We start from the raw sequence: 230686 nt of genomic DNA, 5'->3' as shown, positions 1-230686 counted from the left end.
GCGGATCATGGCGGTGCTCAGCGTCGTCACGCCCGCCATCGGCGCGATCTGGCTGGGGACCCACCGCCATGAGCTCGTGGCCGCGTTCGAGGCCTGCAAGTCGGCCGACGGTGAATGGCTGATCGTCGCCGCGATCGCCGCGTGCGCCACCTACATCGCCGCGGCGGCCAGCATGAAGGGCGCGGTCGCGCGCAACCTCCCGTTCGGCCAGCTCGTCGCCGTCCAGATCGCCGGCATCCTGCCCAACGTGCTCGTGCCCGCGGGCATGGGCGTCGCCGCGCTGCAGACCCGCTATCTGCTGCGGCGCGGGTTCTCGATGGCCGAGGCGGTGGCCGCGACGGCCGCCAACGCGACGGCGGGGGCGCTCCCGCACGCGGTGGTGCTCGTGATCCTGCTGGTATGTGGGGCCGTTCCGCTGCCACGGGTCGGCATCCCCGGCCAGACCGGTTACCTGCTGGCCGGCCTGGGCGTGCTGGTGGCGGTCGCGGCCTGCGTGCCGAAGGCCCGCCGGCTGGTCCGGACGGGCGCGCGCCGGGTCGTCGAGCAGCGCGCCCTGCTGGCGGGCAGCGGCAGCACGAGCCGCGCGGCGCTGCTGTGGGGCGGCTCGATCGCGATCCCGATGCTGCACGCCGCCACCCTGTGCGCGATCGCCGCGGCGCTGCACGCGCCCCTCGGCGCAGGCAAGATCATTCCTGTCTACCTGGTAGCCAGCGCACTCTCGGCGATCATCCCGTCGCCCGGGGGCTTCGGTGGTCTGGACGCGGCGCTGACGGCGCTGCTCACCGGCGCCGGCGCCCCGACGACGACGGCGATCGCGGCTGTCCTCGGCTACCGGCTGCTCACCTCCTGGCTGCCGATGGCGCCGTCCGCCGCGGTCTGCGGCGTGCTCATCCGGACCCGCGTCCTCTGATCTGGATCCACCCGGCCGGTCCGTCGACGGCCCGGAAGAATGTGGTCTTCGGCTCGGTCGGCCCGGTTCGCCCGGTTCGTGGCGGTCCGTGCGGGCCGCGTGCGCGACGATGGGGGAGTGGCCGTCCGGGCGGCGCCTCGTCGGTCCCGGCACGAGGCGCGCGGACCTTGCGAACCGGAGGATGAACCCGCGTGAATGGACTGGACGCGCTGTTGACGGCCGGCGCCGGGCTGGCCGCCGGCGCCGTCAACGCGGTGGCCGGCGGCGGCACGCTGCTCGCCTTCCCGGCCCTGCTGGCCGCGGGGCTGCCGGCCGTCACCGCCAACATCACCTCGTCGACCGGGCTGGTCACGGGCTACGCGGGTGGCGCCCTCGGCTACCGGCGAGAGCTGTCCGGCCAGCTGCCCCGGTTGCGGGCGCTGGCGCCGGCCGCGATCCTGGGCGGGATCGTCGGCGCGGTGATCCTCCTGGTGACGCCCAAGGACAGCTTCAAGACCGCGGTCCCGTTCCTGGTCCTCATCGCCTGCCTGCTGCTGGCCAGCCAGTCGAAACTGTCCGGCGTCGTCGCGCGGCGCCGGGCGGCCAAGGCCGCGGCCCTGACCTCGGCCCGGACTCCGGGACCGACGGTGGCCACGGATGCGGCCCCGGCGCTGGCCGTCGGCACGGCCCAGCCGGCCGGCGCTGGGACGGCGACGGCCCCGGTAGGGACGGCCGTGGCCCCGGCGGGGCCGGCCGTCGCCGCGGCGGGGCCGTCGCCGGGCGCGGACCGGCCGGTCACCTGGCCGACCCGGATCGGGGTGTTCGTCGCCGGCGCGTACGGGTCGTACTTCGGTGCCGGCCTGGGCGTCCTGCTGCTCGCGGTGATGGGCATCCTGCTCGTCGACGACCTGCAGCGGACGAACGCGCTGAAGACGCTGCTGTCGTTCATCGTCAACGCGGTGGGCGTGGTCGTCTTCCTGGTCAGCGCCCAGGTCGCCTGGGCCTACGCCGGCATCCTCGTCGTCACCTCGGCGGCCGGCGGCGTGATGGGCGCGCGGGCCGCCCGGCTGCTGCCGGCGGTGTGGCTGCGCCGGGGCGTCGTCATCCTCGGCCTGGCCGTCGCCGTCGTGCTGTTCGTCCGGGACTTCGCCTGAGCCCGGCCGCTGGTCCGATCAGGACACGAGCGGGCCGCGGGCCGGCGGTCCCGCTGCCTCCAGTGCCTCGGTCTCGTCCTCGGTGAACAGGCGGGACCGGGTCAGGAACCGGTAGCCCTCCGGGGCCTCGAGACTGAAGCCGCCGCCACGGCCGCGGACCAGGTCGATCGTGAGCCGGGTGTGCGACCAGTACGCGAACTGGGCGCCGCCGATGTAGACCGGCACCGTCGCGCCGGTCGGGCCCGGGTCGTCCGGCCAGTCCGCCGAGCCGGGGACTCGGCCCGGTAGACCGGCCAGGGCCGCCGGCTCGGCGAGGCTGGCGGTGTCGTCGAGGTCGAGGACGCCGAGCAGGACGTCCCCGTCCCCGACGAGGAACTCCCCGCGCGGGTAGCACATCGGCGAGGAACCGTCACAGCACCCGCCGGACTGGTGGATCATCAGCGGGCCGTGCGCCGCCGTCAGCGACCGGAGCATCGCGGCGGCGGCCGGCGTCGCGTCGACCCTACGAACCTGGCCCATGACGGCCTCCCGGGGGCGCTGGTCGAGCGGGGGTGCTGGTCTGGCAGGGGTGCTGGCCGAGCGGGCTAGAAGAAGCCCATCGCCTTCGGGGAGTAGGAGACCAGCAGGTTCTTGGTCTGCTGGTAGTGGTCGAGCATCGCGAGGTGGTTCTCCCGCCCGATGCCGGACTGCTTGTACCCGCCGAACGCCGCGTGCGCCGGGTAGAGGTGGTAGCAGTTCGTCCAGACCCGGCCCGCCTTGATCTCGCGGCCCGCACGGTAGGCCGTGTTCGTGTCGCGGGTCCACACCCCGGCGCCGAGGCCGTAGAGGGTGTCGTTGGCAATCTTGATGGCGTCGGCGTACTCGTCGAACGCCGCGACGGAGACGACCGGGCCGAAGATCTCCTCCTGGAAGATCCGCATCCCGTTGTCGCCCGAGAAGATCGTCGGCTGGACGTAGTAGCCGCCGGCGAGGTCCCCGCCGAGCTCGGCCCGCTCGCCGCCGAGCACCACCCTGGCGCCCTCCTTCCTGCCGATGTCGATGTAGGAGAGGATCTTCTCCAGCTGGTCGGTGCTGGCCTGGGCGCCGATCATGGTGTCCGTATCGAGTGGGTTGCCCTGGCGAACGGCCTTGGTGCGGATGGCTGCCTTGTCCAGGAAGTCGTCGTAGATCGAGCGCTGGATCAGCGCCCGGCTCGGGCAGGTGCAGACCTCGCCCTGGTTGAGGGCGAACATGGTGAAGCCCTCGAGCGCCTTGTCGTGGAAGTCGTCCTCGGCGGCGGCCACGTCGGCGAAGAAGATGTTCGGGCTCTTGCCGCCGAGCTCCAGCGTCACGGGGATCAGGTTCTGGCTGGCGTACTGCATGATCAGCCGACCGGTCGTCGTCTCACCGGTGAACGCGATCTTGGCGATCCGGCTCGACGACGCGAGCGGCTTGCCCGCCTCCACGCCAAAGCCCTGCACCACGTTCAGCACGCCCGGCGGGACCAGGTCGCTGATGAGATCCCAAAGGATGTTGATGGAGGCAGGGGTCTGCTCGGCCGGCTTCAGCACGACGGCGTTGCCCGCCGCGAGCGCGGGCGCGAGCTTCCAGACCGCCATCAGGATCGGGAAGTTCCACGGGATGATCTGCCCGACGACGCCGAGCGGCTCATGGAAGTGGTACGCGACGGTGTCCGCGTCGATCTCGGACAGCGACCCTTCCTGAGCACGGATCGCCCCGGCGAAGTACCGGAAGTGGTCGATCGCCAGCGGGATGTCCGCGGCCAGCGTCTCCCGGACCGGCTTGCCGTTGTCCCAGCTCTCCGCGACGGCGAGCTTCTCGAGGTTCCGCTCCATCCGGTCGGCGATCTTGTTCAGGACGACGGCGCGCTCGGCCACGGAGGTGCGGCCCCAGGCCGGCGCGGCGGCGTGCGCGGCGTCCAGCGCCAGCTCGATGTCCTCGGCGCTCGACCGGGCGATCTCGGTGAACGTCTCGCCGGTCACCGGGCTCGGGTTCTCGAAGTACCGGCCCTGGACCGGCGGGGTGTACTCGCCACCAATGATGTTGTCGTAGCGTGACGCGTAGCTGACGGGTGAACCGGGCTGCCCCGGACGGGCGAAGACGGCCATCGCGCGTCCTTCCTGAAGTAGGACTGGTGTCGCTGCCAGCCGAAGACCGTGCGAGGCCTCGTCGGGTCCCGCGGCCTCGGGCCGTCGTGCGTCCCGGACGGTAGCCACGCCGACGTTGCAATCCCGTTGCCAGCGCGGCTGCCACGCCGCGTCGGTGCGGGTCGGGGTGATGACCGGAACGGGCCACGTTCTTTCGCGTCCGATACGGGACGGTCTCGGCGTGGACCAGGTCGGCGTAGTGTGATCCCCGTCATACGGATCTGGTGGAGTCGCTTCGATCGAAACGGTGATCGAGCGTGACGGATGAGGTGGCCGCGCCGCGGCTGGTCCAGCAGGCACGAGAGTCGGTTGCGGCTGGCGCGCCGCTGCCGGTGGATGCCACGCGCGCGCCGCGGCCCGCGGTCCGGCGCACGGTCGTCGACTCGTGGGCACGGTCCCGCTCGTTCGGGGTCGACCCGGAGCACAACTGCCCGCCGCTCCGGCTGGCGGGGGAGCGCCTCGGGGCCGCGCGGGCGGCCCATCCGCTAGCCGCCGTCCTGCCGCTGGTCCGCGACCTGCTCGTCGCGCGGGTCGGCGCCGACGGGCTGATCGTCGCGGTCAGCGACGCCGACGGCACCCTGCTGTGGGTCGAGGGCGACCACACCGTGCGCGGCCGGGCCGAGGACATGGGCTTCACAGCCGGCGCCGGCTGGGACGAGGCACACGCCGGCACGAACGCCCCGGGGCTCGCCCTCGCGATCGACGGGGTGGCACGGGTCGCCGCCGCCGAGCACTGGGTCCGCACCGTCCGGCCGTGGAGCTGCTCGGCGAGCCCGGTGCACGACCCCGCGGACCACCGGGTCATCGGCGCCGTCGACGTCACGGGCGACGGCCGGGCCGCCGTGCCAGCGGTGCTCGCGCTGATCTCCGCGACGGTCGCCGCCGCCGAGCGCGAGCTGCTGATCCGGCGCCTCACCGATACCGGCACCCACCAGAGCGCCCCGGCGGGAACTCGCCTGGAGGTCGTGGGCCCGGAAGCCCCGGCGCTGGTCGTCGCCGGCAGGCGGGTCCCGGTCACCCCACGCCACGCGGAGCTGCTCCTGCTGCTGGCCGAGCACCCGGAGGGCCTGACCGCCGACGAGCTGGCCGCCGCGGTCGACGAGCGCCCGCTGGACCCGGTGACGATCCGGGCCGAGCTGTCGAGGCTGCGCCGGGTCGTCGGGCCGGGCCTGGTGGAGTCCCGGCCCTACCGTCTCGTCGGCCCCCTCGACACCGACGTCGCCGAGCTGCGCCGGCTGCTGTCCGCCGGCGACCACGCGGCCGTCGTCGACCGGTGGGCCGGGCAGCTGCTGCCGCGCTCGGTCGCGCCCGGGATCGCGGTGCTGCGCGACCGGCTGCGCGCCGAGGTACGGGTCGGCCTGCTGCGCCGGCGCGACGCGGCGCTGCTGCTGCGCTGGGCCGACGGCCCGGCCGGCGAGGATGACCTCGACGTCTGGGAGGCCTGCCGCCGGCTGCTGCCACCCGGCCCCGACCGGGACAGGGCGACCGCCCGGCTCGGCCTGCTGCACCGCGAGCTCGCCGCCGGCTAGCGCCGATCGCCCGCCCTGCGTGGAGCCGGCCAGGGCTGGGTGACCGGAGTGCGGCCTTCACACCCCTGACCGCGAGCCCGCCCCCGGCCCTCGCCTGCGGGCGCGACTCTCGTGGCTACAGTGGGCCTACCACGCTGTCACGGATTCTGGGCCGGTCAGCGCCGCCGCGCCAGGGACGCTCAGCGTCGCCTCGGCCTGGCGCCGCCGGTCTCTCCCTCAGGCAAATCGGAGCCACCTCGTGCTGACCATGCAGGACGCACTCGCGCGCCTGGCCGCGTACTGGAGCGAGCAGGGCTGCCTGGTCGTGCAGCCGATGAACACCGAGGTCGGCGCCGGCACGCTGAACCCGGCGACCGCGCTGCGGGTGCTCGGCCCGGAGCCGTGGAAGGTCGCCTACGTCGAGCCGTCGGTCCGCCCCGACGACGCCCGCTACGGGGAGAACCCGAACCGGCTGCAGACCCACACCCAGTACCAGGTGATCCTCAAGCCGGAGCCGGGCAACCCCCAGGAGCTCTACTTGGGCTCACTGATCGCGCTGGGCGTCGACATCGAGGCCCACGACGTGCGTTTCGTCGAGGACAACTGGGCCTCGCCCGCGCTCGGCGCCTGGGGCCTGGGCTGGGAGGTCTGGCTCGACGGCCTGGAGATCACCCAGTTCACCTACTTCCAGCAGGCTGGTGGCCAGCCTCTGGACCCGCCGTCGGTCGAGATCACCTACGGCATGGAGCGCATCCTGATGGCGCTGCAGGGCGTGCGCCACTTCAAGGACATCCGCTATGCCCCTGGGTTCGCTTCCGGCGAAGGTGCGCCCGGCCTGTCGTACGGCGAGCTGTTCGGGCAGGCCGAGTACGAGATGTCGCGCTACTACCTGGACGACGCGGATGTCGCCGCGACCCGCGGGCTGCTCGACACCTTCGCGGCCGAGGCGGAACGGCTCGTCGAGGCCGGCCTGCCGGTGCCGGCCCATATCCACGTGCTGAAGATGAGCCACGCGTTCAACGTGCTCGACGCCCGCGGCGCGGTGTCGACCGCCGAGCGGGCCGTGGAGTTCGCCCGGATGCGCCGGCTGTCGGGCGCGGTCGCCCAGCTGTGGGTCGCGACCCGCCAGACCGCCGGCTTCCCACTGCTCGCCACCGCCGGCCAGGCTGGCGGCGCGGCCGCCGGCACGGCCGCGGCCGGCGCCCGTCCGGCGGCCAACCACGGCATGCTGCTCGCGGCCGGCCCGCGCGCCCTGCTGCTGGAGATCGGCGTCGAGGAGATGCCACCCGCCGAGGCGGTCGCCGCGCGCGACCAGGTCGAGTCGCTGCTGGCGAAGAAGCTCGCCGAGGGCCGGCTCGCGCACGGCGCCCTCACGGTGACGGCGACGCCGCGCCGGCTGGTCGCCTCCGTCGCCGACGTCGCGGCCCGCGAGGCGGACGCCACCAGGGTCGTGCGCGGCCCCAAGGTGACCGCCGCGTTCCGGCCGGACGGGACGCCGACGCCGGCCGCCAGCGGTTTCGCCCGGGCCAACAGCGTCGAGGTCGCCGCTCTGGCCAGGACCACGGAGAACGGCGTCGAGCACCTCGCGGTCGTCCGCCACGAGCGGGGCCGCCCGGCGACCGACGCGCTCGCGCCCGCCCTGGCCGAGGTCGTCCGCAAGCTGCGCGCCAGCAAGAACATGCGCTGGAACAACCCGGAGCTCAGCTTCACCCGCCCGGTCCGCTGGGTGGTCGCCCTGTTCGGCGAGTCCGTGATCCCGATCGAGGTGGCCGGGCTGGTCAGCGGGCGGCGGACCACCCTGGTCCGGGTCGCGCCCGGGCAGGCGAGCCGGGCCGGGATTCCCGCGACGGTCGAGCTGACCGGCGCCGACGCCCACGCCGCGGCGATGGACCGGGCCGGCATCCTCATCGACCCGGCAGCCCGCCGCGAGCGGATCGCCGCCGCCGCGACCCGGCTCGCCGCCGAGGCCGGCGGGCACGTGGACCTCGCCGCCGAGTCCCGCCTTCTCGACGAGGTCAGCTACCTGGTCGAGCAGCCGACCCCGATCCTCGGCGGCTTCGACCCCGGCTACCTGGAGCTGCCGGAGGCCGTGCTCACCACGGTGATGCGCAAGCACCAGCGGTACCTGCCGGTCCGGGCTGGCAGCGCCACCGGTCCGGACGATGCGGGTCGGCTGCTGCCGCGGTTCGTCGCCGTGGCCAACGGCACCGTCGACGTCGACGCCGTCCGGGCCGGCAACGAGGCGGTGCTGCGGGCCCGGTTCGAGGACGCGGCCTTCTTCTACCGGGCCGACCTGAAGACCCCGCTCGCGACGATGGTCGGGCGGCTGAGCCGGCTCACCTTCACTGACAAGCTCGGCTCGATGGCCGACCGAGCCGGGCGGATCGCGACGCTCGCCGCCACGCTCGCCGGCCGGCTCACCCCCGGCCTGGCCGGCGCCGACCGCGAGGTATTGCGCCGCGCCAGCGAGCTGGTGAAGTTCGACCTCGGCTCGCAGATGGTGATCGAGCTGACCAGCCTCGCCGGGACGATGGCCCACGAGTACGCGCAGGCCGCCGGCGAGCAGCCGGCCGTGGCGACCGCGCTGCTGGAGGCCGAGCTGCCCCGCTCCGCCGGCGGCCCGCTGCCGGCGACCGTCCCGGGGGCGCTGCTGGCGCTCGCCGACCGGCTGGACGCGCTGGTCGGGCTGGCCGCGACGGTCGGCCTGCCGACCGGCTCCAGCGACCCCTTCGCCGTCCGCCGCGCCGCGCTCGGCGCGCTCGCGATCCTGCGGACCCGCCCCGAGCTGGCCGGGCTGTCGCTGCGGGACGCGCTGGCCGCGTCGGCCGCCGGCCAGCCCGTCGCGGTGTCCGCCGCCCTGCTGGACGAGACCGCGGCCTTCCTGGCCCGGCGCCTGGAGCTCGCGCTCGTCGACGAGGGCTTCCCGGTCGACCACGTGCGGGCGGTCCTCCCGCGCGCCGACCGCCCGGCGTACGCCGAGCGCGCCGCGCGCCAGCTCGCCGACCTGCGCGGCCAGGCGGACTTCCGCGCGGTCGCCGCCGCCCTGGACCGGGCCCGCCGCATCGTCCCTGCCGGGACCGCCGCCGGCTACGACCCGGCCCGCCTGGCCGAGCCGGCCGAGCGGGCTCTGCACGAGAGCGCCGCCACGCTCGGCGCCGCCCTGGCCGGCCTCGGGAATGCCCCCGACCTGGTGTCGTTCACGGCGGCGGCCACGCCACTCGTCGCCCCCGTCGACCGGTTCTTCGACGACATCCTGGTCATGGACCCCGACCCGGAGGTCCGGGCGACCCGGCTGGGCCTGCTGGCCACCGTCCGGGACCTCGGGACCGGCGTCCTCGACTGGGCCGCCCTCGCCGGCTGAACCGGACCCGGGCCGCGGATCGCACGCGGCCCGGCCGGAGGCTTCGGCCTACTCGCCGACGACCAGGGCCAGGGTGAAGCCGTCGTAGCCCTTGTTGCCGACGGTCTGGATCGCGGTCGCGCTGACCCGGGGCTCGGCGGCGATCAGGTCGTGGAGCTCGCGAGTGCCCACGACGCTCGGGTCCTCGCTGTCCGGGTTGGCCACCTGGCCCTCGCGAACGACGTTGTCGACGATGATGACGCTGCCCGGCTTGGTGAGCTTCACGGCCCACTGGAAGTAGGCCGGGTTGTTCACCTTGTCGGCGTCGATGAAGACCAGGTCGAACGGCCCGGCGGCCTCCGCCAGCAGCTTGGGCAGGGTGTCCAGCGCCGGGCCGACCCGGATGTCGACGACGTCCGCGAGGCCGGCGCGCGCGACGTTCGCCGTCGCGACGGCGGCGTGCCGCGGGGTGACCTCGAGGGTGACGAGCCGCCCGCCGGCCGGCAGAGCCCGGGCCAGCCAGATCGTGCTGTAGCCGCCCAGCGTCCCGACCTCCAGGATCCTGGCCGCCCCGTGGAGCCGCGCCAGCAGGTGCAGCAGCTTCCCCTGCGTCGCCGACACCTGGATTGACGGGATCCCGGCCGCCGCGGTCGCCTTCAGCGCCTCGTCCAGGACCGGGTCCGCCGGCACCAGCCTGCCCTCGAAGTAGTGGTCGACCGCCGTCCAGAGCTCGTACGACATCCAGGCCTCCTCGCCCACCGCGGCGCCACCTCACGACCCGCGCCCAGTCCACCCTGACGACCCCGGCGGCCCCTTACCAGCGCATCGGCCCTGTCTGGTCCACCACATCGGCTCGATGCTTGCTCGCGGGGGGCGAGGACAGCGCTACCGGCCCGTCGGCCCGAACCGCTCGGTCCGGATCCGGCCGGGGTCGTGGCCCTGGCCGACGAGCTGGCCGGCGACCGCCTCGACGAAGCCCGTCGGCCCGCAGACGAAGCACAGCGGTTCGAGATCCGCCGGCCAGCCCGCCGCGCCGAGGTCGGCCGAGGTGATCCGCCGTGGCGGGGCTGGCCAGCCCGTCGGAACGGCCCGGGTGTAGACGTAGGTGACGTCGAGGCCGCCGTCCGCGGGCGCGCGGCGGCGCAGCTCGGTCGCGTAGTAGGCGTCGTCCGGGCCGCGCACCGAGTACACGAGGCGGAACGGCACCCGGCTCGCGGCGGCGCGGCGGGCCCGGATCATGGCCATCAGCGGGACGATCCCGGAGCCGCCGGCGACCAGCAGCACCGGGTCCGGCGGTCCGGCGGGATCCCAGACGAACCACCCGCCAACCGGCCCGCGCAGCTCCACCGGGTCGCCGACCGAGAACACCTCGACCAGGTAGGGCGAGACCTCGCCGTCGGGCACCCGCTGGATGGTGACCTCGACCCGGTCGCCGTCCGCGGGCGCGGCCAGCGAGTAGGCCCGTGACGCCCGGTAGCCGTCCTCGGCCGTCAGCCGGATGTCGACCCGCTGCCCGGCCAGGTGCCCCGGCCAGCCCGGCACGTCCAGGACCAGCGTCCGCGCGCTCGGCGTCTCGTCGAGGATCTCGACGAGACGGCCGGTCCGCCACGCCATCCTGGCCCCGACCCGCGTCGGCCCGGCCATCGCTGCCCCACCCTCCTGCCCGCGCCCGGCCGACCGGAACGCCGGGCGGTTCGACGCCTCGACTCGTCCTGCCTGACTGCCGGCTCTGCCTGCTCCGCGCTGCCAGCCCTACTCTGCCGGCTCTGCCTGCTCTGGCGGACCTCCGGCTCTGGCGGTCAGTCGCCCTGGTAGCGCTCCTCCCGCCAGGGGTCGCCGCGGTCGTGGTAGCCGGCCGCCTCCCAGAAGCCGGGCGAGTCCTCCGGCATGAGCTGGATACCGCGCACCCACTTGGCCGACTTCCAGAAGTACAGGTGCGGGACGAGCAGCCGGGCCGGGCCGCCGTGCTCGGGGTCGAGGTCCTCGCCGTCGTACCGGTGCGCCACCCAGGCCTGGCCGTCGAGCAGGTCCTCCAATGGCAGGTTCGTGGTGTAGCCGCCGTAGGAGTGGATCATCGCGTAGTCCGCGGCCGTCTCGACGTCCTCGAACAGGGTGTCCAGCGAGATACCCGTCCAGGTGGTGGCGAACTTCGACCAGCGGGTGACGCAGTGGATGTCGACCGTCGGCGTCTCCTGGGGCAGCGCCTGGAATTCGGCCCAGCTCCACGAGTACCGCTCGCCGGTCTCGCTGGTGATCGTGAACTGCCACCGGTCCGTCGGCACCCGTGGCGTCGGCCCGGCCGAGAGCACCGGGAAGTCCTCTTCCTCGTACTGGCCGGGCGGCAGTGCGGTGTTGCCCCGGCGCCGCCCGTGAAATCCCGGCGAGACGATTCCCATGCGCTCCAGGATTCCACGTCACCGTGGGCCGCGGCCGCTCGCGTGCATCGCCGGATCCCAACTCACGCGGTACGGCCGGGAAGGGCGAACCGGGACGGGCCGGCGTGGGTCCGTCAGGGCATGACCGGACGAAGCCGGGCCGGCCGGGCGCCGGCGGCCGGGGCCGTGGCGCTGCTCGTCGTGGCGTTGTCGGCTACGGGCTGCGGCCGCTCCCAGCCTCGCAACGGCCTTGTCGAGTGGCACTATCTTGGTTCCCCGCCAGGGGCGGCCCGGTCGGGGCTGGGCGGGGACGCGCCGGTGGCGGTGCTCGAGCCGAACCACCGGCTGGCGCTGGGCCTGACGGGCAGTGGCTCCTGCCCGAACCTGCCGGTCGCGCTGACGGTTGTCGGCCGGCACGCGATCGAGATCCGCGTCGCCCCGCTCGCGCCAGCGCAGGCCCGGCCCGGCGCGCTGACGGTCTGCACCGACGACCTGACCCCGACGACGAGCGTGATCAGGCTGCCGTCGGCCGTGGACACCACTCGGGCGGTGCTGGTGACCGTCCACCTCGACCCGGCGGTCGGTCAACGTTGACAGCGTGGCCGATGAACTGCCTGCCCTTGACTATTGCGGTCAGGCCAGGTGCGCGGCGGCGGGGCGTAGCCGGCGTCTGGGCGGTTCACCTCAAGAATCTTGGCGTTGGCGAAGGCGCGAAATCGGCGGGCCTGACTGGTTGGCATTCAACGAGTTTCCGGCATTCGTGCCAGCATTCGCACTGGTTCTTCGGCGACGAGGGGGGCGGCCCGTGATGCCAGAGCAGAAGTCATTTTGATCGGTCTCTCTGGTCTGGACATCGCCTACGCCGGTTCGGCGGCGAGTGGTGACCCGTGGCGCCGCCACGGGCGCTACTGGTGCGCTGATGCCTACCCGACTGGTAACTGGTCAGGTATTGACCGGCCCGCGGTGACTTTGAGTTAAGCCGAAGCGAGGGCGGGGGCTCGTTCGGTGGGTAGCCAGGGGCGGCCCTCGGCGAGGCGGCGCAGCGCGTCGAGCATCGCGATCCCGTGTTTGCGGGTCGTCGAGAGGTAGCTGCGCAGGGCGCAGAACTGTCTGGCGCCGGTGAGGCTGCGTAGGCAGCCGGAGATCTTCTGGCGGAGCTTGACCATCCTGATCTCGCGCTCGCTGCCGTTGTTATCCGGTGGCACCGTCAGGTCGGACAGGAAGCGCAGGTAGTCGGTCTCGCGGTCGGCGTATCGGGCCGACGGTGTGTGAACTCTACGGGCCGATGCCGATCGAGAAAAGGTCGAAAACGCCGACCGCCATGCCTGGGTACCACTCACGCCTTTGTGTTGAGGGAAAAACGCCGGAATGCCGACCTCCCGAGGCTGTCAACCGGGGGAGGTCGGCATTGGCGTTCTTGCCGCGCCGTGCAATGCCCAGCACCGCTTTTGCTGCGGCGACCGGCGGCTCTGCTCGGTCCTACTCGGTCCGCAGCGCGGTGGCGGTCCGGGTCCGTGCCGCCCAGCCGGCCGGCAGCAGTGCCCCGAGCAGGGCGATCACGATCCCGCCGGCCAGCAGGGGGATGAGCAGCCCGGCGGTGTAGACGTGGGACACGCTCGGCGGCAGGTGCCGGCCGATCGCGTTCCCCATCGGGGTCAGCGTCGCCTTCTCCACCGCGACCCCGAGCGGAACCCCGATCAGCCCGGCGACCAGGCCGGTGAGGGACACCGAGGTCAGAACCATCGCAATGGTCTGCTTGGGTGTCATCCCGAGGGCCTTGAAGATCCCCAGATCATGAGCCCGCTCCCGGGTGTCCTGCACAACCATGCTCAGCACCCCGAGCGCGGCGACCGCCATCATCATCAGCGTAAGCGTGGCCACCAGGGCGCCCATGGTGACTACCACGATGTTCTTGCCCCCGTCCGAGTTCCGCTGGACCGAGGCGTTCAGCGGGGTCAGCGCGGCGGCGGCTGAGGTGGACCAGTCCACTCCGTTGACGTTCGAGGCCAGCTCGACGTTGAACTGGTCGATGTGCGGGGTCAGACCGGCGGCGGTGAAGGTGGCCGCATCCGTCATGACCGTGTAGTCGCCCACGTTGGTGTCGAAGTTGATGCCGACGGCCTTCAGCGGCAGTTGCTTGTTCTGCTGCACCACGGTGACGTCGTCACCGACGTGGATCCCCACCGCCGAGGCCAGCTTGTCGCCGACCACGGCCTCGCCGGGCGCCGAGTACCAGCGGCCGGACAGCAGCTCCATGCCCGTCCAGGAGAAGTCGCCGGTGGTCGTGAACACCTTCGCCGTTTCGCCGCCGGGCGGGGCGCCGACCATGGTCGCGCCGCTGTCGCCCCAGCCGAACGCGGCCTTCGTGCCCGGAATCCTAGCGAGCGCGGCGGCCACCCTGGCGGCATCCAGGTGCGGGTCGCGCGGGTCGTTGGGGCCGTAGAGACCCCAGGGCACCCCTACGTCGGCGGTGGGTTCCACGATCTCCGACGCGACGTTGAAGCCTGAGGTACTGGTGTCCAGGTACTTGTTGAACCCGGTCTCCAGCCCCACCGCGAACGTGACACTCACGACGCCGAACAGCACCGCCGCACCGACCAGGACGGTCCGGGCCGGCCGGGCGAACGGCTGGGCCAGCCCCAACGACATGGCCCGGGGCAGCGGCAGCCGCGAGGCCAGACGCTGCGCCCTCTGACCGCCCCCGGCCTTGGGGGCGCGGCCGACCACCAGAGCCCGCACCGTCGGCATCCGGCCGGCCCGCAGGGCCGGGATCAAGGCCGTGACGCCGACGATCAGCAGGGTGCCCAGCGGCACCACGGCGCTGACCCGCAACGGAATCGTGGCACTGGCCGCACTGGCCGCGCCGAACTGCTTGGTGGCCCCGCCCAGGATCGGCACGGCCAGGAGGTTGCCGAAAACCGTGCCGAGCACCAGGCCGAGTGTCGCCGGGATCATGGCCTGCGCGGTGTAGGCGCGAGCCACCTGCGAAGGGGTGAAGCCCAGCGACTTCAGAATCCCGATGCGCCGGATTCCCGAGGCCACAGCCCCGCTGACCACGATCGAGATGATCAGCACCGACATGAACAGCCCGAGGATCCCGAAGCCGATCAGGAACGGCACGTAGGCCTTGGCGTTGCCGGTCGCCTGCTGCTCCGCGGTCAGGTACGACTGCCCGCTCTCGACCGCGCCGGCCGGCGCGGCGGCGGCCACCGCCTGCTTGTCGGTGGCGATGTCGGCGTTGGTCCCGGCCTTGGCGAACCGGTAGAGCATCTGCTCGTCGGACTTGGCACCGGCGGCGGTGAGCCGCGCGAAACCGTCGGCGGTGAGGAAGCCGGTCGCGCTGTTGGTCACCGAGTCGGCGAAGCCGACGACCTTGAACGACGGCTTGCCCGGCAGGGAGGAGAACACCACCGAATCGCCGAAGCAGTCGGCGGCATAGTCCTGCCACGGCAGGGCGATCTCGCCCGGGCTGGTCGGCCAGCGCCCCCGGGTCAGCGCCAGCTGGTCCATTCCGGAGGTGCTGCCCAGGTCGGGCCGGGTGCTGACGGTGATCGGACCGTTGTCGTTACCGGCGCTCTTGGCGCAGTCCGTGCCGATCGTCGTGTCCAGGGCGGCGGCGATCGGGTACGGTCCGGCCGCCTCGGTGACGCCGGCGGCGTGAGCGGTGGCGGCGGCCTGCGCGGCCGTGACCTTCGAACTGTCGAACTGGACCGCCAGATGCGCGCCGTTCCGAGCACTGAAGGCGTGCTCGAACGGGGCCTGCACGGCGGTCAGCAGGCCGACCGTCACCACCGCGGTGGTGACGGTCGCGAACGTCGTCAGAGCCATGACGAGGGACTGCAGGCGGCGCCGGCCCACGCCGGAGCGTACGACCTTGCCCAGGGCGCTCATCGGCTCGCCGCCAGCGGCAGGCGGGCCACGGCATGGAAGCCGACCTCGAACAGGCGCCGGGGCATCGGCGGCTTGCGCAGTGTCATCGGGCCTCTCCCGCCGGACGGGTCAGCGGCGTGCGGGCGGCCAGTCCGGCACCGCTGCCGTGGTTGACGACGTCCCGCTCGACCGCGCCGTCCACCAACTCGACAGTGCGGCGCGCGGTGTCCGCGGCCAGCTGGGTGTCGTGGGTGACCAGCAGGATGGTCTGGCCCTCGGCGTTCAGGTCCAGCAGCAGCCGCCGCACGTCCTCGGCCGAGCTCGAGTCCAGAGCGCCGGTCGGCTCGTCGGCCAGCAGCAGCGCCGGCCTGTTCATCAGGGCCCTGGCCACCGCCACCCGCTGCCGTTGCCCGCCGGACAGCCGCTGCGGGTAGGCCTTGGCGTGCCGGTCGATGCCCAGCGAGCCGAGCAGCTCGACGGCCCGCCGCTTCGCTTCGGCCTTGCCCATCCCGGCCAGCTGTGCCGGAACCATGACGTTGTCCAACACGGTCAGATCGTCGAGCAGATTGAAGAACTGGAAGATCATGCCGATCGAGGCCCGGCGGTACTTCGCCGAACCGGCCTCACCGAGCTGGTCGACGCGGGTGCCGTCGACGGTCACGGTGCCACTGGAAGGCTTGTCCAGACCGGCGATCAGATTCAGCAGCGTGGACTTCCCGCTGCCGGAATGGCCGAGGATCGCCACGTAATCACCGGACGCCACGGACAAGGTCACACCGGCCAGCGCTGGCGGGCCCTCGTCATATTTCTTTGTCGCGTCTTGGAGAGCGATCATCGGTGCATTCGTCATGGCCACGAACCTAGAAACGGACCATGATCCCTGGCGTCGGCCGGCGGATGTCACCTTTCCCGCAGGCCATCGGCCCGGGGGTGTACCGGCGTACATCCCCGGGGCGACGCGCAGAGCCGACGCCACGGAATACGATCTCCGTATGGAAGAGCTTCTCCAGCGTCTCTCGACATCGAAGCGCGTGACCTGGCTGATGTCACAGCCCGTAGTGCTGGCCGCCGCCGGCTTCTACGCGCTGATGCTCCCCTTGACGACGCCGAGCCCTGTCGACGGCCTGTTCCGGTTCCCCGACCTCGGGCACTTCCAGATGATAGGTCTGTGCGTCGTGCTCGCCCTTCCGGTCCTGCTGGTGCGCCGTCTGCCGGCGGCCGTCTTCGCGGCGGTCCTGGGCGAATCGGTCCTCGGCGACATTTTCGGCGCGCGGCCCTTGGTCGTGTTCATCCTGCTCGTCGCCTTGGGCGGGTACCTCGCCGCCCGGCGGCCGAAGGCTGCCGCCGTCGGCTCCGTCGCGGGCGTCGCGGCCGCGTTCGTCAACGACGTCCACGTCCACGGGCAGTCCGTCTTCGGCGCGGCCCAGTGGGCCGGGTGGATAGCGTTGTGGTTCGCGGTCGCGTGGGTCTTCGGAGGGGTGTATCGCAAACGCCGTGAATACCTCGAAGCCCTGCAGGAGCAGACCGCGGCCCGCACCGTCATGGCCGAGCGGCTGCGGATCGCCCGCGAACTGCACGACAGCGTCGCGCACAGCATCGGGATCATCACGGTGCTGTCGGGAGCGGCGGCGCGGGTCGTGGAGACCAAGCCCGAGCAGACGCGGCAGGCGCTGACCGGCATCGAGACCACCAGCCGGGAGACGCTGCTGGAGCTGCAGCGCATGCTCGGGGCGCTACGCCGCGCCGAGCCGGACGACGCCATGCCGCAGGCCGCTCCGCTGGCGCCGGCCAGCAGCCTGGCCAACGTCCCGCAGCTCGCCGAACGCACGGCCGACGCCGGAGTGCGGGTCCACGTGACCTGGCAGGGCGAGCAGCGTCCGCTGCCGCCGGAGATCGAACTGTCGGCGTTCCGGATCATCCAGGAGTCGGTGACGAACGTGGTGCGGCATTCCGGGGCGCGGACATGCCGGGTCGCGGTCGATTACGAGCCGGAAGGAGTGAGCATCGAGGTGGTGGACGACGGGGACGACGGTCTCGGCGGGCCGGGCCGTCCGAGGTCCTCGGCGGCGGCCGGCGGGAGCGGCTTCGGCCTGCTCGGCATGCGCGAGCGGGTGACGCTGCTGTCCGGCCAGTTCAGCGCCGGCCAACGTCCGGAGGGCGGATTCCGGGTGACGGCGAGCCTCCCGGCATGAGCGTGCGCGTCCTGCTCGCCGACGACCAGCCCCTGATGCTGGTCGCGCTCACGATCCTGATCGGCGACACCGACGACCTGGAGGTGGTCGGCCAGGCCGGCGACGGCCGCGAGGCGATGCGCCTGGTGCGTGAGCTGCGGCCGGACGTCGTGGTGATGGACATCCGCATGCCGGGCATGGACGGCATCGAGGCGACCCGGCAGACGACCGCCGAGCCGGACCCGCCCAGGGTGCTCGTGCTGACAACCTTTGACGACGACGAGTACGTCTACGGCGCACTGCGCGCCGGCGCCAGCGGATTCCTTCTCAAGAGCATGGCCCTGGACGCGATCCTGGACGCGATCCGCGTAGTGGCGGCCGGCGACGCGCTGATCGCGCCGAGCGTGACCCGACGGCTGATCGCGGACTTCGCCGGAACGTCCGGCTCTGCGGCCCCCGACGACGCCGAGCCCGCCGCGGACTCGAGTCTCATCGCGGAGATCACCGACCGGGAGCGCGAGGTGCTGGCACTGGTCGGACAGGGACTGTCGAACACTGAGATAGCCGAGCGGCTGGTGATCAGCGCGGCGACGGCGAAGACCCATGTCGCGCGCCTGTTCGCCAAGCTCGAGGCCCGTGACCGCGTCCACCTGGCGATCATCGCCTACGAGACCGGACTCGTGCCGCGTAGGCGGTAGGGCAGGATGAGAAGAACGATCGCCGACCACGAGTTCGCCGCGTTCGGAGATGCGCCAGCTCACCCACCTGCACCCGGGCCTCTGCCGGAGGTCACCTCGGGCAGAAGGCCGAGAGTGGCGCGACCATCAGGCCCCGGAGCGCGCCTACCTCGCGGCGGACCTGGACGGCACGCTGGTGGCCCTCGTCCTGCGCAGCTCTGTTCCCTCCGCCTTGCACCCCGTGACCAGCATGTGCTCGCTGTGCCTGACTGCCCACACCGGCGGGGTAAGCCTGCTGGTCGCGCCGAGGACGGGCAAGGCTGGGCAGCAGGGCAACACGGTCGGCGCGTATATGTGCAGCGACCTCGCCTGCTCCTTGTACGTGCGGGGCCTGAAACACGTCGTCGGCCTTGGCGGACGGATCCCGGCGGGATCGACCTACCCCGCACCGCACAGACCCAGTACGAGGCCGGGCCCGTGCTCCCACCCGAGGAACCACTCCAGATTGGCGATCTCCTCTACTACGGCACCGCCACCAACATCCACCACGTCGCGATCTACATCGGAAACGGACAGATGATCACAGCCTCGGGGCGAGGACAAGTAGTGAAAATCGCGCCATACAGGTGGCAAGTACCACGGCATGGGCGCTTTCCGCGCTGACAGGGGAGGGCTCGCCGTGTACGAGCACCGCGGGTTCGCCGGCGACACGTGTATCAGGCACACGCAGACCGGCGGGCTGGTGCCGTCGGCCAACTGGGCCGCGCTCGTCGAGGCCTTCCACCAGACCTACCAGCCGGCGTGATGCCGCCTGGCGCCGCGGCACGTCCCGTCCGGGCACCACGCCACAACGGCATCGCCTGATCGCGACCACCGAAAGACCGCGGGATACTCGAAGCCTTTGCCCCGCCCGCTGGGCTGTCCGCCAGTTCGGCGACATCCAGTCCCCGGAGAATCCAGCGGGCGATCAGGCCTCGGGCGGCGATGAGCCCGGGGCGGCGTTGATCTTGCCGGAAAGATCGACTAAAGGCGCGACTGCTGTGTCGGCCGGCCGGTGCCGTAGGCGGCCAGCAGGGCGTCGGCGGCGAGGCTCGGGGTGAGGACGCCGTCGCGGACCTGGCGCTCCAGGTCCGGGGCGAGCGCGCGGACGGCCGGGTGGGCGTGCAGGTCGGTGAGCAGCCGGTCATGCACCATCGCCCAGGTCCAGTCGACCTGCTGGCGGCGGCGGCGGGCGGCCAGCAGCCCGGCGGCGTCGAGCATGTCCTGGTGGGCGACGACCTGCGCCCAGACCTCGGCCAGGCCGCTCTTCTCGATCGCCGAGCAGGTCAGCACGGGGGCGCGCCAGCCGTCGTCCGGGGCCCGCAGCATCCGCAGCGCGCCGGCGAGCTCCCGGGCGGCCCGCTGCGCGTCGATCAGGTGCGGCCCGTCGGCCTTGTTCACCGTGATCACGTCGGCGATCTCCAGGACGCCCTTCTTGATGCCCTGCAGCTGGTCGCCGGTGCGGGCCAGGGTCAGGAACAGGAAGGTGTCGACCATGTCGGCGACCGTCGTCTCGGACTGGCCGACGCCGACCGTCTCGACCAGCACGACGTCGTAGCCGGCGGCCTCCATGATGACGATCGCCTCGCGGGTGGCCTTCGCGACGCCGCCCAGGGTGCCCGCGGTCGGTGAGGGCCGGATGAACGCGTCCGGGTCGGTGGAGAGGGTGGCCATCCGGGTCTTGTCGCCGAGGATGCTCCCGCCGGTGCGAGTCGAGGACGGGTCGACGGCGAGTACCGCGACCCGGTGCCCCTGGCCGGTGAGCATCGTGCCGAGCGCGTCGATGAAGGTCGACTTGCCGACGCCGGGCACGCCCGTGATGCCCACCCGGCGGGCCTTCCCGGTGTGCGGGAGCAGCTTGACCAGCAGCTGCTGGGCCGCCTCCCGGTGGTCGGCCCGGCTGGACTCGACCAGGGTGATCGCCCGCGCGACGAGCGTCCGGTTGTTGGCCAGCACCCCGTCGGCGAACACGTCGACGTCGATGGGGCGGCGGGCTGGCACCTGGGGGCCAGGCTCGGGCACGCGGGCGAGAACCTCCGTCAACGGTAGATCGCAAAGTCGGGCCGGGCCAGCGCGGGCTTACGCGGCCGGGCCGAGGTCGTGTCCGAGCTGGGCGGCGAGGATGCCGAACACCTCGATGGCGGACTGCGCGACGGACGTGCCCGGTGGGAAGATCGCGACGGCGCCGGCGGCGCGCAGCGCGTCGTAGTCCTGCGGCGGGATGACGCCGCCGCAGGTCACCAGGATGTCGGCCCGGTCGAGCTTGGCCAGCTCCGCGCGCAGCTCCGGCACCAGCGTCAGGTGGCCGGCCGCCAGCGACGAGACTCCGACGATCTGCACGTCCGCCTCGACGGCCTGGCGGGCCACCTCGGCCGGCGTCTGGAACAGTGGGCCCACGTCGACGTCGAAGCCGAGGTCGGCGTAGCCGGAGGCGACCACCTTCTGGCCGCGGTCGTGCCCGTCCTGGCCCATCTTCGCGATCAGGATGCGGGGCCGGCGGCCCTCCGCCTCGGCGAACGCGGTGGCGAGCCGGCGCGCCTCGCCGATCTCGGGGGACGGGCCGGCCTCGTCGCGGTACACCCCGGAGATCGTACGGATCTGGGCCGCGTGCCGTCCGTAGACCTTCTCCAGAGCGTCGGAGATCTCCCCGACCGTCGCCTTCGCCCGGGCGGCGTCGACGGCGAGCTTGAGCAGGTTGCCGTCCAGGCCGGCGGCCCGGATGCCCGTCTGGGCCTCGTCGGCGGCCCGGGTCAGCGCGGCCAGCGCGGCGTCGACGACGTGCGGGTCGCGGTCCTCGCGCAGCTGGCGCAGCTTGGCCAGCTGCTCGGCGCGCACGGCGGTGTTGTCGACCTTGAGGACCTCGATGTCCTCCTCGCCGGCCATCCGGTACTTGTTCACGCCGATCAGGGGCTGGCGGCCCGAGTCGATCCTGGCCTGGGTGCGGGCCGCGACCTCCTCGATCCGCAGCTTCGGGATGCCGGCGTCGATCGCCGCGGCCATCCCGCCGCGCTCCTCGACCTCCTGGATGTGGCCCCAGGCCTTGCGCGCGAGGTCGTAGGTGAGCCGCTCGACGTAGTAGGAGCCGCCCCACGGGTCGATGACCCGGGTGGTGCCGGACTCCTGCTGCAGGAACAGCTGGGTGTTGCGGGCGATCCGGGCCGAGAAGTCGGTCGGCAGCGCGAGCGCCTCGTCGAGGGCGTTGGTGTGCATCGACTGGGTGTGGCCCTGGGTGGCGGCCATCGCCTCGACGCAGGTGCGGGCGACGTTGTTGAACACGTCCTGGGCGGTCAGTGACCAGCCCGAGGTCTGCGAGTGGGTCCGCAGCGACAGCGACTTGTCACTCTTCGGCTCGAACTGCTTCACCAGCCGGGCCCAGAGCAGGCGCGCGGCGCGCATCTTGGCGATCTCCATGAAGAAGTTCATCCCGATCGCCCAGAAGAACGACAGCCGCGGCGCGAACGCGTCGATGCCCAGGCCCGCGTCGATGCCGGCCCGGATGTACTCGACGCCGTCCGCCAGCGTGTAGGCGAGCTCCAGGTCCGCGCTGGCTCCCGCCTCCTGCATGTGGTAGCCGGAGATGGAGATCGAGTTGAACTTCGGCATCTTCTGCGAGGTGTACGAGAAGATGTCCGAGATGATCTGCATCGAGGGCTTCGGCGGGTAGATGTAGGTGTTGCGGACCATGAACTCTTTGAGGATGTCGTTCTGGATGGTCCCGGGGAGCTGCTCCGGGGCGACTCCCTGCTCCTCAGCCGCGACGATGTAGAGCGCCAGGATGGGCAGCACGGCGCCGTTCATCGTCATCGAGACGCTCATCCGGTCCAGCGGGATGCCGTCGAACAGCTGGCGCATGTCGTAGATCGAGTCGATCGCGACGCCCGCCATGCCGACATCGCCGGTCACCCGCGGGTGGTCGGAGTCGTAGCCGCGGTGCGTCGGCAGGTCGAACGCGACCGACAGGCCCTTCTGCCCGGCGGCGAGGTTGCGCCGGTAGAAGGCGTTCGAGTCGGCCGCCGTCGAGAAGCCGGCGTACTGGCGGATCGTCCACGGCTGGGTGACGTACATCGGCGCGTACGGCCCGCGCAGGAACGGCGCGATGCCCGGGTAGGTGTTCAGGAAGTCCAGCTGCGCGGTATCGGCCGCGGTGTAGAGCGGCTTGACCTCGACGCCCTCCGGCGTGTCCCAGGTGAGCGCGTCGACGTCCTTGCCCGTCGCGGCCTGGACGGCGGCCCGCCAGTCGTCGACGCCCGCCGCCGCCGCGCCGCCGCCGAGCTGGACGTCGGAGAAGTCCGGGATCAGGTTGCTGGGCATCAGGCGACCTCGGCCTTCGTGAGCGCGGTGCGAAGGACGTCGACGGCGTCGCCGCCGGTGACGATGTAGCCGTCGACGCCGGCGGCCGCGTCGGAGCCGGCCCGGTCACCCGGCTTGCCGGCGAGCCAGACGTGGGTGGCGCCGGCCGCCTTGAGCGCGGCGGCGACGGGCGCGGCGCTCGCCGCGTAGATCTTGTCGGACGAGCACAGGCAGGCGATCCTCGCCCCGGACGCCGTGAAGGCTGCGGCGATCGCGGCCGGGTCGTCGCCGGGGCCGGCGGTGGGAGTCTCCAGCCCGCCGGCCTGGAACAGGTTCGCCGCGAAGGTGGCCCGTGGCGTGAACGTTGCCAGCGGCCCGATCGTGGCGAGGAAAGCCACCGGCCGGGCGCCGGTCGCGGCCAGGTGCGCGTCCGACCGGGCCCGCAGCGCCTCGTAGTCGTCGTCGTAGTGCCGGACCGGCAGCCCACCCGGGCCGCCGGCCCGTGCCGGAGCCGGGGACCGCGGCGGCAGGGTCTCGGCGACGTTCGGGAACTCGCTGACACCGGTCAGCGGCGCCCGGCGCAACGCCAGGTCCTCGCGGCGCCGGGCCCAGGTCGTGTCGATCCGCTCGGCCACCAGCCCGCTCGCGAGCGCAGCCGCCATCCCGCCGGCCCGCTCGATCTCGGTGAAGAACCCCCAGGCGGCCTCGGCCAGCTCGGCGGTCAGCGACTCGACGAACCACGAGCCGCCGGCCGGGTCGATCACCCGGGCGAGGCTCGACTCGTCGTGCAGCAGCGCCTGGATGTTGCGGGCCAGCCGGCGGGAGGTGCCGTCCGGCAGGCCGAGCCGGTCGTCGAACGGCAGCACGGTGACGGCGTCCGCGCCGCCCACGCTGGCCGAGAACGCGGCGATCGTGGTGCGCAGCAGGTTCACGTACGGTTCGCGCCGCGTCATCATCGCCGACGAGGTGACCGCGTGCTGGCGCTGAGCCTGGTCGGCGCCGGCCGCGCCGCAGACCTCGGCGACCCGGGCCCACAGCAGCCGGGCGGCGCGCAGCTTGGCGATCGTGGCGAACTGGTCGGCGGTGGCCGCGTACCGGAACTCCAGCTGGGCGAGCGCCCCGGCGACGTCGAACCCGGCCGCGCCGGCCACCGCGGACCCGGCCACCCCTGACCCGGTCAGCGCCCGCAGGTAGGCCACCCCGGTGGCGATCGAGGCGCCGAGCTCCTGCGCGTCGCTGCCGCCCGCGTCGTGGTACGGCGTCGCGTCGACGACGAAGGTCCGGACGCCCGGGTAGCCGGCGGCGACGCGCGCGGCCAGCCGGGACGCCTCGTCCAGGTGCGCCGCGAGCTTGTCGCCGCCGAGCCCGGTGCGGGCGGCGAAGCCGAGTGGGTCGGCGCCGAGCGTGGCGCGCAGCGTCGACGGCGCGACCCCCCGCACGCCCGCCAGCGCGAGCAGCACGTCCGCGGCTGCCGTCGTCGTGACCGCGTCGCCGCCGGTGTCCAGGACGACCGGCGCCAGGTCGAGGTAGACCTCGCGCAGCACGTCCGGCAGCGCCTCGGCGGACAGGCCCTCGCCGGCGTCGGCCGACGGGGCGGCCAGCCGCAGCCAGATCGACGTGGCCCCGCCCTCGAGGTCGTCGAGAATCGCCTCGGCCGTCACCTTCGCGTCCGGGTGGGTGTGCAGCGCGCGGACATCCCAGCCGTCGACGTTCGCGCCCTCGGCCCGCCGGCCGCGCACGAACGGAGCGTGACCGGGCAGGCCGGCCTCGATGGGCGTCGTTTCCTGCGCGGTGTACAGCGGCCTGATCGCGAAGCCGTCGTAGCTCGCGGTCGAGATGAGGGCCTCGGCGTCGGCCGGGAGAGCCTGCTCACCAGCCACTCCGGACTTGCGCAGCACGCCGAGGACCAGCTTTTGCCAGGCCTCGCGCGACGCCGCCGGGAACAGGGCGGCGAGCTCCAGATCGGCCGGGGGAACGGTCATGACCGGATCGTAGAGGCCCCCGCCGCTTGGAGCCTTCAATGTACTGTCAGTCACACTGGCTTGCGATCACGGCGCGGCTGCTGGGACCACAGTTCGCGCGCGCAGGCCCGCGCCCCATGGGGCCGATTGGGGCGGACCGCGTCCGGCGGCGCCTACCGGGCGCGGTAGAGGGCCAGCTGGGCGGCGTGGCGGCCGGACATGCCGTGGATGCCGGCGCCGGGTGGGGTGGCGGCCGAGCACAGGTAAACGCCGGGCAGCGGGGTCGCCCAGGGCTGGCGGGACAGGACCGGGCGAGCCATCAGCTGGCGGACGTCGGCGGTGCCGCCGCCGATGTCGCCGCCGATGTCGTTGGCGTTGTGTGCCTCGAGGGCTGCCGGGCCCATCGTGTGGCGGGCGAGAATGCGGTCGCGGAAGCCGGGGGCGAACCGCTCGAGCTGGGCCTCGATCGCGTCCGTCATGTCGACGGTGGAGCCGAGCGGGACGTGGCAGTAGGCCCATCCGGTGTGCTTGCCGGCCGGCGCCCGGCTCGGGTCGGCGACGGTGGCCTGGACGAACAGCACGAACGGCCGTTCGGGGTGGCGGCCTTGGGCTACCGCGTGCTCGGCGGCGGCGACCTGGGCGAGGGTGCCGCCGAGGTGGACGGTGCCGGCGGCGGCGACGGCGTCGTCCCGCCAGGGCACCGGGCCGTCGAGCGCCCAGTCGACCTTGAAGACGCCCGGGCCGTAGCGGTAGCGGGCCAGCGCGGCGCGGTAGCGGGCCGGTAGTGCGTCGCCCGCGATCCGCAGCACCTGGCGGGGGGTGAGGTCGAGCAGCACGGCTCGGGCCGGCGGCAGCTCGGCGAGGCTCGTGACCTCGTGGTCGGTGACCAGGTCGCCGCCGAGGCGGCGTAGCCGGGCGACGAGGGCGTCGGCGAGGCTCGCCGAGCCGCCGACGGCGACCGGCCAGCCGACCTGGTGCGCGGTCACCCCGAGGAGCAGCCCGTAGGCCGAGGTGATCGTCTGCCGGAGGTCGAGCATCGAGTGCGCGGCCAGCCCGGCGAAGAGCGCCTGGGCGGCGTCGCCGCGCAGGGCGGCGCGGGCGAGCCCCGTAGCGGGCCACACGCCGGCCGCGCCGAACCTGGCGAGTGCGAGCGGCGCGGCGGGTGGCAGGCCCAGCAGCGACAGCACGGTGTCGGGGAGCCGGGGGCCGGCGGCGACGAGCGGCCCGAACAGCCGCCGCCAACCGGACGGGTCGCCACCGGACGACGACGCCGGCGTCGGGCCGGTCGCGCCGGATGCGGAGCCTGCCGGTGCGCGGCGCTGTCCAGCGGCCAGCCCGGCGGCCGTGCGGTCGATGTCGCGCAGCAACAAAGCCGTTCCGTCGTCGAGCGGGTGGGCGAGCGGTATCGGCGGGTGCGCCCAGGAGACGCCCGGGGCCCCAGCCGGATCGGCGCCAGGGCCCCTGCCGGATTCGCGGAGCGGATCTGGGAGGTCAGCGAGCTGGGAGGTCCGGGCCTGGCCGTACCCGCGCAGCGCCGGGGACGACAGTGCCAGCGGCAGCACCGTGGCGCAGACGTCGTGCCGGAAGCCGGGCAGGGTCAGCTCCTCGGTGCGCAGGCCGCCGCCCGGCACGCTCTTCGCCTCGAGCACCAGGACCCGCCAGCCGGCCTCGGCGAGCATGACCGCCCCGGTCAGCCCGTTCGGACCGGACCCCACGACGACGGCGTCATAGCCGTCCGGCCGGGCCTGAGCCACCGCGCGCTGGACTGTCAAGACCTGCCCACCTCCTCGGCCTTCGCGGCGTACTCTGCCACGCCCACCCCTGGCCATGGCCCGGAAGGTCCGGTGGGCGCGCGCGCGACGGCTATGGCGAGCCGGCGGGCCGGGGTGGCGTCAGCCAGCGGACTGGCGGGGCACCCCGTGATCGTCTTTCGGTAGGCTTTTCCTGTGTCACTGGGCATCGTGCTCGCCGACGACTCGCTGATCGTGCGCGAGGGCGTGCGCGGGATGCTGGACAGCCAGCCCGATCTCGCGGTGGGCGAGCCGGGACAGCTCGCGAGGGCGGTGCGTGCGGTCGCGGCCGGCGGATCGGTGGTCGACCCCGCGGTCGTGGAGGCACTCGTGGCCGCGCGCGCCACGCGCAGGGCCTCGCCGCTGACGGCGCTGACCGACCGGGAACGTGACGTGCTCGCACAGATCGCTCAGGGCAAGAGCAACGCGGCCGCCGGCGCGGCGCTGTTCCTCAGCGAGCGCGCGGTCGAGAAGCACATCAACACGCTGTTCGCCAAGCTGGGCCTCACCGCCGAGCCGGACACCAACCGCCGCGTCAAGGCGGTGCTCATCTACCTCTTCGCCCGGGCGTGCCAGGTCCGTCGGCTGGTGCTGATCCATCACGGCCCGGGCCGGACCGACACCGACCTCGACGCGCTGGCGGCGCAGGTCGCCGTCGCCGAGGAAGCCGGCGACCTGCTGATAAATCTGGGCCGGGAGGGCGACGTGATCCCCTGCGGCCAGCCGGCCCCGGCCTCCGCCGCCCGCTGAGCCGCGTATCCCGTCGCCGGCGTGATCCGATGGCGCCGCGGTCATCGGACCGTCCCGTCCCGCGCGACGGTCCTGAGCCCGCCGCCGGAGGCCTCGACGGCCGGACCGGGCGCGCCCCCGCGGATGCGCCCCGTCGTCCTGGCCGGCGAGTCAGCTCGACGCGGCGGTCCAGGTGATCTGAGGGGGGCGGACGGACGCGCCCGTCGGGTGGCCCTTGGCGTCGGTGAGGCCGAGGCGCCCGACGAGCAGCCCGGACTCGACCGCGGCCGCGAGGACGTCGGCCGGCACGGCGTTCAGCCACAGCTTGGCCCGGCGGAACATGGTGAAGCCGCCGGTCGCCGGGTCGACAGTGCCCCAGTTGAGGTAGAGGAACCGCTCGCCGGGCCGGCCCTGGACGTACCGGCCCTTCAGGTCGAGGCCACCCGGCGTGACCGCCGAGGTGCACTCCAGCGTCCACACCGCCATGGCGACGTCGGCCGCCACCGGGTCGAGCAGCTCGGCCGGCCGTTCCCGCCGCTGCACCGCGACATGGATGTTCTCGTAGCCCGCAAGCCCGGCGGGGCCGGCGCAGCTGCGCCCCGGCAGGTCGGTTCCCTCCACCCGGATCAGCACCGGCCCATCATCCGCCGCGCGTACGACAAGCCGAAGGCGGCCGGCACGGGGCCGGCCGCCTCGGTGGGAACGGCCTCCGACGCGGGGACCGGTCAGGCTGGGACTGGCCCGACCCCCTGGGTCAGGCTGTTGACCTTGTCGATGTTCTCCTTCACGGTGGCGTCGTCGCGGGGGACGTAGTGCGAGACCTGCGCGATCGACTGCTCGTTCTCCAGGAAGAACTTCATGTAAGCCGCCGTCGCGGGGTCGCGCAGCGCGTCGGTCCGCACGTAGACGTAGAGCGGCTTGCACAGCGGTGTGTAGACGCCGGTGCCGGCCGTGATCGCGTTCGGCGGCTCGCAGCCCGAACCCCCGTTGACCAGCACGCCGCGCAGCTGGGCGCCGAGCGTCTCGAACGTCGGGAAGTCCAGGAAGCCGATCGCGTCCTTGTCGGACAGCACGGTCTGCGCGACGCCGCCCAGGTCCCTCACGGTGTAGTCCCGCGACTTCGTGCTGTCCCCGTTGATGCTGGAGTTGAACACCTCGGCCTGGACGGTGTTCTTCGCCGGGCCGACGAAGTTGATCGGCTCGTCCGGGTAGGACTTGTTGATCTGGTTCCACCGGGTGATCGTCGAGCCGGGGGCCCAGATCGACTTCAGCTGCGTCAGGTTCAGGCAGCCCAGCCAGGTGTTCGCCGGGTTCACGATGATCGGCAGGGTGTGGTGGGCGATCTCGAACCCGACGACCTTGTCCTTGCAGCTCGGGTCGGGCGCGAACTTCGGGTCCAGCTCGAACGAGGCGCCGGCGATCGCGGCCTCACCGGAGCAGAGCTTGGCGAACGCCGTGGTGGTGTCGGTGACGGTCGAGTCGAAGGCGACGGTGACGTTCGGCTGGCTCGACGCCAGCTCCTGGGACGCCTTCTCCAGGATCGGGGCCACCTCGTCGGAGTCCGCGACCCGCACCACGTTTCGCGAGGGTGCCGCCGCCGCGGTGGTGGGCGCGGTGACCGTCGCGGGTGCGACGGCCGGCGCGGTCGTCGCCTGCACGGCGGCGGTGTCGTTGCCGCCGCCCTGGGTGAGCACGACTCCGAGCGTCGTGCCGCCGGCGATGAAGACGACGGCCGCGACCAGCGCCGCGATCCCGCCCGCGGAGCGCAGGGCCCCGAGGCCGCCGCGGCGCCGGCGGTTGCGGCCGCCGGCCGCTCCGCCGCTGGCCGCTGCGGGCCCGGCCGCTCCGCCGCTGGGCGGCGCTGCCGCAGCGGCGCCGGTGCTCCACGCCGCGAGCCCCGTCGGCTGTGTCCCGCCGGCGGTCGCGGCGGCCCCGGCCGGGAACGACTCGTAGGCCGCGGTGATCAAGGCGGTCGCGTCCGCGTCGTCCGGCCCGCTCGCGGCGGCGAACGGCACGGCCGCTCCCGCGCCGGCGAGCGCGCCCGACGGCGGCAGCGACACCCCCGGGAACGACGAGAGCTCCGGCGGCTCCAGCGTGGCGCCGCCGATCACCGCGGTCTCACCACCGGCCGGCGGCTCGGCCTGCTCGGCGAGGCCGATCGCCAGCAGCGCGGCCCCGATCGCCAGATCCTCCGCGGGCGGCTCCTCGAACCGGCGCGCGCCGGGCAGCGCGGCCCGGACCAGCTGGCCGACCAGCGGCATCCGCGCGAGACCGCCGTACAGCAGCACCGACGACAGGCCGCCCGCGGTCGTGGGAACCGAGCGGACCGTCCTGGCCAGCACCCGGACGCTGTCCTCGACCGCGGGCGTGACCAGCCTCTCCAGGTCCTCGCGGCGCAGCGTCACCCAGGCGAACGCCCCGGGCAGGGTGACCGGGACCGACGCCTCGTCGTCGGCCGCGAGCGTCTCCTTGGCCGCGACGACCTCGGCGCGCAGCCGGCCGAGCGCCGCGGCCGTGGCCGGCTCGGTCCGGTCCAGCAGGGCGACGTCCACCCCGCTCGCGGCCAGCACGTGCTCCAGCAACAAATCGTCGATCTCGACACCGGCCATCCCGGCCGGCGTGCCGGCGACCTCGGCGCCGTAGTCGGAGACGGACAGCACGGCGGCCTCGCACGCGCCGGCCCCGAAGTCGTAGACCGCGATCAGGTCCGCGCCGCGGCCGGGCGTCCTGGCCGCCGCGCGCCGGGCCAACACGGCGCCGAGCGCGTCGGCCGCCGGCACCGCCCGCACCGGGACGTCCACGTCCAGGCGCTCCAGCGCCTCCGTGAACAGCTCGCGGCGCCGCGAGGTCCAGCTGGTCGGGTAGGTCACGACGACCTGGTCCGGCGCCTCGCCCCGGTTCTCGGTGACGGACGCGAGCACGCGGTCGAGGAACCGGGTGACCAGGCCCTCGGGTGTGTAGGCGGACCCGCCGGCCATGACCGGGGCGGAGTCGCCGATCCGGCGCAGGAACCCGTGTGCCGCCCGCGACGGCTCGGCGAGCGCGCGCCGGGCGGCGGCGCGGCCGAACACCACCGGGGCACCGGCCGGGAAATAGAGAACCGTCGGAATCGACGGACCGCCGGCGACCGTCAGAATCTGGGGCCAGTCGCCCGAGGCGACCGCGACGGTGGTGTTCGCCGTTCCGATGTCGATACCAAGCTGGTAGCCCATCGCTTTGTCACCTGTGCCCTTTTGCTGTCACACGGGCGCGACGCGGCCGGCCCGACTTCTCGATCACCGAACTACCATCGCACCAGGCTGGGTATGAGGCGCGCCGCCTCGGTACAGGTGAACCTGTCGGACCGGGGCGGGCGCGGTTTCCATCGGGAACGCCTTATCGCCCGGCGCACGGGTCGGAGTAGGCGAGGTCGGAGATGAGGGATTTCCATTCCGACGCGCCGATCCTGTTTGCCGGATTCGCGCAGGCGAGGGCCGCCAGGCGGGCCGGGTCGGTGGAGATCAGCGACGCGGCGCCGGGGGTGCCGCTCGCGGGCGCCGTCAGCAGCATCTTCCCGGCCCCGCCAACGGCCAGGTCGAGGCCGGCGGTGCCCTTGCCCAGCGAGAAGGAGCTGGGGGTGTTCGCCGCGTCGACGCTCCAGCCGAGCAGGCCGCCACTCGCGTCGCTGCTGACGACCAGGCCCGGCCCGAGCGCCGCCACGTCCACCACCGGTGCGCTGCCTTGGGTCACCTGGCCGATCTGTCGCGGCGCGTTGAGGTCCGTGATGTTCCAAAGCCGGACCGTCTTGTCGCTTCCCCCGGTGACGATGCGCTTGCCACCCGGCAGGAATGCGACCGAGGTGACCTGGCCGAGGTGCCCGATGGCGGATCCCCGCTGGACGGGGTTGCGCGGGTCGGCGAGGTCCCACAGGGACACCGTGCCGTCGACGCCGGCGACGGCGAGCGTGTGCCCGTCCTGGCTGAGCGCGATATCCGTGATGATCCCCGAGGTCACCTTCAGGCCCAGCCACTTCGGGTTCGCCGGATCGGCCAGGTCCCACAGCTCGACGAACCGGTCCTGGCCGGCGGTGACCAGCAGCCTCCCGTCGCCGGACAGCGCCAGCCGCTGCGGCTGGCTGGCCTGCGGCTTCACGTCGGAGATCGCCCGCGGCGCGTGCGGGTCGGCGAGGGCCCACGCGTGGCCGATCTCGCCTCCGGTCAGCAGGTCACCGCCCGGCAGGAACACCGGGGCCGACGGCGCACCGCTGTCCCCGGTGGCGATGTCCGCGAGCAGCGCCGGCGTCGCCGAGGCCAGGTCCCACAGCCGGACCCGGCCGGCCTCGTCGGTGGCCGCGGCGAGGCGGCCGTCGGTGGTCAGCGCTACGCCGGTGTAGGCGGCGGGCGAACCAGGCAGGCTCACCTGGGAGCTGGCCGCGAAGGACGCGACCATGGCGCTAGACGCGGCCTGGGTCGGCGCGATCCGGTAGGCGGCGAGGCTGAGCCGGGCCGCGCGGGCCTGGTTGGTCGGGCGGGCCGCGTCGGCGGCTTTCGCGAGGGTGTTGGACAGCTCGGCGGCCCGCGCCGGGGACACCGACGACGGCCCGCTGCCGCCACCGGACCCGTTCGCGACCACCAGTGGGATGCCTACCGCGGCGGCAAGCAGCACCAGCCCGGCGGCTACCAGCACGACCGTGCGCCGGCCGCGCCCGGCGCGCGCCGGCCGCGCCTCGTCAACGGTCCCGGTGGGCGGCGCGACGTGGGCCGTCGCCGCGGCGGCGGCTCGCTCGTCCCCGGGCGCGGCCTGCGGGCGGGCCTGCACGGCTGGCGCCGGCGAGACGTGCGCGGGGGAGGGCGTGGTGGCCGGCGGTGCCGAGGGGTGCGGTACCGGTGTGCGCGGTACCGGTGTGCGCGGCGGCGGCGTCCGGGTCGTGGGCGGCGCCGGGGTCGTCGGACGCGGCGCGAGCGTCGGCGGCTGAGGCCCGGCGGACCGGGCGACCGGTCCACCGGTCGAGCCGGGGGCGGCCGACGGCGCCGGGACCGGCCGCGGCGCTGGCGCGACCGGAGTGACGGAGGTCGGCGGGGCCGAGATCGGGGCACCGGTCGTGGCCGGAGCCGGGGTGAGCAGACCAGTGGTCGCGCCGGACAGGGGCGCACCGGACACGGCCTCGTCGCCGTCCTGGTGGCGGCCGCGGCCGAACAGGTGGCCGCGTCGGCGGCGGGCGCTGTCCTTGCCGCCGGTGGAGGTCGCCTCCTGCGCCGCCGGCCCGGAGGCCGCCAGCCGGGCCGCGGGCAGCGCGGCGCCGCTCATCAGGGAGATCCGCAGCTCTTCGGCCGTCGGTCGCTCCGCCGGGTTCTTGCGCAGCGCGGCGTCGACCAGCGGCGCGAGCTCGGCGGGGACGCCTTCGATGTTGGCGGGCTCGTAGAGGATCCGGTAGAGCAGCGCCTCGATGCGGCCCTCGCCGAAGGGCTGGCGGCCGGTCGCGGCGAAGACGGTGATGGCTCCCCAGGCGAAGACGTCGGCGGCCGACGTGACGGGCGAGTCCATGATCTGCTCGGGGGCCATGTAGCCGGGGGTGCCGATCGCGTGCTTGGCGGTCCGGGAGAACTCGCCGGATCCCTCGAAGTCGCGGGCCAGCCCGAAGTCGATCACCTTCGGGCCGACCGGGGACAGCAGGACGTTGGCCGGGGTCAGGTCCCGGTGCACGATCCCGGCGGCGTGGATCGCGGAGAGCGCGGTCGCCACCGAGAGCGCCATCTGCTCCAGGTCGGCCGGGCGCAGCGGGCCGCGGCGGCCGACCATCTTCGACAGCGTCGGGCCCTCGACGTACTCGGTCACCAGGTACGGCCACGGGCCGTCCGGGTCGGCGTCGAGAACCGCCGCCGTCGTGAACCGCCGGACCCGGCGGGCGCTTTCGGCCTCCCGGCGGAACCGGGCCCGGAACTCCGGGCGCTCGGCGAGCTCAGGCTTGATTACCTTGATCGCGACGGCGTCGCCGTCGGGACTGTGACCAAGGAAGACAGTTCCCATTCCGCCCTGGCCGAGCCGCCCGGTGATCACGTACTTGCCCAGCTTGCGTGGATCCGCCGCGTTCAGCGGGGCCGGGGCATTGCCGGATACCGGGGGTGGTGTCGATCCCGCCACCGGTCCCCTCCCCCTCGTGACGAGTTACAGCTTTTCGATTGTCGATCCTGACACGGGAGACCGCGTCCGCAAGTAAAGATATTGACTATCGGCGCAGGCCACGCCAGTTCCTGCGCCGATACCGGGGAACTGGCCCGGCATGCGACCACAGGCTACGCCGCATGGTCGACGCCGAGCACAGCGATTGCGCGGATATCGCCCTAAGTGACGCCCAGCCGACACCAAAGCCCGGACGCACCCTCCCTCGGGGTGCTCGATGCTGGCGTTCGGGCCGTCAATCCGGGTCCGCCCGCCGGCCCGGCGGGCCGGTGCTGGACCATTGTCAGCCGGGCCGGCCCGCCGGCGTGGCCTGGCGGCCGGGCCGGCGAGCGGCCTCGTCGCGGATCTCGCCGACCAGCTCCTCGAGGATGTCCTCCAGCGCGACCAGGCCGAGCGACTCGCCCCCCGCGTCGACGACCTGGCCCAGGTGCGCGCCGGAGCGCTGCATGACCGTCAGCGCCTGGCGCAGCGTCGCGTCCGCGGCCACGTGCACCAGCGGGCGCAGCCACTTGGCTGCCACCGGAGACGCCCGCCGCTCCGGCCGGGTCTCCAGGATGTCCTTGAGGTGCAGGTAGCCGATCAGCCGGCCCGCGAAGTCGTGCACCGGGAACCGGGTGTAGCCCGTGCTCGCCGCCAGCTGCTCGAGCTCCCTGGGGGTGATCTCCGTCGGGACGGTGACCAGGCCCTCCCGGGGCAGCAGCACGTCGCGGGCGGCGCGCTCGTCGAAGGCCAGCGCGCCACTGACCAGCTCGTGCTCGTCCGCCTCCAGCAGCCCCTCGCGCCGCGACTCGTCGACCAGGCCGGCCACCTCGTCACGGGTGAAGACGCTCGCGACCTCGTCCTTCGGCTCGATCCGGACAAGCCGCAGGCTGGTGTTCGCGACCCAGTTCAGCGCGACGATCACCGGGCGCAGCACCAGCACCAGGCCGGCCAGCGGCGGGGTCAGCACCAGTGCCGCCCGGTCCGGCTCGCCGAGCGCGATGTTCTTGGGCACGGTCTCGCCGATCACCACGTGCAGGACGGTGACCAGCACCAGGGCCAGCACGAACGCGATCGGGTGGACCGCTGCTTCGGGCAGGCCGACGGCCTCGAACGGGCGCTCGACGAGGTGGGCGATCGTCGGCTCGGCGAGCGCGCCGAGCCCCAGGGTGCAGACGGTGACCCCGAGCTGAGAGCCGGCCAGCATCAGCGACACGTGCTCCATCGCCCGCAGCGTGATCCGCGCCGACCACGACCCGGCCTGCGCACGCGGCTCGATCGTCGTGCGGCGCGCCGAGATCAGCGCGAACTCCGCGCCGACGAACAGCGCGTTGCCCAGCAGCAGCGCCGCGACGAACACCAGCTTCAGTACGTCGCTCACCGGCCACCGTCCCGCCGCGGGCCACCGGCGCTCCAGCCCGGGCGGCCGTTCCAGCCCGGGCGCGGCGCGTCGGTGCCGGCCGGGCCGGAGAAAGCCGACCGATGGTGGTCCGGCCCGGCCGCACGACCGCTGCCACGGGGTGGATGGGCCGGCGGCAGCGCGCGGCGCGGGTCGACGACGACGTCGCCGTCGGCCAGCTCGGAGCCGCCGCCCGGCGGGGTGCCCTGACCTCCTGGACCCGGGCGGTCCGCGTCGTCCCGAGCGGGACCCGCGCCCGGGCCGCGCTCGGCGTCTTCCTGCCTGCGGTGACGCCTAGGCGGAGGGCCGGACGCCGGCGGGTCCAGCCGGATCCGGTCGACCCGGCGGCCGTCCATCCTTTCCACGGTGTAGCCGACGCCGGCCACCTCGACCGAGTCGCCGGCGGCCGGGATGCGCCCCAGCGCCGCGGCCATCAGGCCGCCGAGGGTCTGGTAGGCGTCGTCGGTCGGCACGGGCACCCCGGTCAGCTCCTCGGCCTCCTCGGGACGCAGCAGCCCGGACAGCGCCCAGCTCCCGTCGCGGTGGCGCACGGCGCGCGGGCTCACCCGGTCGTGCTCGTCGACGACGTCGCCGACGATCTCCTCGATCAGGTCCTCGGCCGTGACCAGGCCGTCGGTGCCGCCGAACTCGTCGACGACGATCGCCATCTGCAGCCCGCCGGCGCGCAGCGTCTCCAGCAGCGGTTCCAGCGGGGCCGTCGACGGGACGGTGACTGTCGGCCCCATCACCGCGCGGACCGGGGTGGTCGCGCGGTCCTCCTCGGGCACCGCGACTGCCCGCTTGATGTGGATGAGGCCCACCACGTCGTCGCTGTCCTCGCCGAGCACCGGGAACCGCGAGTGCCCGGTCCGTCTCGTCAGCGTGATCACGGCTGCGACCGGCTCGTCGGCGCTGATCGAGCGCATCCGCACCCGGGGCGTCATCACGTCCTGGGCGGTCCGGTCCCCGAACAGCAGCGAGCGCTGCACCAGCGTCGCGGTCTCCCGGGCCAGCGCGCCGTGCTCCGCCGACCGGCCGACCAGTGAGAACAGCTCCTGGGCCGAGCGGGCCGAGGCCAGCTCCTCCCGCGGGGTGATCCCGAACCGGCGCAGCAGGAGGTTGGCTGCGCCGTTGAGGAACCGGATCAGCGGCAGCGCGGCGGCGGTGAAGCCGCGCTGGAAGCGCTGGGCGCCGTTCGCGGTCGCGAGCGGCCGGGCCAGCGCGACGTTCTTCGGGACCAGCTCGCCGAACACCATGGTCAACACAGTGGCGATCACCAGGGCGAGCGTCACGGCCAGGTCGTCCGCGAGCTGCGCGGGCGCGCCGAGCCGGCCGAGTGGGCCGGACAGCAGCTTCGCGATCGCCGGCTCGGCCAGGTAGCCGATGCCCAGGTTGGTCAGCGTGATGCCGAGCTGGGCGCCGGAGAGCTGGGTGGACAGGGTGCGCAGCGCCTGGAGGGTGCCGTGGGCGGCCCGGTCACCGTCGTGCGCCGCGCGCTCCACGCTGGCGCGGTCGACCGTGACGAGGGCGAACTCGGCGGCCACGAACAGGCCGCAACCCGCCAGCAGGATGACTCCCGCGATGAGAAGGAGCGCCTGGGTCACCGGTCGACCCCCACGGGCGCTCCCACACGCGTGGATCGGTTCGGACTACAACCGGTACCGCCCGAGTCGTTCATGATCCCTTCCGTCGTCGTCTGTTGCCGGCGCATCGGGCTTCCCCGGCCGGCCTGGTCCAACGCATGACACATCACCAGTGGCGCGCCGGCCGGGCGTGCGGCCGGTGGCGTTGCGCCGCGCTGGAGCCTGCCTGGCCCCCGCCCGCCGAGACCGGCGCCGCCGCGACAGCGCGGCCGCCCGGCCCGTTGCGCGTGGGCCCTGGTCCCAGTGTGGCGGAGCGATGGGATGCCTTCCGTCGATCGAGGTCACTGTTACTGTGTGTAACGGAGCTGAAACTGATCGCTCAAAGGGGGTAGGCATGGCGGGCCGAGGGTCCCGGGGATCGCGCCGAGACGGGTCCGCCCACCGCGCCGTCGTGCCTGCCCCGAGGCAGGGCGAGCCGTCCCGCCGCAAGCCCGGCGCCGAGGCGGCCTCGCCGCAGCCCTCGCGCCAGGACCCGGCCAGGGGCGAGCAGCCACGCCGGCAGCCGGGCAGGCCTTGGTCCGGCCAGCCCCAGCCGGGCAAGCCTTGGTCCGGCCAGCCCCGGTCCGGCCGGCCAGCAGACGGCAAGCCAACGCGCGAGGACGCCGGCCCGGACCACGCCGGGACTGCTGACCACACGGGCGCGGCTGGGCCGGCTGACCCTGCCGGTTCCGTCGTCGATCCTGGCGGCGCGGCGGACGCGGGCCTGCCGGCCGATCCGGGGACGGCGGGGCCGACGCGGGTGGGGTGGCACCTGGCCGCGGGCTCGACCGGGCTCGCGGCGGTGGCAACCGCCGCCGCCGGGGCCGTCGCCGTCGCCGCCGGCGGCGTCTATCTCGGCTGGCGGGCCGGCCACCTCGGCGGCACCGGGCTCACCGGCGGCCTCGCGTTCGCCGCCGAGCTGGCCCTCTACCTCGTCCTGGCCGGCCTCGCGGTCTGCGCCGCCCGGGTGAACCGCGGGTTCGTCCGCCGCGCGCCGGCCCCGGCCGGGACACTGGATGTCTTCGTCGTCAGCCGCGGCGAGCCGATCGCCGACGTCGACCGCACCCTGCGCGCGGCCCGGGCGCTCACCTACCCGCACCGCACCTATCTGCTGGTCGACACCCGGATTGACCACGCGGCGAAGCCGGGTGGCCGCGGTGGCGCCTGGGCCGCCGCGGCGCTGGCGGACCGGCTCGACGTCACCTGCCTGGGCCGGGACGACGGGCCGCCGAGCCGTACCGGCCTGCTCAACGCGGCGCTGACGGTCACGGATGGTGACGCGGTCCTGCTGCTCGACGCCGGTGACGCCGTCTGCGCCGACGCCGCCCACCGGGTGCTCGGCTACCTGCGCGACCCTCAGGTCGGGCTCGTCTCCTCGGCCTGGCGGCCGGCGGCGCCTGCGCCGGGGCCGCTGCCCGACCGGGCCGATCCGGCGCTGGCCCGGCTGGTCGCCACGGCCCGGGACCGCGACGGTGTGGCCACCGGCGTGGGCAGCGGCACCCTGTACCGGCGGGCCGCGCTCGAGACCGTCGGCGGGTTCTGCGTCCGGGCCGCTACCGAGGAGCCGCGGACCTCCTACGAGCTGCACTCTGCCGGGTGGGCGAGCGTCCACCACCCGGACGCCCTCACCTCCCGCGCGGCCCGGCCGCCGGCGGTTGCCGCGCGGCTCACCCTGGCCCGCGCACTCGACCGGCTGCGGATGCTGCTGTTCGACAACCCGCTGGCCAAGAAGGGTCTGACCGCGGGGCAGCGGGCGCACCACCTGGCCGACGCGGCGCTGCCTCTACTGACTGCCGCGCAGGTCGGGCTCTGGCTGGCCCCGGCGCTGATCGTCCTCGCGGGCGGCCGGCTCAGCTCCGGGACCGACGCCGTCCAGTGGCTCGCCTTCGGCCTGCCCTACCTGGCGGCCGCCGGGCTGTTCGCGGCGGTGGTCACCACCGAGGGCGGCCTGGTCGGGCGTGGCCTGGCATCGGCGCTGGCCGGCTGGCTGGCGGCGATCCCGCTGTCGTTGCTGGCGCTGGTCCGCATCGCCCTGCTCGGTGGCCGGTCCGGCGCCGCCCCGGATGTCGCGCGGCGCGCCCTGCACTCGGCCCCCGCCGACCCAGGCTCGCCTCGAGGCTCCGCGGTCGCGCCGGTCGAGTCCGACGAGCTCAAGGCCGTGCCCGCCCAGGCGTCGATGGTCAAGGCCGCGCCCGCGAAACCTGCCGTGGGAAAGGCCGGGTCCGTGAAGGCCGGGCCCAAGAAGGCCATCGAGGGGAAGGCCGCGGCGTCGAAGGCCGCTCTGGTCAAGACGGTGCCCACGCAAGCCGCGTGGCGCGGGGCCGAGCAGGCCGGCGCGGCGCGCGAGACCGCTCCAGCCGAGGCCGCTCCCGTGTCGGCCGCCGCGGCCGCGGCGACGACCGCCAAGGCCGAGGGCGCGAAGGCCGCTCCGGTGCCGGCGGCCGCAGCTGCCAGGCCAGAGGCCGCCGCGGCAGAGGCGCTGCCCGCGAGGGCTTCGGACAGACGCGCCACGCGGCAGCCGGCCTCGGGCCGGGCCGGGTTCGCCAAGGGCGCCTGGAGCCGAAAGATGGCGGCCTGGCCCGCTGAGCTGGCGGCGCGCTCGGGCGCGGCGCTCGGCGGGCTCGTGCCGGACCGGTGGACGCCGTCGCTGCTGGTGGTGTCGCTGCCGGCCGTGGTGCTGGCCGCGTCGGTTCTCGTCGCTGCCGTGCGCCCGGACCGGGGCCATCTCGCCGCGTTGGTCTGGGCGGGCGCCGTGCTGCTCGTCACCGCCGAGGCGGTCGCGGCGGCCTGTGCCCTGCAGTGGGCGACGCCACGAACCGGTCGCCGGCTGCGGGCGACGGTGGGCGCCGCGGTCGTGCTCGCCGCCGCGCTCACCCTCGCCTTCGGCTGACCTCGGGTGCCGGGCTGGCCCCGCCGCGGGCGGCCACGGGCGGGGTGCCAGGACGGGCTCCGTCGCGGTGCGCGGCCCGGCGGCACGATGGTGGCATTCGTTACCCACCGCGTTGAGGACGCCGGGCCGTCCGAACGCTGGCACGGCGTCGCGCGGTGCCTGTCGGGGGCGGAATCTGTTCGAGAAATGCGGCAAACCGGGTGTTCCGGCAGCCCGCGGATCCGCGGCCAGGGGAGTCCTCCTTCGTCACATTTCGTGACCGGTATCGGAGGTCAATCCGGTCGACGGTGGGTCGCGGCGGGGGCGGCCAGCCGCGCGCCAAGCGCCGGACCCGCGTGGTGGGGCGGCCCGCGGTCGGGCCGTGGCGTGCTCCACCGGCCGGGCCGGGCCGGGCGCTGGGAGCGGGACCCGTGCGATTCGTCGTCGGTTCGGGCCGTTACAGTGTGCGCGAAGCGGATAACCCCGGCCGCTTCCGCACCAGTCCGTCCCGCGCGCGATCCCTGGAACCAGAAGCGGAGCCAACGATGCGTGAGCCGATCGCCCGTCACTGGGCGACGCGCCCCCACCGGTGGCATTCCGTGTACGCCGCGAGGGACACTGCCGTCGGTGCCGTTGCGTTGAGTGACCAAAGCGGATCACTCGGGGCGCACCCCGTGCCAGGTACGGGGCCCGCGGGTGCACCGACGGCGCGGACGGCGTCGTCGCTCTCGTCTTACACCCCAAGGAACGGCTGAGTCTTGATGTCGGAAAACGTGGACGTCGTCGTCATCGGCGCCGGGCCGGCGGGCCTCACGGCCTCCTACGAGCTGCATCGGTACGGGATCCCGTCGACGATCCTCGAGGCCGACACCCAGGTGGGCGGCATCTCGCGCACCGTCGAGCGGGACGGCTGGCGGTTCGACATCGGCGGCCACCGGTTCTTCTCGAAGGTCCAGCGGGTCGAGGACTTCTGGCACGAGATCCTGCCCCAGGAGGACTTCCTGCTGCGGCCCCGGAAGAGCCGGATCTTCTACCAGGGCAAGTACTACGACTACCCGATCAAGGCGGTCAACGCGCTGCAGAACCTCGGCCCGCAGGAGGCCGCGATCTGCATCGCCTCCTACCTGCGCGCCCGGATCAGCCCGCCGAAGGACCAGTCGGACTACGAGAGCTGGCTCGTCGCCCGGTTCGGCTGGCGGCTCTACCGCACGTTCTTCAAGACCTACACCGAGAAGGTCTGGGGCGTTCCGGTCAGCGAGATGCCGGCCGACTGGGCCGCGCAGCGGATCAAGAGCCTGAACCTCGGCAACGCGATCCTCAACGCGGTCAAGCCGAGCACGAACCAGAAAGAGATCACCTCGCTCATCGAGGAGTTCGAGTACCCCAAGTACGGCCCCGGGATGATGTGGGAGATCTGCCGCGACAAGGTCGTCGCGCAGGGCTCGAAGGTCCACATGGAGACGAAGGTCGTCGAGATCCGGCACGAGGACGGCAAGGCCTTCGAGGTCGTCGCCGAGGACGCCAACGGCGGCGTCACCGCCTACCCGGCGACCGACGTGATCTCGTCGATGCCGATCTCGCAGCTCATCGAGATCATGAGCCCGGCCGTGCCGCCGCGGGTGCTCAAGGCCGCGCAGGACCTGCGCTACCGCGACTTCCTCACCGTGGCCCTGGTCGTGCCGTCGAGCGCGGTCTCCTGGACCGACAACTGGATCTACATTCACGACCCGTCGGTCCGCACGATGCGCATCCAGAACTTCGCGTCCTGGTCGCCGTTCCTGGTCAAGGACGGTCGCAACGTCCTGGGCCTCGAGTACACGGTGTTCGAGAACGACGCCGAGTGGACGGCGCCCGACGAGGAGCTCATCGAGAAAGGCAAGAAGGAGCTCGAGAAGCTCGGCCTGGTCGGCTACGGGGACATCGAGGCCGGCTACGTCGTCCGCCAGCCGAAGGCGTACCCGATCTACGACGACCGGTACCAGGCGAACGTCGACGTGATCCGGGGCTGGCTGACGGACTACGCGAGCAACGTCCACCCGGTCGGCCGTAACGGCATGTTCCGTTACAACAACGCCGACCACTCGATGTACACCGCGATGCTGACCGCCGAGAACATCGTCAAGGGCACCGCCCACGACGTCTGGTCGGTCAACGTCGAGGAGGAGTACCACGAGGAGAAGGCCGACGGCTCGACGGGGTCCGCGAAGCCGGCTGGCTCGCTGGGCACCGGCCGCGACGCGCCGGTTCTTCCCCGCAAGGTCCTCGACGCGGCCCGCAGCCGCGTGGCCGGCTCCCGCTAGGAGCCGCGACCGGCGGGAGCCGCGACCGGCGGGAGCCTGTTCGCGCGCCTTCGGCGCGCTCCCAGGCTCCCTCGTGATGTTGCTCCGGGGCCGAGCCCCGGACCCCCACGTGACTACCGTTAGCGCTCAACGGGCCCGGCGCAGGAATTCCTGTGCCGGGCCTGTTGTGTGTCTGCGGCGCGCGGGTGCTCTGACGCGGCCTGGATCGGCGAAGCCGGGGTCCTCAGCCCGCGGTTGGCCGTCGGATTGGGCGGACCAGGGCCTCCTGGACAACCGTGGCCACCAGGATGCCGTCGGTGTCGAAGAACTCGCCGAAGGCCAGGCCGCGGCCGTTCGAGGCGGTCGGGCTGCCCTGGTCGAACAGCAGCCACTCGTCGGCCCGGAACGGGCGGTGGAACCAGACGGCGTGGTCGAGCGAGGTGAGCGTCATGCCACCGGCCAGGCCGCCGTGCGGCCCCATGATCGAGTGCGACAGCGTCAGGTCGGAGATGTAGACCAGCGCGCAGGCGTGCGTGTGCTGGTCATCCGGCAGCTTCTCGGTGACCCGAAGCCAGGCCCGAAGCCGGGCCGGCGCCGTGCCGGAGCCACCGGTGTACGGCTCGTTCGACGCGTTGCCCGCCATGCCGAACCCGGCGACCACCCTGACCTCGAAGCCGCGCCGGGCCCAGGCCTCGATGCGCTCGTCGGCGCGAGGGTCCTCCCGGGACGCGGCGGCACCGGCTTCGTCGTCCGGCCGCCGGCGGCCGTCGAACAGCGCCATGCCGTCCGGCGGCGGCGCGGCCTTGGGCGCCGGACGCTGGTGGTTGACCGGGCTCTCCTCGTGCCGGTGGAACGACGCCGACAGGACGAAGATCGCCTCGTCGTGCTGGACCGCTGTGATCCGGCGGGTGGTGAACGACCGGCCGTCGCGAATCCGCTCGACCTGGTAGTCGATCGGGATGGTCGTGTCGCCACCCCGGACGAAGTAGCTGTGCAGCGAGTGGACCGGGCGGCCCGGCTCGACCGTCGACGTGGCCGCGGCGAGCGCGTGGGCGGCGACCTGGCCGCCGAACGCCCGCAGCGGCGCGCCCTCGTGGCTGACCCCGCGGAAGAGGTCCGGCTCCGGCTCCTCAAGTGCCAACAGGCTCAGGAACGAGCCGACCTCGCCGGTCGCCGCGGTGTCCACCGCCACCTCCGTCATCTGCGCGCTCCGGCGCGTCGCCAGCCCGGGTTCACATCCTGCTCCCGGGCCAGGATGCCCCCGAGCGGCAGGGGCGCCGCCCGGCGCCGCGCCGGCACACGCCGGGCCGGGCCAGCCACGGTCGGGCCCGAGGCCGCGCGGACGGCCGCGTCCTGGTCTGCGAACCTCCTGAACCTATCCGGGCACCTCGGCGCCCGGACTATGATCACCGCCGTAGCCGGCCTCGTCCGGCACTGTCGGGCCGGCCGCGGGCGGCGTGGCATCCGGCGCGGGCACGGCCTCGGCCGTGTTGGGCTGGCGCTGCGCCTGGCTCGCCAGCAGCCTGGCCTTTTGCTCGAACCGCTCCGCTTCGGCGACCCGTTCGGTGCCGGCCGGGTAGCGGCCCAGCCGGGCCTCGACGGCCGCCCGGGCCTGGCGCACCGCGTCGTCCAGTCTGTCGTCGCCGCTGGCGAGACCGGCGGCGAGCAGCGCCCGGGCGAGCAGCAGCTCCGGCCATCCTGGGTCGAGGTTCGCCCCGACCCGGCGGCTGGTCGCCAGAACGTAACGGATCTCGGCCACCGCGGCGGCCGGCTCCCCGCCGAGCAGCAGCGCGTGGGCGCGAACCAGCTGGGCACGCAGCGTCGCGCCCGACGAGGGACCGAACCGGTCCTGGCGCGCCGCCACGACCGCCTCCGCGAGCGCTCGGCCCTCGGCGACGAGGTCGGCCTTCAGCCTGCCCAGGTCGTCCTGGGCCGTCCGTGGGTACTCGCCAGGCCCGCCGCTCCCGGTCGAGCTGCCACCCGCGCCGCCGTCGTCGGCATCGGTGACCCCCGGGACCGGGTCAGCCGCCCTGGCCTCGCTGTCGGAGTCCGATTCGGTGGCCTCGGGGCCGGTGGCCTGGGAACCAGTGGCCGCGGGACCGGCCGGCTCGGCGCCGTCGGCCTGGCGCGGGACGGCGCGCTCGGCCGCCTTGAGCAGGCACTGGGCCAGGATGATCTGCGGGATCCAGGTGAACGAGTGCTCCGGGCCCCAGACGGCCAGCCGGACCGAGATCTCCTGCCGGGCGATCACGCACGCGCGACGCAGATCCTCGGCGCCACCACGTTCGCGCAGCGCGGTGGCCAGGTTCCCGTGCGCGGTGCTCGTCCGGTGCGCCCAGGGGCCGAGGATGGCCAGCCGCCGGCGCCATTCGACCTCGTAGCTCTGGACGGCCGCGTCCTGTTCCACCGCGTCGCAGGACAGCCGGACATACCGGGCGTGCAGCGCCTTGATGCTCATCAGCGTCGTGTCCCGGCGGTCGAGCGACGAGTCGGCCCGGACGTGCAGGTCGTCCCAGGCCCTGGCCGACTCGACCACCGAACGGGTCCGGCTGCGCAGCTCCTCGACGGTGTACTCGACCAGCAGCGCGAGCGGGCTGTCCGCCCCGAGCACGTCGGTGACCTCCTCCATCAGCCCGACGAGCGGCCGCGGGTCGGCGGCGTGGTCGGCGTAGGTGAGCATCATCTGGGCCCGGCCGCGCAGGCGGCGGGCGAGCTCGCCGCGGTCGTCGGCGCCGCCGGTGGCGGGGGAGCGGCTCACTGGCCCGCCCCCACGCCGGGCTCCTCGGCCTCCGGGCCGGCCCGGTCCGGGTCGCCGGGCCGCGGGACGTCCGGCCGCCGGGCCGCCGGGCCAGGCTCGCCCGCGGCCTGCGAGGTGTCCGCCGGGGGCGAGCCGGTGGCCGCGTCCGCCAGCAGGGCGAGGATGGCACGCAGCCGCGGGGTCAGCTCGTCGGCGATCCGGGCGCGCTCGTCCGGGGACAGCCGGGGCAGCTGGTGCTCCAGCTGGGTCATCACGTCGGCGACCTCCGCGGTGACCTTCTCGGTCGCGGGGCCGGCGACGGAGACCAGGCTCGTGAGGGCGGGATGCACCGCGGCGAGGACGAACGCCGGGCCGATCCCGGTTGAGCCGACCGCCATGCGCACCACGGTCGTGAGCAGATCGGTCACCTCGGCCAGACGCGGGTCGACCGGTGTGCCCGGCTTGCGGCCGGCGGCCCGTGGCGCCTCCCCGGCACCCGCTCGGCCGGCGCCAGCCGTGGCCGGGCCGGCGGGGCCGCCAGCCGGGTCGGCCGGATCGGGATGGCCTGGCCTCCCACCCGGGGCGCAGTCCCGTCCGCCGTCGGCGAGCATGAGAAGGTCCTCGACGGCCGCGACCGGTGGCGCGAAGCCGGCGGTCGTGGCCAGGGCGCGGCAGTCCATCGCCCAGTCGGCGACGACCCGGACCAGGCTCGCCGCCGCCAGCCAGCGGTCGGTGACGGTCAGGTCGTCCAGCGCGGTGAGCCAGCCCTCGCGGTGTGGCCAGTAGCTCCACACCTTGGTCTCGGTGATCAGGAGGTCGAGCACCCGCTCGCCGCGCTGCTTCTCGTAGAGGCGGCGCGGCGACGCGGCGACCAGCGCGCCCGCCAGCGATCCGGGGCTGCGTGGGCTCACCAGGTAGTAGAGCGTCGACGGCCGGCGCTGGCCGGCCGCGGCGGCCAGCTCGTCGCGCGCGAGGCCTTTGGTCGTTCCGCCGGTGGCCTCGAGCTGGTCGACCAGGGTCTCGTAGTACCTGGTCCTGGTTTGCCAGTTCAGGCGTTGCACCAGCCCGCCCGACTCGCGTGGGGCGGGACCGGGCCGGAAACGCGCGGACCGGTACCAGCCGGCCACTGCCGTCTCGTCCAGTTCCCCCGTCAGTCGCACGACGGATCCCCCGTGTCCCACCATGGCAGCCAGTCGCCCGCCGAAACCGTGCGGCTGCGGGCGAATGCCAGCATAGTGAAATTTGCAGGCCACAGGCAGCACCATCGGGGCGCAGGCCTGGTGGGGGACGTCGAAGGCTGGCTCCGCTCGGCGGACGTGCCGGCGAACTCGGGGAGGGAGGAACCGCAGTGGGTCGGCTTCGGGGCGTTTCGGCCCGCCGTCGCTGCCGCGCTTCGCTACTGTTGTCCGATACGTCCGGTGACGCTCAGATACCTCGACCTGACGGGGTCTGGCCGACTTACGGTGTCCGGCCGCCAGCCCCATCCGAGATGACCAATGATCGCTTCTGATGCCGCTGCCCTTCACGACGAGCTGCGCTCGCTCGCGCGAGGCCGCGGGCTTCGCGCCGCGAACCTGGGCGCGCGGGTCGGTCCGGCGCTGCGCTCGCACGCCGAGCTGAGCGACTCCGCCGGCATCGAGCTGCGGGCCCGCCTCGTCGCGTGGCTGCGCGGCCGCCTCGCCGCGCTGCCCGCCGACCTGCGGACCGTCGTCGCCGTCGCCGTCGCGCTTGACCCGCGTGCCGACCAGCGCCTGCTGACCGACCGGCTCAGCTGGCTCGCGGTCGAGCTCGACCGCGACCCGCGCACGGTCCGCCGCCGTTGCGAGGAGGCCTTCCGGCTGCTCGCCGAGACGGCCGCGGCCACCGGTCCCGCTGTCCCGGACGCCCGGCCCGGCTCCGGGGACGGCACGGCCGCCGGCCTGGTCACCCCGCCGCCGGCCCGGCTGCCCGCCGCCGCCGGCCCGGCATCCGGAGCCTGGTACGTGGAACGCGTCTGGGCGGTGCTGCGGCTCGACGGGCCGACGCCCGAGCTGCTGGAGACCCGGCGGGTCGTTGCCCTGGAGGACGGCCTGCGCGAGGTGGCCCTCTCGATGAGCCTGCCACGCCCGCCGGGCGCCCCCGCCAAGCCACGTGACCTGGGCGTCGATGTGCTCTTCGGCGGCCGGATGGTCCGGGTCGACCGCCACGGCGACACGCATTACTCGCTGGTGCTGCGGCTGCCGCGGGCGCTGGGCCGCTACGAGCGGCACGACTTCGGCTGCGTGTGGCGGGTGCCGCCCGGGCAGCCGATGGCGCCCCGCTACGCCCTCAACCCGACGATCCGGTGCGACGCGCTCGACCTGCGGGTCCGGTTCCCCGAGGACGCCGACCCGAAGGTCGAGCTGGTGGACGGCCTGCCGCTGCGCTCCGTCGAGGACCTCGCCGTCGACCTGCCGGCGGTCGAGCTCGACGGAGTCAGCGAGGCGTTCGCGCAGTTCAACCGGCTGGCGTCGGGCCTGTGCTACGGCCTTCGGTGGTCGTGACCCGCCGCCGGCCGGTGACGGCGCGGCGCCGGGCCACTGTTCGGGCGGGCGCGGCCTGCGCGTGGCTGAGCGCGGCCCCGTGGCGAGAACCGGGAGACCGGCCCGCGCCCGCGTTCGGTGCGTCAGGCCGGTCCCAGGGCGCGGCGCGGTGGTGCCTTAAGCGGGCGGTCCGGGCCGCCCTGGGCTTTCTCCTCGTCCTCGCCGGCCGTGCCGTCGCAGCTGCAGCCGCCCGGTTCGCAGCTGGGCAATGTGGAGCTCGGGCACTGGCTCTCTACGGCCATATCGCGTTCCCCCGATCGCGATGCCCCGACCGACGACCTGTCGGCCGGGCTCAACGTCACGCCACGCTTTCCCGCTGGAGGCAAGGCGCGAGCTCCTGCCCGTCGAGCCCAGCGTGGGGCTTGTGGCCGACGCCTCCCCGTACCCGGCGCCGACCGGCCCGCGTGGTCGCGTAACCGAGAATGCGTCCTTAGCTCACCGGCCCGTGAGACATGGCGGTGGACAACTAGGCGCTAAGGCGGCCACCTGGGCGTTTGTCGCCGGAAACTGGACAGAAGATGGACACCCCGGAGGCCACTCGACCCTCTCCTCGGCGCGGCGGCGCCGGGGGACGGGGCCGCCGCGTCGTCGTGGGCGCGGTGCGGCCCCGGGCGCGGTGGGGCGCTGTTCGTCCGAATCGGGCGGCTCTCGTATTTCGACCACATCTGGGGGCCTGGCCGCTGGTCTACTAGCGCTGCCACCAGCGGCGGCGCTGGCCGCCAGACCGATCGGTGGGACGAGATGGAGCCGAACCAGCGAGCCATCAGAGTGACGGCTGACGGAACATGACGGGGCGCCCGCCGGCGGCCGGGCCGGGTATCTCCTCAGCGCAGCCGGGCCGCCAGCAGGACGGAGTCGCTGTCGCGGCGCGGCGGCCGGGTGCTGCCGGGCTGGTTCGCGGCGGTCACCTTGGCGGTCGAGAGCTCGGCCAGCAGCGCCTCACAGGCCGCCGCCAGCGGGCGGACGTCGGTACCGGACTGGGCCCCGCCGCCAGCACCGGACGAGCTCGGACCCGCGCCGAAGGCCTTGGACGCCGCGGTCGCCAGGGCGTCGAGGCGGTGCGCGATCGGTGCGTCCGGCTGGTCGACGAGGCCGGCGGCGTAGAAGAGCACGGTCGCGCCGGAGGCGATCGTGACGGTGCTCTGCCCGTACTCGGTGCCGCCGTGCGTCCCGGGACCACCGGCCAGGCCTGTGCCGGGACCAACGCCGGGCGCCGCGCCCAGCAGCGGGCCGTGCACGTCGCCGAGGAAGGACACGTCGCCCTGCGCGGTGATCAGGACCGGCGGCGGATGGCCGGCGTTGCACCAGGTCAACCGGCCGGTCGGGATGTCGAGGCGCGCCGTGCATGCCGACGCCAGCGATCGGTGCCCGCCCGCGCGCAGCACCTCGGTGAGCCGGCCGGTGATCTGCGCCGGCGGCAGGTCCAGCAGCGCGTAGGCGCGGGCCGCGTGGCACAGCTCCGCCATCTGCGCCGCCATGCCCGGGCCGTGGCCGGCGACGTCACCGACGCCGAGCACGACCGCGTCCGCGTCGAGGGCGACGGCGTCGTACCAGTCGCCGCCGATCCGGTCCGGGTCGCTCGCGGCCAGCCGCCGGGCGGCCAGGTCGAGGCTCGGCAGGACCGGCAGCCGCCTCGGAGGCAGCGTCTCCCACAGCGACCGGGCCACGGCGAGCTCGACCGCGTGCTCGTCCGACGTGCTGGCGCGCCGCGACGCCGTGCGGGCCGGCGCCCCCGGGCCGGTGGCCGGCTCCGGGCTCCGGTCGGCGGTCAGTGCCGCGGCCAGGCCTGGCGCCGTTCGGGCGTCCTCGCCCTGCTCCCGTTCCCGCTCCGTGGCGGGGTGACCGGTCTGGCCCGCGGCCGGGCCGCCGATCAGGCTCGTGGCAGCGACGGTCGCGAACGCGCCGGGCAGGTCGCGCGCGACAGCGGTGGAAACCGCTTCGACCAGTGCCTCCTCCAGGGCGCCCGCCAGGCCGCCGGCCATCATCTCCGTGAACGAGTCGTTGATCGACTCGGCCAGCGACGAGGTCAGCGACTCGGCCACCGCCTCGCCCAGCGCTGCGGCGATGATCGCGTCCACCACGCTGTTCGTCGCCGCGCCCGGGGTGCCGACGGCCTGGGGCGAAGGCTCACGGGACTTCTTCTCGGCCTTGCCCGCGCCGGCCTTCTTCAGCTCGGCCTTGGCGGCCTTCGCGCCGGGGCCCTTCCCGCCGCGCGCCTTCTTGGCCTTGTCGTTGGCCTTGTCGTTGGCCCTGTCGTTGGCCCTGTCGTTGGCCCTGTCGGACCGTGCGTCGGGCTTCGTCGCCAGCCCGGCCGACGTCGCGGTCAGCCGATCCGCGTCGTTGCTCCGGTCCCTGTGGACCTTCGTCGCTGCTCGTCCCACTGCCCACCCCGGTTGAGTCGGTTCCACCGACTGGCGGGGTACCCGGACCGACCGCGGGAAACCGCGCCCGACCGGCACCGGCCCGCCGCGGCGCAGCCTGTGGCCAGCCCGGCCTGAATCCTTCGCCGGACAGGCGTGGGCGCCCGAAGGTTCCGCCGGGATGACAGCCTGGCCGACGGCAGTGCTCGCTCGCGGTGCCCCGGGTGTGCTTCGGGCCGGTTCGCCGTTCGGTTGTGCGCCGCCGACCGCCGGACCTGGCCGCGCGGGCCGAACGCTGCGGCTGCGGCGACGCTGGGCAAATGTAGCGTTTCGGATCGTCTTTGGCCCGAGGTTGGCCGAGACAGGCCGCGACCGCGGTCCGTGGCGGCCGGTCGGCCCAGCCACGCGAGCGGCACCGAGTCGGCGGGGCCGGAGTCAGTGGGGGGCCTGGGTCAAATGGGGTCGGGGCCTGTGAGGGCTGGAGGCGTGATGGCGGGACAGGACGCGCGGACGGGGCCGCGCCGGCTGCTGCCACCGCCCGACATCGAGCCGCTGCATCCCGGCGCGCGGTCCCCGTTCCGACGTCCGATGTTGTCGGTGCTCGCTGTCCTGTCGTTCTCGGTGCTGGTCGTCAGCACGGTCGGCTGGGTCGGCTACCACCGCTTCGACAGCGCCCTGACCAGGGAGAGCGGCTGGAACCTGGCCGGCGCGAGCGACCCGTCCGGAACGATGAACGTGCTGCTGCTCGGCAGCGACAGCCGGGCCGGCACGGGCGGCGAGTACGGCCAGGTCGACGGAGACCGGTCGGACACGACGATCATCGCTCATTTCGGCGCGGACGGTTCGGTGACGCTGCTGTCGATCCCGCGGGACACGCTGGTGTCGGTCGTTCCCCGGGTCCGAGGGGTGCCAGCGGACGGGAGGACGAAGCTCACCGACGTGCTGAACCTGGCCGGCGTCCCCGGGCTGATCGCGACACTCCAGGCGCTGACCGGGCTGAAGATCGACCATACGATCTCCATCGACCTCGCCGGCTTCAAGTCGATGACAGACGCCGTCGGTGGCGTCACCGTCTGCGTCCGGCTGCTTCCCGGCGGCGGCACCGGCAACCTCAACGACGCCTGGTCCCAGTGGCACGGCCACCTGGGGGAGAACCAGCTGAACGGCGGCCAGGCCCTCGCGTTCGTCCGGACCCGGCACGCGCTCGGCGACGAGCGGCTGCGCATCCTGCGCCAGCAGCAGTTCCTCGCCCGCCTGCTGGCGAAGGCGACGAGCCTCGGGGTACTGACGAACCCGGCCCGGCTCGCCTCCCTGCTCGGCGCCGTGGGCGGCTCGCTGACCGTCGACAAGGCCCTCGGCGAGCAGCAGCTTGTCGCGCTGGCGAACCGGCTGGCCACCCTCGGGCCCGGCAAGCTGACCTTCACGACCGTCCCGACGCATGTGCCGACCCGAGCCGAAGGAGCGGTCGACGACAAGGGCACGATCCCCGCGCACCAGCAGGTGCTGCTTGTCGACCAGGACGCGTTCGAGCGCCTGATCGCCCCGATGCGGACCGATGCGGCCCGGCGGTCGTCCGTGCCCGCGCATCCTGCTACGACCGGCGGCGCGTCCGGCGCAGCAGCGGCTGCCGTCGGCCCGACGCTGGCCCCCAGCGCGGTGACGATCGCCGTGGTGCGCAATGCCGCCGGCCGCAACGGCCTGGCCGCCCAGACGGCCGCCTACCTGCGCGAACGTGGCTTCACCGGCCGGATGACCGCGGCCGACGCGCACGGCACCCAGGCGACGACCGAGATCCACTACGGCCCCGCCGGCCCGGACCTCGGCGCCGGCGCGGCCGCTGCCCGTACCTTGGCCGCCCTCATCCCCGGCGCCAAGCTGGTCCCGGACCCGGCTGCTCGCCACGGCCTGGTCGTCACCCTCGGCGCGTCCTTCACCAGCCTGGCGACCGGGGGCCCGCCGGCCCCGCCGCCGGCCGTGACGTTTCCGCCCGCGGTTCCCGCGCCGGCTGACATCTCCTGCACGCCTTAGCCAGGCGCGCCGCGGAACGCGGAGATCATCCGTCCGGGAGGGGCGGCGCGGCTGCTGTCACGGGACTGCACCTGCTCCGGTCGCGGGGCACTCAGGTGGGCGGTCCGTTCGCCGGTCCGCTGGTGGCCGCCGTGGTCCGGGTGACACCGGGTGGCACCCTCGCCGGGATTTTGCCTCTCAACGATCCTGCTGGCCTGTTCGGGCCTTGAGTCGGAGCGGGTCCTACATGGTGGTGGCAAATCCCGCCCGCGGCCGACCACCAGGCATGACTCGCGCCTGATCAGCGGACGGCAGCGGAGCTTCAGCTGATGGCGAGTCGGGCGGAGCAAAGCGGCGAGGCCCACGCCGAGTCCCAGCGGGTCGGCGTCCCCAGGGCGCTCGAAGCGGCCGGCTAGGTGGACGCTGTCCCAGCCGTCGCCGTCCTCGAGCGCGGCGGCGATCGGTCCGGCGTCACGCCGTAGTGCAAGGCCCGCAGCTCGACGGCCTTGCCTCGCCGGGCGGCCAGGTCGTCGCCGAGCGCCCGCAGTGTTTTCCTTGCGCGGACTGTAACGAACCGGGCGCCCATTTCGTCGCGTTGGCGCGAAGGCGACGCTCGCCTCCGGATCCAGTCAGTAGTCGACGGCTCCGCGGGATGGCGAGGGCGTGTCAGCACCGGGCCAACAGCAGACTGGGCCGGTGTGACCGTCGCGTCTGGCCCGGTCCGTTCCGCGGAACGCGGAGACTGTTTGTGGCGCCCGTCGGGGGTGTAGCCGACACGCCCCGCCAGCGCGTTCCGCGGAACGCGGAGATCACTTGTGGCGCCCGTCGGGCGGTAGGGCCGTCACGTGCAGTCAGCGCGTTCCGGGGAACGCGGAGATCGTTTGCTGGGGCGCCCGACGGCGTGAACAGCGCGAGACTGGTCGGGTCGCAGTCGGTCCCGGTGTGAGGCAGGCCTGATCTGCTCTGCGGCGATAGAGCGGGTGGCCGAGGCGATACTTGTCGTATGGAGCTGCCATCGGTGTCGGATGTGGACAGGCCCGCGGTTCCTGGCTCGACGGGCGGTCCCGCCGCCGGGACGACGGAGGCCGCCGATCCAGAGGAGGCCGCTGCGGCGTGCTTGATCGACGACGCGCGGCGGCCGGGTCCGGCCGACGACCGGGTGGTGACCAGGCCGCCGGCAAGCGAGCCCCAGCCCAGCCCAGCGGCGTCGATCGCCGTCACGTCCCGCGCCGCCACGTTCCGCGATGGTGCCGCCCCTGCCGATCGAGACGGGGCAAGCGGGCTGGCCGCGCCGGTTCGACTGGATGACCGGCCATCGCGGGGGGACCTGACGGCGCCGGTCGTGCTCGTCGAGTATGGGGACTTCGAGTGCCCGTACTGCGCCCAGGCGGCGCCGGTGCTGCATGAGCTGGTCGAGTCGTGCGGGGGACTGGTCCGGCACGTCTTCCGGCACTTCCCGCTGTTCGAGGTGCACCCGTACGCGCTGACGGCGGCCCTCGCGGCCGAGGTGGCCCACGCGCACGACCAGTTCTGGCCGATGCACGATCAGCTGTTCGCGTACCAGGCCCGGCTGAAGGACATCGACCTTCGGATGCGGGCCGAGCGCCTCGGCCTGGACCCGGACCTCGTCGTCGGCGCCGCCGCCCAGCCCTACGGGACCGCGGTCGAGGCCGACTACGAGCACGGGGTCGCGGCCGGGGTGCGGGGAACTCCGACGATCTTCATCAACGGCCAGGCCTACCGGGGCCGGACCGAGCTGCCCGCGCTGCGCCGAGCCGTGCACCTGGCGGCCAGCTCCGCGATCGTGGTGAGCCCGCCGCTGCCCCTGCTGGTGGTGCCGGACGGCCCGCCGATCCTGGTCGCCGGGGTGGCCGGCCCGAACGGCGCCGCCGCCCTCGAAAGCGTCCCGCTGACCGGCGGCGGCCCCCGGCCGGACGGCGACCTCGGAACAGCCATTGCCCCAGCCTCACACGGCACTGCGGGCCCGGCCGGTGCTCCAGACCCGGACGCCCTCTCGCGGCCTGGCGGAGACCCGCCCGCTGAGCCCTCTGGACGCGGCCGCTTTCGCCGGCTGCCCTGGTCTCGGCACTGACCGCCCTAGTGATGCACCGGGATCCCCGGTGCAAGCCAGGGCTGGGGCGGTAGCGGTGGAGGAAGGCCGTCGCTCTCGGGGGAGCAGAGCGGCATGCGGTCGCCCAGGAAGCGCAGCAGCAGGCTGCCGAGGGTCGCTGCGATCAGGGAGCCGACCAGGATGCCGATCTTGGCCTGGTCGCGCAGCTCCTCGCTGTCGAACGCCAGCTCGGTGATGAACAGTGAGATCGTGAAGCCGATCCCGGCGAGCACCGCGGCGCCGAGCAGGTGCCCGTAGCGGACCCGGCCGGGCAGCACGCCCAGCCCGCCGCGGACCGCGCAGGTCGCGGCCACGGTGATGCCGACCGCGTTGCCGAGCACCAGCGCGGCCGTGACGCCATGCGTCACCGGCGACGCCGCCGCCGTCCGCAGCGTGTGCGCGTCGAGGCTCACGCCGGCGTTCGCCAGGCCGAACAGCGGCACGACGACGAACGCGCTGACCGGGTGCAGCAGGTGCTGCAGGCGCTCGTTCGGGGTGACGGCGGCCCGCGCGGCCGACACGGCGAGCGCCGAGCGCGACGCCGTCGAGTCCTCCTGCAGCGCGCGCACGAACACCGGCACGGTCTCGATCTGCTCCCGGCGCGGCGGCGTGGCCGGGACCAGCAGCCCGATCAGAACCCCGGCGAGCGTGGCGTGCACGCCGGACGCGTGCACCGCGAGCCACAGCAGCAGCGCGGCGACCAGGTACGGCGTGAGCTGCCAGACGCCCATCCAGCGCAGCACCAGGATGGCGATCACCGCGACCCCGGCGAGGACGAGGGCGACGACGTCGACGTGCTTCGTGTAGAAGACCGCGACGACGGTGATGGCGCCGATGTCGTCGACGATGGCGAGGGTCAGCATGAACAGCCGCAGGCGGTCCGGGCAGCGCGGGCCGAACAGCGCCAGCATGCCGAGGACGAAGGCGGTGTCGGTCGACATCGCGATGCCCCAGCCGGACGCCCCGGTGCCGGACCGGTTGATCAGCCAGTAGATCAGCGCCGGGGTCGCCAGGCCGCCGAGGGCGCCGAGGGCCGGCACCGCGACGGCCCTGCGGTCGCGCAGCTCGCCGGTGGTCGCCTCCCGGCTGATCTCCAGCCCGACGACCAGGAAGAAGATCGCCATGGCGCCGTCGTTCACCCAGTGGTGCAGCGAGAGGTCCAGCGAGGCGCCGCCGACCCGCAGCGCCGCGTGCGTGTTCCACAGGTCGTCGTAGCTGCTCGACCAGGGCGAGTTGGCCCAGAGCAGGGCGACGACGGTGGTGACGAGCAGCAGGACCGCGCTGCCCGCCTCGGTGGCGAGGAACTCACGGACGGCCGGTGCGGGGACCGGGATGCTCACTCGCAGGGCCGGGCCAGGCCGGGGCGGCGCCGTCACGGTCTCGTCACCCTTCCAGTTGCCCCGTCGGCTGGCTGTGCCGCGGGCGGGCGACCTGACCCGCGACCCGCCGACGGCACGCCTCAGCGTACAGACCTGTCGTTGCGGCTGCGGACGCGCCACCGTCGCCCCACGCCTGCGGCTTCTCAGCTCCGGGCCCCGCCGGGCCCGATCGGCGAGCGTGGAGCCGACCGCGCGGCTAGGGCTCGTCGATGACGAGGGGCACGAAGCGCCCGGCCAGCACGGCGTAGACGACCGACGAGGGGTCGCGCCGGTCGCCGAAGGCGTCGAAGGAGACCTGGCCGGTGATGCCGGCGAAGGACCCACGGCCCACCTGCGTGGCGATCGCGGCGCGGGCGGCGTCGTCGACGGCGAGCCGGCCCGGCAGTACGACCGCGGCGGCGCGCAGCAGTGCCCGGGCCGAGTCGTAGGCGTAGGCCGCGAGCGCCGGGATCATCTCGGCCCGCTGCTCGGCCAGCGTCGGCGGCTCGGACGCGGTGGTGACGCCGACGTCCGGGCCCAGCTGCGCGGCCGAGCTGGTGGCCGCCGGCTGCCCGGTCGGCGTCGAGTCCGGCCCGTCGGCTCCCGTCGCCGGCGTGGCCGCGGCGCCGGTGTCCTTGTCCGGGGTGGCGGGCTGCTCCGGGCCGCCGACGACCGGGCCCCACCGCTTGAGGAACTCGGCCGCGAACGCGCCGGCGGCCGGCAGCCTGGAGATCGGGACTGTGAGGTCGGTGGCGAGGTCGCCCTCGGCCGTGTCGCCGGTCGAGTCGAGGTAGCGGGCGCTGACCATGGCGTCCGTGCCCAGCAGCGGGACGGACAGCCCGGCCGCCGCCATCCGCTTGCGCAGCGCGCTCGCGAACAGGTAGCCGGTCGTCGTGTAGATGAGGTCCGGGCTCAGCGCCTGGATGCCGTCGGCCACCTGCTGGACGTCCGCGGCGGCGGCGGCGTCGCCGACGACCTGGTAGCTGGCCACCACGTCGGCCCCGGCCGCCGTCACGTCCCGGGTGAACCGCTCGGCGAGCGACTCGCCATAGGACGGGCCGCCGTCGATGACGAGGATCCTGGTCCGGTGCCGCGTGCCGACCGCGTAGTCGGCGCCGGTCCTCGCCTGCAGCGCGTCGGTGCCGGCCAGCCGGAAGTAGCGGCTGTACGGCCGCCTGCGGCTGCTCGCCGGCTCGTCCTGCGCGGTCAGGTCGGGCGCGCTGTTCGACGGCGAGACCACCGGGACCCCGGCGGTGTTCAGCACCGGCAGCGCCACCCGGGCGACGGTCGAGCTCAGCGGCCCGACGACGCCGATCAGCGCCGCGTCGCCGGCGAAGGCCTCGGCGGCGGCGGCCCCGCCGTCCGGGCGTGACAGGTCGTCCTTGGCGACCAGCTCGACCTTCCAGCCGGGGATCGCGTCGGTCTTGTTCACTTCGTCGACGGCGAGCGTCACCGCGTCGCGCACGGCGATGCCGATGTTGCCGAGGTCGCCGGACAGCGGCGCCATCACCCCGAGCCGCAGCACCTGGGGGTCGGCTGCCCCGGGCACACCGTCACCGCCGTGGTCCTGGGCCAGCTCGACGAGGGCGATCGTCAGGCCGGTCGGGACCGCGGCCAGCAGCGCGACCAGCGCGGCCAGCAACGCCCGGCCGCGGCCGGTCCCGCGCCGCCGGCCGACCCAGCCGGCCGTCGCCCGGGCCGCGCGGCGCGTCCAGCGGGCCATCTGGCGCAGGCCGGCGACGGCGATCTCCCAGCCGGGCACCAGCGGGCCGTCGGCGCCGCCGGCGACGACCAGCTCGGAGCCGGCGCGCTGGCTGTCCGGCCCGCCGGACAGCCAGCGGCCCAGCCGGCGCAGTGGCGCGGACCCGGCCGGAGCCTCGACGTTCGTCACCTCGCCGCCCAGCGCGGTGTCGCCAGTCGCGACGTAGCCGGGATGTTCGTCGCCCGGGGCTGAGGCGGGTACGGGCGCGGCTCCAGGATCGCCGAGCCCGGCGTTGCGGGGCTCGGCGGGGGGTGCCGCGGGCGCGTCGGAGCCGGGACGCTCCTCGTCGGGCGTCATCGGCGGATCGCGGCGGCCATCGCGGGCAGGACGGCCACGGGCGGCTGGGGGGTGCGCAGCAGGGAGGTCACTGCCCGGGAAGGGCCTCCCCCGACAGGACCGCCTCGGCGACCGCGCGCATCGTCCGGCGCTGGTTCATCGAGGTGCGCTGAATCCAGCGGAAGGCGTCCGGCTCGGTCATCTTGTGCTCGGTCTGCAGCACACCCTTGGCCCGCTCGATGATCTTGCGAGCCTCCAGCCGGCCCTGCAGGTCCTCGACCTCGGCCTCCAGGCTGACGATCTCGGTGAACCGGCTCATCGCCATCTCGATCGTCGGCAGCAGGTCCTTCTTCTGGAACGGCTTGACGACGTAGGCCATCGCGCCGGCCTCCCGGGCCCGCTCGACCAGGTCACGCTGGCTGAACGCGGTGAGGATGACGACCGGGGCGATCCGCTCCTTGGCGATCTTCGCGCCGGCCTCGATGCCGTCCATCTTCGGCATCTTCACGTCGAGGATGACCAGATCCGGGCGCAGCTTGGTCGCCAGCGTCACTGCCATCTCCCCGTCGCCGGCCTCGCCGACGACCTCGTAGCCCTCTTCCTGCAGCATCTCGCGCAGGTCGAGACGGATCAGCGCCTCGTCCTCGGCGATCAGCACCCGGCGCGGCGTCGAGGATGGCTGGCTCATCGAGTCTGATCTCCTGGGGTCGGCGTCGATAGTGGCTGGTCGGCGTCGGCAGCCATTGTGCCGGCAGTTGACGCGTCGGTGCCGCGCTCAACGGCCGGTTGGCGGCAGCCCACCGCCATGGTTGACGGTGACGCCCGGCGACCAGGTCGGTCACCCAGGCGCCGGCTGCCTGCGCGGTCGTCCTCGAACTCCGTGCTCCGCCCGCGGTGACGCGGCTGGCGTCCCGGGGCCCGCCGACGACGACCGGCGCGCGCCGTACCCGGCGCACCCGAGCCACCGCACAGGCCCCAAACGGGCGGGGCGAGAGGTCGAATCGCACCCTACCCGGCTAGAGTCGTCACGGGGAGCACCTCCAACGCCTTATCCTCCGCGCAGCCGCCGCGGATGTTCATGCCGGAGACGCCCCCGGTCCACGCCGACGCAAGGCCCGGTACTCCAACGGCAGAGAGACGGTGCTCAAACCACCGACAGTGTGGGTTCGAATCCCACCCGGGCTACCAGATTGATCTCTTTCGAACCTCGATCGCGCTCAAGATCCCCGCTGCCGTGAACCTGGCTCGACCTGCGTGATCGCTGTTCCGGCCCTCCAACGGTTGTAGCCGGGCCTCGATCGCAGCCACCGCAGGGCCAAGATGGCGATCATGCGCTAGGCGGGTGCCGGATTCGGCACCAGGCTGACGATCATCACGCCTGAGGGCGCTGCCGACCACCGGTGATCGCCGGCCGGGTATGGAATCCGGAACAGCCCAGAGCAGCCTCGACCGAACAGTCGACCAATAGCCACCTTGAGTCACCAACCGGTCCCGCTGCCGCCAATGAGACTACAAAAAGTGACGACACTCTCACGTTGTGCTTTGGGATGGCGCGACAAACAGCTAGTTTCGCGGCCGTCCGGCGATCGTCGGACCCGTGTGGCGAGCCCGGACAGGCCGGGCCGCCACCGGCGGGCAATCGCTGGCGAAAGAGGGACAGTCCATGGATGGTCTGGCGCGGCGGCATCGGCTCATCGGAACCGTCGCGGCGGTTGCCGCCGTGACGGCCGCGGCCGCCGGCTGCGGCGGTAGCGGCTCCGACTCGTCGAACGGAGGGAAGAAGGAGTACGCGATCGGGTTCCAGGGACCACTGTCCGGTGAGAACCAGCAACTGGGGATCAACGCCTACAACGGCGTGCTCACCGCGATCGACGAGGCCAACCGGAACACCAGGCTGCCCTTCACGCTGCGGATCGTGGCCTCGGACGACCAGGGCACCCCCGAGCAGGGGCCGACGGCGGCGCAGAAGCTGGTCGACAACAAGGACGTCGTCGCGGTCGTCGGGCCGGTCTTCTCCGGCGCGACGAAGTCCAGCGAGCCCCTGTTCAGCCAGGCCGGGCTGCTGTCGGTCAGCCCGTCCGCGACGAACCCGCAGCTCACCGACCTCGGCTTCAAGACCTTCTACCGGGTGATCGCGCCGGACACGGTCCAGGGCTCGGCCGCCGCGAACTACCTGGCGAAGGCGCTGAAGGCCAAGCGGGTGTTCTCGCTGGACGACCGCAGCGACTACGGCACCGGCCTGTCGACGGCGCTCGAGAAGGGCCTGCGCGCCGACGCGGTCACCGTGACGCACGACGGCATCAACCCGACGAAGGACTACACCTCCGAGGCGACGAAGATCATCGCGGATCACCCGGACGCCGTCTACTACTCGGGCTACTACGCCGAGTTCGCGCTGCTGGTGAAGGCACTGCGCGGCAAGGGCTACACCGGCAAGATCATGGCTGGTGACGGCGCGAACGACGACCAGTTCATCGCGCAGGCCGGCGCCGCCACCGCCGAGGGCACCCTGCTGACCTGCGCCTGCGGTGACGCCAACTCCGACCCGAAGGCGGCCAGGTTCGTCTCTCAGTTCAAGGACGTCAACAGCGGCGCGAAGCCCGGCACGTACTCGGGCGAGGCCTACGACGCCACCGAGGCGATCATCTCGGTGCTCACCAACGAGGGCACGAAGGCCACCAGGACCTCCGTCCGCGACGACTTCCGCAGTGTGAACATCCCGGGCGTCACGAAGCAGATCCGTTTCGACGGGCGGGGTGAGGTCCAGGGCTCGACGGTCTACGTCTACGAGGTCCGCAACGGGCACCGCGTCGTGCTCGGCCCGACGGACCAGCTGACCAAGCCGTGATCGCTGCCGACGTCACCGCGCGCAGACCTGGCGACGTCGGCCGCCAGCCGGCCGGACCTGCCCCCGTCGCGCCCGCACCCGCGGGCGCGGCGGGGGCGCCGGTTGTCTCGGCCCAGCCGGCACCCGCCGATCCCGCCCCGGAGGCCGCCGCCGAGCCCGGACTTACCGACCTCGCCGCCAGCTGGGAGGGGCGGGTGCGGTCGGCCCGCTGGGGCGCCGGCGGTGCCCGGCCGCGCCCGTTGCCGGGGCCGGGCCGTGAGTAGCGGCGAGCCGATCGCGCAGCTCGCGGTCGACGGCCTGACCGTCGGCGCGCTGTACGCGGTGATCGCCCTCGGGTACACGCTCGTCTACGGGGTGCTGCAGCTGATCAACTTCGCGCACAGCGAGGTGTTCATGCTGGGTGCGTTCGGCGGCCTGTACGCGGCCCGTGCCTTCGTGCCCGGGGGAGCGGGCGGCGCCGGCGCCCCGCCCGGCGGGCTGGCCGCCGTCGGCCTCGTCGCGATCGGCCTCGTCGCCGGCGGGCTCGCCGGGGCACTCGCGGCGCTCGGGCTGGAGCGGGCCGCCTACCGGCCGCTGCGGCGGCGCGGCGCTCCTCGGCTCGCGTACCTGATCAGCGCGATCGGAGCCTCGATGTTCGCGTTGAACCTGGCCGGCAAGGAGTTCGGTCGCCAGAACGTGCCGGTGCCGTCGCTGTTCCGGGACGGGACGGTCATGCGCGTCGCGGGCGCGAAGGTCTCGACTCTGACGCTGGTGATCGGCGCGGCCGCGCTCGCGATGCTGCTCCTCGTCGACCGGCTCGTCCGCGCGACCCGGCTGGGCCAGTCGATCCGCGCGGTCGCCGAGGACGCCGAGACCGCCACGCTTCTCGGCGTCGACGTCGACCGGGTGATCGTGGCGACGTTCGTGCTCGGCGGGCTGCTGGCCGGCGCCGGCGGCTTCCTGTACGCGATGACCTTCAACGCCTCGTACACCATGGGGTTCGTCCCGGGGATCAAGGCCTTCACCGCCGCCGTGCTGGGCGGCATCGGCAACGTGCGCGGCGCGGTGCTCGGCGGTCTGCTGCTGGGCGTGGTCGAGAGCTTCGGCGGTTACCTGCTGGAGGCCTCCTACAAGGACGTCATCGCCTTCGTCGTCCTGGTCGGCGTGCTGCTGCTGCGCCCGTCCGGCCTGCTCGGCGCGCGGCTCGGGCGGCCCGCGTGACCCCGGCTGAGCCTGGGCCCGACGGTCCGCCGGACCGGCCGTGGGTGGGTCCGAGCGACGGCGCCAGCCCTGCTGACCCACCGCTCGCCGGCCCGCCACCGCCGCGCGTGCCACCGGCCGGCGCCGAGCCGAGCGCCGCGCGGGACGGCCTCGCGTTGCCGGACGTGCGGGCGCTGGTGGAGCGGCTCGGCGCCGGCGGGGCGCGGCCGTCCGACCAGCCGCCGGCCTGGCCACCCGCTGAGGCGGGCGCGGCCTCCCGCGGCGCCGAGCCGGCGCAGGCCGTCCGCGACCGGGGTGGCGAAGGCCGGCCCAGCCGGTGGCGCACGTTCGGCGGCTGCCTGGTGCTCGCCGCGGTCGCGGCGCTGGCGACCGGGCCGTCCGGCGACGGCGACCGGCCACTGGCCGGGGCCCGTGGCTCGCTGGCGGGCGCCCGCGGGGGCCTTTTCCTGGCCGCGGCCGTCCTGGCCTGGCTGGTGGTGACCTGGCTGCCCTGGCTGCGCGGGTGGCTCGCCGGCCCACCGCGCGGCGCGGCCGAGCGGGCCCGTGAACATGCCGCCGGGGTACGCGACCGGGCGCGCCTGCGCCACCGCCGTCGCCGCCGCCGGCTGAGCCGGCTGGCCCAGGCGCTGCGGGACGTGGCCGGCGCGGCACGCCATGGCGCGCGGCTCGCGCTGCCGCCGTCGGGCCAGCGCCGGCGGGCGCGGCTGGGCGGTCGGCCGGCCGCGGGGCCGCCCAGGCGGCAGTCGCTCGCGGACGCGCTGTCCCGGCCGAGCAGGCAGGCGGCCGAGGCCGTGGCGCCACCGCCGGAACCGGCGGACGGGCGCGAGGCCGCGCCGCCAGCCTCGGCGCGGGAGCGCGAGGTGGCGCCAGAGGTGGCGCCGTGGCACCGGACCTGGGCGGCCCGGTCGAAGTGGGCGGTCCCGTCCCAGGGTGGCCCCGCCCGGACCGCGAACGGTGGGGCCCCGGCCGCGGCGGCTGAGGTTGCCGGCCGGCGCTGGGCGCACCGCCGGAGCCGGACGGTGGGCCACGCGGTGGCGCTCGCGGCGGCCGTGGCCGCCCCGCTTGCCGTGTCGACCGCCGCGCAGCAGTCGATGGTCAACGACATCGGGCTCTACGCGCTGCTGGCCCTGGGCCTCAACGTGGTCGTGGGCTACGCGGGGCTGCTGGACCTCGGCTACATCGCCTTCTTCGCGATCGGCGCCTACACGGCCGCCTACCTGTGCTCCGCGGCCGCGATGCCCTGGCACGCGCCGGTCCGGATCAACCCGTTCCTGGCGATGCCCGTCGCGGTGGCCGTCGCCGCACTCGCCGGGATCGCGCTGGGTGCGCCGACGCTTCGGCTGCGCGGCGACTACCTGGCGATTGTCACGCTGGGCTTCGGCGAGATCGTCCAGCTGCTCGCGAACAACGCCGACGGGATCACCGGTGGCGCCCGCGGGGTCTTCGGTGTGCCGCCGCTGTCGGTGCACGCCGGCGGGCTGCACTACGCCTGGGGGCTCGCGCCGCTGCCGTACTACTACCTGCTGCTGGTCCTGGTGATCCTCGTGATGGCCGTGCTCGGCGTCTGGGAGCGGTCGCGGACCGGGCGGGCCTGGGCCGCGATCCGCCAGGACGAGGTCGCCGCCGAGGCCACCGGGGTGCGGACCATGCGGATGAAGCTGCTGGCGTTCGCGATCGGCGCGTCGGTGTCCGGCTTCGCCGGGGTGGTGCTGGCCACGAAGCAGTTCTTCAACCCGCAGACGTTCAGCCTGCAGGCCTCCCTGCTGGTGCTCACGGTCGTCATCTTCGGCGGGATGGGCTCGCGGCTCGGCGTCGTCGTCGGCGCCGTCGTGCTGCAGGGCCTGGCGTTCTTCCTGCGCGACCGGGTGCCGGCGGCCGACCGCTTCATCTACTTCGGCGCCATCGTCATGATCATGATGGTGTTCCGGCCGCAGGGCCTGCTCCCGCCACGCCCGCTCGGGACTAGCCCGGTCCCACCGCGCGCGACGGGTCTCGCCGAGCCCGCCCAGGCGCGGCGGCAGGTGCCGGCCGGGGGCGGCCCGCCCGAGGAGTCGGTGCCGGTCGGGGCCGTCCCGCCAGGTACCGGCGACGGTGACGCCCGGACCGCCGACGCGGCGGGTGGCGAGGCGGCCGGCGACGAGGTTCCGACCGTTCCCCGGGAAGGCAGGGCATGACCGATCCCGAACCGCCTGTCCCCGAGGCCGGGGTCCCCGGTCCGTCCACTGGTGCGGGCGCGGCGATCCCGTGGGCGCGTGGGCGCGCGTCGCTGCCGGTGCCGGTGGTGCCGGCCCGGCCAGGGCCGCGCTTCGGCTGGGCGCCGGACGCCACGACGGTGCCGTCGCCTGGCTCGTTGCCGCAGTCGCGGCCGATCCTCGACGTCGCGGGCCTGACCCTGCGGTTCGGCGGGCTGACCAGCCTCGACGACGTCTCGCTGCGCCAGCCGCGCGGCACGGTGCTGGCCGTGATCGGCCCGAACGGAGCCGGCAAGACCTCCCTGTTCAACTGCCTCACCGGCACCTACAAGCCCCGCCGGGGCAGTGCCCACTTCTGGCCGACCCGTGACCCGGGACTCGGCTCCTGGGCGTCGCTCGGCCCCGGGCCGGCCGGCGCGCGGCAGCCATCGGACGGCGAGCGCACCGACGACCCGGCGGAACCGGGGGAGGTCCGCCTGGGACGGGCCGCTCCGGTGGACGAACCGGACGTCGCGCGCAAGCCGGTCGAGCTGCTCGGCCGCTCCGCCCATCGGGTGGCTCGGCTGGGGATCGCCCGCACGTTCCAGAACATCCGGCTGTTCGGCGACCTGACGGCCCTCGACAACGTCCGGGTCGGCGTCGAGGTGCGGGCTCGCGTCGGTGCCGGCCGGGCGCTGCTGCCGCTGCCGTTCGTGCGCCGGGAGGCCCGCGCGGTCGAGGCGGCCAGCTGGGAGCTGCTGGACTTCGCCGGTCTGGCCGACCGGGCCGGGCAGCCCGCGGCGAGCCTGCCCTACGGCGCCCAGCGCCGGCTGGAGATCGCCCGGGCTCTGGGCACTCGCCCGACGCTGCTGCTGCTGGACGAGCCGGCCGCCGGCGCGACGGCAGCCGAGCGGCGCGACCTCGTCGAGCTGATCGGTCAGATCCGGGCGCGCGGCGTCAGCATCCTGCTCATCGAGCACGACATCCGGCTCGTCGCCGCCGTCGCCGACACGGTCCTGGCGATGACCTTCGGCAAGGTGATCGCCACCGGCACCCCCGACGAGGTCCGCGCCGACCCGGCCGTGGTGGAGGCCTACCTGGGTACCGCGGTGACGGCGCCGTGACCGGTCGCCTCCGGTCGGCATCCGCCGGTAGCGAAGCGCAAGCGGTTAGCGGAAGGCAGGCGTTGCCGGAGAAGTCACAACAGTCGTCGGGTCCGCGCGGGCCGTGTTGACCTGGTTACTCAACGCTCATACCGTCTCTTCCGGTGGTGGACCCGGGGGTCGGACGAGTAGAAAACGTCCGGGCGCGGGGAAGGTCCGGACGGCACCAAAGACCGTCCCCGGGTGTCACCGCTGGCGCGACGACGCGACGCTCGCGTGGCCAGGCTGGGAGCGTGCGACGGCGGCCCGGCCCGGCAGGTCGACGAGCCGGCGCCGGTCGCGGGTGTGCTGGCCGGCTCAGCCGCGGCCGGGGACTGTCCCGCCGGCTGGCGGCTGGTCGCGCAGCATGCAGGTCAGGCGGCTGGTGCAGACCGGGCGGCCCTGCTCGTCGGTGATGCGGATGTCGAACATCGCGGCCGAGCGGCCGGCGTGAATCCGGGTCGCCACGGCCGTGACGGTGCCCGACGTCATCGCCCGATGGTGGGTGGCGTTGATGTCCAGGCCGACGGCCGCCCGGCTCGGGCCCGCGTTGAGCATCGCGGCGATCGAGCCGACGGTCTCGGCGAGTGCCACCGAGGCGCCCCCGTGCAGCAGCCCGTAGGGCTGGCGGTTGCCCTCGACCGGCATCTGGCCGACCACGCGTTCCGGGGTGGCCGCGATCAGCTCGATGCCGAGCCTCTCGGCGAGCTCGCCCCGGTGGGCGTTCAGCTGTGCGAGCAGCTCGGCCTGCTGGCGCGGCCCGACCGTGTCCGCCGGCTCGGTCTCCACAGTCATCCTGCGAGCCTATGGCTTCCCGTCGACCGGCCGTCGCCGTAAGGGGGACCACGGTGTCCCGAGATCAGGCGGTCGGGCGCTGTCCGGGATTGTCGGCAGGGGCGCCTAGACTTCGCTGGGTGTCCGGTTCGACGATCACACAACCCGAGACGACGCAACCCGAGATCATGCAGCCCGACGTCGCCCAGCGAGGTGGTACGGGGTCCGAGATCACCGGGTCCCGCCTCGCAGCGTCTCAGGCCGGGGCGCCCGAGAGCCCGGTCGACGCCGCCGACGCGCCACCTGCCGACGCCGCGCCCGCCAGGGCGCCGGCGCGGCGTGCCGCACGGGCGTCAGGATCGCGGGCTGCGGCCAGGCCCGCCACGCGGCCGGCCGCGTCGGCCGCCAGGTCCGCGCCCAGGCCCGGCGTGCCCCGGCTCCTGCTGCTCGACGGGAACTCGCTGGCCTACCGGGCCTTCTTCGCGCTGCCGGTGGAGAACTTCTCGACCACGACCGGGCAGCCGACGAACGCCGTCTACGGCTTCACCTCGATGCTGATCAACGCGCTGCGAGACGAGCAGCCGACCCACGTCGCCGTCGCCTGGGACCTGCCCGCGCCCACTTTCCGGCACGCCCAGTACGCCGAGTACAAGGCCGGCCGCGCCGAGACGCCGAGCGACTTCGTCGGCCAGATCAGCCTGATCCACCAGGTCTGCGACGCGCTCGCGGTGCCGAGCCTGTCGGCCGCGAGCTACGAGGCCGACGACGTCATCGCGACCCTGGCGACCCAGGGCGAGTTCGACGGCATGGACGTCCTCATCGTCACCGGCGACCGGGACGCCCTCCAGCTCGTCACAGGCCAGGTCACCGTCCTGATGACGCGCAAGGGCATCAGCGACATGGTCCGGTACACCCCGGAGGAGGTTGAGGCCAAGTACGGCCTGACCCCGGCGCAGTACCCGGACTTCGCGGCGCTGCGCGGCGACCCGTCCGACAACCTGCCGTCCGTCCCCGGGGTCGGCGAGAAGACCGCCACCAAGTGGATCCAGCAGTTCGGCAGCCTGGCGGAGCTGGTCGACCGGGCCGACGAGGTCAGCGGCAAGGCCGGCCAGTCGCTGCGGGACCACCTCGGCAACGTCATCCGCAACCGGAGCCTGACCGAGCTCGCGCGCGACGTCCCGCTCGGCCGCGCCCCCGCCGACCTGCGGCTGGTGCCGTGGGACCGGGAGGCCGTGCACACACTGTTCGACACGCTGCAGTTCCGGGTGCTGCGCGAGCGGCTCTACCAGGCGCTCGCGATCGTCGAGCCGGCCGCCGGCGACGGTGGCTTCGCGGTCGAGCTCGAGCTGCTCGCGGCCGGCGACGTCACCGAGTGGCTCGCCGAGCACACGACGGGCGGCGCCCGGACGGGTCTGCACCTGCGCGGCGGCTGGGGCCGGGGCACCGGGACCGTCGCGGGGGTGGCGCTGGCCGCGTCCGACGGCAAGGCCGCCTGGATCGACCCGACCCAGCTCACGCCGGCCGACGAGCAGGGCCTCGGCGCCTGGCTCGCCGACCCGGCGAAGCCCAAGGCCGCCCATGACGTGAAGGGCCCGATGCTCGCTTTGGCTGAGCTGGGCTTCGGCCTGGCCGGCGTCACCAGCGACACCGCGCTGGCCGCCTACCTGGCGCTGCCCGGCCAGCGCTCATTCGACCTGGGCGACCTGGTTTTGCGGTACCTGCACCGGGAGCTGAAGGCCGACGAGGCCCCGTCCGACGGCCAGCTGACCCTGGACGTCGAGGTCGAGGGCGTCGAGGAGCCGGCCGAGGCCGAGGTGGACGTGGTGCGGGCCAGGGCCGTCGCGGAGCTCGCCGACGCGCTCGACGGCGACCTGGAGCGCCGCTCCGCCGCCACGCTGCTGCGCGACATCGAGCTGCCGTTGCTGACAGTCCTCGCCGGCATGGAGCGGGCCGGCATCGCCGCCGACGCCGAGTACCTGGCCGACCTGCAGTCCCAGTACGGCGCCGAGGTCACCAAGGTCGTCGAGGCCGCCCACGAGATCGTCGGCCGGCCGTTCAACCTTGGCTCACCCAAGCAGCTCCAGCAGATCCTGTTCGACGAGCTGGGTCTGCCCAAGACGAAGAAGATCAAGACCGGCTACACCACCGACGCGGACGCGCTCGCGTGGCTGGCCACCCAGTCCGAGCACCCGCTCATCCCGACCCTGCTGCGCCACCGCGACGTCGCCCGGCTCAAGACGGTCGTCGAGTCGCTGCTCCCGATGATCGACGACGCGGGCCGCATCCACACCACGTTCAACCAGATGATCGCGGCCACCGGCCGGCTGAGCTCGACCGACCCGAACCTGCAGAACATCCCGATCCGGACCGCCGAGGGCCGCCAGATCCGCCGCGCCTTCGTGGTCGGCCCCGGCTACGAGACGCTGCTGACGGCCGACTACTCGCAGATCGAGATGCGGATCATGGCGCACCTCTCGAGGGACGCCGGCCTGATCGAGGCGTTCGCCTCCGGCGAGGACCTGCACACCTTCGTCGCGGCCCAGGCGTTCAACCTGCCGGTCGCCGAGGTCGACCCGGAGCTGCGCCGCCGGATCAAGGCGATGTCGTACGGGCTGGCCTACGGCCTGTCCGCCTACGGGCTCGCCACCCAGCTCGGCATCCACCCGGACGAGGCCCGGGAACACATGGAGGCCTACTTCGCCCGGTTCGGCGGCGTCCGCGACTTCCTGCGCGGCGTCGTCGACCAGGCCCGCAAGGACGGCTACACCGAGACCATTCTCGGGCGCCGCCGCTACCTGCCCGACCTGACCAGCGACAACTCCCAGCGTCGCCAGATGGCCGAGCGCATGGCGCTCAACGCGCCGATCCAGGGCTCCGCCGCGGACATCATCAAGATCGCGATGCTGGGCGTCGACCGTGGCCTGCGCGACGCCGGGCTGCGGTCCCGGCTGCTCCTCCAGGTCCACGACGAGCTTGTCCTGGAGATCGCCCCGGGCGAGCGTGAGCAGGCCGAGAGCCTGGTCCGGGCCGAGATGGCGAACGCGTACACCATGTCGGTACCGCTGGAGGTCTCGGCCGGCTCCGGCCACACCTGGGACGACGCCGCCCACTAGGCCGCGCCCCGCCGGGCCCCGTGGCATCGGCGTCGCGGAAACGGTCCCGACCGTACGGTTCATTCCGTATCTTGCGGGAGCGGAACGGCCATCTCGCCTCGCGCTGGACGCTGAGCGTGAGGGGGTCGATCCGAGGAGTGGACAGATATTGGACGCGGGCGCAGGGTGGATGGTTGGGGAGGGTTACCCCGCGGTCCGCGCGGGAGATGGTGTGACTGGCTGGGTACGGGCCGTGTAGGAGGAGTGGTCCGGGGTGACGGTCCGGTTCGGCACCTCGCCCCATGACGGGTGGGTTTGCCCTGGGCCGGCGGCACGGCGCGCACGGGTGCTCCCCGACGCCACAGCGGCGTCCGGCACTCGCGCGTCCGGGCACGGGGAGGGCTGGCGATGCGAGCGATGCGCGCGGCGGTCCAGCGGAGCGGCTACCTGATCGCGCTCCCGCTGGTCGGCACGCTGTTCCTCGTCGTCATGCTCGTGGCGCCGTCCGAGGTCCAGATGCTCCCCTCGACGATCGCGGCCCTCACGGTCTCGGCCGCCACCCTCGCCTACCTGCTGCTCGACCGGCGCCACGACGTGCGCCGGCAGGCGCTCGTGGTGTCGCTGGCGATGACGGCCGCCATGACGACCGCGATCCTCGGCGGCGACGGCTCCCGCGCGCCGCTGGCCTTCCTGCTCTGGTTCCCGTGGGCGGGCAGCTACGCCGGCCTGGTCTCCCCCCGGCGCGCCCCGGCGGCCGCGGTGACCGGCGCGATCGCTGCTGCCCTCACCGTCGCCATGGGCGTCCGCGGCGGCCTGACCGCCATTCCGCTGACCTACGTGTCGTGCCTGCTGAGCACGATCGGCGCCGCGGCTTTCGCCTCCGGCTTCCTCGGCTGGGGCCGTGGCCAGGCGTTCAACGACCCGCTGACCGGGCTGACGAACCGCGCCGGCCTGATCCACGCCGCCGAGCCGGCGATCGCCGAGATGCTGCTCGCCGGCCGCTCGGCGATCCTGATGGTGCTCGACGTGAACCGCTTCCGGGAGATCAACACCGCGCTCGGCCACCAGGCCGGCGACGAGGCGCTGCGGGAGTTCGCCAACCTGCTGCGCGGGGTGAAACCGACGCCGCTGTTCGCGGGCCGGCTCGGCGGCGACGAGTTCGTCCTGGTCCTGCCTGGCCCGGAGCTGGCCGCCGAGGACGACGACGAACGCCGCGACCGGCTCGGGCGCGTCGGGCGAAACGTGCTCGACCAGCTCGACGGGTTGGTCCGTATCCGTGGCATCGACGTCGAGCTCGAGTCGACCGCGGGCCTGGCGGTCGCGCCGCGCAACGGCGAACGGCTTTCCGCGCTGTTGCCGTGCGCCGACGCGGCGCTCGCCAACGCCAAACGCGACGGTGCCCGGGTCGGGGTCTGGACCAGTGGGATGGCCGGGACGGTCGGCGTCCGCTCCTGGGAGCTGGCGCTCCACGCCCAGCTGCGCCGGGCGATCGCCAACCGCGAGCTGGTCCTCTACTACCAGCCGCTGCAGGATGCGGCGACCGGCCAGGTCGCCGGCGTCGAGGCGCTGGTGCGCTGGTGCCATCCGGAGCGTGGCCTGCTGCCGCCGGGCTCGTTCCTGCCGATGGCCGAACGCTCCACCCTGATCATCGACCTGACCTGGTGGGAGCTGGACGAGGCGCTCGGCCAGTGCGCCGCCTGGATGCGCGAGGGCCTGGAGATCCCGGTGTCCGCGAACCTGTCCGCCCGCATGCTGATCGTCGACGACCTGCCCCGGCTGATCACCCGCCGGCTCGAGGCCTACGACCTGCCCCCCGACATGCTCACCCTGGAGATCACCGAGAGCGCGCTCATCTCCCAGCCGGCCAGGGCCGCGGCCATGCTGGGGGAGCTGCGGACCGCCGGGGTGAAGCTCGCGCTCGACGACTTCGGCACCGGCTACAGCTCGATGGAGATCCTCAAGGCGCTCCCGTTCGACGAGATGAAGATCGACAAGGGCTTCGTCGCGGACGCCCGCGGCAGCCTGCCGGACGTCGCGATCGTCCGGTCGGTCGTCGACCTCGGCCACCGGCTCGGCCTGCGCGTCGTCGGCGAGGGGGTCGAGGACGAGGAATCCGCCCGGATGCTCATCGAGCTCGGCGTCGATCTGCTCCAGGGTGACGCCCTCTCGCCGCCGGTGCCGGCCGACCAGCTGGCCGCGCTGCTGAGGGGCGGCTACCAGCCCGTCGCTGCCTCCGCCGAGGCCGCCGAGGCCGCCGAGGCCGCCGAGCCGGCAGCCGGGGCGACCGTGCCCGCCGCCGCGGCGCCGGAGACCGCCCCGGCACCGCCGGACGCTGATCGTCCCGCGGCCGTGGAGGCGGACGAGAGCCCCACCGTCGCCGCACACAAGGCGGCCCGGCTCGTGGTGCCGGAGAAGACCACCGAGCTGTGGGTCCGGACCGGGATGGCCGCGCCCAACCCGCCGGACGAGGCCGAACGGCTCGTGGCGCTGCGCCGTTACCGCATCCTCGACACGCCGCCGGAGCCCCAGTTCGACGCCCTGGCCACGCTGGCGGCACAGGTCACCGACTGCCGCTACGGCTACCTGGTCTTCATCGACGCCAACCGGGAGTGGTTCAAGGCGGTCCACGGCGTGGAGGTGACCGATCTCGGCGCCCGGGTCGGCCCCGGGTCGTACATCGTGGCCTCCGGCGAGTACCTCGAGATCGCCGACACCACCCGCGACCTGCGATATGCCCACCTCGCCCGGATCGAGCCGGCCCACGTGATCTTCGTGGCCGGCGCGCCGCTGCGGACCGCGGAGGGCCGGATCCTGGGCGCGCTCAGCGTCTCCGACCGGGTGCCGCGCCGCCTCACCAGCGCCCAGCGAATCGCGCTTCAGGAACTGGCCGCGCACACCATGCGGCTGCTCGACGCCCGGCTGGAACGGCTGCTGCTCGAAGAGGTCGAGGAGGGCCTGGACCGGCTGGACCGGTTCTGGCACCGCCGCGACCTTGCGGCCGCGGCCGCCGTGTTCACAGACACGGTCCGGTCGCTCTGTGGCGCGGACACGGCGGCCGTCATGCTGCCCGACCTTCCTGGCTCGTCCGTCTTCCGGGTCACCGGGCTGTCCGTCGCCAAAGGCGCCCGGCCGGTCTCCACAGTCGGGATGCGCACCACGCTCGAGGCCGAGGAGGTCGTGCGCAAGGTGGCGGGATCACGCCGGCCGGTGTTCGTCCCAGACGCCTCGGCGAGCACCGTGCTCTCGCCGTCGATGGCACGCAAGATGGAGGTCGCGTCCGCGTTGATGGTGCCGCTGCTGGGCGAGGGCGGCGCGCAGGGCCTGGTCGCGGTCCGCTGGGTCCGGCCGATGCCCAAGCTCGACCCGGCCGTGCTCCGCGCGGTCACGCTGTTCACCGGGCAGGGCCGGCACACCCTCGAACGGCTGCTAACCGCCGCAGGCAGGCCCGCCGGCCCCGCCCCTCACACCGGCCCCGCCTCGCCCAACGGCCGTGGCGGGCGACGTGGCTCGGGCCGTGGCAGCGCCACCGTACTCGGCAACCGCGCCGACCCGGCCAGCGCCTCGGGCCCGTCCGCCCGGCCGTGCTCGGCCGTCGCGGACTCGCCCGGGGACGACGCCCGGTCCCTGGGCGACATCGGCTCGACGCGAGGCGACGGCCGCGCAGGCGGCGACCACGACGGCCGGTCCGACCGCCGCACCCGCCCAGCCGACACCGCCCACCGGGCCCGCTGATCTCCCATCCACCCCTTGGCGGCCGGGTGGTCGCTGCTGCCTAGCTGGTCGGTCTGGTGTCCGTGCCATCCGCTGGCGGTGCCTGCGGCCCGGCCTCGGCCGCCGCGGCGAGCCGGCCGGCGGCGCGGCCCTGCAGCACCGCCAGTGCGCCATCGGCGCCGAGGAACAGCACCGCGAGCCACGACAGCGTCGCGACCTTGGAGAACTGGGACACCCAGTCGCCGTTCACCGGCAGGTGGTACCGGGCCTGCACCTCCAGCACGTAGGCGACGCTGACCAGCAGCGCCCCGACCGCGCCGGCCCGCAGCAGCACCCGCCCGCGCGGGGCCAGCGCGGCGACGAGGGTGACCGTCGCCGTGACCGCGCCCGCCAGCGGGTTCACGATGAACGTCCCGACCGCCAGGATGGCGACGACCAACAGCCCGACCTGGACGAGGCCGACCCGCTGGGTGGCCGCGAGCGGCGAGTCCAGCCGGGGCAGGTCGACGGGTGTGCGCGGCCGGCTGGCCCTGCGCCGCCGCCGGCCCGTCACCCCGAGCAGGGCCAGGCACAGCACCGCCGAGACCACGGAGACGGTCAGCGACGCGTAGACGACCCGCTGCGGGGTCCAGCTGAGCTGGACCTTGAAGCTGTCCGAGGTCGGGTTCACCCGCCAGCCGTTCGCGTAGCCGTCGATCAGCTGCGGGGCCGCCAGGTCGGTGTTGTCGTCGATCTTGCCGTGCCAGCCGGCGGACAGGCTCTGCCCGAGTACGAGCCAGAAAGGCTGGCCGGGCTTCGCCCCCGTGACGCTCAGGACGAACGTCGTCGGCCCGGCGAGGTCCACGTGGACCTTCGGCGCCGCGGTGCTCGCGGTCGTGGCGCTGGCGGGCCGGCTCGCGAGGTCGGTCTGCCGCTGGGCCTGGGAGGTGTCCAGGGCGTTGAACGACGTCGCGTCCGGCCAGGTGGTCCCGCCGACGTCGGAGGCGAGCACCAGCCGGTCGAGGTCGAACCCGGTCTTCGCCCCGTTCGCGGTCCGCAGCAGGTGGTCACCGGCACCGAGGCGCACCGGGGTGCCGCAGGTGACGACGTCCAGGCCGAGCCGGTTGGCCGCGTCGCCGGACGTCCCGACGACGCGCAGGCCGACCGGCTTGCCGTCGACCGTGAGCAGGTCGGTGTGGCAGGTGTTCGAGTCCAGGCCCTGCGGCGCGGCCATCCCCGCGGTGCCGCCGGTGCCGAGGACGCCGGGCAGGTCGACCTCCGCGATCCCCACCGGCATGATCGAGACGCCTTCGGAGATCGTGTCCTTGGTGGTCACCTGCCGGACGCCGTCGACGACGAACCGCACGGTCCTGCCGGTGGCGGCCGGCAGCTGCAGGGTCACCGTGCTGGTGGCGCCGTGCTTCGCGGTGTCGGCCATCGGGGGCACGGCCACCTCGCCGACCTTCTGGCCGTCGACGAGGACACCCAGCTGGGTCGGCACCGAGTGCTGCCCGTCGGTCACGAACGTGAACTGCCCGGTCGACAGCTTGACGGGTGCCTGGCCCTGCTGGGTGGTCAGCTGGATCCAGCTGCCCTCCTGCTGGCCGAAGCCCGGCTGCCAGGCCGTGTCCGGGTCGCCGTCGAAGGCGGCCGCGGCCCGGGAGCCCAGGTCACCAGGCAGCCGGCCCGACGAGAGGATCGCCGGCGCCTGCGCGGGCCGGCCGAGCAGCGTGTCGACCGTGGTGTCCGGGATGTAGGAGGAGATCCGGGCCGTGCCGGTGAGGCTGAACGTCCGCGCCGTCGGCAGGGTGAACACCCGGTCGATCGTCGACTCGGTGTCCTCCTTGAACGGCTCGGCCGGGTTCGCCCGGTCCCGGGTCATCGTCAGCACCAGCTGGTGGTCCAGCGAGCCGGCGCCGGCGGTGGCGAGCAGGTCCGTCGGCATCCGCAGCAGGTCCTGCGCGACGGCCGGCTGGCCATTCGCCATCGGGATCCTCACGTCGGCCAGGCCGACGGCGGACAGGCCGCTGTAGTTCGGGAGCCGGCCGTAGTTCGTCGCGTCGATCCGGATAGTCAGGGTCTTGAACGTCCGGGACGGGAACGTCACGACCTGGCCCTGCGAGGTCCGGGAGACGTCGCCGAGGTCCACGGTCACCGGCGAGCCGCCGTCGAACGTCAGCGTGGCCTTGGTGATCCACCGGTTGCGCGGCCCGGTCAGCGGCTGCGTGAGAGTGACGTGGTCGGTGGTGGTGGGCGCCGCGAGCGTCGCCTGCCAGCGCTCGCCGGCCGGGTCGGTGAACGCGCCGACCCGCCACGCCGTCGTCAGGTCACCGTCGATGCCGTGCACCGGGCGGTCGGCCGGGCCGTACGCGAACGTGTTGCCGTAGCTGGACGCGGTGACCGACGCGACCTGCGGCGCCTGGCCGGGGGCGGTCAGCACCTCGACGGTCTGGTCGGCGGTGGTCTGGCCCGGGAACAGTGGCAGCCGGTTGTCGTTCGGGTCCTTGACCAGCGGGCCGATGCCGGGCTGCTCGACGTAGCCGAAGTTCTCCCGGATGCCGGTCCAGCGCTCGGCGCGCAGCTGGTCGGAGTCGCTGACGAGCAGCTCTGCGCCGTCGTCCAGCGCCTGCTTGAGCCCGGCCGGGTCCTTGGCGAGCGCCGCCGTGTACAGGACGGCCCGGTTGTTGTCGACGACCGGGCCGAGCAGCCCGGTCGCCGCCGCGTCGACCAGCGCCTCGCCGTTGCCGCTGACCAGCAGCGGCCCCTGTGTGGTGGCGGTGCGCACGATCGGCGACGGGTCGGTGACCGGGAAGTCGGCGAGCTGCGGCGGCTCCGGCACGGTCGGGTCGGTGCCGAGCGTGATCTCGTCAACGTACGGGATCTTCGTGTCCTCGGACACCGGCGGGCCGTAGGTCGTCGGCTTGCCCAGGCCGTTCGGGACCGGCGACGTGAACAGCTGCCAGTCGGCGCGCGGCCGCGGCCCGCGGAACTCCTCGTAGGCGTTGTTGTTGCGCAGCACGACGTCGCCGACGCCCATCAGCTTGGCGATGTCGTTGATGGACGACGTCTCGAAGACGCCCTCCTGCAGCCGCCGGTCCAGCGAGCGGATCAGGTCGACGCTGCCGGCCTCACCGTAGGGGATCAGCTCGCGCTGGACGGTCGGGCGGTCGGTCAGCCCGGTGGTGACCGTGTCGAGCGTCGTGCCCCAGCGGTAGTGGGCGAAGTCGGCGCCGGGCAGCTCGAGGACGCGGGTGTCGTTCCCCTTCGCGCCGAGCGCGTTCGCGAGCGCGACCTCGTAGTCCGGGACGTTCTCCGGCCGGGTCAGGCTCTGCTCCATGAGCTGGCCGCGGAACAGCGGGGCAAGGTCGATCGCCAGCAGCGCGAGCACGACCAGCGTGACCGCCGTCGGCAGCAGGGCGCCGGGCCGCGGCTTGAAGACGAGCTGGCGACGGCGCTGACCGTCGCTGTGGCGCCCGCCGATCCGGCCGGGAGCCAGCGTCTGGCCACGGGCGGCCGCCGCGTCGGCGTCGGCGTCGGCGGCCCGGGCGGCCCGGCGCTCGGTCCAGGCGCCGAGCGCGCCCGCGAGCATGACGGCCAGGCCCAGCACGACCAGAGGCGCCGCGCGCGGCAGCGACCGTAGCGCGAGGCCGGCCGTCGAGTCCTCCGCGAAGGTCTTGAACAGGTAGCCGAGCGGCGACGGATGGGTGTACGGGTACACGCCGACGGAGACCGTGGTGCCCAGCACGACCAGGGCGACGAAGTAGGCCCGGTGGCCCCACTTGATGACGGTCGCGGCGAACAGCCCCATCAGCGGCACCAGGAAGCTGACGACCAGCAGCCACAGCGACTGGGTGTAGCTGACGGCCGGGGTGATCCAGGGGCCGAGCGCGTCCTGGCCGTAGAAGAACCAGTTCCCGAGCCCGCGCAGCACCTCGGACGCCTGGGAGCTGCTGGCCACCGTCTGGACCGTCTCGGTGAACGCCAACACGTTCAGGCCGTAGCCGGCCTGGGTGTAGAGACCGGAGATCCACCAGAGGTTGACGACGAAGGTGAGGATCACCGCGCGGGTGATCATCCCCATCGCGGCCCGCAGGGTGGCCTCGCGGGTGCCCCAGATCGCGAACGGCACCCACAGCACCGGCGCCAGCATGATCAGTATGAGGCTGGAGGCGTTGATGCTGCCGACCGCGGTGACGACCAGGGCGAACGCCGCGGGCCAGCGCCAGGCCTCGGCGCCGCGCCAGCTGCCCTTGCCCTGCTCGGCCTCGCGCAGGCCGCGGACGGTGATCCCGATGAACCAGCCGAGACCGGCGTAGGGCAGCAGGATCGCCGAGATCCGCGCCTCGTACTCCAGTGAGTACGGCGTCAGCATGTAGCCGAACGCCGCGACGATCGAGTACCGGTCCCGCCAGCCGAACGACCGCAGCAGGAACAGCACGCCCACGCCGGCGACGAAAAGGATGCTGCCGGTCCACAGCCGCTGCGCGACCCACATCGGGAAGCCGAGCTCGTGCAGCAGGAAGTACCAGAGGCCCTGCGGGAACAGGTAGCCGATGTTCTGGTGGGTGACCGTGCCCATGCCGACGTCGGGGTCCCACATCGACACCGCCCGGCTGAGCAGCCGGCCCGGGTCGAGGTAGAGGTAGGCCTTGGTGTCGGCGCCGATCTCGCCGGGCGAGGTGCGCAGGAGCGGCAGGTAGGCCACCGCCGCCAGCACCAGCGCGGCCCAGCTCGGCCGCCACAGCCGCCACCGGCGGCGCTCGGTCCCGTCATCCGGCCCGGCGGCCCCCGGCACGTCCTCGACGGGCTGGACGGACGGCAAGGTCCCGGTTCCGGGGCCGGTGGGCCCCGTCGGGTCCTGGGTCGTCAAGGTCACCGCAGCGGCCCGTGCAGCCGGTCCAGCCCGCCCGGGCGCGGCGCGCGGCGGCGGTGCTTCGCCGCCTCCTGGGCCAGCGCCGCGAACGTCCGGCGGGCGGTGTTCGCCCAGGTGAACGTGGCGGCGTGGGCGAGCGCGCCGGCGGTGAGCCGGTCGCGCAGGCCCTGGTCGCCGATCACCCTGCCGAGGGCGCCGGCCAGGTCGCACGGCTCGACCAGCAGGCCGGACAGCCCGTCGGCGACGGCGTCGGTGTGCCCGGCGATGTTCGACACGACCGACGGCGTGCCGCAGGCGGCCGCCTCGGTGATCGTCATGCCCCAGCCCTCGCGGGCGGACGCGCTCGTCAGGACCCAGGCCTGGCGGTAGTACGCCAGCAGCCCCTCGTCGTCGACCCGGCCGGGCAGCTTCAGCCACTCGGCCGCCCCGGCGGCCCGGATCCGCGCCTCCAGTGCCGGGCGCTCGTAGCCCTCGCCGACGATGACCGCTTCCAGCGTCGGGTGCTGCTCGCGCAGCCGGACGAGGGCGTCGATGAGCACGTCGAATCGCTTCACCGGGACCAGCCGGCCGACCGCCAGCACCATCGGGTGCCCCGAGCGCTCACCCAGCGGGGCGTAGTGCTCGTCGATGCCCGGTGGGATCACCGAGATGTTCGCCGGTGGCAGCCGCAGCATCTCGATGATCTCGCTACGGGACGACTCGGACAGGGTCAGCACCCTGGTCCGCCGGTAGAACGGAGGCGCGATCGTGCTCTCCAGCGCCTCGCCGACCTGGGACAGCGGCGGCTTGAGCACCATCCGCCACATCTCACCGTGGACGTGGTGCAGGAAGACGACCCGCGGGCACGGTGCCCAGACCGGCGAGAAGAACGGCATGCCGTTCCAGATCTCGACCAGGCCGTCCCAGGGGCCGCCGTGGCCGAGCGCGCCGGACATCGCGGAGCGCGGGAACACGGCGTACCGGCCGGCCTTGCGGACCACCGAGTAGCCGTTGCGGGTCGCCTGCGGCAGGTGGCCCGGGGCGTGCGCGGTGCGCATGCTGACGTCCACGCCGGCCGCGGCCCAGGCGGCGGCGACCTTGTCGGCGTGCAGCTCGGAGCCGCCGGCCTCGGGGTCGTCCAGGTCCCGCCAGGCGAGCATGTGCACCCGGCGCAGCCCGGAGCGCTCGACCAGCTCCTCGAGGGTCGGTTCGCGGACCTCGATCCGCGCGGCGCGCGGCGTCTCGGCCAGGCCGACCCCGCCGCCGGCCGGGACTGGCCGCAGGCCGCCCTGGGCTAGCGCCGTCGCGTCGCCGCCCGTTCCCGGGGTCCCGGCTGGCTCCGCTGAACCGAGATGGGAGGTCTGACTCATGCGGTCACCTCCGTGGCAGGCGCGCTCGCGGCCGCGGCGACGGTCGTGCGGCGGGCCGCGCCGACGACGAGCAGCCCGGTGACCACGGCGAGCACGGCCTGGACCGCGAGGTCCAGCCGCGCGGTGGCGACCGGGGACCCGCCGGCCAGGGTGATCAGCCCGGCGGCGGCGGTGGCCGTGATCCCGAGCGCGACCAGCACGGCGCGCGAGCCCAGGGCCAGCAGGTAGTGGGTGAACAGCACAGTTGCTCCGAGACAGGTCATCGCTCCGGCCAGCGGGAGGAGGGCGCCGGACGCGTCGGTGAATCGAGGCCCGAAGGCCAGGGACAACAGGGTGGCGGGCGCGGCGGCCGCGACGGCCAGCAGCACGGTCGCCGGCGCCACGAGGATCGCGAGCGTCGCGCCGAGCTGGTGCAGGGCGTGCTCGCCCAGGTGGCGCCGATCGGCCGCCTCGGGCAACAGGAACCCGGCCAGCACGACGGCCCCGAACATCAGGACCTTGCTGGTGACGGAGACCGCGGCGTACTGGCCCGACTCGGCCGGCGCGAGCCGGCCCTGGATCAGCACGTCGATGTTCTGCAGCAGGGCCAGGAACCCCAGCGCGGCCAGCGCGGCTCCCAGCTCGACGGCAAGCCGCCGTTCGCCGGCGGCTCCCGGGCCGCCGCCGGCCGTCACGGCCGGCTCGGCGCAGGCGGGGGCGAGAGTGCCGGGAGCGGCCGTGAGCGCGGCCGGTGCGCCCACGGGGCTCGGCGCCAGGCGGCGCAGCGCGAGACGGGTGTGGACCAGGGCGGCCAGCACGCCGCACAGCACGGCGGTCGCGGCGCCGGCCTGGCCCAGCCCGGCGAGCACCAGGCCGACGGTCGCGCACCCCTTCACCGCGGCGTCGACCAGCAGGTTCGTGGCCAGCTCCCGGTAGCGGCGGGTGGCCTGCAGCAGGCCCCTGTCGACGCACAGCAGGCACCAGGCCGCGCCGGCGGTCAGCGTCTGCGCGACCCCGCCGGCCCCCGGCAGCGAGAGCTCGTGGGCGAGTGGCCCGCGCACCGCGAGCGCGACCAGGGCGACGACGGCCACCGTGCGCAGCCCGACCGAGCGCACCCGGGCCGCCCAGCCGGCGACCAGATCCGCGCGACCGGTCCTGGTCCACGTCGTGACCCGGCGGACCACCCCGACGAGCAGCGCGCTGCCCGGCATCGAGACGACCATGAACAGGGCGAAGAGCACCGCGGTGGCGCCGTACGAGCGGGTGCTCATCGCCCGCGCGATGACGAGGGTGACGCCGAGGTTCGCGACGTTCGCCAGCATCCCGGCGAGTGCCAGCGGGGTCGCGCCGCGCAGCGCGCCGCGCAGCCGGGACCCCGGCGGCACGTCGTCGGTGGCACCCTGTCGCCGTGGCACGCTGCTACTGTCACGCAGTGTGGTCGCTCGCGCCCTGGCGGAAGGCTCCGCGGGCGCTTCCAACGTGACGTACCGGGCCCTCGGGACATGCCAGGCGAGCTCGGCCGAACCGGCTGACGGCGTCGCGCCGGTCGTGGCCGGGCCGTCGGCGGCGGCCGGGTCGCCGTCGGGCGCGGCGTGGCCGGCCGGGCGGGCTCGGGCGGCCGGCGCGCGGTAGGCCCCCGAGGGGCCGCGGGCCGACGGCGGTAGGCGGTCGGCCCGGCGCGCGGCTCGCCCGCCGGGCCGCAGCGGTGGACCGGTCACCGAACCGTCAGCGCCTGCCCCGCGGTCTCCCGCTCGACCGCGAGATCCGCGTCGACCATCATGTCGACCAGGTCCGTGAAGGTGACGGTTGGCTTCCAGCCCAGCTGGTCCATGGCCTTCGACGGGTCGCCGACCAGCAGGTCGACCTCGGCGGGCCGGAAGAACCGCGGGTCCTGCTTGACGTAGGGCGTCCAGTCGTCGATCCCGACCCGGGCGAAGGACGCGTCCAGCAGCTCGCGGATCGAGTGCGTCTCGCCGGTGGCGACCACGTAGTCGTCGGGGGAGCCCTGCTGCAGCATTCGCCACATCGCCTCGACGTAGTCGCCGGCGAAACCCCAGTCCCGGCGGGACTCGAGGTTTCCCAGCGTGATCGAGTCCTGCAGGCCCAGCGCGATCCGGGCGACGCCCTTGGTCACCTTCCTGGTGACGAACTCGATCCCGCGCCGCGGCGACTCGTGGTTGAACAGCATGCCCGAGCAGGCGAACATCCCATACGACTCGCGGTAGTTGACCGTCAGGTAATGCCCGAAACACTTCGCGACACCATACGGCGAACGCGGGTGAAAAGGTGTGGTCTCGCGTTGCGGTGTCTCTCGGACCTTCCCGAACATCTCGGACGAAGACGCCTGGTAGAAGCGCATCCGGGAGACATCGCTGCCGGCCGTGATCCGCATCGCCTCGAGGATTCGCAACACACCCATCCCCGTCGTCTCGCCGGTCAGTTCGGCCTGTTTCCAGGAGAGTCCGACGAACGAGATGGCGCCGAGGTTGTACACCTCGTCGGGCTGGGAGATCTCCACCGCGCTGATCAGGGAGGACAGGTCGGTCAGGTCGCCCTCGAGCAGCTCGACACCCGGAATGATCCGCTCGACGGTGGCGACCTTCGGGTTCGACTGGCCCCGCACCAGGCCAAAGACCTCATAACCCTTGGCCGTCAGCAGCTCGCCCAGGTACAAGCCGTCCTGACCGGTGATCCCCGTGATGAGCGCGCGAGGCACGATCACTCTCCCGTCTGAGTCGGCATGCCGCCGGTCGTGAGATTAGCGTTCGGTAAAGCATGCAGGTCAGCCGGGGGATGTGGTTGTCACCACGGGAGTACGATCCGTGCGTGTCGGGCGAACCAGCTGAACAATCGCTGGCAGCAGCGCCTCGCCGACGATGTGGCCACCCGCGGCGGTAATGTGCACGCCGTCGTCCCGGGTGAGGACCCCGTCGATGTGGTCCGTGAACCGGTTGCCTGGCGTCAGCACCGCGTTGAGATCCGCGATGCTCGCGATCCCTGGATGACGGCCGGCGGCCTCCCGCAACAGCTTGTTGAACTGCGCCACTCGTTCGGGCTTGGTCTCCGGGAACTGCGTCCCGTCAGGCCCCTCCCGGGCCGCGACCGCCGGGGTCGTGAACAGCACGACCTTGGCGCCGCGCGCGGACAGCGTGGTGATCGCCAGGTCGAGCTGGCCGGCCAGGTAGGCGTCGAACGCCGGCTCGCCGACGTGCGTCCACACCCCGTCGAGCAGCTGGTCGGTGACCTCCCAGCGGCCGACGAGGAGCACCGCGACGTCCGGGTCGATCTGGTTCACCCGGGTGGTGAACCGGGCCGGCCACTGGTCGCACCCGGCTGTCGTCGGCCCGGCGATGCCGTTGAGCTTGCGGGTCGGCAGCCGGGCGACGCCGCAGCCGAGCATCGACGCGTCGGCGACCTGTACGTTCATCGTCGCCGCCACGGTGGTGAACTGGCTGCCGACCAGCGTGGTGGCCAGCGAGTCCCCGGCGACCAGCATCTTCAGCGGAGGCCCGTCGGCGGCGCCCTGCGCCCCGGTCGGGACCGAGCCGTTGCTGCCCTCGACCTGGGCCGCCAGCTTGTCCAGGTCGTTGGGGCTGCGGGCGGTGGACGCGGTGGTGCTGGTCGCCAGCACCGCGACGGTCACCACGGCGGCGACGATCGCCGGCACGGTGAGCCTCGGCTTCGGGAAGCGGATCTGGCGGCGCCGGATCGGGTTCTCGACCAGGTAGAACGACGCCAGCGCGCACGCCGCCGTCGCGCCCATCCGGGCGCCGAGCAGGGCCGGCCCGTGCAGCCCCGTCCGGGACGCGGTGAGCGCCTGCAGGATCGGCCAGTGCCACAGGTAGAGGCCGTAGGAGATCTTGCCGATGTAGGTCAGCGGCCGGGCCGAGAGCACCTTGGCGACCAACGAGGTCGGCACCTCGACGATCGCCGCGACCAGCACGCCGACGATGACGGCGACCCCGAGGAAGCCCCCGGCGTATAGGCCCCGGGCCTGGCCGTCGACGGTGGCCCACAGTGCGATCATGGTCAGCAGTGCCAACCCGCCGGCGTGGCCGAGCACCTTCTTGCCCCGCGGGGTGAACCCGGCCTTGCGCTGCGCCCGCCACACGGCGAGTGCCGCGCCGGTCAGCAGCGCCTGTACGCGGACCTCGGTGCCGTAGTAGATCTTCGAGGCGTCGACGCCGGCGAGCAGCAGGCACAGGCCGGCCAGCGAGCTCGCCTCGGCGCCCAGCACCGCCACCGAGAGGGCCGCCGACTGGGCCTTCCGCCGCTGCTGCTTCCACTTGTCGGCGGTCCGGGCGCTGTGCCGCATCAGCAGGAAGACGATCAGCGGCCAGAGCACGTAGAACTGCTCCTCGACCGCCAGCGACCAGGTGTGCAGCAGTGGCGACGGGGCCGAGAAATGGTCGAAGTAGCTCTGGCCGGACAGGGCGAACCGCCAGTTCGCCACGTAGAACAACGTCGCCAGGATGTCGAGGCGGATCTTGCCGACGTCGCTCGGCGCCGCCATCCAGCGGGCATACGCCGCCACGGCGAGCACCAACAGCAGCACCGCGGGCAGCAGCCGGCGGAACCGGCGGACCCAGAAGTCCTTCAGGTCGATGCGCCGGGTCGCCCGGTACTCGGCCACCAGCAGGCCGGTGATCAGGAACCCGGACAGCACGAAGAACGTGTCGACGCCCAGCAGTCCGCCGCGGACCCACGGGATGCCGGCGTGGTAGGCGATCACCGCGAGGACCGCGAGAGCGCGCAGCCCGTCGAGGCCGGGGGAGTGCACGATCGGCGCGAGGAACGTCCCGGTCGTGTCCGCGTCCCCGGGCCCGATCGCGTAGCTGGCCGGCGCGGCCGCGTTCGGGTCGAGCAGCGCCAGCCCGCCGGTCCTCGCCCCGGCGGCGGCCTCGCGGGCCCTGGGCTCGGCCACCGGGCCGGGCGGCAGCGCCGCTACCGACCGCCTCGTGTAGGTCGGGTCCGGGCGCCGGGTGATCGGCTCGGACCGTTCGTTCGGCCCGGTCCGCGGGCGCGTGCCTCGCGGTACCGGGGTCGTGGGTGGCGAGATCGCGTCGTCTTCCTCGGGCTCGTCCGACCAGCGCACCGGCCGCCGCTCGCCGTCGGGGCGCCGGGCGGCTGGCCGGTCGTCGCCGTGACGGCCGTTCGCTCGCCGGGCGACGCCGATGCGGCGCGGGTCGCGCCGGTCGTCGTCATCCCCGCCCGGAGACCGCCGGCGGGACGGGTCGTCGCGCGCACCGTCCCACTGGTCGCGACCGGAGCGGGCGGCGGGGCCGGGCCCCGCGTGCTCACGGTCGCCGGGGCCGCGTCCCGCCCGTCCCGGGCGGGTGCTGTCGGCGCGATCGCGCACACCCGCGGCGCCGCGCCGGTCCGGACCGGTCAGGCCGCCTTCATCACGGCCCGGCCCGTTCCCGCGACCGGCGAACCGGCCCTCGCGGTCGGCCTCGCCGTCCGGGCCCTCGAGCCGCTCGCCCACGGCGTCCCGCCGGTCGTCGTGGCCGTCCGCGGTCTCGTCGTCGGGGTGGCCCGGGCGGTTGGGGGCGGGCGGCCGGAACCGGTTCGCGTCGGAGATCCGGACCGTGTCAGCGTCTTTGCCGCTCAGCCGGGCCTCCTCCCGCTCGTCCGCCTACGATGACGGGCGGCCCGGTGTCCGGTGACCGCTCTGCGAAGTATGCGGTAGTCCCTGGCGAGTTGCTCGCCCGAGTCCAGGGCACCACCGACGGGCGGGCGCCGGATCGCGTCGCCCGCACAAGAAGACCAATCATCACACCCATCGCTCACGGGGGGTGGGACCGCGCTTGGTACCGTCCCGCCGTGACCGAAGCCGCTGTCGTGCCAGCAATGGGGGGCATGTCCGACGCTGGCACGACGGCGCGCGACCGCCCGGCCCGGCGCTGGTGGCTGCTGCTGGCGCTGTTCCTGGCCGTCGGCCTCGGCATACGCCTGTGGTACCTGTTCGCCTGCCTGCATCCCGCGAAGGTCATCGGCGACCCGCTGTACTACCACCAGGCGGCGAACCTCTTCGCCAGCGGGCGCGGCTGGCCGGACCCCTACGAGCTGAACATCAACCACCGGTACGTGGCGGACGCGCAGCATCCACCGCTGACGAGCGCCCTGCTCGCGCTGCCGTCGCTGGTCGGGCTGACCTCGTTCCTCGACCACCAGATCTCCGAGTGCCTGCTCGGCACCCTGGCGATCTTCTTCGTGGCGCTGACCGGGCGGCGGGCCGCCGGGCCGGCCGCCGGGCTGGTCGCGGCGGCGATCGCCGCGGTCTACCCAGGGATGTGGATCAACGACCCGCTGGTGATGTCGGAGACGACCGGCATCCTGGCGTGCTCGGTGCTGCTGTGGCTTGCCTACCGGTACTGGGAGCGGCGCGGGTACCTGGACGCCGCGCTGCTCGGCGCCTCCGCCGCCGCGGCCGCGCTCGCCAGGGCGGAGCTGCTCCTGCTCGCGCTCTTCCTGGTCACCCCGCTGATCCTGCTGGCCCGGCCGCGAGCTGGGCCGGGCGGCCGGCTGGCGTCCTGGCGGCGGGCCGTCGCACTGCTGGTGACGGCGGCTGCCGCCTGCGTGCTCGCGATCGCGCCCTGGGCGGTCTACAACCTGACCAGGTTCCACCAGCCCGAGTACCTCTCCACCGGGCTCGGCACCACACTGGCGGTCACGACCTGTGACCAGACCTACTCGGGCCCCGCGCTGGGCTTCTGGGACTTCGACTGCGTCCTGGAGATCCCGAACCCGCCCACCGAGCGGTCCGACCGGGACGTCTTCTACCGGAAGGCGGCCTACGCCTACCTCGGCGCGCACGAGCGCGAGCTGCCGAAGGTGGCGCTGGCCAGGGCCGGCCGCACCTGGGGCCTGTTCCACCCCTTCCAACAGCTCCAGCTCGACACGATCGAGCTGCGGCCGATCCGCGTCAGCCAGGTCGGCCTCGGCTCACTGTGGGTGCTGATGGCGGCCGGCGGCGCCGGCGCGGTGGTGCTGCGCCGGCGCCGGTCGCTGCTGCTGCCGCTCGTGGCGCTGCCGGGCGCGCTGACGATCGCGTCGACCATGGTCTACGGCACCAGCAGGTTTCGGGCCGTGGCCGAGCCGGCGGTCGTGCTGCTCGCCGCCGTCGCCTTCGCCGCCGTCCGCGGCCGGTTCGTCCCGCGCGGCCGGCACAGCGGCGCCCGGCCGCCGGCGATTCCGCTGGCCAGGCCCGAACTCGCCCCGACCGCCGAGCCAGCGATGCCATCGCCGGTCGGCGACCTGACGGTGCCGCTTCGTCCCGGCCGGCTGGGTCTCCCGGCCGGGGCCGGCGACGGGTCGCCGTCGGCTTCCACCGGGCCCGCTCCCGACGGCGGCGCGGCACAGCTGCCAGCAGAGGTGACATAGGTGGCGATGACGTGACGATGCGTCCGGAGATGACGCTGCGCCGTGACAGATCCGGCGTCCACCGGGCAGCCTGGAACAGCCCTGGTACCTTACGTTCCGTGTCGGTCCGCAGCTTCCCGGGACTCGCGCCGTGAGCGGCCTGGGCATCCGCCAGCTGGCCCGATCCGACGATCCGACCACCATCGCGGTCGACGGCGGAACCACGGTCATCGGGGCGACGACCGGCCCGGCCGCGGCCGCGGAGCCGAGCGCTCCGCCGCGCCGGGACACCACCATCTTCCCCGGGTTCGACGGCCTGCGCGCCATCGCCGCGGTCCTCGTGCTGGTCGTGCACACCGGCTTCATGACCACGCTGACGCTGCAGACGAAGTTCGGCCCCTACGTCGCCCGGGCCGAGATCGGCGTCGCGGTCTTCTTCCTGATCTCCGGGTTCCTGCTCTACCGGCCGTTCGCCGCCCGCCACTTCGCGCTGGCCGACCGAGGCGGCGGCGAGGACATCCCGGACGCGGGCGGGTTCTGGATCCGCCGGTTCATGCGGATCGTCCCGCTCTACTGGCTGGTCTTCGTGATCAGCCTGGTCGTCATCACCGACAAGATGATCGTCGCGAACGTCGCGGGTCTCGCCGAGTGCCTGCTGTTCCTGCAGGGCTACCAGCCGTCGTGGGCCCTGCAGGGGCTGACCCAGGCGTGGACGCTTGACGTCGAGGTCGCCTTCTACCTGTTCGTACCGCTTTTCGCCTGGCTGCTGGGCCGGCGCGTGCGGCCGCCACGGATCCAGCTGCTGCGGGAGCTGACCGGTGTCGCGGCGCTCTACCTGGTCGGCACGCTGGTGCACTGGCGAATGATCGGCCACGAGCACGGCTGGACCGCCGGCTGGCCAGCGTGGCTGCCAGTCTGGTGGGACCTGTTCTCGCTCGGGATGTTCCTGGCCGTGGTCTCGGCCTGGTACGGCCGGCAGGGGCGCCATCCGCGCTGGTCGACGCTGCCTGGCTCGGGGACGGTCTGCTGGTTGCTCGCGGCCGTCTGCTACTGGATCGCGAGCAACAAGATCGGGTTGCCGCTCTGGCCGATCTACCAGGCGACGGTACGGATCGACCTGGGCAAGCACCTCTTCTACGGGTTGTTCGGGTTCTTCCTGCTGCTGCCGGCCGTGTTCGGGCCGCAGCGGCGGGGTGTCGTGCGCCGGTTCCTCGCCAGCCGGGTGATGACCTTCCTCGGCTCGATCTCCTACGGCATCTACCTGTGGCACCAGACCGTCATCGACGTGGTGATGGAACGCAGCGGCTGGAAGCTCTGGCAGGTCAGCTTCGCGCCGTTGTTCTGCGTGGTGTTCGTCGGGACGGTGGCGCTGGCGAGCCTCACCTACTACCTGGTCGAACGCCCCTGCCAGAACCTGGCGCGGGGCTGGGCCCGGCAGTGGAAGAACCGGGCCCGGCGCCGGCCGCTCGCCGAGGCGGCCGTCCAGCTGGGCCGGCTGGCCCGGCCGCGGGCCGCCGAGCCCGACCACGCCGTGCCGGCTCAGCCGCTCGCGCCGGTCACGGCCCCAGGGCCAGCCGACGTCGACCTGCCGGGAGCGCGCGGCCCGGCCGGATCGCCCGTGGGCGGCCCGGCGGGACCGGCCGACGGCACCGGGCCACGGGTGGCCGTCGAGGTCACTGGCCCTTCGGCGGGCCTGTTTGACCAGACAACTGTCCCGGTGCTCGCGGAGGTGGACACCCCGGATAGGATGACGCGCGACGGTGGCTAGGCCGGAGCCTGCTCCAGCATCACCTGCTCCAGCATCACCGGCTCCAGCATCCATCCTGGTCGGACGCGTCCGGTCGGGTGCCCGGTACGGCGGCCCGACTGGCGTCGTGGTCGCTGCTCCCGCCGTTTCGCGCGGTGGTGCGAGGCGCGGCACGCGTGAGCCTGCCCATGCCCTCCCGTTGACCTCACCGGAGGGGCTTCCCTAGACTGGGGTCGGCACGAGGGTCTGTGGGTCTCAGACCGAGCGGATCCACTCGAGCAGTCGTTATCGGTTCTGACAGTGTCGTTGTCAGCGCAATGTCGTTGTAGCGCGTCTTCTGTCCCTCCGTCCCGGCGGTTCGACCCGGCTCTCGCGCTGACGTCAACCCCTAGTCGGAGCCGACCCCTTGACGAGCACCACCGACGTTCGACCCGTGGAGACCGTGACCAGCCCGCAAAGCCCGACCACACCACAGGTCGCGGTCAACGACATCGGCTCGGCCGAGGACTTCCTCGCCGCCGTCGACAAGACGATCAAGTTTTTCAACGACGGTGACATCGTCGACGGCACCATCGTCAAGGTGGATCGTGACGAGGTGCTGCTGGACATCGGTTACAAGACCGAGGGTGTCATCCCGTCCCGCGAGCTGTCGATCAAGCACGACGTGGACCCGCATGAGGTCGTCGCGGTTGGTGACCACGTCGAGGCTCTCGTCCTCCAGAAGGAGGACAAGGAGGGTCGGCTGATCCTGTCCAAGAAGCGCGCCCAGTACGAGCGCGCCTGGGGCACGATCGAGAAGCTCAAGGAAGAGGACGGCGTCGTCACGGGCACCGTCATCGAGGTCGTCAAGGGCGGTCTGATCCTCGACATCGGCCTGCGTGGCTTCCTGCCCGCGTCGCTGGTCGAGATGCGCCGTGTCCGCGACCTCCAGCCCTATGTCGGTCGCGAGCTCGAAGCCAAGATCATCGAGCTGGACAAGAACCGCAACAACGTGGTCCTGTCGCGGCGGGCGTGGCTGGAGCAGACGCAGAGCGAGGTCCGCTCCGAGTTCCTCTCGCAGCTGGCCAAGGGGCAGATCCGCAAGGGTGTCGTCAGCTCCATCGTCAACTTCGGCGCCTTCGTCGACCTCGGTGGGGTCGACGGCCTGGTGCACGTCTCCGAGCTGTCCTGGAAGCATATCGACCACCCGTCCGAGGTTGTCGAGGTCGGCCAGGAGGTCACGGTCGAGGTCCTCGACGTCGACCTGGACCGCGAGCGGGTCTCGCTGTCGCTGAAGGCGACGCAGGAGGACCCGTGGCGCCAGTTCGCCCGGACGCACGCCATCGGCCAGGTCGTCCCGGGTCGCGTCACCAAGCTCGTGCCGTTCGGTGCCTTCGTCCGGGTGGACGAGGGGATCGAGGGCCTGGTCCACATCTCCGAGCTGGCCGAGCGTCACGTGGAGATCCCGGAGCAGGTCGTCAACGTCGGCGACGAGATCCTGGTCAAGGTCATCGACATCGACCTCGACCGGCGCCGGATCAGCCTCTCGCTCAAGCAGGCGAACGAGGCGTCCGGGCTGGCCGGCGACGGCGAGACCTTCGACCCGAGCCAGTACGGCATGGAAGCCAAGTACGACGAGCAGGGCAACTACGTCTACCCCGAGGGTTTCGACCCCGAGACAGGCGAGTGGCTGCCCGGCTTCGAGACCCAGCAGGCCGAGTGGGAGCGGCAGTACGCCGAGGCCCAGACCCGCTTCGAGGCGCACCAGGCGCAGATCCGGGCCGCCCGCGAGGCCGAGGCCGCCGCGGTCGCGCCGTCGTCGTACTCCTCGGAGTCGCAGCAGCCGGCCGCGTCGGCGATCGACGAGGAGGCCCTGCGCCGCCTGCGCGAGCAGTTCGGTCGCGGCTAGTCCGAGCTGGGCTTCGGCCCCGCCCGCTCCCTTCGGGTGCGGTGAGCCAGATCCGCGCATCGCCCCGCCGGCCTCAGGCCGGCGGGGCGATGCGCGTCCCGCCTCGGCGGCGGGTGGCAGTTTCGAGGGCGCCCCGACGGCTGGCCAGAGCCGCTTTTCCCGACCGCTCCGTATGACTTGAGTTCAGGCGCGATGCGCCAGATTTGCCGGAATCCCACGACGATTTCCGGATGGATTCCGCCAGCTTCTTCTGGGGCGTCGGCGCTGGCGTTTCCTCGCAGCGGGCGAGGGTATTTTCCCTGCCTTACCGTCGAGCACGTCGGAGGCTGCGGTGTTCCAAATCCTGTGGATCGTGATCGGCGGGGCGATCATTGGTCTGATCGCCCGTGCGCTGATGCGCCGAGGGGGCGTCCCGTTGTGGGCGACTGTCTGTCTGGGTATTCTCGGCGCGCTCATCGGAAACGTCATCGCGGGCGCCATCGGGGTGCGGCACACCGGCGGGGTCGACTGGATCCGCCACATCCTGCAGATCGGTGTCGCCTGCGCCCTGGTTGCTCTCGTCGGGCCGTTCGCGATGCGTGGCCGGCGCGGTGGCGGCGGTGGCACCGGGCCGAACATGTTCGCCGGCTCCGGCCGCGGCCACAAGTACAGCCGCGATCGCGACCGCTCGCACTCGGACATGCGTTAGTCAGCCGGTAGGTTCGCGCGCGCCGGCCGGGGCTTGCCCTGGCCGGCGCGCCGCGTCTCTGGGACTCCGGGACAGGCTCGGCCTTCTCGGCGGGCCCGAGGGGACTGGGCCTTCTAACCGGTCAGCGCGCCCAGGGCGTCGCGCAGGGCCGCTGTGTGGGCGTCGACGTCGGCCTCGGTCGTTGCCGGGGACATCAGGGCCATCATGTGGAACGGGGTCATCAGCACGCCCCGGTTGAGCAGGGCCAGGTGCAGGTAGGCGTCCAGCTGCTCGTCGAACGCCGCCGCCGCCTCGGCGCCGTCGCGCGCCCGCCGCGGGCCGGCCGCGTTCGCGGTCGCCGCACCCGCCTCGGGGGCGTCCTGGACCGGGGTCATGTACTCGACCCGGCAGCCCAGCCGGACCGTCTGCCAGCCGAGGCCGGCGTCGGCGAACGCCCCGGCCGTGCCGGCCTCGAACCGCTCGGCCAGGCTGATCATCCGGGCGAACGCGGCCGGGGTGAGCACCTCGGCCAGGGTGGCCCGCGCGGCGGCGAACGACACCGGGTTCGCGGCGAGAGTGCCCCCGGTACCATTGACATCGGTAAGCTGCGGAATGTCGTGCTCGAGCACCTTCGCGGCCACCTCGGCCGTCATCCCGTAGGCGCCGATCGGAATGCCGCCCGCGATCGGCTTGCCGATCGTCAGGAAATCCGGCCGTAGCCCGTGGGCCGCGGTGTATCCGCCCGGGCCGGCGCAGATCGTATGCGTCTCGTCGATCACCAGAAGTGTTCCGTGCTCGTCACACAGGGCCCGCAGCGCCGCGTGGAATCCCTCGTCGGGCAGCACGATGCCGATGTTCGTCAACGCCGGCTCGGTGAGGACACAGGCGACGTCGCCGCGCGCGAGTTCGCGCTCCAACGCCGCCAGATCGTTGAACTGGACCACCCGGGTGGTCCGCGCCGGGTCGACCTGTGGCCCCAGGGTGCCGGGCCGGGCGACGACGACGCCGTGCTCGTCGAGCGTCGCGGCCGTCTCGTCGACGGTGCCGTGGTAGCAGTGGTCGAAGACGAGCACCTTCGGTCGGCCGGTGATCTGCCGGGCGAGCCGCAGCACGAACCGGTTCGCGTCCGTGGCGGTGAGGGTGAACTGCCACAGCGGCAGCCCGAACCGGTCGCGGAGCAGTTCGGAGACCGCCGGGGCGTCGGGCGACGGCAGCATCGCGGTGATCGCCGAGGCCGCCTGGGCGGTGACCGCGGCGACCGTCGGTGCCGGGCAGTGGCCGGCCATCGCGCCGGTGTCACCGAGGCAGAAGTCGACGTAGTGGTGCCCGTCGACGTCGGTGAGCCGGCTGCCTGCGGCGGTCGCGACGACCACGGGGTAGCTGCCGGGCCAGCGCGTCATCCAGTTCATCGGAACACCCGAGAGCTGGGAGGCACGGGCGCGCTCGAACACCTTCCCCGCGGCCGGGTGGGCGGCGACGAACCGCGTGGTCTCGACGTCCAGCAGCCGTGCCAGCCTGTCCCGGTCAACCCCCGCCATGAGCGGCCAGTCTACGGACGACGTTGGCGCGAGCCGCCGAGGTCAGCCGGCTGGCACCGGGCCCGGGACGAGGCGAAGGCCGGGTGCGTCGTCCCAGCCGGTGACGATCAGCAGGCCGAGCAGCCAGGGCGCCACGGCGTGCAGCACCAGGCCGCGGCCGTCGCGGTGCAGGTTGCCGGCGGACGCCACCAGCGCGCGCAGGCCGCCGACGTCCACGCGGCGCAGCCGGCCCAGGTCGACCCGGACGTCGCCGCGGCCGTGATGGGCGACCTTGGCGAGCGTGCCGACGAGCGCGGGCAACACCGACGTGTCAATGTCGCCGTCGATCGACAGGACCGGCGGCTCGAAGGTCGCGGCGACCCGCATCGCGCCGGTCTGGATCTCCAGCCGCTCCGCGTCGAAGCCTGGCAGGGCCTCCTCGGGCCGGTCCTGATCCGGCTGGTCCCCCGCGAGGTCCGCGAGGTCGTCGCGCTCCGATTCCACCCTGACGTCGGGCATGGGCCTCATTCCCTCCGCTAAGCGCCAGAAGCCGGGACAACCCCGGACAACCTATCCAACGGATCTAACGGACTAGAAGCACCGTTAGATCCGAAAATGGGGAAGGTCCTCCGTCAATCGACCATGGTCGCGACTGTGGCCGTGGTCTTGTCCAGCAACGGCGGCTCACTTGCCAGGTTGGCCGGCACGTGGGTGCCGGCCAACCAGTCGAATGACCTGGACGGGGGATTGTCGGTAACCGGAGTGTCGTCGACTCCGTACCTCATGGCCTGCTGGCTGGCGCGGCCGGTCAGCCCTTCACGCAGAGCACCGCGCGCAGCTGGGCCACAACTTCTACAAGGCTGTCGCTATATCCGATGACCTCGTCGATGTCCTTGTAGGCGGCGGGGATCTCGTCGAGTACCCCCGGGTCGGTGCGGCACTCGACGCCGGCGGTCTGGGCCATCAGGTCGTCGACGGTGAACGTCCTGCGCGCCTTGTTCCGGCTCATCCGGCGGCCAGCCCCGTGCGGGGCCGACGCGAACGCCGCCGGGTTGCCGCGGCCACGGACGAGGTAGGAGCCGGTCCCCATCGAGCCGGGGATGATGCCGTACTCGCCGGACCGGGCCGAGATTGCGCCCTTGCGGGTCACCAGCACGTCGCCGCCGTAGTGGTGCTCCTCGGCGACGTAGTTGTGGTGGCAGTTCACGCTGGCGTAGGCGGCGTCGCCGGCGCGCGGGCCCTCCGCCGGCGGGCACGGCACCCGTAGCGTCGGGAAGAACTGGCGCAGCGTGCGGGCGTACAGGTCCAGCATCGTCTCCCGGTTGCGCCGCGCGTAGTCCTGGGCCCAGCGCAGGTCATGGCGGTACGCGGCCATCTCCGGCGTCCCGGCGAGGAACACGGCCAGGTCCCGGTCCGGCAGCCCGACGTTGTGCGCCAGGCCCTTCGCGACCCCGATGTGGACGTCGGCCAGCTCCTTGCCGATGTTCCGGGAGCCGGAGTGCAGCATCATCCAGACCGCGTCGTCGGCGTCCAGGCACAGCTCGATGAAGTGGTTACCGGAGCCGAGCGTGCCCAACTGCGCCATGGCCCGGTCCAGCCGGCCCTTCACCGCCGGATGCAGCAGGTCGAAGGCGTCCCACAGGTCGTCGTTGCGGCGCACCCGGGTGGAGATCTCGGTGTGGCCTCGGTGCCCGACCGGGATCGCTGCCTCGATCGCCGAGCGGACCGGGCCCAGGTCGTCCGGCAGGTCGGCCGCGGTGAGGCTGGTACGCAGGGCCGCCATCCCACAGCCGATGTCGACGCCGACGGCTGCCGGCGAGACCGCGTCACGCATCGCCACGACGGAGCCGACGGTCGCGCCCTTGCCGAGATGAACATCGGGCATCACGGCAACGTGGTGATGAATGTAAGGAAGATTCGCGATCGCGCGCAGCTGGTCGAGAGCGGCGCTTTCGACGTTCTCCGGCTGAGTCCACAGCCAGATCGGGGCCTGCGCCCCACCGAGCCGCGCCAGCGGCATCATGACGGAAAACACTCCTTCGGGTGAGTTACGGCGGGACAGTCGTGGTCGCCGGCACACCAAAGGTGATCTGCCGGTAATCCGCCCGACAAGTGCCGCCCGGGTCTGACCAGAATGGAGTAAATCCGCACAGCGAACAAACGGTTTTCTGCCTGGTCCCCGCCGTGCCGGTGGGGCGCGCCTTCATCCTGCCGCGGTCGTCGACTGCGAAGCCACCTCGCGGTTCCAGTCTGAACTCGCACCTGGTGGTCGCGGATCAAGGTACGGCCGCAGCCCTGGTGGATGAGTGAACTGAGGCTCCGGGACGCGGCTGCGGGATGAGATGCCCGGCGGTGCGGCAACGGCCGGCGGCGAGGCAGTGGGCGCCGCGAGACCCGTGCGGCGGCCCGCCTGGGATGCGGACGAACGCCCGGGTGGTCTGTCAGCGGCGGGCGGGGAGCAGCGGTGCCGCGGAGAGCAGCTGGATGAGCGGTTTCGCGGCCTCGGGGACGGGCTCGGCGAAATGGTGCACGTCGTGGCGGTCCCCGGCGTCGACCTCGACGGCGTAGGTGAACCGGTCCGGGCCGGTCGCCGCCGCGGGCCGGGCCGGCGGCGCGGCGGGGAGGCCTGCGACAAGCGCGCGCAGCGCCGCGGCATCGCCGGCAGGCAGCACGGCGGTGTCCAGCCCGCGCCGGATCGTGCGGCCCGCGAAACCACCCGACCGTTCCAGCACGACCCGGACTCGTGGGTCGCCGCTCATGACCGACAGTCCCTCATGAGCTCCATTGTCCCCCCGATCTGGCCGTTGTCCCCCTGATCCGCCGTCCCGTCGACGCCATTTTCTGACCGGTGCCCCCGTCAGCCGGACGCTTCAGCTGGTGTGACGCCGGCGTTGGACCGACACCTCCGTTGGTCTGACGCCTCCGTTTCTGCCCCATGGTGCGGTCTGCCGCCTGGACCCAGCTGGGACCTACGTCGGTCGCCGCCCGGTCGAGGCGGCGCGACGAGCCGGGCCAGGTGGCCCGGCTCGTCGCGCCGCGGCCCAGGGCCGGCGGCTCGCGGTCGTCACACCTTGATGCCGACCTGCTTCCAGGCGTCCTGGACGGCCTGCGCCTCGGTCGAGCCGAAGAGGGTCCTGGCCTCGGAGACGGTGAGGGTGGCGAACTGGGCGAAGGTGGAGCTCGCCTTGACCCGCCCCGAGGTCAGGGTGGCGTACCAGATCTTGCCGGCCTTCTCCCAGGCGTGCCCGCCGAGCGCGATGGCGGCGAGGTAGAACGCGTGGTTGGGGATGCCGGAGTTGGTGTGCACGCCGCCGTTGTCCGAAGTGGTGTAAACATAGCCGGACATCTTGGCCGGCTGGTCGTCCTTGCCGAGCGTCGGGTCGTCGAACGCGGTTCCCGGCGCCTTCATCGACCGCAGCGCCTCGCCCTGCACGCCCGGGGCCAGCAGGCCGGCCCCGATCAGCCAGTCGGCGTCCGACGCCTTCTGCCCGAGCTTGTACTGCTTGACCAGCGAACCGAAGACGTCGCTGACCGACTCGTTGAGCGCCCCGGCCTGGTTGAGATAGGCGAGCCCGGCCGTGTACTGCGTGACGCCGTGGGTCAGCTCGTGGCCGATCACGTCGAGCGAGACGGTGAACCGGTTGAACAGCTCACCGTCGCCGTCGCCGAAGACCATCTGGTCGCCGTTCCAGAAGGCGTTGTCGTAGTGGTCGCCGTAGTGGACCGAGGCGATCAGCGGCAGGCCGTGGTCGTCGACCGAGTTCCGGGACAGGACCTCGGAGTAGAAGGTGTACGTCGCGCCGAGCCCGTCGTACGCCTCGTTGACCTCCACATCGGCGGTCGGCGCCTGGCCCTCGGTGCGCACCGTGGTGCCGGGCAGGTTCTCGCTGCCCTTCTCGTCGTCGATCGTGCGGCGCAGCCCGCTGGTCGGGGCCGGCTTCGGCGCCGGGGTGGGCCGGGGGCGCCGGCCGCCCCAGAACTCGGTGACGAGCGCGTTGTGCACGCGGACGGTGCGTTGCGTGTTGTCCAGAGCGAGGGTCTGCAGGGCCCAGTCGCGCTGCTCGTCGGTGCCGTTTCGGATGATCCGTTCGAGCAGGTTCGGCGGGACGGCGCAGTGCCGGACAGGGGTACACAGAGACTGGGGATTCACGGTCGGCTCCCAACACGGCCGCCGGGCGTGCGCACGCGTGTGGCCTGCGTTCCCGGCGGCCTGAGGCGGCGTTGTGGGCCTGGTCCGGCCAGGTCGGTGCGACCGGACACCGGCCCGGAGGGCTGATGCGCAACGTGACCGACCTTTCCGTGTCGGCCATGCGTTGTCCAGTTGTGTCGCGGTCGGAGAGCGGACATCCGGAAAGCCGCCACGGCCGTTTCGGGCCGTCATCGGCCGGCGGCCGGCCTGGCTCAGCCCGGCGGCTGGCGGCGTGACAGCGCGGACAGCACGAGCGGACCGTCCCCCGGGTTGCGCAGCCACCGCGGCTCCGGCAGGTCGAGCACGAGAACCGCGCCGGCCCGGAAGGTGGCCTGGGTGCCGTCCTGGCATACGACGTCGAGCTCGCCACGCTCCACGACGACGAGCGTGTCGACCCAGTCGGCCCGCCGGAACGCGACGGAGTCCCCGGCCGCCACGACGACCGTGCGCAGCCGCAGGTTCGGCGGGAGGCGGGTGCCCAGGTAGGACAGCTCCCGCACGTCGTCCGTCAGCGCTCGGCCCTCGCGGCCCGGCCGGAGACCCGGGCGACGGCGGCCGCCCGAAGGTCGCTGGCCCGGGGCCGTCGAGGGCGGCCACGGCGTCGCTCCGCCCGCACCAGTGGCATGTCCACGTCTGTGAGACGCCCCAGGATGGCGCGACTCATCGGCTCGGCGGTAGCGGCCGGCCCGGCGCAGGTGGCGGGTGGTCCTAGCCGGCGGCGTCCCGGCGCGCGACGAGGTCCAGCCAGAGCGCGTCCACCTGGGCGTGCAGGTCGGCGAGCGTCCCCGAGTTGTCGAGCAGGACGTCGGCGACGGCACGGCGGTCCTCGTCGGAGGCCTGGTTGGCCATCCGGGCCTCGGCCTGGTCACGGGGGAGGCCGCGGCCCGCCAGCCGCTCCAGCCGCAGCTCGCGGGGCGCCTCGACGACGACCACGACGTCGTAGCCCTTGGCCATCCCCGCCTCGACCAGCAGCGGGATGTCGTGGACGACCACGGCCCCCGGCGGCGGGGCGCTGAACTGCCGGGCGGTCTCGTCGCGGATCAGCGGATGGGTGATGCCCTCCAGCCGCCGGCGCGCCGCCGGGTCGGCGAAGACGACCGTCCCGAGCTGTTCGCGGTCGAGACTGCCGTCCGGGCGCAGGATGCCCGGGCCGAAGGCCGCGGCCACCGCGGCGAGCCCGGGGGTGCCAGGCGCGACCACCGCCCTGGCGAGATTGTCCGCGTCGATCACGATGGCGCCGTGCTCGGCCAGCCGGCTCGACACGGCGCTCTTCCCTGACCCGATCCCACCGGTAAGTCCCACCCTCGCCACGTCGCCGAGTCTGCCGTACCGCGGGCGCCGGAGCGCGGCTCGGGTCGGTCCATCCGCCGGCGACGGACCAGGCATCCTGGACCAGTGGTGGGCACGAGGCCGGGAACGGCAGCCGAGCCGGCGGGGCCGAGCCCGTCTGAGCCAGGCCGGCCTGTGCCGAGCGCGTCCGAGCTGAGCCCGCCGCCGCGTCGGCGGGCTCGCTGGGTGTCGCGGACCTGGCCGGTGCTGTTGCTGGCCGTGCTGTACGGCGGGGGCGCCCTCGGGCTGGCGCTGCTCGCCCGGCTGGCCCCGGGCGCCCCGCTGCTGCTCCTCGCGCTGCGGCCGACCTGGTCGGTCATGCTCCTGGTCGGCGGCTCGGTGCCGTTCCTGCCCGCGGTCCTGATCGCGGTGCCGCTGCGCGCGCTCGTGCGGGTCGGCTACTTCGGCATCGCCCGCAACGACCTGCGCTCGGTGCTGGTGGTGCGCCCCGGCGGGCGGCGCGTCGTCGGCGCGCTGTCGCGGCGCTCGACCGAGCGCATGCTGCTGTACGTCTGCCTGGTCAACGCCAACCCGGCGGTCGACGCCGCCCTCGGCGGCAGCGGGGTCTCCTGGCGGCGGTTCCTGAGCTTCGTCGTCCCCGGCATGGCCCTCCAGACTGCCGCATACCTGTTGGCCGCCCGCGCGGTGTCTCCGTGGGGGCGCACCCTCGTCGCCTGGCTGGACGGCCACGTTGCCGAGGGGCTCGTGGCGCTGCTCGCCGCCGGCCTGCTGCGCCTGGCCGCGCGGTCGCTGCTGGCCCGCGACCGGCGCAGGCGGTCCGGCCAGATCGCGCCGGCGGACCCCGGCGGGGGCTGAGCGAGCCGCCGTCGGCCTCCGTCCGGACGAAAGGTGACCGGCGCGGCCGCCAGGCCGATCACGGGGGACGGCCGGGGCGACGCGCGGCGGCAGGGGGCCGGCCAAGCCGGGATGTCGGGTTCCTGACACCCAGCGGCCGACGAGCGGGCCCGGCTGGTCGTAGCGCTGCGCCGGCTGCCGGCCCGGCAGCGGGCGGCGGTCGTGCTGCGCCACTACGAGGACCTCAGTGAGGCGGAGACCGCGCGGCAGCTCGGCCGCACGGCCGGGACCGTCAGGAGCCTCACCACCTTCCACCCGCGCAGCTGGTACCTGCCCCAGCTCCCGTTCCGCGTCCTCGACTACAGCGACAACCCGCCGAGACCACAGCGCTCCTGGCCAGCATCAAGATCAGCTAACCCGCGTCCACCCCTCGGCCTGGCCGGTCTTCCGGCCAGGCCGAGGGGTGGCGTCATGCCGCCGGCGACCCGAACGCGACGAGGTCAGTTGGCTCCGAAGTCCATGGGCTGGCGCTTCAGGACCCAGTCCAGCGGACGCGGCCCCGCCGACGAGTAGCCGCCCGTGCCCAGGGTTCGGAACGTCACCGGCTGGGTGCCGCCCTGCTCGACGGTCCAGTACCGCTCGATCCCGGCGCGGGCGTACTCGCCGACCTTGTCGACCAGATCGTTCTGGCGGGGCCCGCGCGAGATCACCTCGATGACGACCTGCAGCCCGTCGACCGGGACGTAGACCGACGCGACGCCGACATCGGGCGCCGCGTCCGCCCACACCGTCAGGTCGGGCTGACGCCCGCCACCGGACCAGGCCGTCAGCCGCATGACGATCCGGGAGTGCTCCGGCGTCGGCGTCATCATGACCCGCAGCTCTCCCTCGTCACTCAGCTCGTAGCGGTGCAGCTCGTCGGCCTGGCCGATGGCCGCCACATCGCTGAGGGTGATGTCAACGGGAACGCTGATCATGCTCATGAGCTGATTGTCCCTGCTCCCGAGGTTGGCGGCCACCACGTCCAGCTACTCGACGCCGGCGGCGGTCATCCCGCGCAGCTCCTTCTTCAGTTCCGCGATCTCGTCGCGCAGGCGGGCGGCCAGCTCGAACTGGAGTTCCTTGGCGGCCTCGTGCATCTGGTCGTCGAGCTGGCGGATGAGGTTGGCCAGGTCGTGGCGGGGCATACCGGCCAGCTCCGCGGCGTAGCGGCCGACAGCATCCTGCTTGCCGCCACGGGACTTCATCCCGGGCACCGGCGCCTTGCCGCGGGACTGGGCCCGGCCACCGCCGTACATCTCGCCGTCGGCGTTCTCCCGGACCATGTCGTCGAGGATGTCCATGACCTTCTTGCGCAGCGGCTGCGGGTCGAGGCCGTGCTTCTCGTTGTAGGCGACCTGCAGCGCGCGCCGGCGGTTGGTCTCGTCGATCGCGGTCCGCATCGACGGGGTGATCTTGTCGGCGTACATGTGGACCTGGCCGGCGACGTTGCGGGCCGCGCGGCCGATCGTCTGGATCAGGGACCGCTCGGAGCGCAGGAAGCCCTCCTTGTCCGCGTCCAGGATCGAGACCAGCGAGACCTCGGGCAGGTCGAGGCCCTCACGCAGCAGGTTGATGCCGACGAGGACGTCGTAGTCGCCGCGGCGCAGCTCGGTGAGCAGCTCGACCCGGCGCAGCGTGTCGACCTCGCTGTGCAGGTAGCGAACCCGGATGCCCAGCTCCAGCAGGTAGTCGGTCAGGTCCTCGGACATCTTCTTGGTCAGCGTCGTCACGAGAACCCGTTCGTCCCGCTCGGCGCGCAGCCGGATCTCGTGGATCAGGTCGTCGATCTGGCCCTTCGTCGGCTTCAGCACGATCTCCGGGTCGATCAGGCCGGTCGGCCGGATGATCTGCTCGACGATGCCGTCGGCCTTCCCCAGCTCGTACGGCCCGGGGGTCGCCGACAGGTAGACCGTCTGGCCGACCCGCTCCAGGAACTCCTCCCAGCGCAGCGGCCGGTTGTCGGTCGCGGACGGCAGCCGGAAGCCGTGGTCGACGAGGTTGCGCTTGCGGGACATGTCGCCCTCGTACATGCCGCCGATCTGCGGCACCGTGTTGTGCGACTCGTCGATGACCATCAGGAAGTCGTCGGGGAAGTAGTCGAGCAGGGTGTGCGGCGCGGTGCCGGCGGCGCGGCCGTCGATGTGGCGCGAGTAGTTCTCGATGCCCGAGCAGAAGCCGACCTGGCGCATCATCTCGATGTCGTAGGTGGTCCGCATCCGCAGGCGCTGGGCCTCCAGCAGCTTGCCCTGCCCCTCCAGTTGCTCCAGCCGGGTGGCCAGCTCCTCCTCGATGCCCGCGATCGCCCGTTCCATCCGCTCCGGGCCGGCGACGTAGTGGCTGGCCGGGAAGATGAAGACCTGCTCGACCTCACGGACGATCTCGCCGGTCAGCGGGTGCAGGTAGCTGATCCGCTCGATCTCGTCGCCGAACAGCTCGATCCGGACGGCCAGCTCCTCGTAGACCGGGAACACCTCGACCGTGTCGCCGCGGACCCGGAACGTGCCGCGGTCGAAGGCCAGGTCGTTGCGGGCGTACTGGACGTCCACCAGCCGGCGCAGCAGCAGGTCCCGGTCGATCTCCTCGCCGACGGAGATCTGGACCATCCGGTCGATGTACTCCTGCGGGGTGCCGAGGCCGTAGATGCAGCTGACGCTGGCCACCACGATCACGTCCCGGCGGGTCAGCAGGCTCATCGTCGCCGAGTGCCGCAGCCGCTCGACCTCCTCGTTGATCGAGGAGTCCTTCTCGATGTAGGTGTCCGTCTGGGCGATGTACGCCTCAGGCTGGTAGTAGTCGTAGTACGAGACGAAGTACTCGACGGCGTTGTGCGGCAGCAGCTCGCGGAACTCGTTGGCGAGCTGGGCGGCCAGCGTCTTGTTCGGCGCCATGACCAGGGTTGGGCGCTGCAGCTCCTCGATGAGCCACGCCGTCGTCGCGGACTTGCCCGTGCCGGTCGCGCCCAGCAGCACGAGGTCCTTCTCGCCCGCCCGGATCCGCAGCGCCAGCTCCTTGATCGCGGCCGGCTGGTCACCGGACGGCTGGTAGTCGGAGACGACCTTGAACGGCGTGGCGGAGCGCTTGTTGTTCACGGTGGGTCGGTTGGCGACGCTCGGCCTGACCGTGGCGGGCGCCATCGCTTCGTGCCGTGTCGCTTCGTGCCGTGTCGCTTCGGGTCGAGGCGCCGCGGGTCGTTCGGACGTCGTGCTCATACGGACCAGAACACCACACCCGTCCGACAGTTTCCGCCGGGCTGCCCGGCCGCCTCGGAGCACGGCCCTGGCCGGTCGGCCGAACCTGTCGGAGACGGGCGTCACCATGGCCGGGTGCCGGCCGGACATCCCGGTTCGGACGGGAGGGCGAGGGGCACGACAGTCGTTGGGGGATAGGAACAGGGACGCGATGAGCGAGTCCCCGAGAGGAGCCGGACGACCATGGGCACCCAAGACGCGAGCAGCGGCCGTCGACTGCCCAGGATCGTCGTGCGTCCGGGCCTGGCGGTCTCGGTGGCGATCGTCACCGCCCTGCTCGGCTGGCTGACCCTCCCGGTGACGGTCCCCAACCGGACCGGCTCGGCCTACTTCAGCGCCGGCCTCCTCGGCGCCCTGCTGCTGGTGGGAATTCTGGTCACGGCTGACCTGGCCCGGTCGTTCGCCGCCCGGCGCGCGGGTGTCGAGGTCCACGCGATCCAGCTCGGCGCGTTCGGCAGCAGGCTCATGCTCGGCCGGCCGCCGGTACCCGCGGGCGGCTTCCGCCGCGGCCCCGACGAGATGATCTGGGGCGTCGGGACCTCCGGCGTCGGTGCGGCGGAGCCCTATCCGGCGGAGCCGCCTGGCGGCGCCGCCGCTCCCGGTTCGCCGGCCCAGCGGCCCGGCGAGCCCGGGCCTACCGGGCTGGACCCGCGCGCCGACGCCGCCATCGCCCGCGCCGGGCTGCTGACCACCCTGCTGCTCGGCGCGGCGCTGACCGCGCTCGGCGTGTTCGCGCCCGGCGGCACGATCGAGCTGGCGGCCCGGGTCGCCCTGTGGGTCGGCACCTTCACCCTCCTGATCACGCTCGTCGACCTGCTGCCCTCGCCGCGCACCCCGGGCGGGCGCGTCCTCGCCGCCTTCGTCCTGCGGCGCGGCGGCGGCCCGCGCCGGGCCGCGGCCGTGGTCGCCAGGACAGGCGTGATCACGGGCTGGGTGCTGCTCGCCGCCGGCGTCGCCGCCTGCTTCCTGGTCGGTTTCGTCGGGCTCTGGGCGGTGCTGCTGGGCTGGATGGCGCTCGCGTCGTCGCGACTGGAGCAGGCGCGCCAGCGGGCCGGCACGGCGCTGGAGGGGGTCTTCATCCGAGACGTCATGGCGCCACCGCCGCCCAGGCTGCTGGCCTGGCAGACCGTCGACGCCGCGCTCGCCGAGGTGGTCCGGCCGGGCGCGCTGGTGGCCCCGCTGTTCACGGTCCACGAGGTCGAGGACACCTTGGCCGGCGTCGCCCTTGCCCGCGCCCTGGCCGCGGTTCCGCTGGACGACCGGGACCTGGCCCGGGTCAGCCGGGTCACGATCCCGATGTCGGCGGTCCCGACGGCGCGTCCCGACGAGCCGCTGGCCGTCGTCGCGCCGCGGCTGGCCGAGCAGCCCGCGGCCGGCTGCGTCCTCGTGCTGGACGGGGAGCAGCGCGACGCCGCCGGCAGCCCGCGCGTCGTCGGCGTCGTCGGGCCGCTGGAGATCCGCCGCGCGATCGAGACGGCGCCGGCCCGCGGTCGCGCGGTCGTCGCGGGCTTCAGCCGGCCGCACCACCACCCGGGGCGCTGAGCACCGGCGCCGGCCTGACGGCTGACAGCCGCGCCCGCGGGCTGGGCGCTACAAGCGCGGGCTCGGCGCGGGGAACGCGGCGAAGGCCTCGCGCCACTGGATCGGGATCTCAGTGAGCTCCGCGTGGCCGATCCGGTCCCAGCGGAACCAGCGTGGCGCGTCCTTGTCCAGGCTCCAGGCCAGCAGGTACCAGCTGCCCCGGGCGTAGGCGAACGCGTGCGGCTCGACCTGGCGGTGGCTCGGCCGCCCGGCGGCGTCGACGTAGTCGATCGTGACGGCGACGCCGCTGCGCATCGCGTCCTCGATGACGGGCGTCGCCGCTGACCGAGGCAGCCCGTCCGGGCGCCTCCACACCTCGGCCGCCCGTTCGACGACCCGTTCCTGCCCAGCCGGCCCGAGCGCGGTGAGCACCTTGTGCAGCGCGGCCCGCGCGGCGTCGGCCAGCGGCCCGTCAGGCAGCGCGACCAGGGCCACCGCGACGGCCGCCGCCTCGCCCTCGGTGAACTCGACCGCCACCGCCACCGCCACCGCCACCGGCGCCGAGCCGGCCGCCGTCGACTCGGCTGCATCCGCCGGCGGGTCTGGTCGCGCTCGCGACCCGGCCGCAGTCATACCGTCACGGTGCCACCTCAGCGCCGGGAATTGGGCCCGATTTCCGTACTAGGCCTACCGGGCCGAGCTACCAGCCGCGGGCCCGCCACTCGGCCAGGTGTGGGCGCTCGTGGCCCAGGGTTGAGTCCTTGCCATGGCCGGGGTAGATCCACGTCGCGTCGGGGAGCGGGCCGAAGACCTTGGCCTCCAGGCCGTCCATCAACGAGGTGAAGGCCGCCGCGTCGTCGCGGGTGTTGCCGGGGCCGCCGGGGAAGAGGCAGTCGCCGGTGAACAGGTGCGGCGCGGCCGGGTCGGCGTCATGGAGCAGGGCGACCGAGCCCGGGGTGTGACCGACGAGGTGGATCGCGCGCAGGGCGACCTGGCCGACGCGGATCTCCTCACCGTCACCCAGCAGGGTGGCCGTCGGTACGGGGATCGCCGGGGCGTCGTCTGGGTGCGCGACGGTAGTGGCGCCGGTCGCGGCCACGATGTCCGACAGGGCCTGGACGTGGTCCGGGTGGCGGTGGGTCGTGACCACGGTCGCCAGGCCCTCGTCGCCGATGACGCGCAGCAGGGTCTCCGGCTCGTTGGCGGCGTCGATGAGCAGCTGCTCGCCGGTCGTGGTGCAGCGCAGCAGGTAGCAGTTGTTGTCGAACGGGCCGACGGCGACCTTGGTGATGGTCAGGCCCGGCAGCTGCCGGACGTCGGCCGGCCCGCCCACCGTGACGTCGCCCGTGTACTCGCGCACGCTCATCGTTTGCCCTCCGGCCCGCCGGTCCCGGTCTCGTCACCGTCATTCTTCCCGCCTGGACCGGGCTCCGTGCCAGGAGTACCAGGCGCGAGCCCGGCAGGCTCCGTCGATGGCCGCGCCGGTCAGCCGTGGACGGCGGGCCCGTCGCCAGGCCCAGGCACGGCGTCCAGGGCCGCGAGCCTGCGCCGGGCCGGTGCCGGTACCGCCCGCCACCGGGACCGAACCGCCGGCTCCCAGCCTGGCCAGAGCATCCCCTGGAGCATCCCGACGAGGATCTGGACGCCCCGGGTGGCGTCGGGCCACTGCCCGGTGACCAGCTTGCGGGCGACGAGCAGGACCAGCTGTGCCGCATGGACCAGCAGCCAGCCCCGGCCGGTGGAGCCGCGGTGGCGGCGGGCGTACGGCACCGCCGCCCGGCCCAGCTCGCGCTGCAGCTCCGCGGCCTGCCCGGCGGTGGTGCCGCCGGTGTGGCGTACCGGCCAGGCACCGTCGCACCAGCCGATCCGGCCGCCGGCGGCGAGCAGCCGGGCGAACAGGTCGGTCTCCTCGTAATAGAGCCAGAAGGTCGGGTCGAACCCGCCGATCCGCAGGAACATGTCGGTTCGAATCGCGAAGAAGGCGCCGACCGGATAGCGCAGCGCCGGCCACCGGGCGATCGCCGCGGCCTCTCCGCGCACCGCGGTGAACGCACTGGTCCGCCTGTTCGGCAGGACCGCGGTCGAACGGCCGGGACCGCCGTCATCCGTGCACATTCCAAATCCGAGCACGTCAACATCGGCGGGTGCCTGCGCGAGAAGTTTCGGCAGCATTTCCCGGGTGTCATCGGGGATGGCGACGTCGCTGTTCACGACGAGGACCCAGCCGGGCCGCCCACCCTGTCCGGGCTCGTCGTCGAGCGTGTGCCGGACCGCCAGGTTCACCGCGGTGCCGTAGCCGATGTTGCCGTGGCCCTGGTAGACGCGCACTCCGGCGGGAGCGTCGTGATGCGAGTGGCCTGGCTGGTTCTCGACCAGGGCGACCCTGCAGCCGGTCAGGGTGGTGAGTGCGCCGAGGAGCCCGGCCAGGTGCGGCGAGCCGCCGTGGGAGACGACGACGGCGAGGAGGATGTGCATGATGTCCGCTCTCCGGGGCGCGGCGAGGCCGCGCATCGTCGTGAAAAGGGCTGCTGGCAAGCCGCCCCGCGTCACCGTAGCCAGGTGGTCCGGGCCCCTCCCGGCAATTCGGTCCGGCGAGTCGCCGCGCAATAGGTGTTGCCCCTGCCGGGCCTCACCGTGAATTCTGTTGTTCACACGGAAGACGTTCCCGGACGTCGGCCAAGGTCATTTCGCGCCGCCTGATGGACGCTCGGCGAGGCTGGGCGGCTGGCTGCCCGCCGCTCGGGGGGTGGGCGGCCGCGCGTGCCTGGCGTAGCCGTGGCGGCGGCGTGGCATCCGGCGGCCCCTGCCCGGGACCCGTCCCGGCGCTCGCTACTATCGAACGAGCGTTCGGCCCGGTTCGGAGGCTCCGCGTGGCGAAACCACGCAGAGCACGGGTCGGCCGAGCGGCCCACCCCGCCGGCCGAGAAGTGTCAGACCCCATCCCTACGGTGGGAGTGCGCTCACCGCGGCCGGGTTGTCAGGGGACGAGCGAGCGGGTGCGGCGTGCCCCGGCCCCGCGGGCGAGCGGCGTGGCGCCCATGCGGGCTGGTGCGTGAGCCGTGGACGGGGCGGGTCACCCCGGGTGTGGGCTGGTGGGAGCTCGGCCGCCGGTCGGCCGTCGGGTCCGGCCACGGCGGTGCCAGGAGCGACAGGACCGACAGGACGTGAGGAAACCCAGATGACGGACCGGCTCGTCGTACGGGGCGCGCGTGAGCACAACCTGCGGGACGTGGACCTCGACCTGCCCCGCGAGGGGCTCATCGTCTTCACGGGGCTGTCCGGCTCGGGGAAGTCCAGCCTGGCGTTCGACACGATCTTCGCGGAGGGCCAGCGCCGCTACGTCGAGTCGCTCTCGGCCTACGCGCGCCAGTTCCTCGGCCAGATGGACAAGCCCGACGTCGACTTCATCGAGGGCCTGTCACCAGCCGTCTCCATCGACCAGAAGTCGACCAACCGCAACCCGCGCTCGACGGTCGGGACGATCACCGAGGTCTACGACTACCTGCGGCTGCTGTTCGCCAGGGCCGGGCGCCCGCACTGCCCGAAGTGCGGCCGGCCGATCTCCCGGCAGACCCCCCAGCAGATCGTCGACCGCCTGATGGAGCTCCCGGAGGGCACCCGCTTCCAGGTGCTCGCCCCGGTGATCCGCGGCCGCAAGGGCGAGTACGTCGACCTGTTCGCGGAGCTCCAGACGTCCGGCTTCTCCCGGGCCAGGGTCGACGGGTCGGTCATTCAGCTCACCGACCCGCCGAAGCTGGAGAAGCAGAAGAAGCACACGATCGAGGTCGTGGTCGACCGGCTCGCCATCAAGGAGACGGCCAAGCGGCGGCTGACCGACTCGGTCGAGACCGCGCTGCGCCTGGGCAACGGCCTGGTGCTCGTCGACTTCGTCGACCGGGACCCCAAGGACGACGACCGCGAGCGGATGTACTCCGAGCACCTCGCCTGCATGTTCGACGACCTGTCGTTCGAGGAGCTCGAACCGCGGTCGTTCTCGTTCAACACGCCCTACGGCGCCTGCCCCGAGTGCACCGGCCTCGGCACCCGCAAGGAGGTCGACCCGGAGCTCGTCGTCACCGACCCGACGCTGTCGCTCGCCGAGGGCGCGATCGGCCCCTGGTCCGGCGGGCACAACAAGGAGTACTTCGAGCGGCTGCTGAGCGCGCTCGCCGAGGACCTGCACTTCAAGATGGACACCCCGTGGGAGGGGCTGCCCGAGCGGGCCCGCAAGGCGGTGCTGCACGGCAGCGGTGAGACCGAGATCCACGTCGGCTACACCAACCGGTATGGCCGCAAGCGGTCCTACTACACGGCCTTCGAGGGCGTGATCCCGTTCCTGGAGCGCCGGCTGCGCGAGGCCGAGTCGGACGCCAGCCGGGAGCGGTACGAGGGCTACATGCGCGACGTGCCCTGCCCGGGGTGCCGCGGCGCCCGGCTGAAGCCGGAGTCGCTGGCCGTCACTGTCGGCGGCCACTCGATCGCCGAGGTCTCGTCACTGTCGATCCGGGACTGTGCCGACTACCTGACGACTTTGGAGCTGACCGAGCGGGAGCAGTCGATCGCCGGGAGGGTGCTCAAGGAGATCGACGCGCGGCTGGCGTTCCTGCTCGACGTCGGCTTGGACTACCTCTCGCTCGACCGGGCCGCCGGGACCCTCGCCGGCGGGGAGGCGCAGCGGATCCGGCTCGCGACCCAGATCGGCTCCGGCCTCGTCGGCGTGCTCTACGTCCTGGACGAGCCGTCGATCGGCCTGCACCAGCGGGACAACCGGCGCCTGATCAAGACGCTGGTCCGGCTGCGCGACCTGGGCAACACGCTGATCGTCGTCGAGCATGACGAGGACACGATCCTGGCCTCGGACTGGGTGGTCGACATCGGCCCCGGCGCGGGCGAGCACGGCGGTCGGGTCGTCGTCTCCGGGCCGGTCTCCGACCTGCTGACCAGCGAGGAGTCACTGACCGGCGCCTATCTCTCCGGCCGACGCTCGATCCCCGTGCCCGCGGTCCGCCGGCCGACGACGAAGGGCCGGATGCTCACGGTCCACGGCGCCCGGGAGCACAACCTGCGCGACGTCACCGTCTCGTTCCCGCTCGGCTGCCTGGTCGCGGTGACCGGTGTGTCCGGCTCGGGCAAGTCGACGCTGGTCAACGACATCCTGGCCGCGGTGCTGGCGAACAAGCTCAACGGCGCCCGCGAGGTCCCAGGCCGGCACCGGACCGTGTCCGGCCTCGACCACCTGGACAAGGTCGTCCGGGTCGACCAGTCGCCGATCGGGCGCACCCCGCGCTCGAACCCGGCGACCTACACCGGCGTGTTCGAGCACATCCGGCGGCTGTTCGCCGAGACCACCGAGGCGAAGGTCCGCGGTTACCTGCCCGGCCGGTTCTCGTTCAACGTCAAGGGCGGCCGCTGTGAGGCGTGCTCGGGCGACGGCACCATCAAGATCGAGATGAACTTCCTGCCGGACGTGTACGTGCCCTGCGAGGTGTGCGCCGGTGCCCGGTACAACCGGGAGACTCTTGAGGTGCATTACAAGGGCAAGAACATCGCCGAGGTCCTCGACATGCCGATCGAGGAGGCGGCCGAGTTCTTCGCCGCCGTCCCGGCCATCGCCCGCCACCTGAGGACGCTCGACGAGGTCGGCCTCGGCTACGTCCGGCTCGGCCAGTCCGCACCGACGCTTTCCGGCGGCGAGGCGCAGCGCGTCAAGCTCGCCTCCGAGCTGCAGCGCCGCTCCACCGGCCGGACCGTCTACGTCCTCGACGAGCCGACGACCGGCCTGCACTTCGAGGACATCCGCAAGCTGCTCGGCGTGCTCGGCCGCCTCGTCGACGCCGGCAACACGGTCATCGTCATCGAGCACAACCTCGATGTCATCAAGACCGCCGACTGGATCGTCGACATGGGGCCGGAAGGCGGCAGCGGCGGCGGTCGGGTCGTCGCCGAGGGCCCGCCGGAGTCCGTCGCCGCGAACCAGGCGAGCCACACCGGTGTCTTCCTGCGGGAGATCTTCGAGGGCCGGGCCGAGAAGTCGGCACACGCCGACGCGGCCGTCCTCACCGCCACCATCGGAGCAGCCTGACCTGGGGCCCAGGCCTGGCCTGTCGAGGCCGGGCTGGCCGAGCACTACGTGATGGTCGTGGGCCGGGCCCGGTTCCGGCCAGGGCGAACGACCCGACGCCTACCTGGCCGCCAGCGCGGCGAGGGCGCTTGTGACGAGGTGGCGCATCAGGTCCGGGTGCGTCCCCTGGTAGCGGGCCAGGAAGTCGGCGGGAGCCAGCGTGACGCGCCCGGCCGACTCGTGCCCGCCCGTCCAGGGCTGGAGGCTCAGTAGCCGGGCCGCGTAGATGAGCATGTAGGTGAGGTCGTCCGGTCCGAAGTAGTCCGACTCGACGACCTCGACGAGGACGAGGCCGGCCAGCTCGGCCCTGACCTCCTCCCAGGTCTCCCGCCGGGCGGTCCGCTCCGGTGAGGCGTCGCCGCGCTGGACGTGGCCGCCGGGCAGGTCGACGCCGCGGGCGAGGTCGGCGAGTAGCAGTGCGCCGTCCTCGGTGACCGCGACCACCGCGGCGCTGGTCACCGCGGCGAATGCGGGCTCGGCGGACGGGCCCAGGCAGGTCAGCCTGGTCCCGGCGCCGGCGCGGCGAGGGGTCGGCCGACGGTCCTGATGGGCTTCCTGAGCGGTCGTGTCTGTCATCCCCCCGCCTTCGCCGCTGCCGGGTGGGTCAGGCGCGCAGGAGGTCGTCGAGGACGGCGTCGAGCTCGCGCTCGGGGTGCTCCTGACCGGCGGGGACGAGCCGCTCGGTCCGCTCCAGGAAGGCGCGAAGCGACTCGGCCTCCAGGACGACGGTCGAATGGCGGTCGCCGTCCGTCAGATCGAGGGTGATCTCGGCGCTGCCGGGGTCCGGGGTGAAACGCACGTCCCCGTCGCCGGTCGGTGCGTCCAGCCCGGCGCGCAGCGCGTCCCGGGGGGCCACCCAGTTGCCCTGCGGCAGCGCCGGGTGGTCCGGGCGGGAGACAAGGGCGAGGCTCACGGCCAGCGGGTCGCAGGCCCGCCAGGTGACAACGAGGACGGTGATCCGCCCGCTTGTCGACGCGTCGTCGAGAACGAACTCGGTGGTGACGTCCAGACCCTGCACGGGTGGGTCCCTCCCTCATGTGCCTACCCAGGCCGGCGCGCCGTTGTCTCCCAGCTCCTGAGTCTCCGAGTTGCTGAGTCGAGGGTCGCAGCGTCGGGTCCCAGGTGCCAGTCGGGGTGTCGAAGGACCCGCGACTGTCGGCGTTGACGTGTTGTCTGCCGCGGCTGCGTGCTCGCCCGGAAACGGTCGGTGCTTCCCGGTGCGCCGCCTGTGCTTGCGGTGAACAGACGGAGAGCGTGGAACGGCTCCGTTGCCTGGTGTGCGGTCCTGCTGTGGTGCGGAGAAGCTGACGCCCGCGCCGGTGGGCGTACGGCCCATGGCGCCGTGGCAGGTCGGGCCGGGCACGCGATGCGCACTCGCGCAAACACGCTACGTCCAAGGTAGGGGGTCAAAGGCCTTGGCGGGCAGGCGGGTCCGCTAACGGACAGGGAAAAGTAGGCCCGGCGGTGCCCCTGCCCCGAGGCGCGCGGTCCGGCGGCTCTCGCCCGCGCGGGCCGCCTGCCTGGGGAATTGGCCCGAGCCCTCAGACGCGGCGTTCCGCGCGGCCGCGACAGGCGGGTGGCAGGTCGTGCGCCGCGAGACCTGGTGGGCCGTCGCGGCGCCCGAGAGGACACGGTGAGGACACGGAGTACCCCGGTTCAGGGGCCACCCCGTGACGAGCGCCAACGCTCTGCGTGATGAAATGGTTACGTGCAGGCGCTGTCTGACCGTGACGCTGGCGGCCGTAGGCTCGACCTATGGCTGATCCGGCGTCCTACCGGCCCGTGCCGGGCTCGATTCCCGAGACCCCGGGCGTGTACCGCTTCCGGGATCCCCATGGCCGCGTGCTCTACGTCGGCAAAGCCAAGAACCTGCGTGCCCGCCTCAACAACTACTTCACCGACGTCTTCGCCCTGCACCCTCGTACCCGCACGATGGTCACCACGGCGAGCTCCGTCGAGTGGACCGTCGTGTCCACCGAGGTCGAGGCGCTCGCGCTGGAGTACACCTGGATCAAGGAGTACGACCCGCGCTTCAACGTCCGGTACCGCGACGACAAGAGCTACCCGAGTCTCGCGGTGACGCTGCAGGAGGAGTTTCCCCGGCTCCAGGTCATGCGCGGGCCGAAGCGCAAGGGCGTCCGCTACTTCGGGCCGTACGCGCACGCCTGGGCGATCCGCGAGACGCTCGACCTGCTGCTGCGGGTGTTCCCGGCCCGCACCTGCTCCGCCGGTGTCTTCAAGCGGGCCGGGCAGGTCGGGCGGCCGTGCCTGCTGGGCTACATCGACCGCTGCAGCGCGCCGTGCGTCGGGCGGGTCACTCCGGAGGAGCACCGCCAGGTCGTCGAGGACTTCTGCGACTTCATGGCCGGCCAGACCGGCCGGTTCCTGCGCCGGCTGGAAGACGAGATGCGAGCGGCCGCCGACGCCCAGGACTATGAACGGGCCGCCCGGCTGCGCGACGACGCGGGCGCGCTGCGCCGGGCGATGGAGAAGCAGGCCGTCGTGCTGGCCGACGGCACCGACGCCGACGTGGTGGCCTTCGCCGAGGACGAGCTGGAAGCGGCCGTCCAGGTGTTCTACGTGCGCGGCGGCCGGGTCCGCGGCCAGCGCGGCTGGGTCGTGGACAAGCTCGCCGACGTCACCACCGCCAACCTCGTCGAGCAGTTCCTCACCCAGGAGTACCTGGGGGACAAGGACCTGGGCGATGTCGACCTCGGCGACCTGAGCCGGGGAGGCCCGGCTCCCGCGGCGACGGGGACCGGTGCGACGGTTCCGGGAACCGAGCCGGCCGACGCCGACGCCGACGCCGAGGACGCCGGCGACGTGCTCCGCCGCGGCCGTCCCTCGCGGGCGGCCGCCGCACCGGCCGCCCTGTGCGGCGGCGGCGGCCGGCACGCGGACATCCCGCGTGAGGTGCTGGTCCCCGAGCTGCCGACCGACGGGGACGCCGTCAGCGAGCTGCTCGCCCGGTACCGGGGTGGGCGGGTCGAGGTGCGGGTCCCGCAGCGCGGCGACAAGCGGACCCTGCTGGAGACGGTCGAGCGCAACGCCAAACAGGCGCTCGTCCTGCACCGCACGAAGCGGGCCAGCGACCTGACCGCCCGCAGCCTGGCCCTCGCCGAGCTGCAGGAGACGCTCGGCCTCGCTGACGCCCCGCTGCGGATCGAGTGCTTCGACATCTCGCACACCCAGGGCCAGGACGTCGTCGCCAGCATGGTCGTCTTCGAGGACGGCGTTGCCCGCAAGTCCGAGTACCGCCGGTTCACCATCCGGGGCGCCGCGCGCCGGGACGGGAACGAGCAGGACGACACGGCGAGCATGTACGAGACGGTCAGCCGCCGGTTCTCCCGGTACCTGGCCGAGCTGTCCCGCACCGGGGAGCTGCCCGCCGCGGGCGAGGACACGCCCGCGGCCGCCGGCGCCGAGGCCGGTTCGCCGGACGGCCCGCAGCCGCTGGTCGTCGACGGCCGGCCGCGCCGGTTCGCCTACCCGCCGAACCTCGTCGTCGTCGACGGTGGCCCACCGCAGGTCGCCGCCGCCGCCCGCGCGCTGAGCGACCTGGGGATCGACCCGGGGCCCGGCGGCGTCGCGCTGTGCGGGCTGGCCAAGCGGCTGGAGGAGGTGTGGCTGCCAGACGACCCGGACCCGGTGATCCTGCCGCGCACCAGCGAGGCGCTCTACCTGCTCCAGCGGGTCCGCGACGAGGCGCACCGGTTCGCGATCACTTTCCACCGCCAGAAGCGGTCCGCCTCGATGATGTCGTCGTTGCTCGACGGCGTCCCCGGGCTCGGTGAGACCCGGCGCAAGGCGCTGCTGAAGACGTTCGGCTCGGTGGCGAAGCTGCGTGCCGCGAGCGCCCAGGAGATCGCGACGGTCCCGGGGATCGGCCCGCGGACGGCCGAGGTGATCGTGGCCGCGCTGGCGACCAGCGGGCCGGGCACCCCCGGCGCCCCGGCGCCCGCCGTCGACCCGCTCACCGGCGAGATCCTCGAGACGCCGCCCGGCGCGGCGGCGCCCACGGCGTCGGGGGGTTCGGCGGCGCGCCGGACCGCCCCGGACGGGCGGCCCAGACTGGCCGGGAAGGCAACGTCCACCGGGAGCCGAGCGTCGGATGCGGGAGCGACGACGCCGGTCGAGGCGCCCGCCGGCGCCGCCACGGTGGACGGGGCCTCCGGAGCCAACGGAGAACACGCGGTGACAAGGGGGAACAAGCCATGACCAGCACCGCGACCAGCACGCCGAGCAGTGCCTCGACGCTGGATCTCGCGATCATCACCGGCCTCTCGGGGGCCGGCCGCAGCACCGCGGCGAAGTGCCTGGAGGACCTCGGCTGGTTCGTCGTCGACAACCTGCCGCCGGGGCTGCTCTCGACGATGGCCGAGCTGGGCCGTCGGTCCGGTGGCGGCGTGAGCCGGATCGCCGTCGTGGTCGACGTCCGCGGCCGGGCCTTCTTCGCCGACCTGCGGGCGGCGATCGACGCGCTTGACGCCGCGGGCATGCGGCCCCGGGTGCTGTTCCTGGAGGCGAGTGACGACGCGCTCATCCGCCGCTTCGACCACGTCCGCCGGCCCCACCCGCTGCAGGGCGCGGACCGGGTCGTCGACGGGATCAGCCGGGAGCGGGCCCAGCTCGCCGAGCTGCGGGGCGAAGCCGACCTGGTGCTCGACACCACCGACCTCAACGTCCACGAGCTCCGCTCGAAGATCGACGCGGCGTTCGGCCAGCCGGGCGGCAACCGGCTCAACGCCACCGTCGTCTCGTTCGGCTACCGCTACGGCCTGCCGCTGGACGCGGACCTGGTCGCCGACTGCAGGTTCCTGGCCAACCCGCACTGGGTCGAGGCGCTGCGGCCGTTCACCGGCCGGGACCCACAGGTCCGCGACTACGTCCTCGACCAGCCGGGGGCCCAGGACTTCATCGACCGGTACGCCGAGCTGCTGCGGCTGGTCGGCGACGGCTACCTGCGCGAGGGCAAGCGGTACCTGACGCTCGCCGTCGGCTGCACCGGCGGGCGGCACCGCAGCGTGGCCGTCGCCGAGGAGCTCGGCGCCCGGCTGGCCGCGACCGGCGTCGGCGTCCAGGTCGTGCACCGTGACCTGGGCCGGGAGTGATGCCGGTGCCGAGCTTCGCCGACCACGGTCACGCTGGCCACCGTGACCCCGCCGCGGACCTGGCCCGCCCGACCGGAGGGCGCAATCCCGACGGGGGCGGCCACGGCCCGGCCGTCGTCGCCTTCGGCGGTGGCCACGGTCTGGCGGCGACGCTGGCGGCGCTGCGCCGGCTCACCGACCGGCTCACCGCCGTCGTCACCGTCGGCGACGACGGCGGCTCGTCCGGCCGGCTGCGCGCCGAGCTGGGTGCGCTCCCGCCCGGCGACCTGCGGATGGCACTCGCGGCGCTGGCCGGGCCCGACCCGTGGTCGCGGTCCTGGGCCGAGCTGTTCCAGCGCCGGTTCGAGGGGGACGGCCCGCTGGCCGGGCACGCCGTGGGCAACCTGGTGCTGGCGGCGCTCGCCGAGCACGCCGGTTCCCCGGTGGCGGCGCTGGAGCTCGCTGCCGAACTGCTCGGGGTGCGTGGCCGGGTGCTGCCGCTCTCCGAGGACGGCATCGACATCGTGGCCGAGGTCGCCGGGCTGGACCCGGGGGACCCGGCGGCGACCCGGCAGGTCCGAGGCCAGGTGGCGGTCGCGTCGACGGCGGGCGCGGTCTGCGAGGTCTGGGTCGAGCCGGCCGAGCCGCGGGCCTGCCCGCCGGCCTGCGCCGCCGTCGAAGCGGCGGACTGGCTGATTCTCGGCCCGGGCTCGCTCTACACCAGCATGCTTCCGCATCTCCTCGTCCCCGAGATGCACAAGACCATCACCGGCGCCGCCGCGCGCCGGCTGATCGTGCTCAACCTGGTCGCGCAGCCGGGGGAGACCGAGGGCTTCACGCCCGAGGCGCACCTGCGCGTACTGGCACGGCACGCTCCCGGCCTGACCGTCGACGTGGTCCTCGCGGACCCGGCGGCCGTCCTGGACCCGGCGGAGCTCGCCGCGGCCGCGGCCGAGCTGGGGGCACGGCTGCACCTGGCGCCGGTGCGCGCGCCCGAGGCACCCGGTACGCACGACCCGGTGCTTCTCGCGGTGGCCTTCGAGGGCGTCTTCGCGGCCTACCGCGAGGACCCACCCGAGCCGGCGGCGCCGGCCGAGGTGCCGGCGGCGCGGGCGACCTCGACCCCTGATTCCGCACTGTCCCCCCGCGGGCCTGGCCCAGCCGCGCAGCGGACCTCCTGGATCGCCGGACTGCCCGATCGGCTTCGCCGGTCTGGCCGCAACCCCGGCGCCGGTCCAGCAGGACCCCCGGGACCCCCCGACCCGCGGGTGACAGCCCGCGATCCCAAGGAGTGATCGGCGTGGCGGCGATGACGGCCACCGTGAAGGACGAGCTCAGCCGGCTGCGGGTCGCGAGGCCCTGCTGCCGGCGCGCGGAGATGGCGGCACTGCTGCGGTTCAGCGGCGGGCTGCACATCGTCGGCGGCCGGATCGTCGTCGAGGCCGAACTGGACACGGGGGCGGCGGCCCGCCGGCTGCGCCGGGAGATCGCCGAGGTCTTCAGCTTCCCGTCGACGATCGCGGTGCTCGCGGCCGGCGGCCTGCGCCGCTCGGTCCGCTACATCGTGCGGGTCGAGCGCGACGGCGAGCAGCTCGCCCGCTCGACCGGCCTGCTCGACCAGCGTGGCCGGCCGGTCCGCGGCCTGCCGCCGCAGGTCGTCACCGGCTCGGCCTGCGACGCGGCAGCGGCCTGGCGGGGCGCCTTCCTCGCGCACGGCTCCCTCACCGAGCCGGGCCGGTCCTGCTCGCTGGAGGTCACCTCACCGGGCCCGGAGGCGGCGCTGGCGCTGGTCGGGGCGGCCCGCCGGCTCGGCGTGCAGGCCAAGAGCCGGGACGTCCGCGGCGTCGACCGGGTGGTGATCCGGGACGGCGACGCGATCAGCGCACTGCTGACCAGGATCGGCGCGCACGACAGCCTGCTGGCCTGGGAGGAGCGGCGGATGCGCCGCGAGGTCCGGGCGACCGCCAACCGGCTGGCGAACTTCGACGACGCGAACCTGCGCCGCTCGGCGCGGGCGGCGGTCGCGGCCGGCGCCCGGGTGCAGGCCGCGATGCGGATCCTCGGCGACGACGCCCCGGAGCACCTGCTGGCCGCGGGCCGGCTGCGCCTCCAGCACGCGCAGGCGTCGCTGGAGGAGCTGGGCGCTCTCGCCGACCCGCCGCTGACCAAGGACGCCGTCGCCGGCCGGATCCGCCGCCTGCTCGCCCTCGCCGACAAACGAGCCAACTCCCTCGGCATCCCCAACACCGAAGCCAGCGTCTCCCCAGAACTCCTGGAAAACGCCTAAGGCGATCGGCCGGAACCGGCGCTTGCGCGCCTGCGGCCGCTCCGCCTGGTACGGGCGCTGAGCGCCCTCCCCAACGTGGTTCGGGGCGGACGCGGAGGTACGGGCTGGGCGCTTGTCCAGGGTCGGGTCTGGGCTGCGTCCCGTTCTGCCTGGCCCGAACGGGTGGACAACCGCGTGTGTGGCTCGGGACACCCTGCGGAATCGGTTCGGTTGCGAGCCGAAGGGGGCTGCGGGACGCCAAAGTCGTTAGGCTCTGTGCCTGCAACGGAAGATGACGTCGGCACATGAGGTAGGGAGTCCGCGGACGTGGCTACGCGAGTAGGAGTCAACGGTTTCGGTCGGATTGGCCGGAACTTCTGGCGGGCGCTGGCGGCGAGCAAGCAGGCAGGGCTCGAGGTGGTCGCCGTCAACGATCTCACCAACAACAAGACGCTGGCCCACCTGCTGAAGTACGACACGACCCTCGGCACGCTGGCCGACACGGTCAGCGTCACCGACGGCGGGATCCAGGTGGGCGACACCACGATCAAGGTGCTGGCCGAACGGGACCCGGCCGAGCTGCCCTGGGGCGAGCTGGGCGTCGACATCGTCATCGAGTCGACCGGCCGCTTCACCGACCGCGACTCGGCCGCCAAGCACCTGGCCGCCGGCGCCAAGAAGGTCATCATCTCGGCCCCGGCCAAGGGCGAGGACCTGACCGTCGTCATGGGCGTGAACGACGACGCCTACGACCCGGCGACGCAGCACGTGCTGTCCAACGCGTCCTGCACGACGAACTGCGTGGCCCCGCTGGCCAAGGTCCTCGACGAGGCGTTCGGCATCGAGCGCGGCTTCATGACCACGATCCACGCGTACACGAACGACCAGGTCATCCTGGACTTCCCGCACAGCGACCTGCGCCGGGCCCGCGCCGCCGCGCAGAACATCATCCCGACCTCCACCGGTGCCGCGAAGGCGACCTCCCTGGTGCTGCCGCAGCTCAAGGGCAAGCTCGACGGCCTGTCGATGCGCGTCCCGGTGCTCGACGGCTCGGTCACCGACCTGGTCGTCAACCTGAAGACGTCCGCGAGCAAGGAAGAGATCAACGCGGCCTACCTGGCGGCGGCCGAGGGCCCGCTGAAGGGCTACCTGGTCTACACCGAGGACCCGATCGTCTCCTCCGACATCGTCGGCACCCCCGCGTCCTGCACCTTCGACTCGCTGCTGACGATGTCCTGGGGCCCCCAGGTCAAGGTCGTCGGCTGGTACGACAACGAGTGGGGCTACTCGAACCGCCTCGTCGACCTGACGGCCTTGGTCGCCGCGCGGCTGTAACTCTGTATTTCTTTGTTCGCGGCGTCCGGGCACGCCCCTCCGGCCCCGATCCTCGCTTCGCTCCGGTCGGGACCTCCGGGTCGTGTCCTCCGCGGCGAACGGGCTTCGCTCCGCCCGCCGGGCCAGTCAGGCCGTTCGCTTCGCTCCGGTCTGCTGGCCCGGCGGGCTACGCGAAGCCTTTAGCTACAGGCACATCCGTGCCGATCAGGCTGTAACTCTGGTTCGCGGCGTCCGGGCACGGGCTTCAGGCACATCCGTGCTGATCAGGCTTCACCCAGATCCTTCGTCTTGCCCGGTTGCCTAGCACGCAAGGAGCGAAGCGAGGGATATCGGCCCGGCTTCCCGCCGACGTGGGGGAGCAGCCAACAAGGAGACATCCGCTCCGCCCGGACTCCCGAACCGGCAAACAGAATCATGCTGATCAGGCCCCGGCCCAGAGGCTTCGCGTAGTCCGGTGGGCCAGCAGGCCACGAGCGAAGCGAGGGGCCTGTCTGGCCCGCCGGACGGAGCGAAGCCCCGTCCGCGGCGGAGGACGCGAGCCGGAGGTCCCGCCCGCAGCGAAGCAAGGTTGGGGCCGGAGGCTCGCCCCCGGACGCCGCGAACCAAAGATACGGAGACACATGAGGACGATCGACGACCTGCAGGTCGCCGGGCACCGGGTGCTGGTCCGCAGCGACCTGAACGTGCCGCTGGACCGGTCCGGGGACAGCCCGCGGATCACCGACGACGGCCGGCTGGTGGCCAGCGCGCCCACGATCAGGGCCCTGGCCGACCGGGGCGCCAAGGTGGTGGTCTGCTCGCACCTCGGCCGGCCCAAGGGCGAGTACGACGAGAAGTACTCGCTCGCTCCGGTGGCGGCCCGGCTCGCGGAGATCCTCGGCCAGCCGGTTGCGTTCACCGGCACCGAGGGCTCCAACGACATCGCTGGCGACGCGGCCGCCGCCGTCGTGGCCGGGCTCGGCGGCGGCGAGGTGGCGCTGCTGGACAACCTGCGCTTCCACCCCGGGGAGACCAGCAAGGACGCCGCGGTGCGGGCCGCGTTCGCCGACGACCTCGCGGCCCTCGCGGAGTTCTACGTCGGGGACGCCTTCGGCGCGGTGCACCGGGCGCACGCCAGCGTCGCCGACGTGCCCAAGCGGCTGCCGCACGCGGCCGGCGGGCTGGTGCTCGCCGAGTTGGATGTGCTGCGCAGGCTGGCCGGCGACGCCCGCCGTCCGTACGTGGTGGTGCTCGGCGGCTCGAAGGTCTCCGACAAGCTCGGGGTGATCCGAGCGCTGCTGCCGAAGGTCGACGCGCTGCTGGTCGGCGGCGGCATGTGCTTCACGTTCCTGGCCGCGCAGGGCCACGGCGTCGGCGCCTCGCTGCTGGAAAGCGAGATGATCGACACCTGCAAGGACCTGCTCGCCGACGGCGGCGACCGGATCGTGCTGCCGACCGACGTGGTGATCGCCGACCGGTTCGCCGCCGAAGCCGCCACCGACGTCGTGCCGGCCGCCGGGATCCGGGACGGGTGGCTGGGCCTCGACATCGGCCCGTCGTCGACGGAGCTGTTCGCGGCCCGGCTGGACGGCGCGGGAACGATCTTCTGGAACGGGCCGATGGGCGTGTTCGAGATGGCGCCGTTCGCGGCTGGTACCAAGGGCGTCGCCGACGCCGTCGCGGCCCAGACCGGCGCGGGGGCCTTCACGGTCGTCGGCGGTGGTGACTCGGCCGCGGCGGTGCGCACCCTGGGCATCGCCGAGTCGTCGTTCAGCCACATCTCGACGGGCGGCGGCGCGAGCCTGGAGTTCCTCGAGGGCAAGTCGCTGCCCGGCATCGCCGCGTTGGAGGTCTGAGCCGATGACTCCGCTGCGCCCGGCGCCGAGCCGGGGCAAACAGCCCGCCGGCGCCAGGAAGCCCAAGGGCACCGGCCGCCAGACGCTGGTGGCCGGCAACTGGAAGATGAACCTGAACCACCTTGAGGCGATCGCGCTCGTCCAGAAGATCGCCTACGACCTGAAGCCGGCCGAGCTGGAGACCGTCGAGACGGTCATCTTCCCGCCGTTCGTCGACCTGCGCAGCGTGCAGACCGCGATCGACGGCGACAAGCTCGCCATCGGCTACGGCGCGCAGGACCTCTCGCCGTTCGACTCCGGCGCGCACACCGGCGACGTCTCGGGGCCGATGCTCGCGAAGCTCGGCTGCGGCTATGTGATCGTCGGCCATTCCGAGCGGCGGACCGACCACCACGAGGATGACGCGCTGGTGGCGGCCAAGGCCGCCGCCGCCTACCGCAGCGGGCTGACGCCGATCGTCTGTGTCGGCGAGCACGAGGACGTCCGGGTGGCCGGCAGCCACGTCGAGCACTGCCTGGCCCAGCTTGAGGGCTCGCTGTCCGGTCTGAAACCGGCGCAGGCGAGGACGGTCGTCATCGCCTACGAGCCGGTCTGGGCGATCGGCACCGGCCGCACCGCGTCGGCGCAGGACGCCCAGGACATGTGCGCGGCGCTGCGGGAGCGGCTGGCCGGCCTGTTCGGCGCCGAGATCGCCGCCGGCATCCGGGTGCTCTACGGCGGCTCGGTCAAGGCGACGAGCGCGGCGGAGCTGTTCACCATGCCGGACGTCGACGGCGGCCTGGTCGGCGGCGCGAGCCTGGTGGCGGAGGAGTTCACCGCGATCGTGCGCAGCGGCCCGCCGGCCTGAGCCGCTTCGGAGATTCCCCGGGGTCCGGGCCGCGAGTCGCGGCCCGGACCTTCGTCGTTCCAGTAGTTCTGTCTGTTTTGAGCGCGTCTTCGCCGTCTCATGTCGGGCTCCGCGCCGGGCGTCGGCGTCGTACGCAGCGGTGCATTCTCTTGAGTTTCGTTGTGTTTCCATTGTGATGGTGGGCCGGGCCGCGACCGTGGGGCCGTGCCGCTGGACGTGCTGGTCAGGGCCATCGCCGTCGTACTGGGCGGGGCGCCGGGCCGGCCAGCACGTGGCGCGGATGTTACGGAAACGGGCCGGTCTGTCGCGTCAGGCGCACTCCGGCGGAGACTGTCGTTCTCGTATATGTAACGCATATGTTACATGACGGTCATCGTATGGCAAACGCGCAACGTTTCCTCAGCACTTCATAACATCCGCTATCCAGCTGGCCGCGCGAACGCTACCGTGCCACGAGTTCTTGCTTCGGGCGAAACGTGTATTTCGCCTGCCCTGGAGGTGGTTCGTGGCGGTCCCGTTGCAGGTGGAGCCCACCGGGCGGGCTTTCGAGCCGGCGGTCACCAAGCCCGTCGCGGGACGCTCGCTCTGGCGGATCGCCTGGTCACGGCTTCGTAGGGACAAGGTGGCACTTGGCAGTGCCGCCTTCGTCGTGCTGGTGGCGCTCGTCGCCATCCTCGCGCCGGTGGTCTGCTCGATCCTCGGCGTCACGCCGAACGACCCGAACTACGCGACGCTCAACCCGGTGACGGCGATGCCGGCCGGAAGCTTCGGCGGGATCAGCCCCCACCACCTCTTCGGCGTCGAGCCGACCAACGGCCGGGACGTGCTTGCCCGGGTCGTCTATGGCGCCCGGGTCTCGCTGCTGGTCGCCACGCTCGCGACCCTGCTGTCCGTGGTGCTCGGCACCGTGCTGGGCCTGGTCTCCGGCTATGTCGGCGGCTGGCTCGGTGGGCTGATCGCCCGGCTGATGGACCTGATGCTGGCCTTCCCGGTGCTGCTGTTCGCGATCGCGATTGTCGCGGTCATCCCGGACTCGGCCTTCGGCCTGAGCGGCGAGACGCTCCGGCTCGGCATTCTCATCTTCATCATCGGGTTCTTCAGCTGGCCGTACATCGGACGGATCGTGCGCGGACAGGTGCTGTCGCTGAAGGAGAAGGACTTCATCGCGGCTGCGCGGGGCACCGGCGCCGGACCCATCCAGATCATGTCGCACGAGCTTCTGCCGAACCTCGTCGCGCCGATCCTCGTCTACACCACGCTGATGATCCCGACGAACATCCTCTTTGAGGCGGCCCTGTCGTACCTGGGCGTCGGTGTCCGGCCGCCGACGGCGTCCTGGGGCGACATGCTCTCGACGGCCGCGTCCGGCTTCTACAACGTCGACCCGATGTACATGGTCGTCCCCGGCGTTGCGATCTTCCTTACCGTCCTCGCGTTCAACCTGCTCGGCGACGCCCTGCGCGACGCCTTCGACCCGCGCGGCGGCTGAGCTTCTCGGTCCGCACCACGTCACCACCCGGAGCCCTCAACGTCGCGGGCTCGGGCTGGGCGCGCAGGACCATCCATGGCCCATCCCGGGGCAGCATCGCACTACATGAGGGGAACCGATGAGAAAACGAACGCTCTGGATCAGGTCCGGCGTGCTCGCGGCCGCCGGCGCCTTGATCCTGGCCGCCTGTGGGGGCAGTAGCGGTGGGGGAGGCACCGCGTCCAGTACCAGCGCCGCGGCCGGCTCGCTGGGCCTGCCGACCACGACGACGCAGAGTTTCTTCCCGTCGGACAAGAAGGGCGGCACGCTGCGGGCGCTGGCCGGCAGCGACTGCGACTTCTGGGACCCGCAGCGGACGTACTACGCCACCTGCTGGGACCAGCAGCGCTGGATCTCCCGTCAGCTCCTGACGTACGTGCCGAAGGCCAACTCGTCCGAGCTGACCGGTGACCTGGCGACCTCCGTCCCGACCTCGCCGGACGGCGGCCAGACCTGGACCTACAAGCTGAAGTCCGGGATCAAGTTCGAGGACGGGACCCCCATCACGTCCAAGGACATCAAGTACGGCATTGAGCGCACCTTCGCGACCGACGTCATCAACGGCGGCCCGACCTACGTCATCGACGAGCTCGACGACCCGGCGAACCCGTACCCGGGCCCGTACAAGGACACCGACCCCAACAAGCTGGGGCTGAAGTCCGTCGAGACGCCGGATGACTCGACGATAATCTTCCACCTGAACAAGAAGTTCCCGGACTGGAACTTCATCATGGCCTCGCCGACGGCCACCCCGGTGCCGCGGGCGAAGGACACCGGTGACAAGTACACGTCGCACCCGGTGGCGTCCGGCCCGTACAAGATCGCCGAGTACACGCCGAACAAGTCGATGAAGCTCGTCCGCAACGACCAGTGGGACCCGTCGACCGACACGGTCAACAAGGCCCTGCCGGACGAGATCGACATCACCATGGGCCTGGAAGCGACCGACATCGACAACCGGATCCTGGCTGGCGACGCGGACGTGTTCCTGGACCAGACCGGTGTCCAGGCGGCGACCCAGACGAAGGTTCACACGGACTCGTCCATCTTCAAGACCGTCGACCTGTCCGGCTTCCTGCGCTACCTGAGCGTCACCACCACGGTGAAGCCGTTCGACAACATCCACTGCCGCAACGCGGTCGCGTGGATCATCAACAAGCCGGCCCAGTCGCTGGCGCGTGGTGGCCCGGACGCAGGCCAGCCGGCGACCACGATGCTGCCGCCGACGCTGCAGTACTACAAGTCGTTCGACCTGTTCCCGACGCCGAACAACGCCGGTGACGTCACCAAGGCCAAGGCCGAGCTGAAGGCCTGCGGCCAGCCGAACGGCTTCTCGACGAAGCTGGCGGCGCGCACCCGGCCCGCCGAGGTCGCGCAGGCCGTGGCGATCCAGTCCGACCTCAAGAAGATCGGCGTCAACGTCACGATCGACAAGTACGACGCCTCGCAGTACTTCGCCTCGGTTCTCGGTCTCCCGAAGACCATGCAGGCGAAGGGCTACGGCCTGGCATTGACCGGCTGGGGCGCTGACTGGCCGGCTCCGTACGGCTTCTTCAGCTCGATCGTCGACGGCCGGAAGATCCTGGCGCAGGGCAACAGCAACTACGCGGAGCTGAACAGCCCGACCGTCAACGGCGGCATCGACAAGGCCCTGGGCTCGAGCGACCCCGCCGTCGACCAGGCCGCCTGGACCCAGGTCGACAAGGGTGTCGTCGAGTCCGCGGCCTACGTCCCGCTGCTCTACGACAAGGCCGTGAACATCTACAGCAACAAGGTGACGAACGTCTTCTTCACCCCGGGCTTCAACATGATCAACTTCGCCGCCCTCGGCGTGGTTCGTTGAGGCCGTGACCTCTCGTCACTGAGGTCGCAAGTCCTGTAACACCGCTGGCCGCCGGGTGGGCCACCGCCCACCCGGCGGCCAGACACACGTACCGAACAGGCCCGCCGGCCGCTGGCCGGGCCGCTGACACAGAAGCGGAGAACAACCCACATGGTTGGATTCGTGATCCGCCGGGTGCTCGGTGGGATCGTGATTCTCTGGCTGGTCAGCGTCGTCACGTTCCTGCTGTTCTTCCTGGTGCCCAAGGTGTTCGGCTCGAACCCGGCGGTGCTTTTCGCCGGGCGCACCCCCACCCCCGCGGTGATCGCCGCGGTGACCAAGAAACTGGGCCTCGACCAGCCCCTCGTCGTCCAGTACTGGCACTTCCTCGAGGGGATCTTCGTAGGCCGGCACTACAACTCCGGCCCGGACATCACCTACTGCCCGGCGCCCTGCCTGGGCTACTCCTTCCGGAACAGCCAGCCGGTGTGGCAGCAGATCACCCAGGCGCTGCCGGTGACCATCTCACTGGCCCTCGGCGCGGCTGTGCTCTTCCTGCTCGGCGGCGTCGCGATCGGTGTCATCTCCGCGCTGCGCCGTGGCAAGATCGTCGACCGCGCGTCGATGACGGTCGCGCTCGCCGGGGTGTCGATGCCGGTGTACTTCACCGGCCTGGTGATGCTCTACCTCGTCAGCTACAAGTGGCGGATCATCAAGAACGTCCACTACGCGAACTTCCTGGACAACCCGTTCACCTGGGCCTGGAACCTGCTGCCGGCCTGGATCGTGCTCGCCTTCCTTTACGCGGCGATGTACGCCCGGCTCACCCGGGCGAGCATGCTCGACGTGCTCGGCGAGGACTACATCCGGACCGCCCGTGCCAAAGGCCTCCCGGAACGGGACGTCATCGGCAAGCACGCGCTGCGCGCGGCGCTGACCCCGATCCTGACCATCTTCGGGCTGGACCTCGGCTCGCTGCTCGGGGGCGCGGTGCTGACCGAGAGCACGTTCGGGTTCCGCGGGCTGGGAAAGATGTCCATCGAGGCGATCAACACCCAGGACCTGCCCACCATCCTCGGCGTCACCGTCTTCGCGGCGTTCTTCGTGGTCGTGGCCAACATCATCGTCGACGTTCTCTACGCGGTGCTCGACCCACGGGTGCGTCCCACGTGACCTGCCGCCCGGCCGGCAGCCGGCCACCGGCGTGCCAGTGCATATCCGACGCGATGACCGTCCGACGGGGGAGTTGAGATGACGACGCAGCCTGAGGGCGACGCGGGCGCGGCCACCGCGGTGGCCGAGCCGCCGCATCTGCAGGTCCGCGACCTGCGGGTCACGTTCCGCACCGACGACGGCGAGGTGCGCGCGGTCGCCGGGCTGACCTTCGACGTGCGGCGCGGCCGGACGCTGGGGATCGTGGGCGAGTCCGGCTCCGGGAAGAGCGCCGCGAGCCTCGCGATCATGGGGCTGCAGCGCGGCACGCGCACGACGGTCGCCGGCGAGATAGTCCTGGCCGGGGAGAACCTGGTCACCGCGAGTCCCGAGCGCGTCCGCCGGATGCGCGGCCGGGACATGGCGATGATCTTCCAGGACCCGCTGTCGGCGATGCACCCGTACTTCACGATCGGTGACCAGATCACCGAGGCCTACCGGGTGCACAACGACGTGTCCCGCAGGGCGGCCAGGACCCGGGCGACCGAGATGCTCGACCGGGTCGGCATCCCGGACCCGAAGCGGCGGGTCGACAACTACCCGCACGAGTTCTCCGGTGGCATGCGGCAGCGGGCCATGATCGCGATGGCGCTGTCCTGTGACCCGTCGCTGCTGATCGCCGACGAGCCGACCACCGCGCTCGACGTGACGGTGCAGGCACAGATCCTCGACCTGCTGCGCGACCTGCAGAAGGAGTTCGGGTCGGCGATCATCATCATCACCCACGACCTCGGCGTCGTCGCCGAGATCAGTGACGACGTGCTGGTGATGTACGCCGGCAGCGCTATCGAGCACGGCCCCGTTCAGGCGATCTTCAGCGACCCGCAGCACCCGTACACCTGGGGGCTGCTGTCCTCGATCACCCGGCTGGACCGGACCCGGGCCGACCGGCTGCGCACGATCGGGGGCAACCCGCCCAGCCTGATCTCCGTGCCCGCGGGCTGCCCGTTCCACCCGCGTTGTCAGTACGCCGCGCTGACCAACGGCGCCTCCCAGACCATCCGACCGCCGCTCGAAGCGGTCACGCCCGGCCACCGGGTCGCCTGCCACCTGGCGCCAGAGACCCGGAGCCGGATCTTTCGTGAGGAGGTGGCTCCAAGCCTGTGAACGGCAACGACATCACCGGCCCCGCGTCCACGGGCTCGGGCGCCACTGGCGGGACCGCCCCGGACGGTGGGAAGGCGTTCCTGAAGGACGTCGGCCCCGCGGCCCCGGCCGCCGTGGTCTCGAGCGAGCGGCCCGCGACGGCGCCAGCCGTGGTCGCCACGCCTCCCGAGGCCGATGCGCTGGTCACGGTCACAGACCTCCAGGTCCACTTCCCGGTCACCCACGGCGCGCTGATCCCCCGGAAGGTCGGCGCGGTACGCGCCGTCGACGGGCTGAACTTCGGCCTGCGCCGCGGCGAGACGCTCGGCCTGGTGGGGGAGAGCGGCAGCGGCAAGACCACGGCCGGCCGCGCGATCGTCCGGCTGCTGGAGCCCACCGGCGGCAAGGTCGAGTTCGACGGCCGGGACATCACCCACCTGTCAGCGCGCCAGATGCGCCCGCTCCGCCGGGACATCCAGATGATCTTCCAGGACCCGTACACGTCGTTGAACCCCCGGCACACCGTCGGCGCGATCGTGTCTGCACCGCTGAAGATCATCGGGGAGATGTCCGGCGACGCGGTCCGGGCGCGGGTCCGCGAGCTGCTGGAGCTCGTCGGCCTCAGCCCCGAGCACCTCAACCGCTACCCGCACGAGTTCTCCGGCGGCCAGCGCCAGCGGATCGGGATCGCCCGCGCGCTCGCGACCGGGCCCAAGCTGGTGATCGCCGACGAGCCGGTCTCCGCGCTCGACGTCTCCGTGCGCGCCCAGGTCGTCAACCTGCTCAGCGACCTTCAGACCGAGCTCGGCCTCACGTATCTGTTCATCGCACACGACCTGTCGGTGGTGCGCCATATCAGCGACCGGGTCGCTGTGATGTACCTTGGCACGATCGTCGAGATGGCCGACCGGACCGGCATGTACGAGCATCCCTTGCACCCGTACACCCACGCCCTCCTGTCTGCCGTCCCGGTGCCGGACCCGGTGAAGCAGCACCGGCGGGAGCGGATCCTGTTGCGGGGTGACCCCCCGACCCCGCTCAACCCGCCCAGCGGCTGCCGGTTTCACCCACGTTGCTGGAAGGCCGAGGAAGTGTGCAAGACCGTGGAGCCCGAGCTGGTCGAGATCCAGCCGGGCCACCTGGCCGCGTGTCACTTCCCGGAGGAGCGGGAGCTGGTCTAGATGGAGATCGCGCTGTCCATCGCGGTCATCATCACGAGCGTGTTGCTCGTGTTGCTGGTGTTGCTGCACCGGGCGAAGGGCGGCGGCCTGTCCACCCTCTTCGGCGGTGGCGTCTCGTCCTCGCTCGGCGGCTCGTCGGTGGTCGAGAAGAACCTAGACCGCCTGACGATCGCCATCGGCGCGGTGTGGATCATCTCGATCATCGGTCTCGGGCTGCTGCTGAAGAGTTGAGCGCTCCTCGTGGAGTCCGCCGGCCCGCGGGCCGGCGGGCCGTTCTCCTGACCTCGACCGTGGCGGCCGGACTGGCCGTGCTGCTCGCGCTCGCCGGCTGCGCGGGCTCCGCCGGGCCGGCCGAGACGGCGGCGACCACGCCCGCCGGCGCGGCCACCGTCCTGCCGACCGACAAGCCCGGCGGCACCTTGCGAGTCGTCACCGATGCCATGCCCACGGGTGATCCCGGCTGGGCGAGCACGACGGCCGACCGGGCGTTCGCCCGGCTGGTGAGCCGCACGCTGTACAGCTACCCCGCGTCGGCGGACGTCGACAGCGCCGTGGTGGCCCGTCCGGACCTCGCGGTCTCCGCGCCGCAGCGCAGCCCCAACGGCCTGGTCATCACGGTCCGGCTGAGCTCCTCGGCGCGCTGGGACACGCCGACCCCCCGGCGGATCGTCGCGAACGACGTGGCCCGCGGGCTCAAGCGCCTGTGCCTGCCGCCGGCCCCGTCGCCGATGCGCGGCTACTTCGCCGCGACGATCGTCGGGTTCGACGCCTACTGCACCGAGCTGTTCACCAAACCGGCCGACCAGCTCAAGGACTTCATCGAGAACCGGTCGCCGGCAGGCATCGAGGTGGTCAGCAACACCGACATCGCGTTCCACCTGATCAGGCCCTACACCGACTTCGTCGACCTCCTCGCGCTGCCGGAGGCCGCGCCCGTGCCGGTGGAGGCGGACGACTACCTGCCGAACTCGCCGGACTACCTCAGCCACCTGATCTCGGACGGCCCGTACCACCTGACGAACGCCGCCGGCGGCGTGTACTCGTTCGGCAAGGACGGGCAGTGGAACCGGTCGATCGACGGGATCCGCAAAGCCCTGCCGGACCACATCACGATCACCAGCGGCGTGGCCCCCGCCGTCGCGCAGGCCGAGATCGAGGCCGGCAAGGCGGACATCACGCTGGACGCCGCGGTGCCGCTGGACCGCGCGAGCGCGCTGTTCAAGGCCTCGGACCAGCGGCTGAGCGTGCCGACGACCGGGTCGGACCTGTTCCTGACGGTCGGAATGCACGGGCCGGCCGGCGCGGCGCTGGGCAACCAGGACGTCCGGGACGCGCTCGCGACCTGCGTCGACCGGATAGCCGTCGTCGAGGCGCTGGGTGACCCGCCGTTCGCGAGTGCCGCGACCCAGTTGCTGCAACCGACGATGACCGGCTACTCGCCGCTGGACCCGTTCCCCACGCCCAACGGCGCCGGCGACGCGACGACCTGCGGCGACGGGCTCGCGAAGGCTCCTGGCGGGCCGGTGACCGAGCTGACGCTGCTCACGACGGACAGCACCACCGACGCGGCCGTGGCGGGCGCCCTGGCCGACACGTTCGCCAAGGTCGGCGTGAAGCTCGTCGTCGAGGCGAAGGCGCAGCCGGACTTCGACGTGGCCGCCGTGAGCCCGCTGCAGCAGAGCTGGGACCTGGCGCTGACGACGGTCACCCCGCTCTGGTACGGCGATGCCGGCAGAACCGTGTTCCAGCCGCTGTTCGACTCGGCCTGGGTCGGCCAGCGCCCGGTCGACGGCGGCTACGACGCCAAGGAGGTCATGGACACGATGTCGGTCGCGCTGCAGGCACCCACCCCGGCGTCCCGGGCCGCGGCCTGGGGAGTGCTGGAGAGCACGGTGCTGCGGGACGTCGCGGTCATCCCGCTCGCCGTCAGCTACGAGCCCAGGTTCCACAGCACGTCGGTGCTGTCGTTCAACGAGGTCCCGTCCGTCGGCACCGCGGACCCGACCGACCTCGCGCTCGGGCCCGCCTGACGCACGCGCCGGGCGGCCCGCCGCCAGGCGCGGGGCATCAGCTCGCCGCACCGCCGCAGGCACCTGCTCGGGGGCCTGGCGGGGCCCGCCGACGGCCGGCGGGGATATGTCCCCCAGGGGGCGACCACTCCGGCCCGCCCCGGTGCGTCACGTGGTGGGCCCGGCGTCCTACACTCGCCCCAGAGCGAACCGGGTTGTACCTGGTCCGAGGTCTGGCCTCGCTGGCACCTCAACTGGCCGGCACCGGTCTGACCTGGCTGGCATTGCTCTGGCCTGGCTGGCACGGGTCAGCCCGACCGGCACCGAACTGACGGCACTGAGTCGAAGGAGTACGCGGACCGTGGCAGGTGGCAACGCCATCCGGGGGAGCCGGGTCGGGGCAGGGCCCATGGGGGAAGCCGAGCGGGGCGAGACAGCTCCTCGGCAGCGGATTTCGTTCTGGTGCGCGAACGAGCACGAGACGCGTCCGTCGTTCGCCGCGGACGCCGCGATCCCCGACACGTGGGACTGCCCGAGCTGCGGCTACCCGGCCGGGCGCGACCGGGAGAACACCCCGGCCCCGCCGAAGATCGAGCCCTACAAGACCCACCTCGCGTACGTCCGCGAGCGGCGCAACGAGAAGGACGGCGAGGCCATCCTCGCCGAGGCTCTCGCCAAGCTCCGCTCCGCCGGAGCCTGACGAGCCGCTAGGCTGCACGGCCTCGCCTCGGCGGTGCACCCTCGGCCCCGTGTTGCGGCTTTGGGCTACTTTTCCGTGACTCCCCGTCGGCGTGTCGCCGGTGGTACTACCCTTCTCCCGGTGCCGGGTGCTGCCCGGCCACCGGGGGGATCGCTGCTGCCTCCCTGACCTGGGCTCCGGCCTGTGCGTTGCGTGCGAGCGGATCGGCGGACGGGCGGAGATGGGGACCGAGCACACCGGCGACATCGGCGACGTGGCGCAGCCGGCGGCGGCCGCCGAGACAGGCCCTACCGGCCGGCTGATCGCCGGCAGGTACCGGCTCGCGGAGCTGATCGGGCGCGGCGCGATGGGTGCCGTCTGGCTCGCCCGGGACGAGGTGCTCGACGTCGACGTCGCGGTCAAGCAGATCCGGCCCCCGTTCGAGTTCTCCCAGCCGGGCGCCAACGGGCCGGGCAGCGACGGGTCGGATCTCGGCGAGGACGACAGCTGGGTGCTGTCCACCGCCGCCTGGGTGTCCCGCGCGCTGCGGGAGGCGCGTAACGCCGCCCGGCTGCGGGCCAACCCGCACGTGGTCACCGTCCACGACGCCATCGTCGACGGCGGCGCGCCCTGGATCGTCATGGAGGCGGTCGCGGCCCGCTCCCTGCAGGAGGCGGTCGACGAGGACGGGCCCCTCCCGCTCGCGCACGTCGCCCGGATCGGGCTGGCGGTGCTCGACGCGCTCGTCGCCGCGCAGGCGCTCGGCGTCGTCCATCGCGACGTGAAGCCGTCCAACATCCTGCTGGCGCACGACGGGCGCGTGCTGCTCACCGACTTCGGGATCGCCGCCGCCGACACCGACCCGACCCTCACCCAGCCGCCCGACGGCGGTCTGCCGAGCGGAACCCCGGCCTACATGGCGCCGGAACGGCTGCGCGGCGGGCCGACGACGCTCACCGCCGACCTGTTCGCGCTGGGCGCGACCCTGCTGTTCGCCGCCGACGGGGCCGCCCCGTTCCAACGCGACTCGCTGCTCGCGTCGCTGCAGTCCGTGCTGGCCGACGAGCCGGAGCCGTCGCACGACCTCGGCCCGCTTGCCCCGGTGATCGCCGGTCTGCTCATCAAGGACCCCGTCGACCGCCTGCGGGCTGACGGCGCCGGCGCGCTGCTCGTCCGAGCGCAGCGCGCCCTCCACGCGGGCGACCGCGCTCTCCCATCCGTGCCGACCGTGTCCTGGCCGCCGGCGGGACGCCCTGGTGGCCCGCCGTCGATGCGGCGGCAGGCCCTCGCGCCGCCCCGCCCCGGGTCAGTCCCGGCCGCGGGCCGGCCTGGGGCGTCCGACGCCGGGGCGACCGTGCGGCTCCCGCCCGGCGAGGCCCCGGCCGCGGCGCCGGCGTCCGCGCGGCTGGCGCGGGGCGCGGCGTCGAACGGCCGGCCGGGTCCGGCCGGCGCCGACGAGCCGAGCGCCGAGCCGGTCGCGCTCGGGCAGCTGGACCTGGACGGTCTGGCGGGCCTGGACGGTCTGGCGGGCCTGGACCGGCCCGACGAACCGGTCTGGTGGGCCCGGCTGCCGCCGGTGCCGATCGTCGCGATCGCCGTGGTCGCGGTGCTCGCGCTCGTCGGGCTCGCCACGTGGGGCGCCGTCGGGGCCAGTGCCGGCCGGGGCCGGTCTCCGGCCTCCGCCGCCTCGACGGCTCCCGTCGCGGCCACGGCCAAGGCGACCCCGACCACCGGCGCACCGAGGCCGCTGGGAGCGCGGGCCGGCGCCGTGCCGGCCGACATGGTCGGCGACTGGTGGGGCACCGTGACCCAGGATCCCGTCACGTTCGACGAGACGCTGCGGATTCGCGGTGGCGAACTGGACGGCGTCGTCGGCACGTCGTCGTCGTCCGAGGGCTGCGTCTCCGACCTGGTGCTACGCGGGACCGGCGTCGCGACCATCACCGTCCAGGAGGTCGTCACGCAGTCCAACCAGCGCTGCACCGGAGCGTTCCGGATGCTGCTCACGCTCAACTCGGACGGCACCCTCGGGCTCTACTACGACGCCACCCTGATCAGCTCCCCCGGCCTGGCCACGCTGACCAGGACCACCGCGCCGCCCTCCGGCAGCTGAGCCCGGGCTCAGCCGCCGACGCGGGAGGCCGCGGCGCGGTCGATCAGCCAGAGGGTCCGGTCCCGGCCCGTCGCGGCGGCGGCCGGGAGGTCGAGCGGCCCGGCGCCGGCGGCAGCGGCGGCGACGGCGTCGGCTTTCTCCTCGCCCGCCGCGATCACCCAGACCTGACGGGCCGCCTGGATCGTCGGGTACGTCAGGGAGACGCGGTTCGGCGGCGGCTTCGGGGACTCACGGACGGCGACCACCGGCTCCGTGGCGCGGGCGGCCGACGAGTGCGGGAAGATCGACGCGACATGCCCCTCCGGCCCGATGCCGAGCAGCAGCACGTCGAACCTGGGTACCAGGGCACCCTCGGGTGCGTGCGCCGCGAGCTGCGCGGCGTAGGCGGCGGCGGCCTGCTCGGGCTCGGCGTAGCCGTCGCCGCCACCCTCGGGCGCCAGGGCGCCCATCTCGAACACCCGCTTCTCGTCCACCGGCAGGTGCGCGAGCAGCGCCTCCCGGGCCTGCAGCGCGTTGCGGTCGGGGGAGTCGGCGGGAACGAACCGTTCGTCCCCCCACCAGATGTCGACCTTCGACCAGTTGACCGCCTCCAGCGCGGGGCTGGCCAGCACCGCGCGCAGCAGCGCGATGCCGATCCCGCCCCCGGTCAGCACCAGCGACGCCTCGCCGTCGCGCGCCTGCGCGTCGACGAGCATCGTGATCAACCGGGCACTCGCGGCCTTCGCGAGCAGTCCCGCGTCCGGGTGGACGATCAGTTCCATCGGTAACCGCCTCCGTCCGGCCTCGCCGCCGGCTGGGTCGGGGTGCGCGGACCGTGCGGCGCGCGCTGGCTGGGACAGGTCAGGTGGTCGGTGCCTCGGCCGCGTCGGGGGCCGTTCCGGTCCGCTGGCCGGCGACGGCCCGGCGGGCGGGGCTGGTCCGCGCCCGCCGCCGGGCTGCCGTCGCGGCGTCAGCTCCCGCTCGGAGCCACGGCCGCGGGCGGCGCCGGGTCCATCATCGGGTCCCGCCAGACGTGCTCGCGGTGGCGGGAGCGGCGCGACAGGTCGGGAATGCCGCTCCAGGTGGCGAGCGCCTCGGCGTAGACGCTGTCGTCGTCGATGCGGCGCAGCTCCTCGGCGAGCAGGTCGCCGAGGCCGAGCTGCGGCAACGGCAGCCGGCGCTCCGGGACCCCCGGCCGGGTGATCGTCCCGGAACGGGTGTCGAACCGGGTGACGGCGATGTCGCCCGCGGTTCCCGCGGCGTCGGAGCCGCTCCCGGACGATCCGTCGACGGTGACCTGGACCGCGTGCAGGCCGTGGACACCGCGGTGCGAGCGGCCCGGCGTCACCTCGACGGGGACGTTGAGCCGGGCCCGCAGCCAGCCGGCGAACAGCTGCGCGCTCGGGTCGGCCGGGTCGGCCTCGATGCGCGCCGCGGTGGGCCGGTCCTGCCGCCCGTCGAACGCGGCGGCCAGCAGCGTGCGCCAGCCGGAGATCCGGGTCCAGGCCAGGTCGGTGTCGCCGGGTGCGAAGTCGGCGGCCCGTAGGTGCAGCGCGGCGACCGGGTCGGGCGCGGCCGCGACGTCGGTGACCCGCCGGTCGGCGAACACGCCGAGCGGGTCGAACGCGATGCGGGTCGGCGGCTCGTCGTACCACCAGGTGACAACCGGCGCGTCCGAGGCCAGCAGCGGCAGCACGACCGACTCGGCGTGCAGCGCGAGCCGCCCGTACATCCGCATGACGATCGCCTCGCCGGGCCCGAGCCGCCCACCGATCGAGACCTCGGCGTCCAGCCGCGGATGCGGCGCATCGATCTGCCGGCGCACGACGATCAGCAGCCGGCACGGATGAGCCGCCGCGGCGGCCGTGGCGGCGCTCTCGGCGGCGGCGACGTTCTTCTCGTCGACGACCACGACGAGCGTCAGCGCCAGCCCGAACGCGAGCGCGCCAGCCGCCCGCCGCTCGGCCGACAGCGCCTTGACGACCGCCGAGCCGGTGGTATCCCAGAGCGTGGTCACAGCGAGCTCCTCGTCGAGAGAGTCACGGCAGGCTCCCAGTGCGGAGAACAGGACGGGTCGCCGACGCGGCCCCGCGCGGCCGCGGCGGCCCCCGGACGACAGGCCAGGACGCCGCGACCGCCACGCGCGGAGGCGTGCCTGCGCGGAGGCCCGTCCACGGGCGCAGCGATGTGGCCGGGCAGGTAACGGGTGCGAGCGGATCCCCGCGAGGCGGCGGCGCCGCGCGGGCCAGCCACCAGGCGCGGAGGCGCGCCTGCGCGGAGGCCCGTCCACGAGCGCAGCGACGTGGCCGGGCCGCAGCGCAGGTCGCCGCAGCGCCCGTGAGCGGAGGAGGACACAGCGCGGAGGTCCCTTGGGAGCGAAGCGAGCAAGGGGCCGGAGCGCTGTGCCCGGACGGAGCGAACCAATGTCAAGGCCGTCGCCACCTGCGCCCGTCGCGGGCCAGCATCTCGTCCGACGCCGCCGGCCCCCAGCTGCCCGACCGGTAGGTGAACGGCTTCGTGCTCGCCCAGAACTCCTCCAGCGGGTCGATGATCCGCCAGGACTCCTCGACCTCCGCGTTGTCCGGGAAGAGCATGGCGTCGCCGAGCAACGCGTCCAGGATGAGCCGTTCGTAGGCCTCCGGCAGCGACTCGGTGAACGCCTCGCCGAACAGGAACTCCATCGCGACGTCGCGGACCTCCATGGCGGTCCCCGGCACCTTGGAGCCGAACTTCAGCGTCACGCCCTCGTCCGGCTGGACCCGCACGACGAGCTGGTTGTGGCCCAGCTCGGTGGTGTCCGTGGCGTCGAACGGCAGGTGCGGGGCCTGCTTGAAGCCGATCGCGATCTCCGTCACCCGCCGCGGCAGCCGCTTGCCGGTCCGCAGGTAGAACGGGACGCCTGCCCAGCGCCGGGTCTCGATGCCCAGCCGGACGGCCGCGTAGGTCTCGGTCGTCGACGTGGCCGGGATGTTCTCCTCGTCGAGGTAGCCCTTGACCCGCTCGCCGGCCAGCCAGCCCTGCTCGTACTGGCCCCGGATCGCGTAACTGGCCAGGTCGGTCGGCAGCGACACCGCGCGCAGCGTCTTGATCTTCTCGGCGCGGATGGTGTCGGCGCCGAAGCTGACCGGCTCCTCCATCGCGGTGAGCGCGAGCAGCTGCAGCAGGTGGTTCTGCAGCACGTCGCGGGCGGCGCCGGTCTCGTCGTAGAAGCCGGCCCGGGTGCCGATGCCGACGTCCTCGGCCATCGTGATCTGGACCGAGTCGACGAACTGGGAGTTCCAGATCGGCTCGAACAGCGTGTTCGCGAACCGCAGCGCGAACAGGTTCTGGACCGTCTCCTTGCCCAGGTAGTGGTCGATCCGGAACACGTCCCGTGGCCCGAACACGTCGTCGACGAGCGAGTTCAGCTCACCGGCCGACTTCCGGTCGTGGCCGAACGGCTTCTCCACGACGACGCGCCGCCAGCCGCCCGCCGCCTTCTCGTCGGCCAGGCCGGTGCGCTCCATCTGCTTGAGCACCACCGGGAAGGCCGACGGCGGGATCGACAGGTAGAAGGCGGCGTTGCCGCGGATGCCGTGGCTGGCCTCCAGGCTGTCGAGCTCGGCGGCGAGCCGGTCGAAGCCCGCGTCGTCGTCGAACGAGCCCTTCACGAACCGGATCGACGGCGCGAGCCGGTCCCAGGTCTCCTCCCGGAACGGCGTGCGGGCGCCCTTCTCGGCGCATTCCCGGGCGAACTGGATGAAGGGCTCGTGGCCCTCCCAGTCGCGCCGGGCGAACCCGAGCAGCACGAATCCCGGCGGTAGCAGGCCACGGTTGGCCAGGTCGTACACGGCCGGGATCAGCTTCTTGCGCGAAAGGTCTCCGGTGACGCCGAACACCACGAGGGCGCTGGCGTCGGGGAGCCGGGGGAGCCGGCGGTCTCGCGGATCGCGCAGCGGGTTGCCACCTGCCGTGGGCGCCACCTGCGGTTCTCCCTGTCTGTGCTCGTTGGTCGTCGGGTGCTGGTCGGTCGTGCCGTGGTCCCGTTCCCGGGGAAGCCCCGCGCCTGCGCCCGACCGGCCGCGACGGCCGGCCGGGCGACGCGCGGTCAGTGTGCTCCGAGCTGCCCGCGCACCGCGTCGAGCAGCTGGTTCCAGGAGTCCTCGAACTTCGTCACACCCTCCTGTTCGAGGACCTCGACCACGTCGTGCATGTCGACACCGACGTTCTCGAGCGCGGCGAACACGCCGTGGGCGTCCGCGTAGTTCGGCCGGATCGTCTCGCCCGGCACCTCGCCGTGGTCGCCGAAGGCCAGCAGCGTCGCCTCCGGCATGGTGTTCACGGTGCCGGGCGCGATCAGCTCGTGCACATAGAGCGTGTCCGGCAGCGACGGGTCCTTCGTCGACGTCGACGCCCACAGCGGCCGCTGCGGGTTCGCGCCGCGGGCGGCCAGCGCGGCCCAGCGCTCGGTGCCGAACGCCTTCTCGTAGCGCTCGTAGGCCAGCCGCGCGTTCGCGATCGCGGCCTTGGACTTCAGCGTGTGCGCGGCCGGGGTGTCGATCTTCTCCAGCCGCTTGTCGACCTCGGAGTCGACCCGGCTGACGAAGAACGACGCGACCGACTCCAGCCGCGAGACGTCCACGCCGTTCGCCAGCGCCTGCTCGATGCCGGTCATATAGGCGTCCATCACCGCCTCGTAGCGCTCCAGACCGAAGATCAGCGTGACGTTGACGCTGATTCCGGCCGCGAGCGTGGCGGTGATGGCCGGCAGGCCCTCCAGGGTGGCCGGGATCTTGATGAACAGGTTCGGCCGGTCGACCATCCACCACAGCGAGCGGGCCTCGGCCAGGGTCCGGTCGGCCTTGTGCGCCAGCCGTGGGTCGACCTCGATCGAGACGCGGCCGTCAGTGCCGTCCGACGCGTCGTAGGCCGGGCGCAGCACGTCGCAGGCGACCCGGACGTCGGCGGTGGTGATCAGGCGGATGGCCTCGCCGACGTCGACGCCGCGGACCGCGAGGTCGTGCAGCTGCTCCTCATACGCCTTGCTCGACGTGATCGCCTTCTGGAAGATCGTCGGGTTGGTGGTGACGCCGACGACGCTGTGGGTGCTCGCCAGCTCGGCGAGGTTCCCGGAACGCAGCCGGTCGCGGCTGATGTCGTCCAGCCAGACCGCCACTCCCGCGGCGGAGAGGTCGGAGAGCGGGTTGGTCATGGTCGTGGTTCCTCTCCGCGGAGACGCTGTGCGGTCCGAGTGCCAGCCACCGGTCCAGGCGTCCGTGGCCGGGCATGAGCCGAGACGTCGGTGGCCAGGTGCGGGCCGGGCACTCAGCGCCTCCCTACCCGGTGATGGATGGGGTCATCCACGGTGGCGCGACCTTGGTGCTGGCCGCCGCGGACAGACCTGCCTTTGCTTAGTGTGCCCACCCACGTCGCGGAGGTGAACAGGGTGGCCACGTGAACAACTGACGACGCGGCTGTCTGTCGGTCACAACACCCGTGAGGAAGTGTCACGGCCAGGTGGCCGCCGCCGCACGGTCCTAACACGAATGCGACCTCGGTCATGCCGTTTCGGCCCGATCGGGGCACTGGACCTGGTTCGGCGGGGCTCTCGGCGGGGGCCCTCGCGGTGTGCCGCTGGTGGTCGCCGCGCTCGTGCGCGCCGCGGGCGGTTAGACTCCGACACGACGTAGAACCCCGGCCCGCCCCGGCGGGCGCAACGGTGCCGCCCCTCTTCCCGGGGGCTGAACGTGAGGTCGCCCTGTCCACCCTGGCTGTCCTGCGCCGCCGCCAGACCGCTCCGCGCCAGCGCGCGGCCGTGGCTCCCGGCGTCCGCCAGCTGACCGCCGTGGGCGGCCAGGCGGATCACGCCATCGGCACTGCCGCGGTCACACCGGCCCTGGCCGCCACGACCGTTCTCTCCGAGGTGCCCGCGCCCGTGGCGGACGGTGCTCCCGAGCCCGCGGCGGCCGACGCCGCCCAGGCGGTGAGCCGCCTCGACGCCGCGCTGGCCAAGGCGCGCGCGTACGTCGCGCTGACCAAGCCGCGGATCATCGAGCTGCTGCTGATCACCACCGTCCCGGTGATGATCCTCGCCAAGCGTGGCCTGCCGTCGCTCTGGCTGATCCTGATCACACTTGTCGCCGGCACCCTCGCCGCCGGCAGCGCGAACACGATCAACTGCTACGTCGACCGCGACATCGACGAGATCATGGCTCGCACCAAGCGCCGCCCGCTGGTGAAGGCCAGCGTCACGCCGGTCGAGGCGCTGCGCTTCGGCATCGTGCTCGGCATCGTCGCGACGCTGCTGTTCGGCCTGCTGGTCAACTGGCCGTCCGCGCTGCTCGCCGACGGCGCCATCGCGTTCTACGTGTTCGTCTACACGCTCGGCCTCAAGCGCCGGACGTCGTCGAACATCGTCATCGGCGGCGCCGCCGGCTGCTTCCCGGTGCTGATCGGCTGGTCCGCCGTGACCGGGACGGTCGGCTGGGGCGCGGTCGTGCTGTTCGGGGTCGTGTTCTTCTGGACCCCGCCGCACTTCTGGGCGCTGGCGATCAAGTTCAAGGACGACTACGCCGCCGCCGGCGTGCCGATGCTGCCGGTCGTCGCCCCGCTGCGCGAGGTCGGGCGCAAGATCCTGATCTACTCGTACGTGATGGTCGCGACGTCGCTGGTGCTCTACCCGGTCGCGGACGCGGGCTACGCCTACCTCGCCACGGCCGTCCTCACCGGCGGCTGGTTCCTCTTCGAGGCCCACCGGATGACCCACCAGATCGCCAAGGGCGACGAGATCCGCCCGATGCGCCTCTTCCACTACAGCATCACGTACCTGACGCTGCTCTTCATCGCGGTAGCCGTCAGCCCGCTGGTCTGACGGCGTCGTTGGGCGGGAACGCCCACGATTCGCGGGTGAGAGAAGTACCTAGAAGGCTTGGTCGGCGAAAGCCGTGAAGATCGAGTCGAGTTGACGTATCGTGGCCACTACCCGCTCCACACGCGCAACCACACAGCGCACCTGACCAGCAGTTTCGGCGTTGAGCCATTGGTCATCATGATTAGGCGTAGCGGGTGGCGGCGATCGGCCGGCAGATTGCGGGTTCTTGCGCGAGCTTGCGCTGGAACCGACGGCGCGGCGGACATGCCTCGTCGGGCTGGGGCGGAGCCCCGTTAGAGCTCGATGTAGACGCTCGTGTCCAAGACGCCTCGCGGGGCGCGATCAGCCATGCCGACGCTCCCACGGATCGTCGTCGCGCCAATCGTCTGGGCTGAACAGCTCATCAGCTTCGCGGCGCATCTGCTGATAGTCCACGCGCGGTAGGTGGCGGTGTCGCGCCACCAACTCCTCGGCGCTCAGCCGACGACGGCGGGGGAGCGGACGTAGCTCGGCGACCTCTGTGCCGTTCCGCGTGATGTGGAAGGCCTCGCCCTTCTCGGCCGCATCCATGATCGCCGCCGAGGCGTTGCGAAACTCTCGCTGGCTGATCACTCGCATGATCCGAGCGAGGCGTGCCGTGTCTCGGTCAGCTACGCGGGAGGCCCATCGGTCCGCCGCGGGCCGAGTCACGGGTTGTACTCCGGGTACTCGTCACGCGCGTCTCCGAGACAGTCTCCGATTGCTGCCACGGCGGCAATCATGACGCCTGCCATCGCCCCTCCGAGCCCTGTTCGCTCCGTCACTGTCGGGTAGGACTGTACCCGAACCGCCAGTGTCGGGCAAAAGCCCCTATCTTCATCCCGGCGGCGGTCGGCCCGCTGGTCTGACCGGTTCTCGGTGAGAGGCCGCGCATACCGGAAGGTATGCCTGCTGGGTATGCTGGTGACCATGAGCGTCACCACGATCAAGGTTGAGAGCGTCGTGCGCGACCGTCTTGCGGCCGTCGCGCGGGCTCGCGGCACCACCATGGCGGCACTGCTCGAGACCGAGTCGCGGCGGCTGGAGTCCGAGGTGCGGTGGTCCGCCATCGAGGATGCCTACGCTCGGATGCAGCGCGAGGACCCCAGCGGCTGGCGTGAGTATCTTGACGAGCTTCATGAATGGGACGCCGGAACCGCCGGCTCCGATACGGCGGCCGCATCGGAATGGCCGGAGTACAACAGTTGAGTGTGCGCCGCGGTGACATCTGGCTCGTGTCGCTTGATCCGACGGTGGCCAATGAGCAGCGCGGAACCCGCCCCTGCCTGGTTATTTCCACCGACCGTTTCAACGCGCTGCCGATCCGCCAGGCGATGGTCGTCCCGCTGACTACCCGCGAGCGCGGTTTCCCGCATCACATCACGGTGCGCGACGACGGCGGCCTGAACCGCGCCAGTTGGGCCATGTGCGAGGGCGCCCGAATCGTGTCGACCGAGCGATTCGGCAAAATGATCAGTACGGCCTCGGCGGTGACCGTGGCTGACGTGGCTGACCAGCTGACGTCCTGGATCGGAAGCGTCTAATGCCGCCTCCGACAAGGTTCGCCGGGTCCCGGCGTCCCCGTGATCGCCGTTCCGGCCTTCTGGTGGTCGTGGTCGGGTTGCTGTTTCGTAGCCACCAGAGGGCGCCATCGCCGATCAAGGCGAAGGGCTGACCTTGGGGCTGGAGCAGGTCAGCCGCCGGCGGACGTGACGGTGTGTGGTGGCCGGTCGGGCAGGGCCAGCCAGAGGCGCAGGGCGGCGATCCACATGGCGGTGGCGCCGGCTACGTGGAGGGCGACCAGGCCGGCGGGGATGCCGAGGAAGTACTGGGTGAAGCCGATCGCGGCCTGGGCGACGATCGTCGCGGCCAGGGCGTCGGCCCAGCGGCGGGCCTCGCGGGACGCCTTCCCGAGCCGGACGGCGAACAGCAGCGCCACGCTCAGGCCGGTCAGCAGCATCGCGCCGTCGGCGTGCAGCTGGGCGACGGTGACGATGTCGAAGCCGAACCGGCGCGCGTGGGTGGCGTCGCCGCCATGCGGACCGGTGCCCGTGACGACCGTCCCGAGCACGAGCACCGCGAACGCGGCGACGACGGTGACGCGGGCGAGCCAGAGCAGCTCGCGACGGACCGAGACGGTGACCGGCCCCGGCCCCTGGCCGGCCCGGCGGTAGAGCACGGCGCCGTTGACCAGCAGCACCATCGACAGCAGGAAGTGCGCCGCCACCGTCGCCGGGTGCAGGTCGGTGAGCACGGTGATCCCGCCCAGCACGACCTGAGCGACGAACCCGGCCCACAGCCCGAACGACAGCCAGACCAGGTCGCGCCGGGCCCGCCGGTCGGCCAGCCGCAGCGCCGCCACCGGCGTGACCAGCATGATCACGCTCATCGCGATGGTGACCATGCGGTTGGAGAACTCGACGACGCCGTGGGTGGCGTACTGGCTGCGCGGGACCCAGGAGCCGTCGCCGCACTGCGGCCAGGTCGGGCAACCCAGCCCCGACCCGGTCAGCCGAACCAGCCCGCCCGTCACGACGATGAGCCCGAGAAACACCAGGCCGACGAGCGTGAGGATCTGGAACGCCCGCGGGCTCACGGTCGGCAGCCGCTGCGGCGAACGGGCCGTGACGCCGGAACCCTCGCCGGGCCCGTCCGTCACGGCCTCGTTCTGTGCCGGCGGGGCCTCGATCTGCGCCACCTGGGCCTCCGGATGCTCAGCTCTCGCGTCGCTTCGACGGGTCGTAGAAGACGACATCCCGGGCCATCTTACGTTGGGTCACGCCCACCGACCGACGGTCATCCGGCCCCGTCGAAGGATGCCCGGCCTACTCCCAGCGGAAGGTCCGCGCCGCCAGCGCCACCGACGCGACCGCCCAACAGGCCAGCACGAGGACCGGCCCGGCCCCGGGAGCCGCGGCGTTCGCGAGCACGTCACGCAGGCCGTTCGAGAGCGCCGCGGTCGGCAGCCCCTCGGCGACGACGCGCAGCCAGCCGGGCAGCTTCGACAGGGGGAACACCACCCCGCCGACCAGCAGCAGCAGCAGGTAGACGCCGTTGGCCGCGGCCAACGTCGCCTCGGCGCGCAGCGTGCCGGCCATCAGCAGGCCGAGGCCCGAGAACGCCGTCGTGCCCAGCACCAGCAGCACCACCAGCCAGCCGATGCCGGCGGCGGTTCCCGGCAGGTGCGGGTGCCAGCCGAGCGCCAGCCCGACGCCGACCAGCAGCAGCGCCTGGACGGCCTCGATCGCCAGCACCGCCAGAGTCTTGCCGGTGAGCAGCACCCAGCGCGGCAGCGGCGTCGCGCCGAGCCGCTTGAGCACCCCATAACGGCGCTCGAACCCGGTGGCGATCGCCTGCCCGGTGAACGCCGCCGACATCACCGCGAGCGCCAGCACGCCCGGCACGAGGAAGTCGACGGCCTTCTGGCCGTCCGAAGGCAGGACGTCGACCGCGCTGAAGAACAGCAGCAGCCCGATCGGGATGATCAGGGTGAGCAGCACCGACTCGCCGTGCCGCAGGTTCAGGCTCAGCTCCATCCGGGTCTGCGCGCCGAGCATCCGGGACCGCCGGGCCGGTCCAGGCGCCGGGCGGAAGTCCAGCGGCGCCAGCCCCGTCGCGGTGCCGGGGGCGGCGGTCATGAGGCCAGCTCCGAGCCGGTGAGATCCACGAAGACGTCCTCCAGGCTGCGCTGCTCGACCCGCAGGTCGTTGGGCAGTACGCCGTTGCCGGCACACCACGCCGTGACGGCCGCCAGGAAGGCCGGGTCGACGGTGCCGCGCACCACGTAGTGCCCGCCGGCCCGCTCGACGGCCTGCGACCCGGCCGGCAGCGCGCCGAGCAGCTGGTCGAGGTCGAGGCCGGCCGGCGCCCGGAAGCGCAGCTCGCCGTCGGCCCCGCCGCGGGTCAGCTCGGCCGGTGTACCGGCGGCGACGACCTTGCCGCGGTTGACGATGACGACCTGGTCGGCGAGCCGTTCGGCCTCGTCCATCGCGTGCGTCGTGAGCAGCACGGTGACGCCGCAGGCCCGCAGCTCCTCGACGAGAGCCCAGGTGTCGTGCCTGGCGCGCACGTCCAGCCCGGCCGTCGGCTCGTCCAGGAACACCAGCTCGGGCCGGCCCACCACGGCCATCGCCAGCGAGAGCAGCTGCTTCTGGCCGCCGGACAGCCGGCGGAACGGGGTGCGCGCCGCGGCGCCGGTCAGGCCGACCCGGGCCAGCAGCGCGGCCGGGCCGAGCGGGTTCGCGTGGTGCGCGGCCACCAGCCGCAGCATCTCCTCGGCGCGCGCGCCAGGGTACATGCCGCCCGACTGGAGCATCACGCCGACCCGGGGGCGCAGCCGCTGGTCGGCCGGGTCGGCGCCGAGCACCCGGACCAGGCCGCCGTCGCCGCGCCGGAAACCCTCGCAGATCTCGACCGTCGTCGTCTTGCCGGCCCCGTTCGGCCCGAGCAGCGCCGTGACGGATCCCACCGGCACGCCGAAGGACAGCCCGTCCACTGCGCGGGTCGCCCCGTACGTCTTCAGGAGGTCGACGACCTCGACCGCCAGGATCTCCGCCACGCGCCGATCCTACGGAGCCGGGGCGGTGCGGGTCAGCGGCGCGGGCCGGGGCGGGGTGGCGCGGCCGTGGGTGGGCCGGCGCGGCGGCGGTCGAGGCCGGCGACCGGCCGGCGGCGCGCGCCACCGGGGGCGCCTCGGCCGTGGGCGGTCTCCGCGCTGGGCTCGACGAGGGCACCCCAGGCGCCGAGGCGCTCGTAGAGGAGCTCGGGTGTCGTGGAGTAGAGCCGTGACAGTGACGTCAGGTCCGAGCGCCGCAGCCGCAGCACGTCGCGCGAGCTGTCCGAGCGCAGCACCTGCACGATCGCGATCCAGCGCCGCAACGGCCCGGTCCGGGTCGGCGGCAGCTTGCGCAGCCGGCGCAGGTCGATGACCAGGGGAGGCAGGCTGTCGGTCTCCCGCCGGTCGGTCGTCGGAGGGACCAGCAGCGTCGCCGGCACGTCGTAGAGCTCGGCCAGCTCCACCAGCCGGTGCACCCGCATGACGCGGCTGCCCCGTTCGTAGGCGCCGAGCGTGCCGGCAGTCCAGCGCCCGGCGGTGATCTCCTGGACGTCCAGCAACGACATGCCACGCCGGTTGCGGACCGCGCGCAGGCGACGGCCAAGCTCGACGGCGTAGTCAGTGTCCGACACGTTCTCCGTCCGGGGGTCAGGGGGAGCGGGAGCTCCAGCCGGCCCCCGTCACAGCGTGTCAGGGATCGGCTCCGCTGACAGTAGGCTCGGCGAGATTCGCCCGGGGGCCCACGTGGTCCGCCAGTGTTCTCGTGGGCGGAAAGCCTGACTAGGCCGGAAAGCGCCGCGGGCGGCCGGCCGTTGCCGATACCCCCTTCGGGCCAGCCGGAACCGGCCGCTGGTCAGTCGCGGGCCCAGTCCCGGGAGCGGTCCAGGGCGCGCAGCCAGTCGGCGTAGAGGCTGTCGCGGGCGGCCTGGGCGAGGACCGGCTCGTAGCGGGCGGCGGTGCGCCGCAGCCCGGCCAGCGCGGCCCGGTCGGGGAAGACCCCGGTGGCGAGCCCGGCGAGGTACCCGGAGCCGAGCGCGGTCGTCTCCAGGTTGTCCGGCACGTCCACCGGGACACCCAGGATGTCGGCCTGGAACTGCATGAGCCACGGGTTGGCGGCGGCTCCGCCGTCGGCGCGCAGCTCGGTTACCGGAGTGCCGGCGGCGGTCATCGCCTCGACGATGTCCCGGGTGCGGTAGGCGATGGACTCCAGCACCGCGCGGGCCAGATGTGCCCGGCCGGTGCCCCTGGTCAGTCCGACCAGGGTGCCGCGTGCCCGCGGGTCCCAGTGGGGCGCACCGAGCCCCGCGAGCGCCGGGACGAAGTAGACGCCGTCGTTGCCGTCCAGCGAGCCGGCGAGCTGCGCCGTCTCGGCGGCGGAGCCGACCACGCCGAGCCCGTCGCGCAGCCACTGCACGGCGGAGCCGGTCGCGAGGACGGCCCCCTCCAGTGCGTAGTGCACCGGCTCGCCGGTCAGCTGGAACGCGGCGGTGCGCAGCAGCGCGCCGTCCGCCCGCGCCGGCGGCAGCGCGGGTCCGGTGTTCAGCAGGACGAACGAGCCGGTCCCGTAGGTGTTCTTGGCCTGGCCTGGCGCGAAGCAGGCCTGCGCAAACAGCGCCGCCTGCTGGTCACCGACCGCCGCCGCGACCGGCACCGAGACGCCCAGGAACGCCGCCGGGTCGGTCTCGGCGTAGACCTCGGAGCTTGGCCGGACCTCGCCCAGGAGCTCCATCGGCACCCCGAGCAGCTCGGCCATTGGCGCGGACCAGGCGGCGTCCGCCAGGTCGAGCAGCAGCGTGCGTGAGGCGTTGGTGACGTCGGTCACGTGGCTTCGGCCGCTGGTCAGCCGCCAGATGAGCCAGGAGTCGACCGTGCCGAACGCCAGCTCGCCGTGCCCTGCCCGCCTGCGCAGCTCGGGATCGTGGTCCAGCAGCCACGCGATCTTCGTGCCGGAGAAGTACGGGTCCAGCACCAGCCCGGTGCGTTCGGCGACCTCGGGTCCGTGGCCGGCGGCGGCGAGCCGCTCGCAGGCGCTCGACGTGCGCCGGTCCTGCCAGACGATCGCCGGGGCGACCGGCGCGCCCGTGCGCCGGTCCCACAGGACCGTGGTCTCGCGCTGGTTGGTGATGCCGACGGCGGCGATGTCGCCTGGAGCGCGGCCGGCGGCGGCCAGCGCCGCGGACGCCGTGGCCACGGCCCCCTGCCACAGCTGCTCCGGGTCCTGCTCGACCCACCCGGGCCGGGGGTAGGTGACGTTGACCTCGGTCTGCGCCCGGCCCACGACGTGCGCCGACTCGTCCAGCACGCATACGGTCGTGCCAGTGGTCCCCTGATCGATGGCCACCACCACAGGCTCAGGCATCGTCGGATGCTATCGGGCGCCAGTGGCCGTTCGGCGGCGGAACGCACCGGGGTCGGCCCCCCGGGGCGCCGCGGGTTCGACGGGGTCCGGGAAATAGGGCACACTGGTGTTGTGAAATCCGCGCACGATCGTGAGCCCGTCGCCTTTGAGTGGCCGGCGGGCACGGCCGCGGGTACGGCTGTCGGGACCGCCGACGGCCGCACCCGGGACCGGGTCGTGCGCATCCTGCTGGAGGCGGGGCCCTCGACGGCCGCCGAGCTGGCCCACCGGCTCGACCTCTCCTCGGCCGCGATCCGCCGGCACCTGGATGCCATGGTCGCCGACGGCATCCTCACCCCGGCCGCCGTGAACGTCCGCGGCCCGCGGGGCCGGGGGCGCCCGGCGCGGCACTACGCGCTGACGGACGCAGGCCACGAGGAGGCCGGGCCGACGGCCTACTCGGACCTGGCGGCGGGGGCGCTGCGCTTCCTCGACGAGGTGGGCGGGCCCGACGCCGTCGGCCGGTTCGCCGAGAGCCGTGGCCGGGAGCTGGAGCTGCGGCTGGCCGGAGCGGTCGAGGGGGTGCCGGAGGACCGGCGCCTGTCGGCCCTGGCCGCCGCGATGACCGCGGCCGGCTACACGGCGAGCGTCTCCGAGGTGCCCAGCGGGACCCAGATCTGCCAGCACCACTGCCCGGTCCAGCACGTGGCCGAGCGGTTCCCCGCGCTGTGTGACGCGGAGACGGCGGCGCTGTCGCGGTTACTGCACACCCACGTCCAGCGGCTCGCCACCATCGCGCACGGCGACGGTGTCTGCACGACGCACGTTCCAGGCATGCCCGCCGCCGGCACCGAGGGCTCGGCGCCGGCGGACAACACAACGGTGCCCGTGAGGATCACATAATGACGACCTCTGCCGAGACCGCCCTTGAGGGCCTGGGCTCGTACAAGTTCGGCTGGGCTGACGCCGACGCCTATGCCGCCGACGTCGAGCGCGGCCTGTCCGAGGCGGTCGTGCGCGGTATCTCGGCCAAGAAGTCCGAGCCGTCGTGGATGACCGACCTGCGGATGAAAGGCCTGAAGCTCTTCGAGCGCAAGCCGATGCCGACGTGGGGCGCCGACCTTTCCGGCATCGACTTCGACAACATCAAGTACTTCGTCCGCTCCACCGAGAAGCAGGCGGAGAGCTGGGAAGACCTGCCGGCGGACATCAAGGACACCTACGACAAGCTCGGCATCCCGGAGGCGGAGAAGCAGCGCCTCATCTCCGGCGTCGCGGCCCAGTACGAGTCCGAGGTCGTCTACCACAAGATCCGTGAGGACCTTGAGGAGCAGGGCGTCATCTTCCTCGACACCGACAGCGGCCTGCGCGAGCACCCGGAGATCTTCAGGGAGTACTTCGGCTCCGTGATCCCGGTCGGCGACAACAAGTTCGCCGCGCTGAACACGGCCGTCTGGTCCGGTGGCTCCTTCATCTACGTACCGCCGGGCGTGCACGTCGACATTCCGCTGCAGGCCTACTTCCGGATCAACACCGAGAACATGGGCCAGTTCGAGCGGACGCTGATCATCGTCGACGAGGGCGCCTACGTGCACTACGTCGAGGGCTGCACCGCGCCGGTCTACTCGTCGGACTCGCTGCACTCGGCCGTCGTCGAGATCGTCGTCAAGAAGAACGCGCGCTGCCGGTACACGACCATCCAGAACTGGTCGAACAACGTCTACAACCTGGTCACCAAGCGGGCCGCCTGCCAGGAGGGCGGCACGATGGAGTGGATCGACGGCAACATCGGCTCCAAGGTGACGATGAAGTACCCGGCGGTGTGGCTGCTCGGCGAGCACGCCCGCGGCGAGGTGCTCTCGATCGCGTTCGCCGGCCAGGGCCAGCACCAGGACGCGGGCGCCAAGATGGTGCACGCCGCGCCGCGCACCTCCTCGCAGATCATCTCCAAGTCGGTGGCCCGCGGTGGCGGCCGGACCTCCTACCGCGGCCTCGTCCAGATCCACGAGGGCGCCAACCAGTCGAAGTCGACGGTGAAGTGCGACGCGCTGCTGGTCGACACGGTCAGCCGGTCCGACACCTACCCGTACGTCGATGTCCGCGAGGACGACGCGTCCATCGGCCACGAGGCCTCCGTCTCCAAGGTCGGCGAGGACCAGCTCTTCTACCTGATGAGCCGGGGCATGGCCGAGGACGAGGCGATGGCGATGATCGTGCGTGGCTTCGTCGAGCCGATCGCCCGTGAGCTGCCGATGGAGTACGCGCTGGAGCTCAACCGCCTGATCGAGCTGCAGATGGAAGGGTCGGTCGGCTGATGGCCGTGCGTGAAGCGAGGGCGCGCGTCGACGGGTCGGGGCGCCCGCCGATGGTCCCAGCTCCGTCCGCGCCGGTGCGCTCCCGCGACCCCGAGGCGCACCCGGCCCCGACCGGCCGCGAGGAGGCCTGGCGGTTCACCCCGCTGCGCCCGCTCAAGGCGCTGATCGCCGGCCAGGAGCCCGACGGCAAGGTCGACGTCGCCGTCTCGGCCCCTGCCGGTGTCGAGGTCGAGAACGTCGCCACCGTCGACCCGCGGGTCGGCCGGGTGCTGACCCCGGTCGACCGGGTCGCCGCGTTCGCGACGGTCCGGGCCGGCGGTGCGCTCGTGGTCACCGTCCCGGCCGAGGCCGAGCTCGACGAGCCGGTCCTGCTGAAGCTGCGCGGCGACGGCGGCGTCTGCTACAGCCACCTCGCCGTCGAGGTCGGCCCGTTCGCCCGTGCCACCGTGGTCCTCGACCACACTGGCACGGCGAAGTACGCGGGCAACGTCGAGGTCTACCTCGGCCACGGCGCCAGCGTCACGTTCGTCTCCCTGCAGGACTGGGACGACGACGCGGTGCACGCCGGCGCGCACGCGTTCTCGCTCGGGCGCGACGCGAAGCTGCGGGCCACCCACATCACGCTCGGCGGCCAGCTGGTCCGGCTGTGCCCGACCGTCGACTACCGCGGCGCGGGCGGCGACGCCGAGCTGTCCGGCCTGTTCTTCACCGATGCTGGCCAGCACCAGGAGCACCGCCTGCTCGTCACCCACTCCGAGCGCAACTGCCGCAGCCGCGTCACCTACAAGGGCGCGCTGCAGGGCGACAACGCGCACTCGGTGTGGATCGGCGACGTGCTCATCGGCGCGGACGCGGTCGGCACCGACACGTACGAGATCAACCGCAACCTCGTCCTGACCGACGGGGCGCGGGCCGACTCGGTGCCCAACCTGGAGATCCTGACCGGCGAGGTCACCGGCGCCGGGCACGCCAGCGCGACGGGCCGGTTCGACGACGAGGCGCTGTTCTACCTGATGGCCCGGGGCATCCCGTCCGACGAGGCGCGCCGGCTGGTCGTGCGCGGCTTCTTCGGCGAGGTGCTCGACCGGGTCGGCGTCGAGTCGCTGCGTGAGCGGGTGACCGCCGCCGTGGACGCGGAGCTCGCGGGGGTGGGCGCATGACCCTGCAGCGGGTCTGCGCGCTGGACGAGCTGGGGGAGGGCTCGGCGCTCGGCGTCGAGCTGGACGTGCCGGGGCAGGACGAGCCGACGCCGGTGTGCGTCGCGCTGACCGGCGGGAACGTGTACGCGCTGCGGGACGAGTGCTCGCACCAGGACGTCCGGCTCTCGGACGGCGAGGTCGAGGGCGGCAAGATCGAGTGTTGGCTGCACGGCTCCCAGTTCGACCTGGAGAGCGGCAAGCCGACCTGTCTGCCGGCCATCGACCCGGTGCCGACCTACCCCGTGACCATCGAGAGCGGCGACGTCTTTGTCGACCTCGCCGCGGCTGAGCAGAAGTGAGGGCCTAGACCGGTGTCGACCTTGGAGATCCGCAACCTGCACGTCTCGGTGGAGACCGACGGGGAGGGCCCGCGCGAGATCCTGCGCGGCGTCGACCTGACCGTCCGCAAGGGCGAGACACACGCGATCATGGGGCCGAACGGCTCCGGCAAGTCGACGCTGTCCTACTCGGTCGCGGGCCACCCGAAGTACAGGGTGACCGAGGGGTCGATCACCATGGACGGCGAGGACGTGCTCGCGATGAGCGTCGACGCACGCGCCCGGGCCGGCATCTTCCTGGCCATGCAGTACCCGGTCGAGGTCCCCGGCGTCTCCGTCTCCAACTTCCTGCGCACCTCGGCGACCGCGGTCCGGGGCGAGGCCCCGAAGCTGCGGCTGTGGGTCAAGGAGGTCAAGGAGACCATGGGCGTCCTGGAGATGGACCAGGCGTTCGCCGAGCGCAGCGTCAACGAGGGCTTCTCCGGTGGTGAGAAGAAGCGCCACGAGATCCTGCAGATGATGCTGCTCAGGCCGAAGATCGCGATCCTCGACGAGACCGACTCCGGCCTCGACGTCGACGCGCTGCGGCTCGTCTCCGGCGGCATCAACGCGGTCCGCGAGACTGGCGAGACCGGGATGCTGCTCATCACCCACTACACCCGGATTCTGCGTTACGTGCAGCCGGAGTTCGTGCACGTCATGGCCGGCGGCCGCATCGTCGACGAGGGCGGCCCGGAGCTCGCGGCGACGCTGGAGGACTCCGGCTACGACAAGTACGTGAAGCTCGGTGAGGCCGCATGAGCAGCGATCTTGAGGGCTATGACGTCGAGCTGATCCGCAAGGACTTCCCGATCCTCGACCGGGTGATCCACGGTGACCGGCCGCTCGTCTACCTGGACAACGCGGCCACCTCGCAGAAGCCACGCGCGGTGCTCGACGCCGAGCGCGACTACTACGAGCTGCACAACGCCAACGTGCACCGCGGCATCCACGTGCTCGCCGAGGAGGCGACCGCGCTCTACGAGGCCGCCCGTGACAAGGTCGCGGCCTTCATCGGGGCGCCGGACCGCCACGAGGTCGTCTTCACCAAGAACTCGACCGAGGCCCTGAACCTGGTCGCGTACGCGTTCAGCAACGCGGCGGGCGCCGGCTCGGAGGCCGAGCGGTTCCGGCTGGGGCCGGGCGACGAGGTCGTCGTGAGCGAGATGGAGCACCACTCGAACCTGGTGCCCTGGCAGATGCTCTGCCAGCGCACCGGGGCGACCCTGCGGTGGTTCGGCCTGACCGACGACGGCCGGCTCGACCTGTCGAACCTCGACGAGCTGGTCAACCCGCGGACCAAGGTCGTCTCGTTCGTCCACCAGTCGAACATCCTCGGCACGGTCAACCCGGTCGCGGCGATCGCCGCCCGGGCCCGCGAGGTCGGCGCGCTCACCGTCGTCGACGGCTCCCAGTCCGTCCCACATCTGCCGGTCGACGTCACGGCCCTCGGTGTCGACTTCTTCGCGTTCACTGGGCACAAGATGTGCGGGCCGACCGGCATCGGCGTGCTCTGGGGCCGCCACGAGCTGCTCGAGGTCATGCCGCCGTTCCTCGGTGGTGGCGAGATGATCGAGCTGGTCACGATGGAGGCGACGACCTACGCCGTCCCGCCGCACCGCTTCGAGGCCGGCACCCCGATGATCGCCCAGGCGGTCGGGCTCGGCGCGGCCGTCGACTACCTGACCGGTCTTCCCGGCGGGATGGCCGCCGTCGCCGCGCACGAGCACGCGCTGACGTCGTACGCCCTGGGCGCGCTCGCCGAGGTGCCCGGCCTGCGGATCATCGGCCCGACGACGGCGGCCGGCCGCGGCGCGGCGATCTCGTTCCTGCTGGCCGGCGAGGACGGACGGGCGATCCACCCGCATGACGTCGGCCAGGTTCTCGACGAGCAGGGCGTCGCCGTGCGCGTCGGCCACCACTGTGCCCGCCCGGTGTGCCTGCGCTACGGCGTCCCCGCGACCACGCGGGCGTCGTTCGCCCTCTACACGACCACCGGCGAGATCGACGCGCTGCTGGAAGGTCTTGCGGGGGTAAGGAGGTTCTTCGGAGCGTGAAGCTGGACTCCATGTACCAGGAGATCATCCTGGACCACTACCGCAACCCGCTCCACCGTGGGCTGCGTGAGCCGTTCGACGCCGAGGTGCACCACGTCAACCCGACCTGTGGCGACGAGGTGACCCTGCGGGTCAAGATCGTGGATGACCAGGTCGCGGACGTCTCGTACGAGGGCGAGGGCTGCTCGATCAGCCAGGCCTCGGCGAGCGTGATGGCCGAGCTGGTGATCGGCAAGAGCGTCGAGGACGCCATGGCGCTCGAACGCGAGTTCCTGACGCTCATGCAGTCCCGTGGCACGGTCGAGCCGGACGAGGACGTGCTGGAAGATGCGGTCGCCTTCGCCGGTGTCTCGAAGTATCCCGCGCGGGTGAAATGCGCGCTGTTGGGTTGGATGGCCTGGAAAGACGCCACATCCCAGGTCGTGAGCGGCGATGCCGTCGCCGCCGGCCCGGCCCCGACCGGAGCGGCAGCCCCCGAGGGGTCCGTTCCCGAGCAGGAGAAGCAGCCGTGAGCGCAGGAGTGAACGAGCGGAGTGGACGTCCGAGGCGGACCTCCCAGATCGGCTCCGCCGATCCGGCAGGGACCCCGGAGGACGGCCGCGTAGCGAGTGAAGCGACGGAGTGAACCATCAGATGACCGACAGCATCCAGACCGACACCATTGAGGCGGGCCTGGGCGAGGACGCCGTCCTGCCCGAGAGCGTGACGGCGTCGGCGCCAGCCGCCGATCTTCCGGCCGCGCAGCCGACGACCACCAAGCCGCCCGTCGACAGGGCGGCGGTCGAGGACGTCGAGGAGGCGATGCGCGACGTCGTCGACCCCGAGCTCGGCATCAACGTCGTCGACCTCGGCCTCGTCTACGGCATCGACATCTCCGACGAGAACGTCGCGACGCTGGACATGACGCTGACGTCGGCGGCCTGCCCGCTCACCGACGTGATCGAGGACCAGGCCCGCAGCGCCCTCGTCGACGGCCCCGACGGCCTGGTCGCCGACATCGTCATCAACTGGGTCTGGCTGCCCCCGTGGGGCCCCGACAAGATCACTGAGGACGGCCGCGAACAGCTCCGTGCCCTCGGCTTCAACGTCTGACCTGCCCCACTCCGCGAGTGGCCCAGCCGTCACCGGCTGGGCCATCGCGATCTCAGGGCCGCTTGGACGCCTCAAGCACCGAGAGCGCCAGGCTGAGGGCGACCCCGAAGGCACTGCCGCCGTAGAGGATCGCTCCAGGCACGGTGCTGGCGTTGGCGCGAGCCAGGATGCCGGCCAGCAGCGCGACGACCAACGCGAGCAAGATCGATAATACGACGTGCAGCCGACGAGCCGAACGGTTGACGGACATGCTGCTCCCAAAGGTCGACGATCCTCGCTGATCGGATATCCCGTGCCGATGCACATCCCGTATGCACGTGCATCGGCGTGTTCGGCAGATCTTCGTTCGGCCTCTCGGGGACTGTCTGAGCCGACCCCCTTTGGGGGGCTCCGGAAAATTCTTGTAACCATGTGTTTGGGTCCGGCTACCGGAGGTATCTACACGGGGCCGCTGAGAGCGATGCCGGAGCAGGACGGGAAACCGTTAGGCAACGGGAAAGTCGTTCCCAGCGGTGAAAAAGCCCGGGCGAACCTGTCCGGGCTTTTCAGCGCTCTGGGGCGGGTCTGTCTGGTTCCGGGGCGGTCAGCTGATCAGGGAACCGTAGAGACCGGCGGTCTGGCGGGCGATGGCGGCCCAGCCGAACTCGGTCACGGCGCGTTCGCGGCCGGCCTGGCCCATGGCGGTCGCACGTTTCGGGTCGGCGAGGACCGTGTTCATGGCGGCGGCCAGCGCCGACGGGTCGTCCGGGGGGACCAGCAGGCCGGTCACGCCGTCGTCGACGACCTCGGGGATGCCGCCGACGCGGGAGGCGACGACAGCGGCGCCGCAGGCCATCGCCTCCAGGTTGACGATGCCCAGCGGCTCGTAGACCGACGGGCAGGCGAACAGCGAGGCGTGCGAGAGCAGCTGGATGACCTCGGGCTTCCGGAGCATGCCGGAGATCCAGATGACCCCGTCGCGCCGGGCCTTCAAGCCGTCGACCAGCTCGGTGACCTCGGCGAGCAGCTCGGCGGTGTCCGGCGCGCCGGCGCACAGCACCAGCTGGGCCCGCGGGTCCAGCTCGGCCGCCGCCCGCAGCAGGACGGGCACCCCCTTCTGCCGGGTGATCCTCCCGACGAACGCGACCGACGGGCGCCCGGGGTCGACGCCGTAGCGGTCGAGCACTTCGGTGCCCAGGTCCGGGCTGTACTCCTCGGTGTCGATCCCGTTGCGGATGACGTGCACCTTCGCCGGGTCGACCGCCGGATAGGCATCGAGGATGTCGGTCTTCATCCCCGCGCTCACGGCCACCACCGCCGCCGCGGCCTCGATCGCGGTCTTCTCGGCCCAGGACGACAGCCGGTAGCCACCGCCGAGCTGTTCCGCCTTCCACGGCCGGTGCGGCTCCAGCGAGTGTGACGTCATGACGTGGGGCACCCCGGCGAGCATCGCCGCCAGGTGCCCGGCGAGGTTCGCGTACCAGGTGTGCGAGTGGACCAGGTCGACGCCGGCCGGCGCCGCCCCGGCGGACGCAACGGGCTCGGGGCCGTTCGCCGTGGTCGCGGCGGCGGCCATCGCGAGGTCCATCGAGAAGGTGCGCAGGGCGTCGTTGGCACCGTCGAGCGCCGGCCATGGCTGGTGCCGCCGGACCGCGGGCGCGCCGGAACCGCCCGCCTCGCCGGAGCCGCCGGTGCCGGCCGGGCTCGCGCCCTTTGGATCGCCCTCGCAGTGCACCGTGAGGTCGACCAGTCGGGCCAGCTCCCGGGCCAGGTACTCGACGTGGACGCCCGCGCCGCCGTAGACGTTCGGTGGGTACTCCCTGGTCAGCAACGCGACGCGCATCCGTGGTTCCCTCTGCTGTTCGGTCGTTCCGTGTCGGTGGTCCTGCTGACGCCGCGGCCCGGTGGTCTCGGCTCGCGCGGCCCGCGCCCGTGGCTCTCGCGTGGCCGCTGGCCGCGCCCCGGTCCCTCCCCGCAGCTCTGGCGCGCCCGCAGCCTGGCCCTGTCGGGTGGTGATCGCCGGCCTGGCCCTCCAATGGTCGCTGACCGGCTCGAACCACGACCGCGAGAGGGAGCAGGCGGCGATCAGCTGCCCGCCTGAGTGACCGGCCGTGCCGGCAGGTGGCCGCGCGTCAGGCGGTCGTGCGGTCAAGGCAGGTCGCGGCCAAGCTATCGCGCGTGGCGGTGTGACCTGCGCCGGGAGCCGGTGCTGGCTACTCGATCGTGATGCCCTTGCCGACGACGGTGATGCCGTCGGGGCTGACCGTGTAGCCGCGGGCCCGGTCGTGCTCCTTGTCGACGCCGACCTGGGCCCCGGGCGGCACGATCACGTTCTTGTCGAGGATCGCGTCGCGCACGATGGCCCGACGGCCGATCAGCGCGTTGTTCATCACGACGGAGTTCTCGACCTGGGCCCAGGAGTTCACCCGCACGCCGGGGGAGAGCACCGAACGGCGCAGCGACCCACCGGAGACGATCACGCCGTTGCTCACGATGCTGTCCACCGCCATGCCGGTCCGGTCGGGCAGGTCCCGGACGAACTTCGCCGGCGGCAGCGACGGCACGCTGGTCAGGATCGGCCAGTGCGGGTTGTACAGGTTGAACACCGGTTCGAGCGCGCACAGGTCCATGTGGGCGTCGTAGTAGGCGTCGATGGTCCCGACGTCGCGCCAGTAGCCGCGGTCGCGTTCCTTCGCGCCGGGCACCTCGTTCTCGGTGAAGTCGTAGACGCAGGCGACGCCCTGGTCGACCAGCATCGGGACGATGTTGCCGCCCATGTCGTGCACGCTGTCCGGGTCGGCGGCGTCGGCATGCAGGGCGTCGACGAGCACCTTCGTCGAGAAGACGTAGTTGCCCATCGAGGCGAGCGTCTCGTCCGGGCTGTCGGGCAGGCCGGGCGGGTCGGCCGGCTTCTCCAGGAACTCGTCGATCGTGCGGCCGTCGCGGGCCGGGCGGATCACGCCGAGGCCGGCGGCCTCCGCCCGCGGTACCCGCAGGGCGGCCACGGTCACCCCGGCGCCCGTCTCGATGTGCTGCTCGACCATCTGCCGCGGGTCCATCCGGTAGACGTGGTCGGCGCCGAAGACGACGACGATGTCCGGGGCGTCGTCGTAGATGAGGTTGAGCGACTGGTGGATGGCGTCAGCGCTGCCGGCGAACCACTGCGGGCCGAGGCGCTGCTGCGCCGGTACCGGGGTGATGTAGTTGCCCAGCAGCGTGCTCATCCGCCACGTCGTCGTGATGTGCCGGTCGAGGCTGTGGCTCTTGTACTGGGTGAGTACCGCGATCCGCAGGTACCCCGCGTTGACGAGGTTGGACAGTGCGAAGTCGATCAGCCGGTAGAGGCCACCGAACGGCACCGCCGGTTTGGCCCGGTCATCGGTCAGCGGCGCCAGCCGCGTCCCCTTGCCGCCGGCCAGGACCAACCCCAGGACCCGGGGCCCGGCCGTTCTCACGACGTCCTCGCAGGCGATTCCGGCACAACTGGAAGCCTAGTGTGCCGGGCCCCCGCCGGTACACATCCCCGCAGGTTAGGACCGGCTTCCGCGTCGACGACCATCCCCGGGCCGGCGGATGACGGACTCCGCCGGCCCGGCGCGCAGGTGATCGCCTATTTCCAAGCGGTCTCCTGTACAGGCGAGCGGCCGATGAGGGGGCGCCACCAGGCTTCGTTGTCGCGGAACCAGGCGATGGTGGAGCGCATGCCGTCGGTGAACTCGATCTCCGGCGCCCAGCCGAGCTCGGTGCGCAGCTTGCTGGAGTCGAGCAGGTACCGGCGGTCGTGCGACGGGCGGTCCGGGACGATCGTCTTCAGCGAGCCGGGCAGGCCCAGCTCGGCCAGGATCGTGTCGGCGATCGTCTCGATGTCGGCCTCGACACCGGACCCGACATGGTAGGTCTCCCCGACCCGGCCCCCCTGGAGCACCGCCTCGACCGCCCGGCAGTGGTCGAGCACGTGCAGCCACTCGCGCCGGTTCTTCGTCGACGCGTACAGCGGCAGCTCCTGGCCCTGCAGCGCCCGGGTCACGAACAGCGGGATGACCTTCTCCGGGAACTGGTACGGCCCATAGTTGTTCGAACAGTTCGTGATCGTCACCGGCACGTCGTAGGTGTACCCATAGGCCCGCACAGCATGATCGCCGCCGGCCTTCGCCGCGTTGTACGGAGTCCGCGGCAGGTACGGCGAGTCCTCCGTGAACGCCCCCGGGTCAGCCAGGTCCAGATCGCCGTAGACCTCACACGTCGAGATCTGGTGGAACCGGCCCACCCCGACCGTCCGCGCCGCCTCCAGCAGGCTCTGGACACCCATCACGTTCGTCGAGAAGAAGTCACCCGGCCGCAGGATCGCCAGGCTGTTGTGCGACTCCGCCGCGAAGTTCACCACCGTGTCGACCCGGTGCTCGCGCAGCAGCGACTCGACCAGCTCCCGGTCCCGGATGTCCCCGTGGACCAAGCTCACCAGACCACCCGACCCGTCCAGCACGTCGGCGAGGTTCTCCCGCAGACCCGCGTACGTCAACGAGTCCAGCCCCACCACCCGGTCACCCGGATGCGAGCTGTGCCAGTAGCGCACGAAGTTCGAACCGATGAACCCGGCGGCCCCGGTCACCAGCAGTGTCGTCGACATGACGTGAGTCGGCCTTTCGCGCTCAAGATCAAGGTCCGGGTCGGGCTGCGTCCCGCGTGAGGCTGTCTACTACGTGAGGCTGTGGGCGCATGGAGACCCGCGCCGAGGCGGCCAGACCGTGTGGCCGTCGTGCGCTCTCCCGACAGGCCGGCGCGGTCTGGCCCCGGCGGTGCCGGCGAGGCTGCGGCCTACGCGCCCGTAAGTCCGCCGCACAGCCTCTCACGGGCCCGGCCCCGCCGGGAGCCCGGGTGCCGGCTGCCCCGGCCGCCGTGGTACCGGGCGATCGTGTTGCCGTGCTGGGTCCATGGTGGTTTTCCCGTGTGCTGACGGAGTGGGATCGGTCACCGTTGCCGGCGGAGTGGTTGGTTATGTCGTGGAAACATGCGAGCCCTACGCTTCGGCCGTGGCGGACCTGTTCGAGGGATATCCGGCGGAGGTGCAGGCCACCGCCGCTTGGGATGAGGTGTTCGACCCGGCTGGGGTCCCGCGCGAGGTGTACGCGGCCCTCTACGACGCGTTGCAGCCCCTGAGCAGTGGTGACCTGGCGGCCCGCAAGGCCGCGCTGGACCGGGCGTTCCGGGATGCCGGGATCACCTTCATCCTGTTCGGCGAGGAACGGCCGTTCCCGCTGGATCTGGTGCCCCGGCTGCTCTCGGGCTCCGAGTGGGACACGATCGAGCGCGGTGTCGTCCAGCGGGTGCGTGCCCTGGAGGCGTTCCTCGCCGACATCTACGGCCGGGCCGAGATCCTCGACGACGGGATCGTGCCGCGGCGGCTGGTCATGTCCAGCTCGCACTTCCACCGCGCGGCGCACGGGATCGACCCGCCCAACGGGGTGCGCTGCCACGTCTCCGGCATCGACCTGATCCGCGACGAGCAGGGCCAGTTCCGGGTGCTGGAGGACAACGTCCGGGTGCCCAGCGGGGTCAGCTACGTCATCGAGAACCGCCGGGCCATGACGCGGGTCTTCCCGGAGCTGTTCGCGACGCACCGGGTCCGGCCGGTCGCCGACTACGCCTCCCACCTGCTGCACGCGCTGCGGGCCGCCGCGCCGCCGGAGGTCGCCGACCCCACGGTCGTCGTGCTGACCCCTGGCATCTACAACTCGGCCTACTTCGAGCACGCCCTGCTCGCCCGCCAGATGGGCGTCGAGCTCGTCGAGGGCCGCGACCTGCAGGTCCGCGACAACCAGGTCACGATGCGCACCACCGAGGGCGAGCAGCCGGTACACGTCATCTACCGCCGGATCGACGACGACTGGCTCGACCCGCTGCACTTCCGGCCCGAGTCGGTGGTCGGCTGCGCCGGGCTGATCAACGCGGCCCGGGCCGGCGAGGTCACGATCGCCAACGGGGTCGGCAACGGCGTCGCCGACGACAAGCTGATGTACACCTACGTCCCCGACCTGATCCGGTACTACCTCGGCGAGGAGCCGGTGCTCCCGAACGTCGACACCTACCGGGTGGAGGACCCCGACCAGCGCGCCTACGTGCTTGACCACCTCGACGAGCTGGTGGTCAAGCCGGTCGACGGCTCCGGCGGCAAGGGCATCGTCATCGGCCCGCAGGCCACCGACGCGGAGCTCACGACCCTGCGCGGCCAGGTGACGGCCGACCCGCGCGGCTGGATCGCGCAGCGCCTGGTCCGGCTCTCGACGTCGCCGACGCTGTCCGGCGACCGGCTCGGGCCCCGGCACATCGACCTGCGGCCGTTCGCGGTGAACGACGGCAGCCGGATCTGGGTGCTGCCCGGCGGGCTGACCCGAGTCGCGCTGCCGCGCGGCAGCTTCGTCGTGAACTCCAGCCAGGGCGGCGGCTCGAAGGACACCTGGGTGCTCGCGCCGCAGCTGGCCGAGGGGGAGCGCCCCAGCGGCTACGGCCGTCCGGCCGGCGGGGAGTTCCTGGTCGCCCAGGGCCCCGACGTCGGCCCGGACACGGGCGGCGAACAGCAGCAACAACAGCAACAGAACCAGCAGAAAGTGACCGTGCGGCCCGGAGGCGCACCTCCGCGGAATGCCTCCCACGAGCGCAGCGAAGTGGGAGGCACGCAGTGGAGGTCGCCGGAGGGCACGTTCGCGGAGGAGGACACGGCGCGGAGGTCCCTCGGGAGCGAAGCGAGCGAGGGGCCGGAGCGCCGTGCCCGGACGGAGCGAACCAAGAGATGCTGAGCAGGATCGCCGAGTCGCTGTTCTGGATCGGCCGCTACGTCGAGCGGGCCGAGAGCACGTCGCGCATCCTCGACGTGCACGTCCACCGCGTCCTGGAGGACCCGTGGCTGGACGAGGCGTCCGCCGGCCGCGAGCTGCTCGCCGTGATGGGCACCGGGCTGGTCGACGGGCCGGTGGACTCGCAGGTCGTCATCGAGCTGCTCGGCTACGCCCGGGGCGACTCCTCCAGCATCGTCGGCGCGATCACCGCGGCCAGGGAGAACGCCCGCAGCGCCCGCGTCGTCGTCTCCAGCGAGGTCTGGGAGTGCCTCAACGCCACCTGGATCGAGCTGGAGCACACCGAGCAGCTGGCCCGCCGGCTCGGCCCGCACGTGTTCTTCCGGTACATCCGGGAGCGCACCGCGATGCTCGCCGGCCTGGTCGACGCCACCCTGGCCCGCGACGACGGCTGGCGGTTCCTGGCGCTCGGCCGCAGCCTGGAGCGAGTCGACATGACCTCCCGGCTGCTGTCCTCCAGCATCAGTGACGACCCGAACTCACAGAGCTGGGTCAGCCTGCTGCGCTCGTGCGGCGCGCACGAGGCCTACCTGCGGACCTACCGGCGGGCCGTCGACGCCTCCCGGGTGGCCGAGTTCATGCTGCTCGACCGGCTGTTCCCGCGGTCGGTCTACTGGTCGCTGGCGCTCGGCGAGCAGATCCTCGCCGAGCTCGACGGCGGCCGGCGCGGGGGCCGGACCACTGTCCACGACGCCACCCGCCGCGCGGTCGGCCTGGCTCGCACGGAGCTTGAGTTCCGCGGGGTCGACGAGCTGGTCGAGGACATGCCGGAGCTGCTGCGCGCGCTGCAGACCACCTGCTCGGAGGTCAGCGCCGGAGTGACCGCCCGCTACTTCGCCCGCGAGGTCCCGCGCGAGTGGGCGACCGAGGTACCCGCCTAGCCGGTTGCCGGCGTCGACAAGGAGATGGCAGTGAGCTGGCAGATGCGGGTAGAGCACTCGACGGGGTATCGGTATGCGTCGCCGGTGCTGTCGTCGTACAACGAGGCGCGGATCATCCCGCAGACCGGTGGCGGCCAGGTGACGCTTGAGGCATCGGTGCGCACCGAGCCGGCGGCGACGCTGTACCGCTACTGGGACTACTGGGGCAGCCAGGTCACCGCGTTCGACCTCCACGGGCCGCACACCGAGCTGGTCGTCACCGGCCGGTCGCTGGTCCGCACCGCCCCCGAGCCGGCACGCCCGGAGCCGCCGAGCTGGGAGGCACTGCGCGGGGACGACGTCGCCGACCGGTATGTCGAGTTCCTGCGGCCGGCTCGTTTCACCCCGGACCACCCCGAGCTGGTCGCGGCCGGCCGGGAGCTGGCCGCCGCCCACGACCCGGCGGACTTCGTGCTGGCCGTCGGCGACTGGGTGCGCGAGCGGCTCACCTACCGGCCGGGGACGACCGACGTCCACACGTCGGCGACCGAGGCCTGGAAGCGAGGCGAGGGCGTCTGCCAGGACTTCGCCCACCTCGCGCTGGTGCTCATGCGGGCGGCCGGGATGCCGAGCCGGTACGTCTCCGGCTACCTGCACCCGCTCGCGGACGCGGCGATCGGCGAGACCGTCGAGGGACAGAGCCACGCCTGGGTCGAGGGCTGGTTCGGCGACTGGTGGGGCTTCGACCCGACGAACGCCGTGCCGGCGGGGGAGCGGCACGTGGTCGTCGCCCGCGGCCGCGACTACGACGACGTCCCGCCGATGCGCGGCGTCTACTCCGGCGGCACGTCGTCCTCCCTCGGCGTCACGGTCAACGTCACCCGCCTCGCCTGAGGCGTTCGGCCGGAACCGGGCGCGGAGCGCCCTGCGGCTGCTCCGCCTGCTCGGGCCCAGGGGCCTCGCCAGCGTGGATCGGGGCTGGCCGGGATTCCGGGGGCGGCCTGGGCCCGGCTCGGGATCTTGGTTGTGTCATGTTGTCGCGTTCTGCGGTCGGACAATGTGACGCGGTCTGGCGCGGTCGGCGACGATCTCGCCGTGGGCCGGCACGTACCCGCCGTGGGCCGGCACGTACCCTGGGAAGGCCGTGGCGACTAGGGAGTGACCGCAGGCCTGTGATGGAGCACCTCGTTCAGCTGGAGTGAGCGGACGCCTCGCGTCCGCGTTCTCGCCTGTCCACGAGGTCGGCCGTTCCGACGGCCGTGCCCGCCGTCACCTGCCTCGAGAGGCCTTTTCTTCATGATCATCGCTACCGGCCTGGAGCTGCGGGCCGGGGCCCGGACGCTGGTCGAGCCGGTGTCGTTCCGGGTCCAGCCCGGCGACCGGATCGGCCTCGTGGGGCGTAACGGCGCGGGCAAGACCACGCTGCTCAGGACGCTCGCCCGTGAGACCCTGCCGTTCGCCGGCAAGATCGAGGGGCGCGGCGATGTCGGCTACCTGCCGCAGGACCCGCGCAGCGGCGACCTGACCGACACCGCCCGCGACCGGGTGCTCTCGGCCCGCGGGCTCGACGAGATCCTGCGCGAGCTGGACAAGCTGCAGGTCGAGATGGCCGAGCTCGCCGACGACGCCGCCCGGGACCGCGCCATCCGCCGCTACGGCCGGCTGGAGGAGCGGTTCGGTGTGCTCGGCGGGTACGCGGCCGAGGCCGAGGCGGCCCGGATCTGCTCATCGCTCGGCCTGCCCGACCGGGTGCTCGCCCAGCAGATCGGCACGCTGTCCGGTGGCCAGCGCCGCCGTGTGGAACTCGCCCGGATCCTGTTCGCCGGTGCCGGCAACGCCGACGCGACGCTGCTGCTCGACGAGCCGACCAACCACCTCGACGCGGACTCGATCGGCTGGCTGCGTGACTTCCTGCGCGCCCACACCGGCGGCCTGATCGTCATCAGCCACGACGTCGACCTGCTGGAGAAGTCGGTCAACAAGGTCTTCCACCTGGACGCCAACCGGGCCGCCCTGGACGTCTACAACGTCGGCTGGAAGACCTACCTGACCCAGCGCGACCAGGACGAGAAGCGGCGCAAGCGCGAGCGGGCCAACGCCGAGAAGAAGATCGACGCGCTGAAGAGCCAGGCCGACAAGATGCGGGCCAAGGCGACCAAGGCCAGGGCCGCGCACCAGATGGACCGCCGGGCCGACCGGCTGGCCGCGGGCCTCGCCGCGACCCGGGTCGCCGACAAGGTCGCCAAGCTGCGCTTCCCGACGCCGGCGCCCTGCGGGCGCACGCCGCTGACCGCCGACGGCCTGTCGAAGTCCTACGGGTCGCTGGAGATCTTCACCGACGTGGACCTGGCGATCGACCGCGGTGCCCGGGTCGTCATCCTCGGCCTGAACGGCGCTGGCAAGACGACGCTGCTGCGGATCCTCGCCGGCGTCGAGGCGGCCGACACCGGCACCGTGAACCCCGGCCACGGGCTGCGGATCGGCTACTACGCACAGGAGCACGAGACCCTCGACCACGACCGCTCGCTGCTGGACAACATGCGCTCCGCGGCGCCGGACACCTCCGAGGTGGAGCTGCGCCGGATCCTCGGCGCGTTCCTGTTCAGCGGGGACACCGTCGACCAGCTGGCCGGGACGCTGTCCGGTGGTGAGAAGACCCGCCTGGCGCTCGCCGGCCTGGTGTGCTCGTCGGCCAACGTGCTGCTGCTCGACGAGCCGACGAACAACCTCGACCCGGCGTCCCGCGAGGAGATCCTCGCGGCGCTCGCGACCTTCGCGGGCGCGGTCGTGCTGGTCACCCACGACCCGGGAGCCGTCGAGGCGCTCAACCCGGACAAGGTCCTCATGCTCCCCGACGGTGTCGAGGACCTCTGGTCCCCCGACCTCCTGGAGCTCATCGAACTGGCGTGAGGCGATCGGCCGGCGACGGCGCTCCGCGCCTCCGGCCGCTCCGCCCAAGAGGTCCGGTCCGAGACGGACCTGAACGACTGGGCCGGTCTCGGACGAGGGCCGGCACCTGGGCTGACCTGCGTCTGCTACTTGCCTGTAGAAGCACCCGGCTGTGTGCCCGTAGGGTCCTTTTGGCACACTTGCCGGGAGTCGGCACGGGCGAGGGGAGACGGTTCCGGGTGAGCACGGGTGGTGGGACCAAGGCGGTGCTGGCGGCGCTCGCGGCGAACCTCGGGATCGCGCTGGCGAAGTTCGTCGCGTTCCTGTTCACCCGTTCGTCGTCGATGCTCGCGGAGTCGATCCACTCGGTGGCCGACTCCGGCAACCAGGCGCTGCTGCTGCTCGGCCAGCGCCAGTCGGTCCGCCCGGCCGACGAGGACCACCCGTTCGGCTTCGGCCGGTCCAGGTACATCGCCGGCTTCCTTGTCGGCATCGTGCTGTTCACCGTCGGCGGGCTGTTCTCGGTGTACGAGGGCATCGAGAAGCTCCGCCACCCGCATCATCTCGAGTCGCCGCTGATCGCGATCGTGATCCTGGTGTTCGCGATCGGGCTGGAGGGCTTCTCGTTCCGGACGGCGATCACCGAGGCCCGTCACCACAAGGGCGGCGAGAGCTGGTGGCGGTTCGTCCGGGACGCCCGCGCCCCCGAGCTTCCCGTGGTGCTGCTGGAGGACTTCGCGGCGCTGATCGGTCTGGTGCTCGCGCTCGCCGGGGTCGGGCTCACCTCGCTGCTCGACGACCCCCTCTGGGACGCGGCCGGGACGCTCGCCATCGGGGTGCTGCTGCTCGTCGTCGCCGTGGTGGTGGCGGTCGAGAGCTACGGCATGCTCGTCGGCGAGGCCGCCGCGCCGGCCGTGGTCGGGGCGATCCGGGCCGCGCTGGCGGCCGCCCCGTCGGTCACCGCGGTGCTGGACATGCGCACCCTGCACCTCGGCCCGGACGAGCTGCTGGTCGCCGCGAAGATCGGCCTGGACCCGGGGCTGACGGTCGCCGAGGTCACGGCCGCGATCGACGAGGCCGAACGCCTGCTGCGCGCGGCGGCTCCCACCACCTGCCGCGTCTACCTGGAGCCCGACATCCCGCGTGCGCCCGTCGCCGCGTCCTGAGGCGGATCGAGCGGCGCGGCCCCGCGGTCAGGTCGCCAGCAGCGCGGCGAGGACGACGGCCACCGCCGCTCCGGCGCCGACGAGGCCGTAGGGAACGGCTCCGGCGCTGCTGGTGTCGCCGGGCTGGGCCGGCCGCGGCCGGGGCGCCAGCGCCGCCACCAGCAGCCACGGGAACAGCGACAGCCAGCTGGTCGCCACCCCGCCACTCGCCAGGCCGTCCAACAGCGCGAACAGCGCCGCCGCCGTCGCGCCGACGAGGAACGGCCAGCCGGGCGTCATCGCGACCCGCCGCGCCGCCCGGACCAGCACCGGGCCGCAGCACAGCAGGACCACCAGCAGGTCCGGCACAAGCCAGGTCAGGGCCGCCGCGTAATCGAACAGCCCGGTGCCGGCCCGGGCCAGGCCGTCGGGCCAGGAGTAGCCCGCGAGCCGCAGCGCGAACAACGGCACCAGCGCGCCCACCCCGGTGATCACGTTCAGCAGGGGCCGGCGGCGCACGAAGTAGGCCGCGGCCACCGCCACCCCGAGCCACATCGCGGGGAAGCTGAACAGGCCAGCCACGCCCAGCAGCAGGCCCGCGCCCAGCGCCCACCAGGCTCGCCGGCCCCGTTCGCACCCGACCACGCCGACGGCCAGCGCCGCGGCCGCCACCGCCGCCGTCACCGCGTCCCGGCTGGCCACGGCGAACGGCGCCCAGGGCGCGAACGCCAGCACCGGCAGCAGCCGGCGGGCCGCCGGCTCGTGGCACAGCGAACGCACCGCCAGCGCGACCAGTGGCACGACCAGCGCGCCGAGGGCCGTGAAGGCCAGCCCGACGGCCAGCGAGCCGTGCAGCCCGCTTCGCGTCAGCACCCAGACCAGCAGCGCCGGCCCCGGCGGCTGGCTGCTCGTGGCGTGCAGCAGGTCCGAAGGCGCGCGGTCCCCGGCGGCGAGCAGCGCTCCCGCCACCCGTTCGCCTGGCCGTGACGCGGCGCCCAGCGCCAGCCACCACGCGACCGTCACGAGGTATGAAAGGATCAGCGGTCGCCCGAAGGCCGGCGTTCGGTGACCGGCGGGCCGACGGCCGGCCAGCGTGGCGGCCAGCAGCGCGCCCGCGGCCAGCGCCGGGGCCAGCGCGGTGCGCGGGGTCAACCGCGGCGGCCAGGTCAGCGGCAGAGTCCCGGCGGCCGGCTCGGACCGCCCGGCCGGCGCGTAGTGAACACCGGCGGCCACCAGGAGCGCGGTGGCCCCGGTGAGGGTGGCCACGAGCACTACCCAGAGCGCCAGCTCGCCCAGCTGGCCTCGACCGGACCGGGCCAGCTGGGCGGCGCCCGACGGCCCGTCCCGCGGCGGCGCGCGCCACCAGGACCGGCCCGCCGACGGTGTCGTGGCCGGTGCCGCCGTGTCGGCGGCGCTCATTCGGCGAGAGCCCGGGCCGCGATCACAACAGCACCGTAACGACTGGAGGGCCGATCCGCCTGGCCGGCACCGGTGATGTGACCAGCGAGGTCATCTCCGGCCCGACCGCCACGCCCGGGCCGGGCCGCCCGTCGGCCAGGTGTGGTCCGTGCGGCCTGTACCGGACACGCCGAGTTGCGTCCCGCCTGGCCCGCGACGCGCCGCGCTCCTTGTTAGGAACCACCCGTGTGATTGGGGAGACTGGCGTTGTGACGTTGATCCATACCGCCTGGGACGACGGCGGACTAGGAGAACGTCGGGCTCACGGGCGCGCCGGGGGCCACTGATCGCGTGTGATGGATCACATGTGCTTCGAGTGGCGCGTTTCCCGAAGCTGAGTGAAGATCGGTTCGCAGATCATCGACACGGAGGGGGCCACGTTGGCCGAGCTTAGGAAAGGAACCCGGATCACCGGCGCCGAGCGTGACAAGCTGGCCGCCGAGCTTCGCAAGAAGTACGAGTCCGGGCAGAGCATCCGACTCCTGGCCGAGTCGTCGGGCCGGTCGTACGGCTTCGTGCACCGGATCCTGTCCGAGTCCGGAACGACCCTGCGGGGCCGTGGCGGGGCGACCCGGGGCAGCAAGAAGAAGAGCGCCTGATCGTGCCCGCACCGGCCGTCGCCTGGATGGCGGCGGCCGGTCTTGGGCTCACCGTCACCGGCGCTCGCGCGACGGTGACCTTCAAGAACAGCAGTCTCACCACCGAACACGCCGGCGGCCGGCGGGGCGGTCACCTGGCGACAGGGGCCGGGCTGACCGTCGTGTCCGAGGCGCTCACGGCTGTGGCCGGATCACTGACCGGCGACATCAGAGTGATCGTCCTGCGCGGCGCGGCGTGGTCGTTGCCGACGGAGACGGCCCCCGAGGCAGCTGCCCGGCGCGAGCGCCACGCGCCCGACGGGCCACCTGATGAGGCCGTCGCCCTGGAACCCCTGGTAACCCGTTGGCAGACCGCGTTCGGCTGGCTGTCCGACCGGGCTGACCTGATCAGCGTCGCCGCCGTCACCGGCCCGGCCACCGGCGCTGGACTGCAGCTCGCGCTGTCCTGCGACCTGCGCGTCCTGACCGAGGACGCCACACTCGCGCTTCCGGAGGCCGCACACGGTCTGGTGCCGGGACTGGGCGTCACCGGCACCCTCGTCGAGCTCCTCGGCTACCCGACCGCGCTCGACCTCTGCCTGACCGGCCGCCGGCTCACCGCCGCCGAGGCACTCGCCGCGGGCGTCGCCCAACGGGTCGTGCCGGCGGCGGACCTCGACCGGGCCGTGGACGACCTCGTCACCGCCGTCCTGGCCACCCCGCGCGCCGCGGCCGTGGAGACGAAGGCTCTGCTGCGCGGGGCCTCGCGGCCCGGTGACCGGCGCGCCGCCGAGCGCGCTGCGCTGGCCCGCTGCCTCGCCGACCGTCCCACAGCCTGACCAGCCCCGGCGGACCCCCGCTCGACGCAGCGGCGAGCCGACCGTCGTCGATGTCGGGGAATGCGGTCCGTCGTCCTGGTCCTTACAGTCGGGTGCGGCAACCAGTGAGAGGACGCGTGCGGCGGATGTCACCCCCGGCAGGTCGGAACGCCTGGACAACCATGAGCAGCTTCCAGCGCGACCGGTCGGTCGCCCGGCAGAAGCTGCGGCCGGGGACGATCCGGCGGATCGCCGGCTTCGCCCGGCCCTACCGGCGGCTGCTGGGCGCCTTCCTGTTGGTGGTGGTGCTCGACGCCGCGCTCGGCACGGTGCTGCCGCTGATCTACAAGGCGATCATCGACGATGGGATCAGCCGCGGCCGGGTCGGTCTCGTCGAGGCGCTCGCCGGCGTCCTCGCGGGCCTCGCGCTGGTCGACGCGAGCCTGTCGCTGCTGTCCCGCTGGCTGTCGGTCCGCATCGGCGAGGGCCTGATCTTCGACATGCGCTCCCGGGTGTTCGACCACGTGCAGCGTCAGCCACTGGCCTTCTTCAGCCGGACCCAGACCGGGGCGCTGATCACCCGGCTCAACAACGACGTGCTCGGCGCGCAGTCGGCGTTCACCAACACGCTGTCGGCCGTGCTCTCCAACATCCTGACGGTCGGGTTCGTCCTGGCCGCGATGTTCACGCTGTCCTGGCAGGTGACGCTGATCGCGCTGGTCCTGGTGCCGGTGTTCGTCGTCCCGGCCAAGAAACTGGCCCCGCGGCTGGCCTCGCTGACCCGGGAGAGCTACGGGCTCAACGCCGAGATGAACACCACGATGACCGAGCGGTTCAACGTCGCCGGCGCGCAGCTCGCCAAGCTCTACGGTGACCCGGCCCGCGAGGCCGCCGTCTTCCGCCGCCAGGCCGGCCGGGTCCGCGACATCGGTGTCACCCAGGCGATGTACGGGCGGGTCTTCTTCGCGTCGATGACGCTGGTGGCGGCGCTCGCGACCGCCGTCGTCTACGGCCTGGGCGGCCGGTACGCCGCCGAGGGCCACATCGCGGTCGGCACGATCGTGGCGCTGACCGCCTACCTCACCCGGCTCTACGGCCCGCTCACCCAGCTGTCCAACGTGCACGTCGACGTGATGACGGCGCTGGTGTCGTTCGAGCGGGTCTTCGAGGTGCTCGACCTGGAGCCGGCGATCACCGACCGGCCCGGCGCCGTCGCGCTCGCGCCGCCCGCCGGCGGCACGAGCATCGAGTTCGACCATGTCGGGTTCCGCTACCCGGCCGCCAGCGAGGTCTCGCTGGCGTCGCTGGAGTCGGTCGCCGTGCTCGACCCGCGCGTCCCGGCGCTGGTGCTGCACGACGTGACGTTCCGGGTCGAGCCGGGCGAGCTGGTCGCGCTGGTCGGCCCCTCGGGTGCCGGCAAGACGACGATCAGCCAGCTGGTGCCGCGGATCTACGACGCGGTCGACGGCACGGTCCGGGTCGGCGGCCAGGATGTGCGGGACGTCACGCTCGCCTCGCTGCGCGCGACCGTCGGCGTCGTCACCCAGGACGCGCACATGTTCCACGACACGATCCGGGCGAACCTCCGCTACGCCCGCGCCGACGCGGCCGACGACCTGATGTGGGCCGCGCTGGAGGCGGCCCAGATCGGGGCGCTCGTGCGCTCGCTGCCCGACGGCCTGGACACGGTTGTGGGTGAGCGCGGCTACCGCCTCTCCGGCGGCGAGAAGCAGCGGCTGGCGATCGCCCGGCTGCTGGTGAAGGAGCCGAGCGTCGTCGTGCTCGACGAGGCGACCGCCCACCTGGACAGCGAGTCGGAGGCGGCCGTGCAGCAGGCGCTCGCAGCCGCGCTGACCGGGCGGACAGCGCTCGTCATCGCCCACCGGCTCTCGACGATCCGGGACGCGGACCGCATCCTCGTCATCGAGGACGGCCGGGTCGCGCAGGAGGGCCGGCACGCCGCCCTGCTCGCTCACGGCGGCCTCTACGCGGAGCTGTACCGCACCCAGTTCGCCGCGGAGTCCCCGGCTGTTGCGGAGTCCCCGGCGGGCGTCGCCGCGGCTTAGGCCCCTCCCTGGCCGCGGCTATTTATGGACGGTCGCGTCTCGTTATTCCGCGGTGGCCGGTGCGCCGGAAATATCGCCGGCGCCGTTCTTCGAAGCCGTGGCGGGCGCGTCCCGCTGCTGCTCGGGTTCGTCCTGCGGAACGGCAATGTCGACGTCACCCGAGGGGCGGCGGTGAATCGCTGGGTTGTTGGTCATACCGCGCTCCGCGAGACCCCGTACCGCTGCGCCATCCCTACCTCCGCACGTCGCCGAACTGAGGGACCGCCGGGCGCCGGTGCTCGGTTTCCCTTGCTGTGCTGGGTCTTTGGGTCCCCTGGTGCGCTGCCGGCCCGAGGTCGCGGCGCGGAGGCTGTCGCCAATCCGACAGGGGACTGCCGGCGGATGCCGGTTGCTCGACCGTACGCCGTCGCGCGTCGGGGCGCACTGGGTTACGGCATGTCCGTAACGCGTGGACTGTCCGCCGGAGGTGGCGGCCCAAGCGCGACGCGCCGGCACCTCCGGATGGCCCGCCGTCCAAACCCGGACGATCATTTCCTAGGCTTTGACTCGTGCCACGAAGAGCCAAGATTGTCTGCACGTTGGGTCCGGCCACCAACTCCCCCGAACGGGTGCGTGCCCTAGTCGACGCCGGAATGGACATCGCACGCCTCAACTTCTCCCATGGAACACACGAGCAACACGCGACGGTGTACCGGAAGGTCCGTGAGGCCAGTGAGGAGTCCGGCCGTGCGGTCGGCATCCTCGCCGACCTGCAGGGGCCGAAGATCCGGCTGGGGACCTTCGCATCCGGTGGGGTGACCCTGGTCCCCGGTGAGCAGTTCACGGTCACCGTCCGGGACGTCGCCGGCGACCAGCACCAGGTCGGCACCACCTACCCGGGACTGCCCGGCGACGTGAAGACCGGCGACCGGATCCTCGTCGACGACGGCCGGCTGGTGCTGACGATCGACGGAGTCACCGACACCGACGTCCACACCACGGTCGTCATCGGCGGGCCGGTCAGCAACAACAAGGGGATGAACATCCCCAATGCCGCCCTCACCGTCCCCGCGCTCACCGACAAGGACGAGGAGGACCTGCGCTACGCCCTTGAGCTGGGCGTCGACATGATCGCACTGTCGTTCGTCCGCTCGGCGGCCGACGCCGACAAGGTCCGCAAGATCATGGACGAGGCCGGGGTCCATGTCCCGGTCATCGCCAAGATCGAGAAGCCGCAGGCGGTCGCCGAGCTGGACGGCATCGTCGAGGCGTTCGACGGGCTGATGGTCGCCCGCGGTGACCTGGGCGTCGAGCTGCCGCTCGAGGACGTGCCGCTGGTCCAGAAGCGGGTGGTCAGCGCCGCCCGGGAGCGGGCCAAGCCGGTCATCGTCGCCACCCAGGTGCTCGAGTCGATGATCAGCGCCCCCCGGCCGACCAGGGCCGAGGCGAGCGACTGCGCCAACGCGGTCCTCGACGGCGCCGACGCGATCATGCTGTCGGCGGAGACCAGCGTCGGTGCCTACCCGATCGAGTCCGTCTCGACGATGGCCAGGATCATCGAGACCGCCGAGCACGACCTGTCCCGGATTCCGCTGCTGCGCACGGCGCCGCGCACCCTCGGTGGCGCGATCGCCCAGGCCGCCGTGGAGGTCGGCGCCGCCGTCGGCGCGCGGTACCTGGTCGCGCACACGCTGTCCGGCGACACCGCTCGCCGCCTGGCTCGCTACCGGTCGTACGTGCCGGTGCTGGGGTTCACCCCGATCCCCAACGTGCGAGACCAGATGGCGCTGTTCTGGGGCGTCGAGACCTTCGTCGTCCCGTTCGCGAACAGCACCGACGAGATGGTCCGCCAGGTCGACGAGGCGCTGCTCCAGATCGGCCGGTGCAGCCCGGGCGAGCTGGTCGTCGTCGTCGCCGGGACACCCCCGGGCGTGGCGGGCATGACCAACACCATGCGGGTGCACCGGATCGGCGAGGCGGTCTGATCGGGCCGAACCACTCGCCCTCGAACCGACCGTTGGGGCACGCCGTGCCTGGGCGCGGCGGGCCCCAGCCATGCCGGGGCCGGTCCGGCGCCGCCCCAGCCCGAGGCCCTGGGCTCTGGCGGGCGATGCCGCTCGTAGCCGCGTGTGCGCGCTGTCGGTAGGGTCCGGCCAGTCGGTGTTTCCCACGCCGTGCCGGGCCTCCCCCGACGCGCGGACGACCGCGCGCGTGCCCGGCCCGGTTCGGGGCTCGCCGGCTCTCGGTCTCAAGGCGTCGGGAGCGGTGGATGGTCGAACAGCGCAAACCGGCGACGGGCCCGGACGACGCCGAGCCGTCCGGGCCCGACGCCGCCTCGCCGCGTCCTGGCCCGCCCGGGAACACACGCCCCGCCGCGAGCGGGCCGGGAGGGACGGGTGCCGGCAAGGGCCGTTCGGCGGGTCCGCCGGCGCCCCAGTCCGGCTCCGGCGGGCCGGCCGCAGCCCGTCCTGGCGCTCCGCGCCCGGCGGGCGCCGGGCCCGCGCCCGCCAGAGCCGCCGCCTCGCCGGCGGGAGGTTCGGGTGGCGGCGCTGCGCGCGTGCCCCCTGCCTCGCCCGGTGCTCCGTCGGCGCCAGGGCCTCAGCCGCGGCCGGCGGCGGCCGGGCCGGCCGGCCAGCGCGGGCTAGCAGCCTTCTCCCCGTCCCGCCCGGCGGGCCCGGGTCCGGCCGGGTCGTCTGGGTCGTCTGGGTCTGCCGGGCCCGCTGGGCCGGCGGGATCGTCCAAGCCGTCAGGGCCGGGCTCCTCGGGTTCGGCGACGTCGCAGGCGCCGTCCGCGCGGCCGGCGGGAACCGGTCCGGGAGCCCAGGCGCGGGGTCACAGCGGGTTCGCCGGGGGCGGCCAGCCGACGTCGTCGGCGGGGGCCGCGGCGCCGCCACCCGCAGGACGGCCGGGATCCGCGGCCGCTGGGCCGCCCGCGCGGCCGGGACAGCCCCTACCGCCGGCCGCGGGTACGCCGGCGGGCGGGCGCCCAGCGCCGCCCGCCGCCCGCGCCGGGACCGCGCCGGCGACCGAGGCGCCGGCGCCGCCCTCGGGCACCGCGGGCTCCGTGTCGGTCGCGAGGCCTGGGAATGCGAGCCCCCCGGTGGCGCCGGCCCGGCGGCCCGGCGGCGCGGCCGCCGACGCGGCGAGCGGCTGGTTCGCCCGTTCCGGTCAGCCCGATGCCGACCCCACGGCAGCCGCGGCCGGCCAGCCTGCCAAGTCCGGGACCGCCGCGGGCCGGCCGGCACCACCGCAGGGCGGCGAGCCGGCACCAGCGGGCGGTGTCGAGCAGGGACGCGCACGGCCAGCCCAGCGGGCAGCTCCCGCCGACGAGGGCCGTGCCGCCGCACCGCGCGCCGCCGGCACGCCGACGAGCGGTTCGCCTGGAGCCGGTCCGGCTCCGACCGACCGCGCGTCCGCGGCTCCGGGTGGCCGTGGCGCCGGTTCGCCCGGCGCCGGCCTGGCCGGGGCCGAGAAGATGTCCTCGGCTCCGGCGGGCCGTGGCGCGTCCCCAGGCGGCGGCTCGGGCCTTGCGCCCTCCTCGCCCGACGCCGGGAAACCGGTCCCGTCGCCGAACGCGGGGACGGCCGCCGCGGTGGCGCCGGCACCCGCCGCGGCGGCGCCGGCACCCGCCTCGGCGCCGTCCGGGCCTGCGGCGACCGAGCCGCCGACGCTGTGGGTCTCGTTGCGGCGAAACTCACCCCGGCCGCCCAACCCGGCGCGCCGGGATCTGGCCACGCCGGCGGCAGATCCGGGCTCGGCCCGCGCCGCCGGCGAGTCCCGCCGGCCGGCGGGACTCGCCGCGCCGGCCGACCCGGAAGGCGAGAACACCGCGGCGCTCGCCCGCCTCGCCGAACGGCCAGGACACCGGTCCGGCGGCGACCGAGCCGGCGACGACGGCCCGGCCGGCTCCCGTCGAGCCGAGGGCCGACCCGGCCAGCAGCCGTCGGGCCGCCACGAGAACGCGGGCCTGGCTGGTGCCGAAGCCACCGAGACGGACGAGGACGAGGATCTCGACGACGCCGACCGCCGGCACCCTTACCGTCGGAGCCAGACCGGCCGGGACGACCGCGACACCTACCGCCACGACCGGGTCGTCCTCGACGAGGACGACCGTGGCGGCGGCCGTGATGAGGACGACCGTGACGAGGACGGCCGGTGGCAGCCGGCTGTCGAGCCCCGGCACGCTTCCGAGCCCCGGCACGCCTCCGAGCCCCGGCACGCCTCCGAGCCCCGGCACGCCTCCGAGCCCCGGCACGCCTCCGAGCCCCGACACGGCTCCCCGGCGCCAGCCGTGGCGGCCAGATGGCCCGAGGCCGGGCGCGAGTCCGTCCAGGAGGCCCCGGCCAGGCCGCGGCGAAGGGCGCTGCCGGCCCTCCTGCTGGTCGTCAGCGGCCTCGTGGCCGCGGCCGCGGCGACGATGCGCTGGAGCACGCTGGCGACCAGCGACGAGCGACGTACCTTCACCGGCCTGACCGTCGGCGACGGGAGACTCACCCTGGTCTTCGGGCTCGTGCTCGCGGTGCTCGGCCTGGCGCGGCTGGCGCGGCGGCGCCTGGCGGCGTGGGCCGCACTGCTCGGCCCGGTGCTGGCCGGGCTGGTCGTCGTTCTCGCCGCCGCCGACCTGCTGGTCGGCCCGCCGACGCTGGCGACCTTCCGGGGCGTCTCCGCCGACAGGATCGTTGTACGGCCCGAGTCCGGGCTGTACCTCTCGCTCGCGGCCGGGGCGCTCGCCCTCGTTACCGCGCTCGCGCTCGCGCGGGGTGAGGCGGCTCAGCCACCGCGGCGCCCTGAGGGTGCCGCTGTGGCCGACCCCGTTCGCGGTGGGGGCCACCGCGCCGGCCAGGCTCGGTAGCCGCGGCCTGGCCCGAGGCTACGGGGAGTCACGATGGTCGACGGGCGTCACTCGGGCCGACCGTGGTAACAACGGCCCGTGGTCGAGCATCGGGACGAGCCGTTCGCCGCCGGCACCGGCGGGGGGCCGGCCGCGCCCGCCCGGCCCGGCCCGGCATCCGGGCGCCCGATCTGGGAGACGGACCGGCGGGTCGCGGCGGCCAGGGCCGCCTGGCGGGCCGCCTCGGCCGCCACCGCCGACCCGCGGTGGGCCCGGCCCGGCTCGGCGGCCGCCGACGGGGCCGACCAGGCCATCGCGTTCTGGCCGGATGACTGGCCGCCCGACGTGGTCGCCGCGGCGGCGCCGGCCGCGGACGGGTGGGTACCGCAGGCGCGTCGCCGGTCCCGCCTGATGCTGGCGCTGCCGGCCGTGCTCGCCGCCGCCGGGGCCGGGCTCACCATGAGCGCCTCGGCGATGACCTGGGCGACGGTGCGCGCGTTCGGCCTGGTCGAGTTCTCCGTGTCCGGGACGGACCCCACGCAGCACGGCCGGCTCACGTTCGGGCTGGGGATCGTCGTCGGCGTCGCGGTCCTGGGGCTGGCCGCCCGGCCGCATGGGATCCCCGCCCGGCTGCTGGCCGCGGTGACGGGGGTCGCCGGGCTCGCGACCGCGCTGGTCGCGCTGGTCGACATCGGCTACCTGCGGGGCGGTGGCCTGTTCGCCGGGTCGGGTATCGAGGCGACGACGACGATCGCGCCCGGCCTTTGGCTGGTTCTCGGCGGCGGTCTGCTGTCCCTCGCCGCGGCGCTGTTGGCCCGGCCCGGTCGCCAGCCCGTGGGCACGCCGCGCGGCCGGGCCTGGCCGGACGGGACGGCTGGCGCGGGCGCCGCCTGGGCCGCCGCGCCTGACGGGTGGGCCACACCGGCCATGGCGGCGGTCGCCGACGGGCCGGCGGACGGGCCGGACCTGGACGCCCGCCACGCGAGCGCGGCGACAGGTGACCCCCGCCCGGGGGACGCCGAAGCAGGACCAATGGGGTCGTGACCGATCTGTCGGGTTCCGGCAGAATCAGTGACGCCAGCCGAGTTCTGGGGAGATCGGGACCATCCTTGGGGGAGGACGTCCGGGTCGCCGGCTGGTGGGTGTCGGGGTACGCGGGGTACTCCCGGCGCCATCCTGGCGGATGCCGGCAGCCCGCGAGCCTGCCGGCATCCGCCCCGGTACTTCCGCACGGACCGTCTGCGGGCTTTCCGGCCGGCGAAGCGCTTGTCGCGTAGAGGCACACGCGGCAGCGCGCGTTTTGTTGCCGTCGCGTGGGCGTTGGCCGTCCGCCGGAGGCCGTGCCCGCTGGTTGGCCCGCCCGGAGAGCGGCCCTCAGACCGGTGGGTCGGTGGCCGACGGGTCGATGAGCCCGTCCTCCATGGCCCGGCGCAGAAGATCGATCTTGCTGGCGGCGACCCGGCCCGCGTCGCGGTACTTCTTGCGGACGCGGTCGATGTACTGTTTCGCTGTCTCCGGGGCGATGCCCATCCGGCTGGCGACCGCCTTCATCGACAGCCCGGCCGCATAGAACTGGAGCGCCTGGGTCTCCTGCGGCGACAGGGCCGGACGGTCCGGGGCGTCGTCGGTGAGCAGCAGGAAGGCCAGCGGCGGCGAGATCCAGCCGGTTCCGTCGGCGGTTCTGCGGACCGCCTCGGCGACGTCGGCCAGCTGGTCGGTCTTCGCCACGAACGCCGCCGCTCCGGCCCTGATCGCGGCACGGACCGTCGCCGGGTCAGCGGTCGCGCTGTAGACGGCCACGGACATTCCCAGGTCGATGAGGTGACGAATCGTCTCGGGCGGGCTGCTTCCGTCGCCGAGGCCGAGATCCAGCAGCACCACGTCCGCCTGACGGCCCGGTCCGGCCAGCAGGTCCCGGACCGACGACGCGGTCGCGATCACGTCGATCCCGGGCAGCTGGCGCAGCGCTGTCGCGAGGCCCTCCAGGACGATCGGGTGGTCGTCTACCGCCGCGACGGTGACGGAGGCGGGTCTTCCGTCGTCGAGCGCGGTGTCTTCGGTCTCCGGTGATCCGGGTGGCACCGCGGGGACACTGGGGGAGGTGCCCGGCGCGGAGCCGTCGTTCGGGACAAGCGGAGGGTCAGGGGGAGGCACCGCCCCATTTCAGCAGACCCGATCGTGGCTCACGGCGCACAGCCCGTCGGCGCCAGCGGCTGTAGCCCGCGAGTTGTGCCACCGGGAACCGGGCCACGCGACCTTCAGGCCCGTCTGGAATTCTCGCGGCGGGGTTGTCCGGCGGCCGGGCCCGGCCCCATCGGGCCCTCAGCAGCTGCAGTCGCAGTCCATCGTCAGCTGTCGGTACGGGTGATGCGGGCGACGTGCCTTCCCAGCCTGATCAGGCCGGTGACGAGCCAGGACAGTACGAAGATCGCCACCGGGATCCTCGCCAGCGTCTGTGAGAACTCGTAGACGCCGATGAGCCAGCTCGGCCCGGCGGTGGCGACGAGTGCCGGTGACCGCCCGCGGTTGGTGGTCTTCGGCGGGCCCGCCGGCTGTGGCGGGCGGACGCCGGCGGGCGGGGCTGCGCCGGTTCCCCCCGGTCTGGGTGACCGTAGCGTGCGCCCCGCTGCTCTTTCACCTCCTTGTAGCAGATCGGCACGGTCTTGTCGGGATCGGATCGCTTACCCGCGGGGCGCCGCGGCGACGCAGGTTGGCTAGCCTGGCGGCATGGAAGACCGTCCAGGGTTCCTCTCAGATCGGCGAAGCCGATCTGAGAGGTTGTATTTCCGCCAGCTGCTGTCGGGCCGGGACTTCGCCGTCGGTGACCCCATCGCGAGGCAGATGGTCAACTTCTGCTACCTGATCGGCGACCGGGAGACCGGCGAGGCCGTCATCGTCGACCCCGCGTACGCCGCCGAGGAGCTGCTCGGGATCCTCGGGGCCGACGGGATGCGGCTCGTCGGGATGCTGGCCACGCACCATCACCCCGACCACGTCGGCGGGACGATGATGGGCTTCTCGCTGGCCGGGATCCGGGAGGTGCTGGCAAGGGTGCAGGCGCCGGTGCACGTCAACAAGAACGAGGCCGAGTTCGTCCGCCGGGTCACCGAGGTGTCCGCCTCCGACCTCGTCGAGCACGACCACGACGACACCGTCGACGTCGGCGCGATCCCGGTCCGGCTGCTGCACACTCCGGGCCACACCCCGGGCAGCCAGTGCTTCCTCGTCGACAACCGGCTCGTCGCCGGCGACACGCTCTTCCTCGACGGGTGCGGCCGGACCGACTTCCCCGGCGGCAGCCCGGCCCAGATGTACGACAGCCTGCAGCGGCTGGCCGCGCTCCCGGACGACCCGGTCGTCTATCCCGGCCATTTCTACTCGCCGCCGCGCGACAGCGCCGCCATGTCGGACGTGACGCAGACGAACATGGTCTACCGCCCGCGCACCCGCGAGCAGTGGCTGCTGTACTTCGGCGGCTGACCGGCTGACCGGCTGACCGGCTGGGCGCCGGCGGGGTCAGGACCTCAGGACGGCGAGCCGCTCTGGGCCGGTGGCCGCACGCGCTGCGCCCGTAGGCCCGCCGCGGTCATCGCGCGGGTCGCGTCGAGGATCCGGATGACCGCGCGGGTGATCGGGAGCAGGCTGTCCTGGTCGACCTTGTCGAGGGTGTCCGCCTCGTCGAACAGGTACCAGGGTGCCGAGAGGAACTGGACGATGGGGACGCCGGCCGGGTAGTAGAGCGCCCCGTCGGACAGCGGCATCGGGCCGAAGGCATCGGGCGCGAGCAGCATCGACCGGCCCAGCCGCTCGGCGACCAGCGCGTCGTAGACCGTGCTCTCCAGCGCTGGGATCCTGCTGGTGAAGAACCAGCGCGGCACGCAGCGGCCGGTGGCCGTGAGGCGCCCGCCGGCGGCGGCGACGTCGCGGGCGGCGTGCTCCAGGTGCACCTCCAGCACGACCTTCGCCAGTTCGGTGCCGTGTTTCGCCACGTAGTCGACCAGCCCGGCGCCGCCGTGGAAGTGCCCGCCCTGGAGCAGAAAGCGCATCCGGTGCGGCCGGTCGGCCGCCGGCACCCGCGACCAGTACCTGGCCTGGGCCAGGACCATCGCGATCCCGCTGCCGTCCTCGACGGCGGAGGCCCACGGCGCGTCGTGGTGTGACCCGATCAGGACCAGCTCGTCGTCGCCGGGCGGGCCGGGCAGGTCGCCGACCACGTTGTCGCTGCGCGCCGGCGCGGTGGACGTCGCCACGTCGAGGCGGACCCGGACCGGGCCGCGGGCGAGCTGGTCGCGCAGCCACCGCCCGTCGCCCGCGCCGATCCAGACCCCGGGCAGCGCCGTCGGCTTGCCGTTGTACGGGAAGTAGTAGCGGTGGCCGCCGCTGGGGTAGCCGACGAGGCAGCCGATGAACGCGACGGCGCCGGCCTGGGCGGCCGGGTCGGTGACGGCGTCGGAGGTGCTGGCCAACGGCAGCACCTGGGTCTCGCCGGCGAAGGTTCCTGCCGGGTCGTACACCCGGCGGGACAGGTCCTTCGGCGCGCTGCCGAGCCCGGCGGGCACAGCCGGTGGGAGCGCCAGCGGCCGGGCGTCGACCAGCGCCGCTCGGCCGGCGACCGCGCTGGGGCTGGCCGCGTCGAAGCTGGCGAGCTGCGCCTCCAGCCTGCTCGCGGGCGCCGCGTGCGGCAGCGGGAAGCAGGCCAGGTCCCGGGCCGCCGCGCCGGCGGGGGTGGCGGTCAGCGTGTACCGCTCGGGCTCCCAGCGGGTCACCGCCACCGGCTCGGCGTGCACGTCGACCAGCCCGAACTCGCGGAACTTCTGGGCGACGAACCCGGTGGTCCAGCCGTCGGCGGCGTAGCCCGGCCGGCGCACCCCGCGCGCGACGACCTGGTCGATCCAGGACATCATCTCCGCGACCGGCGGCGGGGTGGCGCCCGCTGGCGTCGTGGCGGCCGCCGCCGTCGGGCGGCCGGCCGGCCCGCAGCCGGCCGCCGCGCCGGCGGTGACGACGGTCGTGGCCAGGGCGGTTCCGAGAAAGTCCCGCCGGTGGAGCCCACGGCCCGCGGATGGCCGGCCCACGGCCGCGTCGTCGGAGCCTTCTCGCGGCTTGGTCATGGCGCGCCTTTCCGCCGAGTTTGCGTGGGCGCAATGCCCGTCCGCCTCGTGATCCGGACAATGCCACACCCCGGCCGCGGGCCTGTGCGGCCGAAGGTCCTCTCGCGCGTCGCGGTGACGGCGGTTGGGGCACGCCCCGGGGCCGCCCGCCGGCCCGGCTCGCGCCTGTCAGCGGCTGAGCCGCTCCAGGGCCCCGGCGAGGCGGTCGAGGTCGGCCAGGGTGGCGTGGACGGGCGGGCTGACCCGCAGGACCGGGACGGCGTCGCGGGCCCGGGCCGGGCCGATCGCGGTGGTCAGGATCCGTTCGTCCTGGGCCAACCGGGCCTGGACCGCCGGCGGGTCGACGCCTGCCCGTGGCAACAGGGTGACGATGCCACAGGGGGAGTCGACGTCCTCGCCGAGCCGCCAGCCGGCCAGGCCATCGAGGCGGCGCCGGGCGGCGCCGGCCAGCGCGTGGACACGGGCCCGGACCGCGCCCGGACCGGCGGCCGCGTGCTCGGCCAGCGCGGCCCCGAAGCCCAGCCAGGCGGCGACCGGGGCCTCGCCCACGTCGAAACGGCCGACGCCTGGGGCGGGTACGACCCTGCTGCCCGCGGGCGCGGCCGGGTCGGGCTCCCAGCCCGCGGCGTGACCGGACGCCGCCGCCACGCCGAGGCGCTCCACGAAGTCCGGTCGCACGGCGACGAAGCCGACACCTCGCGGCCCGCACAGCCACTTGCGGGAGGTACCGGCGTAGGCCGTGACCCCGCCGGTCGCCCCGGCCGCCGTCACGTCCACCTGGCCCAGCGACTGGGCCACGTCGAGCAGCAGCGGCACCCCGGCGGCCCGGCACAGCGCCGCCACGGCCGCCGTCGGCTGGACGATTCCCCGCTGGCTGGGCACCTCGGGAAACGCCACCAGGTCGAGCCGGTCCAGGGCGCCCGGGCCGTCGCCGCGGGTGAGCCGGCCGAGGTCGAGGCGGCCGTCGGGCAGCGTCGGCAGGTCGACCAGCTCCAGCTCGTCGCGGCCGGCGCGGGCCAACAGGGCGAGCCAGTTCGACCGGAAGTCGCTGGGGACGATCCCGACCCGCCCGCCGCGCGGCAGCGGCCAGGCGGCCAGCAATGCCGCGAAAGCCGACGTCGCGGAGTGGTGGAACACGACGTCCCCGGCTCGCAGCGCCGGGTCGAGCAGCCCCGCGAGCGTCCCCCGGGCCGCGGCCAGCGGACCGGCGGCGACCTCGTGCTGGGCCACGTAGGAGCCGACTGTCGCCTCGGCCGCCAGGTAGGTCGTCTGGGCCGCGAGGACGCCGCTACTCGGCACTCCCGACGCGGCCGTGTCCAGGTGGGTCACGGTGAGACCCGCCCGCGCGGCCAGCCACGCTCGGCCGAGCTCGTCACCCGGCAGGGCCGGCTCGGCGGTGGCGGCCGGCCGCCGCTGGCCCGGCGCCGCCGGACGCCGGTCGGCCGGGCCGGCTTCGCCCCCGGCGCTCGACGGTCGGCTCTCTGTGTTACCCATGCTGTCAGCGTCACCCATGCTGTCAGCGTCACCCATGCCGTCAGCGTGCCTCAGCGTGGCCACGGAAGGGAATGGGATCAGGCCGGCGCGCGGTTGTCCGGCGGGAGGCGCCGGCCGGCGCGAAGTGGAGGGCGAGCCTCAGGATGAGCGACGGATCGGTGACCAGGGCGGTGCGGCTGGCGGTGGCCGGCGAGCCGCCGCGGCTGGAGGAGAAGGTCCAGCTGCCCGTGCCGGGCGACGGCGAGCTGCTCGTCGAGCTCGACCACGCGGGCGTCAACCCGATCGACACCTACGCGGCCACCGGGATGGTCGGCGACCTGGCCCGGCTGCCGCGCACCCTCGGCGTCGAGGGAACGGGCGTCCTCGCGGGCACGGCCACCCGGGTCGTCGTCACCGGTCTCGGAACCGGGCTCGTCCGGGACGGCACGTGGGCCGGTGCGGTCGTCGCGCCGCGCGGTGCGGTCGTTGAGCTGCCCGCCGGGGTCGACCCGGCGCAGGCGGGCGCGATCGGGGTCGCCGCCGTCACCGCGTACGACGCGCTGCACGTGCTCGGCGGCCTGCGGGCCGCCGACCGGGTCCTGGTGCTCGGCGCCGGCGGTGGCGTCGGGGTGGTCGCGGTCCAGCTCGCGAAGCTCGCGGGGGCGTCGGTCGTCGCCCAGGTCGGCTCGTCGGCCAAGGCGGACGCGGTCGCCGCGCTCGGCGCCGACCGGGTCGTCGTCGCGGACGCGGCGCGGCTCGTCGCCGAGCTGGACGAGCTCTCCCCGACGCTGGTCCTCGACCCGCTGGGCGGCGCCTTCACTCCGGCGGCCGTCGAGCTCGCCGCCATCGGCGGCCGGATCGTCATCCTCGGTGTGTCCAGCGGCGAGAACGTCTCGCTGCCGGGCCGGACCTTCTACCGCAAGGGCCTGAGTCTCCTGGGCTACGCCGGCCTGGTCGTCACGCCCGAGCGGCGCGCTACGGCGATCCACGCGGTGGCGGCGGGCCTGGTCGGTGGCACGCTGCGGATCCCGATCGACGAGGTCGTCGCGCTGGACCGCTTCGAGGACGCCGCCGCGCGGCTGCGGGAGCGGTCGGTCTTCGGGAAGGTGGTGCTGGCCACCCAGGAGTAGCCCGACCGGATGTACCGCGCGCAGTGGGCCAGAACACCGCGGGCCGGTGGCTGTCCCGGTGGCCCGGGCTGGGCCGGGTCGGGCACTCTCGTGGGCATGGCCGAATCCGCCCTGGCCGCGGCGACGTCCGCCTCGGCGTCGCCGGCCCGCCCGGATGCCGTCCCGTGGGAGCCGGGGCCGCGCGGGCGACCGGGACTGCCGAGGTCGGCGACGGCCGCCCCGCCGGGCCCGGAGATGGACTTCGTGACCGGGCGCCTGGTGCGTCCGGGCCGGCCGCGCTCCGGCTCCCCGCCTGCGCGGGTCGCGGTGATCGGGGTCGGCGCCGTCGGCGGCTACTTCGCGGCCAGGGCGGCGGCCTGCGGCGCCGAGGTGTGGCTGTGCGTCCGGCAGCCGTTCGACCGGCTGCGGATCGTCTCGACCGGGCCGAGCGGCGGCGACGTCGAGACCGAGGTGCCGGCGGAGGTGGTCATCGACCCGGCCCGGCTGCCCGGCTACGGCTTCGACTGGGTGCTGCTGGCCACCAAGGCGCACCAGGTGCCGATGGCCGCGCCGTGGCTCACCGCGGCGGTCGGCCCGGGGACGGCCGTCGTCGTCCTGCAGAACGGGGTCCGGCACGCGGAGCGGGTCGCGGCGTTCGCGCCCGCCGGCCAGGTGCTGCCGGCCGTCGTCTACATCAACGCGGAGGCCGAGGGGCCGGGCCTGATCCGCCACCGGGCCGGCGGGGTCCTGCAGGTTCCCGACGGGCCGCTGGCCCAGCGGCTGGGCGAGCGGGTGCTCACCGGCGGCGAGGTCCGGCTGACCGAGGACTTCCCCTCCGCAGCCTGGACAAAGCTGTGCGTCAACAGCGCCGCGAACACCCTCACCGCGCTGACCGGCCGGCGCCTGGAGGTGCTGCGCCGCGATGACATCGCCCAGCTCGCCCTCGCGATCATGGCCGAGGTCGTCGCGGTCGCGCGGGCCGACGGGGCCGAGGTCCCTGCCGGGCTGCCGGAGTTCACCGTACGCCGGCTGCGTGGCCAGCCACCCGGCGCCGGCACGTCGATGCTCTACGACCGGCTGGCCGGCCGGCGGCTGGAGCATGACGCGCTGCTCGGCGCCGTCGTGCGCATCGGCGCCGAGTACGGCATCCCGACCCCGACCTGCGCGGCCGTCCTCCCGCTGCTCGCGGCGATCAGCGACGCCGCCTGACTGCCGCGGCCCGCGGCCGACCGGCCGTGACGGGCCGGCCACGGGCCGGCGCGGCGGGTGACCGGTCCCGGACGGGTGCCGCTCAGGTGGCCGGGTCGGCCTGCGCCTGCGGCACGAGCTTCGCCACGATGTACTCGGCGATCGCGAGCGACGCGGTGGCGCCGGGGGAGGGCGCGTTGCGGACGTGCAGGACGCGGCCGCTGTGCGCGAGCACGAAGTCGTCGACCAGGCTGCCGTCCAGGGCGACCGCCTGGGCGCGGACGCCGGCCGGGCCGCGCACCACGTCGGCCGCGGACAGCTCGGGGACGTAGCGGCGCGCCTCGGCGACGAAAGCCCGCTTGCTGGCCGTGCGCAGCATCTCCTTGGCGCCGGTCTTCCAGTGCGCCATCGCCAGCTTGCGCATGCCCGGCCAGGCGACCGTCTGGCGCAGGTCCGCGGCCTTCACCGTGCCGACGGTGTAACCCTCCCGCGCGGTGGCGAGCACCGCGTTCGGCCCGACGAGCACCTCGCCGTCGACCCGCTTGGTCAGGTGGATGCCCAGGAACGGGTACCGCGGGTCGGGCACCGGGTAGATCAGGCCCTTGACCAGGTCGCGCCGTTCCGGCCGCAGCAGCCAGTAGTCGCCGCGGAACGGGATGATCCGCGGCGACGGGTCCTCGCCGGTGAGCTGGGCGACCTGGTCGGACTGCAGACCGGCGCAGGACACCAGCAGGTCGAACGGGCCGGCCTGCTCGGTCACCTCGTGGACCTCGGCCTTCGCCGCGGCACTCGCGCCGTCCGGGTGGTGGCCGTTCGGCGCCACCGGCGCGGCGCCGCGCGCCCGCAGCCGCAGCCACACGCCATCCGCCTTCTCCTCGATCCCGACGACCTCGGTGCCGGTGCGCACGGTGCCGCCCGCGTCGAGGACGTCGTCGCGCAGCGCCCTGCACACCGCCGGGTAGTCGACGATCGCGGTGGTGGGGGAGTGCAGGGCCGCGACGCCCCTGGCGTGCGGCTCGATCTCGCGCAGCTCGGCGGCGTCGAGCCAGCGGCAGCCGGGGACGCCGTTCGCCTCGGCCTTGCGGGCGATCTCCTTGAGCCGGTCCAGCTCGGAGTCGTCGACGGCGACGACGATCTTGCCGCACTCCTCGAACCGGATCTTGTGATCGTCGACATAGTCGCGCAGCAGTCCGACACCGCGGCGGCACAGCGTCGCCTTCAGCGAGCCGGGCGTGTAGTACAGGCCCGCGTGCACGACCCCGCTGTTGCGGCCGGTCTGGTGGCGCGCGATGTCCTGTTCCTTCTCGAGGACGGTGACCGTGGCCGTGGGGTCGACCTGCCCGAGACGCCTGGCCACCGCCAGCCCCAGGATTCCCCCGCCGACCACCGCGATACGTGCTGCCACCGGATGCCGCCTCCGCCTCGATGTGCCCCCGCGAGCAGGCCGCACCAGTTGCCCGGCTGCTCGTGCCGTCGTCCAGTATCGGCCTTGGCGTCCCGGTCCCCTGCGGGCGCCCTGGTGACGTACCTGCCGAGGCGCGCAGCCGATGCCGGTCAGGCGGGCGGATGGCCGGCCGGGCCGGGGTCCCGTGACCGGAAACTCCGGTGACGCCCGACCTGGGACCGGCGACGATGGTGCCCGCCGTCGATGGACCTGAAGGAGCGCTTGTTGTGGACGAGGCAGCCCCGCCCAGAACCCTGGCGGACGAGTCGAGGAACGGCCTGGCCCGCTCGCGCGAGGCCGCGGCGGTCGAGATCCGGACACTGGCTCCCGAGGAGCGGCACGCGGCGCGCCGGGTGTTCCGCACGGCGATGCTCTTCCTCGGGCCGCTGCCGAGCGCCGAGTCGGCCGAGAACACGGGTGGCGACGCGTTCGCCGAGCTGGACCGGCGGTTCGGCGCCTTCGTCGACGGCGAGCTGGTCGGTTGCGTCGACTCCTTCGCGAGCTGGCTGACCGTGCCCGGCGGCCGGCGGGTGCCGCACGCCGCGGTCAGCGGGGTTGGGGTGCTCGCGACCCACACCCGCCGCGGGCTGCTCACCCGGCTGATGCGCGCCCAGCTCGAGGACGCGGCGGGCCGCGGTGACGTGGTCGCGACGCTGCGCGCCAGCGAGGCGACGATCTACGAGCGGTTCGGCTACGGCGTCGCCACCCAGGTCGGCCGGCTGGAGGTGACGCTGGCCCGGGTGCGGTGGCGCCCGACGGCGCCCGTCGGCGGCCCGGTGCGGCTCGTCGGCCCGGTGGACGCCTGGGACCTGTTCGCCCGGGTCCATGAGGAGGCCGCGCACCAGCCGGGCGCGGTCGGCCGGTCGAGCGGCTGGTGGAACCGTCGCCTGCGGTGGGTCAGGGAGGCGGCCACCGCGCAGCTCGCCGTCGTGCACGGCGAGCCGGGGGCTGAGGACGGCTTCGCCCTGTACGAGCCGGTCAGGACGCCGGACTGGCACGTCGACGGCAACAGGGCCGTGCACGTGACGGACTTCGTCGCCGGCACCCCGGCCGCCAGGGCCGGGCTGCTGCGGCATCTGACCGGCCTCGACTTCGTCGACCGGGTCGAGTTCCTGGAGATGTCGCTGGACGACCCGCTGCCGGCCGCGCTGACGGACGCCAGGGCGGTGCGCCTCACCAGGGCCGAGGATGAGACGTGGCTGCGGCTGCTGGACGCGCAGGCGGCGCTCGCGGCCCGGACCTACACCGGCACGGGCCGGGTGACGGTGGAGGTCGTCGACCCGCTGCTCGCGGCCAACTCCGGCGTCTACGAGATCAGCGCGGCGGGCGCGGGCCGGGTGTCGACCAGCGGCCCCGCCGACCTCAGAACCGGCATCGCCGAGCTGGGCGCCGTCTACCTGGGCGGCACCCGCTGGTGGCAGCTCACCGCCGCCGGCCGCGTCGAGGCCCGGAACCCGGCGGCGGTGGCGACCGCCGACACCCTGTTCGCCACCGCCGCGTTGCCGTTCGCGGCCACCGGCTTCTAAACCGTCCGCCCGCCGGACGCTGTCCACGCAACCCTGCTGCCGGCCACGGCAGAGACGGACCCATGGCATCCGGTCATGCCTTGAACAGGCGTTGGGGCGCTCAGCGCCCGAGGCGGAGCCGGGGTCCCTGCCGCCGGATCGGCGAAGCCGATCTGGGAGGTCTGCGGAGGCGCGAAGCGCCGTCTCCGGCCGGTCGCCTCAAGCGCCGATGGCGTGGAAGCCGCCGTCGACGTGCAGGATCTCGCCGGTGGTGGCGGGGAACCAGTCCGACATCAGGGCGACGCAGGCCTGGGCCGCCGGCTCGGTGTTCGCCACGTCCCAGCCGAGCGGGGCGCGGCCGTCCCAGACCTGCTCGAACTTCTCGAAGTCCGGGATCGACTTCGCGGCCATCGTGCGCAGCGGCCCGGCCGAGACCAGGTTGACCCGGATGCCGCGCGGGCCGAGGTCGCGGGCCAGGTAGCGGGCGGTCGACGCGAGGCCGGCCTTGGCGACGCCCATCCAGTCGTAGCTCGGCCAGGCGACCGAGGCGTCGAAGTCCAGGCCGACGACGCTCGCCTTCTCGCCGAACAGCGGCAGCGCGGCCCGGGTCAGCGCGGCCAGCGACCAGGCCGACACCTGGACCGCGGTGCCGACCTCGGACCAGGCGCCCTCGACGAACGGTTTTCCGCCGAGCACCGCCTCGGGCGCGAACGCGATCGCGTGCAGCACCGCGTCGAGGCCGTCGACGTGTTCGAGGACCTGGCCCGCCAGGCCGGCGACGTGCTCCTCCACGGTGATGTCGAGCTCCAGCACGGGCGCCTCGACCGGCAGCCGCCGCGCGATCCGCCTGGTGATCGACAGACCGCGCCCGAAGCCGGTGAGCACGACGGTGGCGCCCTGCTCCTGCGCGATCCGGGCCACGTTGAACGCGATCGACGCGTCGGTCAGCACGCCGGTGACGAGGACCCGCTTGCCCTCGAGAAGTCCGCTCATGAATGGCATCCTGCCAAAGGCGCTGCTCAGGTCGGCATAGCCGGGGTGCCAGATCCGCGCGCCGCGTCTTTGTGGCCTGTCTACAACGGGCCTGGCCGGGCCTGGACTGGTCCGCCGCGTGGCGTGCCGGCCCCGCGTCACCGGTCCGGCTGGTCGCTGGCCGCCGGGAGCGCGGCGGGTCCCGGGTCCTGGGTCCGCGGCGCGGCGCCGGAGCCCGGCGTGGGCGGCTTGCGGCGGCGCCTGCGCAGCGCCGCGCGGGTGACGGGCTCGACGAACCGGGCGGCGAGCGGGCCGAGGATGGCCATCAGCAGCACGTAGCTGGCGGCGAGCGGCCCCAGCTTCGGGTTCATCCCGGCGGCGACGGCGAGGCCGGCGATGACGATCGAGAACTCGCCGCGGGCTACCAGGGCCGCCCCGGCGCGGAACCGGCCGAGTGTCGCGATCCCCGCCCGGCGGGCCGCCCACCAGCCGGTCAGCACCTTCGTCGCGATCCCGGCGATCGCCAGCAGGGAGGCCACGGCCAGCGCCGAGGGGATCGCGGCGGGGTCCGTCCGCAGTCCGAAGAAGACGAAGAAGACGGCGGCGAACAGGTCCCGCAGCGGGGTCAGCACCTCGCTCGCGCTCTGCGCGACCGGCCCGGACAGCGCGATGCCCACCAGGAACGCGCCGACCGCCGCCGACACCTCGAGGCGCTGCGCGACGCCCGCCACCAGCAGCGCGAGCCCGAGTGCCCGCAGCAGCAGGATCTCGTCGTTGCGGTCGGACCTGGGGTTGAACACCAGCAGCGTGACCTTGGCGCTGTGCCGCAGCGCCAGATACAGCACTCCGACCAGCGCGCCGAGCGCGACCGTGAGTGTCAGCGAGCCGCGGGCGATCGTCTGGTGCGCCAGCAGCGCGGTGACGATCGGCAGGTACACCGCCATCGCCAGGTCCTCCAGCACCAGCACCGAGAGCACCACCGGCGTCTCGCGGTTGCCCAGCCGGCCCAGGTCGCCGAGGACCTTCGCGATGATCCCGGACGACGAGATCGCGGTGACCCCGCCCATGACCACGGCCGCGCGCCCACCCCAGCCGAGCAGCAGCGCGGCGGCGACGCCCGGAGCCGCGTTCAGGACGAGGTCCAGGAGGCCGGCCGAGGCCTGCCGGCGCAGCCCCTGGATCAGCTCGTCGGCCGTGTACTCAAGCCCCAGGGTGAGCAGCAGCAGGACGACGCCGATCGCGGCGCCGGTCTCGATGAAGGTCTCGCTGGCCCCTAGTGGCAGCAGCCCGCCGTGGCCGAACGCGAGCCCGGCGAGCAGGTAGAACGGGATCGGGGAGATCCCGATCCGAGCGGCGACGTGCCCGACGAGGCCGAGGCAGAACAGCACGCCGCCGAGCTCGATGAAGATCGATGCTGTCTCATGCACGCCGTCACCCCCTCCTGTCCCGTCAACCTGGGCGGCGCTCGCCCCCGGATGGCCGTGTCAGCCTGTGTGGCCGTGTCAGCCGGTGTGGCCGTGTCAGCCGGTGTGGCCGTGTCAGCCGGTGTGGCCGTGTCAGCCGGTGTGGAAGAGGTCCGCGACGGCGGCGGTGTTCTCCGGCGTCCCGACGACCACGACGACGTCGTCCGGGGCGAACCGGAAGTCCGGCCGCGGGGAGGCGAGGACCTCCTGGTCACGCACGACCGCGACGATCGACGCGCCGGTCCGCGTCCGGGCCTGGGTGTCGCCGAGTAGCCGGCCCGCGTACGGGGAGTCCGCCGAGATCCGGATCCGCTCGCCGACCAGGCCGGCGAACACCTTGTTCAGGTTGGCCAGCTTCTCGACGATGTGCGGGGCGCCGAGCAGCTCGGAGAGCACGTCGCCCTCCTCGGCGGTGAGCGCGAGCGACTCGGCGACGGCGTCCGGGTCGTCGGCGTCGTAGACCACCAGCTCGCGCCGGCCCTTGTGGTGCGAGACGACGCCGACGCGGCGCCCGGCGCGGGTGGTGAACTCGTGCCGCAGCCCGATCCCGGGCAGCGCGGTCTCCTCGATCTGCACGGCGCCGCCTCTCGTTGGCTGTGTCGACGTCGGCCCGCCGGCAGCTTCGCTGGTCGCACCGCGGCACCGCCGGGTTAGTTATACCGGTTTCTGCCTGTGGCGCCGTCCCCGCCGGCACCCTGACCTGCTGCCCGGTCCGCTACTGGCCCTGGGTCTCGGTATTGATGCCGAGCACGCCCGGACGGCCTGACACGCACCCGAACAGCTTGGCCCGGTCGGAGCTGGACGCCTTGGTCAGGTCGTAGCGCAGGGGGTAGACGCGGGTCACGTCCAGGTTGTTGCGGTCCGGCGGCTCCTGGATCGCCCCGCCCACCGACGGACAGGCCTTGCGGACTGCGTCCTTCTGGGCCTTGGTCGCGTCGCCGGTGAAGTAGACGACGCCCTCGACGGTCGGCGGCGGGCCGTCGACGATCGCGTAGATCCCGAACCCGATCAGGCCGAGCGTCGCGATCGCCCCGAGCACGACGTAGGTCCGCCGGCGCGGGTCGCGCAGGTAGCGCCAGGCCTGCGCCCAGGGAGACGGCTTCGGCGGCCGCACGCGTGGCGTCGGCGCGGTCACGGCGGGCGCCGCGGGCGCCGGGGGAGGTGCCGGCAGGTTTGCGGTCACTCTGGGGAATCCCCGTTCGGTTGTGCCCTGTGTCAGGTCATGTCGTCAGGTCCAGCCCACGCCGGGACCACCCGGTCGGGCCCTACCCCCAACGTAGCCCGGCGAACTGGCTCGTAATGTGTAGCGCCTGCCCTCGCGGCCGACGCGGGCCTCGCCGACCAGGCGGGTGCCCGGCCGCGCGGGCGCCAGCGGCGCTGCCGCATCTTCCCTGCTAGGAGTGCCCGTGGCATCGCTCATCGAGGACTACGCCCTGATCGGCGACACGCATTCGGCGGCGCTGGTCTCCCGGGACGGCTCGATCGACTGGCTCTGCCTGCCACGTTTCGACTCGCCGGCCTGCTTCTCCGCGCTGCTCGGCGACGAGGACGCCGGCCGCTGGCGGATCGCGCCGGTCGACCCGGTCGAGTCGGTGGTCCGCCGCTACCGGGGCGACACCCTGGTGCTCGAGACGGACATGGCCACGGCCACCGGCACGGTCCGGATCACCGACGCGATGCTGCCCAGGGCCGGCGCCCATACCGTGCTGCGGCTGGTCGAGGGCCTGTCCGGCACGGTCCGGATGCGCAGCGAGGCCCGGTTGCGGTTCGACTACGGCTCGATCGTGCCGTGGGTGCGCCGCCGTGACGAGCACACGGTGACCGCGATCGCCGGCCCGGACGCCGTGACCCTGCGCACGACCGCGCCGATGGAGAGCCACGACCTGGCGACGTTCGCGGAGTTCGAGGTCGCCGCCGGCCAGGCTGTCCCGTTCTCGCTGAGCTGGTACCCGTCGCACCAGCCGACCCCGCCGCCGCCCGCCGTGCGCCAGATGATCGCCGAGACCGAGGCGTGGTGGACCGACTGGATGGCCGGCTGCACCTACGACGGGCTGTACCAGTCCGCGGTGCGCCGCTCCCTGATCACGCTGAAGGCGCTCACGTTCGCGCCGACCGGCGGGATCGTGGCCGCCGTCACCACCTCGCTGCCCGAGCACATCGGCGGCGTGCGCAACTGGGACTACCGGTACTGCTGGCTGCGGGACGCGACGATCACCCTGCTGGCCCTGCTCGACGCCGGGTTCACCAGCGAGGCGCTTGCCTGGCGGGAGTGGCTGCTGCGCGCGGTCGGCGGTGACCCGTCCCGGGTCCAGATCATGTACGGGGTGGCCGGCGAGCGGCGCCTGCCCGAGTACGAGGTCCCGTGGCTGCCGGGCTACGAGGCCTCCGCTCCGGTCCGGGTCGGGAACGCCGCCGTCGACCAGTTCCAGCTGGACGTGTACGGCGAGGTCCTCGACGCCCTGCACGTCGCGAGGATGGCCACCGAGGTCGACGGCCGGGACGACTCCTGGGGCCTGCAGACCAAGCTGATGGACTTCCTGGAGACCGGCTGGCGCAAGCCCGACGAGGGGATCTGGGAGGTCCGCGGCCCGCGCCGGCACTTCACCCACTCCAAGGTGATGGCCTGGGTGGCCGCGGACCGCGCGGTCAAGGGCATCGTCGAGTCCGGCCTGCCCGGGCTGGTGGACCGCTGGGCGGCGCTGCGGGACGAGATCCACCGCGAGGTCTGCGAACAGGGCTTCGACGAGACGCGCGGGACGTTCACCCAGTACTACGGCTCGACCGAGCTGGACGCGGCGCTGCTCTACATGCCGCTGGTCGGCTTCCTGCCGGCCACCGACCCGCGCGTCGTCGGCACGGTCGCCGCGATCGAGCGGGAGCTCCTCGAGGACGGCTTCGTCAACCGCTACCCGACGGCCGAGGACGGTGCCGTCGACGGCCTGCCTGCCGGCGAGGGGGCGTTCCTGGCCTGCACATTCTGGCTGGCGGACAACTACGCCCTGTCCGGCCGGGTCCGGGAGGCCCAGGACCTGTTCGAGCGGCTGCTGGCGCTGCGCAACGACGTCGGGCTGCTCGCCGAGGAGTACGACCCCCGGCTCGGGCGGATGACCGGCAACTTCCCGCAGGCGTTCAGCCACGTCCCGCTGGTCAACACCGCGCGGACGCTGACCGACGCGTTGGGCGGCACGCCCCGGTCCCGGATCGACCGCGCCTACCCGCCGGGCCACTTCTTCGGCTGAGCCGGCCGGTGGACGGGCGGGCGAGAGGCCGCCGCTGTCGCGGTCGCCATCCGTGGCGACCCGGCGAGTCCGGTGCACGGGATGTCACGCAGCGCGCGACGGGTGGCGGGGCGTCGCGGCCCGGCGCCCGGCGCGAGCGTAGGGCGTAACGAGGTGCGATATAAGTATCGCCAGGCGTGGTCGACTTCGAGACTGGCTCAGACCGGACCCGCAAGCGGCCGTGTGATGGATCCCAGGGGCTACTACTCTTCCGGTTATGGACGACCACGCAGGTCAGGTCGCGGCCACCGGACAGCAGCTGACCCCACAGAACCTCGAACGGCTGGCGAAGCTGGCCAGAGAGCGCGGTGAGCCGGACACACTGCTGGCCGCGCTGGAGGCGCTGGTCTCGCTGAGCCGGGAACGGGTCGCCTCGGCCACCAGCGGAGTCGCCGATCTCGGGCATCTCGCGGCGGCCCTGATCGAGTACGGCGACGCCCTGCTCGACCACGACCAGGCGCCGCTCGCCCAGGAGAACTACGAGGAAGCGCTGCGGATCAACCGGCACCTGGCCACGGCCGACCGCACGCCCGAGTCCGAACGCCGCCTCGGGGTCAGCCTGGAGCGGGCCGGTGCCGCCCGCGCCGCGCTCGGCGACCTGGTCGGCGCGCTGGACATCCAGACCGAGTGCCTGGCGCTCGCGCACCGGCTGCTGGCCGACGGCGCGTCGGCGCCGACGGCCCGCCAGCGTCTCGCCAACACCCTGGAGAAGATCGGGGACCTGCGCCAGCAGCAGAGCGACACGAAGGCCGCGCTGGACGCGTACTCGGAGGCGCTGGAGGTCCGGCGCGGGCTGCTCAGCGTGTACGGCGAGGTCGCTCCGCTGCTGCGGGACATCTCCCGCGGGCTGCTCGACGTCGGCGACATGCTGCGGCTTCGCGGCGACAGTCCCGGCGCGCTCGTCCGCTACAACGAGGGCGTCGCGACGGCCCGCCGGGCCCTCGCTGCCGCCTCGGCCGGCGGCACCGACATCGACCCGACGGTGCCGCGCGCCCTGTTCCACTCGCTCAGCCTGGTCGGGAACATGCGCTACGACCAGGGCGACGTGTCGGGCGCGATGGACTCCTACGACGAGTCCCTGAAGCTGGTCCGCTGGCTGCGGACCGAGTACGGCGAGCACCCGACGGTCCTGCGCGACCTGTCGGTCGGGCTCGACAAGGTCGCCGGGGCGAAGGAGGCCCTCGGCGACCTGCCCGCCGCGGCCGACGGCTTCGAGGAGGCCCTCGACGTCGAGCGCCGCCGCCGCCAGATCGTCGGTGACCGCCCCGAGATCCTGCGCGACCTGGTCTGGGCCCTCGAACAGGTGGCCCGGGTCCGCGCCACCGGCGGCGACGCGGCCGGCGCCGCCGCCGCCGGCCGCGAGGCGCTCACCCTGCGCGACGCCAACGTCAGCGGCTGACCCGTTCCGGCCCGGCGCCGGGACCGGCCTGGTCCTGGCCGGCCGGGGCGTCCGCGTCCCGGCCCAGCAGGCGCAGCGCCGCCCCGACGATCGCCGCGGCCGCGACGGGAGCGCCCGCGCCGGACTCGTCGCCGGCGGGGCCCGCGCCGACGGCGGCGAGCCGGTCGCCGTGCACGCCGGCCAGGAAGCCGAGCTGGCGCGGGTCGCCGTCGACGACGGTCACCAGCGGGGCGCGCAGGTTCGCCGGGAGCAGCTCCGCCAGCACCCAGGACCGGTCCGCCGCGTCCGCGTCGGCGGCGTGGGAACGCTCGTCGCGGGCGCGCAGCGCGTCGAACACCAGGTCTGCCGACGTCACGACGGCCACCCCGATCCCGCCGCCCAGCCGGTCCGTCAGCTCGCCCGCCGCGGCCAGCACCTCCGGGAGGACCGCGCCCATCCCGACCAGGGTCAGCAGCGGCGCGGGACCGCCTGACCGCAGCCGGTAGCCACCGGCCAGCACACCCGCCCGCCGGTGGTCGCGCCCCGGCCCGGGAGCGGGCACGGCCGCCGCCCGTTGGTCGACCGGCCGGCCCGACAGCCGCACCAGGCCGGACCCGCCGTCGGCCCGGCCCAGCCTGCCGAGCGCCGCGAGCAGGCACCAGGCCAGGTCCTGCGCGAAGGCCGGCTCATAGCGGGTCACGCCGGGCAGACCGGCCCCGGCTGTCACGGCCGCGACCGCTGGGCCCGCCGTCCGCTGGCCGGCCCCGGCCGCCGGGTAGCGGCCGGTGTCGGCGATCGCGAGCACCGAGCGCGCGTCGGTCGCGCAGCCGGCCGCCCAGGCCGCCACCACCCGGCCGGCGGCGAGCTCGTCGGTGACCCCGATCGGCAGCAGCGCCAGGCCCTGCCGGTTCCACGCGACGCCCAGGTTGCCCAGCACCCCGGCGAACGCGCCGGGCGTGAGCGTCCCGGCGACGTGCCGGCGCCCAGTCGACGACGCCAGCGCCGGGCCCGCGTCCGGCACCGGGTCCAGCCAGTCCGCGACGACGCCGTCGGCGTCCCTCGTCGAGACCGTGACGATCGCGTCGGCCAGCTCGGGCGCGGCGGCGGCCAGGCCGCGCAGCAGGTGACCGAACGCCGACTGGGTCGACGCGAGCGCCTGTCCGTCACCGCCGGGGTCGAGATCCGGCGGGACGGGCGGTGGGAGCGGGGCCGCGCGGGTTGCCCGGTCCAGGTAGGACGCGACGTGGGCGGCTAGCCGGGCGCCGCGACCGCCCTCGCCCGGCCGGCCGCCGGCCAGCGGCTGGAGCGTGGATCCGCCGCCCGCCGGCCTGACCACCGGGTCCGCTTTCCCCGCCGGCGGGACCATCGGGCGGACCGAGGTGATGCCGACGGCCGGCGCCGGGCCCGGCCGGACCTCGTGGGCCTCGGGATCCCGGGTCGCGCGGCTGTGGACGTGGGCGAACAGCACGGTCGGCCGGTCCGCGGCCACCTCGTCGAAGGCGTCGATCAGCAGCGCCAGGTCATGGCCGCCCAGGTCACGCAGCGCGGCGTGGATCTCGTCGTCGGTGAGCGTCTCCACCAGCCCCGCGACGCCGACGCCGGCCGCGCCTGGCCCGGCGAGCCGGCGGCGCAGGGGCGGCCCGTAGGTGGTCAGCAGCTCGCGGTACTCCTCCTGGCTCATCCGGCCGAGGCGGGCCCGCAGCGCCTGCCCGCCCGGGCGGCCGAACAGAGCGGCCAGCCGTCTGCCGTGACGGAGAGTGAGCACCTGCCAGCCGGCGGCCTCGAACATCCTCGCGGCCCGGTCCGGGCCGCCGGGCCCGCCGAGGCCGGCCCGCTCGGCGCCGGCCGCCTCGGCGCCGACGGCCGCGCCCGAGACCAGCACCACCCAGAACAGCTCCCCGAGATACGGCGTCCGCTCGTCGGTGACCGCCTCCCAGACGGCCGCGTCACGCAGCTCCGGGTACTCGAGGAGGCAGACGATCCGGCCGCCCTGGGAATGGTCGAACCGGGTGCCGGCGAAGCGCCGGCCCAGCGCGCCCCAGACGGTCCCGCTCGGACCGGCGGTGCCGGCGCCGGTCGCGCGCAACGCGCGCGCCGCCGGGCCGGCGGGCACCGGAAGCCGCGTGACCGGGCCGCCTTCGGCGCCCGGCCGGGCGCCGTCGGCCCGGCTTCCGCCACCCTCGCCGCGGCTACCCGTGGCCTCGTCGTCGTCGGTGCCGGCAACCGCCGGGCGCGCAGCCTCCAGCACCTCGTGGACGGCGGCCAGCAGCGGTGCCGCGTCCGGTGTGGCGCTGACCCGGTCCTCGGCGCGCAGGGAGTCGAACCAGAGCACGGCGGCCGCGGACGCCCCGGCCGTCGTCAGCGCGCGGCGCCGGTCCGCGGATCCCCGATCCAGGCCGCCGGCCTGGGCGGCGCCGTCGATGTGGGCCGTCGCCAGCTGACGCAGCCGGTCCTCGACCTCGGCCAGCGCACCCAGGTCGAGGATCCCGCCGGGTGGGCCGGGGACGATCGCGCCTGGCGCGGCCGCGGCCGGCGCCCGGGTGGGATCGGGCGGCGCCGGCAAGGGCTGCAGCGCGGGCCCGGGCTCGACCTGCCCGAGCCACGGCACGGTTCGCCCGGGCGGGCTCACGGGCTCGGCGGGCCGGCCGGCGACGGCGGCCTCGTCGGCTGGCAGCCCGGCCTGGGCCGTCACGTCGCCGCCAGGGCCACCGTCGTCACCGGGGCCACCGTCGTCACCGGGGCCAGCGTGGTCGCCAGGTGCGCCGCGGTCGCCGGGTGCACGGTCGTCGCCGTCGTTGCCGGGCGCGGCCTCGTCCACCGGCCGGCCGGGCGGCTCGAAGGACCATTCCCGCGGTCGGTACTCGACGTGGCGAATCCCGGGCCTGAACACGACGCCTGCCACTCCAGTCCGGACGCGCGGGGCGGGCGGTGCGTTGCGGCCACCCCGCATCCATCTTCGTCATCGCCCGCCGAACGCGGTAACCCCGGTCCTCACGGAGCGACCCGCCGCGAACTACGACACGCTCGTCGAAACCGTACGTGCTCGCCGGGGTACCAACCTGGGCGGTCCCGTCCAGCCGGGCCGCGTCCCGAGTGTGAGACGCGCCTCGCGCGGGCGGGCCGGGACGCTGCCTGGCCACGGATCGCGGTGGCCGAGGTTCGGCCCGGAGGTGCCGGAGACCGCTACGATCCGCTCTATGGCAGAGAACGCGGGTCAGGGTCGGGTAGCGCTTGTCACCGGGGGTAACCGGGGGATCGGCGCCGCCTGCGCCGCGGCGCTGGCCGCGGATGGCCAGCGGGTCGCGGTCGCCAGCCGGGGCGGGCAGGCGCCCGACGGGCTGTTCGGCGTCCGGCTGGACGTGACGAGCGTGGAGTCGGTCGACAAGGCGTTCGCCGAGGTCGAGGCTGAGCTCGGCCCGGTCGACATCGTCGTGTCCAACGCGGGGATCGAGAAGGACACGCTGCTGCTGACGATGTCCGAGGACGCCTTCCGGGACGTCGTCGACACGAACCTGCTCGGCGCCTACCGGGTCGCCAAGCGGGCGGCGCGGGGCATGCTACGCCGCCGCTACGGCCGGCTGGTGTTCATCTCGTCGGTCGTCGGCATGTCCGGGCACGCGGGCCAGTCGAACTACGCGGCCTCCAAGGCCGGCCTCATCGGTTTCGCCCGCTCGCTGGCCCGTGAGCTCGCGCCGCGCGGGATCACGTCGAACGTCGTCTCGCCGGGACCGATCCGCACCGCCATGATCGACGCGCTCACCGACGCCCAGCGCGAGCTGATCATCTCCAGTGTCCCGGGCCGGCGGATGGGCGAGCCGGACGAGGTCGCCGCCGCGGTCGCGTTCCTCGCCTCCGAGCGGGCCTCCTACATCACCGGCGCCGTCCTCCCGGTCGACGGCGGCATAGGCATGGGCCACTAGCACCGGTCCCGGTCAGGCATCGACGCCGTGAGCTCCGCGTCACCGTCCGAGGACGGCGCCGTCGACGCGCTGCTGCTGCTGACGTTCGGCGGCCCGGACGGGCCGGACGACGTGCTGCCGTTCCTGCGCAACGTCACCCGCGGCCGGGGCGTGCCAGAGGCCCGGATCGCGCAGGTCGCGGAGCACTACCACCGGCTCGGCGGGCGCAGCCCGATCAACGACCAGAGCCGCGAGCTGCTGAGGGCGCTGCGCGACGAGCTCGCGCCGCTGCCGGTTTACTGGGGCAACCGGAACTGGGAGCCGCTCCTCGGCGCGGCTCTGGCCGAGATGCGGGCGGACGGGGTCCGGCGGGCCGCGGTCTTCGTGCCGTCGGTGTTCGCGACCTACTCCGCCTGCCGGCAGTACCGGGAGAACCTGGCCGCCGGCCTGGCCGCGCTGCCAGCCGGTGACCCGGTCCCCGAGCTGGTCAAGCTACGGGTCTTCTTCGACCACCCAGGCTTCGTCGAGCCGATGGTCGACCGGGTCGCGGCCGGCCTCGAGCGCCTGCCCGCCGGCCTGCGCGACGGTGCCCACCTCGTGTTCGTCGCGCACTCGGTGCCCCGGCGCCAGGCCGCCGAGAGCGGGCCCGACGGCGGCGCCTACCCGGCCCAGCTGGCCGCCGTCAGCCGCGCCATCGTCGAGGCGGTGGCCGGCCGGGGCGGGCGGGAGCATCCCTGGGACGTCGCCTACTGCAGCCGCAGCGGGCCGCCCACCGTTCCCTGGCTGGAGCCCGACGTCGGCGACCGGGTCGAGCAGCTCGCGGCGGCCGGCACCCGAGCGGTGGTGATCGTGCCGGTCGGCTTCGTCAGCGACCACATGGAGGTCATCCAGGACCTCGACCGGGACGCGCTGGCCCGGGCCGAGAAGGCCGGCGTCCAGGCCGTGCGGGCCGGGACGGTCGGGGCCGACCCCCGGTTCGTCCAGATGGTCGCCGAGCTGCTCGCCGAGCGCCGCGACCCGGGGCTGCCCCGCCGTTCCTGCGCGGGCCTCGGGCCGTTCCCGGATGTCTGCCCGACGGACTGCTGCTCGGCGCCGACGGTCGAGGACCGTGCCCCGGCCGCGGCGGGCACCCCGGCCGACGCCCTCGGCCGTGGCCGCCTCGTCGCGGCGGCCGGTGGGCCTGCCCTCGGGACCGGCCCGGCGCGCGACTGACCAGCCGTGCGCTGACCGGGTATCCCGGGGGCGGGCGTCGGCGGCCCGCCGGCCGGGCGGGGATACTCGACGTAGGATCTTTCGAGCGTCCGGCTGGTCCGGCCGGATAGCGTGAGACCGGCCGGAATACCGGCCGGAATACCGGCCTCGCAGACCCTGTTCGAGGGAGGTCGGTCGACCTTCTGGAGGCCGTGACGCGTCTCGGGGAGCGACCCCCTGGCCGGAACTGACGGAGTGTACGCAGGCATGCAACGATTCGTGTTCGACCCGCCGGAGCGGTTCGTGGTCGGGACTGTCGGGCAGCCGGGCGAGCGCGCCTTCTATCTTCAGGCCGCTCAGTCCGGCCAGCTCGTGACGATCGGCCTGGAGAAGGCCGAGGTGACCGCGCTCGCCGAGGGCCTGTCCGCGCTGCTCGGCCAGGTCGGCCAGCAGCAGGGCGTTCCCGTCCCGGCCGCCGCCGACATCGAGGTGGACCTCGCGCCGCTGCAGGCGCCGTTCGAGGAGGACTTCCACCTCGGCCAGCTGACCGTCTCGTGGGACGGCCGCCGGGTGTTCGTGGAGGCCGCCGGGCTCGCCCAGAACCAGCCAGGCACCCCCGTCAGCGAGGAGGACCTCGACTCGCTGCGGGTCGGGCTGTCGATCCCGCAGACCCGGGCGTTCATCGAGCGGGCGCGCAGCATCGTCGCCGCCGGCCGCCCGTCCTGCGTGCTGTGCGGTCGTCCCGACGGCCCGGACGGCCACTTCTGCCCGCGGCTGAACTGAACGGCTGAACTGAACCAACCGGGCCTCGGGGGGCGCGCCGGTCGGTTGCCCGGCCGCGCGCGGCGGCGGGCAGCCCGGGGACCGTTCGCCTCCGGGCCGCCGGGCCATGAGTCCCGACCTGCCGTGGTCTGGTGTGTTTTCCGGGCGGCGGCCGCTTCGTCAGTCGGCGCTGGGCTGGTTGTCCGAGGAATTCCGCGCGACGGCGCCGTCGCTTGCCTCCGGCCTGGCCGTATTCCCACCGTTGGGCGCCCGAACGTTGGGCAGAATGCCGCGGCTAACACTGCTAAGCCAGGTGATCGACGGAAGTTGGACCATAGAGACCAGGTCTCGAAAGCAAGGTTTTTTGGGCGGGGGGCCTTGCTACCGGGCGGGGGTGTCCGGCGACGCGCCGCCGGTACAGGGGGGTACAAGGGCACTGTCGCCGCCTCCCGGTCAGCGGGACGGCGGGGAGCTCGCGTGGCTGGGGTCGAACGCGTCGTAGGCGGCTTCGTAGGCCCGGCGGACGGCGGCGGACAGGCCGCGCAGCGCGGCGCTGCGGCGGCCGATCTCGCTGGCGGTGACGGCCGCACCGTCGTCCAGCGCGGCCAGGTCCAGCAGGGCGTGCAGCCGCTCGGCCCGGGCCAGCAGGGCGTGCGCGACCGGCGGGTAGCCGGGGCCGAGGCCCGGGCCGGGGTCTTCCTCGGCCCGGTCCCGCAGCAGCGCGAGCACCTCGGGCCGGGCACTGGCGATGTCGAGGTCCAGCAGTGCCGACGTGGTGGACGTGATCGCCTTGGCCAGCTCGTACTCGGAGGCCCGGACCGGGGCCGGCGGCGCCGGTACCCGGGCGGCCGGCAGGACCCGCCAGTGGACCGACTCCAGCGCTCCTTCGACCGCCGGTCCGTGCACCTCGACCATGGGCACCAGCAGCAGCGGCGGGCTGGCGCCGAGGACGAGCACCGCCTCGCCGGCGGAGAGCGCGTCGGCGTTGACCTCCGGCGGGCCGGGCAGGCCGGAGACGTCGCCCGGCACCGGCAGGATCAGGCGGAACCGCTCGGCCCGCGCGGAACGAAGCGCGCCCAGGCCGAGCACGAGCGGCTCGCCGCCGATCGTGTGCCGGCCGGGCCCGAGCGTCCCGTGGATGTGCGTCAGGACGTCGTCGGAGCCGACGAGCCCAGCCAGCCAGGCGTTGCCCCACCCGGTCAGGAGTCCAGACCGGGGCGCGGGCAGCAGTGCGTGGTACACGCGCCTACGGTAGGCACTTCCAGCGCGAGATGTGGCCCCGACCGGACCAGAACATGCCCTAACCGGGGGTGATTCCGGCAGGTAACCGGCGTGCGGGCGCGCCGGAACGCCCTCCGCGGCAGGCGAGGAGGGGGCTCGGACGGGCGCGGCCGGCCCCGGTCAGGCGGCGCGGGGCAGGTCGGTCTCGCCGGGTGCCGGTGTGAACGAGGCCTGGGCGGGCCGCGGGGACAGGCCGTGGACGGACAGGAATCCCTCGACGGTGGCGGACCAGGGGAACGTCTCGGCGCGGGCACGCGCGGCCACTCGCCGGTCGTTCTCGTCGAGCGCGAGGACCTCCTCGATGGCGTCGGCGAAGCCGTAGCCACAGCCGGCGGCGACCCGGCCGCAGTGCGGGTCGATCAGCTCGGCCATCGCGCTGCCGTGGTGCACCACCACCGGCGTGGCGCTCGCCATCGCCTCCAGCGCCGCCAGCCCGAACGTCTCGACCGGCCCGGGGGCCAGGCCGACGTCGGCGCTGGCCAGCAGGGCCGACAGTCGCTGGCGGTCCGCGACGAACCCGAGGAACACCACCGGCAGGCCGGCGGCCCGGCGCTCCAGCTCCTTGCGCCCGCTGCCGTCGCCGGCCAGCACCAGCCGGGCCGGGACCTTGCGGCGGACGAGCTCGGCGAGCGCGTCGATCGCGATGTCGACCCGCTTCTCCGGGTCCATCCGGCTGATCGCGACGAGCAGCACGTCCGAGTCGCGGGCGAACGCCCGGCGCAGCGACCGGTCGGCCCACTCGGTGCCGAACCGGTCCAGGTCGACGCCGAGCGGCACCTGGCGCAGGTTGTTCACCCCGAGGCGCAGGAACTCGGCCGCGGCCCAGCGGGTCGTCGTCACCACCGTGTCGTAGCCGGCGGCCAGCGTCCGGTTCGTGACGTCGGCCGCGGCGCGCACCGGCAGCACGCCGCGCAGCGACGCCGGGGTCTTCGCGCCCAGCAGCCGGTCGACCCGCTCGTGCGAGACGACCAGCGAGTGGACGCCGTCCCGGCGCGCCCAACGGCCCAGCCGGCGCAGCGTCGTGCGGTCGTGCACCTCGAGGTGGGTCGGGCGCGCTTCGTCGAGCATCGCCGTGACCCGCCACGGCTCGGTGATCATGCGGTATGGCGTTCCGGGTACCAGCGGGGAGCGCACCATCAGCGTGGTGACCCCGTCGACGTGGCGCACGCCGTCGCGACGCGCCGGCAGCACCCGGACCACCTCGTGGCCGGCGGCGACATAGCCCGCGGCCAGGTGCCGCAGCGTCGTGCGGATGCCGCCGGACGTCGGCGCCACGAAGTTGGCGACCTGCGCGATCCTCATCGGGCCCACCTTCCGTCGGCCCGCGCGCCCGGCGGCGAGCCGCGCGGCGGGCTGGTGCTCTCTCTGGTCGGTCCACCTGGCCAGGCGGGCAGGTGGTCGGCCGTCCGGGTCAGGGCAGGCCAGCGCGGCCCGGAGCCTGGCCGCGGCGCGGCCGGTCCGGTCATGTCCGGTCCGTGGGGGCTGGGGAGTGGGTGGGGTTCTGGCCAGGGCCGGCGGTGGCCCGAGCAGGTGGCGGCCGGGCCGCGTCGCCCGGCCTGGCGGAGTGGTCCCGCCGACGCCCGCGCCGGGCTCATCGCCAGGCGTCGGCGTCGCGGGCGGCGCCGACGTTGGCGCCGAGCACGTCGCGATAGTGGCCGAGCAGCTCATCGCCGATGGCGCGCCACCCGCAGTCCCCCACCGACTCGCGGGCGGCGACGCCCATGGCGACTCGGCCGGACGCGTCGCCGACCAGCCGGCTGACCTCCGCGCGCAGGGCCGCCGGGTCGCCGGGCCGGTAGTGCAGGCCGGTCCGGCCGTGCTCGACGACGTCGAGCAGCCCGCCGGCCGCCGGGCCGACCACCGGGACCCCGCTGGCCTTCGCCTCCTGGGCGGCCTGGCAGAAGGTCTCGTACTGGCCGGTGTGTACGAACACGTCGAGGCTCGCGAGCGCCGAGGACAGCTGCTGCCCGGACTGGAAGCCGAGGAACGCGGCGCCGGGGAGCTTGCGCTCCAGGCGGGCCCGCTCCGGCCCGTCGCCGACGACCACCAGCCGCGTGCCGGGCAGGTCGCTGACGGAGCCGAGCAGCTCGACGCCCTTCTCCTTCGCCAGCCGGCCCATGTAGCCGACGAGCACCTCGCCCGCGGGGGCGAGCCGGGCGCGCAGCTGCTCGTCCCGGTGCCCGGGGTTGAACCGCTCGAGGTCGACACCGCGCCGCCAGCGGGCGACCCGCTGCACCCCGGCGCCGACCAGCGCGTCGACGGCGTCCCAGGACGGCGCGAGTGTCCGGGCGGCCAGCCGGTGCACGGTCGCGAGCCACCGCCAGATCCCGCGGTCGAGCGCGGCCAGGCCGTAGCGACGGGCGAAGCCGGCGATGTCGGTCTGGTAGACCGCGACACTGGGCACGCCGAGCCGGTGGGCGGCGTACGCGGCCTGCGCCCCGAGCCCGGCCGGCGCGGCCAGATGCACGATGTCCGGCGCGAAGGCCCGCAGCGTCGGGGTGAGGCTTGGCCAGGGGGTCGCGAACCGGAACTGCGGGTAGCCGGGCAGGGGGGCCGACGGGGCCCAGAGCACCGGCGCATCCGCGTAGATCCGAGGAGCGTCGGCGATCGACCTGGGACCGGGCGACGGCGCGACCACGAGCGCCTGATGGCCTTCGGTCTTCAGATGCTCCAGGACGCGGCAGACCGTGTTCGTCACCCCGTCCACATGAGGAAGGAACGATTCGGTGACCACCGCGACGCGCACAAGGCCACGGTGACAGGGCTGGTAGCGCAGACGAATACCATCAGTCGGCCACAACATGAACGTTGCGCCACAGCTAAGTAGTGCTTGTCCGGTGGGCTGGGCTTGTTCGCCGTGCCGTAGTGCGTCCCGTCTGACCGGAATGCGGTGCGAATGCGCGGCGGCGCAGGGAAAGGCGACATCGTGGGCATGGGGATCGACGGGCACCTCGCGGCGCTGCGCCGGGACGGCGACCGGCTGGCCGCGGCGGCGGCGCTCGCCGGGTTCGACGCCGAGGTGCTGTCCGCCCCGGGCTGGCGGGTGCGCGACCTGGTGACGCACACCGGCTGTGTGCCCCGCTGGGCGGCCTCCTACCTCCAGGCGGGCCATGCCGAGCCGCGGCCGATCGACGGCGACGGCGAGCTGGTGATGCCCGACGGCGAGCTGCTCGGCTGGTTCCGGGACGGGCATGCGGCCCTCGTCGGCACGTTCGCGAACGCGGACCCGGCGGTGGCCTGCTGGACGCTGTGGCGGGGCGCGCCGTCCCCGCTGGCGTTCTGGGCCCGCCGGCAGGCGCATGAGACGGCGGTCCACCGGCATGAGACGGCGGTCCACCGGGTGGACGCCGAGCTGGCGCTGGCGGCGTCCGGCCAGCCCGGCGCGGGCACCGAGGGGGAGCGGCCCGCGGTGCCCGCGGCGTTCGCCACCGACGGCATCGACGAGCTCCTCACCGGGTTCTACGCGCTGCGCCACCGCGGCCTGGTTCGCCGGCGCCGGTCGCGCTGTCGGTCCGGGCCACCGACGCCGACGCCAGCTGGACGATCCGGATCGGCCCGGCGGCCCGCACGGTGACCCAGGCCGTCGAGCCGGCTGACTGCTCCCTCGTGGGCACGGCCGCCGACCTCTACCTGTTCCTCTGGAACCGGGTCGGGACCGAACGGCTCCGCGTGGACGGCGACCCGGCTGTGCTCGGCCTGTGGCGCGAGCTGGCCCGGATCACCTGACCCGTCGCCCGTGGGCCTGAGGCCTGGGGCGGTCGGGCCGCCGCTATTTCCGGCGGTCGGCGCGCGGCGGGCGGCGGGGGCCGAAGAAGCCGACGTCGCCCCGCGGCGGCGGGGGCGTGTAGGGCGGGGCGAACGGGGGCCGGTCTCCGGCCGGCCGCGGGCCGGCGAAGCGGGGCTCGCCGGCCCGCTCCTGGTCCTGGCCCGGGCCAGGTTCCGCCGAGCCGGGGCCCGTGGGCCGGGCCGGGTCGGGGGGCCAGTCCCAGGAGGCGTCGCCGTCGCCGCGACCGGGCCAGGCGCCCTGGTTCGGGAGATCGTCGCTGTCGACGACGGGATGCCGGCCGGACTCCAGGGACCTGGCGCCGCCGCCGAGGGGCTGGGCGGCGTCGGCGTACCCGGCCGGGCGGCGCCGGGACGGTGCCGGCCCGGCGTTGGCGATCACGACGGCCACCCAGGGGATGACCAGGGCGACCACGATCGCGACGAACCTGACCCACCCGTGGAAGAGCAGGACCGCGAGCACGAAGCACAGCACGCGCACGGCCATCCAGAACAGGTACTGGCCCTCGCGGCGGCGGATGTCGACATGGCGAGGGTCGGCCGCTGAGGTGATCAGCACCGGCTGCCGACGCCGCCAGATCCGCACGCTCACTCCCTGGTCTCTCGGCTCGTGCCTTGTCTCTCGCTTCGAGCCCGTCCCGTGGCTCGACGGCCGGCTCACGTCCGCGCCGGCCGCAAACGGCCGCCAACCCACCATTGTCCGCCTTCCGCGCCGCGGACGTTCGGTGCGGCCCGGAGCGGCCGAACGACCGACGTGCCGGTCGTCGCCGCCCTAGTGTGCTGGTCGTGCTGCCGCTTGCCGGAATGACCGTCGTCAGCCTGGAACACGCGGTCGCGCTGCCGTTCGCGACCCGTCATCTCGCCGAGTACGGCGCCCGGGTGATCAAGATCGAACGCCCGGGAGCCGGCGACTTCGCCCGCGCCTATGACGACGCCGTCCGCGGCCGGATGTCGGCGCACTTCTCCTGGCTGAACCGGTCGAAGGAGTCCTTCGCGGTCGACGTCAAGGTGCCGTCCGGCCGGGCGGCCGTCGAGAAGCTGGTCGCCACCGCCGACGTCGTCGCGCAGAACCTCTCACCCGGCGCCGCCGCCCGGCTCGGCCTGGACGCGGACGGGCTGCTGGAGCGGTACCCGCGGCTGGTCGCCGTCGACCTGTCCGGCTACGGCCCGAGCGGCCCCTACGCCGGCCGGCGCGCCTACGACATGCTGATCCAGGCCGAGTCCGGCCTCGTCTCGGTGACCGGCACGCCGGAGCACATGGCGAAGGCCGGGTTCGCCGCGGCGGACGTCGCCGCCGGCACCTACGCGGCGCAGGCGGTCCTGGTGGCGCTGCTGCGCCGGGAGCGGACCGGCGCGGGCGCGGCGCTCGGCCTCACGATGCTGGACGCGATCACCGAGTGGAACGGCTACGCCGTCCAGTTCGCCGAGCACACTGGCCGTGCCCCGGCCAGGGCCGGCGTCGGCCATCCCTCGATCGCGCCGTACGAGGCGTTCACCACCGGCGACGGCGACAGCGTGCTGATCGGGGTGCAGAACGACCGCGAGTGGGCCCGGCTGGCGGTCGGCCTGCTGCGCCGCCCGGAGCTGGCCGACGACCCGGGGTTCGCGACCAACCGGGAGCGGGTGCGCAACCGGGCCCGTACCGACGCGCTGGTCGCCGGCGTCGTCGGCCGGCTGCCGACGGCCGAGGTGACAGCTCGCCTCGACGCGACTGGGATCGCCTACGGGCGGGTCAACGAGATGGCTGACGTGCTGACTCACCCGCAGCTGGCCGCCCGGGACCGCTGGATCGAGATCGACTCCCCGGCCGGGCCGGTCCGTCAGCTGCGCCCAGTGGTCGAGTTCCCGGGCGCCCCGCCCCGGCTGGAGCCGGTGCCGGCGCTCGGTGAGCACACCGAGAAGATCCTGACCGAGCTCGGCTACGACGGCGCGGAGCTGGCCGGGCTGCGTGCCGACGGCGCGATCTGAGCAGGCCCGCAACGGGGCCGGGGCCGGCCCCGTTGCCTGGGGTCTGTCCGGTTTGGGCATAGGATTAGTGACCAAGACTTCCAGTGGGGCGCTGGTCGCGACGGCTGGTCGGCGTGACGGTCGGGCTGGCGTGACGGTCGGGCTGGCGTGACGGTCGGGCTGGCGTGACGGTCGGCCAGCGCGGCCCCGCTGGCGCCTGGTGGGTGGCGAGAGAGCATGGATGCCGTGCCGCACGTGAGCTTCCTGACCGACTACGGGCTCGCCGACGGGTTCGTCGCGGCGTGTCACGGCGTGCTGCTGCGCCGCGGCGTGCGGGCGCTGGACATCACCCACCTGATCGACCCGGGAGATGTGCGGCGCGGCGCGGCGGTGCTGGCCCAGACGGTGCGTTACCTGCCGGTCCCTGTGCATCTGGCTGTCGTCGACCCGGGCGTCGGCACCAGCCGGCGCGGGATCGTGCTGGTCACGCCGGGCGGGCTGCTGGTCGGGCCGGACAACGGCCTGCTCGCCCCCGCGACCGCGGTGCTCGGCGGGGTGCGGGCTGCGGTGGCGCTGGTGGCCCGGCCGGGGGTTCCCGCGACCTTCCACGGGCGCGACGTCTTCGCGCCCGCCGCGGCGGAGCTGGCCACCGGCACGTCGCCGGAGACGCTCGGTGAGCGGGTCGACCCGGCCGGGCTGGTCCAGCTCCCGCCGGTCCTCGCCCGGGTGCGCGCGGCCGACGCGCCGGCCGCCGAGCTGGAGGCGGAGGTCGTGCTCGTGGACCGGTTCGGCAACGTCCAGCTGGCCGCGACCGGCGATCTTCTCGCGGATGTCGGGCTGGTGCCCGGCGGCCGGGCCGAGGTCCTGACCTCGGCGGCCGGCGCGCCGCTGCGGATCCCGGTCGGGGTGACGTTCGGGTCCGTGGGGACGGGCGAGCTGGTGCTCTACGTCGACTCGGCCGGGATGGCGGCGTTCGCCGTACGCGACGGCGCCGCCGCGAGCCGGCTGGGCCTGGCTCCCGGCGACGTCGTGACCCTGCGGGCGAGCTGACCGGAGCGGCTCAGCAGAAGCCGGGGACCGTCAGCCACGCCGGCCCGGCCGGGGGCGCGTCGTCCCTGGCCACCGTCCCCTCGATCTTGCCGTAGGGGCGGTCGGCCGCGTAGAAGACGACGTTGGGGTTGTCGAGGCCGTACGGTTCCAGGTCGACCAGGAAATGGTGCCTGTTCGGCATCGACATCCTGATCTCGGCGACCTCCGGATGTGCGGTCAGCACCTCCTCGCCCATCTTGTAAAGCGTCTGCTGCAACGCGAGGCTGTGCACCGACGCGAACGTCTCCAGCAGGATCGTCCGTATGCTGGTGAACAGCTTCCCGTAGTCGTGCCCGAGGCCGGTCAGGCGCCAGCGCGCGGTGACCTCGGTGGCGAGGATCCGGTCGGTGGTCTCGGGAAGCGTGGTATAGCGGTCGGTCGCGAAGCCCCAGAACTCCGAACCGGTCGACTTGAGCACGACGAGCCCGGCGAGGCCGGAAACGACGTGTGCCTCGTCGCCGTCCAGCGTGACGACCGTGGTGCGCCGTTCGGCACCGGCCCGGCTGTATGCATGGTCATGTCCGGCGCCGCCGACCGGGATGCGGTCCCAGCCGTACTGTTCGATCTCGACCCGGCTGCCGGTAATCCACGGGAACGAACCGGTGAAATGCCGGGCCAGCCGCAGCGCGAACTCCTCGATCTCGCCGACGCCGTCCCGCGCGAACGCGTACACGGTGTTCTTCTGCGCGTCGGTAGTGAGGATGTGCGCGTTGTCACCGGTCAGATGCGCATCGGTGAAGTCGCCGCGCAGCGCGGACGACACGTTGAGATCGGTGATCCTGTGCACCGGGGTCGACCGGTCCACGTGGACCAGCCGTACCTCCGCCTTCCCGAACTGGTTCGGCCCGAGAACGATCGCCATGGCGCCTCCTGTCCCTCAGCCTCTTCGGGCCGTGCGCCCGCCGTCACCCAGGGCGGCCGGGCGTGGCCGCGCTCCCGGCGCCATCCTCGCCCGCCGGGTCGCGGCCCCTGTCACGGCCCTGTTCGGCGCATGTTTCGGGATTCCGCCGCCGCCAGCCGGCAGCCCGCCCTTGTATGCTTACTCTCCGCGTCCGACCGGGGCGTTCTTTGTGACATTCCCGGGTTTCCACGACCGCATAGTGACGCGCTAGACCGGCGCCGGGCGGATGTTGTTCACCGTCCCGTGGCCGGTGGGAAGCCGGCGGTGCGCCCGGTGGTTCTGGTGAGGCAGGCTGGTCCGGGATCGGTTATCGGCCGGCGCCGCGGGGGAGCGGAGCCGGCACACACGGTGGCCGTTTGTTGTCGTTGATGTGGGCCGCTCCACCGGAGCCGCGTGTTCCGGGCGGGCCGGTCTGGGCCGACGGCGGTGCGGGCCTGGCGAGATATCGCCCCGCTCGGTGGCAGGTTGTCAGGATCACGAACGGTCCGTGCGGCGGTAGATGTCGGTCGTGCGGTGTGGGAGGGCTTCGTGAACATTGCCAGGAGAGTGCGACTCTCCGTATTGGCATCTTGGTCAAATGGTGATGGTCGCCCTGGCGACAGGGCTATTTTGCTTCCTCGGCGCGACGAACGCCGCGCCGATGGGTACCGTCCGGCACAGAGTTGTCGCACGGACGTGCTAACGGCAGTCCCGGAGATCGGAAGAAGGCGAACGATGGTCTTCTCCGCGAGCGAGCCCAATCATCGGCCTGGCCGGGCCGCCGTGCGCGGTGGTTTTCCCAGGCCTCTCGTCGCGATCGTCATACCGCTGCTCGCGATCATCCTGGCTGCCTGCGGGAGCGGCGGCGGGGGCGCCCAGGCCGACGGCAGCGCGCCGACCACGCCCGCGGTGCCGGCGGCCGCCGTCAAGGTGACTCCGGCCGACGGCGCGACCGGCGTCGCGGTGACGGACAAGGTCGTCGTCACGGCCAACGCCCCGCTCGTCGACGTCCAGGTCGCCCGCGCCGCGAGCACGTCGCAGAAGACCGACGCCGGCACTCTGGTCGGGACCTACTCGGCGGACCACAGGACCTGGACGTCGACCGGCGGCCTCTACGCGGCCAGTGACTACCAGGTGACCGCGTCGACCGCGCCGGCCGCCGGCGTCACCGGCACCACGACCAGCCACGTGGCCTTCACGACGGGAACCCCGGCCAAACAGTTCAAGGTCTCCTGGGAGCCGGTCGGCGGCGACGTCGTCGGCGTCGGCACACCGGTCGTGCTGACCTTCAGCAGCCCCACCACCGACCGCGCCGCCGTGCAGAGCAGGCTGTCCGTCACCACCACCCCGGCGCTCGAGGGCTCCTGGAGCTGGCTGACCGACCGGGTGGTCCGCTGGCGCCCGAAGGACTACTACCCGTCCGGCACCAAGGTCCACGTCGAGGCGAACCTGGCCGGGCTCGATGCCGGCAACGGGCTGCTCGGGGTCAAGGACCGCGCGATGGACTTCACCATCGGCGCCGCACAGGTCAGCCAGGTCGACATCGCCGCGCACACGATGAAGGTCTACCGCAACGGCCAGCTGGTGAAGACCTTGCCGATCAGCGGTGGCAAGGGCGGCAAGCCGACCCTGCTGACCATGGACGGGCCGCACAACGTCATCGGCAAGGCCCAGTCCGTGATCATGGACTCGGCGACGGTCGGCATCCCGAAGGGTGACCCGGACTACTACTACGAGACCGTGCTGTGGAACGTGCAGATCACCAGCGGTGGTCAGTACGTCCACGCGGCCCCGTGGTCGGTGGCCGACCAGGGCCGGGTCAACGTCTCGCACGGCTGCGTGAACGCGGCGCCGGCCGACGCAGAGTGGTTCTACAACTTCAGCCAGGTCGGGGACATCGTCAACGTCTTCAACAGCGGCCGGCCGCCGGACACCTCGCAGCTGGGTAACGACTGGTCGATACCGTGGTCCACCTGGGTGGCCGGCAGCGCCCTGCCGGCGAGCGGCGCCACCCCCACCGGCGCGAGCGGCGCCGGCTCGGTGGCGGCACCGGCGAGCCCGGCCACCGCCAGCACCCACCCCGGCACCTGACCTTCGCGGGGGAGCTTCTCGGCGTGCGCTTGGTCACAGGGGATCGGTGCCGCTGCCCCGCCTCGGGGTGGCGGAGCTGATCCCCTGCAGCGTTTCCGGCTCGGGCGGGCTGGGCCTGTCCGGTGGGGCTGGTAGGAGAACAGTCGGAGGTATCGGGTTGAGTAGAGGGATGGCAACGGGTCAGGACGGGGCAGGTACCCCGAGGCCGCGCGTCCACGTGGCGCAGACGGCTGGCGCGGGGCAGGTGGGCACGGCACCGGACGGCCGCGAGGAGGCGCCGGTGGCTCTGGTGACGGCCGCGGGCCCGGCCGCAGCCGAGCACGGCGCCGCCGGCCTGGAGAGCCGCGGAGACCGATGGCGCAGGCGGTTCCGTGATCCGGAGACCGGGCGGCCCGTCTGGTGGGTCGAGATCCTGATCCTGGTCGCGCTGTACTACTGCTACACGGCGACCCGCGGGTTCGCCGAGGGCTCCGTCGCCGAGGCGACCCGGACCGGCCAGACGCTGCTGCGCTGGCAGACCGCGCTGCACCTGGACAGCGAGCTCTCGCTGAACCACTGGCTGCAGACCGTGCCGGTACTCGCGGTGATCTGCTGCTATTACTACGCGACCCTGCACTTCATCGTCACGCCGACGGTCATCCTGTGGATGCACCGCCGTCACGGCATGAGCTACGCGCGGGCCCGCTGGACGCTGGTGTTCACCACGATCCTGTGCCTGATCGGGTTCTTCCTGTTCCCGACGGCGCCGCCGCGGCTGCTGCCGAACTCCGGCTTCATCGACACGATGTCCCGGTTCAGCAACTACGGCTGGTGGAGCGCCAGTGCCAGCGCCGCTCCGCACGGCCTCGACAAGGTCGCCAACCTGTACGCCGCGATGCCCTCGTTGCACTGCGCCTGGGCGCTGTGGTGCGGGCTGCTGATCGCCCGCCACGCCCGCTGGCTGTGGCTGCGGGTGCTCGGCGTGCTGTACCCGTGCTGCACTGCGTTCGTCGTGATGGCGACGGCGAACCACTACATCCTGGACGCCGTCGCCGGCTGGACGGTGCTGGCGGTCTCGGCGGCGGCGGCCATCGCGCTCACCCGCCGGTCCCCACGCCGGGGCCTGGCCACGCCGGCGGGCGACGACCTCTCGCCCGCGCCCGACCGCCTGCCGCTGCCGGCCGGCTCCGGTGCGGCGGCGGACTCGCTGGCCGCGGCCGTCCCGGCCCCGGCCCCGGCCCCCTGTGATCAGCCGTCGGTCCCCAACCCGGCGAACCCGTCCCGGTCCGCGGCCGGGGGACTGGCGACCCTCACCTAGCGGGCCGCCCGGCCGCCGCGGCCGGGCGGCCCGGCGCCGCCAGGCCGAACCTCTCGCCGCCGGGCGATCGGCGGGTGTGTCCGCCGCGCCGGATCCGCGCGTGTTGCGCCGCTGATGGGGTCTGTTGCGGCGTGTCGGGGTGAGGTGTGCGCCGGGTCGGTCCCGATGTGCGAGAGTTGCCCGTGTCGCGGGAGTCCCGCGGCCAGGCGAACCGCGTTCCGAGCCCCGTCCGCCTCGCCAGTGGCCGTGTCGCCGCTGCCCCGGTCGTCGCTCAACCGGTTCTCGCTCGTCCGGTTTCCCAGCTCGGAGTCGGTTCATGGTCCTGTCCGCGGTACCGCAGCTGAAGCGTCCGCGACCGGTCGTGTTCGCCGTCTCGCTGCTGCTGACCTGGCTCGTGCTCGCCCTGCTGGCGGTCGGGCTGCGCCGCGGACCGATCGAGAAGGACCTCTCCCAGCGGGCGAACGAGGCGGTACGCCAGTCCGGCGCGACCCAGGTCGTGGTCACGGTCGCCGGCAGGGCGGCCACCCTGCACGGCGACTTCGCCAGCGCCGCCGCTGCCGACGCTGCCCTGCGCGCCGCCAGGGTGGACGGGGTCGGCTCGGCTCGGCTCGGCTCGGACGCGCTCATCGCGACCAGGCCGGCCGAGCCGGTCGTGCTGAGCGTCGACGGAGGCCGGCTGACGGTGCGCGCGACGGTCCCGGACCGGGCCCAGCGCGCCGCTCTCCTCAACGACGTCGTCGACGCCACCGGTGGGCGGCTGACCAGCGAGATCGCCATCGACCCGCGGGCCGCCCAGCCGGCCCTCCCGGCGCTGGCCGGCCTCGTCACCGCGTTGTCCCGCGGGCCCGGGACCCACACGCTGACCCTGGTCGGCGGCCACCTCGTGCTGACCGGCACGGTCGCCAACGAGAGCAGCAGGGCGAGCCTCGGCGCCGCCGTGCTCACCGCGGGCCGCACCGGCGCGACCAGGATCGACCTGGACAACCAGCTGGTCGTCGCCACCACCGCGGCGCCGGACGCCGGGTCCGCGGCCGGCGCGGCGACGGGAACGAGTGGCGCCCAGGGGCCGGGCGAGGCCGGCGTGGGCCTCGCGGCCGCCAGTTCGGGCCACCCCGTCACCTTCGCCTCCGGCAGCGCGGCGCTGTCCGACAGTGACCGGGCCGCGCTCGACGGGATCGCCGTCGCGCTGCGCGCGGGCACCTTCCCGGCGCTGGTCGCCGGTCACGCCGACGGCACCGGGCCCGCCTCCGTCAACCAGGCTCTTTCTCTCGGGCGGGCGCAGGCCGTGGTGGGCTACCTCGTGACGAGAGGCGTGCTGGCCGGGCGGCTGCGGGCCGTCGGCTACGGCGCGAACCGCCCGATCGCGGACAACGCGACCCGGGCCGGCCGGGCCGCCAACCGCCGCGTCGAGATCGTCCTCGACGCCGGCGCCTGACGCGCGCCTCCTGACAACGACACCGGCCGGCCACCGCCCGCCAGGCCCCGCGCGGCCGTTCCTCGCCCCCGTTCCCAGTCATGCCGGCCGGTCCTGGGTGTGAGCTGCGCCGCTACTAAGGCCGCCTTGTATTAGGGCGGCCTAACGTGGCATTCTGTTGCTCTTAGGGAAGCCTTAGCTAAGCGATGTTGGTAGCTGGGAGGCCCTGCGCCGAATGAACCTGCCTGGTCACGGAGCTATCTGACGGGCCCGTCCGCGTGGTGAGGGTGCAATGCTGGTCTGCTCGTGCTTTGCTGTCTCCGACCGGACGCTACGGAAAGTCATTGAGTCGGGTGCGCGTGACGCCGACGAGGTCGGCGAGCGTTGCGATGCCGGCACTGGCTGCGGGGGATGTCGCGAACAGATCGCGGACCTTCTCTCCCGGCACTTCCGTGCGGCGCCGGTCGCTGCTGCTGTCTGGGCCGCATGACGGCTCCAGGCCCGGCCGACCGGCGACGACCACTGCGGAGCGTTGTGGCGGCGTGACGACGAGTGGAGGCCCTGGGTGGTTCGTGGAGACGACGAGGTCGTCGAGATCCTGAACGCGGTGCTCACGAACGAGCTCACCGCGATCAACCAGTACTTCCTGCACTACCGCATCCAGGAGCACTGGGGATTCCACGGGCTCGGGCGTCACTATCGCGATGAGTCGATCGACGAGATGAAGCACGCCGACAAGATCATTCATCGGATTCTTTACCTCGACGGCCACCCCAACCTGCAGCGCCTGCACCCCCTGCGCACCGGCGAGAACGTGCCCGAGATGCTCGAGCTCGACTACGCCCGTGAGCTGGAGAATGTCGAGACCCTGCGCAAGGGCGTGACGCTCGGCAGAAGCAAGTCGGACTTCGGCTCCGCCACGCTCCTCGAGTGGTTGATCTCCGAGGAGGAGGAGCACATCGACTGGCTGGAGGCCCAGCTCGAGCTGATCCGCCAGCTCGGCGCGCCGCAGTACCTCGCCGAGCAGATTCACGAGCACGGCTCGGGCGACTAGCGACGTGAAACCGCCGCGGCAGGCGGCCTGTTCCGCTGGGTCCGGTGCCCCTAACGGAATGTACTCGGACGACTGCCGCTAGACTGCGCAGCGGAGGGCCTGGCCAGCGCCGACGCGACCCACCAGATCGGCCGTCGCCGATCCAGCAGGGCGCCCGGCGCGACCCAGGCCGACAGCTGCGTGGGAGGTGCGTTGGTCGCCGCGGTGACAGGGCTGGTGGCCGACGCCGTCTCGGCAGGCCTACTGCTGGTGAACACCGAAGGCCGGGTCGTCTGGGTCAACGCGGCACTCGCGGGTGTCGTCGGGCTCGCGCCGGCAGGCCGCGAGCCGACTGCCCCGGACGGGGAGACCGCCGGGCCGGCCCCGGAGCACGACCAGGGCGCGGCCGTCCCGGATCCCAGGACGCAGTTCGGCGCCGACGATGCTGGCTCTGCCCCGGCCGCCGCGGCGACGGGCCCGCATCCTCCCGCCGCGCAGACCGGTCCGGACCGGGCCGCGGCGGAGCCCGTCGCGGGCGTGGCTGCTGCGGAGACGACCAGCCTGGACCTGGCCACATCGGATCCCGGCGCACAGCCGGCCACCGGCCTGAGCGTGGCCGCGCAGGATACCGGTGAGCGGGCGGACCCGGCGGGCGCTGACGCGTCGGCGGGCCGGACCGGCGCCGATGACGGGTTCGCCGAGCGGCTGGGCAGCCCGCTGCCCGAGCCGTCCCGCGCGCTGGCCCGCCGGGCCGTCGCTGAGGCCCGGCTGCCGCTGTCCGGGCTGGTCGTGGGGGCGGCTCCGGTCGACGTCGCGTGGACCGGGCCGGACGGCGTCGAGCGCCGACTGCGGCTGCGCTGCCAGCGGCTCACCCCGCCCGGCTACGGCTGGGCCGACGGCCTGATGCTCTACGAGGTCTTCGACGTCACAGACGCCTACCAGGCCGTCGCGTCCGCCCCCGCCGGCTGGACCGCGCCAACGGGTGGCGACCAGGCCTGGCGCGGCACCCCCGAGTGGGACCAGGCGGCCTGGGGCACACCGGTCACCGACGACACCGTCATGATGGCCCGGCCGGTCGTCCCGCGGCCGCCCGTCCTGCCGCCGGGTGAGGCCGAGGCGGCGCCGGCGGCCGACGCGGGCGCCGGCCAGCAGGTCGTGCTGAACCCGAGCACAGGCGGAGCCGCGCTGCTGCTGCTTTCCAGCCCGGACCGCCTCGACCGCATCGAGGAGCTCACCCGCACGGGCACCTGGGAGTGGGACCTGAGCGCCGGCTCGGTCAGCTTCTCCCGCAACCAGATCGCCCTGCTGGGCTTCCGCGACGGCGACGAGATGGACCTGGGCCAGGTCGAGCAGCTGGTGCCGCCCGTGGACATGAGCATGATCCGGTCCGCTGTCGCGGCCGCGATCCGCACGCCCGGGACCTTCACCTACCTGCACCGGCTGCGCGAACGGCGCGGCCAGGGCGAGCGGGTCTTCGAGTGCTTCGGCGAGGTCATCACCGACGACGCCGGCCGCCCGGCCCGGGTGCTGGGCACCTCGCGCGACATCACCGACCTGCACCGCGTCCAGCAGGAGCTCGCGCACCTGGCCGAGCGGGACGCCCTGACCGGGCTGTACAACCGCCGGGCGATCAACAAGGCGCTGCGCACGCACCTCTCGACGACCCCGGACGGCCGGCCCGGCTCGCTCCTGATCATTGACGTCGACCACTTCAAGGACATCAACGACCTGCGCGGCCACGCCGTTGGCGACATCGTCATGCGGGGCCTGAGCCAGGTGCTGCGCGAGGAGCTGCCCGCCGCCGAGCTCGGCCGCCTCGGCGGTGACGAGTTCGCCGTGCTGCTGCCGGACGGCGACGGCGAGGCGGGGCTCGCGGTCGCCGAGAGCGTCTGCCAGGCGGTCGCGCGGGCTCTGATCCCGGTCGACGAGCTGGCCCTGCGGGTCACGGTCAGCATCGGCGTGGTGCCGCTCGCGCACGTCGACAGCGAGACCACCGCGCTCGCCCAGGCCGACCTGGCGCTGTACGACTCCAAGGACGCGGGCCGCGACCGGGCCCGGCTGTTCACCGACGCGCAGTACTCCCAGGCCGAGCGGCGGGTGTCGGTGACCCAGCGGGTGCGCTCGGCGCTGGAGAGCGGCACGCTCGCCGTCGACGCGCTGCCCCTGGTCGACCTCGCCGCCCGCCGCGTCATCGGTTACGAACTGCTGGTCCGGCTGCGGGACGGGCTGACGCCCGAGCTGTCGCCGCGGGAGTTCCTCGAACCGGTCGAGCGGACCGAGCTGGTGCTGCGGCTGGACCGGTGGGTCGTCGGCCAGGCCGTCTCGGCCCTGGCCGCCGACGGGCCGCACGGGTCGCTCTACCTGCACGTGAATGTCTCGGCGCGCTCGGTCGAGGACCCCGGCTTCGGTGATTTCGTCCTCGACGCGCTGCGCGGCAGTGCCGTCAACCCGACCCGGCTCGGCCTGGAGATCGCCGAGCGTTCGACCCTGGTGAACGTCGAGCCCGCCCGTCGGCTCGCCGAGAAGCTCACCGCGGCCGGCTGCCGCTTCATCCTCGACGACTTCGGGGTCGGGATGGGCTCGGTGGTCCACCTGCGCACCCTGCCGTTCAGCGGCGTCAAGATCGACGGTGACTTCGTCCGGCAGGCGGACGCGAACGCGCAGGACATGGCCCTCGTCGACGCGGTGGTGCGGATCGCCCGGACGCTCGGCATGTACACGATCGCGGAGAACGTGGACCGGGAGTCGCTCGCCCGGGTGCTCGCCGATATCGGGGTCGACTACGCGCAGGGCTTCCACATCGGCCCGCCGCGTCCGCTCACCGAACTGCTGGCCGAACGGCTGCTGGCCGACGAGGCCGCCAGCGGGCTCGGCCGTGCCGGGTGGGACCAGGCCGAGCTGGACCGTGCGGCGCAGGAGCACGCGGGTTCGGCACGTACCGAGCTGGACCGCGCTGACTACGAACGCGCGGAGTTGGAGCGGGCCGAGTACGAGCGTGCCGACCTCGAACGCTCCGGGTTGGAACGGGCCGAGCGCGAGCGTGCCGAGCTCGAACGGGCCGAACTGGAAAGCGCCGAGTACGAGCGCGCCGAGTACGAGCGCGCCGAGCTGGAACGCGCGGAGCTGGAACGCGCCGAGCGCGAGCGTGTCGAGCGGGAGCGCGCCGAGCTCGAACGGGCCGAGTACGAGCGCGCCGAGTACGAGCGGGCTGAGCGTGAGCGGGCCGAGCTGGAGCGCGCGGAGCGTGAGCGGGCCGAGCTGATGCGGATCGAGCGCGAACGCGTGGAGCTGGAGCGCGAGCGGGCCGAGCGCGCGTGGGCCGCTCGGGAGCGCGCCGAGGCCGACCGGGCCGAGCGCGAGCGGCTCGAACGGGAGCGCGCGGAGCTGGAACGGATCGACCGCGACCGGGTCGAGCGGGACCGGGCCCGGCGGGACCGGATCGAGGCCGAGAGGCGCCGTGCCGAGCACCGCGGTTCCGTGTCCTGGGAGAACCCCGGGTTCGACGGCCTCGTCCCCGGTGGCGCGGCTGGTCCGCCGGCGATGCCGCCAGGGCGTTCGGCGTCCTCGTCCGGCTGGGAGCAGCTGGGCCCGGGCCGCTCCGGGCCGCCGACCGACCCGTCGGGCGGCCTGAACCGCCGACGACCGGCCGACGGTAGCGGCCCGGCCGGCTGGACGGACGGCCCGGCCACCGTGCCGCCGGCCTATCCGTCGATGTCGCCGCCGCCGCGCCCTTCCGTGCCGCCGAGCGACCAGGTTCCCGACTACCCCCCGACCGGCGGGCTCGCTGTCGGCGGCCCGCCGAGCGGCGGGATGCGCCTGCCCGACGTCGACCTTGCCGGCGGCGGGTACGGCGCCGGTGGGTACGGCGGCTTCGCCCCTAACGGCTACCGCGGCGGGCCACGTGGCGACGGCTACGAGGGCGGCGGCTACGGCGGTTACGACGCGTCACGCCGCGATCCGCTCGGGCTCGATCGGGTGGGCCAGGCCGGCCGCGACCCGCTGTTCGGGCCGCGGGGCCTCGTACCGGAGGGCGACCAGGCCGGCCCGCCGCCCGCGGCGCCGGCCGGCCGCTGGGATACGCCAGGCGCCGCCGGCCCGGCTCCCTGGGACATCGTGTCCGTCGGTGGAGTGGTCGCCGCCGGCCCCGGCCCCGGCCCCGGCCCCGGCCAGGACAGGGTCGGCGACGGCGGCCCGAACGGCCCCCGCAACGGACTCGACATCGGCGGCATCGTCGGTCTCGGGGGCTTCGGCGCCGCCGCCGCGTCCGCCGACGACGCGGATGACGCCGAGACCTCAGGTGGCTCGGCCCGGCTGGGCGGCGACCCGGCGCGTGGCCCGGTTGTCGGGAACGGCTCCGACTGGCCGGGGCAGCGCGACGGCTACGCCGGTTCCGCCGGGCGCCGGTGGACCGGGCCGCAGCCGCAGCCGCGCGATGGCTGGTCCCCGGGCGACGGCGACGGCGCGCAGGAGCCACGTCTTCTCGACGAGGGCCGTCCCGGTGGCCGCGGCGCGCACCGGCCGCCGGAGGCACGCGGTGACGGCGGCCGGCCGGCGCGCCGCGGTGGGTCGCTGCCGTGGAGCCGGCGAGCGCCAGGTGACGCCCGCGCCGCCGCGTCGGCCCGAGCCGAGGCCGCCGGGGCCGGCGACGCCGCGACGCCCGGCCGCCCGGCCGGAGCCGGCGGAGACGAGGACGAGACCCAGGTGGCCGGCGGCGAGCCCACCGACGGCGCCCCGGCGCCGCGTCCGGCCGCCCGCGACGCCGCGGAGACGCAGGTCGTGACGCTGAACAACGGCGAGGCAAGCGGCCCGTCGAACGGGTTGTACCGCTGGCCGTAGCCCGCTCGGGTCTGCCCGAACGGGCGCAGCCGGTGGCTTCCTGATGAGGCCGGTGCCGTGCTGGGCCGCCGTCGGTGCCTGGCTGTGACCCACCTGACAGGTGCCGCCCGCCGAGCCGCGTGAATGTTCCCGTAACGCACGGTGAACAGTTTCCGGAGTCATGGCGGGCCATTCCGAGGCGTTCGAGAAACGGGCCGGAAACACCGGGTTCTGAGCGTAACAATCTGATGACGTGCATCCCCGCGGTAGGCGCGCCGGCGGCTTCTCCCCTAGCGTGTGTCTGTTCTCTTCGCATTCCATGCCCTCGGGGTCCCGCCGTTCTCTCGGCCCGCCCACGGCCGTGCCGGCCTGGGAAACCGCCGCTCCCACCGGATTAACGTTCGCTTAACTCGGGGAGGCTGCCGCGGTAACGGGTCTCCCTAGACTGATCGTTACCAGCGTCCTAGGGAGGGCACGGAATTGTTTCGAAAGTCCTGGCGTAGGCTCGCGCCGCTCGCGGTGCTGCCTGCTCTTCTGCTCGCGGCCTGTGGGGGGTCGGGGGGATCGTCCGGCGGTTCGTCGTCGGACACCGTCAAGGTTGGCCTGCTGCACTCGCTGAGCGGCACCATGGCCATCTCCGAAGTCACGGTGAAGAACTCCGAGATGCTCGCTATCGACCAGATCAACGCCAAGGGCGGCGTGCTCGGGAAGAAGATCGAGCCGGTTGTAGAGGACGGTGCCTCGGACTGGCCGACCTTCGCTGAGAAGGCTCAGAAGCTCATCTCGCAGGACAAGGTGGCCACCGTCTTCGGTGGCTGGACGTCGGCCAGCCGCAAGGCCATGCTGCCGGTGTTCGAGAAGAACAAGGCGCTGCTCTGGTACCCGGTCCAGTACGAGGGCCTCGAGCAGAGCCCGTACATCTTCTACACGGGCGCGACCACCAACCAGCAGATCATCCCGGCGCTGGACTACATCAAGGAGCAGGGCAAGAAGAAGATCTTCCTCGTCGGTAGCGACTACGTCTTCCCGCGTACCGCCAACAAGGAGATCAAGGCCTACGCGGCGGCGAACGGGATGGAGATCGACGGCGAGGAGTACCTCCCGCTGGGCGCCACCGAGGTCTCGACGATCGTCAACAAGATCCAGCAGGCCAAGCCCGACTTCGTGTTCAACACGCTCAACGGCGACTCCAACGTGGCCTTCTTCAAGCAGCTGAAGTCGGCCGGCATCGGCCCGTCCCAGATCCCGACGATGTCCGTGTCCATCGCCGAGGAAGAGGTCAAGGCGATCGGCACGCAGTACCTTGCCGGCCAGTACGTCGCCTGGAACTACTACCAGACGACCGACACGCCCGCGAACAAGGACTTCGTCGCCGCGTTCAAGGCCAAGTACGGCTCGGACAAGGTGACGTCGGACCCGATGGAGGCCGCGTACAACGCCGTCTACCTGTGGAAGGCCGCGGTCGAGAAGGCCGGGTCCTTCGACGTAGCGAAGGTAAAGGCCGCGGCCGACGCCGGCGGCATCGCTCTCGACCTGCCGGAAGGCCACGTCACCATCGACGGCGCCACCCAGCACGTCTACAAGACCGCCCGTATCGGTCTCATCGGCACCGACGGCCAGATCAAGGCCGTCTGGTCGTCGCCGGGCCCGATCAAGCCCGATCCGTACCTGAAGAGCTACCCGTGGGCGGCGGGGCTCTCGTAGGAACCTGACAGGTCGATAAAAGGGAAACGGTTGGGTTGACGTGAACGGGTTCCTGAACCAGCTGCCGATCGGGCTGAGTATCGCGGCCGTACTGCTCATGTCGTCGCTCGGTCTGACCTTCACCTTCGGTCAGATGGGCGTCATCAACATGGCGCACGGCGAGTTCATCATGGTGGGCGCCTATACGACCTACATGCTGCAGAGCTGGGCCGGGCATGAGGCGGTGCTGGCCGCCCTGCCGGTGGCGTTCGTCGTGGCGGGCCTGTTCGGGGTGATCCTGGAGCGGACGCTGATCCGCAGGTTCTACGGGAGACCACTGGACACGCTGCTGCTCACCTGGGGAGTCTCACTGATCCTCCAGCAGCTGGTTCGGGACCTGATCGACAACCGCGGCGTCCAGGTCGTCGCCCCCGGATGGCTTATCGGGGGCGCCGACTGGGGCGGCGTCCGGATTCCCTACAACCGGGTGTTCATCTTCGCGCTGGCGATCGTCTGCCTGGCGGCGATCTGGCTCTACATGAGCCGCACCCCGGCCGGCCGGCGGATGCGGGCCGTGATGCAGAACCGCGAGCTCGCGGCGTGCAGCGCGGTCCGCACCGACCGGGTCGACCAGCTCACGTTCTTCCTCGGCTCCGGCCTCGCCGGCGTCGCCGGGGTCGGCCTCACCCTGGTCGGCACGATCAGCCCGACCCTCGGCCAGCGCTACATCGTCGACGCGTTCCTCGTGGTCGTCGTCGGTGGCCTCGGCCAGCTGCGCGGCGCGGTGATCGCCGCGTTCGCGCTTGGCCTGCTCAACAGCTACTCGGAGTTCTGGACCAACTCGAGCCTCGCCAAGGTGATTGTCTTCGTGGTGATCGTGGCCTTCCTGCAGGCTCGCCCGCAGGGCCTGTTCCAGCTGCGCTCGCGGGCGCTCACATGAGCGCCCAGGCCGGCGAGCCCGTGACGCTGGACGCGGCGGCCGGGCCCGCCGATGCGAGCCCGCCGGCCGAGCCGGTCACGCCGGCGGCCGGCGGCGGCTGGCGTTCGAAGGTGCTGACGGCCCGGGCCGGGTGGTTGTCCTCGTTCGCCGTCGTGCTGGTGGTCGCGGCCCTCGCGCCGCTGTTCCTCGGCGCCTCCTACGAACTGCCGCTGTTCACCAAGTACCTGTGCTACGCGATCATCGGGATCGGCATCGGCCTGGCCTGGGGCCAGGGCGGCATGCTGACCCTCGGCCAGGGGCTGTTCGTCGGCCTCGGCGGCTACGCGATGGGCATGTACCTCAAGCTGCACGACGCCGGCCCCGGCAAGGTGCCGGACTTCATGAACTGGAGTGGCGTCGAGAAGCTGCCCGCGTTCTGGGAGCCCTTCCGCAACCCCGTCGTGGCGCTCGTCGCGGTCATCGTCGCGCCGGTCGTCGTCGCGACGCTGCTCGGCCTGCTGGTCTTCCGCCAGCGCGTCCGCGGCGCCTACTTCGCGATCCTCACCCAGGCGCTGGCCGCCGCGTTCGTGATCCTGCTGGTAGGCCAGCAGGGCTACACCGGCGGCACGAACGGCCTGACGAACTTCAGCTCGTTCTTCGGCATCGACACGTACGCGGACAACGGCCGCCGCGAGCTCTACTACATTACCGCCGGCGTCCTGCTGGTGCTCTTCCTGCTGCTGCGGCTGGTGGTGCTCAGCCGGTTCGGCCGGCTGCTGCTGGCCATTCGCGACGGGGAGGACCGGGTCCGCTTCCTGGGCTACGACCCGACGGTCATCAAGACGATCGCGTTCGCCATGTCAGCGGTCACGGCGGCGGTCGGCGGTGCGCTGATCGTGCCGGTCGTCGGCATCATCAACCCCGGCATGCTCGACATCGTCCCGTCGATCGAGGTGGTGATCGCCGTCGCCGTCGGCGGCCGGTACTCGCTGATCGGCGCGGTCGTGGGCGCGATCGTCGTCAACTGGGCGAAGTCGACGTTCTCCGACGACTACCCGTCGGCGTGGACCTACTTCCAGGGCGCGCTGTTCATCGGCGTCATCGCGTTCCTGCCGCGCGGCATCTCCGGGCTGTTCTGGACGATCCGGGACAACGCCGTCTGGGCGGCCGGGCGGCTGGGCATCCGGGTGCCGGCGCACCGCGCCGGCGGAACTTCGGGGCCGCCGGCCGGCGTCCTCGACACGGCGCCGAACCCGAGCGCGGGGCTGATCCCCGGCCAGAGCACGCCCGGCGCGAAGGGACTGACCTGATGACCACCGACGCGACGGCCGCCGGCACCGTCGATGCCCCGAGCGGCGAGGCGCTGCTCGCGGTCCGCGGGCTGCGGGTCGTCTTCGACGGCTTCGTCGCGATCGACGGCATCGACTTCACCGTGAACCGCGGCGAGCTGCGGTTCCTCATCGGCCCCAACGGCGCGGGCAAGACGACGCTCGTCGACGTCATCACCGGCCTGACGAAACCGACGTCCGGCTCGGTCACCTTCGCCGGCACGGAGCTGGTCGGCCAGCGCGAGCACCGGATCGTCCGGCTCGGCATCGGCCGGACGTTCCAGACCGCGACTGTGTTCGAGGAACTGACCGTGCTGGAGAACATCGACCTGGCAGCCAGCTTCCGCCAGCCCGTCCCGGCGCTGTTCCGCAGGCGCAGGGGGATCAGCGGCTCGGTCGCCCGGGTGCTCGACACGACACAGCTCGCCGGCCTCGCCGGTCGCAAGGCCGGCATTCTCTCCCACGGCCAGCGGCAGTGGCTGGAGATCGGCATGCTGCTCGCGCAGGACCCCCGGCTGCTGCTGCTGGATGAGCCGGTGGCCGGCATGACCAAGGACGAGCGCGAGCGCACCGGCCAGCTGCTCCAGCAGATCGCCAAGGAGCACACGGTCGTCGTCATCGAGCACGACATGGAGTTCCTGCGCCGGTTCGCCCGGCTGGTCACCGTCCTGCACGAGGGCAAGGTGCTCATGGAAGGCACGGTGGCCGAGGTCCAGGCCGACCGGCGGGTCCAGGAGGTCTACCTGGGGCGCGCGTCCGAGGAGGCCGGCGGTCCCGAGGCGGCCGCGGAGCTGGAGGCGGCGCCGTGACCCGGGCCGGCGGCCGCCCCGACCGGCCGGCGACCCCTGGAACTTCGGCGACCCTTGGAACTTCGGCGACCCTTGGAACTTCGGCGACCCCTGGAACGAACGAGGGAACGGAGCCCGCGACACCATGACCGACGACCTGATGCTGAGGGTGACGTCGCTGGACGTCGGCTACGGCCGTGCGCAGGTGCTGTTCGGCGTCAACCTGGAGGTCCCGCGCGGCTCGCTGGTCTGCGTGATGGGCCGCAACGGCGTCGGTAAGACGACCCTGCTCAACGCCATTATGGGGGTGCTCGGCCCGTCCGCCGGCCGGATCGAGTTCGACGGCAAGGACGTCACCAAGGTCCCCACCTACTCCCGCGTCCGCCGGGGGATGGGCTACTGCCCGCAGGGCCACGAGACGTTCCCTCAGCTCACCGTCCACGAGAACCTGCAGGTCACCTGGGAGGCGGCGAAGGGCAGGAAGGGCGCGATCGACGAGGCCCTCGACGTCTTCCCGCGGCTGAAGCCGTTCCTGCGCCGCCGCGCCGGGTTCCTCTCGGGCGGCCAGCAGCAGATGCTGGCGATGGCCCGCGCGCTGGTCACCGGCCCCCGGATGCTGATCCTCGACGAGCCGACCGAGGGTATCCAGCCGTCGATCGTCGCCGAGATCGAGGAGGTCATCGAACGCCTCCACAAGGAGGTCGGGCTCGCGATCCTGCTCGTCGAGCAGTACGTCGACACCGCCATCAAGCTGGCCGACAGCTTCATCGTGCTGGACGCCGGACTGGTCGCGCACGCGGGCACCGCGGCGGACCTGCACGACGCGGACCTCGTCCGGCTGCTGGCGGTCTGAGGCGCCCCGGCCGATCCGCCGCACCTGCGCTGGCCGTCACTATGAATGCGAAATCAGGTGATGCGTTGTGAACATGAGCATGGAAGGTGAGCGCTATGTGATGGCGTGCTTGCTGACCGTGGTGCTGTGCGAGAGACGGGGAAGCGGCGACCCGTGGTATAGGGCACCGCGCGGCCCTCCGGAGTCGCCCTGCGGGGGGAGACTTCAAACCACCCAGCGGTGCCTTAGCCAAAGACTGTGGTGCTGAACGGTCTGGGAAAAGCCCGGGAGTACCTGGGCAGGTGGGGATCGGGGAGATGAGCGAAAGGGTGCAAGCCTACTGCCGTCCGAAGCGTCGAAACCTGATCAGAAGACGTCGAAACCAGGGTCTCGTATCCATCCTGGGATTAGCCTGGGGGTCACCCGCTTACTGCCCTGTTCCTGGACATCGGCACCGGCATCCCGACCCGGCCGAACCTGCACGAGGTCGCCCAGGGCATCGCGCCCGAGGCTCGGATCGTCTATGCCGACAACAACCCCATCGTGTCGGCGTAGGTTCGGGCGTCTCACCAGCATCTTTAGGCGATCGGGCCGACCTTTCACCGCATCGCGCACGTACCCCGCGTTGCACACGCCGTACGGCTCGGGCGCAGTATGCCGGCCACCACACTGCTCGTCGCGGTTGCATGGTCGGCTGACGGCCGACTGCCGGGCCCGCCCACGTCCCGCAGGCCCCTACACGCGTCCCAGAACCTTTGCCCGCAATGATGGTGTTTGCACCCGGGCACTGCGTCAGCGATGACGAGGACCTCTACGAGGTCGCGCGAGCCCTCTCCGAGGCCATCCCCGCCGGCAGCTACCTCGCCCTGTCCCACCTGGGCATCGCAGGCACGGACGCGCCCACGAGCGGGCCGAGCCCCAACGCGCTCACCACGTCGTCGTCGATGCCAGCATGAAGCTATGATCATGGTGTCGCACGGTAGGAACTTCCGGATCCAGCAGGCTCGAGAGGAGGCGCCATGATTCAGGACCGCAGCCGTTTCGACCTGCCTCTGTACAGCGTCGCCGAGGCGGGCCGGCACTTGGGCGTGCCGACGTCGACCTTCGCGAAGTGGGCCTACGGCTACACCCGGCATGCACCGGGCCGCGCCCCGGTCCACGGCGAGCCGATCGTCACCGTGCTTCCCCGTCAGCGCCATGGTACGGCCGTCGTGCCGTTCATCGGGCTGGCCGAGGGAATGATCCTGGCGGCCATCCGAGCCGCCGGAGTGCCGCTACAGCGGATCCGCCCCGCACTGGCTCGCCTGTCCGAGCAGTTGGGGATCGAGCACGTACTCGCCTCACGCGCCCTGTACACCGATGGTGCCGAGGTCCTCTACGACTTCGCCGAGAGCCAGGGCGACACGCCCGAAGCACGTGGAGCCCGGGAACTAGTCGTGGTGCGCAACGGGCAGCGGGTGTTCGGGGAGATCGTCGAGTCCTACCTGCGGCTGGTGGAGTTCGCCTCGGACGGCTATCCCCGGCTCATCCGGCTACCGCGGTATGAGCCCGGGTCCGTCATCGTCGATCCCCTCCGTGGCTTCGGCCAGCCGATCTTCACCCACGGCGGCGCCCGCATCGAAGACGCCCTGGGCCGCTTCCATGCCGGCGAAGCACTCGCCGAGGTGGCGGAGGAATTCGGCGTGCCTCTCCCTGACCTCGAAGGCGCCGTCCGTGTCGCAAGCAAAATCGCCGCCTGATGACTCAGCAGGCTGCCACCCCGCCGGGCTTCCACACGTCTTCATCGACCGCAGCCTCGGCCGCATCGCCGTCCCCCGGCTGCTCCGGGACGCCGGGCTACGGCTGACCACGCTCGCCGAGCACTACGGCATCCCACAGGACGAGGACATCGCAGACGTCACCTGGATCGAGGACACGGCCCGCCTCGGCTGGGTCGTGTTCATGAAGGACGCGCGTATCCGCTACCGCCCCGCCGAACAGGAAGCCGTCCTGACCCATCGCGCGCGATGCTTCTACATCACCCGGCAGGACCTCCCGGGTGCGGCGATGGCCCAGTGGCTGATCTCGAACCTGCCCGCGATCACGACCGCCTGCGCCGAATCAGGCCCTTTCATCTACGCCGTCCACGCCACGGAGATCCGCAAAATGGACATCAGCGCACCCCGGCCCCGGAAGGGCCACCATCGACCAGAGTCACACCATCCGTGACTTCAGGCAGACGCGGGTCAGCCCCGCCTTCCGTAGCTTGCTCTGTGCAACCCGGGGGTGGTACCGGTCGTTCTCGCGCAGGCCCGGGCCCTGCTGACCAGCACCGCTGAGGGCCAGAGCGCGTACCTCGACGCCGACGTCCGGGACCCCGAGCGGATCCTGAGCTCGCCGGAGGTGCTGGAGACCCTCGGCCTGAGCGCGCCGGTCGGGCTGTCGCTGGTCGCGATCCTGCACTCGTCAACGACGAGGACGGCGCCTACACATCGTCCGGCAGCTGATGGCCGTGCTGCCGCCGGGCAGCTACCTCGCGCTCAGCTGCCTCACCGCGGACCTCGCGCCCGGGCCGGTGAACACCGCCGTCGGCGTCTACCACGCGCAGGGCCTGCCCTGTGTCGCGCGCCCACACGCCGCGACGCTGCGCTTCTTCGACGGGCTGGAGATCGTCGACCCCGGCCTCACCCCGACCCACCTGTGGCGGCCGGACGACCTCGCGCCGTCCCCGGAGGCGATCGCCGGCGGCAACATCATCTACGGCGCCGTCGCCCGCAAGCCGTAGCGGACCGCCCGGCCCGGCGCGGGCCGCGGTGGTCAACCTCGGCGGTCGGGCCGTGGCCCGCCGGCAGTTCGACTACCGTCAGTAGCGTGGGGGCGCCGACCGGTCGTGGGGACCTGCGGATCCGGGGCGTTTCGTCCCGTCGGCGGGCGACCCTCAGGGTGCTGGCGCTGGTCGCGCTGCTGGCGCTGGCCGCCACTGGGCCCGCCGCCGGACCGGCGGCACTCGCCGTGACGCTGGCCGCTCCGGCATCCCCGGGCCAGGCAGGCTCCCCGGGCGGCGACCTGCCCGCGCCGGACGAGCTGGGCGGCCACGGCGTCGGCTACCAGACCGTCACCATCGTCGATGAGTCCAGGGCCCGGGTGCTGACCACCGCCGTCTGGTACCCGTCCGACGCCCGGCTGCCCGCGCCGGGTGCCCCGGCCGCCGGGCTGGCGACACCGGCGAGCTACGAGATCGCGCCGAAGGTCGGGATCCAGTCGCGGGTGGCCGTGGCGGGCGCACCGGTCGAGCGGGGGCGGTTCCCGCTGGTGGTGATCTCCCACGGGAGCGCCGGCAACCGGGTGCAGCTCGCGTCGCTGGCCGAGGTGCTGGCCAGCCGCGGCTACGTCGTCGCCGCGCCCGACCACCCGGGCGACACGATGGCCGACTTCGCGGCTGGCCGGGACGAACCTCAGGTCGACGAGGCGAGTGACCGGCCGCTGGACGTCAGCGCGGTCATCGACTGGATGCTGTGCCCCGACCGTGAGTTCGGCCCGGTGCTGAACCCCGGCCAGGTCGCGGTCGTCGGGTTCTCCTTCGGTGGACTTACCGCGCTGGTCGCGCCGGTAGGGTTCCTGCACGCGCCGGGCGACCCGAGGGTGCGGGTGGTAGTGGCGATCTCGCCCGCGAGCGAGGTGCTGCCGGCCGACATCGCCGCCCGGATCCGGGTGCCGACGCTGCTCATCGGCGGCACCGTCGACCCGCTGACCCCGATCGAGCGCAACGCCGACCGGACGTTCGGCGAGCTGACGTCGGCGCCGGACCGGCTGGAGGTCCGGGTCCCGCAGGGGACGCACAACTCGTTCACCGACCTCTGCGATCAGGCCTACCTCGCCGCGAACGGCCTGGTGCCGGCGGGTATCCGCGTGCGCCTGCAGCTCGGCGCACTGGTGACCTGCCTGCCACCGATGGCCGAGGCCGCCCAGGCGCGGCAGGTGGCGCGGTGGTACACCGTGGCCTACCTGGAGCGTTACCTGCGCGGGGACGACCGGTACGGCCGGTTCCTGGCGCCGGCCGCGGCCCTGCCGGTGCGCGTGACGGTCCGCACCACGCCCTGACCACCGGGGGCGCCCGGTGGGCACGGCGGCTGTTCCGGCCGGGCCGGCACAGCGGCTGTGGTCTCTGCTCGCCGGCCCCAGGCGTTCCGACCTGCGGATCCGATCACGGCCGGCCAGCCCGGTGGTGGCCGTGCGCACGAAAAGAATGACCACGCGTGCCCCGAGCCGTTACCGTATGCCGACCGGGCTGAGACTGGCCCGGGCACGGTCGTCGGGCGGGCCGCGCGGCCGGTGCCGCGCCGGTCGGCCCGGGGCGGCCCGGCCAGGTGACGCGGGTGCGCTCGCGCCCCACGAGGAGGTCATCCCAGTCGATGTCCGCGCGGCGGGTGCGCAGGTTCCAGCTCGAACGGGACGTGGACGTGTCGGGGGTGTCGGGGACTGGCGCCGTCGCCTACGGCGCCCAGTCGCCGGACGGCACCTGCGTCCTGTGGTGGGCCTCCGGTCTGGAGTCGACCACGATCTACCCGAACATGGACACCCTGCTCGCCATCCACGGCCACGGCGGGATGACCAGGGCGATCTACATCGACCCCGAGAGCTGGGACGGCGCGCCAGGAGCGGGCGGCGACGGCGGCAGTGACGCGGCCGACCGCCGGGCGAACGGCACGGTGCCCGGCTGCCACGCTTCGGGCGTCGACGAGCCGGCCGACGCCGCCGAGGAAGAGGGGCGGCTGCCTGAGCCGGAGCTGGGCGACGAGCCGGCCCACGCCGTCGCCCGGGCGACCACCAGCAGGGGAGGGCCGCGCGCCGCGGCGCACCAGCCCGCGACCCGCGCGGTCACCCGCTCCCTGCGCTCCCCGACGCGCTCGGCCTGACCGCCGCCCGGCCGGGGCTCGGGCCGCTCGCCGGTCGGCCGCTCGTGAGATCCGCCGGCGGTCAGCCAAGCGGCCGGAACGAGCCCTGGGGACGTTCGAACGCGTCGTGGGTGTAGACGGCGAGCGTGGCGGCGACGTCGGGCGGCTCCAGGCCGTGGGCGCCCAGCGTGAGCCACAGGCTTGAGATCAGCATGAGGCTGTGGTGCAGGAGGCACTCCGCGTAGCCCGCCACGCGGGTGTACGCCGCCGCGCGGAACGCCGTCGCCGTGCCGACGTCGTCGGTGAGGGCGGCGAGTGCCCCGGTCCGGACCTGCGCGGTCAGCAGCTCCCAGACGCGCTCCGTCTCCGGGGCCTGCGGGCCGCGCCAGATGCCGCAGAGGGTGAGCCGGTCGAGCACCTCGGACGGCGCCGCCCCGGTGCGCAGGTGCAGCACGACGGCCCACGAGGCGATCAGCCAGCACACCGAGCGCAGCGTCGGCATCGGGTCGCCGGCGAGGCGGCTGGCCAGGACGGTCTCGGCGTCGGACCGCGTCGTCGGGTCCAGCCAGCGGGCCACCTGCTGCTCGACGGTGACGAGCTCGGTGATGGGCAGGTCGGCCGGGTTCGGGCGCGCGAGAGCCGCCGCGCGCCGGGACACGGTGTCCACGAGCGCCAGCACGCCTGGCTCGGGAAGCGTCTGCCAGGCAAGACCCGCGGCCGCCATGGCGCCACACGCTAGACCCCGGGGCGGGGGCTCCACCACAGGGATGGGCCAATCCGCGCGACGACCCGTGCGCGCGGTGCGGGCCGGACCGGTGCGGGCCGGACCGGTGCGGGCCGGACCGGTGCGGGCCGGGGATCGCGGCGCGCGCCGCGATCCCCGGCCCGACGGGCGAGAACGGCCGTCAGCCGCCGAGAAGGTCGAGCGGCGCGGCTGACCTCTCGTCGGTGGCCTCGGCCACGTGCCGGCGCCAGAGCGCCTCGGCCGCGTCCGGGTCGCCCCGCTCGATCAGCTCGACGAGGCGGCGGTGCACGTCCAGGTGCCCGGCCAGCTCGTCCCGGCCCTCCGCGTCGGCGGGACCCGAGAGCTCGGGACGCCCGTCCAGGCCCGGCTGGTGGCCGGTCGCCGCGGTGTGCAGGATGTGACGGAGCATGTTGTCGATCACGGTGAGCGTCTGGTTCCCGGCCAGCTCGACGAGCAGGTGGTGGAAGCCGTTCAGCGCCGCCCAGGGGTCCGGGCCGGTGCCGTCGTGGCTGGCCGCCGCGCCGCCCGGTGTCTGGCCGCCGTCGATCGCCGTGGCGGACTCGCTCAGCGCCGCCCGCAGCCGGCCCAGCGCCGGTCCGGCCTGCGCCTCGGCCAGCATCCGAACCGCGGGCGTCTCCAGCGACGCCCGCGCGTGCTGGACGTCGGCGACCGTGGTGCGGCGGTGCTCCAGCACCAGCCCGGCGTAGCGGGCCGCGACGTGGCCGTCCGGCCGGTGCACCCGGGCGCCGCCGTGCGCGCCGCGGCGGACCGAGATCAGCGCCTCCGACTCCAGGACGCGGAACGCCTCGCGCAGCGTCGGCCTGGAGACGCCGAACTGCTCCATGAGGACGGCTTCGGGAGGCAGCGCGTCCCCCTCGACCAGCTCGCCGCGCACGATCTGGCGGCGCAGGTGCGCCGCGACCAGCTCGGCGGTCTTGGGGACCCGCACATGGCGCCCGACCCGACCGTCGTCGAGCAGGGACGTCGGGGTGCCGCGTCCGGTACCGCCGGCCAGGGCGGCCGCGCCCACCGCTGTGCCCATCGGGCCGCCCACTCTGGTCATGCGCACCGGGTGGGCGCTCCGGCGGGCCGTGTCGAGATTGGTGGCCGGTTGCAGTAACGCCATGACTCGTCCCCCTGTGGGTGGCTGGGCGGCCTGCCGCCCAGGCCGCGAGCTCGCTGTCGCGATGTCGCGGTGGAGTCTTGCAGGGGGAGTTGTAGTCACTCGGTCACGGGTCGCGTAATACCACGGTGTGATACGAAGAATGTAACACGCTGTGAAGATGCCTGATTACGATCCGTAAATGTAGGTTGCCTACGGACTACCGGAGACTCGGTCGCCAGCCGACCTCCGCCGACGGCTCAGCCAGCGATTCTACTGCTTCGACAGTCGGTGGCTGGTGCGGGAGACGGTCGCCCTGGCGAGCACGCTCGGTGGCCCCGCTGACTGGCTTACCTCGACGTCGACCACGGCCAGTCGCCGCCCGACGTGGCGGACCGTGGCCACCGCCGTCACCTCCGCCTCCAGCGTGAGCGAGTGCACGACCGTCAGGTCCAGCGACAGGGTGTGCGCCGCGGAGCCGGCCGGCAGCCGCCGGGCGAGCGCCGTGGCGATCGCCGCGTCGACGAGCGCGCAGCTGGCGGCCGTGTGCACCTGGCCGAGCCGGTTGGCGAGCCACCCGGGCGGGGTCAGCCGCAGGGTCACCCGGTCGCCGTCATGGTCGACGTCGGCGGCCAGCTCGGCGAGCAGCGGATGCGACGGCGGCCGGTGGCAGACCAGGCCGTCCGGCGTCTGCCGCGCCCGGGTGCCCGCCTCGCCTTCCCCGGCCGGGCCGGTGAGCTGGGCCAGCCCGGCGGCGTCCTCGGCGCGGGCCCGGTCGAGGCGGGTCGAGCGGACGACGGCGCGGATCGCGGACGCCGTGGCCAGCGGGTGGCCCGCGGGGGTGCTGACGGTCGCGGTCACCCGGCGCAGCGG

176 protein-coding genes, 1 tRNA gene and 3 pseudogenes (2 of these 180 only partly in view) are annotated in these 230686 nt (G+C 73.4%); 103 read left to right on the top strand and 77 right to left on the bottom strand.

Annotated features, from left to right (window positions below):
- Nucleotides 1–910 carry the 3' portion of a lysylphosphatidylglycerol synthase transmembrane domain-containing protein gene (locus tag FRADC12_RS02815; RefSeq protein WP_045875434.1) on the top strand. The gene continues 176 nt to the left of window position 1, outside the view, so only the last 910 of its 1086 coding nucleotides appear in the window; its start codon lies off the left edge, out of view; its stop codon occupies nt 908–910.
- A 191-nt stretch (nt 911–1101) separates the two neighbouring features.
- Nucleotides 1102–2043, top strand: coding sequence for a sulfite exporter TauE/SafE family protein (locus FRADC12_RS02810; RefSeq protein WP_045875433.1), 942 nt, complete (start codon nt 1102–1104; stop codon nt 2041–2043).
- An 18-nt stretch (nt 2044–2061) separates the two neighbouring features.
- Here FRADC12_RS02810 and FRADC12_RS02805 read toward each other — a convergent pair whose 3' ends face one another.
- Both FRADC12_RS02805 and adh read right to left on the bottom strand, forming a co-directional pair.
- Nucleotides 2062–2562, bottom strand: a complete 501-nt coding sequence (locus FRADC12_RS02805) for a DUF779 domain-containing protein (RefSeq protein WP_045875432.1) — start codon at nt 2560–2562, stop codon at nt 2062–2064.
- Between the two features lie 65 nt (nt 2563–2627).
- Nucleotides 2628–4151 (bottom strand): aldehyde dehydrogenase, encoded by a 1524-nt coding sequence (adh, locus tag FRADC12_RS02800; RefSeq protein WP_045875431.1) that lies wholly within the window; start codon nt 4149–4151, stop codon nt 2628–2630.
- 296 nt (nt 4152–4447) lie between these two features.
- Here adh and FRADC12_RS02795 point away from each other — a divergent pair, with 296 nt between their 5' ends.
- Together FRADC12_RS02795 and FRADC12_RS02790 are read left to right on the top strand one after the other, a co-directional pair.
- Nucleotides 4448–5719, top strand: coding sequence for a sigma-54-dependent transcriptional regulator family protein (locus FRADC12_RS02795; protein WP_045875430.1), 1272 nt, complete (start codon nt 4448–4450; stop codon nt 5717–5719).
- A gap of 238 nt (nt 5720–5957) precedes the next feature.
- Nucleotides 5958–9059, top strand: a complete 3102-nt coding sequence (locus FRADC12_RS02790) for a glycine--tRNA ligase (RefSeq protein ID WP_198152758.1) — start codon at nt 5958–5960, stop codon at nt 9057–9059.
- 48 nt (nt 9060–9107) lie between these two features.
- Here the strand turns inward: FRADC12_RS02790 and FRADC12_RS02785 are convergent, their stop codons facing one another.
- The 3 genes from FRADC12_RS02785 to FRADC12_RS02775 all read right to left on the bottom strand — a co-directional run bounded on the left by FRADC12_RS02785 (nt 9108) and on the right by FRADC12_RS02775 (nt 11434).
- Entirely contained in the window at nt 9108–9779 is a 672-nt protein-coding gene (locus tag FRADC12_RS02785; protein WP_045879000.1) for an O-methyltransferase, read from the bottom strand.
- A gap of 144 nt (nt 9780–9923) precedes the next feature.
- Nucleotides 9924–10682 carry a ferredoxin reductase gene (locus FRADC12_RS02780; protein ID WP_045875429.1) on the bottom strand — a complete coding sequence of 253 codons (759 nt, stop codon included), beginning with the start codon at nt 10680–10682 and terminating at the stop codon, nt 9924–9926.
- Nucleotides 10683–10837: 155 nt separating this feature from the next.
- Nucleotides 10838–11434, bottom strand: coding sequence for a sulfite oxidase-like oxidoreductase (locus FRADC12_RS02775; RefSeq protein WP_045875428.1), 597 nt, complete (start codon nt 11432–11434; stop codon nt 10838–10840).
- Between the two features lie 120 nt (nt 11435–11554).
- Between FRADC12_RS02775 and FRADC12_RS02770 the strand changes: the two genes are divergently transcribed.
- On the top strand, nt 11555–12007 hold the full coding sequence (locus FRADC12_RS02770; RefSeq protein ID WP_045875427.1) for a hypothetical protein: 453 nt from the start codon (nt 11555–11557) through the stop codon (nt 12005–12007).
- Nucleotides 12008–12387: 380 nt separating this feature from the next.
- Here the strand turns inward: FRADC12_RS02770 and FRADC12_RS29055 are convergent, their stop codons facing one another.
- The 3 genes from FRADC12_RS29055 to FRADC12_RS02755 all read right to left on the bottom strand — a co-directional run bounded on the left by FRADC12_RS29055 (nt 12388) and on the right by FRADC12_RS02755 (nt 16133).
- Nucleotides 12388–12753, bottom strand: a complete 366-nt coding sequence (locus FRADC12_RS29055) for an IS66 family transposase (protein ID WP_232303573.1) — start codon at nt 12751–12753, stop codon at nt 12388–12390.
- Nucleotides 12754–12892: 139 nt separating this feature from the next.
- Nucleotides 12893–15304 carry an ABC transporter permease gene (locus FRADC12_RS02760; RefSeq protein WP_045875426.1) on the bottom strand — a complete coding sequence of 804 codons (2412 nt, stop codon included), beginning with the start codon at nt 15302–15304 and terminating at the stop codon, nt 12893–12895.
- An 82-nt stretch (nt 15305–15386) separates the two neighbouring features.
- Nucleotides 15387–16133, bottom strand: coding sequence for an ABC transporter ATP-binding protein (locus FRADC12_RS02755; protein ID WP_045875425.1), 747 nt, complete (start codon nt 16131–16133; stop codon nt 15387–15389).
- A 142-nt stretch (nt 16134–16275) separates the two neighbouring features.
- On the opposite strand from FRADC12_RS02755, the gene FRADC12_RS02750 reads away from it, so the two are divergent.
- The 5 genes and pseudogenes from FRADC12_RS02750 (at nt 16276) to FRADC12_RS33725 (ending at nt 18936) form a co-directional block, all read left to right on the top strand.
- Nucleotides 16276–17475, top strand: coding sequence for a sensor histidine kinase (locus tag FRADC12_RS02750; RefSeq protein WP_198152757.1), 1200 nt, complete (start codon nt 16276–16278; stop codon nt 17473–17475).
- On the top strand, nt 17472–18152 hold the full coding sequence (locus FRADC12_RS02745; protein ID WP_045875424.1) for a response regulator: 681 nt from the start codon (nt 17472–17474) through the stop codon (nt 18150–18152). Before FRADC12_RS02750 ends, FRADC12_RS02745 begins: the two co-directional genes overlap by 4 nt.
- A gap of 49 nt (nt 18153–18201) precedes the next feature.
- Nucleotides 18202–18522: pseudogene (locus FRADC12_RS34190) on the top strand (FBP domain-containing protein); the annotation flags it as partial.
- A complete protein-coding gene (locus tag FRADC12_RS34185) occupies nt 18486–18794 on the top strand; it encodes a C40 family peptidase (RefSeq protein WP_349305922.1) in 309 nt (102 codons plus the stop codon). The pseudogene FRADC12_RS34190 and the gene FRADC12_RS34185, both read left to right, overlap by 37 nt.
- A gap of 16 nt (nt 18795–18810) precedes the next feature.
- The gene (locus tag FRADC12_RS33725; protein WP_255355165.1) at nt 18811–18936 is read left to right on the top strand and encodes a hypothetical protein; all 126 of its coding nucleotides are present in this window, start codon (nt 18811–18813) and stop codon (nt 18934–18936) included.
- A 218-nt stretch (nt 18937–19154) separates the two neighbouring features.
- On the opposite strand, the gene meaB is transcribed toward FRADC12_RS33725, so the two are convergent.
- The 4 genes from meaB to FRADC12_RS02720 form a co-directional block, all read right to left on the bottom strand.
- Nucleotides 19155–20171, bottom strand: a complete 1017-nt coding sequence (gene meaB / locus FRADC12_RS02735; protein ID WP_045878997.1) for a methylmalonyl Co-A mutase-associated GTPase MeaB — start codon at nt 20169–20171, stop codon at nt 19155–19157.
- Between the two features lie 78 nt (nt 20172–20249).
- Nucleotides 20250–22481, bottom strand: coding sequence for a methylmalonyl-CoA mutase (scpA, locus tag FRADC12_RS02730; RefSeq protein ID WP_045875422.1), 2232 nt, complete (start codon nt 22479–22481; stop codon nt 20250–20252).
- The gene (locus tag FRADC12_RS02725; protein WP_045875421.1) at nt 22481–24442 is read right to left on the bottom strand and encodes a methylmalonyl-CoA mutase subunit beta; all 1962 of its coding nucleotides are present in this window, start codon (nt 24440–24442) and stop codon (nt 22481–22483) included. The genes scpA and FRADC12_RS02725 overlap by 1 nt, the downstream gene beginning before the upstream one ends.
- 152 nt (nt 24443–24594) lie before the next feature.
- Complete coding sequence (locus FRADC12_RS02720) at nt 24595–26193, bottom strand: phytoene desaturase family protein (RefSeq protein WP_232303570.1); 1599 nt, start codon at nt 26191–26193, stop codon at nt 24595–24597.
- 174 nt (nt 26194–26367) lie between these two features.
- Between FRADC12_RS02720 and FRADC12_RS02715 the strand changes: the two genes are divergently transcribed.
- Nucleotides 26368–26961: a response regulator transcription factor gene (locus FRADC12_RS02715; protein WP_232303569.1), complete on the top strand. Its 594-nt coding sequence runs from the start codon at nt 26368–26370 to the stop codon at nt 26959–26961.
- Between the two features lie 150 nt (nt 26962–27111).
- On the opposite strand, the gene FRADC12_RS02710 is transcribed toward FRADC12_RS02715, so the two are convergent.
- The 5 genes from FRADC12_RS02710 to FRADC12_RS02690 form a co-directional block, all read right to left on the bottom strand.
- A complete protein-coding gene (locus FRADC12_RS02710) occupies nt 27112–27573 on the bottom strand; it encodes a DUF5990 family protein (RefSeq protein WP_045875420.1) in 462 nt (153 codons plus the stop codon).
- A gap of 92 nt (nt 27574–27665) precedes the next feature.
- Nucleotides 27666–30152 (bottom strand): Hsp70 family protein, encoded by a 2487-nt coding sequence (locus FRADC12_RS02705; RefSeq protein WP_045875419.1) that lies wholly within the window; start codon nt 30150–30152, stop codon nt 27666–27668.
- 163 nt (nt 30153–30315) lie between these two features.
- Nucleotides 30316–33060, bottom strand: a complete 2745-nt coding sequence (locus FRADC12_RS02700) for a WD40 repeat domain-containing serine/threonine protein kinase (protein ID WP_045875418.1) — start codon at nt 33058–33060, stop codon at nt 30316–30318.
- Nucleotides 33061–33382: 322 nt separating this feature from the next.
- The gene (locus FRADC12_RS02695) at nt 33383–34459 is read right to left on the bottom strand and encodes a hemolysin family protein (protein WP_045875417.1); all 1077 of its coding nucleotides are present in this window, start codon (nt 34457–34459) and stop codon (nt 33383–33385) included.
- The gene (locus tag FRADC12_RS02690) at nt 34456–36081 is read right to left on the bottom strand and encodes a hemolysin family protein (RefSeq protein ID WP_232303568.1); all 1626 of its coding nucleotides are present in this window, start codon (nt 36079–36081) and stop codon (nt 34456–34458) included. The genes FRADC12_RS02695 and FRADC12_RS02690 overlap by 4 nt, the downstream gene beginning before the upstream one ends.
- Before the next feature lie 778 nt (nt 36082–36859).
- Here FRADC12_RS02690 and FRADC12_RS28030 point away from each other — a divergent pair.
- Together FRADC12_RS28030 and FRADC12_RS02680 are read left to right on the top strand one after the other, a co-directional pair.
- Entirely contained in the window at nt 36860–38989 is a 2130-nt protein-coding gene (locus FRADC12_RS28030; RefSeq protein WP_052710653.1) for a glycosyltransferase, read from the top strand.
- A 740-nt stretch (nt 38990–39729) separates the two neighbouring features.
- Entirely contained in the window at nt 39730–41268 is a 1539-nt protein-coding gene (locus tag FRADC12_RS02680) for an NAD(P)/FAD-dependent oxidoreductase (protein WP_045875416.1), read from the top strand.
- 223 nt (nt 41269–41491) lie between these two features.
- Here the strand turns inward: FRADC12_RS02680 and FRADC12_RS02675 are convergent, their stop codons facing one another.
- The 3 genes from FRADC12_RS02675 to FRADC12_RS02665 form a co-directional block, all read right to left on the bottom strand.
- Nucleotides 41492–42448 (bottom strand): acyl-CoA thioesterase, encoded by a 957-nt coding sequence (locus FRADC12_RS02675; RefSeq protein ID WP_045875415.1) that lies wholly within the window; start codon nt 42446–42448, stop codon nt 41492–41494.
- 174 nt (nt 42449–42622) lie between these two features.
- Nucleotides 42623–44005, bottom strand: a complete 1383-nt coding sequence (locus tag FRADC12_RS02670; protein ID WP_045875414.1) for a tetratricopeptide repeat-containing protein — start codon at nt 44003–44005, stop codon at nt 42623–42625.
- Nucleotides 44002–45144, bottom strand: coding sequence for a hypothetical protein (locus tag FRADC12_RS02665; RefSeq protein ID WP_232303567.1), 1143 nt, complete (start codon nt 45142–45144; stop codon nt 44002–44004). Before FRADC12_RS02665 ends, FRADC12_RS02670 begins: the two co-directional genes overlap by 4 nt.
- Nucleotides 45145–45480: 336 nt before the next feature.
- Between FRADC12_RS02665 and FRADC12_RS02660 the strand changes: the two genes are divergently transcribed.
- The gene (locus tag FRADC12_RS02660; protein ID WP_045875413.1) at nt 45481–46506 is read left to right on the top strand and encodes a hypothetical protein; all 1026 of its coding nucleotides are present in this window, start codon (nt 45481–45483) and stop codon (nt 46504–46506) included.
- A gap of 863 nt (nt 46507–47369) precedes the next feature.
- On the opposite strand, the gene FRADC12_RS28025 is transcribed toward FRADC12_RS02660, so the two are convergent.
- A complete protein-coding gene (locus FRADC12_RS28025) occupies nt 47370–48926 on the bottom strand; it encodes a PP2C family protein-serine/threonine phosphatase (RefSeq protein ID WP_052710652.1) in 1557 nt (518 codons plus the stop codon).
- 468 nt (nt 48927–49394) lie between these two features.
- Here FRADC12_RS28025 and FRADC12_RS02650 point away from each other — a divergent pair, with 468 nt between their 5' ends.
- A complete protein-coding gene (locus FRADC12_RS02650; protein WP_045875412.1) occupies nt 49395–50933 on the top strand; it encodes an LCP family protein in 1539 nt (512 codons plus the stop codon).
- A gap of 1321 nt (nt 50934–52254) precedes the next feature.
- The gene (locus FRADC12_RS29045; RefSeq protein ID WP_232303566.1) at nt 52255–53004 is read left to right on the top strand and encodes a DsbA family protein; all 750 of its coding nucleotides are present in this window, start codon (nt 52255–52257) and stop codon (nt 53002–53004) included.
- Between the two features lie 5 nt (nt 53005–53009).
- Here the strand turns inward: FRADC12_RS29045 and nhaA are convergent, their stop codons facing one another.
- The 3 genes from nhaA to FRADC12_RS02630 form a co-directional block, all read right to left on the bottom strand.
- Nucleotides 53010–54398 carry a Na+/H+ antiporter NhaA gene (gene nhaA, locus FRADC12_RS02640; RefSeq protein ID WP_045875411.1) on the bottom strand — a complete coding sequence of 463 codons (1389 nt, stop codon included), beginning with the start codon at nt 54396–54398 and terminating at the stop codon, nt 53010–53012.
- Nucleotides 54399–54597: 199 nt separating this feature from the next.
- Complete coding sequence (locus tag FRADC12_RS02635; protein WP_052710651.1) at nt 54598–56439, bottom strand: branched-chain amino acid ABC transporter substrate-binding protein; 1842 nt, start codon at nt 56437–56439, stop codon at nt 54598–54600.
- Between the two features lie 67 nt (nt 56440–56506).
- The gene (locus FRADC12_RS02630; protein WP_013426031.1) at nt 56507–57106 is read right to left on the bottom strand and encodes an ANTAR domain-containing response regulator; all 600 of its coding nucleotides are present in this window, start codon (nt 57104–57106) and stop codon (nt 56507–56509) included.
- Nucleotides 57107–57530: 424 nt separating this feature from the next.
- On the opposite strand from FRADC12_RS02630, the gene FRADC12_RS02625 reads away from it, so the two are divergent.
- From FRADC12_RS02625 to FRADC12_RS02600, 6 genes are all read left to right on the top strand, one after another.
- Nucleotides 57531–57606, top strand: a tRNA-Leu gene (locus FRADC12_RS02625).
- Between the two features lie 475 nt (nt 57607–58081).
- Complete coding sequence (locus tag FRADC12_RS02620) at nt 58082–59266, top strand: branched-chain amino acid ABC transporter substrate-binding protein (protein ID WP_045875410.1); 1185 nt, start codon at nt 58082–58084, stop codon at nt 59264–59266.
- On the top strand, nt 59263–59529 hold the full coding sequence (locus FRADC12_RS02615; protein ID WP_045875409.1) for a hypothetical protein: 267 nt from the start codon (nt 59263–59265) through the stop codon (nt 59527–59529). Before FRADC12_RS02620 ends, FRADC12_RS02615 begins: the two co-directional genes overlap by 4 nt.
- A complete protein-coding gene (locus FRADC12_RS02610; protein WP_045878988.1) occupies nt 59522–60466 on the top strand; it encodes a branched-chain amino acid ABC transporter permease in 945 nt (314 codons plus the stop codon). The genes FRADC12_RS02615 and FRADC12_RS02610 overlap by 8 nt, the downstream gene beginning before the upstream one ends.
- A gap of 44 nt (nt 60467–60510) precedes the next feature.
- A complete protein-coding gene (locus FRADC12_RS34765) occupies nt 60511–62640 on the top strand; it encodes an ABC transporter permease subunit (protein ID WP_502685222.1) in 2130 nt (709 codons plus the stop codon).
- Nucleotides 62637–63761 (top strand): ATP-binding cassette domain-containing protein, encoded by a 1125-nt coding sequence (locus FRADC12_RS02600; RefSeq protein WP_084010404.1) that lies wholly within the window; start codon nt 62637–62639, stop codon nt 63759–63761. The genes FRADC12_RS34765 and FRADC12_RS02600 overlap by 4 nt, the downstream gene beginning before the upstream one ends.
- 336 nt (nt 63762–64097) lie before the next feature.
- Here FRADC12_RS02600 and FRADC12_RS02595 read toward each other — a convergent pair whose 3' ends face one another.
- Nucleotides 64098–64574 carry a PaaI family thioesterase gene (locus FRADC12_RS02595; protein WP_045875408.1) on the bottom strand — a complete coding sequence of 159 codons (477 nt, stop codon included), beginning with the start codon at nt 64572–64574 and terminating at the stop codon, nt 64098–64100.
- Nucleotides 64575–64981: 407 nt separating this feature from the next.
- On the opposite strand from FRADC12_RS02595, the gene polA reads away from it, so the two are divergent.
- Nucleotides 64982–67666: a DNA polymerase I gene (gene polA / locus FRADC12_RS02590; protein WP_502685221.1), complete on the top strand. Its 2685-nt coding sequence runs from the start codon at nt 64982–64984 to the stop codon at nt 67664–67666.
- A gap of 387 nt (nt 67667–68053) precedes the next feature.
- Nucleotides 68054–71377, top strand: coding sequence for an EAL domain-containing protein (locus FRADC12_RS02585; protein ID WP_045875407.1), 3324 nt, complete (start codon nt 68054–68056; stop codon nt 71375–71377).
- 40 nt (nt 71378–71417) lie between these two features.
- On the opposite strand, the gene FRADC12_RS02580 is transcribed toward FRADC12_RS02585, so the two are convergent.
- From FRADC12_RS02580 to FRADC12_RS02560, 5 genes are all read right to left on the bottom strand, one after another.
- Nucleotides 71418–76211 carry an alpha-(1->3)-arabinofuranosyltransferase domain-containing protein gene (locus tag FRADC12_RS02580; RefSeq protein WP_084010403.1) on the bottom strand — a complete coding sequence of 1598 codons (4794 nt, stop codon included), beginning with the start codon at nt 76209–76211 and terminating at the stop codon, nt 71418–71420.
- A complete protein-coding gene (locus FRADC12_RS02575) occupies nt 76208–77557 on the bottom strand; it encodes a glycosyltransferase family 4 protein (protein WP_045875406.1) in 1350 nt (449 codons plus the stop codon). The genes FRADC12_RS02580 and FRADC12_RS02575 overlap by 4 nt, the downstream gene beginning before the upstream one ends.
- Nucleotides 77554–79254, bottom strand: coding sequence for a hypothetical protein (locus FRADC12_RS02570; RefSeq protein WP_349305841.1), 1701 nt, complete (start codon nt 79252–79254; stop codon nt 77554–77556). Before FRADC12_RS02570 ends, FRADC12_RS02575 begins: the two co-directional genes overlap by 4 nt.
- A complete protein-coding gene (locus FRADC12_RS02565) occupies nt 79251–80252 on the bottom strand; it encodes a GDP-mannose 4,6-dehydratase (RefSeq protein WP_045878982.1) in 1002 nt (333 codons plus the stop codon). The genes FRADC12_RS02570 and FRADC12_RS02565 overlap by 4 nt, the downstream gene beginning before the upstream one ends.
- Nucleotides 80253–80318: 66 nt before the next feature.
- A complete protein-coding gene (locus FRADC12_RS02560; RefSeq protein ID WP_232303565.1) occupies nt 80319–82631 on the bottom strand; it encodes an acyltransferase family protein in 2313 nt (770 codons plus the stop codon).
- A gap of 48 nt (nt 82632–82679) precedes the next feature.
- On the opposite strand from FRADC12_RS02560, the gene FRADC12_RS31945 reads away from it, so the two are divergent.
- The 5 genes from FRADC12_RS31945 (at nt 82680) to FRADC12_RS02535 (ending at nt 89221) form a co-directional block, all read left to right on the top strand.
- The gene (locus FRADC12_RS31945) at nt 82680–83180 is read left to right on the top strand and encodes a hypothetical protein (RefSeq protein ID WP_045875405.1); all 501 of its coding nucleotides are present in this window, start codon (nt 82680–82682) and stop codon (nt 83178–83180) included.
- A 215-nt stretch (nt 83181–83395) separates the two neighbouring features.
- Nucleotides 83396–84919, top strand: coding sequence for a glycosyltransferase family 39 protein (locus FRADC12_RS02550; RefSeq protein WP_045875404.1), 1524 nt, complete (start codon nt 83396–83398; stop codon nt 84917–84919).
- A 130-nt stretch (nt 84920–85049) separates the two neighbouring features.
- Complete coding sequence (locus tag FRADC12_RS02545) at nt 85050–86666, top strand: acyltransferase family protein (RefSeq protein ID WP_052710649.1); 1617 nt, start codon at nt 85050–85052, stop codon at nt 86664–86666.
- Between the two features lie 385 nt (nt 86667–87051).
- Nucleotides 87052–88533: a 30S ribosomal protein S1 gene (gene rpsA / locus FRADC12_RS02540; RefSeq protein WP_045875403.1), complete on the top strand. Its 1482-nt coding sequence runs from the start codon at nt 87052–87054 to the stop codon at nt 88531–88533.
- Nucleotides 88534–88864: 331 nt separating this feature from the next.
- Nucleotides 88865–89221, top strand: coding sequence for a GlsB/YeaQ/YmgE family stress response membrane protein (locus FRADC12_RS02535; RefSeq protein ID WP_052710648.1), 357 nt, complete (start codon nt 88865–88867; stop codon nt 89219–89221).
- Nucleotides 89222–89334: 113 nt separating this feature from the next.
- Here the strand turns inward: FRADC12_RS02535 and FRADC12_RS02530 are convergent, their stop codons facing one another.
- From FRADC12_RS02530 to coaE, 7 genes are all read right to left on the bottom strand, one after another.
- A complete protein-coding gene (locus FRADC12_RS02530; RefSeq protein WP_045875402.1) occupies nt 89335–90738 on the bottom strand; it encodes a transaminase in 1404 nt (467 codons plus the stop codon).
- A gap of 42 nt (nt 90739–90780) precedes the next feature.
- Nucleotides 90781–91236: an STAS domain-containing protein gene (locus tag FRADC12_RS02525; protein ID WP_045875401.1), complete on the bottom strand. Its 456-nt coding sequence runs from the start codon at nt 91234–91236 to the stop codon at nt 90781–90783.
- A gap of 289 nt (nt 91237–91525) precedes the next feature.
- Complete coding sequence (locus tag FRADC12_RS02520) at nt 91526–92740, bottom strand: RtcB family protein (RefSeq protein ID WP_084010402.1); 1215 nt, start codon at nt 92738–92740, stop codon at nt 91526–91528.
- Between the two features lie 418 nt (nt 92741–93158).
- Nucleotides 93159–93476, bottom strand: a complete 318-nt coding sequence (locus FRADC12_RS02515; protein ID WP_045875400.1) for a protealysin inhibitor emfourin — start codon at nt 93474–93476, stop codon at nt 93159–93161.
- Between the two features lie 305 nt (nt 93477–93781).
- On the bottom strand, nt 93782–94867 hold the full coding sequence (locus tag FRADC12_RS02510) for a M4 family metallopeptidase (protein WP_045875399.1): 1086 nt from the start codon (nt 94865–94867) through the stop codon (nt 93782–93784).
- Nucleotides 94868–95118: 251 nt separating this feature from the next.
- Nucleotides 95119–95406: a cupin domain-containing protein gene (locus tag FRADC12_RS02505; RefSeq protein WP_045875398.1), complete on the bottom strand. Its 288-nt coding sequence runs from the start codon at nt 95404–95406 to the stop codon at nt 95119–95121.
- 208 nt (nt 95407–95614) lie between these two features.
- The gene (gene coaE / locus FRADC12_RS02500) at nt 95615–96208 is read right to left on the bottom strand and encodes a dephospho-CoA kinase (RefSeq protein WP_045875397.1); all 594 of its coding nucleotides are present in this window, start codon (nt 96206–96208) and stop codon (nt 95615–95617) included.
- A gap of 213 nt (nt 96209–96421) precedes the next feature.
- Here coaE and FRADC12_RS02495 point away from each other — a divergent pair, with 213 nt between their 5' ends.
- Both FRADC12_RS02495 and FRADC12_RS34760 read left to right on the top strand, forming a co-directional pair.
- Nucleotides 96422–97051 carry a hypothetical protein gene (locus FRADC12_RS02495; protein ID WP_232303564.1) on the top strand — a complete coding sequence of 210 codons (630 nt, stop codon included), beginning with the start codon at nt 96422–96424 and terminating at the stop codon, nt 97049–97051.
- A 153-nt stretch (nt 97052–97204) separates the two neighbouring features.
- A complete protein-coding gene (locus FRADC12_RS34760) occupies nt 97205–97603 on the top strand; it encodes a sigma factor-like helix-turn-helix DNA-binding protein (RefSeq protein WP_255355236.1) in 399 nt (132 codons plus the stop codon).
- On the opposite strand, the gene FRADC12_RS28020 is transcribed toward FRADC12_RS34760, so the two are convergent.
- On the bottom strand, nt 97531–98013 hold the full coding sequence (locus FRADC12_RS28020; RefSeq protein ID WP_157488670.1) for a Uma2 family endonuclease: 483 nt from the start codon (nt 98011–98013) through the stop codon (nt 97531–97533). The genes FRADC12_RS34760 and FRADC12_RS28020 overlap by 73 nt on opposite strands.
- Nucleotides 98014–98058: 45 nt before the next feature.
- Nucleotides 98059–100206, bottom strand: coding sequence for an excinuclease ABC subunit UvrB (gene uvrB / locus FRADC12_RS02485; protein ID WP_045875396.1), 2148 nt, complete (start codon nt 100204–100206; stop codon nt 98059–98061).
- A gap of 297 nt (nt 100207–100503) precedes the next feature.
- On the opposite strand from uvrB, the gene FRADC12_RS02480 reads away from it, so the two are divergent.
- Nucleotides 100504–101862, top strand: coding sequence for a zinc metalloprotease (locus FRADC12_RS02480; protein WP_045875395.1), 1359 nt, complete (start codon nt 100504–100506; stop codon nt 101860–101862).
- 48 nt (nt 101863–101910) lie between these two features.
- Here the strand turns inward: FRADC12_RS02480 and FRADC12_RS02475 are convergent, their stop codons facing one another.
- From FRADC12_RS02475 to FRADC12_RS02465, 3 genes are all read right to left on the bottom strand, one after another.
- Entirely contained in the window at nt 101911–102474 is a 564-nt protein-coding gene (locus FRADC12_RS02475; protein WP_045875394.1) for a helix-turn-helix transcriptional regulator, read from the bottom strand.
- Nucleotides 102475–102541: 67 nt separating this feature from the next.
- Nucleotides 102542–103207: an MBL fold metallo-hydrolase gene (locus FRADC12_RS02470; RefSeq protein ID WP_045875393.1), complete on the bottom strand. Its 666-nt coding sequence runs from the start codon at nt 103205–103207 to the stop codon at nt 102542–102544.
- Nucleotides 103208–103326: 119 nt separating this feature from the next.
- On the bottom strand, nt 103327–104316 hold the full coding sequence (locus tag FRADC12_RS02465; protein ID WP_045875392.1) for a glycosyltransferase family 2 protein: 990 nt from the start codon (nt 104314–104316) through the stop codon (nt 103327–103329).
- A gap of 703 nt (nt 104317–105019) precedes the next feature.
- Here FRADC12_RS02465 and uvrA point away from each other — a divergent pair.
- Nucleotides 105020–107923: an excinuclease ABC subunit UvrA gene (gene uvrA / locus FRADC12_RS02460; protein WP_045875391.1), complete on the top strand. Its 2904-nt coding sequence runs from the start codon at nt 105020–105022 to the stop codon at nt 107921–107923.
- Between the two features lie 99 nt (nt 107924–108022).
- Here the strand turns inward: uvrA and FRADC12_RS02455 are convergent, their stop codons facing one another.
- Both FRADC12_RS02455 and FRADC12_RS02450 read right to left on the bottom strand, forming a co-directional pair.
- Nucleotides 108023–108538 carry an NUDIX hydrolase gene (locus tag FRADC12_RS02455; protein WP_045875390.1) on the bottom strand — a complete coding sequence of 172 codons (516 nt, stop codon included), beginning with the start codon at nt 108536–108538 and terminating at the stop codon, nt 108023–108025.
- 28 nt (nt 108539–108566) lie between these two features.
- Nucleotides 108567–108980 (bottom strand): SsgA family sporulation/cell division regulator, encoded by a 414-nt coding sequence (locus FRADC12_RS02450; RefSeq protein WP_045875389.1) that lies wholly within the window; start codon nt 108978–108980, stop codon nt 108567–108569.
- Between the two features lie 737 nt (nt 108981–109717).
- Here FRADC12_RS02450 and uvrC point away from each other — a divergent pair.
- The 16 genes from uvrC to FRADC12_RS02370 all read left to right on the top strand — a co-directional run bounded on the left by uvrC (nt 109718) and on the right by FRADC12_RS02370 (nt 130965).
- Nucleotides 109718–112180 carry an excinuclease ABC subunit UvrC gene (gene uvrC, locus FRADC12_RS02445; RefSeq protein WP_045875388.1) on the top strand — a complete coding sequence of 821 codons (2463 nt, stop codon included), beginning with the start codon at nt 109718–109720 and terminating at the stop codon, nt 112178–112180.
- On the top strand, nt 112177–113073 hold the full coding sequence (gene rapZ / locus FRADC12_RS02440; protein ID WP_045875387.1) for an RNase adapter RapZ: 897 nt from the start codon (nt 112177–112179) through the stop codon (nt 113071–113073). The genes uvrC and rapZ overlap by 4 nt, the downstream gene beginning before the upstream one ends.
- 59 nt (nt 113074–113132) lie before the next feature.
- Nucleotides 113133–114347: a gluconeogenesis factor YvcK family protein gene (locus tag FRADC12_RS02435; protein ID WP_232304100.1), complete on the top strand. Its 1215-nt coding sequence runs from the start codon at nt 113133–113135 to the stop codon at nt 114345–114347.
- Nucleotides 114348–114352: 5 nt separating this feature from the next.
- Nucleotides 114353–115339, top strand: a complete 987-nt coding sequence (gene whiA, locus FRADC12_RS02430) for a DNA-binding protein WhiA (protein ID WP_045875386.1) — start codon at nt 114353–114355, stop codon at nt 115337–115339.
- Between the two features lie 306 nt (nt 115340–115645).
- Nucleotides 115646–116653, top strand: coding sequence for a type I glyceraldehyde-3-phosphate dehydrogenase (gap, locus tag FRADC12_RS02425; protein WP_045875385.1), 1008 nt, complete (start codon nt 115646–115648; stop codon nt 116651–116653).
- 620 nt (nt 116654–117273) lie between these two features.
- Nucleotides 117274–118488: a phosphoglycerate kinase gene (locus tag FRADC12_RS02420; protein ID WP_045875384.1), complete on the top strand. Its 1215-nt coding sequence runs from the start codon at nt 117274–117276 to the stop codon at nt 118486–118488.
- 4 nt (nt 118489–118492) lie between these two features.
- Nucleotides 118493–119335: a triose-phosphate isomerase gene (gene tpiA, locus FRADC12_RS02415; RefSeq protein WP_045875383.1), complete on the top strand. Its 843-nt coding sequence runs from the start codon at nt 118493–118495 to the stop codon at nt 119333–119335.
- Between the two features lie 505 nt (nt 119336–119840).
- Complete coding sequence (locus tag FRADC12_RS02410) at nt 119841–120824, top strand: ABC transporter permease (RefSeq protein WP_045875382.1); 984 nt, start codon at nt 119841–119843, stop codon at nt 120822–120824.
- 118 nt (nt 120825–120942) lie between these two features.
- Nucleotides 120943–122706, top strand: coding sequence for an ABC transporter substrate-binding protein (locus FRADC12_RS02405; RefSeq protein ID WP_045875381.1), 1764 nt, complete (start codon nt 120943–120945; stop codon nt 122704–122706).
- Between the two features lie 150 nt (nt 122707–122856).
- Nucleotides 122857–123858, top strand: coding sequence for an ABC transporter permease (locus FRADC12_RS02400; RefSeq protein ID WP_045875380.1), 1002 nt, complete (start codon nt 122857–122859; stop codon nt 123856–123858).
- Between the two features lie 78 nt (nt 123859–123936).
- Nucleotides 123937–125004, top strand: coding sequence for an ABC transporter ATP-binding protein (locus FRADC12_RS02395; RefSeq protein ID WP_045875379.1), 1068 nt, complete (start codon nt 123937–123939; stop codon nt 125002–125004).
- On the top strand, nt 125001–126164 hold the full coding sequence (locus FRADC12_RS02390) for an ABC transporter ATP-binding protein (RefSeq protein ID WP_084010401.1): 1164 nt from the start codon (nt 125001–125003) through the stop codon (nt 126162–126164). Before FRADC12_RS02395 ends, FRADC12_RS02390 begins: the two co-directional genes overlap by 4 nt.
- On the top strand, nt 126165–126395 hold the full coding sequence (gene secG, locus FRADC12_RS02385) for a preprotein translocase subunit SecG (protein WP_013425979.1): 231 nt from the start codon (nt 126165–126167) through the stop codon (nt 126393–126395).
- Nucleotides 126396–126454: 59 nt separating this feature from the next.
- Nucleotides 126455–128194 (top strand): ABC transporter substrate-binding protein, encoded by a 1740-nt coding sequence (locus tag FRADC12_RS02380; RefSeq protein WP_052710646.1) that lies wholly within the window; start codon nt 126455–126457, stop codon nt 128192–128194.
- A gap of 340 nt (nt 128195–128534) precedes the next feature.
- The gene (locus tag FRADC12_RS02375; protein ID WP_084010400.1) at nt 128535–128873 is read left to right on the top strand and encodes an RNA polymerase-binding protein RbpA; all 339 of its coding nucleotides are present in this window, start codon (nt 128535–128537) and stop codon (nt 128871–128873) included.
- A 220-nt stretch (nt 128874–129093) separates the two neighbouring features.
- On the top strand, nt 129094–130965 hold the full coding sequence (locus FRADC12_RS02370; protein ID WP_052710645.1) for a serine/threonine-protein kinase: 1872 nt from the start codon (nt 129094–129096) through the stop codon (nt 130963–130965).
- 8 nt (nt 130966–130973) lie between these two features.
- Here the strand turns inward: FRADC12_RS02370 and pgl are convergent, their stop codons facing one another.
- The 4 genes from pgl to tal form a co-directional block, all read right to left on the bottom strand.
- Complete coding sequence (pgl, locus tag FRADC12_RS02365; RefSeq protein ID WP_045875377.1) at nt 130974–131726, bottom strand: 6-phosphogluconolactonase; 753 nt, start codon at nt 131724–131726, stop codon at nt 130974–130976.
- Nucleotides 131727–131914: 188 nt separating this feature from the next.
- Entirely contained in the window at nt 131915–132961 is a 1047-nt protein-coding gene (locus FRADC12_RS02360) for a glucose-6-phosphate dehydrogenase assembly protein OpcA (RefSeq protein ID WP_045875376.1), read from the bottom strand.
- A gap of 409 nt (nt 132962–133370) precedes the next feature.
- A complete protein-coding gene (gene zwf / locus FRADC12_RS02355; protein ID WP_045875375.1) occupies nt 133371–134906 on the bottom strand; it encodes a glucose-6-phosphate dehydrogenase in 1536 nt (511 codons plus the stop codon).
- Between the two features lie 125 nt (nt 134907–135031).
- Nucleotides 135032–136135, bottom strand: coding sequence for a transaldolase (gene tal, locus FRADC12_RS02350; protein ID WP_045875374.1), 1104 nt, complete (start codon nt 136133–136135; stop codon nt 135032–135034).
- Between the two features lie 771 nt (nt 136136–136906).
- Here tal and FRADC12_RS02345 point away from each other — a divergent pair.
- Complete coding sequence (locus tag FRADC12_RS02345; protein WP_045878971.1) at nt 136907–137794, top strand: heme o synthase; 888 nt, start codon at nt 136907–136909, stop codon at nt 137792–137794.
- A 342-nt stretch (nt 137795–138136) separates the two neighbouring features.
- Here the strand turns inward: FRADC12_RS02345 and FRADC12_RS02340 are convergent, their stop codons facing one another.
- Complete coding sequence (locus FRADC12_RS02340) at nt 138137–138406, bottom strand: type II toxin-antitoxin system Phd/YefM family antitoxin (protein WP_198152755.1); 270 nt, start codon at nt 138404–138406, stop codon at nt 138137–138139.
- Between the two features lie 336 nt (nt 138407–138742).
- Between FRADC12_RS02340 and FRADC12_RS02335 the strand changes: the two genes are divergently transcribed.
- Complete coding sequence (locus tag FRADC12_RS02335; RefSeq protein WP_157488668.1) at nt 138743–139021, top strand: hypothetical protein; 279 nt, start codon at nt 138743–138745, stop codon at nt 139019–139021.
- A 2-nt stretch (nt 139022–139023) separates the two neighbouring features.
- Nucleotides 139024–139356 (top strand): type II toxin-antitoxin system PemK/MazF family toxin, encoded by a 333-nt coding sequence (locus tag FRADC12_RS02330; protein ID WP_052710644.1) that lies wholly within the window; start codon nt 139024–139026, stop codon nt 139354–139356.
- Between the two features lie 149 nt (nt 139357–139505).
- Here FRADC12_RS02330 and FRADC12_RS02325 read toward each other — a convergent pair whose 3' ends face one another.
- From FRADC12_RS02325 to glpK, 5 genes are all read right to left on the bottom strand, one after another.
- Nucleotides 139506–140510, bottom strand: coding sequence for a COX15/CtaA family protein (locus FRADC12_RS02325; RefSeq protein WP_052710643.1), 1005 nt, complete (start codon nt 140508–140510; stop codon nt 139506–139508).
- Between the two features lie 127 nt (nt 140511–140637).
- Nucleotides 140638–141450 (bottom strand): ABC transporter permease, encoded by an 813-nt coding sequence (locus FRADC12_RS02320; RefSeq protein ID WP_045875370.1) that lies wholly within the window; start codon nt 141448–141450, stop codon nt 140638–140640.
- Nucleotides 141447–142370: an ABC transporter ATP-binding protein gene (locus FRADC12_RS02315; RefSeq protein WP_045875369.1), complete on the bottom strand. Its 924-nt coding sequence runs from the start codon at nt 142368–142370 to the stop codon at nt 141447–141449. Before FRADC12_RS02315 ends, FRADC12_RS02320 begins: the two co-directional genes overlap by 4 nt.
- A 32-nt stretch (nt 142371–142402) precedes the next feature.
- Nucleotides 142403–142999, bottom strand: a complete 597-nt coding sequence (locus FRADC12_RS02310) for a helix-turn-helix domain-containing protein (RefSeq protein WP_045875368.1) — start codon at nt 142997–142999, stop codon at nt 142403–142405.
- Between the two features lie 221 nt (nt 143000–143220).
- Nucleotides 143221–144726, bottom strand: coding sequence for a glycerol kinase GlpK (gene glpK, locus FRADC12_RS02305; RefSeq protein ID WP_045875367.1), 1506 nt, complete (start codon nt 144724–144726; stop codon nt 143221–143223).
- Between the two features lie 111 nt (nt 144727–144837).
- Between glpK and FRADC12_RS02300 the strand changes: the two genes are divergently transcribed.
- From FRADC12_RS02300 to FRADC12_RS02265, 8 genes are all read left to right on the top strand, one after another.
- Nucleotides 144838–145608: a helix-turn-helix transcriptional regulator gene (locus FRADC12_RS02300; RefSeq protein WP_232303561.1), complete on the top strand. Its 771-nt coding sequence runs from the start codon at nt 144838–144840 to the stop codon at nt 145606–145608.
- Complete coding sequence (gene sufB / locus FRADC12_RS02295) at nt 145608–147020, top strand: Fe-S cluster assembly protein SufB (RefSeq protein ID WP_045875365.1); 1413 nt, start codon at nt 145608–145610, stop codon at nt 147018–147020. The genes FRADC12_RS02300 and sufB overlap by 1 nt, the downstream gene beginning before the upstream one ends.
- Nucleotides 147020–148180, top strand: a complete 1161-nt coding sequence (gene sufD / locus FRADC12_RS02290; protein WP_045875364.1) for a Fe-S cluster assembly protein SufD — start codon at nt 147020–147022, stop codon at nt 148178–148180. The genes sufB and sufD overlap by 1 nt, the downstream gene beginning before the upstream one ends.
- Nucleotides 148177–148518, top strand: a complete 342-nt coding sequence (locus FRADC12_RS02285) for a non-heme iron oxygenase ferredoxin subunit (protein WP_045875363.1) — start codon at nt 148177–148179, stop codon at nt 148516–148518. Before sufD ends, FRADC12_RS02285 begins: the two co-directional genes overlap by 4 nt.
- 12 nt (nt 148519–148530) lie before the next feature.
- Nucleotides 148531–149298, top strand: coding sequence for a Fe-S cluster assembly ATPase SufC (sufC, locus tag FRADC12_RS02280; RefSeq protein ID WP_045875362.1), 768 nt, complete (start codon nt 148531–148533; stop codon nt 149296–149298).
- On the top strand, nt 149295–150593 hold the full coding sequence (locus FRADC12_RS02275; RefSeq protein ID WP_045875361.1) for a cysteine desulfurase: 1299 nt from the start codon (nt 149295–149297) through the stop codon (nt 150591–150593). The genes sufC and FRADC12_RS02275 overlap by 4 nt, the downstream gene beginning before the upstream one ends.
- Nucleotides 150590–151105 carry a Fe-S cluster assembly sulfur transfer protein SufU gene (sufU, locus tag FRADC12_RS02270; RefSeq protein WP_045875360.1) on the top strand — a complete coding sequence of 172 codons (516 nt, stop codon included), beginning with the start codon at nt 150590–150592 and terminating at the stop codon, nt 151103–151105. Before FRADC12_RS02275 ends, sufU begins: the two co-directional genes overlap by 4 nt.
- Before the next feature lie 121 nt (nt 151106–151226).
- On the top strand, nt 151227–151685 hold the full coding sequence (locus FRADC12_RS02265) for a metal-sulfur cluster assembly factor (protein WP_045878969.1): 459 nt from the start codon (nt 151227–151229) through the stop codon (nt 151683–151685).
- A 52-nt stretch (nt 151686–151737) separates the two neighbouring features.
- Here the strand turns inward: FRADC12_RS02265 and FRADC12_RS02260 are convergent, their stop codons facing one another.
- The 4 genes from FRADC12_RS02260 to rfbB form a co-directional block, all read right to left on the bottom strand.
- Nucleotides 151738–151935 (bottom strand): hypothetical protein, encoded by a 198-nt coding sequence (locus FRADC12_RS02260; protein WP_045875359.1) that lies wholly within the window; start codon nt 151933–151935, stop codon nt 151738–151740.
- 333 nt (nt 151936–152268) lie between these two features.
- Complete coding sequence (glgA, locus tag FRADC12_RS02255; protein WP_045875358.1) at nt 152269–153507, bottom strand: glycogen synthase; 1239 nt, start codon at nt 153505–153507, stop codon at nt 152269–152271.
- Nucleotides 153508–153877: 370 nt separating this feature from the next.
- Nucleotides 153878–155119 carry a glucose-1-phosphate adenylyltransferase gene (glgC, locus tag FRADC12_RS02250; protein WP_045875357.1) on the bottom strand — a complete coding sequence of 414 codons (1242 nt, stop codon included), beginning with the start codon at nt 155117–155119 and terminating at the stop codon, nt 153878–153880.
- Between the two features lie 155 nt (nt 155120–155274).
- Nucleotides 155275–156291, bottom strand: coding sequence for a dTDP-glucose 4,6-dehydratase (gene rfbB / locus FRADC12_RS02245; RefSeq protein WP_045875356.1), 1017 nt, complete (start codon nt 156289–156291; stop codon nt 155275–155277).
- Nucleotides 156292–156694: 403 nt separating this feature from the next.
- Here rfbB and FRADC12_RS02240 point away from each other — a divergent pair, with 403 nt between their 5' ends.
- From FRADC12_RS02240 to FRADC12_RS02220, 5 genes are all read left to right on the top strand, one after another.
- Complete coding sequence (locus tag FRADC12_RS02240) at nt 156695–158458, top strand: circularly permuted type 2 ATP-grasp protein (protein ID WP_045875355.1); 1764 nt, start codon at nt 156695–156697, stop codon at nt 158456–158458.
- Nucleotides 158452–159396, top strand: a complete 945-nt coding sequence (locus FRADC12_RS02235) for an alpha-E domain-containing protein (protein WP_045875354.1) — start codon at nt 158452–158454, stop codon at nt 159394–159396. The genes FRADC12_RS02240 and FRADC12_RS02235 overlap by 7 nt, the downstream gene beginning before the upstream one ends.
- Before the next feature lie 30 nt (nt 159397–159426).
- Nucleotides 159427–160269: a transglutaminase family protein gene (locus FRADC12_RS02230; RefSeq protein ID WP_045875353.1), complete on the top strand. Its 843-nt coding sequence runs from the start codon at nt 159427–159429 to the stop codon at nt 160267–160269.
- A 402-nt stretch (nt 160270–160671) separates the two neighbouring features.
- The gene (locus FRADC12_RS02225) at nt 160672–162285 is read left to right on the top strand and encodes an ABC-F family ATP-binding cassette domain-containing protein (protein ID WP_045875352.1); all 1614 of its coding nucleotides are present in this window, start codon (nt 160672–160674) and stop codon (nt 162283–162285) included.
- Between the two features lie 218 nt (nt 162286–162503).
- The gene (locus FRADC12_RS02220) at nt 162504–163430 is read left to right on the top strand and encodes a cation diffusion facilitator family transporter (RefSeq protein ID WP_045875351.1); all 927 of its coding nucleotides are present in this window, start codon (nt 162504–162506) and stop codon (nt 163428–163430) included.
- Nucleotides 163431–163457: 27 nt separating this feature from the next.
- On the opposite strand, the gene FRADC12_RS02215 is transcribed toward FRADC12_RS02220, so the two are convergent.
- Nucleotides 163458–164828, bottom strand: coding sequence for a hypothetical protein (locus FRADC12_RS02215; RefSeq protein ID WP_232303560.1), 1371 nt, complete (start codon nt 164826–164828; stop codon nt 163458–163460).
- Nucleotides 164829–165247: 419 nt separating this feature from the next.
- Here FRADC12_RS02215 and FRADC12_RS02210 point away from each other — a divergent pair, with 419 nt between their 5' ends.
- The 3 genes from FRADC12_RS02210 to FRADC12_RS02200 all read left to right on the top strand — a co-directional run bounded on the left by FRADC12_RS02210 (nt 165248) and on the right by FRADC12_RS02200 (nt 168329).
- A complete protein-coding gene (locus FRADC12_RS02210) occupies nt 165248–165466 on the top strand; it encodes a helix-turn-helix domain-containing protein (protein ID WP_027141265.1) in 219 nt (72 codons plus the stop codon).
- Nucleotides 165467–165468: 2 nt separating this feature from the next.
- Nucleotides 165469–166284, top strand: a complete 816-nt coding sequence (locus FRADC12_RS02205; RefSeq protein ID WP_052710641.1) for an enoyl-CoA hydratase/isomerase family protein — start codon at nt 165469–165471, stop codon at nt 166282–166284.
- Nucleotides 166285–166445: 161 nt separating this feature from the next.
- Nucleotides 166446–168329 (top strand): ABC transporter ATP-binding protein, encoded by a 1884-nt coding sequence (locus FRADC12_RS02200; RefSeq protein WP_502685220.1) that lies wholly within the window; start codon nt 166446–166448, stop codon nt 168327–168329.
- A 42-nt stretch (nt 168330–168371) separates the two neighbouring features.
- Here the strand turns inward: FRADC12_RS02200 and FRADC12_RS30825 are convergent, their stop codons facing one another.
- Nucleotides 168372–168524: a hypothetical protein gene (locus FRADC12_RS30825; RefSeq protein ID WP_157488667.1), complete on the bottom strand. Its 153-nt coding sequence runs from the start codon at nt 168522–168524 to the stop codon at nt 168372–168374.
- A gap of 353 nt (nt 168525–168877) precedes the next feature.
- Here FRADC12_RS30825 and pyk point away from each other — a divergent pair, with 353 nt between their 5' ends.
- The 3 genes from pyk (at nt 168878) to FRADC12_RS02170 (ending at nt 174183) form a co-directional block, all read left to right on the top strand.
- Nucleotides 168878–170293 carry a pyruvate kinase gene (gene pyk / locus FRADC12_RS02195; RefSeq protein WP_045875349.1) on the top strand — a complete coding sequence of 472 codons (1416 nt, stop codon included), beginning with the start codon at nt 168878–168880 and terminating at the stop codon, nt 170291–170293.
- Between the two features lie 1115 nt (nt 170294–171408).
- Nucleotides 171409–173160: a hypothetical protein gene (locus tag FRADC12_RS28015; RefSeq protein WP_052710640.1), complete on the top strand. Its 1752-nt coding sequence runs from the start codon at nt 171409–171411 to the stop codon at nt 173158–173160.
- 78 nt (nt 173161–173238) lie between these two features.
- On the top strand, nt 173239–174183 hold the full coding sequence (locus FRADC12_RS02170; protein WP_052710639.1) for a hypothetical protein: 945 nt from the start codon (nt 173239–173241) through the stop codon (nt 174181–174183).
- Between the two features lie 330 nt (nt 174184–174513).
- Here FRADC12_RS02170 and FRADC12_RS02165 read toward each other — a convergent pair whose 3' ends face one another.
- Entirely contained in the window at nt 174514–175221 is a 708-nt protein-coding gene (locus tag FRADC12_RS02165; RefSeq protein WP_045875345.1) for a response regulator transcription factor, read from the bottom strand.
- Between the two features lie 645 nt (nt 175222–175866).
- Between FRADC12_RS02165 and FRADC12_RS02160 the strand changes: the two genes are divergently transcribed.
- Nucleotides 175867–176619: an MBL fold metallo-hydrolase gene (locus FRADC12_RS02160; protein WP_045875344.1), complete on the top strand. Its 753-nt coding sequence runs from the start codon at nt 175867–175869 to the stop codon at nt 176617–176619.
- Between the two features lie 44 nt (nt 176620–176663).
- On the opposite strand, the gene FRADC12_RS02155 is transcribed toward FRADC12_RS02160, so the two are convergent.
- Together FRADC12_RS02155 and FRADC12_RS02150 are read right to left on the bottom strand one after the other, a co-directional pair.
- Nucleotides 176664–178250, bottom strand: coding sequence for a M28 family peptidase (locus tag FRADC12_RS02155; protein ID WP_045875343.1), 1587 nt, complete (start codon nt 178248–178250; stop codon nt 176664–176666).
- Between the two features lie 168 nt (nt 178251–178418).
- Nucleotides 178419–179744 carry an aminotransferase class V-fold PLP-dependent enzyme gene (locus FRADC12_RS02150; protein WP_084011252.1) on the bottom strand — a complete coding sequence of 442 codons (1326 nt, stop codon included), beginning with the start codon at nt 179742–179744 and terminating at the stop codon, nt 178419–178421.
- 143 nt (nt 179745–179887) lie between these two features.
- Here FRADC12_RS02150 and FRADC12_RS02145 point away from each other — a divergent pair, with 143 nt between their 5' ends.
- Together FRADC12_RS02145 and FRADC12_RS02140 are read left to right on the top strand one after the other, a co-directional pair.
- Nucleotides 179888–180853: a quinone oxidoreductase family protein gene (locus FRADC12_RS02145; RefSeq protein ID WP_045875342.1), complete on the top strand. Its 966-nt coding sequence runs from the start codon at nt 179888–179890 to the stop codon at nt 180851–180853.
- Nucleotides 180854–180949: 96 nt separating this feature from the next.
- Nucleotides 180950–182041: a 2-dehydropantoate 2-reductase gene (locus tag FRADC12_RS02140; RefSeq protein WP_052710638.1), complete on the top strand. Its 1092-nt coding sequence runs from the start codon at nt 180950–180952 to the stop codon at nt 182039–182041.
- A gap of 82 nt (nt 182042–182123) precedes the next feature.
- Here FRADC12_RS02140 and FRADC12_RS02135 read toward each other — a convergent pair whose 3' ends face one another.
- Nucleotides 182124–183425, bottom strand: a complete 1302-nt coding sequence (locus FRADC12_RS02135) for an L-2-hydroxyglutarate oxidase (RefSeq protein ID WP_045875341.1) — start codon at nt 183423–183425, stop codon at nt 182124–182126.
- Nucleotides 183426–183691: 266 nt separating this feature from the next.
- On the opposite strand from FRADC12_RS02135, the gene FRADC12_RS02130 reads away from it, so the two are divergent.
- Complete coding sequence (locus FRADC12_RS02130) at nt 183692–184990, top strand: GNAT family N-acetyltransferase (protein ID WP_157488666.1); 1299 nt, start codon at nt 183692–183694, stop codon at nt 184988–184990.
- Between the two features lie 198 nt (nt 184991–185188).
- Here FRADC12_RS02130 and fabI read toward each other — a convergent pair whose 3' ends face one another.
- The 4 genes from fabI to FRADC12_RS02110 all read right to left on the bottom strand — a co-directional run bounded on the left by fabI (nt 185189) and on the right by FRADC12_RS02110 (nt 188587).
- Entirely contained in the window at nt 185189–185962 is a 774-nt protein-coding gene (fabI, locus tag FRADC12_RS02125) for an enoyl-ACP reductase FabI (RefSeq protein WP_045875340.1), read from the bottom strand.
- A gap of 137 nt (nt 185963–186099) precedes the next feature.
- Entirely contained in the window at nt 186100–187368 is a 1269-nt protein-coding gene (locus FRADC12_RS02120) for a cation:proton antiporter (RefSeq protein WP_084010398.1), read from the bottom strand.
- Between the two features lie 129 nt (nt 187369–187497).
- Nucleotides 187498–187980, bottom strand: a complete 483-nt coding sequence (locus FRADC12_RS02115; RefSeq protein ID WP_045875339.1) for a cation:proton antiporter regulatory subunit — start codon at nt 187978–187980, stop codon at nt 187498–187500.
- Nucleotides 187981–188119: 139 nt separating this feature from the next.
- Complete coding sequence (locus FRADC12_RS02110; RefSeq protein WP_502685219.1) at nt 188120–188587, bottom strand: hypothetical protein; 468 nt, start codon at nt 188585–188587, stop codon at nt 188120–188122.
- A 223-nt stretch (nt 188588–188810) separates the two neighbouring features.
- Between FRADC12_RS02110 and FRADC12_RS02105 the strand changes: the two genes are divergently transcribed.
- Together FRADC12_RS02105 and FRADC12_RS02100 are read left to right on the top strand one after the other, a co-directional pair.
- On the top strand, nt 188811–190643 hold the full coding sequence (locus FRADC12_RS02105) for a glycoside hydrolase family 15 protein (protein WP_045875337.1): 1833 nt from the start codon (nt 188811–188813) through the stop codon (nt 190641–190643).
- 256 nt (nt 190644–190899) lie between these two features.
- Nucleotides 190900–192081, top strand: a complete 1182-nt coding sequence (locus FRADC12_RS02100; RefSeq protein WP_045875336.1) for a hypothetical protein — start codon at nt 190900–190902, stop codon at nt 192079–192081.
- On the opposite strand, the gene FRADC12_RS02095 is transcribed toward FRADC12_RS02100, so the two are convergent.
- Entirely contained in the window at nt 192071–194950 is a 2880-nt protein-coding gene (locus tag FRADC12_RS02095; protein ID WP_157488665.1) for a pyruvate dehydrogenase, read from the bottom strand. The genes FRADC12_RS02100 and FRADC12_RS02095 overlap by 11 nt on opposite strands.
- A 307-nt stretch (nt 194951–195257) precedes the next feature.
- Between FRADC12_RS02095 and fabG the strand changes: the two genes are divergently transcribed.
- The 3 genes from fabG (at nt 195258) to FRADC12_RS02080 (ending at nt 197933) form a co-directional block, all read left to right on the top strand.
- Nucleotides 195258–195980, top strand: a complete 723-nt coding sequence (fabG, locus tag FRADC12_RS02090) for a 3-oxoacyl-ACP reductase FabG (protein ID WP_045875335.1) — start codon at nt 195258–195260, stop codon at nt 195978–195980.
- A gap of 27 nt (nt 195981–196007) precedes the next feature.
- A complete protein-coding gene (locus FRADC12_RS02085; RefSeq protein ID WP_084010397.1) occupies nt 196008–197171 on the top strand; it encodes a ferrochelatase in 1164 nt (387 codons plus the stop codon).
- Nucleotides 197172–197417: 246 nt separating this feature from the next.
- Nucleotides 197418–197933 (top strand): DUF3090 family protein, encoded by a 516-nt coding sequence (locus FRADC12_RS02080; protein WP_045875333.1) that lies wholly within the window; start codon nt 197418–197420, stop codon nt 197931–197933.
- A gap of 432 nt (nt 197934–198365) precedes the next feature.
- Here the strand turns inward: FRADC12_RS02080 and FRADC12_RS02075 are convergent, their stop codons facing one another.
- From FRADC12_RS02075 to FRADC12_RS02065, 3 genes are all read right to left on the bottom strand, one after another.
- Nucleotides 198366–199154 (bottom strand): Rv1486c family protein, encoded by a 789-nt coding sequence (locus tag FRADC12_RS02075; RefSeq protein ID WP_198152754.1) that lies wholly within the window; start codon nt 199152–199154, stop codon nt 198366–198368.
- Between the two features lie 159 nt (nt 199155–199313).
- Complete coding sequence (locus FRADC12_RS02070) at nt 199314–200495, bottom strand: glycosyltransferase (RefSeq protein ID WP_045875332.1); 1182 nt, start codon at nt 200493–200495, stop codon at nt 199314–199316.
- 289 nt (nt 200496–200784) lie between these two features.
- Entirely contained in the window at nt 200785–201891 is a 1107-nt protein-coding gene (locus FRADC12_RS02065) for a glycosyltransferase family 4 protein (protein WP_232303559.1), read from the bottom strand.
- Nucleotides 201892–202125: 234 nt separating this feature from the next.
- Here FRADC12_RS02065 and FRADC12_RS02060 point away from each other — a divergent pair, with 234 nt between their 5' ends.
- Nucleotides 202126–202767 (top strand): maleylpyruvate isomerase N-terminal domain-containing protein, encoded by a 642-nt coding sequence (locus tag FRADC12_RS02060; protein ID WP_232304098.1) that lies wholly within the window; start codon nt 202126–202128, stop codon nt 202765–202767.
- Nucleotides 202764–202919 carry a hypothetical protein gene (locus tag FRADC12_RS32735; protein ID WP_232303558.1) on the top strand — a complete coding sequence of 52 codons (156 nt, stop codon included), beginning with the start codon at nt 202764–202766 and terminating at the stop codon, nt 202917–202919. The genes FRADC12_RS02060 and FRADC12_RS32735 overlap by 4 nt, the downstream gene beginning before the upstream one ends.
- 43 nt (nt 202920–202962) lie before the next feature.
- On the opposite strand, the gene FRADC12_RS02055 is transcribed toward FRADC12_RS32735, so the two are convergent.
- Entirely contained in the window at nt 202963–203568 is a 606-nt protein-coding gene (locus FRADC12_RS02055; RefSeq protein ID WP_232303557.1) for a DUF3099 domain-containing protein, read from the bottom strand.
- A 194-nt stretch (nt 203569–203762) separates the two neighbouring features.
- Here FRADC12_RS02055 and FRADC12_RS02050 point away from each other — a divergent pair, with 194 nt between their 5' ends.
- Together FRADC12_RS02050 and FRADC12_RS02045 are read left to right on the top strand one after the other, a co-directional pair.
- Entirely contained in the window at nt 203763–204944 is a 1182-nt protein-coding gene (locus tag FRADC12_RS02050) for a CaiB/BaiF CoA transferase family protein (protein ID WP_045878956.1), read from the top strand.
- A 216-nt stretch (nt 204945–205160) separates the two neighbouring features.
- A complete protein-coding gene (locus FRADC12_RS02045) occupies nt 205161–205973 on the top strand; it encodes an SAM hydrolase/SAM-dependent halogenase family protein (protein WP_045875331.1) in 813 nt (270 codons plus the stop codon).
- A 10-nt stretch (nt 205974–205983) separates the two neighbouring features.
- Here the strand turns inward: FRADC12_RS02045 and pucL are convergent, their stop codons facing one another.
- Nucleotides 205984–206874 carry a factor-independent urate hydroxylase gene (gene pucL, locus FRADC12_RS02040; RefSeq protein ID WP_045875330.1) on the bottom strand — a complete coding sequence of 297 codons (891 nt, stop codon included), beginning with the start codon at nt 206872–206874 and terminating at the stop codon, nt 205984–205986.
- 753 nt (nt 206875–207627) lie between these two features.
- Between pucL and FRADC12_RS02030 the strand changes: the two genes are divergently transcribed.
- The 19 genes and pseudogenes from FRADC12_RS02030 to FRADC12_RS01950 all read left to right on the top strand — a co-directional run bounded on the left by FRADC12_RS02030 (nt 207628) and on the right by FRADC12_RS01950 (nt 227987).
- On the top strand, nt 207628–208983 hold the full coding sequence (locus FRADC12_RS02030) for a L,D-transpeptidase (RefSeq protein ID WP_045875328.1): 1356 nt from the start codon (nt 207628–207630) through the stop codon (nt 208981–208983).
- A gap of 280 nt (nt 208984–209263) precedes the next feature.
- Nucleotides 209264–210280, top strand: a complete 1017-nt coding sequence (locus tag FRADC12_RS02025; RefSeq protein WP_232303556.1) for a phosphatase PAP2 family protein — start codon at nt 209264–209266, stop codon at nt 210278–210280.
- A 316-nt stretch (nt 210281–210596) separates the two neighbouring features.
- Complete coding sequence (locus tag FRADC12_RS02020; RefSeq protein WP_045875326.1) at nt 210597–211715, top strand: OmpA family protein; 1119 nt, start codon at nt 210597–210599, stop codon at nt 211713–211715.
- A gap of 271 nt (nt 211716–211986) precedes the next feature.
- Nucleotides 211987–212184, top strand: a complete 198-nt coding sequence (locus FRADC12_RS29035) for a (2Fe-2S)-binding protein (RefSeq protein WP_084010396.1) — start codon at nt 211987–211989, stop codon at nt 212182–212184.
- A 75-nt stretch (nt 212185–212259) separates the two neighbouring features.
- A complete protein-coding gene (gene bfr / locus FRADC12_RS02010) occupies nt 212260–212748 on the top strand; it encodes a bacterioferritin (protein ID WP_045875324.1) in 489 nt (162 codons plus the stop codon).
- Between the two features lie 204 nt (nt 212749–212952).
- A complete protein-coding gene (locus tag FRADC12_RS02005) occupies nt 212953–217563 on the top strand; it encodes a PAS domain-containing protein (RefSeq protein ID WP_232303555.1) in 4611 nt (1536 codons plus the stop codon).
- 498 nt (nt 217564–218061) lie between these two features.
- On the top strand, nt 218062–219246 hold the full coding sequence (gene urtA / locus FRADC12_RS02000; protein ID WP_255355164.1) for an urea ABC transporter substrate-binding protein: 1185 nt from the start codon (nt 218062–218064) through the stop codon (nt 219244–219246).
- 40 nt (nt 219247–219286) lie between these two features.
- Nucleotides 219287–220165: an urea ABC transporter permease subunit UrtB gene (urtB, locus tag FRADC12_RS01995; protein ID WP_013425901.1), complete on the top strand. Its 879-nt coding sequence runs from the start codon at nt 219287–219289 to the stop codon at nt 220163–220165.
- The gene (gene urtC / locus FRADC12_RS01990; RefSeq protein ID WP_045875321.1) at nt 220162–221454 is read left to right on the top strand and encodes an urea ABC transporter permease subunit UrtC; all 1293 of its coding nucleotides are present in this window, start codon (nt 220162–220164) and stop codon (nt 221452–221454) included. Before urtB ends, urtC begins: the two co-directional genes overlap by 4 nt.
- Nucleotides 221454–222281, top strand: a complete 828-nt coding sequence (gene urtD / locus FRADC12_RS01985; RefSeq protein ID WP_045875320.1) for an urea ABC transporter ATP-binding protein UrtD — start codon at nt 221454–221456, stop codon at nt 222279–222281. The genes urtC and urtD overlap by 1 nt, the downstream gene beginning before the upstream one ends.
- Before the next feature lie 124 nt (nt 222282–222405).
- Nucleotides 222406–223113 carry an urea ABC transporter ATP-binding subunit UrtE gene (gene urtE / locus FRADC12_RS01980; RefSeq protein ID WP_084010395.1) on the top strand — a complete coding sequence of 236 codons (708 nt, stop codon included), beginning with the start codon at nt 222406–222408 and terminating at the stop codon, nt 223111–223113.
- Nucleotides 223114–223530: 417 nt separating this feature from the next.
- Nucleotides 223531–223644, top strand: a pseudogene (locus tag FRADC12_RS29030) (SAM-dependent methyltransferase); the annotation flags it as partial.
- Nucleotides 223645–223859: 215 nt separating this feature from the next.
- The gene (locus FRADC12_RS01975) at nt 223860–224048 is read left to right on the top strand and encodes an SAM-dependent methyltransferase (protein WP_232303553.1); all 189 of its coding nucleotides are present in this window, start codon (nt 223860–223862) and stop codon (nt 224046–224048) included.
- A 63-nt stretch (nt 224049–224111) separates the two neighbouring features.
- On the top strand, nt 224112–224831 hold the full coding sequence (locus FRADC12_RS01970; protein ID WP_045875318.1) for a hypothetical protein: 720 nt from the start codon (nt 224112–224114) through the stop codon (nt 224829–224831).
- Entirely contained in the window at nt 224806–225300 is a 495-nt protein-coding gene (locus tag FRADC12_RS01965) for a PIN-like domain-containing protein (RefSeq protein ID WP_052710636.1), read from the top strand. Before FRADC12_RS01970 ends, FRADC12_RS01965 begins: the two co-directional genes overlap by 26 nt.
- Nucleotides 225301–225357: 57 nt before the next feature.
- Nucleotides 225358–225477 (top strand): annotated as a pseudogene (locus tag FRADC12_RS34755) (SAM-dependent methyltransferase); the annotation flags it as partial.
- A gap of 100 nt (nt 225478–225577) precedes the next feature.
- Complete coding sequence (locus FRADC12_RS33720) at nt 225578–225856, top strand: SAM-dependent methyltransferase (RefSeq protein ID WP_052710634.1); 279 nt, start codon at nt 225578–225580, stop codon at nt 225854–225856.
- A gap of 158 nt (nt 225857–226014) precedes the next feature.
- Nucleotides 226015–227172, top strand: coding sequence for an alpha/beta hydrolase family protein (locus tag FRADC12_RS32725; RefSeq protein WP_232303552.1), 1158 nt, complete (start codon nt 226015–226017; stop codon nt 227170–227172).
- 311 nt (nt 227173–227483) lie between these two features.
- On the top strand, nt 227484–227987 hold the full coding sequence (locus FRADC12_RS01950; protein WP_045875317.1) for a hypothetical protein: 504 nt from the start codon (nt 227484–227486) through the stop codon (nt 227985–227987).
- A gap of 61 nt (nt 227988–228048) precedes the next feature.
- Here FRADC12_RS01950 and FRADC12_RS01945 read toward each other — a convergent pair whose 3' ends face one another.
- The 3 genes from FRADC12_RS01945 to FRADC12_RS01935 all read right to left on the bottom strand — a co-directional run.
- The gene (locus FRADC12_RS01945; RefSeq protein WP_045875316.1) at nt 228049–228690 is read right to left on the bottom strand and encodes a hypothetical protein; all 642 of its coding nucleotides are present in this window, start codon (nt 228688–228690) and stop codon (nt 228049–228051) included.
- Between the two features lie 181 nt (nt 228691–228871).
- Nucleotides 228872–229837, bottom strand: coding sequence for a FadR/GntR family transcriptional regulator (locus tag FRADC12_RS01940; RefSeq protein WP_045875315.1), 966 nt, complete (start codon nt 229835–229837; stop codon nt 228872–228874).
- Between the two features lie 249 nt (nt 229838–230086).
- Nucleotides 230087–230686, bottom strand: the 3' portion of a protein-coding gene (locus tag FRADC12_RS01935) for a PaaI family thioesterase (protein WP_232303551.1). It continues 747 nt past the right edge of the window; the window shows 600 of its 1347 coding nt (coding positions 748–1347); the start codon falls outside the window, past its right edge; its stop codon occupies nt 230087–230089.

It is taken from the genome of Pseudofrankia sp. DC12 (assembly GCF_000966285.1).
Taxonomy (GTDB): Bacteria; Actinomycetota; Actinomycetes; order Frankiales; family Frankiaceae; genus Pseudofrankia.
This window is presented reverse-complemented; position numbering and strand designations above follow the sequence as displayed.

Coding starts and splice junctions, on each gene's coding strand:
- FRADC12_RS02805 (WP_045875432.1), bottom strand. CDS start 2,562: ATGGGCCAGGTTCGTAGGGTCGACGCGACGCCGGCCGCCGCCGCGATG.
- adh (WP_045875431.1), bottom strand. CDS start 4,151: ATGGCCGTCTTCGCCCGTCCGGGGCAGCCCGGTTCACCCGTCAGCTAC.
- FRADC12_RS02785 (WP_045879000.1), bottom strand. CDS start 9,779: ATGTCGTACGAGCTCTGGACGGCGGTCGACCACTACTTCGAGGGCAGG.
- FRADC12_RS02780 (WP_045875429.1), bottom strand. CDS start 10,682: ATGGCCGGGCCGACGCGGGTCGGGGCCAGGATGGCGTGGCGGACCGGC.
- FRADC12_RS02775 (WP_045875428.1), bottom strand. CDS start 11,434: ATGGGAATCGTCTCGCCGGGATTTCACGGGCGGCGCCGGGGCAACACC.
- FRADC12_RS02770 (WP_045875427.1), top strand. CDS start 11,555: ATGACCGGACGAAGCCGGGCCGGCCGGGCGCCGGCGGCCGGGGCCGTG.
- FRADC12_RS02760 (WP_045875426.1), bottom strand. CDS start 15,304: ATGAGCGCCCTGGGCAAGGTCGTACGCTCCGGCGTGGGCCGGCGCCGC.
- FRADC12_RS02755 (WP_045875425.1), bottom strand. CDS start 16,133: ATGACGAATGCACCGATGATCGCTCTCCAAGACGCGACAAAGAAATAT.
- FRADC12_RS02750 (WP_198152757.1), top strand. CDS start 16,276: ATGGAAGAGCTTCTCCAGCGTCTCTCGACATCGAAGCGCGTGACCTGG.
- FRADC12_RS02745 (WP_045875424.1), top strand. CDS start 17,472: ATGAGCGTGCGCGTCCTGCTCGCCGACGACCAGCCCCTGATGCTGGTC.
- scpA (WP_045875422.1), bottom strand. CDS start 22,481: ATGCCCAGCAACCTGATCCCGGACTTCTCCGACGTCCAGCTCGGCGGC.
- FRADC12_RS02725 (WP_045875421.1), bottom strand. CDS start 24,442: ATGACCGTTCCCCCGGCCGATCTGGAGCTCGCCGCCCTGTTCCCGGCG.
- FRADC12_RS02705 (WP_045875419.1), bottom strand. CDS start 30,152: ATGGGCTACCAGCTTGGTATCGACATCGGAACGGCGAACACCACCGTC.
- FRADC12_RS02680 (WP_045875416.1), top strand. CDS start 39,730: ATGTCGGAAAACGTGGACGTCGTCGTCATCGGCGCCGGGCCGGCGGGC.
- FRADC12_RS02675 (WP_045875415.1), bottom strand. CDS start 42,448: ATGACGGAGGTGGCGGTGGACACCGCGGCGACCGGCGAGGTCGGCTCG.
- FRADC12_RS02660 (WP_045875413.1), top strand. CDS start 45,481: ATGATCGCTTCTGATGCCGCTGCCCTTCACGACGAGCTGCGCTCGCTC.
- FRADC12_RS02650 (WP_045875412.1), top strand. CDS start 49,395: ATGGCGGGACAGGACGCGCGGACGGGGCCGCGCCGGCTGCTGCCACCG.
- FRADC12_RS02635 (WP_052710651.1), bottom strand. CDS start 56,439: ATGACGCCCGACGAGGAGCGTCCCGGCTCCGACGCGCCCGCGGCACCC.
- FRADC12_RS02630 (WP_013426031.1), bottom strand. CDS start 57,106: ATGAGCCAGCCATCCTCGACGCCGCGCCGGGTGCTGATCGCCGAGGAC.
- FRADC12_RS02620 (WP_045875410.1), top strand. CDS start 58,082: ATGGATGGTCTGGCGCGGCGGCATCGGCTCATCGGAACCGTCGCGGCG.
- FRADC12_RS02600 (WP_084010404.1), top strand. CDS start 62,637: ATGACCGATCCCGAACCGCCTGTCCCCGAGGCCGGGGTCCCCGGTCCG.
- FRADC12_RS02595 (WP_045875408.1), bottom strand. CDS start 64,574: ATGACTGTGGAGACCGAGCCGGCGGACACGGTCGGGCCGCGCCAGCAG.
- FRADC12_RS02585 (WP_045875407.1), top strand. CDS start 68,054: ATGCGAGCGATGCGCGCGGCGGTCCAGCGGAGCGGCTACCTGATCGCG.
- FRADC12_RS02575 (WP_045875406.1), bottom strand. CDS start 77,557: ATGAGTCAGACCTCCCATCTCGGTTCAGCGGAGCCAGCCGGGACCCCG.
- FRADC12_RS02550 (WP_045875404.1), top strand. CDS start 83,396: ATGTCCGACGCTGGCACGACGGCGCGCGACCGCCCGGCCCGGCGCTGG.
- FRADC12_RS02530 (WP_045875402.1), bottom strand. CDS start 90,738: ATGGCGGGGGTTGACCGGGACAGGCTGGCACGGCTGCTGGACGTCGAG.
- FRADC12_RS02525 (WP_045875401.1), bottom strand. CDS start 91,236: ATGCCCGACGTCAGGGTGGAATCGGAGCGCGACGACCTCGCGGACCTC.
- FRADC12_RS02520 (WP_084010402.1), bottom strand. CDS start 92,740: ATGATGCCGCTGGCGCGGCTCGGTGGGGCGCAGGCCCCGATCTGGCTG.
- FRADC12_RS02515 (WP_045875400.1), bottom strand. CDS start 93,476: ATGAGCGGCGACCCACGAGTCCGGGTCGTGCTGGAACGGTCGGGTGGT.
- FRADC12_RS28020 (WP_157488670.1), bottom strand. CDS start 98,013: ATGAGCATGATCAGCGTTCCCGTTGACATCACCCTCAGCGATGTGGCG.
- uvrB (WP_045875396.1), bottom strand. CDS start 100,206: ATGGCGCCCGCCACGGTCAGGCCGAGCGTCGCCAACCGACCCACCGTG.
- FRADC12_RS02480 (WP_045875395.1), top strand. CDS start 100,504: ATGGGCACCCAAGACGCGAGCAGCGGCCGTCGACTGCCCAGGATCGTC.
- FRADC12_RS02475 (WP_045875394.1), bottom strand. CDS start 102,474: ATGACTGCGGCCGGGTCGCGAGCGCGACCAGACCCGCCGGCGGATGCA.
- FRADC12_RS02470 (WP_045875393.1), bottom strand. CDS start 103,207: ATGAGCGTGCGCGAGTACACGGGCGACGTCACGGTGGGCGGGCCGGCC.
- FRADC12_RS02465 (WP_045875392.1), bottom strand. CDS start 104,316: ATGCACATCCTCCTCGCCGTCGTCGTCTCCCACGGCGGCTCGCCGCAC.
- uvrA (WP_045875391.1), top strand. CDS start 105,020: ATGACGGACCGGCTCGTCGTACGGGGCGCGCGTGAGCACAACCTGCGG.
- FRADC12_RS02455 (WP_045875390.1), bottom strand. CDS start 108,538: ATGACAGACACGACCGCTCAGGAAGCCCATCAGGACCGTCGGCCGACC.
- uvrC (WP_045875388.1), top strand. CDS start 109,718: ATGGCTGATCCGGCGTCCTACCGGCCCGTGCCGGGCTCGATTCCCGAG.
- rapZ (WP_045875387.1), top strand. CDS start 112,177: ATGACCAGCACCGCGACCAGCACGCCGAGCAGTGCCTCGACGCTGGAT.
- FRADC12_RS02420 (WP_045875384.1), top strand. CDS start 117,274: ATGAGGACGATCGACGACCTGCAGGTCGCCGGGCACCGGGTGCTGGTC.
- tpiA (WP_045875383.1), top strand. CDS start 118,493: ATGACTCCGCTGCGCCCGGCGCCGAGCCGGGGCAAACAGCCCGCCGGC.
- FRADC12_RS02405 (WP_045875381.1), top strand. CDS start 120,943: ATGAGAAAACGAACGCTCTGGATCAGGTCCGGCGTGCTCGCGGCCGCC.
- FRADC12_RS02400 (WP_045875380.1), top strand. CDS start 122,857: ATGGTTGGATTCGTGATCCGCCGGGTGCTCGGTGGGATCGTGATTCTC.
- FRADC12_RS02395 (WP_045875379.1), top strand. CDS start 123,937: ATGACGACGCAGCCTGAGGGCGACGCGGGCGCGGCCACCGCGGTGGCC.
- secG (WP_013425979.1), top strand. CDS start 126,165: ATGGAGATCGCGCTGTCCATCGCGGTCATCATCACGAGCGTGTTGCTC.
- FRADC12_RS02370 (WP_052710645.1), top strand. CDS start 129,094: ATGGGGACCGAGCACACCGGCGACATCGGCGACGTGGCGCAGCCGGCG.
- pgl (WP_045875377.1), bottom strand. CDS start 131,726: ATGGAACTGATCGTCCACCCGGACGCGGGACTGCTCGCGAAGGCCGCG.
- tal (WP_045875374.1), bottom strand. CDS start 136,135: ATGACCAACCCGCTCTCCGACCTCTCCGCCGCGGGAGTGGCGGTCTGG.
- FRADC12_RS02335 (WP_157488668.1), top strand. CDS start 138,743: ATGAGCGTCACCACGATCAAGGTTGAGAGCGTCGTGCGCGACCGTCTT.
- FRADC12_RS02320 (WP_045875370.1), bottom strand. CDS start 141,450: ATGACCGCCGCCCCCGGCACCGCGACGGGGCTGGCGCCGCTGGACTTC.
- glpK (WP_045875367.1), bottom strand. CDS start 144,726: ATGCCTGAGCCTGTGGTGGTGGCCATCGATCAGGGGACCACTGGCACG.
- sufB (WP_045875365.1), top strand. CDS start 145,608: ATGACGACCTCTGCCGAGACCGCCCTTGAGGGCCTGGGCTCGTACAAG.
- sufD (WP_045875364.1), top strand. CDS start 147,020: ATGGCCGTGCGTGAAGCGAGGGCGCGCGTCGACGGGTCGGGGCGCCCG.
- FRADC12_RS02285 (WP_045875363.1), top strand. CDS start 148,177: ATGACCCTGCAGCGGGTCTGCGCGCTGGACGAGCTGGGGGAGGGCTCG.
- FRADC12_RS02275 (WP_045875361.1), top strand. CDS start 149,295: ATGAGCAGCGATCTTGAGGGCTATGACGTCGAGCTGATCCGCAAGGAC.
- FRADC12_RS02265 (WP_045878969.1), top strand. CDS start 151,227: ATGACCGACAGCATCCAGACCGACACCATTGAGGCGGGCCTGGGCGAG.
- FRADC12_RS02260 (WP_045875359.1), bottom strand. CDS start 151,935: ATGTCCGTCAACCGTTCGGCTCGTCGGCTGCACGTCGTATTATCGATC.
- glgA (WP_045875358.1), bottom strand. CDS start 153,507: ATGCGCGTCGCGTTGCTGACCAGGGAGTACCCACCGAACGTCTACGGC.
- rfbB (WP_045875356.1), bottom strand. CDS start 156,291: ATGTCGACGACACTGCTGGTGACCGGGGCCGCCGGGTTCATCGGTTCG.
- FRADC12_RS02235 (WP_045875354.1), top strand. CDS start 158,452: ATGCTGAGCAGGATCGCCGAGTCGCTGTTCTGGATCGGCCGCTACGTC.
- FRADC12_RS02225 (WP_045875352.1), top strand. CDS start 160,672: ATGATCATCGCTACCGGCCTGGAGCTGCGGGCCGGGGCCCGGACGCTG.
- FRADC12_RS02215 (WP_232303560.1), bottom strand. CDS start 164,828: ATGAGCGCCGCCGACACGGCGGCACCGGCCACGACACCGTCGGCGGGC.
- FRADC12_RS02200 (WP_502685220.1), top strand. CDS start 166,446: ATGAGCAGCTTCCAGCGCGACCGGTCGGTCGCCCGGCAGAAGCTGCGG.
- FRADC12_RS30825 (WP_157488667.1), bottom strand. CDS start 168,524: ATGACCAACAACCCAGCGATTCACCGCCGCCCCTCGGGTGACGTCGAC.
- FRADC12_RS02160 (WP_045875344.1), top strand. CDS start 175,867: ATGGAAGACCGTCCAGGGTTCCTCTCAGATCGGCGAAGCCGATCTGAG.
- FRADC12_RS02155 (WP_045875343.1), bottom strand. CDS start 178,250: ATGACCAAGCCGCGAGAAGGCTCCGACGACGCGGCCGTGGGCCGGCCA.
- FRADC12_RS02150 (WP_084011252.1), bottom strand. CDS start 179,744: ATGGGTAACACAGAGAGCCGACCGTCGAGCGCCGGGGGCGAAGCCGGC.
- FRADC12_RS02145 (WP_045875342.1), top strand. CDS start 179,888: ATGAGCGACGGATCGGTGACCAGGGCGGTGCGGCTGGCGGTGGCCGGC.
- FRADC12_RS02140 (WP_052710638.1), top strand. CDS start 180,950: ATGGCCGAATCCGCCCTGGCCGCGGCGACGTCCGCCTCGGCGTCGCCG.
- fabI (WP_045875340.1), bottom strand. CDS start 185,962: ATGAGCGGACTTCTCGAGGGCAAGCGGGTCCTCGTCACCGGCGTGCTG.
- FRADC12_RS02100 (WP_045875336.1), top strand. CDS start 190,900: ATGGACGACCACGCAGGTCAGGTCGCGGCCACCGGACAGCAGCTGACC.
- fabG (WP_045875335.1), top strand. CDS start 195,258: ATGGCAGAGAACGCGGGTCAGGGTCGGGTAGCGCTTGTCACCGGGGGT.
- FRADC12_RS02080 (WP_045875333.1), top strand. CDS start 197,418: ATGCAACGATTCGTGTTCGACCCGCCGGAGCGGTTCGTGGTCGGGACT.
- FRADC12_RS02070 (WP_045875332.1), bottom strand. CDS start 200,495: ATGAGGATCGCGCAGGTCGCCAACTTCGTGGCGCCGACGTCCGGCGGC.
- FRADC12_RS02060 (WP_232304098.1), top strand. CDS start 202,126: ATGGGGATCGACGGGCACCTCGCGGCGCTGCGCCGGGACGGCGACCGG.
- FRADC12_RS02045 (WP_045875331.1), top strand. CDS start 205,161: ATGGATGCCGTGCCGCACGTGAGCTTCCTGACCGACTACGGGCTCGCC.
- pucL (WP_045875330.1), bottom strand. CDS start 206,874: ATGGCGATCGTTCTCGGGCCGAACCAGTTCGGGAAGGCGGAGGTACGG.
- FRADC12_RS02030 (WP_045875328.1), top strand. CDS start 207,628: ATGGTCTTCTCCGCGAGCGAGCCCAATCATCGGCCTGGCCGGGCCGCC.
- FRADC12_RS02020 (WP_045875326.1), top strand. CDS start 210,597: ATGGTCCTGTCCGCGGTACCGCAGCTGAAGCGTCCGCGACCGGTCGTG.
- FRADC12_RS29035 (WP_084010396.1), top strand. CDS start 211,987: ATGCTGGTCTGCTCGTGCTTTGCTGTCTCCGACCGGACGCTACGGAAA.
- urtC (WP_045875321.1), top strand. CDS start 220,162: ATGAGCGCCCAGGCCGGCGAGCCCGTGACGCTGGACGCGGCGGCCGGG.
- urtD (WP_045875320.1), top strand. CDS start 221,454: ATGACCACCGACGCGACGGCCGCCGGCACCGTCGATGCCCCGAGCGGC.
- urtE (WP_084010395.1), top strand. CDS start 222,406: ATGACCGACGACCTGATGCTGAGGGTGACGTCGCTGGACGTCGGCTAC.
- FRADC12_RS01975 (WP_232303553.1), top strand. CDS start 223,860: ATGGTGTTTGCACCCGGGCACTGCGTCAGCGATGACGAGGACCTCTAC.
- FRADC12_RS01970 (WP_045875318.1), top strand. CDS start 224,112: ATGATTCAGGACCGCAGCCGTTTCGACCTGCCTCTGTACAGCGTCGCC.
- FRADC12_RS33720 (WP_052710634.1), top strand. CDS start 225,578: ATGGCCGTGCTGCCGCCGGGCAGCTACCTCGCGCTCAGCTGCCTCACC.
- FRADC12_RS01950 (WP_045875317.1), top strand. CDS start 227,484: ATGTCCGCGCGGCGGGTGCGCAGGTTCCAGCTCGAACGGGACGTGGAC.
- FRADC12_RS01945 (WP_045875316.1), bottom strand. CDS start 228,690: ATGGCGGCCGCGGGTCTTGCCTGGCAGACGCTTCCCGAGCCAGGCGTG.
- FRADC12_RS01940 (WP_045875315.1), bottom strand. CDS start 229,837: ATGGCGTTACTGCAACCGGCCACCAATCTCGACACGGCCCGCCGGAGC.